The organism is Amantichitinum ursilacus (assembly GCF_001294205.1).
Taxonomy (GTDB): domain Bacteria; phylum Pseudomonadota; class Gammaproteobacteria; order Burkholderiales; family Chitinibacteraceae; genus Amantichitinum; species Amantichitinum ursilacus.
This window is the reverse complement of sequence record NZ_LAQT01000003.1, coordinates 169,852-400,537: the sequence shown is the minus strand read 5'-3', so window position 1 is coordinate 400,537 and position 230,686 is coordinate 169,852. Positions and strand designations below refer to the sequence as shown.

At 60.9% G+C, this 230,686-nt stretch carries 196 protein-coding genes and 1 pseudogene (2 of these 197 running past the window's edge); 87 read left to right on the top strand and 110 right to left on the bottom strand.

What is annotated here, in order from left to right; translation table 11 throughout:
• From WG78_RS06590 to WG78_RS06560, 7 genes are all read right to left on the bottom strand, one after another.
• Positions 1-1,572: the 5' portion of a methyl-accepting chemotaxis protein gene (locus WG78_RS06590; protein ID WP_053936982.1), read on the bottom strand. Its footprint begins 324 nt before the window's first position; the window shows 1,572 of its 1,896 coding nt (coding positions 1-1,572); it begins with the start codon at positions 1,570-1,572; its stop codon lies beyond the left edge, outside the window.
• A gap of 155 nt (positions 1,573-1,727) precedes the next feature.
• Complete coding sequence (locus tag WG78_RS06585; protein WP_053936981.1) at positions 1,728-2,312, bottom strand: NUDIX domain-containing protein; 585 nt, start codon at positions 2,310-2,312, stop codon at positions 1,728-1,730.
• 101 nt (positions 2,313-2,413) lie between these two features.
• Entirely contained in the window at positions 2,414-3,415 is a 1,002-nt protein-coding gene (locus tag WG78_RS06580; RefSeq protein WP_053936980.1) for a rhodanese-like domain-containing protein, read from the bottom strand.
• A 200-nt stretch (positions 3,416-3,615) separates the two neighbouring features.
• Complete coding sequence (locus WG78_RS06575; RefSeq protein WP_152969095.1) at positions 3,616-5,196, bottom strand: cyclic-di-GMP receptor FimW-related protein; 1,581 nt, start codon at positions 5,194-5,196, stop codon at positions 3,616-3,618.
• A complete protein-coding gene (gene bioA / locus WG78_RS06570; protein WP_053936978.1) occupies positions 5,180-6,571 on the bottom strand; it encodes an adenosylmethionine--8-amino-7-oxononanoate transaminase in 1,392 nt (463 codons plus the stop codon). Before bioA ends, WG78_RS06575 begins: the two co-directional genes overlap by 17 nt.
• A gap of 441 nt (positions 6,572-7,012) precedes the next feature.
• Complete coding sequence (locus WG78_RS06565; RefSeq protein WP_053936977.1) at positions 7,013-7,696, bottom strand: anti-sigma factor; 684 nt, start codon at positions 7,694-7,696, stop codon at positions 7,013-7,015.
• A complete protein-coding gene (locus tag WG78_RS06560; protein WP_053936976.1) occupies positions 7,693-8,238 on the bottom strand; it encodes an RNA polymerase sigma factor in 546 nt (181 codons plus the stop codon). The genes WG78_RS06565 and WG78_RS06560 overlap by 4 nt, the downstream gene beginning before the upstream one ends.
• 265 nt (positions 8,239-8,503) lie before the next feature.
• Between WG78_RS06560 and WG78_RS06555 the strand changes: the two genes are divergently transcribed.
• The 3 genes from WG78_RS06555 to WG78_RS06545 are packed head-to-tail and all read left to right on the top strand — an operon-like array spanning position 8,504 to position 11,558.
• Complete coding sequence (locus WG78_RS06555) at positions 8,504-8,710, top strand: hypothetical protein (RefSeq protein ID WP_053936975.1); 207 nt, start codon at positions 8,504-8,506, stop codon at positions 8,708-8,710.
• A gap of 15 nt (positions 8,711-8,725) precedes the next feature.
• Entirely contained in the window at positions 8,726-11,095 is a 2,370-nt protein-coding gene (locus tag WG78_RS06550; protein ID WP_083458816.1) for an FdhF/YdeP family oxidoreductase, read from the top strand.
• A gap of 19 nt (positions 11,096-11,114) precedes the next feature.
• Positions 11,115-11,558 carry a PPC domain-containing DNA-binding protein gene (locus WG78_RS06545; protein ID WP_053936974.1) on the top strand — a complete coding sequence of 148 codons (444 nt, stop codon included), beginning with the start codon at positions 11,115-11,117 and terminating at the stop codon, positions 11,556-11,558.
• Between the two features lie 698 nt (positions 11,559-12,256).
• Here the strand turns inward: WG78_RS06545 and WG78_RS06540 are convergent.
• On the bottom strand, positions 12,257-12,676 hold the full coding sequence (locus WG78_RS06540; RefSeq protein WP_053936973.1) for a VOC family protein: 420 nt from the start codon (positions 12,674-12,676) through the stop codon (positions 12,257-12,259).
• A 585-nt stretch (positions 12,677-13,261) separates the two neighbouring features.
• Between WG78_RS06540 and WG78_RS22905 the strand changes: the two genes are divergently transcribed.
• The 5 genes from WG78_RS22905 (at position 13,262) to WG78_RS06515 (ending at position 17,516) form a co-directional block, all read left to right on the top strand.
• Positions 13,262-14,548, top strand: coding sequence for an endo alpha-1,4 polygalactosaminidase (locus WG78_RS22905; RefSeq protein WP_201782376.1), 1,287 nt, complete (start codon positions 13,262-13,264; stop codon positions 14,546-14,548).
• A gap of 127 nt (positions 14,549-14,675) precedes the next feature.
• Positions 14,676-15,218 (top strand): GbsR/MarR family transcriptional regulator, encoded by a 543-nt coding sequence (locus WG78_RS06530; RefSeq protein WP_053936972.1) that lies wholly within the window; start codon positions 14,676-14,678, stop codon positions 15,216-15,218.
• Positions 15,219-15,220: 2 nt separating this feature from the next.
• On the top strand, positions 15,221-15,625 hold the full coding sequence (locus WG78_RS06525; protein WP_053936971.1) for a thiol-disulfide oxidoreductase DCC family protein: 405 nt from the start codon (positions 15,221-15,223) through the stop codon (positions 15,623-15,625).
• A gap of 51 nt (positions 15,626-15,676) precedes the next feature.
• Positions 15,677-16,627 carry a TIGR01777 family oxidoreductase gene (locus tag WG78_RS06520; protein ID WP_053936970.1) on the top strand — a complete coding sequence of 317 codons (951 nt, stop codon included), beginning with the start codon at positions 15,677-15,679 and terminating at the stop codon, positions 16,625-16,627.
• Positions 16,628-17,204: 577 nt separating this feature from the next.
• The gene (locus tag WG78_RS06515; protein WP_053936969.1) at positions 17,205-17,516 is read left to right on the top strand and encodes a hypothetical protein; all 312 of its coding nucleotides are present in this window, start codon (positions 17,205-17,207) and stop codon (positions 17,514-17,516) included.
• Positions 17,517-17,770: 254 nt separating this feature from the next.
• On the opposite strand, the gene WG78_RS06510 is transcribed toward WG78_RS06515, so the two are convergent.
• On the bottom strand, positions 17,771-18,106 hold the full coding sequence (locus WG78_RS06510) for a hypothetical protein (RefSeq protein WP_053936968.1): 336 nt from the start codon (positions 18,104-18,106) through the stop codon (positions 17,771-17,773).
• Between the two features lie 234 nt (positions 18,107-18,340).
• Between WG78_RS06510 and WG78_RS06505 the strand changes: the two genes are divergently transcribed.
• Together WG78_RS06505 and WG78_RS06500 are read left to right on the top strand one after the other, a co-directional pair.
• Positions 18,341-18,937 carry an NAD(P)H-dependent oxidoreductase gene (locus WG78_RS06505; RefSeq protein ID WP_053937046.1) on the top strand — a complete coding sequence of 199 codons (597 nt, stop codon included), beginning with the start codon at positions 18,341-18,343 and terminating at the stop codon, positions 18,935-18,937.
• Positions 18,934-19,242, top strand: coding sequence for a putative quinol monooxygenase (locus WG78_RS06500; RefSeq protein ID WP_053936967.1), 309 nt, complete (start codon positions 18,934-18,936; stop codon positions 19,240-19,242). Before WG78_RS06505 ends, WG78_RS06500 begins: the two co-directional genes overlap by 4 nt.
• A gap of 22 nt (positions 19,243-19,264) precedes the next feature.
• Here the strand turns inward: WG78_RS06500 and WG78_RS06495 are convergent, their stop codons facing one another.
• Complete coding sequence (locus WG78_RS06495; protein WP_053936966.1) at positions 19,265-20,182, bottom strand: sensor histidine kinase; 918 nt, start codon at positions 20,180-20,182, stop codon at positions 19,265-19,267.
• 176 nt (positions 20,183-20,358) lie between these two features.
• On the opposite strand from WG78_RS06495, the gene WG78_RS06490 reads away from it, so the two are divergent.
• Entirely contained in the window at positions 20,359-22,095 is a 1,737-nt protein-coding gene (locus tag WG78_RS06490; RefSeq protein ID WP_053936965.1) for a phospholipid carrier-dependent glycosyltransferase, read from the top strand.
• A 77-nt stretch (positions 22,096-22,172) separates the two neighbouring features.
• On the opposite strand, the gene WG78_RS06485 is transcribed toward WG78_RS06490, so the two are convergent.
• From WG78_RS06485 to WG78_RS06470, 4 genes and pseudogenes are all read right to left on the bottom strand, one after another.
• Complete coding sequence (locus WG78_RS06485; RefSeq protein ID WP_053936964.1) at positions 22,173-22,739, bottom strand: hypothetical protein; 567 nt, start codon at positions 22,737-22,739, stop codon at positions 22,173-22,175.
• Between the two features lie 6 nt (positions 22,740-22,745).
• Positions 22,746-23,018 (bottom strand): annotated as a pseudogene (locus WG78_RS22355) (methyl-accepting chemotaxis protein); the annotation flags it as partial.
• A 539-nt stretch (positions 23,019-23,557) separates the two neighbouring features.
• A complete protein-coding gene (locus WG78_RS06475; RefSeq protein ID WP_053936962.1) occupies positions 23,558-23,923 on the bottom strand; it encodes a response regulator in 366 nt (121 codons plus the stop codon).
• Positions 23,924-23,976: 53 nt separating this feature from the next.
• Positions 23,977-26,346 carry a HAMP domain-containing protein gene (locus WG78_RS06470; protein WP_053937045.1) on the bottom strand — a complete coding sequence of 790 codons (2,370 nt, stop codon included), beginning with the start codon at positions 26,344-26,346 and terminating at the stop codon, positions 23,977-23,979.
• A 412-nt stretch (positions 26,347-26,758) separates the two neighbouring features.
• Between WG78_RS06470 and WG78_RS06465 the strand changes: the two genes are divergently transcribed.
• Both WG78_RS06465 and modA read left to right on the top strand, forming a co-directional pair.
• Positions 26,759-27,400: a hypothetical protein gene (locus WG78_RS06465; RefSeq protein WP_201782375.1), complete on the top strand. Its 642-nt coding sequence runs from the start codon at positions 26,759-26,761 to the stop codon at positions 27,398-27,400.
• Between the two features lie 207 nt (positions 27,401-27,607).
• Positions 27,608-28,354 carry a molybdate ABC transporter substrate-binding protein gene (modA, locus tag WG78_RS06460; RefSeq protein ID WP_053936961.1) on the top strand — a complete coding sequence of 249 codons (747 nt, stop codon included), beginning with the start codon at positions 27,608-27,610 and terminating at the stop codon, positions 28,352-28,354.
• Between the two features lie 98 nt (positions 28,355-28,452).
• Here modA and WG78_RS06455 read toward each other — a convergent pair whose 3' ends face one another.
• The 3 genes from WG78_RS06455 to WG78_RS06445 all read right to left on the bottom strand — a co-directional run bounded on the left by WG78_RS06455 (position 28,453) and on the right by WG78_RS06445 (position 30,032).
• Entirely contained in the window at positions 28,453-28,917 is a 465-nt protein-coding gene (locus tag WG78_RS06455; protein ID WP_152969093.1) for a hypothetical protein, read from the bottom strand.
• Positions 28,918-29,100: 183 nt separating this feature from the next.
• The gene (locus tag WG78_RS06450) at positions 29,101-29,565 is read right to left on the bottom strand and encodes a copper chaperone PCu(A)C (protein ID WP_053936959.1); all 465 of its coding nucleotides are present in this window, start codon (positions 29,563-29,565) and stop codon (positions 29,101-29,103) included.
• 83 nt (positions 29,566-29,648) lie between these two features.
• Entirely contained in the window at positions 29,649-30,032 is a 384-nt protein-coding gene (locus tag WG78_RS06445; protein WP_152969092.1) for a DUF2946 family protein, read from the bottom strand.
• A 786-nt stretch (positions 30,033-30,818) separates the two neighbouring features.
• On the opposite strand from WG78_RS06445, the gene WG78_RS06440 reads away from it, so the two are divergent.
• Positions 30,819-32,570 (top strand): pyruvate kinase, encoded by a 1,752-nt coding sequence (locus WG78_RS06440; RefSeq protein ID WP_053936957.1) that lies wholly within the window; start codon positions 30,819-30,821, stop codon positions 32,568-32,570.
• Positions 32,571-32,595: 25 nt separating this feature from the next.
• Here WG78_RS06440 and WG78_RS06435 read toward each other — a convergent pair whose 3' ends face one another.
• From WG78_RS06435 to WG78_RS06415, 5 genes are all read right to left on the bottom strand, one after another.
• Positions 32,596-32,898, bottom strand: coding sequence for an STAS domain-containing protein (locus WG78_RS06435; protein WP_053936956.1), 303 nt, complete (start codon positions 32,896-32,898; stop codon positions 32,596-32,598).
• A gap of 108 nt (positions 32,899-33,006) precedes the next feature.
• Positions 33,007-33,357, bottom strand: coding sequence for an FKBP-type peptidyl-prolyl cis-trans isomerase (locus WG78_RS06430; RefSeq protein ID WP_053936955.1), 351 nt, complete (start codon positions 33,355-33,357; stop codon positions 33,007-33,009).
• Positions 33,358-33,429: 72 nt separating this feature from the next.
• Positions 33,430-34,449: a GlxA family transcriptional regulator gene (locus tag WG78_RS06425; RefSeq protein WP_053936954.1), complete on the bottom strand. Its 1,020-nt coding sequence runs from the start codon at positions 34,447-34,449 to the stop codon at positions 33,430-33,432.
• A gap of 14 nt (positions 34,450-34,463) precedes the next feature.
• Positions 34,464-35,645 carry an MFS transporter gene (locus WG78_RS06420; protein ID WP_201782374.1) on the bottom strand — a complete coding sequence of 394 codons (1,182 nt, stop codon included), beginning with the start codon at positions 35,643-35,645 and terminating at the stop codon, positions 34,464-34,466.
• Between the two features lie 168 nt (positions 35,646-35,813).
• Positions 35,814-37,751: a methyl-accepting chemotaxis protein gene (locus tag WG78_RS06415; protein ID WP_053936953.1), complete on the bottom strand. Its 1,938-nt coding sequence runs from the start codon at positions 37,749-37,751 to the stop codon at positions 35,814-35,816.
• A gap of 146 nt (positions 37,752-37,897) precedes the next feature.
• Here WG78_RS06415 and WG78_RS06410 point away from each other — a divergent pair, with 146 nt between their 5' ends.
• The 4 genes from WG78_RS06410 to WG78_RS06395 all read left to right on the top strand — a co-directional run bounded on the left by WG78_RS06410 (position 37,898) and on the right by WG78_RS06395 (position 41,735).
• Entirely contained in the window at positions 37,898-38,323 is a 426-nt protein-coding gene (locus WG78_RS06410; protein ID WP_053936952.1) for a hypothetical protein, read from the top strand.
• A 26-nt stretch (positions 38,324-38,349) separates the two neighbouring features.
• Positions 38,350-40,242, top strand: coding sequence for an AI-2E family transporter (locus tag WG78_RS06405; RefSeq protein ID WP_152969091.1), 1,893 nt, complete (start codon positions 38,350-38,352; stop codon positions 40,240-40,242).
• 94 nt (positions 40,243-40,336) lie between these two features.
• Positions 40,337-41,101, top strand: a complete 765-nt coding sequence (locus WG78_RS06400) for a hypothetical protein (RefSeq protein WP_053936950.1) — start codon at positions 40,337-40,339, stop codon at positions 41,099-41,101.
• A 247-nt stretch (positions 41,102-41,348) separates the two neighbouring features.
• Positions 41,349-41,735: a lysozyme inhibitor LprI family protein gene (locus WG78_RS06395; RefSeq protein ID WP_053936949.1), complete on the top strand. Its 387-nt coding sequence runs from the start codon at positions 41,349-41,351 to the stop codon at positions 41,733-41,735.
• Between the two features lie 80 nt (positions 41,736-41,815).
• On the opposite strand, the gene WG78_RS06390 is transcribed toward WG78_RS06395, so the two are convergent.
• The 5 genes from WG78_RS06390 to WG78_RS06365 all read right to left on the bottom strand — a co-directional run bounded on the left by WG78_RS06390 (position 41,816) and on the right by WG78_RS06365 (position 45,245).
• Positions 41,816-42,022, bottom strand: a complete 207-nt coding sequence (locus WG78_RS06390; RefSeq protein ID WP_053936948.1) for a hypothetical protein — start codon at positions 42,020-42,022, stop codon at positions 41,816-41,818.
• A gap of 130 nt (positions 42,023-42,152) precedes the next feature.
• Positions 42,153-42,383: a helix-turn-helix domain-containing protein gene (locus WG78_RS06385; protein WP_152969090.1), complete on the bottom strand. Its 231-nt coding sequence runs from the start codon at positions 42,381-42,383 to the stop codon at positions 42,153-42,155.
• Between the two features lie 127 nt (positions 42,384-42,510).
• Positions 42,511-42,948 (bottom strand): YybH family protein, encoded by a 438-nt coding sequence (locus WG78_RS06380; protein ID WP_053936946.1) that lies wholly within the window; start codon positions 42,946-42,948, stop codon positions 42,511-42,513.
• Between the two features lie 198 nt (positions 42,949-43,146).
• A complete protein-coding gene (locus WG78_RS06370; RefSeq protein WP_236691992.1) occupies positions 43,147-44,136 on the bottom strand; it encodes an alpha/beta fold hydrolase in 990 nt (329 codons plus the stop codon).
• Positions 44,137-44,282: 146 nt separating this feature from the next.
• The gene (locus tag WG78_RS06365; RefSeq protein ID WP_236691991.1) at positions 44,283-45,245 is read right to left on the bottom strand and encodes an MBL fold metallo-hydrolase; all 963 of its coding nucleotides are present in this window, start codon (positions 45,243-45,245) and stop codon (positions 44,283-44,285) included.
• Positions 45,246-45,607: 362 nt separating this feature from the next.
• Between WG78_RS06365 and WG78_RS06360 the strand changes: the two genes are divergently transcribed.
• From WG78_RS06360 to WG78_RS06350, 3 genes are all read left to right on the top strand, one after another.
• On the top strand, positions 45,608-46,126 hold the full coding sequence (locus WG78_RS06360) for a Dps family protein (RefSeq protein ID WP_053936943.1): 519 nt from the start codon (positions 45,608-45,610) through the stop codon (positions 46,124-46,126).
• A 177-nt stretch (positions 46,127-46,303) separates the two neighbouring features.
• Positions 46,304-49,327 carry a sensor histidine kinase gene (locus tag WG78_RS06355; RefSeq protein WP_053936942.1) on the top strand — a complete coding sequence of 1,008 codons (3,024 nt, stop codon included), beginning with the start codon at positions 46,304-46,306 and terminating at the stop codon, positions 49,325-49,327.
• Between the two features lie 274 nt (positions 49,328-49,601).
• Positions 49,602-50,690, top strand: a complete 1,089-nt coding sequence (locus WG78_RS06350; RefSeq protein WP_053936941.1) for an alpha/beta fold hydrolase — start codon at positions 49,602-49,604, stop codon at positions 50,688-50,690.
• Between the two features lie 49 nt (positions 50,691-50,739).
• On the opposite strand, the gene WG78_RS06345 is transcribed toward WG78_RS06350, so the two are convergent.
• The 7 genes from WG78_RS06345 to WG78_RS06315 all read right to left on the bottom strand — a co-directional run bounded on the left by WG78_RS06345 (position 50,740) and on the right by WG78_RS06315 (position 58,256).
• Positions 50,740-52,932 (bottom strand): TonB-dependent siderophore receptor, encoded by a 2,193-nt coding sequence (locus tag WG78_RS06345; protein ID WP_053936940.1) that lies wholly within the window; start codon positions 52,930-52,932, stop codon positions 50,740-50,742.
• A 381-nt stretch (positions 52,933-53,313) separates the two neighbouring features.
• Complete coding sequence (locus tag WG78_RS06340; protein ID WP_053936939.1) at positions 53,314-53,766, bottom strand: SRPBCC family protein; 453 nt, start codon at positions 53,764-53,766, stop codon at positions 53,314-53,316.
• The gene (locus tag WG78_RS06335) at positions 53,759-54,082 is read right to left on the bottom strand and encodes an ArsR/SmtB family transcription factor (RefSeq protein WP_053936938.1); all 324 of its coding nucleotides are present in this window, start codon (positions 54,080-54,082) and stop codon (positions 53,759-53,761) included. Before WG78_RS06335 ends, WG78_RS06340 begins: the two co-directional genes overlap by 8 nt.
• An 85-nt stretch (positions 54,083-54,167) precedes the next feature.
• Positions 54,168-55,010, bottom strand: a complete 843-nt coding sequence (locus tag WG78_RS06330) for an SDR family oxidoreductase (protein ID WP_083458813.1) — start codon at positions 55,008-55,010, stop codon at positions 54,168-54,170.
• A gap of 20 nt (positions 55,011-55,030) precedes the next feature.
• Complete coding sequence (locus WG78_RS06325; protein ID WP_053936936.1) at positions 55,031-56,107, bottom strand: mannonate dehydratase; 1,077 nt, start codon at positions 56,105-56,107, stop codon at positions 55,031-55,033.
• 238 nt (positions 56,108-56,345) lie between these two features.
• Positions 56,346-56,630 (bottom strand): hypothetical protein, encoded by a 285-nt coding sequence (locus WG78_RS06320; protein ID WP_053936935.1) that lies wholly within the window; start codon positions 56,628-56,630, stop codon positions 56,346-56,348.
• Between the two features lie 60 nt (positions 56,631-56,690).
• The gene (locus WG78_RS06315; protein ID WP_053936934.1) at positions 56,691-58,256 is read right to left on the bottom strand and encodes a PTS transporter subunit EIIC; all 1,566 of its coding nucleotides are present in this window, start codon (positions 58,254-58,256) and stop codon (positions 56,691-56,693) included.
• Between the two features lie 357 nt (positions 58,257-58,613).
• Between WG78_RS06315 and WG78_RS06310 the strand changes: the two genes are divergently transcribed.
• Both WG78_RS06310 and WG78_RS06305 read left to right on the top strand, forming a co-directional pair.
• Entirely contained in the window at positions 58,614-59,441 is an 828-nt protein-coding gene (locus tag WG78_RS06310) for a universal stress protein (RefSeq protein ID WP_053936933.1), read from the top strand.
• Between the two features lie 15 nt (positions 59,442-59,456).
• Positions 59,457-60,284 (top strand): universal stress protein, encoded by an 828-nt coding sequence (locus tag WG78_RS06305; protein ID WP_053936932.1) that lies wholly within the window; start codon positions 59,457-59,459, stop codon positions 60,282-60,284.
• A 19-nt stretch (positions 60,285-60,303) separates the two neighbouring features.
• On the opposite strand, the gene WG78_RS06300 is transcribed toward WG78_RS06305, so the two are convergent.
• The 3 genes from WG78_RS06300 to WG78_RS06290 form a co-directional block, all read right to left on the bottom strand.
• Positions 60,304-63,279 (bottom strand): hybrid sensor histidine kinase/response regulator, encoded by a 2,976-nt coding sequence (locus tag WG78_RS06300; protein WP_083458811.1) that lies wholly within the window; start codon positions 63,277-63,279, stop codon positions 60,304-60,306.
• Complete coding sequence (locus WG78_RS06295) at positions 63,269-65,506, bottom strand: EAL domain-containing protein (RefSeq protein WP_161805073.1); 2,238 nt, start codon at positions 65,504-65,506, stop codon at positions 63,269-63,271. The genes WG78_RS06300 and WG78_RS06295 overlap by 11 nt, the downstream gene beginning before the upstream one ends.
• Positions 65,507-65,707: 201 nt before the next feature.
• Positions 65,708-66,601 carry a LysR family transcriptional regulator gene (locus WG78_RS06290; protein WP_053936929.1) on the bottom strand — a complete coding sequence of 298 codons (894 nt, stop codon included), beginning with the start codon at positions 66,599-66,601 and terminating at the stop codon, positions 65,708-65,710.
• 86 nt (positions 66,602-66,687) lie between these two features.
• Here WG78_RS06290 and WG78_RS06285 point away from each other — a divergent pair, with 86 nt between their 5' ends.
• Both WG78_RS06285 and WG78_RS06280 read left to right on the top strand, forming a co-directional pair.
• Positions 66,688-67,467, top strand: coding sequence for an NAD(P)H-dependent oxidoreductase (locus tag WG78_RS06285; RefSeq protein WP_053936928.1), 780 nt, complete (start codon positions 66,688-66,690; stop codon positions 67,465-67,467).
• 91 nt (positions 67,468-67,558) lie between these two features.
• A complete protein-coding gene (locus tag WG78_RS06280) occupies positions 67,559-68,038 on the top strand; it encodes a GNAT family N-acetyltransferase (RefSeq protein WP_053936927.1) in 480 nt (159 codons plus the stop codon).
• A 112-nt stretch (positions 68,039-68,150) separates the two neighbouring features.
• Here the strand turns inward: WG78_RS06280 and WG78_RS06275 are convergent, their stop codons facing one another.
• The 4 genes from WG78_RS06275 to WG78_RS06260 form a co-directional block, all read right to left on the bottom strand.
• Positions 68,151-69,968, bottom strand: coding sequence for a DUF4153 domain-containing protein (locus WG78_RS06275; protein ID WP_152969088.1), 1,818 nt, complete (start codon positions 69,966-69,968; stop codon positions 68,151-68,153).
• 101 nt (positions 69,969-70,069) lie between these two features.
• Entirely contained in the window at positions 70,070-72,346 is a 2,277-nt protein-coding gene (locus tag WG78_RS06270) for a xanthine dehydrogenase family protein molybdopterin-binding subunit (RefSeq protein ID WP_053936925.1), read from the bottom strand.
• Positions 72,343-73,332, bottom strand: a complete 990-nt coding sequence (locus WG78_RS06265) for an FAD binding domain-containing protein (RefSeq protein ID WP_053936924.1) — start codon at positions 73,330-73,332, stop codon at positions 72,343-72,345. Before WG78_RS06265 ends, WG78_RS06270 begins: the two co-directional genes overlap by 4 nt.
• Positions 73,329-73,835 (bottom strand): 2Fe-2S iron-sulfur cluster-binding protein, encoded by a 507-nt coding sequence (locus tag WG78_RS06260; protein WP_083458808.1) that lies wholly within the window; start codon positions 73,833-73,835, stop codon positions 73,329-73,331. The genes WG78_RS06265 and WG78_RS06260 overlap by 4 nt, the downstream gene beginning before the upstream one ends.
• A gap of 485 nt (positions 73,836-74,320) precedes the next feature.
• Here WG78_RS06260 and WG78_RS06255 point away from each other — a divergent pair, with 485 nt between their 5' ends.
• Positions 74,321-75,013 (top strand): DUF3800 domain-containing protein, encoded by a 693-nt coding sequence (locus tag WG78_RS06255; protein ID WP_053936923.1) that lies wholly within the window; start codon positions 74,321-74,323, stop codon positions 75,011-75,013.
• On the opposite strand, the gene WG78_RS06250 is transcribed toward WG78_RS06255, so the two are convergent.
• Complete coding sequence (locus WG78_RS06250) at positions 74,996-75,973, bottom strand: LysR family transcriptional regulator (protein ID WP_053936922.1); 978 nt, start codon at positions 75,971-75,973, stop codon at positions 74,996-74,998. The two genes, WG78_RS06255 and WG78_RS06250, sit on opposite strands and share 18 nt — an antisense overlap.
• A 212-nt stretch (positions 75,974-76,185) precedes the next feature.
• Here WG78_RS06250 and WG78_RS06245 point away from each other — a divergent pair, with 212 nt between their 5' ends.
• Positions 76,186-77,247, top strand: a complete 1,062-nt coding sequence (locus tag WG78_RS06245) for an NAD(P)-dependent alcohol dehydrogenase (protein ID WP_053936921.1) — start codon at positions 76,186-76,188, stop codon at positions 77,245-77,247.
• A 69-nt stretch (positions 77,248-77,316) separates the two neighbouring features.
• On the opposite strand, the gene WG78_RS06240 is transcribed toward WG78_RS06245, so the two are convergent.
• From WG78_RS06240 to WG78_RS06230, 3 genes are read right to left on the bottom strand one after another with little or no spacing between them, the layout of a single operon-like run.
• A complete protein-coding gene (locus WG78_RS06240) occupies positions 77,317-77,769 on the bottom strand; it encodes a hypothetical protein (protein WP_201782373.1) in 453 nt (150 codons plus the stop codon).
• Complete coding sequence (locus WG78_RS06235; protein WP_152969087.1) at positions 77,766-78,023, bottom strand: hypothetical protein; 258 nt, start codon at positions 78,021-78,023, stop codon at positions 77,766-77,768. Before WG78_RS06235 ends, WG78_RS06240 begins: the two co-directional genes overlap by 4 nt.
• A 14-nt stretch (positions 78,024-78,037) precedes the next feature.
• A complete protein-coding gene (locus WG78_RS06230) occupies positions 78,038-78,364 on the bottom strand; it encodes an ArsR/SmtB family transcription factor (protein WP_053936919.1) in 327 nt (108 codons plus the stop codon).
• 217 nt (positions 78,365-78,581) lie between these two features.
• Here WG78_RS06230 and WG78_RS06225 point away from each other — a divergent pair, with 217 nt between their 5' ends.
• The gene (locus tag WG78_RS06225) at positions 78,582-80,555 is read left to right on the top strand and encodes a tannase/feruloyl esterase family alpha/beta hydrolase (RefSeq protein ID WP_053936918.1); all 1,974 of its coding nucleotides are present in this window, start codon (positions 78,582-78,584) and stop codon (positions 80,553-80,555) included.
• 80 nt (positions 80,556-80,635) lie between these two features.
• Here the strand turns inward: WG78_RS06225 and WG78_RS06220 are convergent, their stop codons facing one another.
• Positions 80,636-81,556 carry an SDR family oxidoreductase gene (locus WG78_RS06220; protein ID WP_053936917.1) on the bottom strand — a complete coding sequence of 307 codons (921 nt, stop codon included), beginning with the start codon at positions 81,554-81,556 and terminating at the stop codon, positions 80,636-80,638.
• A gap of 108 nt (positions 81,557-81,664) precedes the next feature.
• Between WG78_RS06220 and WG78_RS06215 the strand changes: the two genes are divergently transcribed.
• From WG78_RS06215 to WG78_RS06205, 3 genes are read left to right on the top strand one after another with little or no spacing between them, the layout of a single operon-like run.
• Positions 81,665-82,510 (top strand): helix-turn-helix transcriptional regulator, encoded by an 846-nt coding sequence (locus WG78_RS06215; RefSeq protein WP_083458807.1) that lies wholly within the window; start codon positions 81,665-81,667, stop codon positions 82,508-82,510.
• A gap of 49 nt (positions 82,511-82,559) precedes the next feature.
• The gene (locus WG78_RS06210; protein WP_053936915.1) at positions 82,560-83,780 is read left to right on the top strand and encodes an ATP-grasp domain-containing protein; all 1,221 of its coding nucleotides are present in this window, start codon (positions 82,560-82,562) and stop codon (positions 83,778-83,780) included.
• Positions 83,780-84,892, top strand: coding sequence for a phosphoserine transaminase (locus tag WG78_RS06205; RefSeq protein WP_053936914.1), 1,113 nt, complete (start codon positions 83,780-83,782; stop codon positions 84,890-84,892). Before WG78_RS06210 ends, WG78_RS06205 begins: the two co-directional genes overlap by 1 nt.
• A 22-nt stretch (positions 84,893-84,914) precedes the next feature.
• Here WG78_RS06205 and WG78_RS06200 read toward each other — a convergent pair whose 3' ends face one another.
• On the bottom strand, positions 84,915-85,454 hold the full coding sequence (locus WG78_RS06200) for a DUF2087 domain-containing protein (protein WP_053936913.1): 540 nt from the start codon (positions 85,452-85,454) through the stop codon (positions 84,915-84,917).
• Positions 85,455-85,932: 478 nt separating this feature from the next.
• On the opposite strand from WG78_RS06200, the gene WG78_RS06195 reads away from it, so the two are divergent.
• The gene (locus WG78_RS06195) at positions 85,933-86,328 is read left to right on the top strand and encodes a hypothetical protein (protein WP_152969086.1); all 396 of its coding nucleotides are present in this window, start codon (positions 85,933-85,935) and stop codon (positions 86,326-86,328) included.
• 4 nt (positions 86,329-86,332) lie between these two features.
• On the opposite strand, the gene WG78_RS06190 is transcribed toward WG78_RS06195, so the two are convergent.
• On the bottom strand, positions 86,333-89,029 hold the full coding sequence (locus tag WG78_RS06190; protein WP_053936911.1) for an excinuclease ABC subunit UvrA: 2,697 nt from the start codon (positions 89,027-89,029) through the stop codon (positions 86,333-86,335).
• A gap of 192 nt (positions 89,030-89,221) precedes the next feature.
• Between WG78_RS06190 and WG78_RS06185 the strand changes: the two genes are divergently transcribed.
• Together WG78_RS06185 and WG78_RS06180 are read left to right on the top strand one after the other, a co-directional pair.
• Positions 89,222-90,280, top strand: coding sequence for an alpha/beta hydrolase (locus tag WG78_RS06185; RefSeq protein WP_083458826.1), 1,059 nt, complete (start codon positions 89,222-89,224; stop codon positions 90,278-90,280).
• A 202-nt stretch (positions 90,281-90,482) separates the two neighbouring features.
• Positions 90,483-92,633 (top strand): TonB-dependent receptor, encoded by a 2,151-nt coding sequence (locus tag WG78_RS06180; protein ID WP_053936910.1) that lies wholly within the window; start codon positions 90,483-90,485, stop codon positions 92,631-92,633.
• 18 nt (positions 92,634-92,651) lie between these two features.
• Here the strand turns inward: WG78_RS06180 and WG78_RS06175 are convergent, their stop codons facing one another.
• The 3 genes from WG78_RS06175 to WG78_RS23305 are packed head-to-tail and all read right to left on the bottom strand — an operon-like array spanning position 92,652 to position 95,743.
• Positions 92,652-93,731: a nickel/cobalt transporter gene (locus WG78_RS06175; protein WP_152969085.1), complete on the bottom strand. Its 1,080-nt coding sequence runs from the start codon at positions 93,729-93,731 to the stop codon at positions 92,652-92,654.
• Positions 93,732-93,742: 11 nt separating this feature from the next.
• A complete protein-coding gene (locus tag WG78_RS06170; RefSeq protein ID WP_053936908.1) occupies positions 93,743-94,363 on the bottom strand; it encodes a DUF1007 family protein in 621 nt (206 codons plus the stop codon).
• Between the two features lie 60 nt (positions 94,364-94,423).
• Positions 94,424-95,743: a methyl-accepting chemotaxis protein gene (locus WG78_RS23305; protein ID WP_053936907.1), complete on the bottom strand. Its 1,320-nt coding sequence runs from the start codon at positions 95,741-95,743 to the stop codon at positions 94,424-94,426.
• Positions 95,744-96,429: 686 nt separating this feature from the next.
• On the opposite strand from WG78_RS23305, the gene WG78_RS06160 reads away from it, so the two are divergent.
• Positions 96,430-97,893, top strand: coding sequence for a DUF1254 domain-containing protein (locus WG78_RS06160; RefSeq protein WP_083458806.1), 1,464 nt, complete (start codon positions 96,430-96,432; stop codon positions 97,891-97,893).
• Positions 97,894-97,899: 6 nt separating this feature from the next.
• Here the strand turns inward: WG78_RS06160 and WG78_RS06155 are convergent, their stop codons facing one another.
• Positions 97,900-99,165 carry an NRAMP family divalent metal transporter gene (locus tag WG78_RS06155; RefSeq protein WP_053936906.1) on the bottom strand — a complete coding sequence of 422 codons (1,266 nt, stop codon included), beginning with the start codon at positions 99,163-99,165 and terminating at the stop codon, positions 97,900-97,902.
• Between the two features lie 270 nt (positions 99,166-99,435).
• On the opposite strand from WG78_RS06155, the gene WG78_RS06150 reads away from it, so the two are divergent.
• Complete coding sequence (locus WG78_RS06150) at positions 99,436-99,681, top strand: hypothetical protein (protein WP_152969084.1); 246 nt, start codon at positions 99,436-99,438, stop codon at positions 99,679-99,681.
• Between the two features lie 177 nt (positions 99,682-99,858).
• Here WG78_RS06150 and WG78_RS06145 read toward each other — a convergent pair whose 3' ends face one another.
• Positions 99,859-101,175 carry an LLM class flavin-dependent oxidoreductase gene (locus WG78_RS06145; protein WP_053936904.1) on the bottom strand — a complete coding sequence of 439 codons (1,317 nt, stop codon included), beginning with the start codon at positions 101,173-101,175 and terminating at the stop codon, positions 99,859-99,861.
• An 18-nt stretch (positions 101,176-101,193) separates the two neighbouring features.
• On the bottom strand, positions 101,194-103,341 hold the full coding sequence (locus WG78_RS06140) for a TonB-dependent receptor (protein ID WP_373278974.1): 2,148 nt from the start codon (positions 103,339-103,341) through the stop codon (positions 101,194-101,196).
• Here WG78_RS06140 and WG78_RS23360 point away from each other — a divergent pair.
• Positions 103,247-103,522, top strand: coding sequence for a hypothetical protein (locus WG78_RS23360; RefSeq protein WP_373278973.1), 276 nt, complete (start codon positions 103,247-103,249; stop codon positions 103,520-103,522). The two genes, WG78_RS06140 and WG78_RS23360, sit on opposite strands and share 95 nt — an antisense overlap.
• A 70-nt stretch (positions 103,523-103,592) precedes the next feature.
• Here the strand turns inward: WG78_RS23360 and WG78_RS06135 are convergent, their stop codons facing one another.
• From WG78_RS06135 to WG78_RS06125, 3 genes are read right to left on the bottom strand one after another with little or no spacing between them, the layout of a single operon-like run.
• Entirely contained in the window at positions 103,593-104,429 is an 837-nt protein-coding gene (locus WG78_RS06135; RefSeq protein ID WP_053936902.1) for a carbohydrate ABC transporter permease, read from the bottom strand.
• Positions 104,426-105,334, bottom strand: a complete 909-nt coding sequence (locus WG78_RS06130; protein WP_053936901.1) for a carbohydrate ABC transporter permease — start codon at positions 105,332-105,334, stop codon at positions 104,426-104,428. Before WG78_RS06130 ends, WG78_RS06135 begins: the two co-directional genes overlap by 4 nt.
• A gap of 38 nt (positions 105,335-105,372) precedes the next feature.
• Positions 105,373-106,644 carry an ABC transporter substrate-binding protein gene (locus WG78_RS06125; protein ID WP_053936900.1) on the bottom strand — a complete coding sequence of 424 codons (1,272 nt, stop codon included), beginning with the start codon at positions 106,642-106,644 and terminating at the stop codon, positions 105,373-105,375.
• Between the two features lie 178 nt (positions 106,645-106,822).
• Between WG78_RS06125 and WG78_RS06120 the strand changes: the two genes are divergently transcribed.
• A complete protein-coding gene (locus tag WG78_RS06120) occupies positions 106,823-107,851 on the top strand; it encodes a LacI family DNA-binding transcriptional regulator (protein WP_053936899.1) in 1,029 nt (342 codons plus the stop codon).
• An 82-nt stretch (positions 107,852-107,933) separates the two neighbouring features.
• On the opposite strand, the gene WG78_RS06115 is transcribed toward WG78_RS06120, so the two are convergent.
• Positions 107,934-109,358 carry an aminotransferase-like domain-containing protein gene (locus tag WG78_RS06115; protein ID WP_053936898.1) on the bottom strand — a complete coding sequence of 475 codons (1,425 nt, stop codon included), beginning with the start codon at positions 109,356-109,358 and terminating at the stop codon, positions 107,934-107,936.
• A gap of 153 nt (positions 109,359-109,511) precedes the next feature.
• Here WG78_RS06115 and ccoG point away from each other — a divergent pair, with 153 nt between their 5' ends.
• A complete protein-coding gene (ccoG, locus tag WG78_RS06110; protein WP_083458803.1) occupies positions 109,512-110,969 on the top strand; it encodes a cytochrome c oxidase accessory protein CcoG in 1,458 nt (485 codons plus the stop codon).
• 133 nt (positions 110,970-111,102) lie between these two features.
• Here ccoG and WG78_RS06105 read toward each other — a convergent pair whose 3' ends face one another.
• Both WG78_RS06105 and WG78_RS06100 read right to left on the bottom strand, forming a co-directional pair.
• Positions 111,103-112,728 carry a methyl-accepting chemotaxis protein gene (locus tag WG78_RS06105; RefSeq protein WP_053936897.1) on the bottom strand — a complete coding sequence of 542 codons (1,626 nt, stop codon included), beginning with the start codon at positions 112,726-112,728 and terminating at the stop codon, positions 111,103-111,105.
• 443 nt (positions 112,729-113,171) lie between these two features.
• Positions 113,172-113,594, bottom strand: a complete 423-nt coding sequence (locus WG78_RS06100) for an SRPBCC domain-containing protein (RefSeq protein ID WP_053936896.1) — start codon at positions 113,592-113,594, stop codon at positions 113,172-113,174.
• Between the two features lie 241 nt (positions 113,595-113,835).
• Between WG78_RS06100 and WG78_RS06095 the strand changes: the two genes are divergently transcribed.
• The 9 genes from WG78_RS06095 to WG78_RS06050 all read left to right on the top strand — a co-directional run bounded on the left by WG78_RS06095 (position 113,836) and on the right by WG78_RS06050 (position 124,416).
• A complete protein-coding gene (locus tag WG78_RS06095) occupies positions 113,836-114,441 on the top strand; it encodes an OmpW/AlkL family protein (RefSeq protein WP_053936895.1) in 606 nt (201 codons plus the stop codon).
• 296 nt (positions 114,442-114,737) lie between these two features.
• On the top strand, positions 114,738-115,658 hold the full coding sequence (locus WG78_RS06090) for an alpha/beta fold hydrolase (RefSeq protein WP_083458802.1): 921 nt from the start codon (positions 114,738-114,740) through the stop codon (positions 115,656-115,658).
• Between the two features lie 664 nt (positions 115,659-116,322).
• A complete protein-coding gene (locus tag WG78_RS06080) occupies positions 116,323-118,635 on the top strand; it encodes a catecholate siderophore receptor Fiu (protein ID WP_053936893.1) in 2,313 nt (770 codons plus the stop codon).
• 113 nt (positions 118,636-118,748) lie between these two features.
• The gene (locus tag WG78_RS06075; RefSeq protein ID WP_053936892.1) at positions 118,749-119,438 is read left to right on the top strand and encodes a Fe2+-dependent dioxygenase; all 690 of its coding nucleotides are present in this window, start codon (positions 118,749-118,751) and stop codon (positions 119,436-119,438) included.
• A gap of 225 nt (positions 119,439-119,663) precedes the next feature.
• A complete protein-coding gene (locus WG78_RS06070; protein ID WP_053936891.1) occupies positions 119,664-120,311 on the top strand; it encodes a PepSY-associated TM helix domain-containing protein in 648 nt (215 codons plus the stop codon).
• 30 nt (positions 120,312-120,341) lie between these two features.
• Positions 120,342-120,866 carry a DUF2271 domain-containing protein gene (locus tag WG78_RS06065; RefSeq protein ID WP_053936890.1) on the top strand — a complete coding sequence of 175 codons (525 nt, stop codon included), beginning with the start codon at positions 120,342-120,344 and terminating at the stop codon, positions 120,864-120,866.
• A 49-nt stretch (positions 120,867-120,915) separates the two neighbouring features.
• Positions 120,916-121,740, top strand: coding sequence for a DUF4198 domain-containing protein (locus WG78_RS06060; protein WP_053936889.1), 825 nt, complete (start codon positions 120,916-120,918; stop codon positions 121,738-121,740).
• Positions 121,741-121,744: 4 nt separating this feature from the next.
• The gene (locus WG78_RS06055) at positions 121,745-122,809 is read left to right on the top strand and encodes an FAD:protein FMN transferase (protein ID WP_053936888.1); all 1,065 of its coding nucleotides are present in this window, start codon (positions 121,745-121,747) and stop codon (positions 122,807-122,809) included.
• Positions 122,806-124,416 (top strand): sulfite reductase subunit alpha, encoded by a 1,611-nt coding sequence (locus WG78_RS06050; protein WP_053936887.1) that lies wholly within the window; start codon positions 122,806-122,808, stop codon positions 124,414-124,416. The genes WG78_RS06055 and WG78_RS06050 overlap by 4 nt, the downstream gene beginning before the upstream one ends.
• 186 nt (positions 124,417-124,602) lie before the next feature.
• Here the strand turns inward: WG78_RS06050 and WG78_RS06045 are convergent, their stop codons facing one another.
• Both WG78_RS06045 and WG78_RS06040 read right to left on the bottom strand, forming a co-directional pair.
• Positions 124,603-125,589, bottom strand: a complete 987-nt coding sequence (locus WG78_RS06045; RefSeq protein ID WP_053936886.1) for a type II toxin-antitoxin system PemK/MazF family toxin — start codon at positions 125,587-125,589, stop codon at positions 124,603-124,605.
• A gap of 191 nt (positions 125,590-125,780) precedes the next feature.
• Complete coding sequence (locus WG78_RS06040) at positions 125,781-126,572, bottom strand: AraC family transcriptional regulator (protein WP_201782372.1); 792 nt, start codon at positions 126,570-126,572, stop codon at positions 125,781-125,783.
• 117 nt (positions 126,573-126,689) lie between these two features.
• On the opposite strand from WG78_RS06040, the gene WG78_RS06035 reads away from it, so the two are divergent.
• Together WG78_RS06035 and WG78_RS06030 are read left to right on the top strand one after the other, a co-directional pair.
• A complete protein-coding gene (locus tag WG78_RS06035; RefSeq protein ID WP_053936884.1) occupies positions 126,690-126,941 on the top strand; it encodes a hypothetical protein in 252 nt (83 codons plus the stop codon).
• A 59-nt stretch (positions 126,942-127,000) separates the two neighbouring features.
• Positions 127,001-127,957 carry a quinone oxidoreductase family protein gene (locus WG78_RS06030; protein ID WP_053936883.1) on the top strand — a complete coding sequence of 319 codons (957 nt, stop codon included), beginning with the start codon at positions 127,001-127,003 and terminating at the stop codon, positions 127,955-127,957.
• Between the two features lie 99 nt (positions 127,958-128,056).
• Here the strand turns inward: WG78_RS06030 and WG78_RS06025 are convergent, their stop codons facing one another.
• On the bottom strand, positions 128,057-129,151 hold the full coding sequence (locus WG78_RS06025; protein WP_201782371.1) for an alpha/beta hydrolase: 1,095 nt from the start codon (positions 129,149-129,151) through the stop codon (positions 128,057-128,059).
• A gap of 409 nt (positions 129,152-129,560) precedes the next feature.
• On the opposite strand from WG78_RS06025, the gene WG78_RS06020 reads away from it, so the two are divergent.
• From WG78_RS06020 to WG78_RS05990, 7 genes are all read left to right on the top strand, one after another.
• Entirely contained in the window at positions 129,561-130,760 is a 1,200-nt protein-coding gene (locus WG78_RS06020; RefSeq protein ID WP_053936882.1) for an MFS transporter, read from the top strand.
• A gap of 164 nt (positions 130,761-130,924) precedes the next feature.
• Entirely contained in the window at positions 130,925-131,440 is a 516-nt protein-coding gene (locus tag WG78_RS06015) for a sigma-70 family RNA polymerase sigma factor (RefSeq protein ID WP_152969083.1), read from the top strand.
• Positions 131,437-132,405: a FecR domain-containing protein gene (locus WG78_RS06010; protein ID WP_053936881.1), complete on the top strand. Its 969-nt coding sequence runs from the start codon at positions 131,437-131,439 to the stop codon at positions 132,403-132,405. The genes WG78_RS06015 and WG78_RS06010 overlap by 4 nt, the downstream gene beginning before the upstream one ends.
• A 98-nt stretch (positions 132,406-132,503) precedes the next feature.
• Positions 132,504-134,948: a TonB-dependent siderophore receptor gene (locus WG78_RS06005; RefSeq protein ID WP_053936880.1), complete on the top strand. Its 2,445-nt coding sequence runs from the start codon at positions 132,504-132,506 to the stop codon at positions 134,946-134,948.
• Positions 134,949-135,041: 93 nt separating this feature from the next.
• Positions 135,042-136,235 carry a PepSY-associated TM helix domain-containing protein gene (locus WG78_RS06000; RefSeq protein WP_053936879.1) on the top strand — a complete coding sequence of 398 codons (1,194 nt, stop codon included), beginning with the start codon at positions 135,042-135,044 and terminating at the stop codon, positions 136,233-136,235.
• Positions 136,235-136,417 carry a hypothetical protein gene (locus WG78_RS05995; protein ID WP_053936878.1) on the top strand — a complete coding sequence of 61 codons (183 nt, stop codon included), beginning with the start codon at positions 136,235-136,237 and terminating at the stop codon, positions 136,415-136,417. The genes WG78_RS06000 and WG78_RS05995 overlap by 1 nt, the downstream gene beginning before the upstream one ends.
• A 162-nt stretch (positions 136,418-136,579) precedes the next feature.
• On the top strand, positions 136,580-138,718 hold the full coding sequence (locus WG78_RS05990; protein ID WP_053936877.1) for a putative bifunctional diguanylate cyclase/phosphodiesterase: 2,139 nt from the start codon (positions 136,580-136,582) through the stop codon (positions 138,716-138,718).
• Between the two features lie 160 nt (positions 138,719-138,878).
• Here WG78_RS05990 and WG78_RS05985 read toward each other — a convergent pair whose 3' ends face one another.
• Entirely contained in the window at positions 138,879-139,820 is a 942-nt protein-coding gene (locus WG78_RS05985; RefSeq protein WP_053936876.1) for a LysR family transcriptional regulator, read from the bottom strand.
• A gap of 139 nt (positions 139,821-139,959) precedes the next feature.
• Here WG78_RS05985 and WG78_RS05980 point away from each other — a divergent pair, with 139 nt between their 5' ends.
• A complete protein-coding gene (locus tag WG78_RS05980; RefSeq protein WP_053936875.1) occupies positions 139,960-140,754 on the top strand; it encodes an alpha/beta fold hydrolase in 795 nt (264 codons plus the stop codon).
• A 17-nt stretch (positions 140,755-140,771) separates the two neighbouring features.
• Here WG78_RS05980 and WG78_RS05975 read toward each other — a convergent pair whose 3' ends face one another.
• Complete coding sequence (locus WG78_RS05975; RefSeq protein WP_053936874.1) at positions 140,772-141,725, bottom strand: AraC family transcriptional regulator; 954 nt, start codon at positions 141,723-141,725, stop codon at positions 140,772-140,774.
• 166 nt (positions 141,726-141,891) lie between these two features.
• Here WG78_RS05975 and WG78_RS05970 point away from each other — a divergent pair, with 166 nt between their 5' ends.
• The 3 genes from WG78_RS05970 to map all read left to right on the top strand — a co-directional run bounded on the left by WG78_RS05970 (position 141,892) and on the right by map (position 143,807).
• Positions 141,892-142,743, top strand: a complete 852-nt coding sequence (locus WG78_RS05970; RefSeq protein WP_053936873.1) for an oxidoreductase — start codon at positions 141,892-141,894, stop codon at positions 142,741-142,743.
• Between the two features lie 87 nt (positions 142,744-142,830).
• Entirely contained in the window at positions 142,831-143,043 is a 213-nt protein-coding gene (locus tag WG78_RS05965; RefSeq protein ID WP_053936872.1) for a ParD-like family protein, read from the top strand.
• Positions 143,040-143,807 carry a type I methionyl aminopeptidase gene (map, locus tag WG78_RS05960; protein ID WP_053936871.1) on the top strand — a complete coding sequence of 256 codons (768 nt, stop codon included), beginning with the start codon at positions 143,040-143,042 and terminating at the stop codon, positions 143,805-143,807. Before WG78_RS05965 ends, map begins: the two co-directional genes overlap by 4 nt.
• A 10-nt stretch (positions 143,808-143,817) precedes the next feature.
• On the opposite strand, the gene WG78_RS05955 is transcribed toward map, so the two are convergent.
• Together WG78_RS05955 and WG78_RS05950 are read right to left on the bottom strand one after the other, a co-directional pair.
• Entirely contained in the window at positions 143,818-144,192 is a 375-nt protein-coding gene (locus WG78_RS05955) for an NUDIX hydrolase (protein ID WP_053936870.1), read from the bottom strand.
• Positions 144,189-144,788, bottom strand: coding sequence for an NUDIX domain-containing protein (locus tag WG78_RS05950; protein WP_053936869.1), 600 nt, complete (start codon positions 144,786-144,788; stop codon positions 144,189-144,191). Before WG78_RS05950 ends, WG78_RS05955 begins: the two co-directional genes overlap by 4 nt.
• 78 nt (positions 144,789-144,866) lie before the next feature.
• Here WG78_RS05950 and WG78_RS05945 point away from each other — a divergent pair, with 78 nt between their 5' ends.
• Positions 144,867-145,622, top strand: a complete 756-nt coding sequence (locus tag WG78_RS05945; protein ID WP_053936868.1) for a DeoR/GlpR family DNA-binding transcription regulator — start codon at positions 144,867-144,869, stop codon at positions 145,620-145,622.
• A gap of 26 nt (positions 145,623-145,648) precedes the next feature.
• Here the strand turns inward: WG78_RS05945 and WG78_RS05940 are convergent, their stop codons facing one another.
• Positions 145,649-147,277 carry a methyl-accepting chemotaxis protein gene (locus WG78_RS05940; RefSeq protein WP_053936867.1) on the bottom strand — a complete coding sequence of 543 codons (1,629 nt, stop codon included), beginning with the start codon at positions 147,275-147,277 and terminating at the stop codon, positions 145,649-145,651.
• Positions 147,278-147,392: 115 nt separating this feature from the next.
• Positions 147,393-147,767 carry a nuclear transport factor 2 family protein gene (locus WG78_RS05935; RefSeq protein ID WP_053936866.1) on the bottom strand — a complete coding sequence of 125 codons (375 nt, stop codon included), beginning with the start codon at positions 147,765-147,767 and terminating at the stop codon, positions 147,393-147,395.
• A gap of 241 nt (positions 147,768-148,008) precedes the next feature.
• On the opposite strand from WG78_RS05935, the gene WG78_RS05930 reads away from it, so the two are divergent.
• Positions 148,009-148,713 carry a PEP-CTERM sorting domain-containing protein gene (locus WG78_RS05930; RefSeq protein WP_152969081.1) on the top strand — a complete coding sequence of 235 codons (705 nt, stop codon included), beginning with the start codon at positions 148,009-148,011 and terminating at the stop codon, positions 148,711-148,713.
• Between the two features lie 72 nt (positions 148,714-148,785).
• Here the strand turns inward: WG78_RS05930 and WG78_RS05925 are convergent, their stop codons facing one another.
• The gene (locus tag WG78_RS05925) at positions 148,786-149,433 is read right to left on the bottom strand and encodes a DUF429 domain-containing protein (protein ID WP_053936864.1); all 648 of its coding nucleotides are present in this window, start codon (positions 149,431-149,433) and stop codon (positions 148,786-148,788) included.
• 34 nt (positions 149,434-149,467) lie between these two features.
• Positions 149,468-150,001 (bottom strand): hypothetical protein, encoded by a 534-nt coding sequence (locus WG78_RS05920; protein WP_053936863.1) that lies wholly within the window; start codon positions 149,999-150,001, stop codon positions 149,468-149,470.
• A gap of 355 nt (positions 150,002-150,356) precedes the next feature.
• Between WG78_RS05920 and WG78_RS05915 the strand changes: the two genes are divergently transcribed.
• Positions 150,357-151,505 carry an MFS transporter gene (locus WG78_RS05915; protein ID WP_053936862.1) on the top strand — a complete coding sequence of 383 codons (1,149 nt, stop codon included), beginning with the start codon at positions 150,357-150,359 and terminating at the stop codon, positions 151,503-151,505.
• Between the two features lie 3 nt (positions 151,506-151,508).
• On the top strand, positions 151,509-151,892 hold the full coding sequence (locus tag WG78_RS05910) for a VOC family protein (protein ID WP_053936861.1): 384 nt from the start codon (positions 151,509-151,511) through the stop codon (positions 151,890-151,892).
• Between the two features lie 15 nt (positions 151,893-151,907).
• Here WG78_RS05910 and WG78_RS05905 read toward each other — a convergent pair whose 3' ends face one another.
• Positions 151,908-152,636 carry an SDR family NAD(P)-dependent oxidoreductase gene (locus WG78_RS05905; RefSeq protein WP_053936860.1) on the bottom strand — a complete coding sequence of 243 codons (729 nt, stop codon included), beginning with the start codon at positions 152,634-152,636 and terminating at the stop codon, positions 151,908-151,910.
• A gap of 106 nt (positions 152,637-152,742) precedes the next feature.
• Between WG78_RS05905 and WG78_RS05900 the strand changes: the two genes are divergently transcribed.
• Positions 152,743-153,222, top strand: a complete 480-nt coding sequence (locus WG78_RS05900) for a winged helix-turn-helix transcriptional regulator (RefSeq protein ID WP_083458800.1) — start codon at positions 152,743-152,745, stop codon at positions 153,220-153,222.
• Positions 153,223-153,225: 3 nt separating this feature from the next.
• Here WG78_RS05900 and WG78_RS05895 read toward each other — a convergent pair whose 3' ends face one another.
• Positions 153,226-154,260: a LacI family DNA-binding transcriptional regulator gene (locus WG78_RS05895; protein WP_053936859.1), complete on the bottom strand. Its 1,035-nt coding sequence runs from the start codon at positions 154,258-154,260 to the stop codon at positions 153,226-153,228.
• 302 nt (positions 154,261-154,562) lie between these two features.
• Between WG78_RS05895 and WG78_RS05890 the strand changes: the two genes are divergently transcribed.
• The 5 genes from WG78_RS05890 to WG78_RS05870 all read left to right on the top strand — a co-directional run bounded on the left by WG78_RS05890 (position 154,563) and on the right by WG78_RS05870 (position 160,939).
• Complete coding sequence (locus WG78_RS05890) at positions 154,563-155,705, top strand: ABC transporter ATP-binding protein (RefSeq protein ID WP_053937034.1); 1,143 nt, start codon at positions 154,563-154,565, stop codon at positions 155,703-155,705.
• Complete coding sequence (locus tag WG78_RS05885) at positions 155,702-157,705, top strand: beta-galactosidase (protein ID WP_201782370.1); 2,004 nt, start codon at positions 155,702-155,704, stop codon at positions 157,703-157,705. The genes WG78_RS05890 and WG78_RS05885 overlap by 4 nt, the downstream gene beginning before the upstream one ends.
• A 78-nt stretch (positions 157,706-157,783) precedes the next feature.
• Positions 157,784-159,028, top strand: coding sequence for an ABC transporter substrate-binding protein (locus tag WG78_RS05880; RefSeq protein WP_053936858.1), 1,245 nt, complete (start codon positions 157,784-157,786; stop codon positions 159,026-159,028).
• Between the two features lie 88 nt (positions 159,029-159,116).
• Positions 159,117-160,073, top strand: a complete 957-nt coding sequence (locus WG78_RS05875) for a carbohydrate ABC transporter permease (RefSeq protein ID WP_201782369.1) — start codon at positions 159,117-159,119, stop codon at positions 160,071-160,073.
• A gap of 14 nt (positions 160,074-160,087) precedes the next feature.
• Entirely contained in the window at positions 160,088-160,939 is an 852-nt protein-coding gene (locus WG78_RS05870) for a carbohydrate ABC transporter permease (RefSeq protein WP_053936857.1), read from the top strand.
• 82 nt (positions 160,940-161,021) lie between these two features.
• Here WG78_RS05870 and WG78_RS05865 read toward each other — a convergent pair whose 3' ends face one another.
• Positions 161,022-162,833 (bottom strand): beta-1,3-glucanase family protein, encoded by a 1,812-nt coding sequence (locus tag WG78_RS05865; RefSeq protein WP_083458799.1) that lies wholly within the window; start codon positions 162,831-162,833, stop codon positions 161,022-161,024.
• Between the two features lie 575 nt (positions 162,834-163,408).
• Here WG78_RS05865 and WG78_RS05860 point away from each other — a divergent pair.
• Positions 163,409-165,646, top strand: coding sequence for a TonB-dependent receptor (locus WG78_RS05860; RefSeq protein ID WP_201782368.1), 2,238 nt, complete (start codon positions 163,409-163,411; stop codon positions 165,644-165,646).
• A gap of 80 nt (positions 165,647-165,726) precedes the next feature.
• Here the strand turns inward: WG78_RS05860 and WG78_RS05855 are convergent, their stop codons facing one another.
• The 3 genes from WG78_RS05855 to WG78_RS05845 form a co-directional block, all read right to left on the bottom strand.
• Complete coding sequence (locus tag WG78_RS05855; RefSeq protein WP_053936856.1) at positions 165,727-166,152, bottom strand: hypothetical protein; 426 nt, start codon at positions 166,150-166,152, stop codon at positions 165,727-165,729.
• Positions 166,153-166,156: 4 nt separating this feature from the next.
• Complete coding sequence (locus tag WG78_RS05850; protein ID WP_053936855.1) at positions 166,157-167,509, bottom strand: hypothetical protein; 1,353 nt, start codon at positions 167,507-167,509, stop codon at positions 166,157-166,159.
• 113 nt (positions 167,510-167,622) lie between these two features.
• Positions 167,623-171,288, bottom strand: a complete 3,666-nt coding sequence (locus WG78_RS05845; RefSeq protein ID WP_152969078.1) for an autotransporter outer membrane beta-barrel domain-containing protein — start codon at positions 171,286-171,288, stop codon at positions 167,623-167,625.
• A 443-nt stretch (positions 171,289-171,731) separates the two neighbouring features.
• On the opposite strand from WG78_RS05845, the gene WG78_RS05840 reads away from it, so the two are divergent.
• The 3 genes from WG78_RS05840 (at position 171,732) to WG78_RS05830 (ending at position 175,249) form a co-directional block, all read left to right on the top strand.
• Complete coding sequence (locus WG78_RS05840; protein WP_053936853.1) at positions 171,732-173,255, top strand: FAD-dependent monooxygenase; 1,524 nt, start codon at positions 171,732-171,734, stop codon at positions 173,253-173,255.
• Positions 173,256-173,294: 39 nt separating this feature from the next.
• Positions 173,295-174,224 carry a DUF4886 domain-containing protein gene (locus WG78_RS05835; RefSeq protein WP_201782367.1) on the top strand — a complete coding sequence of 310 codons (930 nt, stop codon included), beginning with the start codon at positions 173,295-173,297 and terminating at the stop codon, positions 174,222-174,224.
• A gap of 146 nt (positions 174,225-174,370) precedes the next feature.
• Entirely contained in the window at positions 174,371-175,249 is an 879-nt protein-coding gene (locus tag WG78_RS05830; protein ID WP_053936852.1) for an AraC family transcriptional regulator, read from the top strand.
• A gap of 20 nt (positions 175,250-175,269) precedes the next feature.
• Here WG78_RS05830 and WG78_RS05825 read toward each other — a convergent pair whose 3' ends face one another.
• Positions 175,270-176,061, bottom strand: a complete 792-nt coding sequence (locus WG78_RS05825) for an EAL domain-containing protein (protein WP_053937029.1) — start codon at positions 176,059-176,061, stop codon at positions 175,270-175,272.
• A 129-nt stretch (positions 176,062-176,190) separates the two neighbouring features.
• On the opposite strand from WG78_RS05825, the gene WG78_RS22900 reads away from it, so the two are divergent.
• On the top strand, positions 176,191-176,568 hold the full coding sequence (locus WG78_RS22900; RefSeq protein WP_201782382.1) for a hypothetical protein: 378 nt from the start codon (positions 176,191-176,193) through the stop codon (positions 176,566-176,568).
• Between the two features lie 14 nt (positions 176,569-176,582).
• Here WG78_RS22900 and WG78_RS05815 read toward each other — a convergent pair whose 3' ends face one another.
• The 17 genes from WG78_RS05815 to WG78_RS05730 all read right to left on the bottom strand — a co-directional run bounded on the left by WG78_RS05815 (position 176,583) and on the right by WG78_RS05730 (position 204,088).
• Positions 176,583-176,999 carry a hypothetical protein gene (locus WG78_RS05815; protein WP_053936850.1) on the bottom strand — a complete coding sequence of 139 codons (417 nt, stop codon included), beginning with the start codon at positions 176,997-176,999 and terminating at the stop codon, positions 176,583-176,585.
• A 290-nt stretch (positions 177,000-177,289) separates the two neighbouring features.
• Positions 177,290-180,742 carry an ImcF-related family protein gene (locus WG78_RS05810; protein ID WP_053936849.1) on the bottom strand — a complete coding sequence of 1,151 codons (3,453 nt, stop codon included), beginning with the start codon at positions 180,740-180,742 and terminating at the stop codon, positions 177,290-177,292.
• Positions 180,743-180,769: 27 nt separating this feature from the next.
• Positions 180,770-182,038, bottom strand: coding sequence for a KPHS_23130 family T6SS system protein (locus WG78_RS05805; protein ID WP_053936848.1), 1,269 nt, complete (start codon positions 182,036-182,038; stop codon positions 180,770-180,772).
• 3 nt (positions 182,039-182,041) lie between these two features.
• A complete protein-coding gene (locus WG78_RS05800) occupies positions 182,042-182,299 on the bottom strand; it encodes a PAAR domain-containing protein (RefSeq protein WP_053936847.1) in 258 nt (85 codons plus the stop codon).
• A gap of 56 nt (positions 182,300-182,355) precedes the next feature.
• Complete coding sequence (locus tag WG78_RS22340; RefSeq protein ID WP_152969077.1) at positions 182,356-183,585, bottom strand: DUF6708 domain-containing protein; 1,230 nt, start codon at positions 183,583-183,585, stop codon at positions 182,356-182,358.
• A 215-nt stretch (positions 183,586-183,800) separates the two neighbouring features.
• Positions 183,801-184,958 carry a DUF6708 domain-containing protein gene (locus tag WG78_RS05785; RefSeq protein ID WP_152969076.1) on the bottom strand — a complete coding sequence of 386 codons (1,158 nt, stop codon included), beginning with the start codon at positions 184,956-184,958 and terminating at the stop codon, positions 183,801-183,803.
• Complete coding sequence (locus tag WG78_RS05780; protein WP_053936843.1) at positions 184,951-186,075, bottom strand: DUF6708 domain-containing protein; 1,125 nt, start codon at positions 186,073-186,075, stop codon at positions 184,951-184,953. The genes WG78_RS05785 and WG78_RS05780 overlap by 8 nt, the downstream gene beginning before the upstream one ends.
• Positions 186,068-189,187, bottom strand: a complete 3,120-nt coding sequence (locus WG78_RS05775) for a T6SS effector BTH_I2691 family protein (RefSeq protein ID WP_152969075.1) — start codon at positions 189,185-189,187, stop codon at positions 186,068-186,070. The genes WG78_RS05780 and WG78_RS05775 overlap by 8 nt, the downstream gene beginning before the upstream one ends.
• Before the next feature lie 18 nt (positions 189,188-189,205).
• Positions 189,206-190,126 carry a DUF4123 domain-containing protein gene (locus tag WG78_RS05770; protein WP_053936841.1) on the bottom strand — a complete coding sequence of 307 codons (921 nt, stop codon included), beginning with the start codon at positions 190,124-190,126 and terminating at the stop codon, positions 189,206-189,208.
• 3 nt (positions 190,127-190,129) lie between these two features.
• Positions 190,130-192,469, bottom strand: coding sequence for a type VI secretion system Vgr family protein (locus tag WG78_RS05765; protein ID WP_053936840.1), 2,340 nt, complete (start codon positions 192,467-192,469; stop codon positions 190,130-190,132).
• Positions 192,470-193,059: 590 nt separating this feature from the next.
• Positions 193,060-194,883: a glutamine--fructose-6-phosphate transaminase (isomerizing) gene (gene glmS, locus WG78_RS05760; RefSeq protein WP_053936839.1), complete on the bottom strand. Its 1,824-nt coding sequence runs from the start codon at positions 194,881-194,883 to the stop codon at positions 193,060-193,062.
• A 136-nt stretch (positions 194,884-195,019) separates the two neighbouring features.
• Positions 195,020-196,627: an HD domain-containing phosphohydrolase gene (locus tag WG78_RS05755; protein WP_201782366.1), complete on the bottom strand. Its 1,608-nt coding sequence runs from the start codon at positions 196,625-196,627 to the stop codon at positions 195,020-195,022.
• A gap of 20 nt (positions 196,628-196,647) precedes the next feature.
• Positions 196,648-197,415 (bottom strand): MBL fold metallo-hydrolase, encoded by a 768-nt coding sequence (locus tag WG78_RS05750; RefSeq protein WP_053936838.1) that lies wholly within the window; start codon positions 197,413-197,415, stop codon positions 196,648-196,650.
• Between the two features lie 247 nt (positions 197,416-197,662).
• On the bottom strand, positions 197,663-199,867 hold the full coding sequence (locus WG78_RS05745) for a CHASE2 domain-containing protein (RefSeq protein ID WP_053936837.1): 2,205 nt from the start codon (positions 199,865-199,867) through the stop codon (positions 197,663-197,665).
• Positions 199,868-199,871: 4 nt separating this feature from the next.
• Positions 199,872-200,630 (bottom strand): FHA domain-containing protein, encoded by a 759-nt coding sequence (locus WG78_RS05740; RefSeq protein WP_053936836.1) that lies wholly within the window; start codon positions 200,628-200,630, stop codon positions 199,872-199,874.
• A 100-nt stretch (positions 200,631-200,730) separates the two neighbouring features.
• Entirely contained in the window at positions 200,731-201,579 is an 849-nt protein-coding gene (locus tag WG78_RS05735) for a Stp1/IreP family PP2C-type Ser/Thr phosphatase (protein WP_053936835.1), read from the bottom strand.
• Positions 201,572-204,088, bottom strand: coding sequence for a CHASE2 domain-containing serine/threonine-protein kinase (locus WG78_RS05730; protein ID WP_053936834.1), 2,517 nt, complete (start codon positions 204,086-204,088; stop codon positions 201,572-201,574). Before WG78_RS05730 ends, WG78_RS05735 begins: the two co-directional genes overlap by 8 nt.
• A 357-nt stretch (positions 204,089-204,445) precedes the next feature.
• On the opposite strand from WG78_RS05730, the gene WG78_RS05725 reads away from it, so the two are divergent.
• Positions 204,446-204,817 (top strand): type II toxin-antitoxin system RelE/ParE family toxin, encoded by a 372-nt coding sequence (locus tag WG78_RS05725; RefSeq protein ID WP_053936833.1) that lies wholly within the window; start codon positions 204,446-204,448, stop codon positions 204,815-204,817.
• A complete protein-coding gene (locus WG78_RS05720) occupies positions 204,808-205,188 on the top strand; it encodes a helix-turn-helix domain-containing transcriptional regulator (RefSeq protein WP_201782365.1) in 381 nt (126 codons plus the stop codon). Before WG78_RS05725 ends, WG78_RS05720 begins: the two co-directional genes overlap by 10 nt.
• Here the strand turns inward: WG78_RS05720 and mtgA are convergent.
• The 3 genes from mtgA to WG78_RS05705 all read right to left on the bottom strand — a co-directional run bounded on the left by mtgA (position 205,135) and on the right by WG78_RS05705 (position 207,200).
• A complete protein-coding gene (gene mtgA, locus WG78_RS05715; protein WP_373278972.1) occupies positions 205,135-205,836 on the bottom strand; it encodes a monofunctional biosynthetic peptidoglycan transglycosylase in 702 nt (233 codons plus the stop codon). The genes WG78_RS05720 and mtgA overlap by 54 nt on opposite strands.
• 75 nt (positions 205,837-205,911) lie before the next feature.
• Complete coding sequence (gene aroE / locus WG78_RS05710) at positions 205,912-206,736, bottom strand: shikimate dehydrogenase (RefSeq protein WP_053936831.1); 825 nt, start codon at positions 206,734-206,736, stop codon at positions 205,912-205,914.
• Entirely contained in the window at positions 206,736-207,200 is a 465-nt protein-coding gene (locus WG78_RS05705; protein ID WP_053936830.1) for a rhodanese-like domain-containing protein, read from the bottom strand. The genes aroE and WG78_RS05705 overlap by 1 nt, the downstream gene beginning before the upstream one ends.
• A gap of 285 nt (positions 207,201-207,485) precedes the next feature.
• Between WG78_RS05705 and glnA the strand changes: the two genes are divergently transcribed.
• Positions 207,486-208,895, top strand: a complete 1,410-nt coding sequence (gene glnA, locus WG78_RS05700) for a glutamate--ammonia ligase (protein WP_053936829.1) — start codon at positions 207,486-207,488, stop codon at positions 208,893-208,895.
• Between the two features lie 102 nt (positions 208,896-208,997).
• Here glnA and WG78_RS05695 read toward each other — a convergent pair whose 3' ends face one another.
• The 3 genes from WG78_RS05695 to WG78_RS05685 form a co-directional block, all read right to left on the bottom strand.
• Positions 208,998-209,936 (bottom strand): fimbrial protein, encoded by a 939-nt coding sequence (locus WG78_RS05695; RefSeq protein WP_161805072.1) that lies wholly within the window; start codon positions 209,934-209,936, stop codon positions 208,998-209,000.
• Positions 209,937-210,369: 433 nt separating this feature from the next.
• Positions 210,370-211,476, bottom strand: a complete 1,107-nt coding sequence (locus tag WG78_RS05690; RefSeq protein WP_053936827.1) for a fimbrial protein — start codon at positions 211,474-211,476, stop codon at positions 210,370-210,372.
• Between the two features lie 677 nt (positions 211,477-212,153).
• A complete protein-coding gene (locus tag WG78_RS05685) occupies positions 212,154-213,281 on the bottom strand; it encodes a fimbrial protein (RefSeq protein ID WP_083458795.1) in 1,128 nt (375 codons plus the stop codon).
• On the opposite strand from WG78_RS05685, the gene WG78_RS22335 reads away from it, so the two are divergent.
• Complete coding sequence (locus WG78_RS22335) at positions 213,280-213,570, top strand: hypothetical protein (RefSeq protein WP_152969074.1); 291 nt, start codon at positions 213,280-213,282, stop codon at positions 213,568-213,570. The two genes, WG78_RS05685 and WG78_RS22335, sit on opposite strands and share 2 nt — an antisense overlap.
• Before the next feature lie 9 nt (positions 213,571-213,579).
• Here the strand turns inward: WG78_RS22335 and WG78_RS22330 are convergent, their stop codons facing one another.
• The 6 genes from WG78_RS22330 to WG78_RS05655 all read right to left on the bottom strand — a co-directional run bounded on the left by WG78_RS22330 (position 213,580) and on the right by WG78_RS05655 (position 220,951).
• Positions 213,580-214,803 carry a fimbrial protein gene (locus tag WG78_RS22330; RefSeq protein WP_161805071.1) on the bottom strand — a complete coding sequence of 408 codons (1,224 nt, stop codon included), beginning with the start codon at positions 214,801-214,803 and terminating at the stop codon, positions 213,580-213,582.
• A 172-nt stretch (positions 214,804-214,975) separates the two neighbouring features.
• Entirely contained in the window at positions 214,976-216,082 is a 1,107-nt protein-coding gene (locus tag WG78_RS22010; protein WP_083458794.1) for a fimbrial protein, read from the bottom strand.
• Between the two features lie 205 nt (positions 216,083-216,287).
• Positions 216,288-216,827 carry a fimbrial protein gene (locus tag WG78_RS05670; protein ID WP_053936823.1) on the bottom strand — a complete coding sequence of 180 codons (540 nt, stop codon included), beginning with the start codon at positions 216,825-216,827 and terminating at the stop codon, positions 216,288-216,290.
• Positions 216,828-216,883: 56 nt separating this feature from the next.
• A complete protein-coding gene (locus WG78_RS05665; protein ID WP_053936822.1) occupies positions 216,884-219,442 on the bottom strand; it encodes a fimbria/pilus outer membrane usher protein in 2,559 nt (852 codons plus the stop codon).
• A 120-nt stretch (positions 219,443-219,562) separates the two neighbouring features.
• A complete protein-coding gene (locus tag WG78_RS05660) occupies positions 219,563-220,318 on the bottom strand; it encodes a fimbria/pilus periplasmic chaperone (protein ID WP_053936821.1) in 756 nt (251 codons plus the stop codon).
• 96 nt (positions 220,319-220,414) lie between these two features.
• Positions 220,415-220,951 (bottom strand): fimbrial protein, encoded by a 537-nt coding sequence (locus WG78_RS05655; protein WP_053936820.1) that lies wholly within the window; start codon positions 220,949-220,951, stop codon positions 220,415-220,417.
• A gap of 430 nt (positions 220,952-221,381) precedes the next feature.
• On the opposite strand from WG78_RS05655, the gene WG78_RS05650 reads away from it, so the two are divergent.
• The 6 genes from WG78_RS05650 (at position 221,382) to ntrC (ending at position 227,413) form a co-directional block, all read left to right on the top strand.
• On the top strand, positions 221,382-222,881 hold the full coding sequence (locus tag WG78_RS05650) for a sensor domain-containing diguanylate cyclase (protein WP_053936819.1): 1,500 nt from the start codon (positions 221,382-221,384) through the stop codon (positions 222,879-222,881).
• 80 nt (positions 222,882-222,961) lie between these two features.
• Positions 222,962-223,585, top strand: coding sequence for an HAD-IA family hydrolase (locus WG78_RS05645; protein WP_053936818.1), 624 nt, complete (start codon positions 222,962-222,964; stop codon positions 223,583-223,585).
• A gap of 20 nt (positions 223,586-223,605) precedes the next feature.
• Entirely contained in the window at positions 223,606-223,887 is a 282-nt protein-coding gene (locus tag WG78_RS05640) for an Rdx family protein (RefSeq protein ID WP_053936817.1), read from the top strand.
• Between the two features lie 25 nt (positions 223,888-223,912).
• Positions 223,913-224,434, top strand: a complete 522-nt coding sequence (locus WG78_RS05635) for a DUF4124 domain-containing protein (protein ID WP_053936816.1) — start codon at positions 223,913-223,915, stop codon at positions 224,432-224,434.
• Positions 224,435-224,921: 487 nt separating this feature from the next.
• The gene (gene glnL, locus WG78_RS05630) at positions 224,922-226,010 is read left to right on the top strand and encodes a nitrogen regulation protein NR(II) (protein ID WP_053937027.1); all 1,089 of its coding nucleotides are present in this window, start codon (positions 224,922-224,924) and stop codon (positions 226,008-226,010) included.
• Positions 226,007-227,413 carry a nitrogen regulation protein NR(I) gene (gene ntrC / locus WG78_RS05625; RefSeq protein ID WP_053936815.1) on the top strand — a complete coding sequence of 469 codons (1,407 nt, stop codon included), beginning with the start codon at positions 226,007-226,009 and terminating at the stop codon, positions 227,411-227,413. Before glnL ends, ntrC begins: the two co-directional genes overlap by 4 nt.
• Positions 227,414-227,597: 184 nt before the next feature.
• Here ntrC and WG78_RS05620 read toward each other — a convergent pair whose 3' ends face one another.
• The 3 genes from WG78_RS05620 to argB all read right to left on the bottom strand — a co-directional run bounded on the left by WG78_RS05620 (position 227,598) and on the right by argB (position 229,830).
• Positions 227,598-228,326 (bottom strand): pyrimidine 5'-nucleotidase, encoded by a 729-nt coding sequence (locus WG78_RS05620; RefSeq protein ID WP_236691990.1) that lies wholly within the window; start codon positions 228,324-228,326, stop codon positions 227,598-227,600.
• Positions 228,304-228,738, bottom strand: coding sequence for a CBS domain-containing protein (locus WG78_RS05615; protein WP_053936814.1), 435 nt, complete (start codon positions 228,736-228,738; stop codon positions 228,304-228,306). Before WG78_RS05615 ends, WG78_RS05620 begins: the two co-directional genes overlap by 23 nt.
• Before the next feature lie 213 nt (positions 228,739-228,951).
• Positions 228,952-229,830, bottom strand: coding sequence for an acetylglutamate kinase (gene argB / locus WG78_RS05610; protein ID WP_053937025.1), 879 nt, complete (start codon positions 229,828-229,830; stop codon positions 228,952-228,954).
• A 223-nt stretch (positions 229,831-230,053) separates the two neighbouring features.
• Between argB and WG78_RS05605 the strand changes: the two genes are divergently transcribed.
• Positions 230,054-230,686, top strand: partial view of a TolC family outer membrane protein gene (locus WG78_RS05605; protein WP_053936813.1) — the 5' end (the start) only. It continues 711 nt past the right edge of the window; 633 of the gene's 1,344 nt are visible here — the first part of the coding sequence; it begins with the start codon at positions 230,054-230,056; its stop codon lies off the right edge, out of view.

Here is a 230,686-nt window from a genome sequence, read left to right as displayed (position 1 = left end):
AATGGCTTCCAGCATGCCGGTAATTTCCACCGTTGCACCGCCGGTACGTTCGGCCAGCTTGCGCACTTCATCCGCCACCACCGCAAAACCACGGCCCTGCTCGCCTGCGCGTGCGGCTTCGATCGCCGCGTTTAATGCCAGCAGATTGGTCTGACTGGCGATTTCGCTGATCACCCCGGTAATCGAGCGGATTTGTTGCGAGCGTTGCGCCAGCGTATCCAGCATGGCCGCCACCGAGCGTACCGCTTCGCTGGTCGCCTCCATCTCGCCGGTAATGCGGTTCAGGTCTTTGGCGCTGTCGCGGCTTTGCTGGCCGGTGCGGCTGGCCACTTCGTCGGTTTCCTGCGCCGAGGAGGCGATCTCACTGACGCTGACCGACACTTCCTCAATCGCCGCGGCATTGGCGCTGGCCACATCGGCTATGCCGTTGGTATCGCGCGCCACTTGCTGCACGCTGTTGCGCACTTCTTCCACGCCGCCGGCCAGTTGCAGGCTCTTGTCGCGCACGCTGACAAAGGTGCGGTTCAGTTGCTCGACAAACTGGTTAAACGCTTCGGCGGTTTCGCCCACTTCGTCTTTGCTCTGGATCTGGATGCGGCGGGTTAGATCGGCCTCGCCGCGTGAGATATCGCGCATGGCATCGCGCACGCGCAGCAGGCCGCGCAATTGGGCTTTAAGCGACAACCAGCTCAGCGCAATCACAATAATCAAAATGACGATCAGGATGACGGCGGTCTTGATCAGTTGCTGGCGCAGCGGCGCGAGCAAGGTGGCCTCGTCGCTGACGGCCACCAGCGTAAATTCGGTGCCCACCACCGGAAACGCCGCCACCAGCTTGCTGCGGCCATTGATATCCACTGTGGCGAATTCATTGCTGGATTGCGCCTTGCTGATCACGGCGGCGGTCAGGCCATCGCCCAGCACGGTGGCGTCTTTGTTCAGTTGCTGCGGGTCGCCATGCGCAAAAATCTTGCCGTCTTTATTGACGATAAAGGCAAAGCCATCGCCCGGCAGCACGGTGCGTTTCAGCTCTTGCATGATGCTGGAGATTTCGACATCCGCGCCCAGCACGCCCACCACCTGGCCGTTATCAACCACGGCGTGCGCAAAGCTGGATACTGCCGCGCCGGTGGCGGCGGCCACCGAGGGCATCTCAACAAAGGTGGCGCTCTTCTCGTCTTGCGCGCGACTCCACCAGTGCCATTTACGCGGATCGTTATTGTCAGGCGGCAGCACCACGCCATTGGCGTTTTGCTGCGTGCCATCGGGGTAGGCCAGGAACACGTTGGCATAACCGCCCGCATCGCGCACAAAACCCATGGTGGCGACCAGGCTGGCATCGTGCGGCACCGGCTTGAAGGCGTTCAGCACCTGCGCCTTGGCGCTGATCCAGTTGCCGATATGTACACCCAGCACGCTGCCCACGGCGCTGATTTGCTGGCGGGATTCGGTTTGTTGTTGCGCCGCCGACAGTGAATATGCTGCGCCTGCAATCACCACCCCAGTGACGATTACAAACGCCGCCACTGCGGCGACGATTCTTTGCTGCAGACTGTGCAATCCAATGGCCATTTTTGTACTTTCCTGTAAGCCGCGCAGAGCGTTGTTTTTTGAAGGGGCGCGATTGTAACGCCTGCTATCAAAATACTCACAATTGACCTTGTCTGCTTGCTTCAGATCAATTCGGGCCGTCAGGGGATTGCCTGACTATGCAGATCACCGTTTGCTTATCTAAACAAATGCAGCGCCGCATATTGCAACAACATGATGGTCTTGCCGTCGACAATCTCGCCGTTGGCGATCATCGCCAGCGCATCATCAAAGCGCAGTTCCAGCACCTCGATGTCTTCGCCCTCGCCTTCCAGCCCGCCGCCCGCGGTGATCCGGTGGTTGGCTTCGTATTCGGCGACAAAGAAATACAGCTTCTCGGTGACCGAACCCGGGCTCATATAGGCTTCAAAGATTTTTTGCAGCGCATGCACGCGGTAGCCGGTTTCTTCTTCCACTTCGAGGCGGATGCGTTCTTCGGGTGAGGCTTGTTCCAGCAGCCCGGCGGGGGCTTCGATCAGCCAGCCGGGGTAGCCGTCGACAAAGGTGGGCAGACGAAACTGGCGGATCAGCACCACGGAGCGTTGCGCCAGGTTGTACAGCAGCAGCGTCGAGCCATGGCCGCGATCATAGGTTTCGCGGCTCTGACGCTGCCAGGTGCCATTGGCGCGCAAAAAATCGAACGTGGTTTTTTTAAGCACATACCAGTCGTCCGACAGCGTCTCGACGTGGATGATGCGGATGCGTTCGGTATTGGCATGCATGGCGGCGGCTCGTGGCAAGGGCGGGATTGATGCGGTGCATCAAGCCACGAGATTCGCACAAATTGTCAGACGAAGAAAGTCTCCGTTCAGCCAGATATCATCTATTGCGCGGCCGGAATGATGGTGGGCGGCGTATGGTTGGCCAGACGCTCGTCGGCATCTTCCAGCAAGGCCTCGACCGCCACTTCGGCCTCATACCAGGCTTCCAGCCCGCCCAGTAACGGCACCGCGCCTTGATGACCGTGGCCATGCAACATGGCGGCGGCGGCGACGGCCGAGGCGTCGTTGGGGCAAGCGCAATACAGCACCACGGTCTGATCGCTTTCCAGCCGCGCGGCGTATTCCTTGATCTGCTTAAGGCTGATATTGACGGCGCCCGGAATCGCACGCGGGTCCAGCATGCGGCCTTCGGGCGAGCGCACATCAATCAGCAGCGGCGGCTTGGTGCTGGCCAGCGCGGCTTTCAGTTCATCCACGGTAATGCGGCGCATGCGTGCGGCCACGGCGGCTTGATGGCGGCGATAGAACCGTTGCGCCACATAGGCCACCAGAAATGCGCCCACCAGCCATACGGCGTAATGGCCGAGGTCGATCATCACATCGATGACGTGCGTCACCTGCTTCTGGAACAACATACCCAGCACCAGATAGGCCGCCGACCAGATCAGCGATGCGGCCAGGTTCCAGCGCGCAAACGTGGCCCAGCGCCAGCCCAATGCACCGGCCAGCGGTGGCGCAACCGCGCCCAGGCCCGGCACAAACTTGGCGGCAAACAGCGAGAACGCGCCCCAGCGCACAAACAGCGTTTCGCTCTGGCGCACACACACGTCCGCCGACAAGGACACCTTGCACACCACGCTCAGCACACGGCGGCCCAGCCGTTGCCCGGCCCAGTACCAGATCATGTCGCCCATCGCGCCACCGATCGTGGACGCCAACACCAGCGCAATTGCCCGGCCGCTGGTGCCTGCCACCAGCCCCCCCATCAACACCAGCAACGGCGCGGCGGGCAACGGCGCACCGGCGCGCGACAGCAGCGACACGCCAAACAACAGCGGCACCGCGTAATCCTGCGTCGCAACCACTAACCGGACCAGATCCATGCCCAATGCTCCTTGCGCGCCGGGGCGTATGCCTGGGCGCGGCGTGTTCGACTACCGGGGTTTGTAACAGATGTAGCAGCAAGGCTACAGGCCAGACCATGCCGCAATGGGGCGGCCGGCGCATCGTTCTAAATATGGAGCGCAGGCGGCCGCGATACAATTGCCGCCGATCAGGGCAATGGAACTGATTACGAGCTGTCTTATTGTGCGGTGGCGGGCGTGGCGCTGTGGCGGCCGTCCAGTTTGAATTCAAACAATTCAAAGCCGGCCTGGCGTTCGACCAGACGGCTGATGGTGAGCGTGGTGCTGCCATCGGCCAGCGTGGTCTGCAGCGTGCGGCCCTGACTCCACGTGCCGCGCGGGGCCACAATCTGCGCCGGTTGGCGCAGCATGCTCAGCTCGGGCAGCAACAAGGCGGCCACCGGGGCCATACCCGGCAAATCATCGGCCGGATGCAGCAACACCAGCTCGGCGCGCGGCGCGAGAATCTGCACGCCCATTTCCAGGCCGCCATCTTCGCTTTGCTGTAACCAGCGCACTGCGCCATATAACCAGGCCTCACCGCCATGGGCGCGCACCGACACCAGTTCGCCCACGCGCAAGCGTTCGGGTGCGGCTTCCTTGCGCGACAAGGCATAGCCGCCCGGGCTTTCGTTGAGTACGCGCCATTGCTGGCCGCTGCTCTCGCTGAGATTGCCCACGCCCGATTGATCCAGCATGTCGCTGTTCAGGTCCGGGGCAACCGGGGTGGCGCATGCGGTGACGGCGCGCAGGCCGGTGCAGATATCCACCGTGCTTTCTTTATGGATGCGCTGGAATACCCGGCGCGGCGCAATGCTCCATTGCTTCAGCAAACGGCGCACCACATCCATCCAGAACTGGATTTTGGCGCGATCGGCCACCACGGGCGCTTTGGCTTCCAGGCTGTGCAGCATCTTGTGCAGCTTTTTGCCCAGCTCGATGGTATCGACCAGCATGGTCGCGCCTTCGGTTTCTTCGGGCGTGCGGTTGCCGTAAAAATGCGGCGGCAAGTCGGTTTCCAGTTGCACCAGAAAAAACCCGCCGCTGCTGGCCAGATGCGACAACGGCTGGAAATGTGCGGCGGGCGCGTAGTTGTCGATGATCTCGATGACTTTATCGAGCTCCATCGCTGAAAAGCGCAACGGGTCAGCCAGCGCCAGCAACAAGATGCGTTTGTAGATGACGGCCACGGGCGGGCCGGCGTCTTCGCCATGCGGCTCGTCCAGCTGGCGCGCTTCGGCCACGTGGCGGAACAGCGTATGCGTTTCGCGCCACATGCCCGGTGGCAAGGGCATCGCCATCTGGCAGCTGAGTTGATAGACGCGGTAGTTAAGCAGCAGCACCTGCTGCACCAGATACGGCACCTGTCTGGCGTTGTTGCCAAAGAATGAGCGGCGTTCCAGCCGGTCCACCAGCGCCAGCTTGTAGCCGATGGACAATTCCACCAGCAAGGCGCGCAACAACAATGAGGCCTGACGCGCCTTGTCGCGCATCGGCATGCCCTGACTGGCGCCGCGGGCGGCAAACTCGCCGGCCATCACATCCAGCGTGGAGCGGTATTCGTCCAGCAATTTAAGGCGCACGTCCGCCTCAAGCGGCACGCGGTTGAGCGAGGCCAGCGCGTCATGAATCTGGCGGCCGGATTCGGCCACATTGCTACCCGCGATACTGATCAACCATTGCCGTAAAACCTTTGCATCTTTTTCGACAATCGCAGCCAGCCTTGGATCAGGTGCGGGCAGCTCAAGCGACAGGGGCATCGTCCCATTCCTCCGGGCCGGCCAGCGCTTGCTCCAGCGCTTCGCCGGCACCGCGGGCCAACAAGGCCGCCTCGTCGTCGGTCATGACATAAGGCGGCATAAAATACACGGTATTGCCAATCGGCCGCAGCAGCAGGCCTTGCTGCAGGGCGGCGCTGAACATGCGCTGCGCAAAGCCGGGCAAGGCATCGACCACATCAAACGCCCAGATCATGCCGGTGTTACGGAAATGCTTGACCTGCGCATGCTCGGCCAGCACTTCAAACTGTTCACCCCAGCGCGCGGCGCGCTCGGCGTTAGCGGCAATCACATGGTCGTCGCGGAAAATATCCAGCACCGCCAGTGCGGCGGCGCAGGCCAGCGGGTTGCCGGTATAGCTGTGCGAGTGCAAAAAGCCGCGGCCGACTTCTTCATCGTAGAAGGCGTCGTAGATTTCGTCGGTGGACAGCACGGTGGCCAGGGGCAAAAAGCCGCCGGTAATGCCTTTGGACAAGCACAGCAAATCGGGTTTGATATTGGCTTGTTCGCAGGCAAACAGGCTGCCGGTGCGGCCAAAGCCGACGGCGATTTCATCGGCAATCAGATGGACCTGGTAGCGGTCGCACAAGGCGCGCGCGCGTTCCAGATAATGCGGGTGGTACATGGCCATGCCCGCCGCGCCTTGCACCAGCGGTTCCAGAATCACGGCGGCGATATCGCTGTGATGCGCGGCCAGCAAGGCCGCCAGCCCCACCGAGGCCTCTTCGGCCATATCGCGCGCATCGGCGTTGGCATGCGCCAGACGCCAGTCGGGCGACGGCGCAATAAAGTTGCCACGCACCAGGCCCGAGTACGCATCGCGAAACACCGGCACATCGGTCACCGACAGCGCGCCGATGGTTTCGCCATGGTACGAGCCCGCCAGATAGACAAAGCGGTTCTTGTTTTCGCGGCCCTGGTTTTTCCAGTAATGCGCGGACATTTTGAGGGCGATTTCGGTGGCGGATGCGCCATCGGAACCATAAAAAGCGTGGCCCAGGCCGGTCAGCTCGCCCAGGCGTTCTGATAACTCGACCACGGGGCGGTGGGTAAAACCCGCCAGCATCACGTGTTCCAGCTTGTCCAGTTGCTGCTTGATGGCGTTTTTAATGCGTGGCTCGCCATGGCCAAACAGGTTGACCCACCAGCTGGACACCGCATCCAGATAGCGTTCGCCATCCGGCCCGATCAACCACGCGCCTTCGCCGCGCTCAATGGGCACCAGCGGCAAGCGCTCCAGCCGTTTCATCTGCGTGCACGGGTGCCAGACCGCGGCGCGGCTGCGTGCCAACAGGTCATTCTGGCCAAAGGGCGCCAGCCCGTGTTCGATCTGACTATCCAGTTTGAACTCCAACATCAAAACGTTTCGGCCCTGATTGTTATACAGTTGCGCGCCCGCGTCACCCGCCCATTTTCGGCTTTGCGACCTGCCCCACAGCGTCACCCTGTTTTGATCATTATTAATTATTCGGCGCTTACACGTAAGCTACGCAGGCGCTAAAAAACCGCTTTGAGCATTATGTCGTTTGCAAGATGCCGATGCCATTGCCGCACGCGGCCTGTCCATCCGGTCGCCCGCCATGCCAGCATCGGCGCGCCTTTGCGCAAAGCGCGGTGTAGCGCGGAACCTACAGATCGATACCCGGCGCCGCAAGTCGACAGCATAGGTCAATCCTGGAGCTTACAAAATCGCGTCAGCAATCCACCCGATTGCGCGACTAAATTTCGTCACATCGTTCATAAAAAAACAGCCCGAACCGGGCTGTTTTTTGCACCTGCGTACGCTGCATTGCGCCGCTTAAACATTAACCAGTTTACCCACCCACAACACCGGGCCCGTGGGCGCGCCGGTGGGCGAACCGCCTGGCGGTTCCAGCGACACCGCCAACACTTCGGCGCCGGCCAGTACCTGCGGCCGTTTGACCAGCGTCGCGCCGTTGGCAGCGATCAGGCCCAGCGATTTGGGCGCACCACCGGGCGGAATCGCCCACAGTTCCAGCGCCTTGTTGGTGGCGGTGCCGCTCAGGTTTTCCAGCGGACTAACGCGCACGGAGCCGTCCGCAGCCACCCGCGCCACCAGCGCCACGTGCTGCGTTTTATCCTGCAGCAGCGCCATCTGGGCAGGCACCAGGGTGGCGGCGGGCTTGGGTTGCACCAGCACCACGCTCAGCGCCAGGGCAGCGACGGCAAAACCGCCCGCCAGCAAACGCCAAAGATAGAGGCCACCCCAGCTCCATGGCGATACCTCGCGCATGGCGCGCACACGGCGCGCAATCTGGCGCCACACTCGCGCCGGCGGGTCTACCGGCGGCACTGCGCGCACCAGCGGCAACAACTGGTCTTCGGTTTCGCGCACCGTGCGGCGCAAGGCCGCATCGGCCGCCATCAGCCCTTCAAAGCGTCGCCGCGCCGGGCCGCGCAAAGTGCCCACCACGTACTGCCCGGCCAGCTGTGTTTGTAATAATGGATTACGGTAATTCATGCCAGACACCCCTTCAGTCGTTCCAGACCACGGCGGCACCAGCTTTTAACGGTGCCCAATGGCGCGGCCAGCCGCGCCGCAATTTCGCTATGACTGAGGTCGTCAAAAAACGCCATCGCAATCACCTGCCGCTGGATGGCCTCCAGTCTTTTCAGGCATTCCGCAATGCGCTTGCTGTCCTGAAACTGCGCCAGCCGCGCCATCGGCCCCGGTGCTTCGTCGGCCCATTCATTGATGATGGTGTCGTCGGCGTCCGGGATTTCCAGCTGCGGTTTGCGCAACCAGTCGATACAGGCATTGCGCACGATGCGGCTCATCCACGTAAGCGGCTGGCTTTGCGCCGCCGAGTAGTTGCGGGCGTTTTGCCAGATGCGCACGTAACACTCCTGCATGACTTCCTCTGCCCAGTCCTTCCTACGCAACATACGTAGCGCAACGCCAAACAGTTGCGGTGAAGTCAGGCGATAGAGTGTTTCGAGTGCTTTTTCGTCGCTTTGGGCGCAACGCACCAGCAATTCTTGCAAGGTGGCGGATTCGGCCATCGGGGGTCCTTGGGGAGGGAAACATCGCCGCTGCGGCGGGCGTGCCGTAAAGCATCGGAAGTTTCTGGCCCGGGCGCAAGCGGCGCAGCCATGCTGTGGCGCAATGGTCGAATCCGCAAGCGCGTCGATTCCCACAGCAAGCCAGGGCCGTGGCTGACATTGTCACAACCGCGCCAGCGCTATCGTGTGCGGCATTGTCGGGCTTTTGTTTGCCCTTTACTGCCGCCCTTACCCAGGCCCGCCGCGCGCGGGCCGGAGCAACACGATGCGTATCTTTCTGGTTTCCACCTTGCTGGCCGTGCTCACTGTCACTCATCTGACCGTGATGGCCGCCAATAAACATCTCACCCGTAGCGGCGCGGTCGACACGCAAAGCGCCAGCGCGCCGCCCGCCAGAAAAGCGCCCGCTGGCAAAGCGTCTGCCTCGCAGCACCCGCACGCCAGCCAGCCCGGCCGCGCCACCTCGGTTTAAACAGGAAAAACTGGCATGAATGACTTTGCGCACGTCGACAAGCTTGAACAACTGCATCGCACGCTGGACGCGACCGAGCAGCCGCCCGAAGCGTCCGAGGACGAGCGCGAGCATCCTTCCGGCGGTTGGGGCTCGGCCAAAGCGGTGGGGTCCATCCTGTTTCAGGAACGCGCGATGCGCCATGTGGGCGTGTTGTTGCATCAGAACAAACCCAAGGGCTTTGCCTGTGTCAGCTGTTCGTGGGCCAAGCCGGGCAAGCCGCATCCGCTGGAAGTGTGCGAAAACGGCGTTAAAGCCACAGCGTGGGAGCTGACCACGCGCCGCGCCACACCGGCGTTCTTTGCCGAGCACACGGTCACCGAGCTTAAAACCTGGGGCGATCACGAACTGGAAGAAGTGGGCCGCCTGACCGAGCCCATGCGCTGGGACAAGCACACCGACACCTATCAGCCTGTCAGTTGGGAAGACGCGTTTGCCGAAATTGGCGCGGAGCTGAAGCTGATGCCGCCCAAATCCACCGTGTTCTACACCTCGGGCCGCGCCTCGCTCGAAACTTCGTATATGTATCAGCTGCTGGCGCGCATGTATGGCCACAACAATCTGCCCGATAGCAGCAATATGTGCCACGAAACCACCTCCACTGCGTTGCCCGAAAGCGTGGGCGTGGGCGTCGGCACCGTGTTGCTGGAAGATTTTGATAAAGCCGACTGCATCCTGTTCTTTGGGCAGAACCCGGGCGTCAACAGCCCGCGCATGCTGCATCCACTGCAAGAGGCGCGTAAACGCGGCGTGCCCATCATCACGTTTAACCCCTTGCGGGAACGCGGCCTGGTCAACTTTGTAAATCCGCAATCGCCCGCCGAAATGCTGGGCGATAACCCGACGTGGATCAGCACCCAATATCACCAGGTAATGCCCGGTGGCGATGTCGCCGCGCTGATGGGTTTGTGCAAATGCCTACTGGAAACCGACGATGCCGCCAAACAGGATGGCACGGAAGGCGTGCTGGACGACGCGTTTATCGCCGAGCATTGCCACGGCTATACCGAATTTGCCGCCACGGTGCGCCAGACCACGTGGGATAGCATCGAGCGCGAATCCGGCCTGACCCGCGCCGCCTTGCAAGATGCGGCCGAGGTGTACGCGCAAGCCAAAGCGGTCATCGGCGTATATGGCATGGGTCTGACCCAACATCGCCATGGCACGGACAACGTGCAGATGCTGTGCAACCTGTTGTTGTTGCGCGGCAATATGGGCAAGCCCGGCGCGGGCATTTGCCCGGTGCGCGGGCATTCCAATGTGCAAGGCCAGCGCACCGTGGGCATTACGGAAAAGCCCGAACTGGCGCCGCTGGACCAGTTGGCCAAACAGTTTGGCTTTGAACCGCCGCGCGACAAAGGCATGGCCACGGTCGATGTGTGCGAAGCGGTGCTTAAAGGCGACATCCGCGCGTTTGTATCGTTGGGCGGCAACTTTATCCGCGCCATTCCTGAAACCGATCGCATGGAAGCCGCATGGCCCTCGATCCGGCTGACGGTGCAGATTTCCACCCGGCTTAACCGCGCGCATTTAATCCACGGTGACGTCGCTTATATCCTGCCCTGCATAGGCCGCACCGAAAAAGACATCCAGGCCAGCGGCCCGCAATGCGTGGCGATGGAAGACAGCACCGGCTGCATGCATGGTTCGTGGGGGCAAGTGGCCCCGGCGGCACCCACCTTGCGCTCGGAACCCGCCATTATCGCGGGCATCGCCAAAGCGCTGCTGCCGCGTAATCCCAAGCTGGATTGGGATGCGTGGGTGGCGGATTACTCAAAGATCCGCGCTGCCATCAGCGAATCGCTGCCCGAGATTTTCCACGACCTGAGCGACCGCATGTGGCAACCGGGTGGCTTCCGCCGCCCGATGCCGGTGGCCGATCGCGTGTGGAAAACCAAAACCGGCAAAGCCAATTTTCTGGTGCCCAAATCGCTGACGGTCGACCCAGACACGCCCGCCTACGGCCCCGATATCCTGCGGCTGTTTACCGTGCGCAGCGACGGCCAGTTCAACACCACCATCTATACGATTGAAGATCGCTTTCGCAACGTGGTGGATACACGCCGCGTATTGCTGATGAACGCGGCCGACATCGTCCGGCTAGGCTTTAAAGACGGTGATCTGGTGGATGCCAGCACCGTGGTTACCGACGGCCAGTTGCGCCGCGTCAGCGGTTTGCGGGTGATGACTTATGACGTGCCGCCAGGTTCGGTGGCCGGTTATTTTCCTGAATGCAACCCGTTGATTCCGCTGTGGCATCACGCTGAGACCAGCAAGGTGCCCGCCGCCAAATCAATCCCGATCCGGCTGGCCGCCACCGCGCCAGCCCACGCCCCGATCCACTGACCTTTTCAAGGAAAAAAGCATGCGCTACAAACTGGTCGATACCACGCCGGGCTCCCGCGTATGGGTGCTGATATTTGATTCCGGCGACGAAGTGATGGAAGGCCTGCAGTATTTTGCCAACCATGAAAACGTGCTGGCGGCATCGTTTATCGCCTTGGGCGCATTCCAGCGCGCCACGCTGGCTTACTTTGACTGGGAACAGAAAAAGTATTTGCCGATTGCGGTGGAAGAACAGGTGGAAGTGGTGTCGTTGATGGGCGATATCGCCAAGGGCGACGACGAGCGCCCCAGCCTGCACGCACACGCCATGCTGGGCCGACGCGACGGCAGCGCCAAGGGCGGCCATCTGAAGAACGCCATCGTGCGCCCTACGCTGGAGGTGAAGATCACCGAGACGCCCGCGCATCTGCGCCGGCACGCACGCCCCAATCTGGGCATCGCGCTGATCGATATCGAAAACTGAGCTTTTTATATGCTTTTTGCCGCCCGGCCCGCAGTGCGCGCCGGGCTTTTTCTTGCGCTTTTGCCGCTATTTTTAAGCTGGGCGTCAGCATGACGGCTTGATGAAACTGCAACAGTTGCTTAACCACCCGATCTGCCGTTCGTCGATTGGTGGGATCGGGCTGGTACCCCCGTTAGCGCATTGGCTCTGGCGTAAAAAGGCGGCGCAGGTCTAACAATCGAGACTTTTGTTGGCTTACGCGCTGCAAGCTGCGGCTTATTCAGGCTAATTTAAGCTGCCACCCGTTAATATCTGCACCAATCCGCTGCACACCGCGTAGATGCTGCGATGCATCAAAAACGCGGGCAGTTCCGCTTTGGTGCAAGTCGGGTTGCGCGTTTCAGCAGCATGGTCTTCTATGTAAGTAGTCAGTTGAAACGCATTACAAAGACGCGTACATTGCGTCAGTTCGCTTTCTTCTCACTGGCAAGTCGGAAGGGTGAATAGGCGCCGTGCTTTCTCCACGGCGCCTTTTTTATTGTCTGTCGCCACGCGCCTACGCCCGCAACGCGCGGGCCGCAATCGACACAAGCCCGCCAGGCCAGGATCTGCACCGCCTTCACCGGCTGTCGCCCGCGCCGCTGTCAGGCAGCGCCGATAAAAAGGCCGCACCAAAACGAACGTGCGGCCTGTCTGACACTCCCTCATTGCAGCAAAAGTCACATCTCACCAGGTACGATCACCATCCAGCCCAGGCCAAACTGATCGGTCACCATGCCAAAGGCGGGCGAGAAGAACGTCTGCGCCAACGGCATGGTCACCTGCCCGCCTTGCGCCAGCGCATTGAACTTGCGCTCGGCCTCGGCGGCATCCTGCACATTCAGCGTTAACAACACGCCGCCAAAGGTGGTGGAGTTACTACAGTTGCCGTCGGACGCCAGCACCACGCTATCGCCGATCTGGATGGCCGAATGCATGATCTTGTTTTCCATGCCGGGCTTGAGTTGGCCTTCCGGCATCGGCTCGGGGCTATCGCTATAGCGCATCTGGTATTGCAATTGCGCGCCGATCGCCTGGGTGTAAAACGCGATCGCTTCTTCACAGCGTCCTTCGAACATCAAATAAGGCTGAACATGCATGATGGCTCCTCCGGGGGGATGGATTTGTCTGCTCTCGCCAGGCTGCGGGCGATTGCTTGCCATTGTCAAACAACACGATGACAAACGCACGACGCGCTGGCGGAAGGCGGCGTAACCGCCAGATGCGCTTACTGTATGTCAGGCTTGTGCGGCCGTTCATCGAACCTGATTCAGGCCCATCAGGACAGCATTTGCGGCCTTGGCGCGCAGTGAGTTTGCACCGATCTGACCGCGCTTACGGCATTCGCATCGACCGGATTGCGCCGCCCTCGCTTTGAATAATTTCACATAAAAACAATGTATTGCATCAAAGCATCGGCCGCATCCAATGCGCAGCCCAGCACGTCGCCGGCCAGCAGCAATCCCTGGTTTAAACTCACCCCGAATCGCGTCCCGCCGTAGCACCAAGCGCTCTGCCCACCCCATTGACCGGCATTTTGTCGAAAGCCTAAAGTCAGCCCGTTTCTGAAAGCAGCAAGGTGCAAATACGTCCCTTATCCGGGGCGCGGCCCGCCCAGATGGCGGCCCTGGCGGCACCTCCGTCCATGCAGACGGCACGACTTTAAAACCAATCAGGACATGAAGATGGCGCTTACCCCATGCGTTTCCCGCTTGACCCTCAAATCCAGCCTGCTGCTGTTGGCCGCAGTGCCGGCCTTCGCCCATGCAGCCGGCGCGCAGCCCGAAGGCGCGGTGTGTTTCTATAACCAGCCCAACTATGCGGGCAAGATGCTGTGCGTTAACGCTAGCGCCAGCACGCTGGCCGATTTCTGGGACAACAACATCTCGTCGGTGCGCGTGCGCGCCGGCGTGCAGGTAACGCTGTATAAAAACGCCGCCTACGCGGGCAAATCGGTGGTGCTGAGCGGCGATACGCCGGATCTGGAGCGGGTGAAGTTTGATGGCGTGACGTCGTCCTACCGCATTGCCGCGCCGACGCCGACCGCGACGCCGGTACCGACGCCCAAACCCACACCCGCGCCGACGCCTGCGCCCACGCCGAAGCCGACGCCCGTCCCCACCCCGGCACCGACCCCCAAGCCGACGCCCGTCCCAACCCCGGCCCCCACACCTGCACCAACGCCCAAGCCGACGCCCAAGCCGACGCCCGTGCCGACACCCGCGCCGAGCACCGGCGCCACCTGGCAACCCGCGCTGGCCGACACCTGGCAGTGGCAACTCAAAAACCCGGTCAACACCGCGTACAACGTGGCGGTCTACGACATTGATCTGTTTGATAACACCACCAACAACAGCACGCTGATCCAGTCGCTGCATCAAGCTGGTCGCAAAGTGGTGTGCTATTTCTCGGCGGGAAGCTCGGAAAACTGGCGCGCTGATTTCGGCAGTTTTAAAGCCACCGATCTGGGCAACAACCTCGATGGCTGGCCCGGCGAGCGCTGGCTGGATACGCGTTCCGACAACGTGCGCAACATCATGAAAGCGCGGCTGGATCTGGCCAGAAGCAAAGGCTGCGACGGCGTCGAACCCGACAATGTTGACGGCTACACCAACAATCCCGGCTTTGCGCTGACTGCCGCCACGCAGCTGGATTACAACCGCTTCCTCGCAGATCAGGCCCATGCACGCGGCCTGGCCATCGCGCTGAAAAATGACATCGATCAAATCGCCGATCTGGTCGAGCGCTTTGATTTCGCGGTCAACGAACAATGCCACCAATACAAGGAATGCGACGGTTACAGCGCGTTTACCAGCCGCAACAAGCCGGTGTTTAACGCGGAATACAAAGACAGCTACAAGCAGGATGGCAGCGCGCGCACCCAGCTTTGCGCTGACGCCAAAGCGCAGAAGATCCACACGCTGGTACTGGCGCTGGAACTGGACGATAGCTTCCGCTACAGCTGCGAATAAACGGCCGCAAGGCAGGGCACACGCATAGGGAGCGCTGCGGCGCTCCTTTTTTGCGTACTGCCGCAGTACTTGACGTTGGCATATGTGCAGCGGTAAATTTCTCTCCATACAGAAATGAGAGAAAAACATGACCGCTTTAAGCCCAACCGCGTGGAAATACATTCTGCATTGGGGCGAGATGGGCACGCGTTGGGGCGTCAATCGCACCCAGGCGCAAATCCACGCGCTGCTATTTCTGGCCAACCGCCCGCTGCACGCTGAAGAGATTTGCGAAACGCTGAATGTGGCGCGCTCCAACGTCAGCAACAGTCTTAAGGAATTGCAGAGCTGGCAGCTGATTCGCGTCACGCATGTGATGGACGACCGCCGCGATCATTTTGTGGCGGAACAAGATGTCTGGACCATCTTCCGGCTGATTACGGAAGGCCGCAAACGCCGCGAGATCGATCCGACGCTGACGGTGCTGCGTCAATGCGCCATCGAAGCGGCCGAGGATACCCAACTGGAAGCCGCTAGCCGCGTGCGCATGGACGAGGTGCTGGCGTTTATGGAATTGCTGATGTCGGGCTACGACAATTTTAAAAACCTGCCGCCTTCCACGCTCAAACGCTTTATGAAAATGGGCGGCATGATGGCCCGCCTGCTGGGCCCCGATGATAAGGAGGAGTAACCATGTCTACGCTCAAAGTGTTTTTTGATAGCCAATGCCCGCTGTGTGCCGAAGAAATGCGGCGGCTGGCGGTGTGGGACCGCCAACACCGGCTGCAGATGATCGATATCCAGCAAGCGGGCTTTGATGCCGGCGCTTACGGTGCCACGTGGGCGGCCATGAACAGCGAACTGCACGTGCAGGACGAGCAGCACACGCTGTTGATCGGGATTGATGCCATTTGCGCGATCTATATCGCGGTCGGCAAGGGCTGGATGGTATGGCCGCTGCGGCAACACTGGGCGCGGCCCGTCCTGCAGCGCGCGTATCGCTGGTTTGCGCAGCATCGCAATCGCATTAGTGGCTGGCTGGGTAAACCGCAATGCAGCGACGGCGTGTGCGCCGCCCGGCAATTCAAGCGCTTTTAACTCGCCCGTTTATTTCTCTCTAAACAGAAATAAAAGAAATGGAGCAGCGCCATGGCAAATGCAAATAAACAAGCGGCCGAGCAAATCAGTGACGCACGCCCACGGACCATTCTGGTCAGTGGCGGCACCGGCTTCGTCGGTCGGGCGCTCATCAAACAGCTGTTGGCAGCAGGCCATAAAGTTATCGTGCTGACGCGCGATCCCGACAAAGCCAATGTGCTGTTTAACGGCGCAGTGCGCAGCATCCGCAACATCACGCAACTGGCCTCGGAAGAAGCGGTGGACGCCATCGTCAGCCTGGCAGGCGCCTCCATCGCTGGCGGCTGGTGGACGGCGCGGCGCCAAACGCTGCTGGTGGACAGCCGCGTTAATACCATTACCGCGTTGCAAAGCTGGCTGGCGCGTGCCACGCACAAACCGGCGGTATGGATCCAGGCTTCGGCGATTGGCTATTACGGCGTGCGGCCCGCCAGCGAGGCACTGGATGAGCACAGCGCAGCGGGCCAGGGTTTTGCCAGCCGCTTGTGCCAACGCGTGGAAGAAGCAGTCGCGCCGATCGCCAGCGGCGTGCGGCTGGTGACATTGCGTATCGGGCTGGTGTTTGACGCCAACGGCGGCGCATTGCCGCAACTGGTGCTGCCATTCCGCCTGGGCGTGGGCGGGCGCATGGGTTCGGGCCAGCAAATCATCAGCTGGATTCATCTGGACGATCTGCTCCGCATTATTGAGCGGGCATTAGGCGACCACACCGTCGTCGGTACCTATAACGCCGTCGCGCCCGATGCGGTGGCACAAGCGGATTTCGCCCGCGCGGTCGGCCGCCAGTTGCGGCGGCCGGTGTGGTTGCCCGTCCCGGCGTTGCTGCTGCGTAGCGCCCTGGGCGAGTTGGCGCAATTGTTTGTCGATGGTCAACGCGTGCTGCCCACGCGTTTGCAGACGGCGGGGTTTGCGTTTCGTTACGGCACGCTGGACGCCGCGCTGGCAGCGGCTCTGGCTGGCTGAAGCTGAAGCGTGCTGGCGGCGCGCGACGGCGCAACTGCATGCAGGAAAGCGGGCTGCGATTTTTGACAGTGGTATGGTCCGGCCCTATGCCGATGGCTTGGATCATACCAATCCGGCTTACACACCTTGCACAGGCATCCTGTTGCGCGGAAGCTTGATTTGCTTGTCAAACCGGTGATTCTGGCATCGATTTCAACGCCGACCGCACCAACCTGCCGACTGCGTAACAGTCGCTCTGCATGCTGCTGTACTATTCGTTACAGATCAGCCGCTTAGGTCCCTCTCCGGTCACTCTGCCCATGCTGCACTGCGGCAAAATCCGGCCGACCCTCGCATTTGCGCCGACTCGCGCCGTGCGGCCGTCTGGCGCATACAGCGCATCCCTTAGTCCGGATGACCGATCACCTCGCCCACCGACTAGCGGTGTCAGATTGAAGTAGGCTGCGCGAAACTGGCATTCCCGATGTGCTGTTGCTACCGTGAATACGATGCCCGCGTGCGGCGAGTGCGCAGCGGGCAAAAACCAGCCGCGGGCAATCTTGCCTGCCGCCCATACCCAGCCCATGGAGTTCGCATAATGAAAAAAGTTACCTCTCTGCTTTGTCTGCTGTCCGCCACCCTGCTGATCGGCAGTGGCATGGCCTATGCCGATGATGCCGCCGACGCCACCACCCCGACGCCGAAGGCCTCCAAGCACAAATCCAGCGAAGCCAAAGCCGCCGCGCGCAAAGAAGCCAAGGCCAACAGCAAGGAAGTGATGGACAAGTTTGCCACGCTGCCGAAGAGCGAATATCCGGCCGCCTGCAAGGATTTGTCGGCGCAGATCAAAGCCGGCAAGAAAGGCTTGAACGAGGCGTATAACACCTACTGCATGAAGTCGCCCACGTAAGCGGCGGTTACGCGCTGGCGGGATACTGCCAGCGCTCGCTACGCCCTTACCGGCAGTGGGATGAACACCGTCTGTGTGCGCACGCCGGTGTTTTGCCGTGTGTGCCAGGCAAGCAGCAGAGGGTGGGTCATGACCCACCACCCAAAGTTGTATGCCAGGTTCGCTGCCCGCGCACATGGCTTTGAACGGTGGGTCATGACGGAGACGCCGAGTCCCAACCCATCAGTCGGGTGCGAGCGGAAGCGATAACGCGGTTACACCGGCTGTTGCAGCACCAGCAACACCAGCAGGCCCATCACGCCCACGGTGGCCAGCGCCAGCACGATGGACGCCACCACGCCGACGATGCCGATCATTTTCCAGCTGCGATAGCGCTCCACAATTTCGAGCACTTCCACCTTTTGCCCTTCTAGCATCACATTGGCGCGCAGGATGGGCAGGCTGCCGCTGATCACGCGGCGCAATTCGGACGGAATGGGTTTGTAGCTGACTTCGGTGTCGTTGCTGTCTGCGGTTTTTTCGTTAAACCGTACGGTGGAATGACCCTGATTGTTTTTGCCCTGCATATTGCCTGTGCCTTGCTTGTTCACTACGCGCCCCCGGATGTAACGGCGAGTATACCGGCATGCTTTTATGTTGCGGATTGCGCTTGAGTACACGGCTTCATCGATGCAACAGCAGGCAATGTATTGTTGCCCAGATCAAGCATCTGACATGCGCTTTGTTGACTGACACGCAAGGGTGTTGTGCAGCGCAACGGGTTTTTCGCGGTGTGGATGCGCTTTAAGCTGCAGGCCTTCCTATCACCCACCGGGACTGCCGCCATGAGCCAGATTCTGATCATCAATGCCAAAAAACATTTCGGTCATTCGGCCGGCCAACTTAACGACACCCTGGCGCACGAAGCCGAAGCCGCCCTGCGCGCCGCCGGCCACAGCGTGCAGATGACCACGGTGGACGAGGGCTATGACATCGACGCCGAAATCCAGAAATATCTGTGGGCCGATGTCGTGATTTATCAGATGCCGGGCTGGTGGATGGGCGCGCCGTGGATACTCAAAAAATACATCGACGAAGTCTTTACCTATGGCCACGGCAAGTTGTACGCCAGCGATGGCCGCAGCCGCAGCGACGCCAGCAAGAAGTATGGTTCGGGCGGGCTGATCCAGGGCAAGCAATACATGCTGTCGGTCACCTGGAATGCGCCGATCGAAGCCTTTGAAGACCCCAAGCAGTTTTTTGAAGGCGTGGGCGTGGACGGCGTGTATCTGCCGTTTCATAAAGCCAATCAGTTTCTGGGCATGACAGCGCTGCCCACCTTCATGTGTAATGACGTGATCAAAGACCCCGACGTCCCCAGCTATATCGCGGCCTTGCATGCGCATCTGGACGACGTCTTTGCCGAGGCTACCGCCGCATGATTACCGTAATCGCCGAAATCAATTGTCATCCGGGTCAACGCGCCGCCGTGTTGCAAGCGTTTGAGCGCCTGTTGCCCAGCGTGCTGGCCGAGCCGGGTTGTGGCGGCTATCAGCCGCTGGTGGATATCGAAGGCCAGGCGCCGTGGCAAGCGTTGGCGCCCGACACCATTTTTATGCTGGAGCAGTGGCAAGACATGGCCGCGCTCAACGCGCATATGCAGATGCCGCATATGGCCGCGCATAAAGAAGCCACGCAGGATCTGATTGTCGACGTCAAAGTCCGCATTCTGGACAAGGCACTCTAAGCCCCCAGGCGGGCGGGCGAGATCAATCGCTGCGCCCGCTCCAGCGTCGCCACGGTTGGCGATACGCGCGGCGGCACGGGATGGTTAACGACACTTCCGTGCCGCGCCCCGCGCCACTCCATACTTCCAGCATCGCCTCAAGGCGCTCAGCGCGAGCGCGCATGGTCTGCATGCCCCCTTGCGGGTCGGGCCCGATCGGCGGCGGCGGCAAAGCGGCGGCGCCCAGGCCTTCGCCGTCATCGCGCACAAACAGCCGGAACGCATCCGCGCCGTAGATCAATTCAATTTCCACGCCATTGGCGGCGGCATGGCGATAGGCATTCAGCAAGGCCTCGCGCGCGATGGCAAAGGCTTCGTCGCGCGCGGACGGCTGCAATTGCAGGCTGCGATGCCCCGCCACCGTCAGCGTAAACGGCACCGCATGGATGGCGCGCATGGCGGTCGCCACGTGTTCCAGCGCCGCGCCCAGATCATCGGCGCTGGCTTCCGGGTAGCGCGCTTCCAGCTCGGGCTCGCGGCCATCGGCCAGCACCACATCGGCCTGATCCAGCGTGCCCAGAAAACGTTGCGTCAGCACCGGATCATCCTTGATCTGGTCCACCAGCGCCTGCATGCGAAGGGTTAGACCCTGCATGCTCTGGCGCAGCGTGTCATGCAGCGCCCAGGCATGGCGTTCGCGCTCGGCCAGTTGCAGCTCGGTGCGCACGATCAGCTGGCGCACGCGCCACCGATGCAACAGATATAAAACAAACAGCAGCAGACACAGCCCCAGCCAGCCCGATGCCGCCGTCCCCGCCTGCGGTCCCTGGCCCGCGCCACTGGCCAGACCCGCCAGCGCCACCACGGGCAAGCTGATCAGCGCCAGCACGGCGGCCAGCGGCAACACCCGCGCGACCCCAGACCAGACCACCGCGGGCCAGCGTAACTGCAAAACGGGCATAACAACCGGGGCCTTCCAGGGGACTGATAGCGCAATGCTACGGTTGGCGCGACGGTGTGGCAGCCCTCTTTCGAGGTAGCCCGGCCCCCACCAGCGGCACGATCCGGTATCGCTATGTGTTGGCTAAGAAACAATCCGCACGCTACGGCCTGTATCAATCACCGTAGTCCGTCATCGTGAAACCGTCCGCTTTTACCACCGCTGTGCCCACTTCGCTGCCACGCCCCGGCGCAGCCGCATGGCCGTCCGTGCTGGCCGCCCTGCGCGTGCGCTGGCTGGCCTTGTATGCGTTTGCCGTGTGCTGGTTCAGCACGCCCGGGTTCAGAACGTTGATCTCGCCCGACGAAGGCCGCTATGCCGAAATCGCGCGCGAAATGCTCAACAGCGGCGACTGGATTACGCCGCGCCTGAATGGCATCAAGTATTTCGAGAAGCCGCCGCTGCAATACTGGATGACCGCAGGCAGCTTTCGCATCTTCGGCGAAAACGAATTCGCTGCGCGTTTCTGGCCTGCCTTGACCGGCTTTGCCGCGGTGCTGATGGTGTGGGTGACGCTGCGCCGTTTGCTGCGCAATGATCCGCATGGCGAAACCCAGGCCTGGGGTGGCGCAGCCGTCCTGGCCAGCTGTGCCTGGTGGGTGGGCAGCGGGCATTTTCTGACGCTGGATATGGGCGTTACCGCGTTTCTGACGCTGGCTTTGTGTAGTTTTGTATGGGCGCAGCAAGACGACGCCACGCCGCGCGAAAACAGCACCGGCATGCTGGTGGCATGGGTGGCGATGGCGCTGGCCATGCTGTCCAAAGGCTTGATCGGACTGCTCATCCCCGCGGCGGCGTTATTCATTTATTCGGTGCTAATGCGTGACTGGCATCTATGGAAACGACTGCATCTGGCCAAGGGCCTGGCGCTGTTTACCGTGATTGCCGCGCCGTGGTTTGTGTTGGTCTCGCAACGCAATCCCGAATTCGCGCAGTTCTTTTTTGTGCACGAACATCTGCAGCGCTACGCCACGCACGAGGCGTCACGCGTGCAGCCGTGGTTCTTTTTTATCCCGATTCTGGTGGGCGGCGTGCTGCCGTGGGCCGCGTTGTTGCCGGCCGCCTGGCGCGAAGGCATCAGCAACACGGTGCGCCAGCAGCAAGGGGCGCAGGGCTTTAATACCTCGCGCTTTCTGCTGATCTACAGCGCATTTGTGTTTGTGTTTTTCTCGATCTCGGGTTCCAAACTGCCCGCGTATATCCTGCCGATGTTTCCGTCGGTGGTAATGCTGATGGCGCCCGCCATCAGCCGCATCGGCCGTCGCACCGGCTGGGCGCTGGTGATTACCCAAGCGTTGGTGGGCTTGATTGCGCTGATTGGCGCGCCCATCCTGGCCTCGCATTCCAGCGATCCGCAAATTGCCACCAGCGACGCGCAATACTCGTACTGGCTGTACGCCACCGCCGCCGTGGCCTTGCTGGGTGCAGGCGTCGCGGGCTGGATGCACCGGCGCCATCTGCGCAGCGGCATGGTGGCTGCATTGGCGTTGTCGGGCCTGGTAAGCGGGCAATTGCCCTTGCTGGGTTACGACGCCTACGCCGGCCACACCTCCAGCCGCGCCATGGTGCAAGTGTTGCGCCCGCATCTGCGCGCCGACAGCACCATGTACAGCGTGCGCACCTGGGACCAGACCTTGCCGTTTTATCTGAAGCAGAACGTGCAACTGGTTGAATACGTCGATGAATTCAAACTGGGCCAGACCAGCGAACCGGACAAACAAATGTCGCTGGAGCAGTTTGAACAACGCTGGCGCACCGACCCCGCCCCGCTGGCGCTGGTGCAGCCCGACACCTGGCAATTGCTGGAAAAGCACAATGTGCCGATGCAGGTGGTGTACCGCGACCGCAAACGCCTGGTGATTGCGCGGCCCTAACGCAGTCGGTAGGCCCTACTGAAATAAAAACGCCCGGTTGATCCGGGCGTTTTGCGTATCGCGCGGGGCGATCATGCTCAGAAAAACTCCAGCTCGCCCGCCACCGCTTCTTGCACCGGCGCGGGCGCCAGGCGGAAATCGATGTCGCTGCCCGCCGCGGCGCACAGGCTTAGCGTTAATCCAAAGCGCACCGAATCATTCAGCGTAATCACAAACGTCTGCTGCGCGGTGGGCGCGACTTCATTGATATAGCGCGCGCAATGGCGTTCCAGCACAAACGGCGTTGACATCGCGGCGTGGCGGAATGCTGCGCACAGGCTGCGGTTAACCGAGCCGCAAATCATGTTGACCAGCTCGCCCAGAACATCCACCAAGGCCTGCCCTTCCAGCACCGGCGTGGCGCTACGGCCGCGCAGGGCCAGATGCGCGCCGGTGGTGGCGTCGGCCTCAAAATCAAACAACGCAATAATGCGGAACAGATACGACGAGATATTCAGCACCACCGCGTGGCCGGGGCGGCCGTTGGCGTCGGGCAAGGCAATGCGTTCAATCACGCATACATCGCTGGGCAGGGCTACAGCGTTGGCCTGTATGGATTGCTCGAACAGCGTGTAGATATTCTCAAGCGCGGCATGGCTAAACATCGTCGATCATTCCTGCTCGGCCTGGGCCATGGTGGCGTGTATCTTGTCGGCGGTGGTGCGCAGGCCAAACACGGCGGTGCGGATCAGGTTGCCGCTGGCCTGCATGTCCTGAAACGTGGTGGTGGTAATCAGGTCGTTCTTGTCCAGGTTCTGCTGGTACTGGCGCGCCACTTCGGCGGAATTGAGCGCCAGCGCGCGCACGCCATCGGCCACCACGGCAAAGCCGCGGCCATGTTCGCCGGCACGGGCGGCTTCAATGGCGGCATTCAGCGCCAGCATCACCACGTTTTTAACGATGCGGGCGAACTCTTCGTTTTGCGCTTTCAGATGCCGGTTATTGGCCAGAATGCCTTGCAGCTCGTCGTGCCAGCGCTCGACGATGCGCACGATGCCCAGCAGCGAATCAATGTCTTGCTTCAGCGTGGCGTGCTCGGTGGCAAAGTCGCTGCGCAGACGGGTCAGCTGAGCGCGATGATCTTCGCTTTGCTGATCAAACCAGCGTTGGCGCTCGGCGGTGGCGCGATCCTGCTGCGCATTCAGTTCGGCCTGATGCGCTTGTTGTTGCACCGTTAAATGCTGTTGCAAGGCGGCCACTTCGGCGTGCAGCGGCTGCAATTGCCGCGCTACATCTTCGGGGGCCAGATGCTGCGACAAGCCCGCCAGGCGCTGGTCGCGCTCACGCAGGCGTTGCTGCAACAGGCGGCGCTGGCCATGCGCTTGCCAGGCCAACCCCACCGCCACCAGCAAGCCCGCGCTCAAACCGGCCAGCACACTCCACAGGGTGTTCATCATTATTGGTTACCAGAACCCTGTGTTGATCAGTTGACCAGTTTCTTGAACGTGGCCACCACCGCATCGCCATTAAACGGCTTGACGATCCAGCCCTTGATGCCCGCGGCCTTGCCGCGCTCTTTCATGGCCGGGCTGTTTTCGGTGGTCAGCATCACGATATTGACGGCCGCATTGCGCAGTTCGCCGCGGATTTTTTCGGCCATGGTCAGGCCATCCATATTGGGCATGTTGACGTCACTGACGACCAGCTTGATGCCGCTGTCGGCGCGCAGCTTGTCGAGGCCATCTTTGCCATCGACGGCCACGGTCACACTCAGACCCGCGCCTTTTAAAAATTCGCTGACTTCGGTGCGTACCGTGCTGGAATCATCAACCACCAGAATCTGGGCCATGGGTGTGTGTCCTTTTACTTGAATAAAAAATCAGAAAACCAGAAATCGTTAGATCAAACCGTGGCGGCGGCGCTGGTCGAAACGCCGTGGATCACCGGCGTGTCGATATGCTCAAACAACGCTTCCGGCAACGTGACCACGGTACTGAAAGCGCGGAAGGCGGCGCCCACGCGCTGGTCTTCAAAGCGGATGGCAATGTCGCCGCGTTCGCGCCGCACAAACTCTTGCACCGCGTCCATGCCCACGCCGCGGCCCGAGATTTCGGTGACCACAGCGGCGGTGGAAAAGCCCGGCAAGAACACCAGCCTGGCGATCTGTTCATCGGTGGGATGGGCGTCGGCCGGCAGCAATTGGCGGGCGCGTGCGATATCGCGGATACGGTGCAAGGCCAGACCGCGGCCATCGTCGTTCAGCGTCAGATAAACCTGGGCGTCGTGCGCCGCCACATGCAGTTTGAGCGTGCCCGCCATGGTCTTGCCGTGGCCCATGCGGGTGTCGGCGTCTTCGATGCCATGGTCCAGCGCGTTGCGCATCAGATGCATGAACACATTCTTCAACAGCCCGGACGCCTGATGGCGCACCACATAACCGTGGTCGGCCAGCACCACGCGCGGCGCCAGTTTGCCCAGCTCGGCCGCCAGCCGGGGCAGCGATTCAATCACGCTATCCAGCGTTTGCGACAGCGGCTCGGTGCCCAGCAAACGCAGCGCTTTGCGCACCGCATCGCGCGCCGCCACCAGCTCGATCAGGTTATTGGTGTTCACGGTTTCAAGACGATGCAGCGCGTCGTGCACCTGGCCGCGATCCACCAGCAAGTATTGTTCGCCCTGGCCTTTGCCCGGCCCTTTGCGGCCGAGGCTGACTTCGTTGATGCGGGCGTAGCGTTCCACGGCGGCGCGCACTTGCGCCAGTTCGTCCAGCAACATGCGTGGGTCCCACGGTACGTCGGGGCGCGGTTGGCGCAGCGCTTCGTAGGTGTGTTCGGCCTGGTGCACGATGTGCGTCAGATGCTGCAGACCGTAGGTACGCGCATTGCCCTTGATGGTGTGCATATTGCGAAACAGCTGCGCAATCGCTTCGGCATCGCCTTTGGGGTGCAAGCGAATCAGCGCCTGGTTGTCTTCAATAAAACGCAGCGCGCCGATAATAAAGTCGTGGAATTTGTCCTGGCTTACCGCCAGCACTTCACCAATGATTTCCAGCTCTTGCCGTTGCTCGCTGGCTTCGGCCGCCAGTTGGCGCAGCTCGGTCACATCGCGCACGCACAGCATCACGCGGCAGGTGTTGCCGTCGTCATCCAGAATCGGCGACCAGTTCAGATCCAGGATTTTGACGCGGCCATCGCGCATGGTTTTTTCAATTTCGCCCACCATCAAATGCTGGTTGAAATCAAAGTTCATCGCGTCTTCGTCGATGCACGCACCCCATACGGCGTCGATTTGCGCCAGCGTATCCGCGCCCAGTTGGGTATTGCTGAACAGCAGGTCCATCACGTCACGGCCGGCGATCTCTTCGGTTTCCAGAATGGTGGCCAGATAGGCCGAATATTCCGGATGCACGACCTTTTGCGCCTGCACCGTCAGAATGCCCTGCGGCATGTTCTGCAACATCGACTGGATATCGGTGGTCTTTTGCTTTAACTGCGACGAGCTGGCCTGGATCTGTTCAATCATGGTGTTAAACGCGAGCATCGAGCGCCCGATTTCATCCTGGCGCGCCACCGGCAAACGCTGGGTAAAGTCCTGGCTGGCGGCCACATTGCTCATCATCGATTGCATCTGGCCGATCGGGCGCACGATCTGGCGGTACAGCATCACGCCGATTGCGCCCAGTATCAGCACCGCCACCGTCGTCACGCCCGACAGCGTGGTGGCCGTGCGGGCCAGACTGTGGTTAAGCGCGTTGATGGCGTCGTCTTTGCTGCGGTTCTTTTCCACGCGCAGCGTTTCGATCACCTGTTCCAGTTCGCCCTGATATTGCGCCACGCTGGCAAACAGATTGGCTTCGGCAATGTCTTGCTGGCCCGCCTGCTTGAATTTGACCGTATCGTCGATTGCGCCAAAGTAGCTGGCCACGCTTTGCTGCGCCTGCTGCACCAGGCCTTTTTGGGTGGCGTTGCTGGCCTGCTGCAATTGCAGCGTCAAGGCCTGACGCAGATGGTTTTGCTGCTGCGCCAACTTGTCAGCCGCCTGGGCCAGCGTGTTGGCATCGGGCGCAAACACCAGCGCCATGGTGGCCAGTTGCACGTCCTTGAGCCCGGCCACCAGGTCGGCGGAGGCCAGGGTGCTGGGCACCACGCCTTCTGTAACGCGCTTCACGTCGGCCGCATTGTGGTGGGCCTGCAGCATGGCGTAACCCCCAATGGCCGCAATCGCGGCAAAGGTGAGCAACGTCAGCAAGATAATGCGCTGGCGGATTGTCATGATCGAGTAATCCTTCTGCATAGTCTTACGGGAAATCCGGTTAACGCGCGGAGCAGTTCCGACGCGGTTCGGCCGTCTGGCACCGATAAGCGCTGCATATTAAGGAATACTTATTAAGGTTTTATTTAGGTGGTGTAATTCGAATACTGACTTTTTGCTGACGAACACGTAGTTGGGCTACGCGCCAAGGGCGAGGCGCCGTACGCCAGAAACGGCGCGGCTTGTGGACGATTGCAGGTTAAAGGTCTAGCAATCCGTGCGGGTTACGTTGCAAAACTTGCTTTCAATATCTGTCTCATCTATGCATCCGTAATAAAAAAGAAATATTTTTTCGCGCAAGACAGTCCGTCTGGATCGGTGTAAACCGTTCATACCGTTAAACCAAGGGTGCAAAAACCCGAAGGATTGCAACATGGCTCAGACCAAGAAACCCGCTACGACATCTGCTGCAAAACCGAAGGCAACCACGCCGGTTAAAACGGCCTCGGCCAGCGCGGCCACTGCCGCGCCCGCCAGCAAACCGGTCGCTGCCAAAGCGGTTGCGACCAAACCTGCGGCCGCTAAGCCCGCCACCAAGCCCGCCGCCACCAAACCAGTTTCCGCCAAGCCCGCCACCCCCAAGGCCGCTGCTGCGAAACCTGCCGCCAGCAAACCCGCTGCGGCCAAAGCACCGGTCAGCAAAGCAGTCGCCGCCAAGCCCGCGGCCACAACCGCAAAATCCGCAATCGCCAAACCCGTCGCCAAAGCGACCCCGGCTAAACCAGCTGCCGGCAAGACTGCTGCAGCCGACACCAAATCGGCCAGCAAGAAAAGCGGCGCGGTTAAAAGCACGGTCAAGAAAGTGAAACTGGTGCGCGACACCTTCACCTTTCCGCAAGCCGATCACGACAAGATCGCCAGCCTGAAGCTGCGCCTGCTTAGCCAGGGCACCGAAGCCAAGAAAAGCGAAATCCTGCGCGCGGGCCTGCAATTGCTGAGCGAATTGACCGACGCCAAACTGACCGCCGCGCTCGGTGGGGTGGAACGCGTTAAAACCGGCCGTCCCGCCAAATAATCGCCGGACGAGCGCTCAAATAAAAAGCCCGACGCAGCATGCTGTGTCGGGCTTTTTTATTGGCTTGAATAAAGCGGACCAACGCGCGTCAACACACGGCCAACGCCGCCGTGTCAGCGCCAATCGGCTTGACGCAGGCGATGACGCGCGGCTAAATCGCCGGCAGTCCCGATCTTCAAACCGCATTTCAACCTACCGGATAGTCCAATGAAACGTCGTTCGATTGCGCTGGCATTGTCGTTAAACCTGATGGTCGCTTTCGCATGGGCCGATGAAGTCCAAGTGGCCGTGGCCGCCAACTTCACCGCGCCGGTGCAGGCCATTGCCAAGGATTTTGAAGCGGCCACCGGCCATAAAGTGGTGGCGTCTTTTGGCGCAACCGGCCAGTTCTACACCCAGATCAAGAATGGCGCGCCGTTCCAGGTTTTTTTGGCGGCCGATGATGAAACGCCGATCAAGCTGGAAAAAGAAAACGAAATCGTCGCCGGTTCGCGTTTTACTTATGCCATTGGCAGCCTGGCGCTGTGGTCGGCCAAGCCGGGTTTGACGGTGGACCGCGATACGCTCAAAAAGGGCGATTTCCAGCATCTGTCTATCGCCAATCCCAAGGCTGCGCCGTATGGGCTGGCGGCCACGCAGACCATCGACAAACTGGGTTTGACCAGTGCGCTGCAACCCAGAATTGTGGAAGGCCAGAACATCACCCAGGCTTACCAGTTTGTGGCCACGGGCAATGCCGAAGTGGGCTTTGTGGCGCTGTCGCAAATCTACAAGGACGGCAAGATCGGCAGCGGTTCGGCATGGATTGTGCCGCCGGGCTTGTACCAGCCCATCCGCCAGGACGCGGTGATCCTGAACAAGGGTAAGGACAACGCGGCGGCGAAGGCGTTTGTGGAATATCTGAAAGGCCCGAAAGCCGCCGAAGTGATCAAGTCGTACGGTTATACGCTGTAAGCGCTGGCATGCTGTTTTGATCAGTGCGCGGCAAACAAAAAGCCCGAGTCGATGATTGACTCGGGCTTTTTGCGTTTTTAGCGTGGATGGTTGCGCGCTTAGTTCAGCGGAATCGACGCCGTAATATCCAGCCACAAACCGGGAGCCTGGCCCGGCACCAGCGTCAGCTCGGCTTGCGACAGCGGGCGGGCTGGTTGCCAGGCGCGGCCGTTGTACCACACGTACTGGCCGGGCTTGTAGTAATAGCCGCGATGCCAGTCATCCAGATAGCGGCCGTTAAGCGCATGCGCGTGGGCGCGACGCCATTCGTCACGGTTACGCCATTGGTAGTCAGCGGGATAACGTTGCGGCGCCGGGCGGCGTGCTTGCGGGGCGCGATGATCTTGCTGCGGCCCGTGGTCGGGACGGCCTTGCGGCTGTTGATGTTGCTGGCCTTGCGGGCCGCCGCGGTTGCCGCCGTGATCGCCACCGCGATCATGGTCACGGTCATCGGCGTGGGCAGCAAGGCTGGCCAGGGCCAAAGTGGCGCCGGCAAGTACAGCAGAGAGTTGGGTTAAACGCATGGCAGGTTCTCCTGTTTGTTATGGTTGCCCGGGTTAGGGCTGACCGCAGAAGACCGGTTCCGCGTAAATCCTTGAAATTTGTATCGTTGTTTATCAAAAGTGGCCGCAGCCACAACATCGCGGTGGCAGCCGACACCACGTTGCGGCATCGGCTGACACGGGTGGCGCGTTAGCGCTACGGCATCACATTTTCATGTCGCCCATATCGTCGCCCGCCATGTCTTGCACCACCACTTTGACTTGCACGTCGCCCGCCTGTTTAAAGTGCAGCGTCATCATGAAACTGTCTTTGGGCTTGAGCGGTTGCTTCAGCCCTTCCAGCATCAGGTGATACGCCGCCGGGGCCAGTTTGACTTCGCCATGCGCGGGGATGTCCAACTGCGGCAGCTTGCGCATCTTCATCATATTGCCTTGCATGCTCATGCTATGGACGCTGGCGGTCGCGGCCGCAGACGTATCCGCGCCGAGCAGCGCATCAGGCGTATCGCCATTGTTTTTAACACTGAAATACACCCCCGCCGTTTGCGCGCCGGGCGGCGTCGCACGCGTGTAGGGGTGGAAGATAAACAGGTTTTTGAAGGTGTATTCGTGCGCCAGTGCCCATGTTGAAGTCAGCAAAAGGGCGGCGGCGAGGGCCAGACGGGTCATGATGGTTATTCCTTGAATGCGATCGGGATGCAACGCCGGCGCGGCACGTTGCGGCGCGCCCAGCTGAATGCGTTGGATAAAAGTCAGGCCCGATCCGCCGGTGGCGCCCGGCCGCGTGGGTATTCAAACGCATACGCGCGCACCGGGATGGCGGCAAGCGCAGGCTCGGCAATCGGCACATAGCGCGCCAATCCGCTCACGTTGGCCGCGGGCAACGGCGGCAAGGCGAGCGCCAGATGCGCGCACAAGGCACACGGCTGCACCCCCACCCCACTCCCCGCCCCGCCATCCCCAGCCGGATTCGAGGCCCCCGCCGCAAAAACCAACCGCGACCCGGTCCCCGTACACAGCACCACCGCTTGCTGCTGCGCACCGACCGCAGCCATATGCAACAACGGCAAGGCGAACTGCAATAGCGCCACCCAAAGCGCACACCGAGCTGCCAAAGAAAATTGCCGTCGAGTCATAAGTCGCAAAATAGCACAGCTTTGATGCAACGGTTTCACCTCGCGAAGACAGTACAAACAACGCCGCCGCCACCGCCACCGCCACCGCCACCGCCACTCATAGTGTGGATCAAGACCCAACGCCCAAAGCCATCATCAAGAACGCTGGCGCTTGCGTCTTTCTCTCACCACATTGGGTGGTGGGTCCAGACCCACCCTATGCGACCGCAGTAGCCAAAAGCGTTAAGCAAGCGAGCCACCCATACACTGTCACGGCCCAGCATCCACGCCCACCCGATGTTGCGAAGCAACGAGGCCAGCGATGGTAGCTATGCCACGCCATCTCCTGAGCGCGCGAAGGGAGGCGACCCGGGGGGCTCCGACTGAGCGTCGCGTCCGCGGAGCGGCAGCTATGCAACCCAAAGGATTTGCTTGAGGCTTTTGACCTACCCCCGCATTGCGGCAGCTAAGGGCGGCCTCTTTGGTTACTTTCTCGGCTGTAGGAGAAAGTAACGTGCTCCCGGGCACCCCCGGGTATCAAAAATGCGCCGCAGGCTAAGCGTTTAAAGGTTTTCCCCGCCAACAAAAGAACACCAAACCCGCACCGCAGGCTAAAGCATTTAAACGATCCGTCTGGCACCAGCCAAACACCCAAAATGCGCCGCAGCCCATGCGGTTAAACACATCTGTCCACCCAACCCACAACATCAACCCATCCGGAATTCATCACCCCCGTCAGCAATATGACCCCACCCTGCAACATTCCCCGCCTAGACTAGCCCCCACCCATATCCCCGGAGGACGGCCATGTCGCGTCACCACGCAGTCCATCAAGCGCTAGAGCAACTTGCCTACCTGCAACGCGCACTACGCCAGGCCGAAGATCCGGCCCAACTGCAGCCGCTCGCCGAAGCCAACCGCGTTAGCGGCCGCAACCTGCTGCATTTTCTGGCGCTGCAACAGCACGCCCCCGCCGACCTGCAACCGATGCTGCACACGCTCGGCCTGCGCGGCATCGCCAGCGGCAACATCGCCGCCAGCGTGGCGCGCGCCATCGACTGGCTGAGCACGCCGCAATTCGACCCCGACCCGCTGGACGACCACGCCGGCCTGCGTTTGCGTCGCGCCGAGCATCTGTTTGGCGCGCGCCGCGGCTGCGCCCGCACCATGGTCACGCTGCCCGACAACGCCGCGCGCAGCCCTGATCTGCTCGACGCCTTGTTGCTGCAGGACATGGCCGTCGCCCGCATCAACTGCGCCAAAGGCAACGCCGCGCAATGGCACGACAACGCCGTGGCCGTGCAAAACGCCGCCGAGCGCACCGGCAAACCGTGCAAGCGCTCGTTTGAACTGGCTGGCCCCAAATTGCGCATCGGCGACATCACCCCGCGCGCCGCCGTCGTCAAATGGAAGCCCGAACGCAACGATGCCGGCTTGATCCTCAACCCGGTGCAGGTGCAGTTCTATATCACGGGCGAAACCGCGCCTGCCAAGGCCGATTTCGCCGTACCGATCGACGAAGCCATCCTGCGCGAAGCCCAGGCTGGCGACACCTTGCGGGTAAAAGACGTGCGCGGCAAACGGCGTGATCTGCATATCGGCGCGCTCAAAGACCGCGTATTGATTTGCGAAGCCGAAGACACCGCCTATGTATCGCCCGGCACGCCGGTGCAATTGCGCCGTGGCGCGCATGTCATCTGCCGTGGCCATGTGGGCGATCTGCCGCAACGGCCCGGCTATGTGGCGCTGGCCCCGGGCGATACGCTGGTGCTGATGCATGGCTCCACGCGCGGCCAACCCGCAGTGCGGCGGCCCGATGGCAGCATGGCGGCGGCCATCCTCAGTTGCGCGCTCGAAGACGTATTTGTGCATGTACAACGCGGCCAGCGCATCCGCTTTGATGACGGCAAGGTGGAAGGCGTCATCGAGCAAGCCGATGCGCACCGGCTGGATATCCGCATCACCCAGGCCGAAGGCGGCCGCGTCAAACTGAAAGGCGGGCGTGGCATTAACCTGCCCGACACGCAATTGCCGTTGGCGGCGCTGACCGAAGCCGACACCGTGGCGCTGGCCGAAGTGCTGCCCGATGCGGATTTGCTGGCGGTGTCGTTTGTGCAAACCCCGGCCGATGTCGAACAGATTGTCGAGTTGCTGACGCAGCACGATGCCAGCCACGTCGGGCTGATTCTTAAACTGGAAACCGCCAGCGTGGTGCGCCAGTTGCCGCAGGTATTGCTGGCGGCGCTGCGTCATCCGCATGTGGCGGTGATGATTGCGCGCGGTGATCTGGCCGCCGAGATGGGCTTTGCCGCGCTGGCGGCGACGCAGCAACACATACTGCAATTATGCGAAGTGGCGCATCTGCCGGTGATCTGGGCGACGCAAGTACTGGAGACGATGGCCAAAAAAGGCGTGCCGTCGCGGGCGGAAGTCAGTGATGTGGTGCTGGCGGGTCAGGCCGATTGCGTGATGCTCAACAAAGGCCCGTATATCGTCGAAACACTGCGGTTTTTAGATGACTTGCTGGCGCGTAATGTGCAAACAACCCCATCGGCCTGATCGGGTTGTTTGCCGGCGGGGCCGCCTAGTCGCGCATATCAAAAATCTTGCTGAAGTTGGCGATATCCAGCACCGAGCGCACGCCCGGACCGCAATTCAGCAGCACGATGCGGTAGCCCTCCACGCGCTGGCGCAGCAGCAACAACATGCCCAGCGCGGCCGAATCCAGATAGGTGACGCCGGTAAAATCCAGATGCAGTTCGTCCACCAGCGGGCTCTGGATGGCAGCCGACGCAATCTCTTTAAACTCGCGGTGCATATCAAAACTAAGCTGGCCGCCGATCGTGATGATCGCCACGCCGCCTTCTTGCCGCCACGACATTGCCATGGTGTTCCTCCGGCTCTAGTGATCTGAGTTGTAAAACCAGTCTAGTTCATCGCTGGCGCGCTCGACGGCGCGCGGCGCTACTGGTTTTCGCCAGGTGCGCGGGCCGATTTATTCGTCGCGCGTCAGCACTTCGATCAGTTCAATTTCAAAGATCAGGTTGGAGTTCGGCTTGATATGCGCGCCAATTTGCCGCTCGCCATAAGCCAGATGCGCGGGCACCCACAGTTTGCGTTTGCCGCCTACGCGCATGCCAATCAAACCCTGATCCCAGCCTTTGATCACGCGGCCGGTACCGATGACGCACTGGAACGGCTTGCCGCGCGTGTACGACGAATCAAACACCGTGCCGTCTTCCAGAAAGCCGTTGTAGTGCGCGGTAATCAGCGCGCCTTTGGCGATTTCTTTGCCGCTACCGGTTTCGATATCGACGATCTGCAGTTCTTGGGTGGAATCGGCCATGCTGAGGTGCTCACCAGGAAAGGCAGCGTTGTCGCATCAAACGCGGCGCTTGGCAAGCGTTGCTTGCGTCGTTCAGGCAGGCATGGCGGCGGCTGTGGGCGTTGCCGGCCCCGCGGTGGCGGCACAAAAGCGTTCGCGATAATCCTGCGGCAGCACGCCCAGGCGGCGTAAAAAGGCGCGACGCAGATTTTGTTCGTCGCCAAAACCGGCGTCGGCGGCCACGCGTTTGATCGAGGCGCGCGGTTGTTGCAACGCGCGGCAGGCGGCTTCCAGGCGCAAGGTTTCGACCATGCGCGCGGGCGTGGTGCCTTGCTGTTCTTGATAGGCGCGGCAGAAGCTGCGCACGCTCATGCCCGCGCGCGCCGCCAGTTGCTCGACGCGCAAATCGGCGGTCAGATGCGCGCTGATCCAGCCATGCAGTTCGGCAAAGCCGGCGCGGCTGCGTTGTTGCGCCAGCAGCGGCGCGCTGAACTGCGCCTGGTTGCCCGGCCGCTTTAAAAACACCACCAACCGCTGCGCCACTTCCATGGCAATGGCGTGGCCGCGATCTTGTTCGATCAGCGCCAGCGCCAGATCGATGCCCGCGCTTATGCCAGCCGAGGTCCAGATGCGGCCTTGCTGCAAAAAGATCGGTTCATCGCGCACATCCAGTTGGGGATATAGCCCGCGCAATTGCGCCAGATGATCCCAGTGCGTGGTGACGGCGGCATCGCCCAGTACATCGGCCGCCGCCAGCAAGAACGCGCCTGTGCACACCGAACACAGGCGTCGCCAGTGGTGCTGATGCTGGCGCACCCATGCGATCAGCGCGACGTCATCGGGCACGTGGTTACCGATGGCGCCGCCTGGCACCAGTACGGTGTCAATGCCGAGCGGGTCGATGTCGGCCAGCGCCACGGTGTGCAAGGGCAGGCCCGCCGAGGTCATCACCGCGCCGCCTTGCGGCGACGCCACCGTCAGCTGATAAAACGGCGGCAGCTCGGGCCGCATGCGCACGCTTTGCGAAAACGCCTCCAGCGGCCCGGCGACATCCAGCACATTCACATTGTGATAAACCACGATCACGATCCGGCGCGCGGGCACAGCTTGCATTGCGTTTACCTCGTTCAGGCGGGCTGCGCGGCTCGCACCGTCAACAGTCGCAAATTAAATAACAGCGCCACACCCAGCAGCGGCCACGTCAATAAATTGATGGTGATCCAGCTGGTGTGCGCCAATAACTGGCCGGACAACAACGAGGCCAGCGCGGTGGCGGCAAAGGTGCTGAACTCGCTCAGCGCCTGTGCGCGGCCCCGCTCGGACGGCCGATAACTTTGCGTCAGCCAGGTACTGCCGCCGACAAACATGAAATTCCAACCCACGCCCAGACACAGCAAGGCCAGATACCAACTGACCAGGCTGCTGCCATAAATCGCCAGCACGCCCGTGCACGCCGACAAGGCAATCCCCGTCATCACCACCGGCGTAACACCCAGTTTGCGAATCAGCCAGCCCGACACCAGCGCAGGCGCATACATGCCCACCAGATGCCACTGGATCACGCCCGCGCCCTCGTCCACCGTGCGATGCGCGCACATCATGGCCAGCGGCGTGGCGGTCATCAAAAACATCATCACGGCGTAGCCGATGATGTTGGTGGCCAACGCAGCCTGATATCGCGGCTGGCGCACGATGGCGCGCAGCGGTCGCGCGGGTTCGGCGGCGACATTGGCCACGCTGTGCGGTGCTTCGTTGCGATAACCCACGCCCAGCACGGCAGTGGCGATCAAACCCAGTATGGTGACGACGGCATAGGCACCGGCAAAGGCGGAGCCGGGCAGCAAACCTTTGCTCCAGTTGGCCAGCGCCGGGCCACACACCGCCGCGATCACGCCGCCGGTTAACACGGTGGCGATGGCGCGACCTTTGTCTTGCGGGCCGACACCATCGGCTGCGGCCAGTCGGTAGTACTGCGCGAAGGCTTGATAGATACCCACCGAGGCGGTGCCGACGCAAAACAACCAGAAATCAGCATGCAAAATCGCGTACACCGAGACGCCGCCCCCGGCCGCCCCCACCAGCGCGCCCAGCATAAAGCCGTGTTTGCGGCCGACGCGTTGCATCCATAACGACGCAAAAATCGTGGTTAACGCCGCGGCCAGTGTGATGATCGAAAACGGCACCGTGGCCATGGCTTTGTTGGGCGCCAGTTGATAGCCGACCAGTCCGGTCAGCGTTAAATCAGCCGCCAGCGCGCTGGTATAAAGCGCCTGGCACACGGCCAGGATACGCACATTGCGTGAGGACATCGCAGTCTCCCGTCTGCAGGAAAACTGCACTGTCGCACGCGGCATTCTGGCAGAAATGCCATACAACATTCAATTTCTGCCACCCGGGTTGGAGCGGCGCAGAATGCTCGCGTACGGTTTCGGCAATTTTGATCAAGGCCGGGGATGGCGCCGGTCGCTGCCGCGATGTCAAAGCTTGAAGCGCGCGACCAGCGCAGCAAGTTCGGCGGCAAGTTTGCCCATGGCCGCCGCCACGTCCGAGGTCTTGCGGATCTCTTCGTCTTCTTCCTGCGCGCGGCTGGACAAGCGTTCGGCGCTTTGCGCCATCTGCTCGGTGGCGCGCGATTGTTCAACGGCGGCATCGCGGATATCGGTGGTAGTGCGCACCACCGATTGCATCATGCCCTCAATCGCCTCGATATCGCGGATGGCGGCCTGCACCAGCTCCACGCCATTGCGTACCGCGCTTTGCGTTTGCTGGGCGTGGGCAATCGCCCCGCCCGATTCGAACTGCATGCTCTGCACCATGCCCGCGATTTCTATGGTGGCCTGGCCGGTGCGCTCGGCCAGTTTGCGCACCTCGTCCGCCACCACGGCAAAGCCGCGGCCTTGTTCGCCCGCGCGGGCGGCTTCAATGGCGGCGTTGAGCGCCAGCAGATTGGTCTGGCCCGCGATGTCCTTGATCACCGTGGCCATCGAGGCAATTTTTTCGCTGTTGTCGGCCAGACTGTCCATTACGTCGCGCAGCCGCTGCATGGCGTCGGCCACCGCGTTGATTTCAACCGCCACGCGGCTGATCGACTGCGCACTGTTGGCCGACATACGCCCGGCTTGTTCCACGTTGGCGGTGGCGGCTTGCGAGTTGTCGGCAATCACGCTGATCGAGACGGTGATTTGCTCGATGGTGGCGGCGGTTGCGCCCGCCATCTCGGCATTGTGTTGCGAATCCTGCGCCAGCCGTTGCGTCATGCCGTTGATGCTGGCCACGCTCTGCGTGAGCTGGCCGGTGCCGTCGCGCACGCGCAGCATCATGTCGCGCAACTGCCCCATAAACGCGTTGAAGCTGCTGGCAATCTGGCCGATTTCGTCGCCGCTGCGCGCATCCAGTTGCACGGTCAGATCGCCGCGCCCGCTGGCCAGCGCTTTCATCGCCTCGCTAAGCCGCGCCAACGGCCGCGTGATGCTGCCCACCAGCGCAATCACCAGAATGATGGACACCGCCAGCGCCAGCCCGTCCACCAGCACCAGCCACAGCATGGTGCGATTAACCACGGCGCTGATTTCAGCTTCGGGCATTTCGACAATCACAAACCATTTGGCCACCGGCACATAGCTGGACACCGCCACCATCGCGCCTTGCGGGCCTTGATAACGCGCCAGATTGAATTCGCCCTGGTGCAACAGGCTGTCGGCCACGTCGTTCAGACCCGGCAGCGTACGGAAATCGACCTTGTTATCCACCTTCACCAGCGCCGGGTCGCGGTGGATCTGAATTTTGCCGCTGGCATCCACCACATACACCTGCCCCGAACCGGCGATAGCGGAATTGCGAATGCGGTTGGCCATGGCCGTCACATCCAGGCCCACGCTGGTATTGGCGCGATGGCCGTGGCCGTCATCGGCCAGGTAGTTGATAAACATCATCACCGGCTTGCCCGGCTCCACGCCCAGATTAAAACCATAGGGCTGCCCGCTTTTCATAAAGGCATCAAACCAGCCGTCATGCGCCGGGTCGAGCATGCGCAGCAGGCCGTGTTCGTCGTCGTAATACTTGCGCGTGGATTCGGACACCAGCGAGATGATCGGGTAGCCCGTGCTGGCCTTAACCTTGCTGGCGTAGCGTTGCCAGGTGGCGATACCGGCTTCGGGTTCGCCCGCGCTCAGCCAGTCCAGCAGATAGGCATTGCTGCTGATATCGGCGGCCACCTGCACCGGCAGTGACAACGAGCGATCCAGATCATTGCGAATCGCCAGCACGCCTTGCTTGAGCTCGCCGTTTTCCACGCGATCGATCATCGCATTGCGAAACAGCGTGCCCAGCACCAGCGCGGCCACCAGTTGCGACGCCAGCAAGATCAGGGTGACGCTAACCAACAGCTTTTTGCGGATTGACCAGTGGTGCAACATGGCGGCAGTCCTTGGCGGCGGGCGATAAACCTTATCTTAGAGGCCGCCCGCCGCACCTGCTGCGCCGGCAATAAAAAGGCACGACTGTTGAAGCCCGCATGGCGCTGTCTATGATGAGTGCGTTGTCTTTAACCGGAATAAAAACAATGACCTCGCGTTTAACCCGGGCTTGCGCTGGCTTGCTGTTATTGCTGTTGCACACGGCGTACGCCGCGACGGCCTTGCCCGAAGAACTGACCGGCATCTGGACCACGCGCGATTCTGTGTTGCGCGGCGAAGCATTGGCCAGCGGCCGGGCGCTGGTGCTGGATAGCGATGGCGTGGGCGCGGCGCTGGGCGCGGATGGCAAGCGCGTGGACGGCGTGCGGCTGGAAGTGACCGCGTATGACCCGCAATCGCACACTTTGCAGCTGAATATTCTGGAAGGCGGCAATGTCATCGCCAATGGCATTGCGGTCTACAACCCAGGCATGAATACTCTCAGCTTTCGTAAAGACACCTTCTGGCGACGTACCCGCGCGGTATCGGCCACAGCGCGTAGCGGGCTGGGGCTGGAGGCGCGCGCACCGTAACGTAGCCCGATGCACCCGGAACCCCCGTGCTCAAATCCAGACTTGTTCCCCCCGATACGGCGTTGCAGCTCTCCAATATCACCGGCGCGGCCGCCATGCTGGCGCTGCTGTATTTTGGCCGCGAAGTGCTCATCCCCATCACGCTGGCCATCATGCTCAGTTTGCTGATTGCGCCGCTGGTGCGCGCCAACCGTCGCGTGGGCTTTGGGCATACCTCGTCCGTGGTGGTGGCGGTACTGGTGCTGATGTTGGGCCTGGGCATGGTGGGGCTGGTGATCGGCGCGCAAGTGGTGCGTATGGGCAGCAGCCTGCCGCAGTACGAAGCCACGGTGCGCGACAAGCTGGTGATGCTGGACCAGATGACGGTGGGCAAGCTTGACGACGTGGCAGGCCCGGCCAACCGGGTGTTTCGCTGGCTGAGCGATGAACCCAGCACCGCGCCCTCGCCCGCCAACAGCATCGTGACGCCGGGCAATGGCCGCCTGCAGGTGGAAGTGCATCAACCGCCCGCCCGGCCCATCCAGATTATCAGCCGCTTTGCCAGCGGCATTGGCGGCCCGCTGGGCACCATGGGCATCGTGTTTGTGGTGCTGATCTTTGTGTTGCTGGAACACGAGGCGCTGCGCGACCGGCTGATTTCGGTGATCGGCAAAAACGATCTGCGCGCCACCACGCTGGCGGTTAACGATGCGGGCGAACGGCTGTCGCGTTTCTTTTTGTCGCAATTTGCCGTCAATGGCGGTGTGGGCATTCTGGTGGGTTTGGGCCTGGCGCTGATCGGCTTGCCGCATGCGTTTTTATGGGGCTCGATGGCCGCCATCCTGCGCTTTGTGCCATATGTGGGGCTGTGGATTGCCGCCATTGCCGCCACGGCGCTGGCGGCTGCCATCAGCCCGACGTGGACCATGGCGATCATGACGCTGATTCTGTTTGGCGCGATCGAAGTGGTGGTGTCGCAACTGGTAGAGCCCAAGCTGTATGGCCACACCACCGGGCTGTCGCCGCTGGCGGTGGTCATCGCCGCCATTTTCTGGGGCTGGATCTGGGGGCCGGTGGGGCTGGTGCTGTCCACGCCGCTGACTTTGTGTCTTGTGGTGGCCGGGCGCTATATCCAGCCGCTGCATATCCTGGAGGTCTTGCTGGGCGAAGTGCCCGCGCTGACGCTGCCGGAAAACTTTTATCAGCGCTCGCTCTCGGGCGATTCGCAAGAAATCATCCAGGGCGCACGCAGCTATGTAAAACGCAAATCGCCAGCCGCCTATTGCGACGCCGTGCTGCTGCCCGCCCTGCATCTGGCGCGCATGGATTTTGCGGACCGGGCCATCACCCGCACCGAGCAAATCAAGGTGGGTTCGGCCATGAGCGCCGTGGTGCAAGCGCTGACCGAAACGCCCCGTTTCTGGCGCAGAACCAAAGGCTATTCGGTGATCGAAGGCGTTAACGTCGGCCGCCAGTTGCGCGAGCAGCGCGAACGCGAAAGCCGCAAGCTGGCGCAACCGGGCCAGGTGGTGCCGGGCGACAAGCTGATTCTGGCGGCCGGTCTGGGCAGCGTGGTCGATGAAATCGCCACCGAAATCCTGGTGCGCATCATGCGCATGCAAAAAATGGACGGCCGCCATCTGGCGCTGGACGAACTGGATATGGCGCACGAACTGGCGCCGGGCCAGGTAGGCGTGATCTGTTTTGTCACCATGCAGCCGGAACAGCATCGCGACAAACTCGACGCCGTGCTGGCGCACGTTAAACGGCAATGGCCCCAGGCCGAAGTGTGGGCGGTGTTTATCCCCAATCCGTTTGAGACCATCCCGCAACCACAAACCACCCCGGCCGGCGCGGATCAGTTGCTGACTTCATATGAAGCCGTGATGGCCAAAGCGTTGGTGCTGACGCGTGAAGGCGACGTCAGCGCACTGCTGTAACACACCGCGCTTATTGCAATTTTAGAAACCTCGTCTATGCTAGCAACCACGCCATTCAAACCGCTTTGGAACAATCGGCGACGGAGACGACGAGATGGGCAAAACCGCACAACAATTACTGGAACGGCTGGACCAGATCGGCCAATCACTGGCCGCCAGCGGCAAAGCGCGCGCGCTGTTCGGGCTGGGCTCGGTGGGCGTGGAAACCAGCCGCATCGACGCTTATTCGGATCTCGATTTTTTTGTGATTGCGCAGCCGGGGCGGAAAGCCGAATTGATTGGCGACCTGGATTGGCTCAGCGCGATCCGGCCGTTGGCGTTTCAGTTTCAGAACACCGTGGATGGCCACAAGGCGATGTTCGACGACGGCATCTTTTGCGAATTTGCGGTGTTTGAACTGGACGAGTTGCCGCAGATTTTTTACTCGCCCGGCCGCATGGTCTGGGCCACGCCGGACATCGACCCTGCCATCGTCAACCCTACCCGCCTGCCCGAGCCTGAACCGCAGCGCGACAACGCCTGGCTGGTGGCCGAGGCGCTGGGCAATCTGTATGTGGGCTTGTGCCGGTATCGGCGCGGCGAAAAGCTGTCGGGCTTTCGCTTTGTGCAGGTGGATGCGGTTAACCGGGTGATGCAACTGGCCGCGCGGCTTGAAGCGGCGACCACCGCCTTGCGCGATATCTATGCGCATGAGCGTCGCTTTGAAGCGCGCTACCCCAGCGCCGCCGCCGACTTGCCGCCACTGATGCAAGGCTACGACGCCACCCCCGCCAGCGCACTGGCCACGCTGGCCTGGCTGGAACAACGCTTTGACGTCAACGCACTGATGTCCCGAACCATTAAAGCGCTGGCGGCATAGGGTGGGACTCGGCGTCCCCGTCATGACCCACCACTCAAAGCCACCCGCTACGAGCGATGTACTTGGCATATCACTTTGAATGGTGGGTCGTGACCCACCCTAGGCCCGCGTTAGCTTTCGACTGTATGCAATTGGCATCAAATCCCGTGCTCTGATCGGCACCGAGCGGCGGCATGCTGGCGCGCAAGGTAAGCTGTGGCCCAACTGTGCGCGTGCCGACAGTGTTCAACCCTTTTCAGGTGCATTCATGATCAAAAAAACTCTGCTGACGCTGGCCGTCGCTTCCTTCGCGCTGGCTGCTGGCGCCCAAGCCGCCGGCTGCGCCAAACCGCGCAACGCCTTCGACCAGGTTTACTGTGCGGGCAATCTGTTTTCGCAATCCGATAAAACGCTGAACCAGACGTTTACCGAACTGCGCAAACAACTGACCACCGAACAACAAGCCGCGCTGAAAACCTCGCAGCTGGCCTGGATCAAAGACCGCGACGCCAAGTGCAGCCGCGAAGACAGCACCGGTTACTTTGTAAACCTGGATTGCGCAGTCACCATGACCGACGCGCGCGTAGCCTTTCTGAAAGAACGCCAGCGCGAATGCAGCAGCACCGGTTGCGAAACCGCCAAACTGGCGCAATAAGCCAGGCCGCAATGCAAAAACGCCGTGATCGATTCACGGCGTTTTTTATCGGCGTTGTTGCGGGCGCTGCGGCCAGAGCATCAAGCCCAGGTGTTGATGGAATTACCCAGACTGCTGATGCCGTTACCGATGGCGGTCACGCCATTGCCCAGCGCCGAGATCGCGCCGCCGGCCACATTGGCGGCCGTGCCCACCGTGGCGGCCACCACCGTCACCGGCAGACGCGCCACCCCCAACGCCGCTGCGGGCGCATAGGCAGTCAGTAATCCTCGTGCGATCGGGCTCATCGTCGGGCTCCGTTTTTATAGGGTCTCGGTTGGGGCAAACGTATCGAAACGTCACCGCGTATGACAGTGCAATATTCTTGCACAATTCATTCGTTTCAACCGCGCTGATACAAATCTCTTCGATCGCGCCTTACTCAATCTGGCGGGGCAATTGATGCCATGCGCGAGCGCGTTCAATGGTCTTCAATGCGTTATCCAATAAAACAACATCACCCGCTTTATGGGTTTCCGCAAGATAGGCCGCAATTACCGCTTCATCATCCAGAAACTCCGCGGCGTCAAATATCGGTAATGCGCTGATATCAACATCGGCCAACATTTCGCTAGCCCAGCTTTGTAATTCTTTATTTCTCTCAGTCATTGGTCATTCCCCGCGCGTGCCATTCGCTGCAGAGTGCCGCGTCTGTGCGCGCGCGGTGATGGTTGATCAAGCATTGAGCAGAAACGCAGCCGCGCATACTGCCACGCGACCGCAGCGGCGTCAGCACTCACCCCACCTGGCGATTCAGAATCAGTTTGCCCGTCTCAAAATCCGCCGGAGCCGAGGTGTGTTCATGGATGATTTTCCAGACAGCGTCCTTGCGTTGCAATGCCAACGTCATCCGGTTGTTCATTTGCCGCAGTTCCGTGCCGTCCGGCCCCACGCCTTTGAACGTCAGAATGGCGTGCGCCAGCGCGAAATCGCCGTGCACGCTGACCTCGATCTGCGCAAATTCCGCCACCACGCGCACCTCGCCCACGCCGCCAAACCAGTTGCTGACCATGCCGCGCCAGGCCTCCAGGCCGCGATATTCCCACTGGCCCCACATATCAAACACATGCACGTCCGCGTCATACAAAGCCAGAAACGCCGCCTCGTCTTTGGCGTAGACGCTGCTGCTGTAAGTGTCAAAAACGTGCTGGATGGCGGGATCAAGCGTGGTCATGGTGGTCTCCGGTGTAGGGCGGCAGGGCATCGTACAGATTAGCGAGTGCGTAGGCGATCTGCTGGCGCAACTGCGGACTGGCAAGCCTGTGGGTCTGGGCAACAAGGCTCACACCATAATCCAGCGACCCGCCCTGGCGGCAGAGCAAACAAAAACGGCCACGCAATGTGCGTGGCCGCTTATGTAACTCAAACCGAATCAAGCCTGCAGAAACGCCAGCAATTCGGCGTTGATCTTGTCGGCCGAGGTCACGCACATGCCGTGGGCGCCGCCTTCGATGATCTTCAGCGTGCCGTGCTTGAGCAGCTTCACCGATTTTTTGCCGGCGGCGTCGATCGGCACGATCTGGTCATCGTCGCCATGCAGCACCAGCGTCGGTACTTCGATCTTCTTCAGATCTTCGGTGTAATCGACTTCGGAGAATTGCTTGACGCACAGATAGTGGCCCAGCGCCGAACCGGCCATGCCTTCGCGCCAGAATTCGTCGATGGTGCCTTGCGACACTTTGGCGTTGGGGCGGTTAAAGCCAAAGAACGGCACGGCCAGGTCTTTAAACAGTTGCGAACGGTTGCCGATGACGTCAGCACGAATGCCGTCGAACACCGAGATATCCGTGCCTTCCGGGTTGTTGGGGGTCTTCAGCATCAGCGGCGGCACCGCGCCGATCAGCACGGCCTTGGCCACGCGCTGGTTGCCATGGCGGCCGATGTAATGCGCCACTTCGCCGCCCCCGGTGGAATGGCCCACCAGCGTCACGCCTTTCAGATCCAGCGCTTCGATCACTGCAGCCAGATCGTCGGCGTAGGTATCCATATCGTTGCCATTGGCCGACTGGCTGGAACGGCCATGCCCGCGGCGGTCATGCGCAATCACGCGATAGCCTTTCTGCACCAGGAACAGCATCTGCGGTTCCCAGGCATCGCTGCTCAGCGGCCAGCCATGCGAGAACACCACCGGTTGGCCGGTGCCCCAGTCTTTAAAATAAATGTTGGTGCCGTCTTTTACGGTTACGAAGTCCATGCTGTGTTTTCCGTGGTGTGATACGTGGGAAGAAGACGTGGTGCCTGCGGCCAGCGCAGCGGCCGGGGCCATGGCGGCGGCCGCCAGCGCAGCACCCGCCGCGCCAGCGCCGGTTTTAAGCAACGTGCGGCGGTCCATGCCTTGCTCGGGGGCCAAGTCTTGAGTCATGAGGAAATCTCCGTGGGATGTAGTGGGTGGTTGCCTGAAAGAGGCCGATGAAATGTCACGTCGCTACGATACGCAGCCACCGTCGCGGGCAAATCGCCGATGCGACCATGCTGCGGCTAACCCGGCAGAGGTAGCCGGACGTGGCCTCAGTGGGCGATCGGGTCTCCTTCGTAGTTGATGGGCAACCAGCGCCACGTGCCATCCGCTGCGGCTTGCACATGGCCCAGACCGGGAAACGCGATATGCGCGGCCGCCACCAGCACATGCTGGCTGGCGCTTTGCTGCAGCAATCTGACGCGCGCGGCGCGGGCGGCCACGGCGTCGTTGTCGTACTCCACCGAGACCTGCGGGTTTTGCAACTGGATGGCGGCCACGTGGATGATGTCGCCCCACACCAGCAGCACCTTGCCGCGGCTTTCGATGCGATAGGTGGCATGGCCCGGCGTGTGGCCCGGTTCCAGCTGCACGCTGATGCCGGGTTCGAGCGGGCCATTGGCGTTGATGGGTTGGTAGTGCCCGGCCGCTCTATACGGCGCGACCGCGGCGATGGCGCTATCAAAAAAGCTGCCGAGAAAATCCGGTGCGCTGGCCTTGTGGCTGACGTCCAGCCAGTAGGCGGCTTCAGGCGCGGCCACGCGCAAGATGGCATTGGGGAAGGCGGCCACGCCTTGCGCCAGCACGCCGCCAACATGGTCTTTGTGCAGATGCGTCAGCAAAATCTCATCGACTTGCGCGGGTTGATAGCCGGCCGCACGCAAATGGGCCAGCAAGCGCCCGCAGCACGGGCCATACAACGCGCCCGCGCCGGTATCAATCAGGATCAGCTTGCTGCCGGTGTTGATCAGAAATGCATTGATGGAACCTTGTACCGGCTGGGTCAGCTCGGCCTGCGCCAGGTCGCGCGCGACTTCGCTGGCGCTGGTGTTTTGCAGCGCACTATCGATGGGGAAGGCATGCGTGCCATCAGATAAGGCGGTGATCTCAAAATCGCCCAGCATCATGCGGTAGAAGCCCGGCGCTTGCGTACGCACTTGCGGGGCGGCGGCTTGCGCGGGCGGGGCGGCAAGGATGGGCAAGGCGGCGATCAGGCAATAACAGACAGCAGCCAAAACCTTCCTGGCGCGCGACAAAGACGAAAGCATCGCGGAATTCTCCCGGACTGGATGCGAACGATGATGCCGGGCTGCGCGCGGGCTGACGTCGGCCATAAGCCCTGGGCGCATCAATCAATCCGAGCCGTAGGCGCATCAAGCGGAGCCGCCAGCGCACCAATCAGAACCCGGGACGCATCGATCAATCAGCGCCGCAGTCGCGGCAACGGGCGGGCGCGTAGGCATATCCATCCGGTCAGTCTCGCCCGCCCCCATCGCGCCTGCCATTCGACCGAGATTGAGACAGCGCTGATGGCCGAGCCCGCCTGCGCTGTGGCCCGCTACAGTGGCTCGTTAACCCGTAATCCAAGGAGTACGCCATGACCGATGCCACCAAACTGGGCGCTCACCGCGCCGCACCGCTCAAAACCCCGACCGCACTCAGCAAGGAAGCCGTCACCAATATCAGCGCCGAACTTAATGTGCTGCTGGCCGACACCTTTGCGCTGTACCTCAAAACCAAAAACTATCACTGGCATATGTCGGGCCCGTATTTCCGCGATTACCACTTGCTGCTGGACGAGCAAGCCGATCAGATTTTTGCGATTACTGATCCGGTGGCCGAGCGCGTACGCAAGCTGGGTGGCACCACGCTGCGTTCCACCGGCCATATCGTGCGTCTGCAACGTTTGCTGGATAACGATGCCGAGTTCGTCACGCCCGACGACATGCTGGCCGAGCTGCGCGAAGACAATCTGACCTTCGCCAACCACATGCGCGCCACCCACGCCTTGTGCGACGAATACAACGACGTAGCCACCGCCAGCCTGCTGGAACAATGGATCGACGAGGCCGAGCGCCGCACGTGGTTCCTGTTTGAATCAGGCCGCCGCAGCTAAGCCCGCGCCCGGTCTGGTCTGACCTCGCCGCAGCAAGCCAACTGGTTTGCTGCGGCTTTTTGCGTTTGTACCCGCGCTTGATCCCCCAAAAGAGGGAATGAGTGCGCGCGCCAGTCCCGCTAAGATCATTGCGAACAATATAATCCCCTCCTTTTCGCACGCTCTGCCCGGACTCTCATGCCGCTTTCGCCGTCAGCCTTTCTGTTGCGTGTGCTCTGCGCGAGCGCGACCAGCGCATTGCTGGCGTGCGCGCCGTGGGCGTTCGCCAACGAGGCGGATTTTCCCAAAGTGGGCACGTTTGACGTGGTCACGCAGCAAAGCACGGTATGGCATACGCGCGATGGCGCGCCCGATGGCAGCCCACCGATGGCGCAAACGCCCGATGGCTGGCTGTGGTTTGTGGGCAGCGGCCTGTACCGCTTTGATGGCGTGCACTTTGAGCGCATGACCTCGATCTATGGCCACGCCCTGCCCTCAGACGCCATACACGGCATCGAGGCCATCGGTGACACGCTGTGGATAGGCTATATGTACGGCGGCATTTCGCGCTTCAGCCCGCATGGCTCGCGCGATTACACCAAGGCCGATGGCCTGCCGGTGGGCACGGTGTCGCACGTTATCCATACCGTGCAGGGCCAGACCTACGCGTCCACCACGCTGGGCTTGTATGAACTGGTTAATGACCGCTGGTTGCGCCGCTGGCCCGAGGCAGGCGCCGAAGACGCCCGCGCGTTGGTGGCCGCGGCCGATCGCGAAGGCGGCATCTGGATCCAGAGCGATGCGGGCATCACCGTGCGCCATCCGGGCGAGGCGCATTTTGCGCCGCTGGACCGATCGCTCAGCGCGCTGACCACCAACCCGGCGGGCGATATCTGGCTGCTGCGCGACCACCGTTACGCCGCGCGCTATGACTTTGCCCAGCGCCAGGTCATCACCTTTAACCGCCCCGGCGACCCCGATCATGTGGATGGCGTATGGCTGATGAACGACGGCCAGCCGCGCGTGTTGTTTGACGGCGTAATGCATCTGTACGACCGCAATCTGCAAGGCGGCGCGCCGCTGCATCTGGCGATCTATCCGCGCGGGCCGGTGGAAGACGACATGAGCCTGTTTGAGGACCGCGAAAAAAACGTCTGGATCGGCGCGCGCAGCGGCGTGGAGCGCATCCGCAGCAACACGCTGACGCAACTGAGCATGCCCAGCCAGATGCTGCACAACGGCGTGGTGCTGGGTGACGACGGTCGGCGCTGGGTGCCCAGCATGAATATGAATACCGTGGTGGTGCACGCCGACGGGCAGTATCAGCAAGACGCCACCCTCGACGCCACGGCAGGCACGCGCGCGCCCGATGGCTCGGTGTGGTTGGGCAGCCGCAAAAAAATCTGGCATATCCAGGGCGAGCAGCGCCAGGCGTGGGATGTGCCGCAGGAATGCATCGGCCGCAACATTCTGGTGATGACGCCCGCAGCGGGCGGCGGCGTGTGGATGTCGTTTATCCAGCGCGGTCTGTATCTGTTCAAGGATGGCCAATGGCTTAAAAAAGGTGGCCATAGTGAGATCGTCAGCCCCACGCCGCTGTCGCTGCAGGAAGACGCGCAACACCGGTTGTGGATTGGTTATCCGGGCAACCATATCGGCATGATCGATGGCACGCAGTATCACGAATTCGGCAAGGCCGACGGCGTGGACTTTGGCGCAACGCTGAGCTTTTATCCCAGCGGCCCGCGCTTGTGGATCGGGGGCGAAACCGGCCTGGTTTATTTTGAGAATGGCCGCTTTCATCATCTGCTGGGCAGCGACGGCCGCACGTTTCAGCAAGTCACCGGCATCGTGCAACGCGCCAATGGCGAGCTGTGGATGATGGAACGCGACGGCCTGACACGCATTGCCGCGGCCGATCTGGCGCGCGCGATGGCGGGCAACGGGCGCGTCGACAACGAGCGCTTCGATTTCGAACAAGGCATGGAAGGCACGCCGTCGATGCTGGAAGCGCGGCCATCGCTGCTGCAGGCCAGCGATGGTCTGCTGTGGTACGCCACCGATTCGGCGGTGGGCTGGATCGACCCGGCACATATTCCGCGCAACGGGCTGGTGCCGCCGGTGGAAGTGACCGCCCTGCGCGCCGACCAACTGCATTGGCAAGGCGCGCCCGGCACGCAACTGCCAGCGCTGCCGCATAACCCGGCCAATGTGCAGATCAGCTATACCGCGCTGGGCCAGCGCATTCCTGCGCGCATGCATTTCAAATACCGGCTGGATGGCGTGGACCAGGGCTGGGTGGATGCCGGCGGACGGCGCGAGGCGTTTTATACCAATGTCGGGCCGGGCCATTACCGCTTTCAGGTCATCGCCGCCAACGAGGACGGGCTGTGGAATAAAAAGGGCGCGACGCTGGACTTTGAAGTGCCACCCACGTTAACGCAGACGCGCGCGTTTCGCGTCGCATGCGGCTTGCTGGCGCTGGCGGCGCTGTACGGGCTGTATTTGCTGCGCATCCGCCAGATTTCGGAACGCGTGCGTGAACGTACCGAAGTACGCATCGCCGAGCGCCAGCGCATCGCGCGCAATCTGCACGACACGCTGCTGCAAAGCATGCAGGGCACGATTCTGCGCTTCCAGGCGATCGGCAAACGCGTTGATCCGCAACTGAGCGCCGAATTTGAAGCCGCGCTGGACCAGGCCGATGCGGCGGTCAGCGAAGGCCGCGATCAGGTGATGGATTTGCGCGAAGCCAGCGCCATCCCGGACGACCTGGTGCAGGCGCTTAACCGCATGGGCAGCGCGCTGGGGCATACGCACGACATTGATTTTGCCTTGCACGTGGCGGGCCACAGCCGTCGCAGCCTGCAAGCGCCGTTGCGCGCCGAGGCCTACGCCATCGCGCGCGAAGCCGTGCTGAATGCGCTGAAGCATGCCCAGGCGCAGCATCTGGAAGTGGAACTGGTGTTTGGCGATCGTCAGTTTGTACTGCACGTGCGCGATGACGGCATCGGCATGCCAGATGAACTGATCGAAAACGGCCGCCCCGGCCACTTTGGCCTGGCGGGCATGCGCGAACGCGCGCGCCAGCTGGACGCGCATCTGACGGTATGGTCACGCGCGGGCGAAGGCACCGAAATCGAATTAAGCGTCCCCGCCCGCATGGCCTACGCCGAAGGCCGCGGACCATGGTGGCGGCTATGGCAACGCGGGCTGCCTTGATCCGTTCAATGAAGCCAGCCCTGGACGCGTAGGGTGCGTTACCCCCCGTTTTTTTGGGGGCAACGCACAATTCGGGGCCACAGGCCCCGGCCGCATTCGCGGCCATCCCGCCTCCAAGGCATATCCCAAAATGTACGTGGTTCCGCGCTAGCGACGACACCCCTCGTTCGGCTAACGCACCCAAGCAACGTCAAGCCGCAATCCGTTTCGCCCACAACCCCATCATCTAGACTGCAAGGCACTGCCCCTTCGATTTCGCCATCAAGGACCCTCAATGCGCCTTCTACACCGCTGCCTAAGTCTGGGTGAGCTCATCCTCGCCAGCCTGGCCCAGGCCGCCCCTGCCCCCGCCAACCCCGACGCCCACGCGCGCAAGATCATCGCCGAGTGGCAACGCATCGTCACCCCGCAAGGCGTTAACGAGCAGCTGACGCCCTTGATCGGCGGCATCCCGCAGGCGCTGTCGGTGCGCGGGCGCGATAAAGCCAACCCGCTCTTGCTGGTCATCCACGGCGGCCCGGCCTCGCCCGAGATGCCGATGAGCTGGGCCTATCAAAGCGGCTGGGAAGATTACTTTACCGTGGTGCAATGGGACCAACGCGGCGCGGGCAAAAGCTACGATCTGAATGATCCGGCCAGGGTGGGCCCCACGCTGTCGCTACAACGCATCGTGCAGGATGCCGCCGAGGTGGTGCGCTTTATTCAGTTACGCTACGGCAAGCCCAAAGTGTTTGTGGTGGGGCATTCATGGGGCAGCCTGGTGGGGCTGAGCCTGGCGGGGCAACATCCCGAATTGTTGTACGCGTATATCGGCATGGGCCAGGTCATCAATGGCAGCGACAACGAACGCGCCAGCTATGCCCAGACGCTGAAGCTGGCTAAAACCAACGCCAGCGCCAGCGCTGAGCTGACCGCGCTCGCGCCCTACCCCGACGCCAAAGGCCACGTCACGCTGGCGCAGATCAATACCGAACGCAAATGGGTGATGGCGCTGGGCGGGTTGGTCTACGGCCGCGACAGTCTGGATTACTACTCGCGGCTGGCGCTGCTGTCGCCCGAATACACGCGCGACAACGTTGCCGCCATCGATCACGGCGCCGAACTGTCTTTGCCGCGCTTGTTGCCCGAACTGCTGGCATTTGATTTCAGCGACGTCACGCAGTTTGATTGTCCGATCCTGATGTTTGCCGGGCGGCACGACACCACCACGCCGCCCTCGGTGACCGCCGCCTGGATGGCGCGCGTGAAAGCGCCGAAGAAAGCGCTGGTGTGGTTCGAGAATTCCAGCCACATGATGGAGATTGAAGAGCCGGGCCGCGTGCTGGTGCATCTGGTTAACGACGTACTGCCGCTGGCGCAATAAACGGACGGCGATCCACTGCCAGCAGACCGCCGCCCGTTTCCAGCCCGGCTTACCAGTTGTAGCTGACCGTGCCGATGACTTTACGGCGCGTGCCATACCAGCAATCGCCGCGCGTACCGCAGCTGGCAATCCAGGTGCGATCAAACAGGTTGCTGGCGTTAAGCGCGTAGGTAAAGTTGCCGGCGTTATACGACGCCATCGCATCAAACAGCGTGTACGACGGAATCTTCAGCTGGTCGGTGCCATCGTAGGTGACGCCGGTAAAGCGCATGCCGCCGCCGACGCGCAATCTGGGCAGGCCAAAGCCGGTAAAGCGGTAGGCGGCCCACAGTTTGACCATGTTTTCCGGCACGTTGGCGACGTGTTTGTCCAGTGTGGCGTCGCTGGGGTCGCTGCTGGCGGTGGTGCGGGCGCGGGTAAAGGTGTAGCTGCCCACGGCATCCCAATTGCCAAGATTGCCGGTGGCTTCGAGTTCGACGCCTTCGGTGGTGATCTCACCGGCCTGCACCGAGTAATTGATATTGTCCGGGTCGGTGGTCAGGCGGTTCTTTTCCTTCATTTTGTAGACTGCGGCCGATGCGCCGAACTGGGCGTTGGCCACCCATTTCACCCCCGCTTCCACCTGCTTGCCGCGCTTGGGCACAAACGCCGCGCCGTGCGCATCGGTGCCGGTAACGGGCTCAAACGATTCGGAATAACTGAGGTACGGCGATAAGCCGGCCGGGGCCAGGTACACCACGCCGACGTTCTTGCTCCACGCGCCGCTATCCGAATTGCCGCCGCTGCTGGTGTCGACCGTGGTGGTGGCCTTGTCGTGGCGCACGCCCACCGTGGCAACCCATTGCTGGAACTTGATCTGGTCTTGCGCAAACACGCCGTAATCGTTGACGTGCGTGGTGGCGGTATAACCGGGCGTGCTGCGCAGATCGGGCAGATCAAATGTGCCGTACACCGGCGCATACACGTCGAGCGCGGTGGCGTCGCCGCTCCACGAGGTGGAGGTATTGTTGGAGCGCATCGCGTCCACGCCCGCCATCACCGTGTGTTGCGTCGCGCCCCATGCAAACTTGCCCACCGCCACCGCATTGGCGGTGGTCACGCCGCTGTTGTCATCGGCGGCATACCACGTGCGATTCAGCGTGCGATTGGCGCCGAGCGCATCGCTGCCATAGCCATTGCCTTGGCGATCCACTTCCCAGAAGTTGGCGTACATGCTGCGCATCTTGCCGTTAACCGCGTCGTGTCGCGTGTTCTGGCTGATGCGCCAGGTGTCGTTGAAGGTGTAGTTGAACTCATAGCCGACGCGAGTGCGCACACCGCCGTATTCATCAAACGACGGCTCGCCGACAAAGGTGTCTTCCGGAATGCGGCCGTTGGGTGCTTCATTCAGCGTGCCCGCAATCGGAAAAAAACCATCGGTGTTGCCGCTGCGGTCGTTCTGGTATTCGGCGTAGGCGGTAAAGCTAACGCGTTCGTTGGGCTTGAAAGTAATCGAGGGCGCGATCAGCTGGCGTTCTTCATCGGCATGCTCCACTTGCGTGCCGGCGTCGCGCAGCAAACCCACCACGCGATACAGCACGGTGCCGTCTTGCGTCAGCGGGCCGGTGCTGTCGATGGCCAGTTGTTTGTGATCGTGATTGCCGTATTGCAGCGCGATCTCATGTTGTGCTTCGGCCAGCGGCCGCTTGGACACGATATTGACCACGCCGCCGGGGCCATTCTGTCCACTCATCACCGAGGCCGGGCCGCGCAAAACCTCGACGCGTTCAAACGAATACGGCTCGTTGCGCACATCGCCGTAGTTGCCCGCCAGCATCAACCGCATGCCATCCAGCAGGGTGGAGCCTTCGCTGCCGCCCCGCAGATCAAACCAGTCGCCGCGGTTATCCAGGCCGTACGCATCGGCATTGACGCCAGCGGTGTAGCGCAGCGTTTCCTGCATGGTCTGGGCGTTCTGGTCACGAATCTGATCGGCGCCGATCACGGTGATCGATTGGGCCACTTCGTTGAGCGGGGTATCGGTGCGAGTGGCGGTGCTGCTGCGCGTGGCGTGATAACCGTTGATGGGGCCGGTGGCGCTTTCGCTGACGGCGGTGGCTTTAACCACGGTTTCTTGCAGCACCGGCGCATCGGCGGCGCTGTCGGCGGCAAAGCTTAGTGGGGTGGCGCAAGCCAGCGCCAGCGCGCCAGTCAGAGGGGTGAGCGCGAGGCGTCGCGCTGATTTCGCAGAAAGCAATGACATGGTTGACGTATTTAGTAATGAGAATGGTTCGCATTTTTAACATAAAATCGCCCTCCTCTGTATCCGCCGACGTCATCGCGCTACAGATACATACTTAGCCTTGACTTAGGCGGGATGATCCAGTTACTTGCCACCGACAAAAAAACAGGGCGTTTCCCGAACGGAAACGCCCAATGACACGATAAAGAAAACAACCATCAAATCGCGGCCAGCCATAGGGTGGGTCACGACCCACCACCCAAAGCCGATTGCCAAGTACCCATACCTTGGCATGCCACTCTGGATGGTGGGTCATGACCCACCCTATGGGCCCGGCGATAGCGGCAGGTGGCGAGCGCGGGTTGCCGCTTTCCGACTGACTGGATGCTCAGGATTAGCGCATCAACTGCACGTCTGGATACGCTCGGCAAACAACACCGTGCCGGTTTCCAGCAGCGATTTAAGGTTGGAAATAATCCTGGGCCAACCCTTGCTGATGTGCTGGATGACTTTGGAATGTTCCAGCTCAGAGGTATGCGTGATGGTCAGTTTGACGCTGTCACCGTCGGGTTCCAGATCAAACACGCAGCGGGTGTAGCCTTCTTCGGCCACCAGTTCGTGCCGCCAGGTCAGCGCCAGGCGGCGCGGCGGGTCGCTCTCGGTGACGATGCCGCTGTCAGGCACTCGGCCGTCATCAAATTTCAGCGCCCAGGGCGCGCCGGTTTCCCAACTGGAAACCGTGCTGACGCCAAACCAGTACTGCCGCGAAAATTCCGGCGTGGTCAGCGCCTGCCATAGTTTTTGCGGGGTGGTGCGGATAAACGTGACATACACAAACGTGCTTGCACTAGCCATGAGGATCTCCTTCCAGCGCCTGCTTGAGCGCAGACAGCGCGCGCAGCCGGTGTTGGTCAAACTTGCCAATCCAGCGCTCAGCGATCTGATTGATGGGCACCGGGTTCAGGTAGTGCAGCTTTTCGCGGCCTTGCCATTGGCAAGACAGCAGATTGGCTGCTTCCAGCAGGGCGAGATGCTTGGCCACGGCCTGGCGCGAGATCTCCAGGCCGTGGCACAGCTCACCGAGCGTCTGGCCATTGCGGTCAAACAGTCGGTCCAGTAATTGCCGGCGATGTGGGTCGGCCAGCGCTTTGAATACGGCATCGTCGTCCATGCACTGGATTATGCAACCATTTGGTTGCATGTCAGCCGCCGTCCAGCACGTCACGTTGTTTTCGGGGTGCCACTACCCCGCTGCGTTACACCCCGGCGTAGGCCTGGAAGCCCCCATCCACCGGAATCACCGCGCCATTTACATAACCCGACGCCGCCGCGCTGGCCAACCACAACAACGGCCCCACCAGCTCTTTAGGCTCGCCAAAGCGTTGCATCGGCGTTTGCGTCAGGATGCGTGCGGCACGCTCGGTGGTATGGCCCGAAGTCTGGTCGATCATCAGATTGAAGTTTTGCGAGGTCAGCAAAAAGCCGGGTGCCAGCGCGTTAACGCGAATGCCGGTGCGCGAAAAATGCACCGCCAGCCATTGCGTCAGATTGCTGACCGCCGCTTTGGCCGCGCTATACGCCGGAATGCGCGTATATGGCCGGGTGGCGTTCATCGACGAGATATTGATCACCGAGCAGCCTTCGCGGCCCATCATCTGGCGCGCAAAAATCTGCGTGGGCATCAACACGCCCAGAAAATTGAGCTTGAACACGTAATCAATGCCGCCGGTATCCAGATCAAAAAACGTGGTGATTTCCGGATCGCCCAGATCGGCTTTTTCCAGAAAATCATGCGTGGTGGTGCCGCGCGGATGGTTGCCGCCCACGCCATTGATCAACAGATCGCACGGGCCGAATTCGTTTTTGACGCGTTCGGCCGCGGCCAGCAGGGTTTTCTCGTCCAGCACATCGGCAAACAACCCGATGACATCGCAGTTTTCGCCGCAGATATTGGCGGCGGCGGTTTCGGCCGCTTTTAGATCAAGATCGAGCAGCGCCACTTTGGCGCCACACCGGGCCAGCGCGCCGCCCAGTTCGGCGCAGAGGGTGCCTCCGCCGCCGGTGATGACAACCACTTTGCCATCAAGGTCGGTAGGCATGAAAGGGAGTTCTGGATAGATCATGGATGCAATTTCCCGTCGGTTGCGGCTTGCTGATAGAGGCCATCCCACAAGCCTTCGAAATAAGCAGCGCCGAGCGCGCGCTCACTCATGCCCAGGCGGATTTCGTCCACCGCCTGCTGACTGACCAACCCGTAGCCGGGCCGGACAAACCCCTGATAACCCACGCTGCGACACGCCTGCAGCACCTGGCCCTGCATGGCCCAGCGCGCGTGCCGCCGCTGGGCGGCATCGACCCCCTGGGCGTACCCGTCGTAGGGGCCACCCGGCGCGTCCGGTTCGCCCAGATGCAGGTAATGCATACGCTGGCGCGAGCCGAATTCGCGCACCAGTTCCAGCAAATCGCGTGGCCGTGCTGCAGCCGGGCCGCCGCAACGCAGCGCCAGCCCATTGGCCGGACTGTTGACGGCGGTGATGGCGCGCAGCAAATCTTCCGGCGTCGCCAAGGCCAGCGGCACGGCCGGGCGGATGTATTCGGCGGCATCGGCATGCAGCGCCAGCTTGATGCCCAGCGCTTCGGCGGCCGGCACCACCCGTTGCAGAAAAAACAGCAGATTGCGCCATAGCCCAGCCGGGCTGATCGCATACCACGCGTTTTGCAGCGCTTCGATCTGCGCGGGCAACTGGCTGGCCACGCAACCGGGCGGCACGCCCTGCTCGGTCAGCGGGCAGCCAGCCAGCACCGCCGATGCGCACGCGGCCTCAGTCGGTTGCGGCTGCAAGCGCCGTTGCACGGCGGTGCTCCATTCGGACAACGGGGTGAAGTTGTAACTGACCACCTCAATGCCGCATTGCGCCAGGTGAGTCAGCGTGGTGATGAACTGGTCAATCAGGCTCTGGCGCGTATAGCGACCCAGCTTGATGTCTTCATGCACCGGCAGGTTTTCGATCACGTGCAGCGGCAAGCCATGGCTACCGGCGCGCGCCTGCAAATCCAGAATGTCGACGGTGGGCCACACCTCGCCCACGGCAATATGCGGCAGGCTGGCGGCGATGCCGTGCACGCCGGGTATCTGGCTGATCAGGCTCAGCGAGACCGGATCGGCCGGGCCTTGCCACGGAAACGTCATTTTCATCGCGCGACTCCCGGTTGCTTTGCTTGCATATTCAGATTGCTCTGATTGCATTCACTATTACCCGGCAAGCCCTGGCATTAATTGCGCTGGATCAAACGCCCCGGACTTAGTCACGGCGCGGCGACAGCCGTCGCGCTGTGGGCAAAACATCGCGCCAGCGCCGCATAAAAAAAAAGGCCGCATCCTGATCAAGGATGCGGCCGAGTAACGCTCTCTCTCTCACTTCGGCGCTTGCGGGTTAACGCAAACGCTGCACTGCCCCTCCATCGATGCGGCTGTCAGTCCAGTAACGCAGCACGCTAACCACGCGAGCCCAGAACCGCGCCAGCGCACCCTGATCCGGCGCGGTATAACGGCCGCTACGGATATCGCGGGCGTTCACCAGCAGCCACTGGCTTTCATCGACGGCCAGACCTTTGGCACGGATTTCTTCCATCGTGCGCCATGTGGGCGACGGTCCGTCCTGATCCACCCAACATTCATAACTGTGTACGCGGTACACCTTGATTTTCATGTCGCCCATGGCAACGCTCCTTGCAGACTGTACTCACCCGATTTGACGTGACGGCAGATGGATCGGGGCTTATGTCCCACCCAGCTTCAGATACTCATCCATATCGGTTTTGTAGTTATCCGAGCGGGTGCCAAACACGGCCTGTATGCCATTGCCCAACACCAGCACACCCGAAGCGCCCAAGGCTTTCAGACGGCCCTGATCCACGCGTGCCGGGTCTGCTACGGCAATGCGCAGCCGGGTAATACACGCGTCCAGACCTTTGATGTTGTCCGGGCCACCGAAGGCGCTAACCAGACTGGAGGCGCGTTGGAAGCGCGGGTCAGCCAGCAGCGGGTTGGTAGGTTCGGCCACAGCAGCCGGTTGTGCCACAGCGTCAGCACCGGCTGCAGCCATCACTGGCGCCAGCGGCGGTGTTACCGGGTTCAGCACTTGCGGGTTATGCGCCACGGCGGGGGCCACTTCGTCATCCTCACGACCCGGGGTCTTTAGGTTGAACTTGACGATCACAAAGCGGAACACGCTGTAATAAACCACCGCATAGATCGGGCCCAGAATCAGCGTGTAGGCCCAGTGCTGCGCGTTCTTGCCAAAGGCGTTAAACAGCAGAAAGTCGATGCCGCCTTGCGAGAAGGTAAAGCCCATATGCATGTCGAGCGTGTTGGCAATGAACTGAGTGCTCGCGGCCAAGACAGCGTGGATGGCATACAGCACCGGCGCCACAAAGATGAACGAGAATTCAATTGGTTCGGTAATGCCGGTCAGGAAGGAAGTCAGCGCGGCCGAGATCATGATCCCACCCACCATCACGCGTTTTTCCGGCTTGGCGGTATGCCACATGGCAATGGCGGCGGCCGGCAGACCAAACATCTTGAACAGGAATGCGCCCGACAGAATGCCCGCAGTAGGGTCACCCGCAAAGAAGCGGTTGATATCGCCGTGGATGATCTGGCCATCGTGCGGGAAGGAGCCGATTTCAAAGAAGAACGGCACGTTCCAGATGTGATGCAGGCCAAACGGAATCAGCAAGCGTTCGATAAAGCCGTACACCGTGGCGGCCGTACGCGGATCGCTGGCAGCGGCCCAGTGCGAGAACACGTCAATGCCGTGCTGCACCGGCGGCCAGATCACCGACAGGATCACGCCCACAAAAATGGCGGCGATACCGGTCACAATCGGTACAAAGCGCTTGCCGGAGAAAAACCCCAGATACGGCGGCAATTCGATGCGGTAATAGCGGTTGAACAACGATGCGGCCACCGCGCCGATGATGATGCCGCCAAACACGCCGGTCTCCATCGACTTCATGCCCAACACCATGGCGGGCGTAATACCAAACACGCCAGCCATCACGCCCATCGTGGCAATCATCACCACAAAACCCACCACCGCGGCCACTGCGGCCACACCGTCGTTATTGGCCAGACCCAGCGCCACCCCAACGGCAAAGATGATGGGCAGGTTTCCGAAAATGGCGCCCCCACCGGCGGCCATGATCTGGTTAACAACAGCCGGGATAAACCCGAAATTGGAACTGCCGATCCCGAGAAGCAAACCTGCTACGGGCAATACCGCTACCGGTAGCATCAATGCCTTGCCGATCTTTTGCAGAACGGCGAATGCCTGGCTGAACATGATCGATATCCTTCGTTTATAACGCCTGCAAATGCACAGACAGCACGTGGCCCGGCGGGCTCACGGGGAACACCTGACGACGGTCTGGTCGCTCCACTTTTCCCCCTTACTGCAGATGACGGACGAAGCATAATCCCGGACAAATCTGTAATGACATCCGCATCTGCTACACATTTGCTCCAGATCAAATATCCATAAAATTCTCGCAATTGCAGATAAATAGCCTGCGTATGCTGACATCAGCCCCGGCCTCATCCGCCCTGCACCGCCCATGACCCGGGCGGGCACAGCGTGCGGATGAGCGAGGCCAGAGCCGCGCCAGGTCTGGCGCCGCACCCCATCTGGAGGGCCTCCGTCATGTCATACAACGCCATCACCGTGCTGCTGCGCACGGGCCAATCCAACCGTCCTTTGCTCGAAATTGTGGGCAAGCTGGCCGAGACACTCAGCGCCAGCGTGACCGGCGTGCTGAGCAGCCAACTCACGCAAACCGTGTATGCCGACGGCTTCGGCTACATCGACCCGGCAGCGCTGAACAAAGACCCGCTGGAGCGCGAAGCCAGCGAGGCCGAACAGGAATTCCACCATGTGCTGGAACCGCTGGTGCCGCGCCGACGCTGGCATTGCGCGCTGGAAGTACGCTCGATGGCCGATTTTCTGATTCACCACGCCAGCACGACCGATTTGCTGGTAGTGCAGGCCAATGCGCCCGCCTGGATGGACGACGGCAGCCAGGTCGACCTGGGCGCCGTGGTGATGCAAGCCGGGCGACCGGTGCTGGTGCTGCCGCTGGCGCTAGAGGCGGTGTCGCTGGAGCATGTGCTGGTGGGCTGGAAAGACACGCGTGAAACGCGTCGTGCGCTGGTGGATGCGCTGCCGCTGTTGCGCCTGGCCGAACACGTCACGTTGTGCGAAGTGACCAGCGAGCAAGGCGTGCCCGCCGCACGCAGCCGGTTGATTGATGTGGCCGCCTGGTTGCGGCCGCATGGCGTGCAGGCCAAATACCGCCTGGTGGCCGCCGACGACCATGCGCTGCAGGCGTTTGAGCAACTGGCCGACGAGATCGGCGCAACGCTGATTGTGGGCGGCGCGTATGCGCACCACCGCGTGCGCGAATGGATACTCGGCGGTTTTACCCAGGACCTGTTGCTGCGCGGCCAGTATTGCGCGCTGGTCTCGCACTAAGCCCGGGAGACGATCATGACTTTCACTTCGATCATGGTGCATCTGACCGCAGGCCAGTCCAACACCGCCTTGTTGCGCGCCGCCATGAGCCTGACGCAACGCTACCCGGCACGGCTGACCGGGCTGGCCACCGGCAGCACGCCGATGGTCATCTGCGGCGAATGGTGCGTGGACGCGGGCCGCTATGGTCCCGACAGCCTGGCGCTGCGCGAAGCCTATGCGCGGCTGGAAGCCGAGATGTACGACATCACCGGCCTGAGCGCCGACCGCCAGGGCTGGCGCTGCAATACCCAGGGCGCGCCCACGCTGGACTGGCTGTGCCAGAACGTGCGTGGCGCAGATTTGCTGGTGTGCGCGGGCAAAGCGCAAACGGCGATGTCGGGCGCTTCCGATGTGCATCTGGGCGAATTGGTGATGCACACCGGCCGCCCCGTGCTGGTGGTGCCGGCGGGCATTGAACATCTGTGGCTGGACCACGTGGCCGTGCTCTGGCGCGAAACCGCCGAAGCACGGCGCGCGGTGGCGGACGCCATGCCGCTGCTGCTGCAGGCCGACAAGGTCACCGTGGTCGAAGTGGTCAACGAAGGCGCCGAAGAAGAATGCCGCTGGCGTCTGCGCGGCGTGGTGCAATGGTTGCGCGACCACGGCGTACGCGCCGATTACCGCATCGACGTCAGCCACGCGCCACGCCCCCACGCCATCCGTGCCGTCGTGCAGTCGCTGGACGTCGATCTGGTCGTGGCCGGTCTATACGGCCATAGCCGCGCGCAGCAATGGATAGCCGGTGGGGTGAGCCGCGATTTTCTGTTGAATGGCGAGTATTGCGTGTTGCTGTCGCACTGAGCGCGCCCATGCCGCGCAATCAGGCCCGCTCGCGCTCATCCCGCGCGGGCGGCGCCGCAAAATATCGCAGCGCTTCGCGCAGCTCGCGCAGCCGGGGTGGTTTGGACAACACCAGATCAACCTGTGCCGGGATATCGCCGCTGGCGCGCAAATGCTGGCCCCAGCCCGTCAGCAGAATGATCGGTGCATCGCGCCGGATCGCCTTGATGGCGCTGGCGACCATGCCGCCGTCCACGTCGGGCATGCCCCAATCCGTCATGACGATGTCGAACGGCGCGCCCTCAAGCAAAGCCTGTCGATAGGTCTGGATGCCGGCCTGGCCGCCGTGCGCCGCGGTCACGGTATGGCCGTCGGCGCGCAGCGTTTCCAGCAGCGCCCCCAGTAATTGCGGATCATCGTCCACCACCAGGATGCGGCGCGGCGCCGGGGTGGGCGCGGCGTTGGGAGTCTCCAGGTTTTCGGTGGTCGCCGTCAGCGGCGAGGCGGCAAAGGTCAATTGCACGGTGGTGCCGGCACCCGGTGCGCTGCGGATCTGTACGTCGGCGCCATGCCGCTGGCAGATGCCATAAACCATCGCCAGCCCGAGGCCGGTGCCCCGCTCGCCCTTGGTGGTAAAAAACGGTTCCAGGCAACGTTTGCGTGTGTCTTCGTCCATGCCCATGCCGGTGTCGGTTACTTCCAGCACCACGAACGCGGCTGCGTCGACCCGCGTCGGCCGCGTCTGCACGGTAAGTGTGCCGCCCTGTGGCATGGCGTCCGCGGCATTGAGCACCAGATTGGTCAAGGCTTCGCGGATTTCGCTGGCCACGCCGTTGATCGCGGGCAAGCCAGACGCCATCACCAAGCGCTCGGCGATGGCGCCGCCCTGCCCTTGCGCCATCCCGGACCAGCGCGCCCGGCTCAGTTCCAGTACTTGCGACACCAGTTGGTTAAGGTCCAGCACTTGCATACCGGTGGGCAATGCTTGCGGCCGGTAAAACTCCTTCATACGCGCGACGGTTTGCGCCACATCGTTGACGGCGCGCTGGATGATCTCCAGTTGCCCGCGTCCGCGTGCGCTGAGCGTTGCTTCTTGTAGTAACAAGGTTTCGGTGTACAGCGCGACGGGCGAAATGGCGTTATTGATGTCGTGCGCAATGCCGCTGGCCATTTGTCCTAACGCACTCAAGCGTTCTTTCTGCAGCGCCGCTTCCTGAGTCTGGCGTAGCTCGTCATAGGCCTGCTGCAATTCGGCATGCAGTTGCGCCTGGTGCGCGGCCATTGCCACATGCTCGCCCAACTGGCGCAGGAATTCGGTATCCCCCACGCTGAAGGTATTGCCGCGCCGCGCCGCCAGGATAATACCGAACAGGCTTTGCTCCACCCGCATCGGCACCAGCATGGCGGCATCCAGACCGGCTTGCGCCAGCCGGTCCGTCAAGGGCAGACCATGGCGCGCCAGGGCGGGCAACTGCACCAGATGCCCCATGCGACTGCGGTCCAGCGAGGCGGCGTCCAGCAACAGGCGCTCGTGTCCGCTGAGCCAGTGCCCCAGCGCTTCGGCCTGGATGCCCACATGATCAAAGCGCAAATGACCGCTGACCGGGTCGTACAGGCCGATGGCGCAGAAATCGAGCGGCAGATCTTTTTCCACGGTGCGCACCACCACCTGAAAGATGCTCTGCATATCCTGGCGCTCGTCGGTGGCGCGCGTTACCTGGTTCAACAGGTTGATGCGGCCCAGTTGTTCCTGCAGCGCCGCACGCACCCGCACGCGCTCGGTAATGTCCCGCGCAATTTTGGACGCACCCACGATTGCGCCATGGGCATCGCGGATCGGCGAGATGGTGGCGGACACATGAATCAGCCGGCCATTCTTGCATTGGCGCACGGTTTCGAAATGCTCAACGCTTTCGCCCGCGGCAATGCGCGCCAGAATATCGGCCTCCTCGAACTGGCGATCCGGCGGAATCAACATCAGCAGCGGCCGCCCGATGGCCTCGTCGGCCTGATAGCCGAAGATTTTGCGCGCGCCCTGGTTCCACGACGTGATCACCCCCTCCAGCGTTTTGCCGATGATGGCGTCTTCGGACGAATCAATGATATCGGCCATGTGCTGCAGCGTTTGCTGCACGCGCACGCGCTCGTCGATATGGTCCTGCAAGGCGCGCGTGCGCTCCAGCACGCGATGTTCCAGCTGTTGATTCAGCGCAGCCAGTTGGGCTTCGGCGTGCCGGCGGATCAGCACATCGTAGGACGACAACTGGATCAAGCCGGTCAGCAAGGCCAGCTCCGCCGTAATGCGCGCCAGATGCGCCAGCACCGCGCAGGTATCGTGCGGCGCGGCCGAATACAACATGGCGATGCTGCCCAGCCACTGGATCAGCGCCACCAGTATCAACAAGGGCAGGATGCGGTCACGCCGCCGCCAGCGCAGAAACAAGCCCAGCGCCAGCGCCCACAGCACACTGACGCCCGCCAGCGCCGGCCGGGTTATGCCCAGCCACACCGGCTCGGTATACCGCGGCAACAGGCTGAACCCCAGCGATAGCAGCACGCCCGCCAGCACGCAGCCCAGCGCAAAAAACAATGTGCGGGCGCGGCCCGGTGTCTCGTAGCTGTGCACGGCGACCATCAACGCCGCGGGCAGTAGATAAGCCGGGGCGGGCCAGCTGATCGGGCGCCAGGTGCCGGTCAGCATGCCCGCCCACTGCGTGGGCAGCGGCAAAGGCAGCGCCGTCAGTAAATGCGCGGCTTCAAACAAGGCGGTAATGCCAAACGCCAACCCTGTCCGGCGCAAGAAAGGCCGGCCCAGATAGCGTCCGCGGTCGCCAAACAGCAGCGCCAGCACCAGCGACAGCAAAAACATGCCGCTATCGAGCATCGTGTGCAGGCCCGCATCGCGCCAGGGCCGCGTTTGCCACAGCGCCGCAGCGCAAATGCCACTGATCAGCAGCATCAGCAACATGCCCACTGACCAGAAACGCGCACGCGGTAGATCGGAATTAGCGTTCATAACGCTGGAACGCGGTGCGCAAGGTATCCATCACCTCATGGCGCAGCAATGGTTTGGCGATATAGCGAAAAATCTCGCCGCGCTGCACGGCGGCTGCAATCAGCTCCGTACTGCCATAGCCGGTGAGCAGCACCCGCAAGGTCTGTGGATACATCTGCTTGACCTTGGCCAGAAACGTAATGCCGTCTTCCTGGGGCATTTGATAATCGGTGATGACCACCCCCACCTCGTGGCCCGCCAGCAGGTCGTACGCGGCTTGCGGATCGGCCGCCTGCAACAGTTCAAACGCTTCGCCTTCCAGCATGGCCGCCACCGCGTCACGCAGCGCGGTGTTGTCGTCTACCAGCAAGATCGTGCGCCGGTAGGGCGCGCGGCTGAGCGCGTTCAGATCGAGCATGCGTTCTGCGGCCAGCAAACTGACTGCCTGCGCCTCTTCCACCGCGGGGCTGAAATAAAACCCCTGCATCACATCGCAGCCCATCGCCGCCAGCACCTGCAGCTGGCTGCGCTGTTCCACCCCCTCGGCGATTACCTGCATGCCAAGCGCGTGCGCCAGTTGCACGACGGCCGCGGCAATTTCTTTTTCTTCCGCGCCCGTGGTCAGCCCGCGCACAAACGACTGGTCGATCTTGAGCTTGTCCACCGGAAACCGGCTGAGATACGCCATATTGGAATAACCCGTCCCGAAATCATCAATCGACAAGCTCAGGCCCATCGCCTTGAGCTTGTGCATCAACTCGATGGAGGCCACCGGGTCTTGCATCGACACGCTTTCGGTCAGTTCCAGCTCCAGCCATTCGGGCGACACGCCGGTCTGCGCCAGCACGCGCTCGACCAGCACGTCGATGCGTTGGCGGGCAAATTGCGACGCCGCCAGGTTCACCGCGATCGGCACGCGGCGCAGGCCACAGGCCTGCCAGCGTTGCAGCGCCTGGCAGGCCTCCTGCAACACCCATTCGCCGATGGCGTGGATCAGATTGCTTTCTTCGGCCACCGGGATAAACCGGCCCGGCCCCAGCAAGGTGCCGTCGGGCGTTTGCCAGCGGATCAGCGCCTCAAAGGCGGCAATCTGTCCGGTGCGCAAATCCACTTGCGGCTGGTAGTGCAACACAAATTCGCCCCGGTCCAGCGCGTAATGCAATTGCCGATCCAGTTCAGCGCGCTGGCGCACCCGCGCCTGCATTTCGGGTTTGTAAAACTCATAGCACCCTTTGCCCGCTTCTTTGGCGCGCCGCATGGCCAGCTCGGCATTGCGCAACAGTTGCGCCGGCTCGATGCCGTCTTCCGGATACAGACTGATGCCCAGTGACGCGGTGACGCGATGCGCATCGGCCTCCACCTCAACCGGCGTCCCCAGCGCCGCCAGAATGCGCTCGGCCAGGCGCAGCAGATCGTTTTCGTTCACCACGTCTTCGATCAGCAGCGCAAATTCATCCGCGCCCGCGCGCGCCGTGGTGTCGCATAGCCGAACGCAATCAACGATGCGGCGGCCACTTTCCTGTAAAACCACATCGCCCACGGCCCGGCCCAGACCGTCGTTAAGCAATTTGAAATGATCGAGATCGATATAGATCACCGCCATACGCCGCGCCTCGCGCTGGGAGCGGCCCAAAGACCACGCCATGCGCTCTTGCAGCAGCGAGCGGTTGGGCAAGCCGGTCAGCAGATCGTGTGCATTCTGGTATTCGAGCAGGGCGCGCGCTTCACGCAGCGCGCTCACATCGCTGCACACCGCCACAAAGCGTGTCGGCCCCGAGGGGGGAAGCCGCAGGGCGCGGATATCAATCAGACAGGGCGCGGCGCCACCTTGCTGATGGCGCACCAGCAGCTCGCCTTGCCATGCCCCGTCGCGCAACAGTTCGCGCTGCCAGTCATCCGCCGCAGGCGCGGTCACCGGCGGCATGGTTTGCCACAGCAAAGGCGCACCCAGTGTTTCGGCTCGACCCAAACCGGTAAGCCGCAGCCACGCCGGATTGACGTCGATCACCTTGCACTGTTCATCCGCGATCACCATCGCGTCGCGGCTGCGGTTGAAAAGATCGCGGTACAGCGACAACTGCTGCGCATGCGGGGCGGCAGGCGGCACAACCGGCGGGCGGACTTCTGCCTGCGTTCCGGCGGCCCACGCCAATGCGGGCTCGGCCTGGACGGGCGCGGCGGGGCGCGCAGCAGGACGCAACAGCATGCTTCGCAACGGACCGGAGAGCTTGCGAATAAACGCCGACATTGACTGCTCCTGCCGGATTACGGCGTCCATATTGAGGCTGGCCAAGTCAGTTTATTAGCCAGTGCTGTTGCTCAACATAGTTGCGCGAGGGGCGTTGCGCCAGCAGCATTCGGCGAGCGGCGCGCTCCACACCGCATTCAGCGCCCCAGCGCTGCAACCGCCGCTAGACGGGCCGGGACAACGGCCCAAAAACAGCGCTGGTTATACGGCCGCCGCGATCTGTTCGCGCAACCATTGATGCGCTGGATCGCGGTGTACACGCTCGTGCCACAGCATGGTCATCGCATAACCGGGCACCTCGATCGGTGGTGCCACTACCGTCAGTTCGGGCGCGTTGCGCACCAGGCGCTCCGGCAACATCGCCACCAGATCGGTCTGCGCCACCACGGCTTTGACAAACAGAAAATGCGGCACCGACAACACCACTTTGCGGCTCAGGCCCACCTGAGCGAGCGCCTCGTCGGTGATGCCAAAAAAGCCCGCGCCGTCGGGCGAGACGATCACGTGTTCCAGCGCGCAAAACTGTTTGCGGGTGGGCGCGCGTTGCAGCTGCGGATGGTCGGCGCGCCCGACCAGCACATAGCGCTCATCAAACAGCACGCGCGCATGCAAACCTGGCGGCGCGCCATCGCGCGTATGAAACGCCAGATCGATATCGCCTTGCTCGGCCTGGCGGGCGATGCGTGACGGCACCATTTCCAGCACAGCCAGACGTGTGCCCGGCGCATGCTGGCGCAGGGCGGCCAACGCGGGCAAGACGATGGTGCTGCCGCCGTAATCGGTGGCCGCCACGCGCCAGGTGTGTTGCGCCGGGGCCGGATCAAATTCATCGACGGCGGCAACCGCATGCCCCAGCGCATCGAGTGCAGCGCGCAACGGTTCACGCAGCGCGTTGGCGCGCGCGGTCGGCCGCATGCCGCGCGGGCCGGGCAGCAGCAACGGATCGCCAAAGTACTCGCGCAAGCGCGCCAGATGCACGCTGACTGACGGTTGCGACAAATGCAGCCGCTCGGCGGCGCGCGTGACATTGTGCTCGGCCAGCAGCACATCCAGCGTCAGTAACAAGTTGAGATCGAGCTGGCGCAAATTAATCATGGCTATACCTGCAATGCGGGAAATTCATTTCAACTATACCTGCGCTGCGCCTACGCTGGCTTCATCACAACGCAGGAGTCATCGCAATGAATGTCTTGTTGGTCTACGCCCATCCCGAACCGCGCTCGCTGAACGGTTCGATCAAAAACTTTGTGGTGCAACGGCTGCAGGCCCAAGGCCACAGCGTGCAGGTGTCCGATTTGTATGCCATGCACTGGAAAGCGCAAATCGACGCCGACGATGCGCCACAGCGCGACGCCAACCAGCCGTTTAACCCATCGGCCGATTCAAAAACCGCCTATGCCAACGGTCAGCAAAGCGCCGATATCGCCGCGGAACAAGACAAATTGCGCTGGGCCGATGCGCTGATTCTGCAATTCCCGCTGTGGTGGTTTTCCATGCCCGCCATCCTCAAAGGCTGGGTGGAACGCGTGTATGCCTATGGCTTTGCCTATGGTGTGGGCGAGCATTCCGACCGGCATTGGGGCGACCGTTATGGCGAAGGCAATATGGCGGGCAAACGCGCCATGCTGATCGTCACCACCGGCGGCTGGGAAAGCCACTACGGCGCGCGCGGCATCAATGGTCCGATCGATGATCTGCTGTTCCCGATTCATCATGGCGTGCTGCATTACCCCGGCTTTGAGGTGCTGCCGCCGTTTCTGGTGTACCGCAGCAGCCGCATGGACGCCGATCGTTTTACCAGCATCGAAGCGCAACTAGGCCAGCGCATGGACCAGTTGTTCAGCACCACGCCGATCGCGTTTCGCCAACAGAACGCGGGCGATTATGTGATTCCGGCGTTGACGTTGCGACCCGAAATCGCCCCTGACACCACCGGCTTTGCCGCGCACGTCGCGGCCTGATCACCACGCAGCAACCCGGCGCGCGCAGGCTTGCGCACGCCGGCCCCGCTCTGCGACGATGGCTGCCCCATCACCACCGCCCGCGTCGCCCATGCCCAACGCCATCGATCCGCTGGTACGCCCCGCTACGCGAGCTGATGCTGCCGACGTTTGTACCGTGCAAATCGAAGCGATCCGCGAGAGTTGCGTGCTGGATCATCACAATGATCCCGCCATTCTTGCGCACTGGCTGGGCAACAAAACCGAGGCCACCGTGGCGCGTCTGCTGGCGGACCCGCAAACGCGGCTGATTGTGGCCGAGTGCGACGGCGCGGTGGCGGGCGTCGGCAAAGCCACTTGCAATGGCGAAATCCAGCTTTGCTATGTGCGGCCGTCGTTGCAGGGTCGGCAGATGGGCCGCGCGCTGCTGGCGCACCTGGAGAGCTGGATCACCGCCCAAGGTTGCAGCCATGCCCGGCTGAACAGCACGCAGCGCGCTGTCGGGTTCTATCAACGCATGGGTTATGCAGTCAGCGGCGAGCCGGTGCATCTGTTCGGGCTCAGCGCCACGCCCATGCAAAAGCCGCTGTAACGATGGGTGCAGTGCGCCCGTCAGCGCCCTTGCAACACCCGCGCGCAAGTCGGTTTTGCCAGGTGGCGCACGCATGCCAGGCTGCCGCGTCCAATAACGAGGCCACCGGTCTTCACTTCTTATTGGCTGGGCATTCCGGCGTGGGCGCGTCGTCGGGCAGCGGCATTTGCGCCGCGCCGATGCGCAATACGCGCTGCGGCACGGTGGCCACCTGATACTGACCATCGCGAAGTGCCTGCCGCCACGCGGCGCAGCCGACTGTCTGGTATGGCAAGCGCCCCACCACGGTCCATAGGCCGGCGCTGTTTTCGCGCAGCAAAGACAAAGACTCAAACTGGCCGCCGACCAGCATATCGGGATGGCCCTGGCCATCCGTGTCCAGCCTGAACACATCGCAGGGTTGGTCTTTCAGGCGCAGACACATAGGCAGCGCGCCGCTGCCTTTGCGCCAGTCCATCGTGCTGAAGCTGGCGGGCAGGTGCTGCCCACGCGGCCATACCGTCACATTGGCTTGCCAGTTCACCGCGTCGTTGGCAGGGGCAGACGTATCGCCATAGCGGCTATGTGATTGCAGCGCCAGGCTGGCACGACGACGCAAATCAGCATTCGGGGTGCTGCGGACCAGCTGACGCAAAGCGGCGTCGCCAAAGCGGCCGCCTTCAAAGCGCAGACTGTTTACATCGAACGCTTCGGCCGACACCTGGCCTGCGGCCAGCCGCGCCATCTGGCTATCCACCTCGATGCGCACCGGGTCGACCAGCGGCGACAGCAACGCCAGCCAGGTGGTGACGGTGATCAGCGCACACACGATGTTTACGCGCGCCAGCCGCGATTGCCATGGGCCGCGTTGCGCCGTCGCCCACAGATAGCCCGCAGCATAGCTACTGAGCACCAGCAATGCAGCGGCCACACCCACGCGTTCGACGGTCCAGCCATATTGGTTAATACGCAAATGCAGTGCGTAAAGCGCCAGTGCGATCACCGGCGCCAGCAAGCCCGCCGCCAGCCGCGCACTGCCGCGTACGATGCGGGCCAGCTCGGGGTAGACCACACCATTCTGGAATGCGGCATTGAGCAAGACGATCAACAAAAGGGCAGCCACCAGTAACAACTGCGTGGCATGCCGTGTGTGCCATAAAGCATCGACGCCAAACGCGGGCAGGCAGAGCAAAAACGCCGCAATCAGCACCGTGGCCACCGGCAGCAACCACGACAGCAAGCTCAGCCCCAGCGTGCGGATGCCGCGAATAATGCCGGGGCGCACATCGGTCAATTCCATGCCGCAGGCAAACGCCAGCGCCGTCAGCGGAAAAATCACCCAGCCTTTGCTCAGCACTTGCTGCAGCAAAGCGCTGCCTACCAGCGCAAACAACTCTGCCCCAAGCCACAACGTGCCCCACAACACCAACGTAAACCCGGCGGAAAACAGGATCTGGATGGCCAGTTTCCAGGCCATCTCGAAATAGCTGGGATACGCCGCCACCCAGCGCTGATCGCGCGCCCCCGCCAGTACCATGCTGTGGCCCACGTAAAACACGCCGATCAGCAAGCCCACCAACCACGGCGTGGGGTAATGCGTGTGTTGGCTGCAGACCGTGGTCACTTCCAGCGCACACGGACTGCGCCACACGGCGTAACACCCCGCGCCGATCAGAATCAACGCAGTGATGCCTACCCACGGCGCCAGCACCCGACGCGGCAAATGGCCCAGGCTGGAGATCAGTTGCAGTGGAATGGCAAACGCCAGCAACACTAGCGGCGAAAACAGGTATTCCGCAGTAGCGGGCCAGACCTGCGCGGTGGACGCCTGGTACAAGCCATAAAGCAAAATGCCCTGGACGCCGCCCAGCAGCAGGCGGATCACGGCATTGCGCCGGCTGGTGCTGGCTTCGGCCAACGGGCCATCGAAAGTCACATCCGTATTGAGCATCGCGGCGCTGCGTTTGTTTGAGTGCAGCAAGTATACGGATGCGCGCAGCGTTGGCTAGCGGGGCCAGCGGGAGCGTGTATCCCGCCAGCCCCGGCAGCAGGTCAGAGCAGCTTGTCCAGCGTAATCGGCAGATCGCGGATGCGTTTGCCGGTGGCGTTGTACACCGCATTGGCAATCGCCGCGCCCACGCCGGTAATGCCAATTTCGCCTATCCCACGCGCGCCGATCGGGCTGTGCGGGTCGGCGATATCGGTCCACATCACGTCGATTTCCGGTACGTCCAGATGCACCGGCACGTGGTATTCGGCCAGCGACGGATTCATGATGCGGCCACTGCGCGGATCAAACTCGGTGGCCTCGGTCAGCGCCAGCCCGATGCCCATCACGATGCCACCGCGAAACTGGCTGGCCGCCGTTTTGGGGTTAAGAATACGGCCGGTATCAAACGAGCCCAGAAAGCGCGTCACGCGCACTTCACCGGTAATGGCGCTGACCTTCACCTCGCAAAACTGCGCGCCAAACGAATGCATCGAGTAATGCTGCAGTTCGGCCGGTTCGGGCGCGGGCGCTTCGCATTGCAAGGCCGTGCGTCCGGCGCGCTGCAGGATGGCGGCATAGGTTTCTGCGCGCGTGGTGTCGCCGCGCACGGCCAAGCCACCGTTAATGGCTTCCACCTGATCGCGCTTGAAGCCCGCCAGTGGCGAATCGCCGGTGGCCAGCATCAATAACTGGTCGATCAGTTGCTCGCCCGCCGCAATCACCGCTGCGGCAATCGACGCCGTTTGCGAAGAGCCCCCCGCCAGCGAACCCGCCGCCAGGGTGGTATCGCCCAGTTCAAACGTCACCTGTTCCAGCGGCAAGCCAAAGCGTTCGGCGACGTGCTGGCTTTGCGCGGTGGCCGTGCCCATGCCCATTTCGTGCGCGGCAATCGACACTGTTAAATGACCATCATTCGTCAGCTTGATGCGCGCGGCCGCGCCGGGCATGCGGTAGTAGGGATAAGTGGCGGTGGCCACGCCCATGCCGATCAACCATTCACCGTCACGACGACTGCGTGGCACCGGATTGCGTTGGTCCCAACCAAAACGCTCGGCCCCGCGTTGATAGGCTTCCAGCAAATGGCGCGAAGAAAACGGCAGGCCTGACACCGGGTCTTTGCTCGGTTCAATGCGGCGGCGCAGTTCAATCGGGCACAGCTGCATCTGGCCGGCCAGCTCGTCGATGGCGGACTCCAGCGCAAAGGTGCCAATCGATTCGCCGGGCGCGCGCATAAACGTGTTGACCATCATGTCCATGTCGGCCACTTGCTGCGCCACCTTCAGCGCCTGCGTGGCATACAGATGGCGCGCGGGAAAGCTGAACTGCTCCGGGCAAGCGTTGTACGGCGTCATCGCGGCCACGCCGGTGTGGATCAGCGCGGTTAACTGGCCGTCTTGCGTTGCACCCAGCGCCACGCGCTGCTCGGTGGTGGTGCGACCACCCACAATGCGAAACACGCTGGCGCGGCTCAGCACAATGCGCACCGGCCGTTGCGCCAGTCTGGCCGCGGCGATCGCCAGAATCTGATGATCCCACAGCGCCTTGCCGCCAAAGCCGCCCCCCACATACGGCGACAACACACGCACGTTTTTTTCATCAATGCCGAACAGTTGCGCGATGGTCCACGCCGTGCCGTTGAGCATTTGCGTGGCGTCATGCACGGTCAGTTCATCGCCTTGCCACGCTACGGTGGCGGCGTGCAGTTCGATCGCGTTGTGGTTGTAGCGCGGCGTGCGATAGGTGGCGTCGACTTTGAACGCAGCCGCTTGCAGATTGGCCTCGGCATCGCCGATTTCGATGGCAGGCGGTTCGCCCAGGATGGTGTCGGGCGCGCGCGCCTGGCGCTTGGCCGCGTCAAAATCGGTTTTGGCCGGCAGCACGTCGTAGCGCACTTCGATCAGGCTGGCGGCGTATTCGGCTTGCTCATGCGTTTCGGCCAGCACCAGCGCCACCGGCTGGCCGTTCCAGGTAATGTGTTCGTTCTGCATCACCGGCAAAGTGCTGGCGCCTACCGCTTTGGGCGCGCTGCCAAACAGCGGCGGGTTCTGCAAGCGCGGCATGTTCTGGTAGGTCAGCACCAGAATCACGCCGGGCGCAGCGCGTGCGGCTTCGGTTTTGAGCTCGCTGATGCGGCCACGCGCAATCGAGCTGTGCACCAGCGCGGCATGGGCCAGATGCTCATACGGCACTTCGGCGGCAAAGCGCGCCTTGCCCGCCACCTTGAGCGGGCCATCCAGCCGTGACACCGGTTTGCCGATCATGCCGTGCCGATGCATGACTTCATCCGGCGTAACGCCCGGTTGCCATTGCGATGGTGCGGGTTTCTGTTCGGCGTTCATGCGCGTGCCTCCGTCAGTTGCTGCAGCACCGCAACGATGGTGCGACGCGCCAGTTCGATCTTGAAGCCGTTGTCACGCAGGCCACGCGCTGCCGCCAGTTCGGCATCGGCTGCCGCCAGAAATGTCGCTTCGGTGGCCGCCTGCCCGCGCAACACGGCCTCGGCCTTGCTGGCGCGCCACGGCTTGTGCGCCACCCCGCCCAGCGCCAGCCGCACATCGCGCACCCGGCCTTGGGCGTCCACATCCAGCGCCGCCGCCACCGACACCAGCGCAAACGCATAGCTGGAACGATCGCGCACTTTGCGATAGGCCGAATGGCCGGCAAACGCCAGGGCCGGAATCTCGATGGCCGTGATCAACTCATGCGGCTGCAATTCGGTTTCGTGCTCGGGATGCGCGCCGGGCAAGCGATGCAGTTCGGTCAACGGCAAGCTGCGGCTGCCCGCGGCACCTTGCAGATGCACCACCGCGTCCAGGGCCACCAAGGCCACACACAAGTCCGACGGATGCGTGGCCACACAATCATCCGACGCGCCCAGGATGGCGTGATAGCGATTAAACCCCTGCAGCGCATCGCAGCCACAGCCCGGCTTGCGCTTGTTGCAGCGCGCGGCCTCGTCATAAAAATAAGTGCAGCGTGTGCGTTGCAGAATATTGCCGGCCACGGTGGCCATATTGCGGATCTGCGCGCTGGCCCCGGCCAGTATCGCGCGCGACAGCAGTGGAAACGCCTGGCGCACATGCGCATCAGACGCCAGCGCGGTGTTCTTGACCGCCGCGCCAATCAGCATGCTGCCGTCGGCGCGCACTTCGATGGTTTGCGCGAGCGGCGTCACATCAACCAGTACCTCGGGCTGCTCGATGTGCTCGCGCATCAGATCAACCAGATTGGTGCCGCCGCCCAGATAGCGCGTGGCGGCCGTGGCGTTGGCCAGGCGGATGGCGCTGGCCGCATCGGTGGCGCGCTCATAGCTGAACGGATTCATGCGCTGGCCCTCCCGAAGGTGGCGTTGATCGCGTCGACAATGCCGTTATATGCGCCGCAGCGGCATAGATTGCCGCTCATGCGCTCGCGTACCTCGTCATGATCAAACGCAATGCGTTGCGCGGTCAGATCGGCCGTCACCACGCTGGGCACATTGCGCTCCAGCTCGTGCGCCATGCCGATGGCCGAACAAATCTGGCCCGGCGTGCAGTAGCCACACTGAAAGCCATCGTGCTCGACAAACGCGGCCTGCAGCGGATGCAAGGTTTGCTCATCGGCCAGCCCTTCGATGGTGGTAATAGCGCGGCCCTGATATTGCACCGCCAAAGCCAGACAGGCGTTGATGCGCTCGCCGTCCACCAGCACGGTACAGGCGCCACATGCGCCTTGGTCGCACCCTTTTTTGGTGCCGCTTAAGCCCAGCTGCTCGCGCAACAAATCGAGCAAAGACGTGCGCACATCGGCTTCAACCTCAACCGCGTGCCCATTGATAGTGAATTGCATGTTGGATACTCCATGGCGATGCCAGCAACAACGGCGGCTTTGGCCCAACGAATGGCGGAATTCTTACTATAGGTCTTGGGATTTATTCTGGTGGAAGACAGGTGGCGGGGCAGGAATGTTCCTTGCCGGCGGATATTCGCGAGGCCTGCCAGGTTAAAAAAATTTGCGGCCGCATCTTCGTCCACGCCGCGCCGCGTGGGCATTGCCGAGAACGCATTTTTTGATAATTATCAGAGACCTGCAACGGCAACGCCTCTGCAAAAAACAGCTGGCAGCCGCCGCGGCAACTGTGTATCTTCGCGTCTGTAGTGACGGGCGAGGCCTGAGCGAACCCCACCACCTGGAACACGTTGCGACAATGCCGTCACGATCGTAAGCGTACTGGAAGTACGTCAACGCCAGCGTAGCCCACCGATGTAACGACGAAGACCCCTCCTTGCGAGGGGTCTTCTCATTTCCAGCGCGCGCTTTTATCAACGGTACCGATGACCACTCATGATGTCTTTCTTGATGAATCCGGCGATGTAGGCTGGAGCCTGGACAAGCCCTACCGCAAGGGCGGGTCGAGCCGATTTATCGTGCTGGGCGCCATCGCCTTGCCACATGGCAAGAACAAGTCCTTGCAGCGCATCGTGCGTGATCTGTACCGCCACCGAAACGGGCGGGAACTGCGCAGCGAGCTGAAATCAACCGCCCTGAATGGACACGAACGACAGCAAGTGGCAGACCGCCTTCTGCAACTGGTGAAAAAAGACCCGGATATTTCGCTGCATGCGATTGTGGCCGAAAAGGCGGTGGTCAACTTCGCCTTGCGCGAGCGTTGCGAATCGTTTTACGTCCATATGGCCGAACAGCTATTGCATCCGCTGTTGGCCCGGCACGATATCGTCGATTTCTATCCAGATGCGCGCTCCATCAAAGAGAAAGACCGGTACGCCTTGCATAACTATCTGGAAACCCGCCTGGCCATTGCCGGACACGTGCCCGAGATCTGCACAGTCCCCAGCGATAGCAGGAGCATGGCCGAAATCCAGTGCGCGGATATTCTCTGCTCGATGATTTGGGCACATTTTGAATATGGAGCGGCGGAACCGTTTAACACTTTGGCGCCTGCCATCAAATTGACGCTGCTCTACATGCGTCCGACACCTACCGCACAATCAGATACGGCGATTTAACGCCGCCTTGCGCCCCGCCGCTTCGGCCGCGGCCAGTTCCTTGGGGCTCAGCATAAAGTCGCTGTCCGGCCCCAGCCGTTCGATCACCAGATCGATAAACGCGCGCACCCGGGCAGGTTGCGCGGCGCGGCTGCCGTAGTAGACGTACACGCCCATATGGTCGGTCATGTGTTGGCCCAGCACGGTAACCAGGCGGCCGGCGCGGATGTGTTCAGCCACTGCATAGCCGCACAACTGGCCCAGCACCTGGCCGGACAACACCGCGTGCAGTTCCACTTCGCCGTCGTTGGTCGACATGGTTGGGGTAAACGGGCGTTGCACGATCTCGGTGCCGACCCGCAGAAACCACGGCATCAGTTGGCCGGTGCCGGGATGGCGGAAGGCGTTGCAGCGGTGCATCGGCAATTCTTCCAGCGTCTGCGGCGCGCCGTGGCGGGCGATATATTCCGGCGCGGCGCAGATCATGAACTGCAGCGCAAACAACCGACGCGCAATCAAGCCTTCCGCAGGTGGGCCGCCGATACGAAAACCCACGTCCACGCGGTCTTCTACCCAGTTGCCGATGGTGTCATCCAGTTGCACATCGGGCTGCACATCGGGGTGGCGACGACAGAATTCGTCAATCACTGGCCACAACACCGGGGCGAAGTTGGCGCGCGGTCCCACAATACGCAGCGGCCCGGCGATATCGCCCTTGGCGGCGCGCACGCGTTCCAGCGCGCGGTCCAGCGCGGCCAGCGCCGGCTCGGCGGCTTCTAAAAACTGTTGCCCTTCGTCGGTGAGCGCAATCTGGCGCGTCGTGCGGTGTAACAGTCGCACGCCAAGATGTTGTTCCAGTTGCGCCAATGCCTGGCTGGCCGCTTGCGGCGTCATGCCTTGCGCCGCCGCGGCTTTGCGCAGGCTGCCCAGTTCCACCGCTTTGGCAAAGGTGGCGATTGCGCGCATTTCGTTGATAGCCATGCTGTATCCCGCAGAAAAGCAAGCCGCCATTATCAACAAATACTTGCTACTGATACAAGGTTAAAGCCGCTAGCCGCGTGATAGCGATACCCCTAAAGTGCGGGTCAGCACCGGATGCCGCGGCGGCGTAGTCAAGCAAAAGCCACAAGCGTTGATCGCAGTATCCCGCCGTTTTGCAAGTGTGTTTTCCACCCTCTACAAGGAACCCTGCCATGACCACCAATACTCGCGCTTACGCCGCCACGTCGGCCACCACGCCATTGGGCCCGTTCCGCTTTAACCGTCGCACGCCGCGCAATGACGATGTCTCGATCGAGATTCTGTATTGCGGCGTGTGCCATTCCGATCTGCACACCGCGCGTAATGACTGGGGCTGGAGCAGCTACCCGGTGGTGCCGGGCCACGAAATCGTCGGCCGCGTCACCGCCGTCGGTGCAGACGTCAAAAACTTCAAGGTAGGCGACCACGTTGGCGTGGGTTGCATGGTGGATTCGTGCGGCCATTGCCCGTCGTGTAATCAGGGCGAAGAACAACATTGCGCCGAGATGTTCACCATGACTTACGGTGCGCCTGATCGCATCGACGGCAGCATGACCCAGGGCGGCTACTCCGATAACGTCGTGGTGAAAGAGCACTTTGTGTTGCGCATGCCCGATGGTCTGGATCTGAAAGGCGCAGCACCGCTGCTGTGCGCGGGCATCACCACCTGGTCGCCGCTGAAAAACTGGGGCGTCAAAGCCGGCAGCAAAGTGGCCGTGGTGGGTCTGGGCGGTCTGGGCCATATGGCCATCAAACTGGCCAAGGCCATGGGCGCGGAAGTAACGCTGTTTACCCGTTCGCCGGGTAAGGAAGCCGATGCGCATCGTCTGGGCGCGGCGCATGTGGTGGTGTCCACCGATGAAGCGCAAATGGCCGCAGTCGCCAGCACCTTCGAATTGATTGTCGACACCGTGCCGTATGCGCATGACCTCAACCCGTATGTGCCGACGCTGGCTGCAGGCGGCACCATTGCGCTGGTCGGCTTCCTTGGCGATCTGGAACCGCCGCTCAACACCATGCCGATGGTGATGGGGCGCAAGGCGCTGGCCGGTTCGTTGATTGGCGGCATCAAGGCCACGCAAGAAATGCTGGATTTCTGCGGCGAACATGGCATCACTTCGGATATCGAAATGATCCGTATGCAAGACATCAACGACGCCTACGAGCGCATGCTGAAAAGCGACGTTAAATATCGCTTTGTGATCGATATGGCGTCTTTGAAAGAAGAAGCCTGATCGTCGCAACGTAGTGTAAAAACCAGAGCGGCGAGCCTGTGCTCGCCGCTTTTTTATGCCCCGGCCCCGTTAGCGCCAGCGCGCACCGGGCGTACGCACAAAGGTGTTGAACACATAGCCCCACGGCACCGCCAGATACACCAGCAGCACCATCGAACACGCGAACACCGACGCCATCAGCGTGGGGTCCACCCGCCCGGCCAGCCATTGCGGCAAGGGCACGCGCGCCAGCCACAGGGTTTTCCAGAGTACTTCCCAGAGCAGCACCGGCAGCATTTGCAGCGGATAGCGCAGCCCCAGCAAACACAGCAGCGAAAACGCCGCCAGCATGCAACTGACCGTGCCCTCCATCAGTTCCCAATGCTGGCCCGCTTGCAACACGCTGGGCCAGACCACCGCACCCAGGCCCGCGGTAATAAACAAATACATCGCGCGCAAAACATACAGGCGCAGCAGTGAGACTTCGGCGGTGCTGGATTGCGCAGGCGCAACGGCGGGGGTCGGGTTCAGCGTCAGCATCATTCCACCTCTTTCAGGATTTTTTCGACCGAGCCCAGGCGGGCTTCAATGCGGCTAAGCGTGGCTTGCAGGCTGGCGATCTGGCCGCTGCTTTCGGCTTGCTGCGCCACCGCGTTTTGCGCCAGTTCGCGATACGCCTCGTCATGCCGGGTGCGCAGACGTGTCTGGATGATGGCGCTGACATAGCGCATCAAAAAAATAATCACGCACGCCGCGGCAGGAAAGAAAAACGCAGCAAAAATCATGTTCTCGGACATCGGTGGGCCTCAGGTCATTCAGGGGTTGAGAGCGTCTGCGCCGCCGTGGCAATCAGCGCCGGGCTTAGCTCAAGCTTGAAATCGGTTACTGCAAAGTAATTGAGTGCTTTGCCATCCTGCGACAGCTCAAGCTGGCTGCTGACCAGCCCCGCCGCTTCCAGCTTCTGCAAATGCAGATGCAATAAAGGCCGGCTAATGCCCAGATCGCGCGCCAACTGGCTGACGTAATTGCGCCCGCCGCTGGCCAACGCGGCCACGATGCGGAGTCGGTGCGGATTATCGAGCGCCGCCAGTTGCGCCAGCAGGTCATCACCAGAAAGGACATGTGTTTCGCTTGTCATGTGTCAACATTAGTTGACATGTGACAGTGCGTCAAGCTGATATCCGAAAAAAAAATGGGGCAACGCCGCGCCAAACCGCCGCAAATGTCACGGCATGTATCTGCCCGCGCCCTGCGTGCGGCTGCGGCTACGTGGCGTTGCACTTGCGGCAAGACCGGCCCGGTGGGCGTCCGCTATGCTGGATTGATCCGCATCCCGATCAGAAAGAAGAACCGCAATGAACCTTCATCGGCCCGATTTGCGACGCTGGCTTGCCGTGGGCAGCCAGGCGCTGGCGCTTATGCTGTGTGGCGCAATCAGCGCTCACGCCGAACCTGCTGGCCCACCGCCACTGCCACCCGCAGCCGAAGGCGCGGCGCCCGGCCAAGCCGCCACCGCACTGGCCGCCCCCGTCTTGCGCGTGGTGAAAGCGCAGCGCGATTGCGCCGATCTGGCCAGTTTTGATCTGACCGCCATTGGTGGCGCGGGCAGCCGGATTACTTCAGCCAGCACGCAGACCACGCGGCAGAAGGTGCAGGTGTGCAAGGTGGAAGGCGTGCTGGCCCCGTCGATCAAATTTGAGGTCAACCTGCCCACGCAAAGCTGGACGCAACGTTATCTGCAACTGGGTTGTGGTGGCTTGTGCGGCAATATCAGCGGCCAGGCCAGCGTGGCGCAGGGTTGTGTGCCGTTTCAGACCGGTGGCTTTGTGACCGCCGCCACCGATATGGGCCATACCGGCAATGACACCGCGTTTGGCGAAGATCCGCAAAAGCGCGCCGACTTTGCCTATCGTGCCCAGCATTTGACGGCGCTCACCGGCAAGGCGCTGCTCAGCCGGTTTTATGGCCAGAAAGAAGCCTATGCCTATTTTGATGGTTGCTCCGACGGCGGCCGCGAAGCGCTGATGGAAGCGCAACGTTATCCCGAGGATTTCAACGGCATTCTGGCGGGCGCCCCGGCGCTTAATTTTCTGACGCAAAACGCGATCTACCATGCGTGGCAAGCGCGCGCCAATCTGGACGCCAACGGCAAAGCCATCTTGCTCGCGCCGCGTTTGCCCTTGCTGCACAAAGCCGTGTTGGCGGCCTGCGACAAGCTCGATGGCCAGGCCGACGGGCTGATCAGCAATCCGCTGGCCTGCCATTTTGATCCGGCCACGCTGCAGTGCCCGGCCGCCACCCAAGACCAAAGCGCCTGCCTGAGCGCCGCCGAAGTGGGCGTGGTGCGCAAGTTTTACGATGGCCCGCGCGACGCTAAAACCGGCGTGCGTTTGACGGCGGGCCAGCCCATGTATGGCTCCGAGTTGTCATGGGCGGGCGTGTATGTGCCGCAGACGCAAGACGACGGCACCATGAGCGCGACGGTGTCGCTGGAAGTGCTGCAGCATCTGGCCTTTGCCGAGCAGCCGATCCAGCAGTTGGCCGACATGACGTTTAGCGTAGCCAGCTTTAATCGCCTGCGTGCGCGCCATCCTTTGTATGACGCCACCAATCCCGATCTGTCGGCATTTGCCCAGGCGGGTGGCCGCCTGATCATCTGGCATGGCTGGTCGGACCCGCATATCTCGCCGCTGAACAGCATCGCGTATTACAGCGCGCTGCAGCAGCAACTGGGCAAGACAGCGACCGATGAGTTTGCGCGCCTCTATCTGTTCCCCGGCATGTATCACTGCGGGGGCGGCGAAGGCGCCAACCAGGTGGATTTGCTGACACCGATGCTGAACTGGGTAGAAGCCGGCATCGCGCCCGACGCCGTGGTGGCCAACCGGACCGAGCAGAACGGCTTTGGCATGGGCGGCGATGGCCCTGGTGGCGAGGGCAAAGGCGGCAAGGGCGGTCATCGCGGCGGTCCTCCGGGTGGCATGGGCGGTGGCGGTGGTATGGGTGGCGGTGGTATGGGTGGCGGTGGTATGGGTGGTGGTGGCATGGGCGGTGGTGGCATGGGTGGCGGGCAGCCGCCATCCGGCAAGCCGCCGATGGGCGGCAAACCGCCGCAAGAGGGCGCGGGCGGCCCACCCGAGGGGGGTGGCCAGATTGAACACGTGCTGAGTTCGCGCCCGATTTACCCGTGGCCGTACACCACCGTGTACAAGGGCAATGGCTATGTCGACCAGGCGTCCAGCTACATCCGCGGCCCGGCCATCAACTTTGTAACGCCACCGTGGGCGGGCAGCGATTTCTTCAAGCCATATACGCCGACCGCGCAATAAGGCGGAGGATGCGTCCAGAAAAAAAACGCCAGGCCGGGATATCGGTCTGGCGTTTTTTATTGCCGGGCAAAATGGGCGGATCAGCCGAAGTAGGCCGGGCTTTCGATATCCGCCAGCAGCGCGGGCTGTTGCGGCGTCCAACCCACCAGCCGACGCGTCAGCTCGCTGGAGGTCGGATTATCGATGCCGATCATCGCGGCCAGCCAACCGAAGTGCGCAGCCGCGTGTTCTGGCGCAATCGAGGCCACTGGCAAGCCCAGCTGGCGGCCGATGGCTGCGGCGATATCCCGCGTACGCACGCCCTCTTCCGCCGCGCCATGCAAAGCCGTCCCCGCCGGGGCCTGCTCCAGCGCCAGCCGGAACAAGCGCGCGGCGTCCAGCCGGTGGATGGCGGGCCAGCGGTTGTCGCCCGCGCCCACATAGGCCGATACGCCATGCTGCCGCGCCACGGCGATCAGGCCCGGCACAAAGCCGGAATCACCCTCGCCATGCACGGTGGGCGACAGCCGCACGATGCTGCTGCGCACGCCTTGCTGCGCCAGCGCACGCGCGGTTTGCTCGGACGGCAACCGGATTGTCGCCACCGCGTTGGTCGCGGGCGCATCGGTTTCCAGCGCCAGCTGGCCGGGCGTCATCAGCAAGGTACCTGAGGTCATCACCAACGGCTTGCCGCTGCCCGCCAACGCTTGTCCCAGCGCCGCAATCGCCGCCTGGTCCGCTGCGGCCGCCGCTTGCCAGCCGCTGGCAAAGTCCTCCGGCGGGCCGCGGAAAAAGTCGTGTTTAAACGCGGTGTGGATCACGCCATCGGCCGCGCTGGCGCCGCGCTGCAGGCTATCCAGATCATCCAGCGCGCCGCGGTGCGCCTCGACCCCTGCCGCCTGCAACCGGGCCGCGGCTTCGTCAGACCGCGCCAGGCCCAGTACCTGATGCCCGGCTTGCTGCAATTCCTGCACAATCACCGCGCCGATAAAGCCGGTGGCGCCCGTTACAAATACTCGCATCGCTGTTCTCCCTGAATGGCTGAATCCGTGCGGTGCAGATTAGGCGCGTGTCGGCGGCGGTAACAGCCGCGACGTTATACTGGAACTGGCAGTAACAGGATGAAGACGATGCCCGAACAGAATGCGCTTGGTGTTTTTTTAAAAGATCGCCGTAGCCGGCTGGATGCCGCGCATGTGGGCGTATCGATGACGCGCCGACGCACGCCCGGTTTGCGCCGCGAAGAAGTGGCGCAGCGCGCGCATGTCAGCACCACGTGGTACACGGCGCTGGAACAAGGCCGTGGCGGGCCGCCGTCGGCCGAAGTGCTGGAACGACTGGCGCGCGCCCTGGCGCTGTCCGAGGTTGAACGCGAGCATCTGTTTTTGCTGGCGCAAAACCGGCCACCGCAAGTGCGCTACCAGCCCGATCACACCATCACGCCGCAACTGCAACGCGTGCTGGATGCGATGGTGTTCAGCCCCGCCTTTATCAAAACGCCGGAGTGGAATCTGGTGGCGTGGAACCGCGCCGCCGCCGTGGTGCTGACCGATTACGGCCAGATTCCGCCCGACCGGCGCAATCTACTGCGGCTGATGTTCAGCGAGCCCGAAGTACGTCAGCGTTTGCCCAACTGGGCCGCCGTTGCGCGGTCGTCGGTGGCCACTTTCCGCGCCGAGGTCACCCGCAACGGCGCCAATGCGCATGTGCACGCCCTGGTTGAAGAACTGAGCGCCAGCTATCCTGAATTTGGCCTGTGGTGGCAAGACCAGCAGCTGGAACAGCATGGCCAGGGCACCAAACACATTCAGCACCCGGCGGCAGGCGCGCTGCATCTGGATTACGCCGCATTTGCGGTGGAAGGCCAACCGCAGTTGCAGATGGTGGTGTATACGCCCAGCACCGCGCAGGATCAGGCCGTGGTGCAAGGCATGCTGGCGCAAGCCGACGTACCCGCGCCGCCGGCCACCCGCTAAACTGCCGCCCAGCGCGCCAACACAAGACCAACAACAGGGGAAAAAGGCTATGTCACAACTTGAGCCCATCACGCCGTTTACCGGTGAAGAAGGCTTTGTGGCGCTTGCGCCGTTTTTGCGCGCCAGCATTGCCGGCGAAGATATGAACGCGCTGGCCGACGTGGCCTTGCAAGCGGTACACCGCGCGCCCGAACAGGCCGAACGCTGGATCAATCTGTCCACCGCCATGATGGCGGCTGGCCGTGAAGAACTGGGCTTGTCGATTCAGGCAGAAGGCCTGGCCGCACAAACGCTGTTCCGCCGCCCGGCCGCCCTGCAGCCCGCCCGCGTTACCGTGCTGATCTTTGCCGCGCCCGGCCCGCTGAGCGTAAATACCCCGCTGGATTGCTTGCTGGAATTTACCGATGTCGAGCTGTTGTTTTGCTATCTGCGCCCCGACGCGCCGATGCCCGCCAGCGTGCCCGATCACGATGTGGTGTTTGTGGCAATCGGCGAATCCGCCGAAACGCGCGACACCCTGGCGCGGCTGTCGATCGAGTTGGCGGGCTGGCCGCGCCCCGTCATCAATCCACCGCAAAACATCCCCAATATCGCGCGCGACACCGCCAGCGCGCTGCTGCAGGATTTGCCAGGGCTGGTGATGCCGCCGTGTTGGCAACTGGCGCGCACCGACGTGCAGTTGTACGCATCCGGCGTGCATTCGGTCTGCCCCGATCTGCATTACCCGCTGATTGTGCGACCGCTGGATTCGCACGGGGGCCACGGTCTGGCGCGCATTGCCGACGATGCCGGCCTGGCCGCATATCTGGCGCAAGCGCCGCAAGCCGAGTTCTATATCGCGCCGTTTATGGATTACCGCAGCGCCGACGGCCAGTTCCGCAAATATCGCGTGCTGTTGCTGCGCGGCGAGCCGTTTGCCTGCCATATGGCGATTTCCAGCGACTGGATGATCCATTACGTCAATGCCGGCATGTATGAAGAAGCCGCCAAACGCGCCGAGGAAGCGCAATGGATGCGCAATTTCGCCGCCTTTGCGCAACGCCATGCGGGCGTCTGGCACGAGCTGTTCCAGCGCTCCGGCCTCGATTATCTGGCCATTGATTGCGCCGAAATGCCCAGCGGCGAATTGCTGATCTTCGAGATCGACCACGCCATGGTCATCCACGCAATGGACAGCGACACGCTGTTTCCGCACAAGCAGGATTGCATTGCCCTGGCGCGCGATGCGGTGCGCCACTATCTGTTGCAACTGAGCGGCAAGGGCGATTGATGAACCCGCGTAACGCACTCAATTTTTCTGGCGGGCCGGGCGCATTGCCCGAGACCGTGCTGCAGCAATTATCCGAAGCGCTGATCCGCGAACCCGTCACCGGCTTGTCGGTGCTGGGCATCAGCCATCGCTCGAAGTGGTTTGCCGAGGTGGTGGATGAGCTGGAGGCCAATATCCTCGGCTTGCTCGGGATACAACGCGGCTACCAGGTGCTGTTTTTGCAAGGCGGGGCCACGCAGCAGTTTTCGATGATTCCGATGACCTTGTTGCGCGGCGTAAGCGCGCCCGCTGAATATCTGCAAACCGGTTACTGGAGCCAAAAGGCCATCCCCGAAGCACGCCGTGAAGGCCCGGTGCGCGTGTTGTGGAACGGCCAGCCCGAGCAATATCAACGGCTGCCGCAGGCCTACGAACTGGCCAGCGCGCCCGACGCGCCCTATCTGCATTACGCCTCCAACGAAACGGTGGAAGGCATGCAGTTTCAGTACGTGCCGGGCCTCGATAGCGTGCCGCGTATTTGCGATATGTCGTCCGATTTTCTGTCGCGGCCGTGCCCGGCGGAACGCTATGCGCTGATCTACGCGCATGCGCAGAAAAACATCGGCCCGGCCGGCGTGACGGTGGTGTTGCTGCGCGACGAGATCATCGAACGCGTGCCCGACAATCTGCCGGGCTTTCTGGATTACCGCGCGCAAGCCAACGCACGTTCCAACTTTAATACGCCGCCGGTGTTTGCCATCTACACCATGCTGTTGGTAACGCGCTGGCTAAAGCAAGACATCGGCAGCCTGAGCGCGATGGACCAGATCAACCAGCAAAAAGCGCAGCGCGTGTACGCGCAACTGGACGCCAGCAACGGCTTTTATCGCGGCCGCGCACGCCGCGAAGATCGCTCTTTGATGAACGTGTCGTTTAACCTGGCCACGCCCGAGCTGGAACAGCAGTTTTTGCGCAGCGCCGAAGCCGCAGGTCTGAGCGGCCTGGGCGGACATCGGTCGGTGGGTGGTTTGCGGGCGTCGCTGTACAACGCGGTGACGTTGGCGGCGGTGGATACGCTGGTCAGCTTTATGGCTGATTTTGCGCATCAGCACCGCCATGCCGCGCCGGGTTAAAGGGCGGGATCAGCCAGCGGGATCAGGCCGCCCGCGCCCGCCGCCCGCGTAGCACCGCCAGCAAACTGGCGGTATCGGCATCGGGCGTGCCATCCAGCCGCCAGTATTTGCGGCCATCAATGGTGCGATCCAGCAGCTTCATCGATACCAGTTCGCGCCGCAGCATCACGTGGTCGTTAAAGGTCTGGCATTGCTTTAACGGCTCGTTGATTTGCGCTTCGCTGTATTCGCCCGTGGGCGGCAATACATCCCACGCGGCCCACAGGCACACTTGCTGTTCGGAAAACTTGTTGGGCCAGCGCAGCAGACGGCCTTGCTCGTCAAAGTGGCGCAGCAAGCGTTTAACCGCAGGCGCGACGGCGGCTTCTTGCGCTTCTTGTTGTTTGACGGTTTCGCAACTGGCGCGCAGATGCTGAAAGTTGGCGAAGCCCGCGGCTTTGGCCAGCATGTTGAGGATTTGCAGATGGCCCGGCGCTTCGGCTTGTTCAGCCCATTGCTGCTTAAGCGAACGCGCGAGTTCGGAGATATTGCTGCTGTAAAACGGATAGATGGGTCGAGACATGGTCAGAATCCTGTCAACGTGCCCTGTCTGCAAAGACTGCCGTGGTCGCCATTACGGCTCGGCACCAGATTCGGCCAAGCGAGAAGTTCGGCTGTAACGCCTGGCAGGTTTAGCGTGGTTCCAATACGGACCGGCGACGCCTGGGTGAACTGCAGACCCGGCCGGAATGCTGCCACAAGTGCGCGCCACGCGGCAAGCGAGCCCTCCCGACGGCGGATCTGCGGCGTACATAGGGTGGGACTCGGCGTCCCCGTCGAAACCCACCAACCAAAGCGGCCGGCCAGTATCGCGCTGCTTGCATATGGCTTTGGAAGGTGGGTCTTGACCCACCCTATGCATTTTTCGAAATCAGCACATAGGGTGGGTCGAGACCCACCATTCAAAGTGAAATGCCAGTATCGCGCTGCTTGCACATGGTTTTGTAAGGTGGGTCTTGCCCCACCCTATAATGGCGGCTTCTTGAAGAGGGATGGGCAGCATGAGCACTACGGCGTTTTTGCAGAAATTTGAGGGCGGCAACGAGGCCGTGGTTGCGCTGGACGACGTGTTGCCTTTCCTCAGCGAGCACAGCGGCGTCGAGCAGCCCGACGTCAGCGCCGCGATTGCCTTGCCCGCCGGCATCGCAAACAGCGTGCGCGTGATTGGCGACGGCCAGGGTGGTGTTTTGTGCCTCAGCCTCACCGACCCCAGCGCCAGCCGTGACTTCCAGGATTTCGCTTTCGAGGCCATGGTGCGCTTTGGCTTCAGTCTGTTTTTTGATGATCTGGCAACGATCTACAGCGCCTCGCCCGATAGCGACGACATTCCCAAAGCCTTGCTGCGCGACAGCGTCAACGGCGTCAAACGGGTCTACCGCGCCAACCAGATCGGCTAACGCATTACGGCGCGGTCGGCCGTTGCAACGCCTCTGCCAGCCATGGCGCGGTGCGGCTGGCGCGGCTTTTTGCCACCTCTGCGGGCGTGCCGCTGGCCACAATCTGCCCGCCTTCGTCGCCCGCGCCCGGCCCCATGTCGATCACCCAGTCGCTGGCCGCCACTACGCGCATATCGTGCTCGACCAGCACCACCGTATTGCCCGCCTGCACCAGTGCGTCCAGCTGCGCCAACAGCCGATCTACATCGGACGGATGCAGCCCGGTGGTCGGTTCGTCCAGCACATACAAAGTGGAACCGCGCTGGCTGCCCGCGCGTTGCAGTTCGGTGGCCAGTTTGATGCGTTGCGCTTCGCCGCCCGATAGCTCGGTGGCCGGTTGCCCCAGCCGCAAGTAACCCAGGCCAATATCGCGCAGCACCTGCAACGGCCGCAGCACGGCGGGCTCGTCGGCAAAGGCGGCGCAGGCCGCATCCACCGTCAGCCCCAGCACATCGGCGATGCTCAGATCGTGCCATTTGATCGCCAGCGTATCGGCGTTATAGCGCGTGCCGTGGCAGGTGGGGCATGGCGAATATACGCTGGGCAAAAACAGCAGTTCCACCATCACAAAACCTTCGCCTTCGCAGGTTTCGCAACGGCCTTTTGCCACGTTGAAGGAAAAGCGCCCGGCATCGTAGCGATGTTTGCGCGCGGCCGGCGTCGCGGCAAACAGCTTGCGAACGGCGTCGAACAAGCCGGTATAAGTGGCTAAATTGGAGCGTGGCGTGCGCCCGATCGGTTTCTGGTCCACCTGCACCAGGCGCTTGATCTGCTCCATGCCCGCCACGATACGGCCACTGGCGCGCGCCTCCGGCAGCGTCGGCACGCCGGCGACATCGCGGCTGTCTTCATCGCTAACAGGCGGTGATGGCGCATGCTCGTCGGCGTCGTCCGTCTCATCGATTGAGCTACCCAGATGCGCCGCCACCAGTTGCAGCAAGGCCTGCGTGACCAGGCTGGATTTGCCCGAGCCCGACACGCCCGTCACCGTGGTCAAACAGCCCAACGGAAACGCCGCCGCCACGTTTTGCAGATTGTTGCGTTCGATCTGTTCCAGCCGCAGCCATGCTTCGGGCTCGCGCACCGCGCGGCTGATGCCACGGCCGCCGTCAAACAAATAGCGCCGTGTTTGCGAATTTTCGATCTGCGCCAGGCCCGCGGGCGGGCCGCTGTATAACACTTGGCCGCCTAGCTCGCCCGCAGCAGGCCCCACATCCACCAGCCAGTCGGCCTGGCGCATGGTGGCGATATCGTGTTCCACCACAAACACCGAATTGCCTTCGGCTTTAAGCCGTTGCAAGGCGCTCAGCAAGGCCTCGCCATCGGCCGGATGCAAGCCCGCGGACGGTTCATCCAGCACATACACCACGCCAAACAATTGCGAGCCCAGTTGGGTGGCCAGGCGCAAACGCTGCATCTCGCCCGGCGATAAGGTCGGCGTAGCGCGGTCCAGCGCCAGGTAGCCCAAGCCCAGGCCAATCAGCGTTTCCAGCTTGCCCAGCAAGGCTTGCGCCAGGCGTTGCGCGGCGATCACCTTTTCTTGCGAATCATGCGCGGTGCGGCGCACATCGGGCGCGGCAGTGTGCGCCGAACCGCCCGCCGCCACGCGTTCCGCGATATGGCGTTGATGCTGTTGTTTGCTGCGCGTGGGCGCGGCGTCCTGCGCCTGGCCGCCTTCACCCCGGCCCTGTGCGGCCGGGCGCAATACCTCGGCCAGTTGTTTGAGCGGCATCTGCTGCAAGGCGCCGATGTCGTAACCGGCAAACGTCACCGCCAGCGCCTCGCGCTTGAGCCGTTTGCCTTCGCACAAGGGGCAGACGCTGCCCACCATGAATTGCGCCACGCGCTTTTTCATCATCGCGCTCTGGCTAGTGGCAAAGGTGTGCAACACATAGCGCCGCGCGCCGGTAAACGTGCCCATATAACTGGGCTGCTGTTGCTGTTTGATGGCGCGTTTGACCTCGGCGATGTTAAAGCCGGCATATACCGGCACCGTCGGCGTTTCGTCGGTAAACAGTATCCAGTCGCGCGTGGCTTGCGGCAGATCGCGCCACGGCACGTCGATGTCGTGGCCCAGCGTGGTCAGGATGTCGCGCAGGTTTTGCCCTTGCCACGCGCTGGGCCAGGCGGCGACGGCTTTTTCGCGGATGGTCAGTGACGGGTCGGGCACCATCGATTGCTCGGTCACTTCATAAATCCGGCCCAGACCATGGCATTGCGGGCATGCGCCCTGCGGCGTGTTGGGCGAAAAATCTTCGGCATACAACATGGGCTGGTCGGCGGGGTAACGCCCGGTGCGCGAATACAGCATGCGCAAAGAACTGGAAATCTGCGTCACCGTGCCCACCGACGAGCGCGCCGTCGGCGTGCCGCGTTGCTGTTGCAGCGCCACCGCAGGCGGCAGGCCATCGATCTGGTCAACATCGGGTACGCCTGCCTGGTCAATCAAACGTCGCGCATACGGCGCTACCGATTCCAGATAGCGCCGTTGCGCCTCGGCATACAGCGTGCCAAACGCCAGCGACGATTTGCCCGAGCCCGATACGCCGGTAAACACCACCAGCGCATCGCGCGGGATATCGACATTCACGTCGCGTAGATTGTGTTCGCGCGCGCCGCGTACTTGCACAAAGCCGGCTTGCTGCCTGGTTGCATGATTCATAAGTCGCCCTGCCCTGTCGCCTGGAACTGGCCCCGCGGGCCGACCTTGCCATCATCGCCCCGAAGGCCACGCCGGTTTGTCAGCCGCTGCAGGCAGTCAGCGTAGGTCGGTATTGCAAAAGCGCGTCTGGCTGCCTGAATGCAGCATGGCATTGTGCTAACTTGACCGCCATCTTGATTGCCGGAACCCGCCATGCGCTTGCCTGTGCCGCTTGTTCGACTTGCCCTCCGCCTGGGTCCGCTGTTGCTGGCGGTCCCAACCTTTGCCGCGCCTGCGGCCGATGTCGCCCACTGCCCGACTACTGGCGCACCGATCCATGAAGCGCGCTTTGTGCCCATCAATGGCATCGAGCAATGGGTGACCATCGATGGCGACGATTGTCGTAATCCGGTTGTGCAGATGGTGCACGGCGGGCCGGGCAATCCGCTGACGCCGTTTGCCGAGCGCATCTATGGCCCGTGGCGCGGCAAATTTACGCTGGTGCAATGGGATCAGCGCGGCGCAGGCAAAACCTTTGGCCGCAATCCGCTCAGCGACGACACGCCGCTGACCTTGCAGCAACTGGCCGATGACGGTGTGGCGCTGAGCGCCTGGTTGCAAACGCATCTGCAGCAAAAGAAAGTGATCCTGTTTGGCAGTTCCTGGGGTTCGGCCGTGGCGGTGCAGATGGCGCAAACGCGGCCCGAGCTGTACAGCGCCTATGTGGGCAGCGCGCAGTTGGTCAGCGGCACGGCTGACATGGCGGCGGGCTATCAAAAGCTGCTGAACATCGCCGACGACGCCGACAGCCGCGCCAGGCTCAAGCAGATTGGCGCGCCGCCATGGACTGATCCGCATAGCTTTGGCATTTTCCGGCGTGTAACGCGCATTTATGAAAACAAAGTCACCGCCGCCGCGCCGCTGGACTGGTGGAAGCGCGCTGCCGAATACGACAGCAAGCAGGCGCGCGCCGATGAAGCAACGGGCGAGGATTATTCCTATCTGCAATTTGTGGGCCGCCACGGCGATGGCATGCAGGCCGGACTGGATTTGCGCCAGAGCGCGCATACATTTGCGATGCCGGTGTTTCTGATCCAGGGCGAGGATGATCTGGTCACGCCGCCCGAGGTCAGCAAAGCCTGGTTCGACAGCATTACCGCGCCGCAAAAGCTGTGGGTATTGCTGGTGCGCACCGGGCATGATCCCAATCGCACCATGGTGGACGCGCAATACAAGGTGCTGACCGACAACGTCTTGCCGCTCACCCGCTAACCGCCATTTGCGTTACCGAAGCCCGCATTGCAGCGCTGCATTGCGGGCTTTTTTGCGTCTGCCGGGCGCAGTCCAGCCAAATGCAACAATGTTGCATTTCGTCGATATCCCGTTACCATGCGCCAAATGCAACATTGTTGCATTAGTAGACGCCCTCCCCCGGCGTCGCCCGCCATCAACAAGAATATTCAGGACTGCCCCCATGCCCTTTCCCACCCTTCGCCCGCTGGCCGCGCTGCTGGCTGGTTTGTCGTTTAACGCCATGGCCCACGCCGCCGACAGCGCCGCCGACGAGGCCGCCGCGCAGAATGTCGAACGCGTCGATGTCACCGCCACCCGGCTCAAAAATGCGCGCATCGGCTTATCGCCCAAGGTCGGCACGACGGTCTATACGCTGGATCAAGGTTTGATCGACGGCCTGGGCCAAGGCGATGCCACGCCGCTGGACGAACTGTTATTGCGCCTGCCCGGCGTGGATAAAGATTCCAAAGCGTCGGGCGGCCTGCATGCGCGCGACGATCATGGCGATGTGCAATACCGGATTGATGGCGTGCAATTGCCCGAATCGATTGCCGGCTTTGGCGCCAGCATCGATACCCGGTATGTCGACCGTATTGATTTTTTAACCGGCGCATTGCCCGCGCAATATGGTTTGCGCACAGCGGGCGTGGTGGATATCCAGACTAAAAGCGGTAGCGTTAAACCCGGTGGCAGCATCGGCATGCTGGTGGGCAGCCATGACACGCTGGAACCCAGTCTGGCCTTATATGGCTCGGCCGGTCGGCTTAATTATTATTTATCGGGCAGCTATAACCGCAATTCGGCCGGCATCGAAAACCCGACTGACAGCCGCAATGCCGACCACGATGACACGCGGCAAAGCCGCAGCTTTGGCGATCTGCAATATTTTGTGGATGACAGCACACGGCTGGGCTTTTTATTTGGCACCTATAACGGCCGTTATCAAATCCCCACCAATCCCGATCAGGATGCGGCTTTTGCCTTGGCGGGTTATGCCGACCCCGCCACCGGTTTCAATCTTTATCCATCGAGCCAGGTCAATGAACAACAACACGAATCCACTCGCTTCTTTGTTGCTACATGGCAAAAGCAATTCGAACGCATGGATGGGCAGATTTCCGCATTCCATCAATATTCCGATCTGCATTTTTCGCCAGATGCAATCGGCGACCTGATTTATAACGGCGTGGCCTCGGATACGCGGCGCAGCAATAGCGCCAACGGGCTGCAAGCCGATGCCAGTTATGCCCTGAATGCCGCGCATACCGTGCGTCTGGGCGCTTTGCTGCAACGACAACAAACCGCCAGCAATAACAGCGTGAGCGTGTTCAGTACTGACGAAGACGGCGCGCAAAGCAGCGATATCCCGTTTACGGTAAGCGATAACTCGGGCAAAACCGGCACGCTGGCCAGCGTGTATGTGCAGGATGAATGGCGGATCGATCCGGCATTAACGGTTAACTACGGCGTGCGCTATGACCACGTGGCAGCGTTTACCCAGGAACAGCAATTCAGCCCGCGCGTTAATGTGGCTTATAAGCTGAGCGACGCCACTGCCGTGCATGCTGGCTTCTCGCGCTATTTCACGCCGCCACCGCAAGAACTGGCGGCGCAAGACAGCATTGCGCTATATAACGGCACCACCAATCAGGCCGCAATCAGTACTTCGGACCCGGTGAAGGCCGAACGCACCAGCTATTACGATATCGGAATCAGCCATGTAGTGAGCCCGGCAATCACCGTGGCGGCGGATGCGTATTACAAACATATCCGCAATCTGCTGGATGAAGGCCAGTTTGGCCAGGCGCTGATTTTATCGCCATTCAATTACGCTGAAGGTTATGCCCAGGGGGTAGAGCTATCCAGCACATTTAATAAAGACAACTGGACTGGCTATTTAAATGCCGCGTATCAGCAAGCTAAAGGCAAGCATATCGTCTCGGGCCAGGCGCTGTTTGATCCGGATGAATTGGCTTATATCGCCAATCACCAGATCTATCTGGACCATGACCAGACCTATACCTTGTCGGGCGGCCTCAGTTATCGCTATGGCGCGAGCAGTATCGGTGGGGATTTTTTGTTTGGCAGCGGCTTGCGCAATACGCCCGATGGCGGCGCGCCTAATAGCAGCGCCCTGCCACATTACACCGTGGTCAACGGCACGCTCACCCACACGTGGAAATACGCGGCGGGCGAAATCGAAGGGCGTCTGGCGGTGCTGAATCTGTTTGATAAAAGCTATCTGCTGCGCGATGGCTCGGGCGTAGGCGTGGGCGCGCCGCAATATGGCGCGCGCCGTAGCTATTACGCGGGCGTCACCACCACGTTTTAAGTCGTCACACCATCCGCATCAGGCGGCGCTCGGCAGTACCAGGCCGAGCGCCAACAGCAGCGCCTGTAGCAGTCCAAACAAGGTGATCACGATGGCGCCCGCCCACGACAAACGTCGTCGCCACCGTAGCGACGCCGCGCGGCCCGCCAGCATGCGCTGCGCCCCCAACGCGCCCAGGCTGATGGCCGATACGGTGATGGCCACGCCCGCCGCCATCGCCAGCGCTGCGATTACGCCCACCATAAAAATGCCGTTGGCCAGACAAAACAGCAGCACCAGAATCGCGCCCGAACACGGCCGCAAGCCCACTGCGCCGCCGGTCAGCAACAGCGTGGCCAGCGTATGCGGCTGGTTAACTACGCGATAGGCCGGTTGGCCCAGCGCTCGGCGTGCGCCCGTTGCGGCGGCATTGCGACGCGGTCGCAATGCCGCGCTGCCGCCGCTGTCTTTGCTGTGATCATGCCCGCAGGCATCCTGGCCTTGGCGTAGCCGGTTCAGCATCACCAGGCCCAGCGCGGCAATCGCGGCATAGCTAACCATTTCCAGCGACGCGGCATGGCCAATGATGGTTTGCGCCGTTGCGCCCGACAGCGCCGCCAGCACGCCCACCAGGGCAATCGCTACCAGCGCCTGCATCAGCGCGGCCGTCGCGCTCATCAACAAGCCGTGCGACACGCGTGCGCGCTGCGACACAAAATAGCCGCTAATCACAATCTTGCCGTGGCCAGGCCCGATGGCGTGCAGCACGCCGTACAGAAACGACAGCAAGATCATGCCCTGCACCGCCGCCCAGGTATGGCCGTCGCGCGCGGCTTTGGCTTGCTGGGTCAGCTGCGCGTTCAGGCGGCTTTGCCAGCGGATGGCAGTCGCCAGCGCGTGCTGGATGGGCGCGGGGATGCTCCAGTGCGTTTGCGTTTCGGGCTGCGGCTGCGTTGCCGCCGGTGCTGGCGCAGAAGCCGAGGCCGCCACCGAAGCGGCCGGCGCCGATGCCGCCAGCGGCCGGCCAAAATAATCCAGCGCCGGCGCAGCCCACGCCGCGCCTGCACCCCCCAGCAGCAAAGCGCACAGCGTCCACCGCGTGATCCATAACAGAGACATACGCCAGGCGATTAGCAACTGAGTTTCCATACCAGTGGGTTGATCGTGCCGTAGAAAATGGGATGCGCGCGGTCTTCGCTGCTGCTGAGCACGCAGCCGTTGGCGCCGTCGCCGCTGGTGGTCACGGCCTTGGGGTTATCCGGCTCGTAATCGACAAAGAAGCTGCTGTCCCATAAGCCCAGCGTCACCTGCACCAGGCGCGGATTAACCGGTGGGTTAAGCGGCAGAGAGAATTCGTACACCAGTTGGTCGCCCTTCAGCTTGACGTTAAAGTCGGTGGGCGCGCCCAGATTGATGGGCCGACCGTTGACATTAACGTGCTGAAAATACTGGTAATTGGCCAGGTTATCGAAGGCATTGGCGCGGATTTTGGCGGCAGTGGCCCTATCCACCGTTTTGATCTTGCTCTTGCCGATATCGCCAAGCACCGCGCTGGTGAACTGGTCATCAAACGTCCAGCGCTGGCGCAACGCGGTCAGCTGCGCATTTTTAAAAACGGCGCTGACCTCGTAGGTAACCCACACATGCGGATGCGCGCTGGCCGGGGCGCTGCCGAGCAGCAGGGCCAGCGCCGTGATGCAGACCGCGACAGACCGGCAGCCCTTAAACCCAAAGTTCGATAAACCCGACAACGGAACCGCCCCTTATCAAATCGCGCGGCCGCCCGTGATCAGAATAAATATCGCCGGCGGCTATTCGTGATGGTCTTCTTGCAGCATGTGCGTCAGCTGCCCAATGGCTTCAACGACTGAGCGTGCACTTGCGTTGATCTGCGACATCGCGGTGCCCACTTCTTCGGTCATCGCCACGCTGCTGGATGCCAGATCGTTAATGCTCGACATATCGGCCACCGCCACGCTGGTCTTGCCCTGAATCTGGCGCACCATTTTGCCGATTTCTTCCGTCGATTGCGCGGTGCGTTCAGCCAGCTTGCGCACCTCGTCGGCCACCACGGCAAAGCCACGGCCGGTTTCGCCCGCACGCGCGGCTTCGATGGCGGCGTTGAGCGCCAGCAGGTTGGTCTGATCGGCAATCTCTTTGATGGTTTGCACGATGGAGGTAATACGTTTGGACTCTTCGCCCAGCTCGGCCATGTTATCGGCCGCCTCGCTGATCGAGCCCGACATGCGCTGGATAATCTGCACGCCTTTGCCGATGTTTTCCATGCCCTGGCTGGCCCATTCGGACGTCTGCTGGCTGGCGGTCATTGCCAGCAAGGTGCCATCGCGCTCGGCCAGATTGCGCGCAACCCGGGCGGTGACATCGGTGGCGAACTTGATCACGCTGATCACCTTGCCGCTCTGGTCAAACACCGGGTTGTAGCTGGCCTCCAGCCATCGCACCGAACCATCGGCGGCAATGCGTTTGATCTCGGCGGCAAACACGCGGCCCGCGCGCATATCGGCCCACAGACGCTGGTAGGCCTCCGTCTGCGCATATTCGGCTTCGCAAAACACCCGGTGATGCCGACCGCGCAAATCTTCGAGGCGGTAGCCCATGGTTTTCAGAAAATTATCGTTGGCGGTGATGATCTCACCATCGGGCGTAAATTCGATGACGGCCATGACGCGATTGACTGCGTCAATCAACGCCTGGTTGCGCGCCGCCTCGTTGATGCGCTCAGTGATATCGCTGGCCACCTTGATCACGCCCACCACCTGGCCATTGGCGTCCTGCACCGGGCTATAGGTGGCTTCCAGCCACACTGGGCGACCATCCATGCGGCGGCGTTTTACCACGCCACTAAACGCGGTGCCGCGGCGCAATTTGTCCCAGAACGCCGTGTAATCGCGGCTTTGCACATAGTCGGCGTCGCACAGCTCGGCGTGGCGACGCTCGCCCGGTTGCAGCGCCATCACATCGGCAAAAATGTCATTGCACGCCAGCAACTTGCCCTGCAAATCGAACTCGACCCGCGCCAACGACGCATCCAGCGCCTTCAGCTTTGAAGAAGCAACGCTGAGCGCCTGGCCCAGCCGCGTGTTTTCTTGCCGGATTGCACCACCAAACATACGAGTCCCCTTGCAGTTCAAAGCCCGTGGCTATGGGTTCAGCCCACCCGCAACCTTGAATTAATACGCGCCGCGCCTGGCCGTTTGCCTACGCGTTACGCTGATCTCTACATACGGCACACAGTCCGCACCGGATGCATGACAGGACGATATTTCTTTTTGCCTGGCGTAAGCAATCAGGATCTTGCCTGGCTAGTAGCGGTCCTGGTGCAAAAGTGTTTTAAACACTTTTTGCGTGCGCGAATGAGCGGGAAGCAGCGTACACCTGAAACCCGCGCCAATGCTAGATACAACACTGTTTTTTATCAATATTCATGTAGTTTTACAACATGTTTAGGGCGCAAAGGCAGCACGTAATCAATGCGCTTTGAGCCGGCGGAGCAGCGGCTCATGCATGTAAGTAAATTCTGATAAACCAGCTTAAAAAGGCAGAATCCGCCTACAAAGCTTTCTGAATGGTGCCGTCTATCCCCACGGTTTCGGCCACTGATCGGCGCAGGTCGTCACCGTGCTCGTAACATTTAAGGGATGGCGGGAGATACAGCGACTGACTATAGAGAAGCCACAGCGCGCGGCGTGGCACGTCAGCGCGTGCAGGCAGCGGCAGGCCCGGTTGTGTCCAGTCCGGGCCAAGGCAACCCGCTGCCCCGCAGCTCCCCTTCTCAAGTTTGCTGGAGTAAAACCGCATGCGCGTTATCCGCCCCGTCCTGCTGCCGCTCGTGGCCGCGCTGGTGTTAAGCACCGCACCTGCGCACGCAGCCAGCGTCGACACCCCCGCCGGCAAAATCCCGCTGCAGCAAGGTTTGCCCGCCGACCAGGCCACCGTGGACCAACTGTATGACCAACTGGACTACCAGCGCGCCACCCAAGCCTATTTGTGGGGCTTGCCCATCGTCGGGTTTAACGAATGGCAAAAGGCGCACCGCAATGTGTTCGGCGCCAAAGACACCGACATGCTGGTGTACACCAGCGTGCAAGACAAACTGGGCATTCTGACCCCCAACGCCACCACACCTTATATCGTCGGATTTCCTGATCTGGCGCGCACCGGCCCACTGGTCATCGATTATCCGCAAGGCGCATCGGCGGGCGGCGTGGGCGATTTCTGGCAACGTCCGGTCACCGACATGGGCGAAACCGGCCCCGATCATGGCAAGGGCAGCAAGTACCTGATTCTGGGGCCGGGGCAGACCGCGCCCGAGGGTCTGGACGCCGCCACCTACCGCGTGGTGCAGGTGCCCACATTTAACATGATCGTCGCGTTTCGGGCGCTGGACGCCGACCCGGCCAAGGCCAAGGCGGTGATCAGCCGCTTTAACATGTACCCGTATGCCCAGCGCGCACAGCCCGGGCATACACGCTTTTTACGGCCGGAAGGGCGCGCATGGAGCCAGGTACCGCCGCGCGGCGCGGCGTATTGGGCCAGCCTGAACGAAATTCTGCAGCGCGAGCCGGTGCAGGAGCGCGACCGCTTTTATATGGCGATGCTCAAGCCGCTGGGCATCGAAAAAGGCAAGCCCTTCCAGCCCGACGCGCGCCAACAAAAGATCTTGCTGCAAGGCGCGACCACCGGCGAACTGATGGGCCAGTCCATCGCCTTCGCCAACCGCGACCCGGCCGCCCGCTACCGCGCTGATACCCGCTGGGAATATTTGATCAATTTTGATGTGGGCCAGGACACCGGAAGCTATGCGCCGCTGGATGAGCGCACCAACTATTTCTATCAGGCCGTCACCACCAGCCGCGGCATGAGCACCCATACGCCAGGCGTGGGCCAGGCCTACCTGGGCACCGCGCATGACAAAGACGGCGCATGGCTGAGTGGCGACAAGAATTACCGCCTGCACGTGCCACCCAACGCGCCGGCCAAATTGTTCTGGTCGTTGAGCGTCTACGACACCGACACCCGTTCGTTTTTTGCCAACGCACCGGGCGATGTGGTGGACAAATCATCGCGCGCGAATCTGGCTAAAAACAGCGATGGCTCGGTCGATTTGTACGTGGGCCCCAAACCGCCAGCCAGCGGCGCGAGTAACTGGATTCCCACGCTACCGGGCAAAAGCTTTTTTGTTCTGTTCCGCCTGTACGCGCCACTGGAATCCTATTTTGACAAGAGCTGGAAATTGCCGGATCTGGAACGGGTGGATTGATTCCGCCTACATAAACACAAACATCGCCACCACCGCCGCCGCCATCGCCAGGGTTGCCAGCCAGCCCAGCCAGCGCAAGCTGCCGTGCACGGTAAAGTCGCCCATGGCGTTGCGGTTGGCCGACAGCAGCATCAGGATCCACATCACCGGCACGGCCACCACGCCGTTGATGACGGCGCTCCAGAACAGCGCCTTGATCGGGTCGATATGGACGATGTTCATGGCCATCCCCAGCAGGATGGCCAGCGCGAGCGCGGTGTAGAACTGCGGCGCTTGCAGCGGTTTGTGTTCCAGGCTGTTTTTCCAGCGAAAAGTGCCGGCGATGCCATAGGCGGCAGAGGCGGCCAGGATGGGCACGCCCAGCAAGCCGGTGCCGATCAGGCCGCCGGCAAACAGCCAGAAGGCAAAGCGGCCGGCCACGGGGCGCAACGCTTCGGCGGCCTGGGCGGTGGTCTGGATGTCGGTCACGCCGTGCATGTTTAGCGTGGCGGCGGTCGAGACCATGATGCAATACGCAATCACCGTCGAAAAACCCATGCCCACCAGCGTGTCGATACGGATGCGGCTCAGTTCGGCCGGCGCTTGTTCGGGTGCATGGATCAGCGGATCGCGTAACGGTTCTTTGCGGATCTCTTCCACTTCTTGGGAGGCCTGCCAGAAAAACAGATACGGGCTGATGGTGGTGCCGAGGATGGCGACCACCACGGTGATGTATTTGCTGTCCAGATGCATGGCCGGCAGCAGCGTGGCTTGCGCGACGGTGCCCCACGGAATCTGCACGGTAAACAGCACGGCGATATAGGCGAACAGCGACAGCGTCAGCCACTTCAGCACATTGGCGTAGCGCGAGTACGGCACCAATAAAATCAGCGCCAGACAGAGCAAGCCAAAGCCGAGGGTAAATGCCTCTTTACCGTGTTTGCCCGCCAGCAACGCAGCCGCATCGCCCATCGCGGCCAGATCCGCGCCGATATTGATGACATTGGCCACGGCCATCGGCGCCACGATGCAATAAAACAGCCAGCCCGGATAATGTCGGCGCAGATTGGTGGCAAGGCCATGACCGGTGGTGCGACCGATGCGCGCCGAAATGGCCTGGATGGCGTACATCAGCGGAAACGAAAACAGCAGCGTCCACAACGTATCAAAGCGATAGGCCGCGCCGGCTTGCGAATAGGTAGCGATGCCGCTGGGGTCATCGTCGGACGCACCGGTAATCACGCCGGGGCCCAGCTGGCCCAGAAACTTGCGGATACCGGAGGGAGCGCCCATGCATGTGGCCAGAGTGTGGTGATGCTGGCGATTGTGGTGGCAGGGTGCACACCGCGCTATCGGCCGTACGCCGCTGCGCGCTGGCAGCGTCATCCCACAGCAGGCTGCGTTGTGCGCTTGATCTCAGCGCGACCATAGCTGACAGCCATGAGCTGCGCGCATCGGTTAAAGTGTGCCCGGCTATCTATTGCGGCTATAAATGTGCAAGCAATGGGTCAGCAACACCAGCCACAAGCTGGCCCGGACAAAACCGCGCAAGGGATGTGCAGCATGAACGAAGGTGAAGCAGAAGCATTAAAGCAGGCCGAACAAGCGCTGATCGGGGCATCGATTGCGTTTCGCCAGGCCAAAGACCGCGTGCGCGCCGGCACGGGCTCGGACGAAGACGTGTGGCCGCTGCTGGATGCCCGCAAGGCCGCCTACGAACACTGGCGCGCACTGGCCGACCCGCAAGTGCAAGCCGGCGTGCCGCTGTCGCCCGAGGTGCTGCAGATCCTTAACGAACATCGGCGCTAACTGCCTCGCCATAACCACTACCCATAGGGTGGGACTCGGCGTCCCCGTCTAGACCCACCTTTCAAAGCCAATTGCGAGGAACCGCAATAGCTGGAAATCTACCTGCTAGACCCGCTGGTGAGACCCGCCCATTTTGCTTTCTTCTTGATGGCTCTGGATGGTGGGTCGAGACCCACCCTATGGGCGTGCTAATCCGAGGTTTGCGCGGAGCGTGGCGCCGGTATATTCGGTGCGGAACAGTCCGCGTTTTTGCAGTTCCGGCACGACAAATTCCGCAAAGTCTGCCAGTCCGCCCGGCAGCGTTGGGGCCATCACATTAAAGCCATCGGCGCCCTCGCCTTCAAACCATGCCTGCAAGGCATCGGCCACGTCCGCGCCGGTGCCGATGACGCTGAAATGCCCACGCCCACCCGCAATACGTTCGTACAACTGGCGCACCGTCAGATTCTCGTTGCCAGCCAGTCGGGTCAGCAATTCCTGGCGACTGCGCTGGCCGCTGTCGGTCAGTGGCAGTTCGGGCAGCGGGCCATCCAGATCCACACCGCGCAGATCAAAATTGCCGATCATGCGCGACAGCAAACTCAAGCCCACTTCCGGGTCCACCAGCGCTTGCAAGGCCGCGTGCTTCTGCTGCGCTTCTTCTCGCGTGGCGGCCACCACCACATAGACGCCAGGCATGATGCGGATCGAATCCCGGCTGCGGCCCGCCGTTTCGGTGCGCGCTTTAACGTCGCGATAAAACGCCTGCGCCGAAGCCAGCGAGGTATGCGCGGTAAACACCACATCCGCCGTTTGCGCCGCCAGATCGCGCCCGGTTTCGCTGGAACCGGCCTGGATGACCACCGGCCGACCTTGCGGCGGGCGCGCCACATTCAGCGGCCCGGTCACCGAGAAATGCTTGCCCTTGTGGTTAAGCACATGCAGTTTGGCCGGGTCGTAATACACGCCGCTGGCCTTGTCGCGCACAAACGCGTCGTCATCCCAGCTATCCCACAAACCCGTGACCACCTCGTAAAACTCGCGGGCGCGTTCGTAGCGCTCAGCATGACCGACGTGCTGAGCGCGACCAAAGTTACCGGCCTCGCTGGCGGCGTCGGACGTCACCAGATTCCAGCCGGCGCGACCGCCGGATAGATGATCGAGCGAGGCAAACTTGCGCGCCACGTGGTACGGCTCGTTATAGGTGGTGGTGGCGGTGGCGCACAGCCCGATGTGCTCGGTGACGGCGGCCAGCGCCGACAGCAGCGTAATCGGCTCAAACTTGTCCGAGCGCGCCATGCGTTCGGCCGCCGCGCCGGTATAGGCGGTGACGCTATCGGCAAAAAACACCATATCAAAGCGCGCCTGCTCGGCGATCTGCACCACCTGCTTGTACACCTTGAAATCCAGCCCGCCGTTAGCCGGCGTGGACGGGTCGCGCCACGCCGCCACATGGTGGCCGGTTTCCATCAAGAAGGCGCCCAGGCTCATCTGGCCTTGTCGTTGTGTGCTCATCGGTGTGGCTCCTGCCGCTTAAAAGTCTTTACGCACGTTGATACCCCAGTAGCGCTCGGCATCGCGCGGCGCAATCTGGCGCACATAAGTACCGGTGGGCACCCGGCTGATGGTGTAGTACTTGTCGCCGATGTTTTTAACCAGCAAGGAATAACGCATGCCCTGGGCGTAATTAGCCAGCGTGATATTGGCATCCCACAAGCCATATGCACCCTGAATGCCGTCGGGCGATTGCGCCAGATCGTATTGGGTGGCGCTTTGCCAGGTATAAGACGTACCCAGTACGACGTCGTAATCGGTGTTGTGCAGCGGGATGGTGTAATCGGCGCGCACCACCGACTTCCACTTGGGCGCATACGGTAGCGGCTGGCCATTCACCGACGCCGCGCAATTGGCGGCGGCCGGTGGCGGGCAATTAAATTCATCGATTTTGGCGCGCGTGTAGGCAATGCCGCCGCCCAGGTTTAACGCGGCAATCGGCCTGGCGGTGAAATCCAGGCTAACGCCACGGCTGGAGACATCACCGGCATTGGTTAAATGCGACACGGTCAGGCCATCCACCGTGTCGTAAAAGTTGGCTTGATAGTTGCGATATTGCGTGTACCAGGCGGCCAGCGCGGTTACCAGCTTGTTATCAAACGCCGACGATTTAAGGCCCACTTCATACGAATTGGACGTCTCGGGCGCCAGCGCTTTGGTGTCGGTGGGCTGCATGTTAAAGAACACGTTATAAGCCGGACCTTTGTAGCCGTGCGTATAGGTGGCGTAGCTGTGGATATTGCTGCTGAAATCGTACTGCCCACCCAGCCGACCGGACACGCCGTTATGCCCATCCGAACCGCTGGCGCTGAACGCCGGATTAACGCCGGGGAAGGACGTGGCCGAGGTCGAGGTGCGGGCAAAGTTGTAGCTGAGCTCATCGCGCGTTACGCGCAGACCGGCAATGCCGCGGATGTCTTTGGTGAAGTTGAGCGTGGCATCGCCATAAGCCGCGTAGTTCTTCAGCTTGCTTTCAAACTGCGCGTCGCCCACGTTATGCGTATAGGTGGACGAGCCCGCGGCGCACGGCGTAATGCCATTGCTGGCGGCCAGCGCGGACGCCGTGCAAGACGCCACCGCGCGGTTAAACCAATCGCTTTCATCGGTCTGGAAATAGAACAGACCGCCCACGTATTCGAGAAACTGATCGCGCGGCGAGGTAATGCGCAGTTCTTGCGAAATCTGATGGAAATCCAGCGTGCCATGATCGGCCGTCGAGACATTGCCCGCCGCCGTGCCGCTGTTCACGTAGGCCGGATAAGACGAAGTGAAATCACCATCGCGCTGCTGGTAGTTGTCCCAGAAGCGATACGCCGTGATGGACGTCAGCGTGTAATCGTTAACGTGCCAGTTAAATTGCGCGCTCAGGCCCCAGTTGGTGTCTTCAGTCAGCGGGTTCAGATCATTGTTGATCTGCAGATTGGTGGGCGTGGGGCTCACCGGCGCCAGCGCGGGCAGCAGCACGGCGTTGTTGTACGCGGTGCTGTGCACGCTGCTGATGATGTCGGCGGTGCCGTTGTCTTTGTTGTGCGACCAGTCGGCGATGACGGTGCCATCAAGGTCATCACGCAAGGCCAGATCAAAGCGCGCACGTACGCCCTTGTGGTTGTAGCCGTTTACCGTATCGCCGTTATAAACGTTGGTGACATTGCCCTCGTACGAACCCAGATAGGCCGCCAGCGATGCGCGCACCGCATCGTTGACCGAACCGGAAACGCCCGCGCCCAGCCGCGCTTCGTGGCCTTCAAACCACGAGGCATCCACATAACCGGTGGTGGCTTTGTCGATCGGTTTGGTGACGATATTTACCACCCCGGCCGAGGCGTTTTTACCAAACAGCGTGCCTTGCGGGCCTTGCAACACCTCAACGTGATCGATGTTGAGAAAGTCCAGCGTGGCCTGGCCGGGGCGCGCATACACCACGCCATCGATCACGGTCGATACGCTCGGCTCCACGCCCGAGGCAAACGAAATGGTGCCGACGCCACGGATATTCATGGCCGAATCTTTATTGGTATTGCCCTTGCGGAAAGTGAGCGTGGGCACGGCTTCGGTCAGCGTTTCGGCCGAATTGATATTGTCTTGCGCCAGCGTGTCGCCGCCGACCACGGTGACGGCAATTGGCACATCGGCCAGCTTTTGCGGGCGATGCGTGGCGGTGACCACCACCGATTCGACCTGCGCGGTGGGGGCATCATCGGCCCATACCGCGGATGAAACAGCGATCAGCGTCAGCGCCGCGCCAAGCTGGCTGAGCGTATGCGGCGGGCGGGGTTGTGCGAGCTTCATTGCGTGTGTCTTCCCATGAGTGTGTTTACGTTTTTTGTCATTGCGCGACGGTGGCCGCGCCAAGTACCAGGCCACTGAAATCTTCCACATCAACCCTTCAAACCGCCCGCCATCAGGCCGCCGGTAACCCGTTCCTGGAACAGCACAATCAGCAGCGCCAGCGGCACGATCGCCACCACCAGCGCGGCCGAAATCACCGGCCACGGAAAGGTGAACTCGCCCTGATAGAACAGGATGCCGACCGGCAAAGTGCGATGGTCCGGCGCGGCGTTCAGCGCTTGCGCCAGCAAAAATTCGTCCCAGGCGTTCACAAAGGCGAGGATGCCGGCGGTAAACACGGCGGGCGCGGCCAGCGGCAACATCACGCGCCACAACGCGCCCAGGCGGCTGCAGCCATCCAGCAGCGCGGCGTCTTCCAGCTCTTGCGGCATGTCCTTGAAGAAACTGACCAGCAGCAGCGTGGCCACCGGCAGGCTCATCACCGCATACGGCAACATCAGCGCCAGCACGGTATTAAGCAGATGCAGCGCGCGCATGGTTTCAAACAGCGGCACCAGCAACGTAACCGGCGGAAACATCGCCACCGCAATCAGCCCGGTCAGAATCAGCCCGCGGCCTTTAAGCTTGAGCCGCGCAATGGCATAGGCCGCGCCGGTGGCCGCCACCAGCGTCAGCAGCGCCGAGCCAATGGCGATTTCCAGGCTGTTGCCGATGAAGTGCAGCAACGGTTGCTGGGTAAATGCTTGCGTGTAATTGGCCAGCGTGGGCGCGTGCGGCCACCAGGTAATCGGCGTCTGCGTCAGTTCGGTCTCGGTTTTAAGCGAGGTAAACAGAATCCACACGGCCGGAAAGAAACCGTTAACCAGCAACACCAACGCCACCCAGGCGCGCAAGTTGCGCGACGATTTATTCTGCGACGCGCTCATTGCGCCTCCTGATACACATGGCGCAGATACAGCGCGCTAATGCCCAGCGATACCGCAAACAGCAGCACCGCCAACGCCGAGCCGTAACCGACATTCAGATAATCGACGGCCGTGGTGTTGATCAGCATGGCCAGTGTTTGCGTGGCATGGCCGGGACCGCCTTGCGTCATCGCGTAGGGAATATCAAACGTCTGCAGCGCGCTCACCGTGCGGAAGATCAGCGCCACCACGATCGACGGTTTGAGTAGCGGCAAGGTGATATGCCAGAAGCGGTTCCAGCGACTGGCGCCATCGATTTCGGCGGCTTCGTGCAGCTCGCGCGGGATGGTTTGCAGGCCCGCCAGCAAGATCAGCGCCACAAACGAAGACGTCTTCCAGATCGTGGCCAGGCACACGCACAGCGGGGCCCAGAACGGCGACAGCAAAAAGCGTACGGTGGGCAGCTGCAAGCGCTGCAACAGGTCGTTGACCACGCCGTGGTCGCTATTAAAAAACCACGCAAAAATCATCCCGGAAAACGCCATCGGCAACGCCCACGGCAACAACAAGGCCAGCCGGATCGGCCAGCGCCGCCGCCAGTTCAGGTTGGCCCCCAGCGCCATCAGGAGCCCGGCCAGCAACGACAACGGCACGGTGATCAGCGTAATCAGCAAGGTGTTGCCTGCCGCGCGACGCGCGTCGATATCGGCCAGCAGATCCTGATAGTTTTGCAGGCCGATAAAGCGCACCGGCGCAGCGCCAGAAAGCTGGATATCAAACAGGCTGTCATGCAGCAACCGCGCCACCGGATAAACCACGGCCAGCGCCAGCAGCAACACGGCGGGCAGCAGCAAGAGCCAGCCCAACAACTGGTCATTGAGGGCGCGCAGTTTGCGCGGCCGGGCCACAGTGCGTGGGGTGCTCAACGTAGCGGATGGCGGCCTGGCCCGGGTCGTCGTGGTCATTAGCGCAATACTCGCTGCAGATGGTTCTGGATTTCGGCGACACCGTCGGCGGGGGTTTGCGAACCGCCCAGCACCGCCGAGGTGGTCATGCGCAGTACGTCGGAGACTTCGCCATAACGCGGCGTCACCGGCCGGGCGCGCGCGCTTTGCAATACTTGTGCGGCATCGCGCAACCATGGCAATTGCGCCAGGATTTGCGGGTCCTGGTACAGGCTGGAATACACCGGCAACAAGCTGCCGTTGAGCGCCAGATAGCGCGAGGTTTCTGGCGCGGCCAGATAACGCAGCACGGCCGCGGTTTCGGCTTTATGGCGCGAGAACGCTGACAACGCCCATTGCCAGCCGCCCATGCAACTGACGCGTTCGCCACCGGGCACCGCAGGCAGCGCCATCACGCCAACCTTGCCTTTGACCTGGCTATCGGGGGCGTTTTGCAGGGCGTTCCAGGCAAAGCCCCAGTTCACCGCAAAGATGGCCTTGCCCGCTTTGAAATCATTAAGCGTATCGCCGGTTTTGACTTCCGCCACACCCGGCTTGATGACGCCCTGCCCCACCAGATCCAGCCATTGCTGCAAGCCGCGTTGTGCGCTGGGCACATCCAGCGTTAAACGGCCTTGCGCATCGGTGAGCGCGTGGCCGGCGCTCCAGTACGGCAACAGAAATGTGCAGACCGCGCCTTCAATCGGCGCGCCCTGAATCGACAAGCCTTGCAGTTGCGGCTGGCCTTCGGCGCGCTGGATTTTTTGTGCTGCGGCGGCCAGTTGCGGCCACGTTTGCGGTGTGGCGATGCCGTAGCGCGCCAGCAAATCCTTGCGGTAATACATGAACATGGCGTCGCTAAATGCAGGCAAGGCCACCAGTTGGCCGCGCCAGACATCGGCCTGGCGATACGCAGGCAGATGATTCTTTAAAGCGCTGGCGGCATCGCTGCCCACATAACGCTCCAGCGGCGCGATCCAGCCTGCCGCGGCGTATTGGGCCGGATTGACGATGTCGATCATGAAACCGTCGTAAGTGCTGTCTTCGGCGTTGAGCAAGGTGGACAGATAGCGTCGTTGCAATTCGGAGGTCGCGCCGCCCGCACCCAGCTCCACCTTGATACCGGGATGGCTGCGTTCGTAATCATCCAGCACATGGCGCAGCAAATCGGGCCGTTGCGCGCTGCCGCCCACAAACAACTTGAGCGTGATGGGCGCAGGCGCGGCGTGGGCGCTATGGGCGGCGCTGATCAGCAAGCAGGCCAACGCGACGCGAGCCGCAGCCGTGCGCATACCAGGCTGTTGTCCTTGCTTATCCACCGAGAAAAAATGCGCCACGCCAAACACTGCTATGCTCCGGTTTATACCGCCTTGTTAGCGGTAACATCGGCAGTGTCCGAGATTTGGCTTTAGATCGTCAAAGAATTAAAAGTCAGGTTAATATGCTCAACCTTCAGTCGGGAGCCGTTATTTGGATCGTGATCATGCCCCTCGCAAGCGCCGCAGCTCGGGCCGCGCCACTGTGCACGACGTGGCCGAACTGGCGGGCGTGTCGGCCATTACCGTGTCGCGCTTCTTCAAAAACCCGGACAAGGTCTCCAGCGATTTGCGCGGCAAGATTGAAGGCGCGGTGGCCACGCTGGGCTATGTGCCCAATCTGATTGCAGGTGGGTTGGCGTCGGTGCGCGGGCGCATTGTCGGTATGGTCATCCCCAATATTTCGGGGCCGATTTTCGCCAACACCATCCAGAGCTTTAGCGACGCCCTCACCCGCCACGGCTATCAGCTGCTGTTGGCGTCCAGCTACTTTGATGTGACGCAGGAAGAAAGCGCGGTGCGCGCGTTTTTAGGCTGGAACCCGGCCGCGCTGGTGCTGACCGGCCAATACCACAGCCCGGCCACCGAAAAGATGATCGAGCAAGCGGGGGTGCCCGTGGTCGAAACCTGGGATCTGCAACCGCAGCGCTTACCCATTCAGGTGGGTTTTTCCAACGAAGAAGTCGGGCGGCTCGCGGCGCGCTATTTGTTGGATAAAGGCTATCGCCGCATCGCCTATGTGCAGAACAGCCAGCCCGGTGACATCAGCGCCATGGACCGCGGCAACGGCTACGCCGAAATCGTCCGCGCTGCCGGGCTGGAGCCGTGGTTTTTTATTCCCACCCAGGCCGCCCCGTTTGAAGCGGGCAAACAGGGCTTTGAAGCGATGGTCAAACGCGGCGCCGATGCGGTGATCTTTGCCAACGACAACCTGGCCGCGGGCGCCATCCTGGCCGGACAACGCGCCGGTATCCGCATCCCCGCACAATGCGCGGTGTTTGGCTTCGGCGACTATTCGTTCTCGGACAAACTGCTGCCCAGCCTGACAACCATCCAGCCGCCCGCGCACGAAATGGGCTTGCTGGCGGCCGAACGCATCCTGCAGCAACTGGGCGAAATCAGCGGCGATTGCGTGCGCATCAACGAACTGCAATGCCGCGTGATTGCGCGCGAGAGCGCTTGATAAACACATCGCTGAAAATGCTGGCGGCTGTCACAACGGGTTGGCGCTGCAATCCTGCGCCGGGCCGATGGCGGCGCGTGGATTACGCCAGCGCCTGCGCAATCAAGCCACCCAGCGTGGCCATGCCCTGCTCATACGCTGCGCTCCACGGCGCGCCGTAATTCAGCCGGATGCAATTGCGGTATTGCCGTCCCGGCGAAAAAATCGGCCCTGGCGCAATGCTGATGCCGTGTGCGGCGGCGGCGCGTTGCAGTTGTAGCGAATCAAACTGCGGCGGCAGTTCCACCCATAAAAAATAGCCGCCTTGCGGACGCGAGATCGACACCGCTTGCGGCAGATGCCGCGCCAGCGCCTGGTTCATCTGGCCCAGTTGCGTTTCCAGGTTGTGCCGCAGTTTGCGCAGATGTTTGTCGTAGCCACCGGTATGCAGATAGTCCGCGATGGCCACTTGCGCGGGCACGCTGGCTGACAGCGTGGTCATCAGTTTCAGCCGTTCTATTTTCTGGCCGTAGCGGCCGGGCGATACCCAGCCTATGCGATACCCGGGCGCCAGGGTTTTGGAAAACGAGCCGCAATGCATCACCAGACCCTTGCGATCAAAGGCCTTGGCGGGCAGCGGATAACTGCGGCCAAAATACAGCTCGCCGTACACATCATCCTCAATCAACGGCACATCGTAGCGTTCCAGCAATTGCACCAGCGCGCGTTTTTTCTCGGACGGCATGCTGGCGCCCATGGGGTTCTGAAAGCTGGTCATAAACCAGCAGGCTTTGACTGGATGTTGTTGCAGCGCGCGTGCCAGCGCATCCAGATCCAGACCATCCTGCGCGCTGACCGGGATCTCGATGGCGCGCATGCCCAGCCGTTCCAGCGCTTGGGATGCAGCATAAAAACCCGGTGATTCAATCGCGATCAGATCGCCCGCTTGCGCCACCGCCGCCAGGCATAAGTTGAGCGCTTCGAGCGCGCCGTGAGTCACGATGATCTGGTCCTGCGCTTGCGGCAGGCCCATGCCGAGATAGCGCAAGGCAATTTGCTGGCGCAGCGCTTTGTTGCCGGGCGACATGCTGGCGACGGTATCCCACGGATCGATAAAGCGTGCGGCGCTGGCCAGCGAGCGCGCCAGCCGCGGCAACGGAAACAGCAAAGGAGACGGAAACGCCGAACCCAGCGGTAGCATCTGCCGGTCTTGCGCCGATTCGAGCACAGTAAACACCAGCTCGCTGATATCCACCTCGGCCGAAACCAGCGCATTGCGCGTGGCGCGTGGCGCTTCGGCCGGCGCTTTGGGGCCGCCCGCGGTGCCGGTCACAAAGTAGCCAGAACGTTCGCGCGCACGCACCAGGCCGCGTTCTTCCAGCCGGTAATACGCGGCAAAGGCGGTGGCCGGGCTGATGCCGTATTGCGCGGTCAGCGTGCGGATGGAAGGCAACCGTGCGCCCGGTGCGAGCTGGCCATTGCGGATATCGGCGGCCAGTAGTTCTGCAATTTCTTCATAGCGTTTCATGCCGCACGCGCTCTCATCTGATACGCAAAAATTTTGATTTCCTGATTCTGTTACTGATCGCGCCAAATGACCACACTGGCAAGCATTCCAGCCCCGTCTGCGTGATCCGCATGGACGGCGGCCAACCGGCTTTATCACGACCTTGTATTCATCATGCCCAGTCATCGCACTTCCAACAGCTTTAAAGGGATTCCGATCAATGTGTCCGCCGGCGCGGGCGCCTTGGCCGCTGACGAGATGATCATCTCGGGCCGGCACAACAAGATTCATCCGCGCAAAACCAGCGGCGTGTTTACGCGCTGGCGCTGGTTTTTTGTGTGGGCCACGCAGCTGTTTTTCTTTGGCGTGCCCTGGCTAAACGTGGACGGACATCAGGCGCTGTTGTTTGATTTGGGGCCGCAGCGCTTTTACGTGGGCAGCCTGATCTTTTTGCCGCAGGACTTTATTTATCTGACCGCCTTGCTGGTGCTGTGCGCGTTGGGTTTGTTTGCATGGACGGCGGTGGGCGGGCGTTTGTGGTGTGGCTTTTCCTGTCCGCAAACGGTGTACACCGAGATTTTTGTCTGGATAGAACAACGGTTTGAAGGCGACCGCGCGGCGCGCATCAAGCTGGATAACGCGCCGCTCAGCCCGCGCAAAGTGGCGATCAAAGCCGCCAAACATGCGGCGTGGGTGACGTTTTCGCTATGGACCGGCCTGACCTTTGTTGGTTATTTCACGCCGATGCGCGCATTGGCCAACGATATGTGGACGTTAACCGCCAGCGGCTACGCGCTGTTCTGGACGCTGTTCTACGCCTTTGCCACCTATGGCAATGCGGGCTGGTTGCGCGAACAGGTATGCAAATACATGTGCCCGTATGCGCGCTTTCAGAGTGCGATGTTTGATGCCGATACGCTGGTGGTTTCGTACGACGCCGCACGCGGCGAACCGCGTGGTGGTCGCAGCAAACATGCCGATGCCAAGGCGGCAGGTCTGGGCGCTTGCGTGGATTGCACGCTGTGCGTGCAGGTGTGCCCGGCGGGGATCGATATCCGCAACGGCCTGCAATATGAATGCATCGGCTGCGCCTTGTGCGTGGATGCCTGCAATAGCGTGATGGACAAGGTGGGCTACCCGCGCGGGCTGATCCGCTTCAGCACTGAAAACCTGCTGGCGGGCAAGGTGAAACCGGCCGAGGCCTGGTCGCGTTTGCTGCGCCCGCGCGTGCTGATTTACGCCGCACTGATCGCCGCCACCGTGATGATCAGCGCCGTGGCCCTGTGGCAGCGCACGCCGGTCAAACTGAATATCGCGCGTGAACGCGTGGCGCTGGTGCGCGAGGCCGAAGACGGCATGCTGGAAAACAGTTATGTGCTGCAGATCGAGAACGCCGATGTGCGCGCGCATGACTTCAAGATCAGCGCCAGCGGGCTGGACGGCATCAAGGTGCTGGTGGATCAGCGCGGGCCACTGCATATCGCTTCGGGCGGCAGCGCCGAAGTCAATGTGCGGCTGCATGTGGATGCAGAACACGCCGGGCCGGGTAGCCATGAAGTGGAATTCCGCGTTGCGGCCCAAGACCAACCGCAGGTGGCGGTGACAGAACCTTCGCGCTTCTACGGTCGCTGAGCGTGGGGTGCGTTACCCCCGGCTGTTTGGGGGCAAGGCCCATTCGCTTATGCCATGGATGCCGGATGGCCCCGCATGGGGCCGCGCCGCAGCCTTCCACTTGAGCGTTCGGGGGAACGCACCCCAGGCGCCATCACACTTCGTACTGTTTTACTGCTTTGGTCATACGTTGCAGCATGTTTTCCAGCACATCCACGCGGGCGATGGTTTGCTCGACCACTACCACGTTCTGCTCATTCATCGCCGCTACGCGCTGCACGTTTTGCGCCAGCTCAGTCATCGCGGTGCCCTGTTCATTCGACGAATGCGTGATGTCGTTAACGCGATGCGTGGTGTGTTGCATATGCTCGTTGATGTTCTGCAAGGAATGGCGCGCGTCGTGTACTAGCTCGGCGCTCTCAGCCATTTGCGTCACGCCCACCTGCATGCCCGCTACGGCCAGCGTTGCGTCTTGCTGGATGACGTTGATCAGGCCATTGATCTCGTCCGTGGCTTCCCGCGTGCGCGAGGCCAGTTTGCGCACTTCGTCGGCCACCACGGCAAAACCACGGCCCTGCTCACCGGCGCGGGCGGCTTCGATGGCGGCGTTCAGCGCCAGCAAATTGGTCTGATCGGCAATCTCTTTGATGGTGGCGGCGATGCGGCCGATTTCGCCGCTGCTGCGGCCCAGTTGCTCGACCTGCGTGGCGGCGGTCTGCACCGTTTGCGCCAGCACCGTAATCTCATCGCTGGCGCGGGTGGAACGCTGCGCGCCTTCGATGGCGGCGCTGCGCGTGGTATCGGCGGCTTCTTGCGTTAAACGCGCGTTGGCCGCGACTTCCTGAATGGCGGTGGTAATCTGCTCCACCGCCGCCGCCGACGACGAAATCGCCGCGTTTTGCGTTTGCGAGGATTTGTCGATTTCGGTCACGCCGGTGACGACGTCGGTGGTGGCGTCGGCCACGTGCGTCATGGCATCCGCCACCGATTGCACCGTGGCGCGCACCGACGCCACAAACGAGTACGTCATGCGGCCGATATCGCCGATCAGATCATGCCGCTCCACCGCGCCATGCGCGGTCAGCCGGCCGCTGGACAATACGTCGTTGAGATAGCTGGCGATATCACGCAGATCGCGATGCAGGCGCGGGCTGAACCACGCCAGCACGTACACGCCCATTGCCCCCGATAGCGCAAACGCCAGCCAGGCCAACCAGGCCACATCTACGCCCATGGCCTGGCACACGGCGCCACCGCCGCCCAGCGCCAGCAAAAATGCGCCCAACACCCCCATCTGGCCTTGCAGACTGCGCAGCGGCCGCAGCCAGGCAAAGCGTTGTTTAACCAGATGGCCGTGGTCCAGCGCCAGGCTGCCATCGCCATTGCGCATCCGTGCGTAGATGGCCTCTGCGGTCTGGATTTGCGTGCGTGTGGGTTTAAGCCGGATTGATTGATAGCCCACCACCTGGCCGCCCTCGCGCACTGGCGAGACATTGGCAATGACCCAGTAAAAGCCGCCATCGCGCCGTCGGTTTTTAACCAGACCGCGCCACGGTTTGCCTGCTTTCAGCGTGCGCCACAAGTCGCCAAACGCGGCGGCGGGCATATCAGGATGGCGCACCAGGTTGTGCGGCTGCCCCACCATCTGGTCTTGCGTATAGCCGCTGATGGTGGCGAAAGCCGCGTTGGCTTCCACGATGGTGCCGTGCAGATCGGTGCGCGAATAAATGAAAACGCCATCGGGAACAATCGTCTCGACGGCGGTGCTGGCTGATTCCATAGACGTCCCTTGCCTTTTCGTGTGGGGTGGCGGCGTTACACGAAAGCTTGGGGGCGCATTCGTTTGTAAGTCAATTATTTGCTTACAGCGATAGATTGCGCAAAACAGAATTTATTTCTGACAAAAAATTGTGGTGTAGAAAGCACTTAGCCCACTACAAAACGGCATGAATGCTCGCGCGTTACGCAAGTTCATCGGCAGAAGCAACGGTAATTATTTTCAATTATTGAAAGCTAATATACCAGATTGTCTTTTTGAGATACGGGCCGTGGGGGGCGCCGCAAACGCATGATCGCCGCCCGCTGGCACGCCGTGCGATTGCCTGCTCGCCAACCCGTCAACGGCCGCGCCAGCGCAACAAGCCGACGCAGCCGACGCAGCCGATGCCGATGCCGATGCCGTTAGCCGTTAGCCGTTAGCCGTTAGCCGTTAGCCGTTAGCCGTTAGCCGTTAGCCAGTTCGGCGTCGAGGCGGTCCAGGTTTTGTTCATTGGCGGGCGCGGCAATGGCGCGAAAAGCCTCGGCCACGGCGGGGTCGGTGAAAGCTTGTTGCCACTTCAGCAGCGTGCCGCCGTCCACCATCTCCAGCGTAATGGTCAGCACAAAATGCGGATGCGCCACATGTTCGATCACCACGCGGCGGTCTTTGTCGATCTGTTTAAACAGCGATTCATTGGGGTAGCGCGTGCCATCGGGGCTGATCATGGTAAACACCCAGCGGCCGCCCGCTTCAAATTCAAACACCTCAAACTGATTGCTGAAGCCGGCCGGACCCCACCAGCGCGCCAGACGCGCGGGGTCTTTGATGGCCGCAAAAACGGCGGCAGGGCTGGCGGGATACTGGCGTTGCGTCTCTAACGTGGTCATGGCGGGGTCTTGGGTGGGTTGCGGACGATGCCGCCAGATTAGTCATGAATCCGGCCGACCGAAAGCAGGATTTGCCAATCCGCTAATGCATTTTCGCTGCGCATCAATCAGACGAATCTGACCATTTGCATCAATTCCAGACGAAATTGATTTAGATCAACTGCGGCCAGGCTTCGAATCCTTACATTGAGCGCCGTTGCCGAGACGCAGCACTACCCGCCTCAATCAGGAGTTACCCATAATGAACAAGAAAATATTGGCCGCCATCGCAGCCGCCTGTGTAATGCCTGCGTTTGCCATGGCCGATGCCGGCGACATCATTACCCGTCTGCGCCTGATCAGCATCCAGCCCGATGTAAGCACCGACAACACCTTGTCCGCCGTGAACACCACCGTCGGCAACGCCACCGTGCCCGAGCTGGATTTCACTTACATGTTTACCAACAACATTGGCGCCGAGCTGATCCTGGGCACCAGCAAACACACCATCAGCAGCGACATCGGCAAGCTGGGCAGCACCTACGCGCTGCCGCCCACCGTTACGCTGCAATATCACTTCAATCCGCAGGGCCAGATCCGTCCGTACGCCGGTGTGGGTGTTAATTACACGCGTTTTTACAAGACCGATCTGCACCTGCCCGATGGCACCAACGTCGATATCGACCAGAACAGCTTCGGGCTGGCGGCGCAGGTGGGCGTGGACATCATGATGAACAAAACGTACTTCTTTAACGTGGACGTGAAGAAAGTACAGATGGATACCGACGTTTCCGCCGCAGGCTCCAGCCTGGGCAAGCTGAAGATCAATCCGTGGATTGTCGGTGTGGGCTTCGGCCGCGCCTTCTAAGCCATGTAAACCGAGTAAGGGTAAGGCGATGTGGAAAAGCGGGCCCGGCGACAAGGGGACGGCGTCGGGCCCCGCTTCTAGTCGTTAATAACAGCGCTTGTAGTGATTGGGGGATGCCTGCAAGGGGCATCTCTTGGTTTTTGTGGTAACAGCCGCAGGTTGTGGTTAGCCAGCTAGCGTCCAGGCCAATCGATAGACCCGCCCCTCATCCCTTGCGCTCATTCATTGTCGTTGGCAAATATCCGTGCAATGTTAAAGCGAGCGGCCCGCCCGGGCCGATGCGCGAAGGATGAGCCATGACCGGAATAAAGAAGCTGTTTACGTTGCTGACGGTGTGTGCGGCGGTTGTTTCTGCCTCGGCAGCAGCGGGCGTGACGCCGTTTCCGCCTTCATTCAAAACGCAAATCATCAGCACCAACGGCGCCAAAATCTTTGTACGCGTGGGCGGCCACGGGCCGGCCGTAGTGCTGCTGCATGGTTTTGGCGAAACCGGCGATATGTGGCAGCCGCTGGCGGCGCAGCTGGTGGCCAATCACACGGTGATCGTGCCGGATCTGCGCGGCATGGGGCTGTCTGATCACCCCGCGGGCGGCTACGACAAAAAGAACGAGGCGCGCGATATTGCGGGCGTGCTGGATGCCTTGCAGGTGGGCCAGGTCGATGTGGTCGGGCACGATATCGGCAATATGGTGGCCTATGCCTTTGTGGCTGAGCAGCCCGGGCGCGTCACCCATCTGGTGCTGATGGACGCGCCTTTGCCGGGCGTTGGCCCGTGGGATGAAATCCTCAAAAGCCCGTTGCTATGGCACTTCCGCTTTGGCGGCCCGGATATGGAACGGCTGGTTAAAGGCCGCGAGCGCATTTATCTGGACCGCTTCTGGAACGAGTTTTCTGCCGACCCCAAACACTTTGACGAGGCCTCGCGCCAGCATTACGCCAGGCTCTACGCCCGACCTGGCGCAATGCATTCAGGCTTCGAGCAGTTCCATGCCTTTGACCAGGATGTGATCGATAACCACGCGTACCTGGAGAAGGGCCCGCTGACCATGCCAGTGCTGGCCATCGGCGGCGCGGCGTCTTTTGGCGCCACCATGGCGACGGTGGCGCAGGCAGCGGCCAGCGATGTCACCGGGCTGGTGATTCCCGGATCCGGGCATTGGTTGATGGAAGAACAACCGGAGCCCACGGTGAAGGCGATTGTGGCGTTTCTGCACTGACCTGAGCGTTTACGGCCGCGCGATGGCGGCACGATCTACATCGCGCGGCCGGAGGCAAAAACCGACTGTGATGGAGTGTAGCCAAGCGCCGCCGGGCGTGTTTGCCACACCCTTTACATTTGGTTAACAAACATTTGTACACATTCAGACCATGCGCGTTGCAAGCCAGGGGCGGCGTTATCGCAACAGCGCTGCCACCGCTTGCGCCGGAGCGCACGGCTTTGTCGGCATGCTGCGTGGGGCGGGCGGCGCTGAACGCGGCAACTTGTTCTGAGAAAGAAGCAGCCACCGTCAATGCACGTCATTGCGGGCAATCACGTTGACCGCTGTTCGTAGCACGATCGCCGCAGCAATATCGTTTCCGCCTTATCGGCACTAAACATCCGCTCCTCTTCCCCGCGCTTGCGTTCTGCATTTCTGGCGTCGTCCGCCGCATTAAATTGCCGCAAACAAACAGTCATCATTCCCCCATTAGCGTAATTGCAAATAGGAATGATTGTTATTATTATCGCTGCCGACGAACGCAACATCCGTACAAAATCGTACAAATCCTCAACGCCCTCTCTCTCGTTGCGGACCAGCGCGTTGCTGCTTGGGCCATGCGGAATTCCTGCCAGATTCCGGCTCGCTGCGGCTTTCTTCACCCCGACCTGTTGACAAGAAAATGACCTATATAAAAGCCCGAAAACTGGAACCACGTCGCAGCGCCGCTGCAATCAGCTCGATCGCGGGCGGCACTGCCACGCTGGTCACCGGCCTGATGCTGAGCATGCCCGCGCATGCGGCCGACGCGGCCAGCAGCAGCGCCACGCTGCCTGCCGTTAACGTGGTGGATACCGCCGATAACGGCTACAAGGCCACGCAATCCGGCTCGCCCAAATTTACCCAACCGCTGGTGGACACCACGCAGACCGTTACCGTGGTGACCAAACAGGTGATGCAGGAGCAAAACGCCACCACGCTGACCGATGCGATGCGCAACGTGGCGGGTGCGGGCACCTTCTATGCAGGCGAAAACGGCAGCACCGCCAGCGGCGACGCCATTTACATGCGCGGCCTGGATACGTCCAACAGCATTTATATCGACGGCATTCGCGACACCAACACCACGCACCGCGACATGTTCAACACCGAGCAAGTCGAAGTCATCCAGGGCCCTTCCGGCAGCGACTACGGCCGAGGCGCGCCCACCGGCTCGATCAACCTGATCAGCAAGCAACCCACGCTGGTGGATGATCTGGAAGCCAGCGCCGTGGTGGGCACCAACAATTACACCCGCGCCACCGTGGACTGGAACCACGCCATCAACGAAACCACCGCCGCGCGTCTTAACGTGATGGGCCACAAAGAAGACGTGGCGGGCCGCGACAACGTGGATAACCAGCGCTGGGGCATTGCGCCGTCGGTGGCGTTTGGTCTGAATACGCCGACCACCGTCTACATCGACTATCTGCACGTCAAACAGAACAACACGCCCGATGGTTTGATCCCGACCATCGGCCTGCCTGGCTACACCGCGCCGAGCGCCGCGTTTGCCGCGCTGGGCAGCGCGCCCAAGGTGGACACGCACAATTTCTACGGCTTGACGACTGATCACGACAATTCGCAAACCGATATGGCGACGGTGAAGGTTGAACACCAGATCAACCCGACCACCACCCTGCGCAACATCACGCGGTATGGCGAGACCAAGCAGGATTACATGGCCACGTCGTTCATGCTGGCGGCGGCCAACCTGGCCAAAGTGACGGCCGATCCGACCAGTTGGACCATGACGCGCTCGCCCAACGTCAACGACACGTTCAACAAGATCCTCAGCAACCAGACCAACGTCACCAGCAAGTTCAACACCGGCTCGCTCAAGCATGATCTGAGCGCGGGTTTTGAATTGACGCGTGAAGAGCAGACTGTTTATGGCCACGCCACTGCGGTGGAACCCGTGGTTAGCATTTATGCGCCCAACAGCAATGTCGCGGCCACCAACTACGGTCGCAATGGCGCAGATGCGCATGGCACCACCGACACCATCGCCGCCTATGCGTTTGACACCATCGCGCTGACCCCGCAATGGGAAGTCAATGGCGGCATCCGCGTGGACCACTACAAGACCGACTACGACAGCGCCACCGCTTGCGGCGGCACCGGCCGTACCGTGGTGGCATGCCCGAGAGGCGCGGCGGCAGGCACCCCGGTGCAGACCATCAACACCGACACCAGCGGCAACCTGGTCAACTGGAAAGCGGGCGCGCTGTACCACATCAACGAGCAGGGCAATGTGTACGTCAACTTTGCGCTGTCGCAGCAGCCTCCGGGCGGTTCCAACTTTGCGCTGGCGGCCGCAACGCCGACCGGCAACAGCGCCAACCGCGTCGACTTTGCCCCGCAGAAAGCCAAGACCGGCGAGATTGGTACCAAGTGGGAATTGTTTGAAAAACGCCTGCTGGCCACGGCCGCGTTGTTCCGCACCGACATCAACAACGAAGTCAGCGCCGTGGGTGACGGTACCTATCAGCAAATCGGCAAAAAGCGTGTGCAGGGTATTGAGCTGACCGCGCAAGGCCAGATCACGCCCAACTGGTCGATTACGGGTGGCTACATCTATCAGGACGCCACGGTTGAAGCGGGTACTGCGGTGGCGGCCGATGGTTCGCAAGTGCTGACGTACACGCCGAAGAACGCGTTCACCTCGTGGACCACCTACACCTTGCCGAAGGGCTTTACCGTGGGCGGCGGCGCACGCTATGTCGGCGGTCTGGCCAAGGGCACGGATGGCGCGATTGGCACGCCGACGCATACCGACGCGTACTGGGTGGTGGACGCCATGGCCAGCTACAAGGTCAGCCGCAATCTGACCATGCAGCTCAACGTCTACAACCTGTTCAACGAAGATTATGTGTTGTCGATCAACAAGAGCGGCTATCGCTATACGCCGGGCGCACCGCGCACTGCATTGCTGACTGCTAACGTGTCGTACTAAGCCTGAATCACCGCCCGGTGAGGGCCACATGCAGCATCGATGTGGCCCTCACCGGCGGTGTGACTGCCTTACCAGCCAACGAGAATTCACTCGGTTTACGGGGTCTCCTAGCCATGATGTTGCATATTCCCGAAGTTCTGACCAAAGCCGAAGTGCGCGATTTGCGCGCCCGTCTCGATGCCGCGCCGTGGGTAGACGGCCGTATGTCCGCAGGCCCGCAAGGCGCCACGGTCAAGCGCAACAAACAGTTGCCCATCGATCATCCGGTGACGCTGGAACTGGGCAATATCGTGCTGCAGGCGCTGGCGCGTAATCCCTTGTATTTTTCTGCGGCATTGCCGCTGCGCGTGGCTCCGCCGATGTTTAACAGCTACGACCAGGCGGGTGAAGAGCATTACGGTTTTCATGTGGATGGCGCAGTGCGTGCAGTCAAGAACGCGCCGCACGGCTGGGTGCGCACGGATCTCTCCGCCACGCTGTTTTTATGCGAACCCGAAGACTACGAAGGCGGCGAGCTAACCGTGCGCGACACCTATGGCGAGCACGCCGCCAAACTGCCCGCGGGCGATATGGTGCTGTACCCGTCCAGCAGCGTGCATTGCGTGACGCCCGTTACGCGCGGCACCCGCGTGTGCTCGTTTATGTGGTTGCAAAGCATGGTGCGCCATGACCACCAGCGCACGATGCTGTACGACCTGGATCAGACCATCAACAGCCTGCGCGCACGGCTGGGCGAAACCGAAGAAACCGTGTCGCTGGCGGCCACCTATCACAACCTGCTGCGCGAATGGTCCGAGATCTGAAGCCATTGCCCGCGCCCTCGGCCACAGCCCGGCCACCTGCGGCGAGGCCAGCAATCACGCCACTTATGCCCTGTTTTTGATACCCATTGCGGCTTGACAGCGCCCGCGCGAATATGGGACTTTAATAATGATAACGATTGTCATTATTAAAAAATAAACCGATTCGCGCGCTGGGCTTTCGTCTGCTCAAGCCCTCCGTACGAACCGCTGGATACTCACTCGCCCATGTCGGCCTCTCTGGATACGCAGCCCGCAGCCCACCGGCAGCAGCGGGCATTCTGGCTTAAGCATCTGCACCGCTGGCACTGGATCAGCGCCGCCTTGTGCATGATCGGCATGCTGCTGTTTGCCATCACCGGCATCACGCTCAACCATGCCGCGCAGATCGAAGCCCATCCCAACGTGCAAAAACGCAGCGCGCATGCGCCGGCCGCGCTGTTGCAATCGCTCAGGCAGTTTAAACACGCCGACGACAAAGGCCCGGTGCCGCCGCAACTGGTGGACTGGCTGCACGGTGCGCTCGATATCGACGCGGCCGAGCATGAAGCCGAATGGTCGCCCGACGAAATCTATATCGCGCTGCCGCGCCCCGGTGGCGATGCCTGGGTCAGCCTGTCGCTATCTAACGGCGATGCGCATTACGAGCTGACCACGCGCGGCTGGATCTCGTATCTCAACGACCTGCACAAAGGCCGCAACGCGGGCAAGGCGTGGAGCTGGTTTATCGACGTGTTTGCCGTGTCCTGTCTGATCTTCAGCATCACCGGTTTGTTTTTGCTGCAACTGCATGCTGGCTCGCGCGTCGCCACATGGCCGCTGGTGGGCCTGGGTGTGGTCATCCCCATCGTGCTGGCGCTGCTGTTTATCCATTAACCCCATCCCCTTACCCGCAAGGATTTTGTTATGCACCGTCTTCTCAAGGTTACGCTGACCGGCATCGCCACCGCCCCGTTGGCTGGCACCGCGCTGGCCGCCGATTTGTCCGTCAAGGTGGAGCTGCCGCAACTCAACGTGGCCGAATATCACAAGCCGTATGTGGCCGTCTGGGTTGAACACGCCGACCAGACCCCGGTGCAGACGCTGGCCGTGTGGTACGACGGCAAAAAGCGCAATAACGAAGGCACCAAGTGGCTGAAAGACATCCGCCAATGGTGGCGCAAAGCCGGTCGTGATCTGACCGTGCCCGCCGACGGCATCAGCGGCGCCACGCGTGCGCCGGGCGAACAAGCGCTGACCTTTAGCGATGGCAAAGCGCCGCTGGGCAAACTGGCGGCGGGCGAATACGCGCTGGTGGTCGAAACCGCGCGCGAAGCCGGTGGCCATGAGCTGGTGCGCGTGCCGTTTACCTGGCCGCCCAAAGACGCCGCCACGGCCAGCGGCAAAGGCGAGCATGAACTGGGCAGCGTCACGCTCAACCTCAAGCCCTAAGCGACTACGTGTTTGCCCTGCCTTGCCCGCACTCAGGAAAAAAAACCAGATGAAAAACCTCTCGCTTAAAAAATGGCTGCCGCTGTCGATGCTGGCCGTCACCGCCTTGTTGCCGCTGGAAGCCCAGGCGCATCGCCAATGGCTGCTGCCCTCCGCCACCGTGCTGGCTGGCAACGACCCATGGATGACGGTGGATGCCGCCGTTTCCAACGATCTGTTCGACTTCGAGAACTTCCCGCTCAAGCTCGATGGCCTGCAAATTACCGCGCCCGATGGCAGCGCCGTTCAGGCCGAAGGCGCCAGCACCGGCCATCTACGCAGCGTGTTTGATCTGCAGCTCAAGCAACAAGGCACGTACAAGATTGCCGTGACCACCACGGCGGTCATGGCCAGCTACAAACTCAATGGCGAAAACAAACGCTGGCGCGGCGATGTGCAAGCGCTGGCCAAAGAAATCCCGGCTGACGCCACCGACCTGAAAGTCACCCAAATGGATGCGCGCATTGAAACGTTTGTAACGCGCGGCAAGCCGACCACCAGCGTGTTCAAGCCCAGCGGCAAAGGCCTGGAACTGGCGCCGATCACCCACCCGGACGATCTGGTCGCGGGCACCCCCGCCAGTTTCCGTTTGCTGTTTGACGGCAAAGCGGCGGCCAATCTTAAAGTGACCATCATCCCGGGCGGCAAACGCTTCCGCGATCAGGTGGGCGACTTTGTGGTGAATACCGATGCCGACGGCAAGTTCAGCGTTAAATGGCCCAACGCTGGTTTGTATTACATCGGCGCGGAAACCACAGACAACGCCTCCGCCACCAAGCCTGCCACCGAACGCCGCGCCAATTATGGCGCGACGGTTGAAGTAGCGCCGCAGTAAGCCGATGCAGGTCGTGTCCTCCGCCCCGTTAAACCGCCCCGAAGCGCTGCGCATTCTGCTGCCGCACACGCTGACCGAAGCCAGCGTGCAAGCGCCGCCGGCCGCGGCGCAGTTGCTGACGCTGGCGGGCGAAACCATGGGCACGACCTGGTCGGTGCAATGCCTGGTGACCGACGCGCGCAATGATTGGCGCGCAGCCATTGAGGCCGAGCTGGACGACGTGGTGCTGCAGATGAGCAACTGGCGCGCCGACAGCGACATCAGCCGCTTTAACCAGGCCGCTGCGGGTGAGTGGGTCACCTTGCCGGTGGCGTGTTTCCAGGTGGTGGCAACCGCCTTGCACATCGCCCGCTTAAGCGGCGGCGCTTATGATCCGACCGCCGCCGCGCTGGTCAATCTGTGGGGCTTTGGCCCCGCGCCGCGCCGCGAGCACGCGCCCAGCGCCGACCAGGTGGTGCGCGCGCGCCAGCATTGCGGTTATCAAAAAATCGAAGTGGATGCGCCCATGCGCCGCATCCGCCAACCCGGCGACATGGCGCTGGATTTATGCGCGATCGCCAAGGGCTATGCGGTTGATGCCGTCAGCGCCATGCTGGCGGCCAATGGCTGCATGCATCATCTGGTCGAGATCGGCGGCGAGCTGCGCGGCATGGGCCTGCGGCCTGATCAGCTGCCGTGGTGGGTGGACCTGGAAGCGCCGCCGCTGGACGACGCCGCGCGCGGCCAGACTGCGTTGCCGGTGCAGGATCGCGTCGGCTTGCATGGCCTGGCCATCGCCACCTCGGGCGACTATCGGCGATTTTTTATCGACTCCGCCCAACGCCAGCGCTACGCCCACACGCTGGACCCGCGCACCGGCTATCCCGCCAGCCACGCGTTGGCTTCGGTCACCGTGTTGCATGAGCAATGCATGCTGGCCGATGCCTGGTCGACTGCACTCACCGTACTTGGCCCGCAAGCCGGAATGGAGATGGCGCGCCGACATCAATTGGCCGCGCGCTTTGTGGTGCGCAGCGCCGACGGCTTTCGCGAAACGTTAAGCCCCGCCTACCTTGAAATGCTCGAATGAACACTGCCCGCATCAAGCCTTTCGGCCTCGATTATTTCTGGCTGGTGCTCGCCCTGGCTGGCCTCGCTTGCTGCGCCAATCACGCCAGTCGCATCTGCGCGTTGGGCGTCGTGCTGCTTTATCTGGGATTCAGCGGCTGGATTTTGACCCGCCACGCACGCCAGCAGCGCACCACGCACCTCGCCCCCGCTGCCGACGCCATCGCCGACACCACCTTGATTGCCTGGGCCAGCCAGACTGGCTTTGCCGAACAACTGGCGCAACAAAGCGCAGCGGCGTTGAGCGCGGCGGGTGTCGCTTGCTATAGCGCGTCGCTGGGCACGCTGGACCTGAGCACCCTCAGCCGTTATCGCCAAGTGCTGTTTATCGTCAGCACCACTGGCGAAGGCGATCCGCCCGATGCGGCCGCCGGTTTCATCGGTAAAGCCGCGCGCCAGGGCAAGGCCGATCTCAGCCACCTGGGTTATGGGCTGCTGGCGTTGGGCGATCACACCTATCGGCACTTCTGCGCTTTTGGCCACGAACTGGCCGCCTGGCTGGATCGCCACAACGCGCAACCGCTGTTTGATCTGATCGAAGTGGATAACGGCGACGCGGGCGCGCTGCGCCATTGGCAACAACAACTGTCCACGCTGGCGGGCGGGGCGCAGATGGCCGATTGGGTGCCGCCGCAATACGCAACATGGACGCTGCAACAGCGCCAATTACTTAACGCGGGCTCGGCGGGCGACCCGGTCTATCTGCTGGGCCTGACGCCCGCGCAAGGCGCGCTGCCCGAATGGCAAGCGGGCGATATCGTCGAAGTGGGGCCGCGCCACGCGCCTGACGCGGTCACGCAGTGGCTGCATGAATTGAATCTCGATGGCGGTACCCCAGTCGTGGTTGAAGGCGCAACGCTGCCGCTGGCCGAGGCGCTGGCCAATCGCAACAAGATCGCCGTGCCCGATGCGCGCTCGGCCCAGGCGTTGATCGACGCGCTGCCGCAACTGGCGCATCGCGAATATTCGATTGCCTCGCTGCCATCGGATCGCCAGCTCGAACTTCTGGTGCGCCAGACGCGTTACGCCGACCCTGCGGCAGCAAACGGTATGCGCCTGGGCCTGGGCTCGGGTTGGCTGACTGAATACGCTGCGCCCGGCGCGTCCATCGCCCTGCGCATCCGCCCCAACAGTGCCTTCCACACACCCACCGATGAGCGCCCGCTGATCCTGATCGGCAACGGCACCGGCCTGGCGGGCCTGCGCGCTCATCTCAAAACCCGCGCCGCCCGCGGCCATGGCCGCAACTGGCTGATCTTCGGCGAGCGCAACGCCGCCCACGATGCCTTGCTGATCAACGAACTGATCGCCTGGCAAGGTAACGACGTGCTGGAACGGCTGGACTGGGTGTGGTCGCGCGACGGCAGCGACATCCGCTACGTGCAGGATCAGGTCGCAGCGGCGGCAACCGAGATGGTGCGGTGGATTAACGCCGGCGCCGCCATCTATGTCTGCGGCAGCCTGCAAGGCATGGCCAGCGGCGTACACCATGCGCTAACCAATATCGTCGGCACGGATGCGCTGGCGCAAATGAGCGAAGACGGGCGTTATCGGCGCGACGTGTATTGAGGGATTTGTGGGGGATGCGGGCGACAGAAAACGAAAAAGCCGCTTGAAAGCGGCTTTTTCATTTCAAAGTACTTCGTCAGTGAACCCGGAGGTTGTCGATGTGGCCGTCACTGCCCGCTGTTCCACATCCAATGTGGATTGGACTATACGGCCAACGCGCCCACCGCGTCAATGCAAGGTCCCGTTTTAATCCGGGGCTAGCGTGAGCCTGAACCGCGTCCATTCATCATCAAGGCTTCCAATCCTCGTCTCCAGATAATCGGTGAATCTACGAAAGACCATCGCCTCCGCGTTCGCGATAGTCTGGCAGTCGAGTTGCTTGCGAAGATGGGCAATATCTTCCTCCAGTTTCACCACTGTGCTTTCCAGCGCCTTGAGCTTGGTATTTTTTGCAGTAACGAGTGCCTGCAGCGTCACGCCATACACAAGCGCGTCTTCAATCAGTCCCATCCAGGTCTTATTCAGGCGTGTTTTAAAACCCGTGTCTCTCATTGCTGGCACACGCCCGGGAAACTTCACTCGCGGTGCCAGAATGCGTGTCGCCGACACCGTTTCGATCATTTGGCACTTCGCCCAGCTCTGCTTTTGATAGTCAACAATCAGCAAAGACTGCAACGCGGCTGTGATGTCGACCGAGGCATGATCCCCGTGGGCCGGTACCGCGGACGAAATGGGAATGACCTGAACGATACCGCGTCCTGGCCCGTGAGCCAGTGCTCGCAAAACAATGGCGAGCCGACGCTTGGGCATGCTGCCCGCTTGAATGGTCTCCGGATAACGTTTATTGCTTCTTAGCTGTCCATTTGATTTTGCCACCGTCATGGGATGGTCATATTCCACTTCAACCAGGCAGCCGCGCACCAGGATCGCACTAACCGCTCGCCTGCCGCTGCTAGCCATCACGCAAGTCAACCAGGCCCTCTTTTCGGGCTGTGGCCTGCTTTTCAGGGTGATATAAAAGATAGCTGGGACAACACCAGCGGCGCTCGCGGCAACCTCGGCGACCTGCCAGCGATACTCAGCGCGACCTGAAAATTTTTTCGACATGAAAACAGGCGCCGCGTCGCTCGGGCTCATTGGAATCAACGCCTCGTCTATCTGCTCCAATCGCTCTTCGCCCAGTAAAACGCACCCGCTCGAAGTGCGTTCCAGATACTGGATTTGAATCGTCATTTCGCTTGATACCTGACCATTTGGATGGACGATATTACTACCGTCCGTCGCCGCCTTGCTGCATGGCACCCGGCCAACTCGATGAATTGGTAATAAGTTTTCTCAAAACAGGAGAACGCCATCGTGGAGCCTTGGCTACCCGATAACCCGCCGCCTACTCCACTCAGGGGCCAGCGTTAAGCGCGTCAGATTTAACCGCCCAAATATCGCCCCGGTGTGGTGCCCATCGCACGGCGAAACATATCGATAAACGCGCTGACATTTTCATAGCCCAGTTCAAACGCGATATGGGTAACGGGCACCTTGTCGGCGATCAGTTCCAGCGCGCGCAGCAGGCGCGCTTGTTGGCGCCAGTGCGCGAAGGTCATGCCGGTGTCGCGGGCAAAATGCCGGCTCAGGCTGCGCGGCGATAGCCCCGCCCAACGGGCCCATTCTTCCAGGCTGCGGTTGTCGGCCAGGTTGGCGGCCAGCGCATTGGCGATGCGTTGCAGGCGCGCGTCCACTGGCTGGATCAGGCCCAGCGCTTCGGGTTTTGCGTGCGCGACTTCATCAAGGATGATTCGGGCGATGCGCGTTTGCGCGGCGTTCAGTTCGGTGCCGGGCCAGGTGGCGGCGCGGCGGGCGGCTTCGCGCAGCAAGGGCGTCGCGCGGATCGAGCGTGGTTCGCTCGGCAAATCGACGCATGCGTGTTCGGCGATAAATACACTCCAACCCGCAAACGGCCCGAACGAGCGCAGCGAGTGCGTCCAGTGCGGCGGAATCCAGATGGCATGCACGGCGGGCACCACCCATTGTTGCCGGTCCAGCCCGATCGAGACCAGGCCGTGCAACGCGCCCATCAACTGGCCACGGCTATGGCTGTGCGCAGGCGTAATGCGCACCGAGCTACGGCTGAGTTCGGCCGCGGCCAGAAACGGCCCGTCGGACGACAGCACCAGCTCGGGCCGGATGATCAGATCTTCCATCACAGGCCTGTTTGCCACCGTATTTTCCCTTTACCCGATTGGCCGGAATTCCGTATCGAATGGCCGCGATACCGCAGGCCGCGCACGCGAGTATGCCTAAACTGGCCGCATCGTCTCAACCCCTGGAGCCCGATCATGCGTGCCGAACAACTTTTGCCCGACCACATCAACCAGACCGTCATCGACGGCGTCACCGTGCGCAAAGGCACCGTGGGCGCGTTTCTGGCCAATGCCCGCGTCTGGTGCGACGTCGCCACCAGCGCCAGCCAGCGCGCCGCGATCGAAGCCGATTTGCTGCAGGCGCTGCCCGCTTTGCGCGCGCTGGGATTGTTTGAAGTGCTCGACATCCGCAACGCCGATCTGCGCGCCTGGGTGGCCGCGCACTAAGCCGCTCGCCCGGCCCCATCACCCGTCGCCCTCTCGCTATCTCGCCAAGGAAAACCATCATGAAAGCCGCCGTCGTCACTACGCTGGGCCAGCCACCCGTGTACCAGGATTTCGATCTACCCAGCGCCGCGCCGGGCCAGCAGCGCGTGCGCGTCACGGCCAGCGCGCTCAGCCAGTTGGCGCGCGCCAAAGCGCTGGGCAAACATTATTCGTCCAGCAACAGCCTGCCGCTTGTGGCGGGCGTCGATGGCGTGGGGGTACTGGAGAATGGTCAGCGCGTGTATTTTTTCGGGCCAATCGCGCCGGGCGGGGCCTTGGCTGAATACACCCTCGTGCCTGCCGAAAACTGCGTGCCGCTGCCCGATGATCTGGATGACGTAACAGCCGCTGCAATTGCGATTCCCGGCATGTCGTGCTGGGCGGCGCTGGTAGAACGCGCGCAGTTTGTGCAAGGCGAGACGGTGCTGGTTAACGGCGCAACCGGTGCCTCCGGCCGCCTGGCAGTGCAAGTGGCCAGACATCTGGGTGCCCGCAAGATTATCGCCACGGGCCGCAATCCGGCGGCGCTGGCATGGCTGCGCAGCGCGGGCGCCGACGTCACCGTTACGCTCGACCAATCCGAAGACGCCCTCAGCCAGGCGCTCGCGCCGCATTTCGCTGCGGGCGTGGATGTGGTGCTGGACTATTTGTGGGGCGCCAGCGCCCGCGCTGCCTTGATCAGCGCCGCGCAAAGCCTGCCGGACGGCAAGCCGCTGCGCTTTGTGCAGATAGGCTCGATCAGCGCGGCCGAGATCAGCCTGCCCGCCGCGGTGTTGCGCTCCACCGCCATCAGCTTGCTGGGCAGCGGCATCGGCAGCGTGCCGTTGCCGCGCTTGTTGCATGTGGTGGCGCAAGTGCTGCAGGCCACCGTGCCCGCGCAATTGCAGGTCAACGCCGAAGCGGTGCCGCTGGCGCAACTGGCCGAGTATTGGGACCGCGCTGACAGCCAGTTACGCACGGTATTCGTGCCGGGTTAACGGACATAAGCCTGATCGCCCAATGCGATGTTGCAGGTGATAAAAAAACCGGTGGCCTGATCCAGGCACACCGGTTTTTATACGTCGATATATCGGGCGTTATTGCGGCTTGAACGCCTTTTGCAAATCCTTGGCCACCAACTTGACTGCGGCTTTAGATTTTTTAACCACCGCGCCCATACCGAAGAATTCGTGGGTTACGCCTTCATAATTGCGGTAATCCACCTTCACCCCGGCCTGTTGCAGACTTTGCGCCAGCGCATGGCCTTCCGAGCGCAATGGATCGATATCGGCCGTAATCACGGTGGTGGGCTCCAGGCCAGTCAGGTCGGCGCGCAGCACGGACAATTGCGGATCATCCTTGTCCGCCGGTTGCGCCGTGTAGTTTTGATAGAACCAGCCCAGCATCGGCGTATTCAGCGGCTTGGCGGCCGCGTTTTGTTGCTGCGATTGCGTGGTATTGTCGTTTTTGACATCGGCCACCGGGTAAATCAGCGCCTCATACACCGGCAATTTGTATTGTTCTTTTTTGGCACGCAGCGACACCGACAGCGCCAGATTGCCGCCGGCGCTTTCGCCCACTACAGCCACATTCGAGGCATCGCCGCCGATCGAATTGGCAATGTGATACGCCCATTTATAAGCGGCGTAGGCATCGTCATGTGCGGCCGGGTATTTGTTTTCCGGGCCCTGGCGATAATGCGCCGAAATCACGATGGCCTTGCTGGCATTGGCCAGGGCGCGGGCCGAGGCATCATAAGTATCCAGATCGGCAATCACCCAGCCGCCACCGTGGTAATACACGATGACCGGCAATTGCGCCGTGCCTTTCGGCACCTTGGGCCAATAAATACGCGCCGGCAATTTGCCCGCCGCGCCGTCGTATTGCACGTCTTCCACCTTGCCCACCTTCTCCGGCGCGGTGCTCTTGCCTTCATCCTGCAGCACGCCTTTCACCGCATCGGCAGGCGTGGGCTGCTTGCGCGCTTCTTCCGCGCCAAGCGTCTCGATCGGCTTGCCGCCCAGGGTGCCCAACTTGTCGAGCACCTTCTGCATTTGCGCATCGGGCTGGCTTTGCGTGTACGGCGTGGGCTCGGGCTTGATGGTGGCATCAGCGGCATACGCCGCGCCCATCAGGCTAAGCGAGGCGGCCAGTGCGGACAGTTTGATGGTGGTTTTGATGACGTGATTCATGGGCGGACTCCAATGGTTTTGTGCCACCAGTATCCATTGCGCGCGATGCAATTGAACGCAGTGCGCGGCCACGTTGCAGTGTCAGCAAGGCGCTGAAACGGGCTGTGGGAAAAGCGGGGATGAGGGACCAGCGCCCGGCCTGGCAGACCTCTGCGCGAAGAACACGTGCGGTGGTGGCGCGCGGCAAAAACCAGCTGTCCACGGTCCATGGACTGTGGACACTGCAAAAGTCGAAGCCAATAAAAGGTCAACGCCAACCCGGTTGCCCATCCCCCCATTCCTCTCTAAAATCGCCGCCAGACAAGTTTCCACCACCCGGATTCTTGCGTAAGCGTTAACGTGAACCAACGCACAACAGATTGCCGTCATCCGCAATGCGGAAGGCCGCATCCGTGCAAGGTTCATACGCGTGCAAGCTTCTGCTTCCAACGCGGCGCCGCAGCGTCGCCCCCTTCCGATTATTGTTGGCATTGTGCTGATTGGCGCCAGTCTGCGCGCGCCCATCACCGCGCTTGGCCCCATCCTCGGCGATATCCAGCAAGACCTTTCCTTAAGCGACACCGCCGCGGGCGTGCTCAATGCCCTGCCGTTGATGATTTTTGCGCTGCTATCGCTGATCACGCCCGCACTGGGCCGACGCTGGGGGCTGGAGCGCGGCCTCGGCTTTGCGCTCGTCGCCATCAGCGCGGGCATTGTCGTGCGCTCGCTGCCGCTGCCCGGCGTGCTGTGGCTGGGCACTTTGCTGGCCAGCGGCGGCATCGCCATCGGTAACGTATTGCTGCCCGGTTACGTCAAGCGTGAATTCCCGGATAAAGCGGCGTGGTTAATCGGCCTGTATGCGGCCTCGATGGCGACGTTTGCCGGGCTGGCGGCGGGCGTGGCGGTGCCAATTGCGCATGCGGCCGGTTCGAGCTGGCGCATGGCCATTGCCTGCGCATTGCCGCTGTCCATCATTGCGCTGGGCGTGTGGCTGCCGCCGCTGGCATCGCGCCCGCCACACCATCGCGCGACGGCCCAGGCGCATTCTGTCCAGACGCCACTGACGCCATGGAAGCAAGCGTTAGGCTGGCAAGTGGCGCTGTTCTTTGCTTGCCATTCGTTTATCTTCTATTCGCTGGTGACCTGGTACGCCGCCATCGCCGCAGCCCAGGGCGTAACGCCCACGGCCGCCGGATTCGACTTGCTGCTGTATCAAGTGGTGGCCGTCGCCGCCAACCTGGCCACCGCCCCGCTCATCAAACGCAGCAAAGATCAGCGCGCGATTGGCTTTTTGTGCGGCGCGTTGTTGCTGATCGGCACGCTGGGCCTGGCGGCCGCCGCGCCGCTGCCCCTGCTATGGCTGCTGCTCGCCGGGCTGGGCGCAGGGTTTTCGATGAGCACCAGCTTGTCGCTGTTCGCGCTACGCGCCAGCAACCCGGACCAGGCCGCGCGGCTGTCGGGCATGGCGCAATTTGTGGGCTACAGCGGCTCGGCCTGCGGCCCGATCCTGTTTGGTGGGCTGCACGAATACGCCGGCAACTGGAACGGCTCGCTGGCGATGCTGGTGCTGGCATCCGTACTGGTGACGCTATTTGCGGTGCTGTCGGGGCGCGGCAAGACGCTGCGTTGAGGCTGGCCATTGCTTCCACACGGGCGGCCACCGTGCCGCACAGGCCGCATCCCGGCCGCGCGTTCGCACAGTTTGATTACAACAAGTTTCTTGCCTGACACATTCCAGATATCATTTGATAACAATTCTCATTATTGCTAATCACGATTTCTGGAGCCGTCATCTTGGCTGTCGAGCAAGACCCCACTGCGCAGTTCTCCGCGCTCTATGGCGAGCATCATGCCTGGCTGGCGGGCTGGTTGCGGCGCAAGTTGGGCAATGCGGCGGATGCGGCTGATCTGGCGCACGACACCTTTGTGCGCGTGATGGCGGGCCGCGATCTGACCAGCGTGATCGAACCGCGCGCGTTTCTGACCACGGTGGCCAAGGGCGTGCTGGTTAACTGGTACAAGCGCCAGGCGTTGGAACGCGCATGGCTGGAGGCATTGGCGCAATTGCCCGAAGCGCAAATGCCCTCGCCCGAACAGCGTTATGTGATGCTGGAAACCTTGCATGCGCTGGACGCCATGCTTGATGCGCTGCCGCCTTTGGTCAAGCGCGCGTTTTTGCTGGCACAGCTGGAAGGGAGGAAGTACGAGGCGATCGCCGCAGAATTGCGTGTATCGCTGATTACGGTAAAGCGCTACATCAAGCAGGCGTATCTGCAATGTTTGCTGCTGGCGGATGACTTGCCCGCATGAACGCGCCCATCGATCCACAAGTATTGGCGCAAGCGGCGGACTGGCTGGTGCGGCTGCAAGACAGCAAGGTTAGCGCGCAAGACCGCCACGCCTTCGAACAATGGCGCAATGCCGCACCCGAACATGCGCGCGCCTGGTTGCGCGCCGAGCATCTGTTGCAGCGTCTGGACGAATTGCCCGCCGCGCTGGCCATCAGCACGCTGGAACGCGCGCCAACACTCAGTCGCCGCGCTGCCTTGGGCCGCATTGCATTGGCGCTGGGCGTCATGCCCGCCGGGTGGCTGGGCTGGCGCGCGGCACAACGTCAGGGCTGGCTGGCCGACCAGCATACGGCGGTGGGCGAACATCGCGCGCTGCAACTGGCGGATGGCTCGCGGCTGACGTTGAATACCTCAACCCGGCTGGATATTGATTTCTCGGCCAGCGCGCGCCGCCTGACCTTGCCACATGGCGAAATCCTGCTCGAAACCGCGCCAGACCGCATCCAGCCAGCGCGCCCGTTTCTGGTCCACACGCCTGACGCCGTGCTGCGCGCCATGGGCACGCGCTTTATGGTGCGGCGGCGCCATGGCCGCACGCATCTGGCCGTATTTGACGGCGCGGTCGCCATTGCACTGCCGCGCCAGCCCGCACAAATGATCCTGGTCGCCGGCCAGCAAACGTTGATCCACGCCGGCCAGATCGCCGCACCCAGCCCGGCCGACGATACCCTGGCCGCCTGGACGCGCGGCTTGCTGCTGGCCGACGCCATGCGGCTGGATCAACTGGTGGACGAATTGGGCCGCTATACCTCGGTGTATCTGCAATGCGATCCGGCGGTGGCGGCGCTGCGGATTTCCGGCGTGTTTCCGCTCAATGATGTCCCGCGCGCATTGGCCATGCTGATGGCGGCCAGCCCGGTCGATGTTGCCCAGCGTTTTGGCGGTTATTGGCAAACCGTAATCCCGCGCGCGGAGCATGGCTGATGCCTGCGCAAAAATTCTATCGCGCAGCGCTGATACTTTTTGCAGTCCTGGCTGGCAAGGAGATAAACCCCGTCTCCTCATCAGAAAGGAAGTGCTGAATGTCCCCGCTTTACTCGCGCCGCCTCCAAAGCCCCGGCCGCGCCAAAACGCTGCCGCAACTGCTGCGTGCCACCTCATTTGCGTTGCTGTTGTCCGCGTCGATCAGCGCTCCGGCGCAGGCGCTTGAGGCCCACCCCATCGACACGGTCGCGCCGCGTACCTATCACATCGCCCCCGGTCCGCTGGGCCGCGTGCTATCTGGCTTTGCGCTGGATGCGGGGCTGGCGCTGTCGTTTAACCCGGCGCTGACCGAAGGTCAGACCAGCAAAGGTCTCGACGGCAACTATTCGGCGCGCGATGCGATCAACCGCTTGCTGGATGGCAGCACGCTGATGCTGATGGAACTGGATAACGGCGGCTACACGCTAAAAAAGCAACCCGCCGCCGCACCGACCCCAGCCGCTGACGCCGCCGCCACCTTGCCGTTGGTGAAGGTGGAAGCCGCGGCCCAACGCGACCCCACCAGCGAGGGCTCCGGCAGCTATATCACGCCCGCCATCACCCTCGGCCTGGGCGAGCATTCGGTGCGCGAAACGCCCAACTCAGTCAGTGTGGTCACGCGTCAGCGCATCGAAGACCAGAGCTTTGTGCGGCTGGAAGACGCCATGCAATACACCACGGCGATGAAGGTCACCACGTACGGCACCAACAGCTCGGCCATTGAATCGCGCGGTTACACCATCGACCATTATCAGATTGATGGCGTGTCCTCGTCCGCGCGCGTTTACGAAAACAACTTTGGCCTGGCCATGTACGACCGCATCGAAGTCTGGCGTGGCCCCACCGGCCTGCTGCAAGGCTCAGGCGACCCCGGTGGCACGTTGAACTTTGTGCGCAAACGCGCCGAGCCGGTGCTGGCCGCCAACGCGCATGCCGCAGTGGGCAGCTGGGACAACTATTACTCGGATGTCGATCTGACCGGCCCGTTAACCGAAGACGCGCGCCTGCGCGGCCGCCTGGTCGCGTCTTATCAAGATCGTGGCTACTTTACCGATTACGCCGCGTCGCGCGAGCCGATGATTTACGCGACGCTGGAATTCGACATCACCGACAACATCACCGTCTCGATCGGCAATACCTGGCAGCAAAACAAGACCTTGCCGTTCTTTGGTCTGCCCATCGACAGCACGGGGCATTTGCCCGATGTTTCGCGCTCCACCTATGTGGGGGCCAGTTGGGCGCACACCACGCAGCAAGCCAATCGCAGCTTTGTGGAACTGGAAGACAGGCTGGCCAATGGCGGCACGGTCAAGCTGGATGCGGTGTACCTGGCGCGTAAAAACGATGGCGAAATCGCATGGGGCAGTAGCCTGGTCGATCCGGCTAGCGGCAATTTTGAGCTGATTCCGTATTTCTCGATGGGGCGTGAGCGCGAACTGAATCTGAATGCGCAAATCACGCAGCCATTTACGCTGTGGAATCTCAAACAGGAATGGGTAGCGGGCGCCAATTATCAAAGGCTGGCCAGCACCAACGCCTATAACAGCAGCACCTGGGGCCAGAACGGCTTTGTGCAGGATATCTTTGCGCCCGACGTTAATGTGGCCAAGCCGGATGTGGCCATCGATGCCCCCAGCCACGCCGCGCAAAAACAAAGTGCGTTATTCGGGCAGCTGCGCATCAAGCCGATTGAGCCTTTGACGCTATTGTTGGGGGGCCGCCTGGCCTGGTTTAAAAGCGAGGACCTTGATCACCCCGGCAATGATCTAACCGAGAACGGCAAATTCATTCCGTATACGGGCGTGGTTTACGACGTCAGCCCGCAATGGTCGGTGTACGGCAGTTTTAGCGATATCTTTGCGCCGCAATCCGATATCGATTCCGCTGGCCATTACCTGCCCGCACGCAAAGGCAAGCAATATGAAGTCGGTGTTAAAGGCGAACATCTGAACGGCAAACTCGATAGCAGCCTGGCGTTTTATCGAATTGAAGACACCAATCGCGCCATGAGCGATCCAGCCAATCCTGATTTCTCGATTGCATCCGGCAAGGTGCGCAGCCAGGGTATCGAGGCGGAATTAACCGGCCATATCACAGCGCAATGGAATGTCACCACCGGCTATGGCTTTAACACTGCCAAGCAGATTACCGCTGCGCCGGGCCAGGAAGGCCAGCCCTTTAATACCACTTTTCCCAAACACACGTTTTCGCTCTGGAGCGATTACCGCACCGTCGCGCCCAATGATCACACGGTGACTTTGGGGGGCGGCATGCGTTATCGCAGCAGCATCTACAACGAAGACTCCGGCATTCGTGTAACACAGGGTGGCTTTACTTTATTTGCCGTGCAAGCCGGTTATTACATTACTCCCAAAGTGCTCGCCAGCCTGACCATCAACAATCTGTTTGATAAAAAATATCTGGATCGCCCCGAAGCATGGACGCGGCAGAATTATTTTGGCGAACCACGCAGCTTTATGTTGAACGTTGGCTGGAAACTGTAGTCATCAAATAACAAAAAAATAGCCGCCCGGATGCGTTTAAACACCGGGCGGCGTTGTCATTAAACCGCACGTATTTTTATTAGAAAGTGGCCTATGTCTTCTCATGCTCGCCGATTGCGCCGTTGGTATGTCGTCCATTTATGGAGCAGCCTGATCTGCACGCTGTTTTTGCTGCTGATCTGTATAACCGGCTTACCGCTGGTATACACCGAAGAAATCGACCATCTGCTGAGCAATGACCCGCCGTACGCTGCCTTGCCCGCCAATACCCCGCCCGCCAGCGTCGACCGTATTGTCGCTGCGGGCTTGCAACGCTATCCCGGTCAGGTGGTGACTTCGCTCTATATCGATGATGACGCGCCGCAGGTTTATCTGTTTATGGCGCCGTCGATGCAGGCGCTGCGCGAGCATCCCGATAGCGGCCATTATTTGCAGTTTGATAGCCGCACCGCGCAATTCGTCAAGGAATCCGATCCGCCGGGCGAGCATTTGCCGTCGTTTACTTCGCTGATGTTTTCACTGCACACCGATCTGTTTGCCGGCCTGCCCGGCGAATTGTTTATGGGCGCTATGGGCTTGCTGTTTGTGGTGGCCACCGTGTCGGGCGTGGTGCTGTATGCGCCATTTATGAAGAAACTGGATTTTGGCACCGTGCGGCGCAAACATGGTTCGCGTATACGCTGGCTGGATCTGCACAATCTGCTGGGCATTGCCACCTTGATGTGGGTATTGATCGTCGGCCTGACCGGCGTGTTGAATGAATTGGCCACGCCACTATTTGGCGTGTGGCAAAACACTGATATTAACCAGGCATTGCAGGCGTGGAAGGACAAACCGCCCATTCGCGCCGACCAGTTAAGCTCGCCGCAAGCGGCGATTGAAACCGCCCGCAAGGCGTTGCCTGAAATGACCGTCACCGGCATCAATTATCCAGGCAGCGAAATCGGCAGCCCGCACCATTACATGATCTGGACTAAAGGCAATGAAGCACTGACGTCCAAGCTGTATACACCCGTATTGGTTGACGCCATTACCGGCCAACTGAGCGCCGTCATGCCCATGCCTTGGTACTTAAAAGCACTGGAATTATCGCGCCCGCTGCACTTTGGCGATTACGCCGGCAATCCGCTCAAGATTTTATGGCTGCTGTTTGATATCGCCGCCATCGTTATCCTGGGCTCAGGGCTATATCTGTGGTTTGCCCGGCATAAACAACGCCGCGCGCGCTTTCGCAAATTGCTGCAACCGGCCCGCGCCGCCACTGCTACCGCCAGGGGGATCAATTGATGGATTGGTATAAACGCGCTCGCAAAAACCTGTGGGCGCTGCCCATTGCGCTATCGCTACTTACGCTAGCGGGATTATTTCTGGCGCTATTAACCACCGGCCTCTGGCATGGCGTGGCCTGGGCCATGTTGACGCTGCCCATCGGGATAACCGGCTGGTACGCATTTGCCGGGCGGTCCTGAAATCAATTGATTATGCGAGGGGAAAAGCGACCGCCCCCTACAAATGGATAGCACGGTGCACGCTGGATCAGCGCCGTGCGCCTCCGCGCAACACCGCCCACACCCGGCATGCCCACCGCGGCGCTTTCCAGGCATACTCAGCCCACCACCCGGGAGAGGTTGATGGCCGTCGAAAACATGCCTGATCTGCAATCGCACCCAGAAGCACCGCGCAATCCGCGTTTTGATCTGGTGCGCTATTTTTTCTGGCTGTCGCTGGTATTGATGGGCGTGGCCACCGTGGCCATGGCGGGCTATCTACGCTATTTCTCCAGCGAGCAAATGCTGCAATTAGAAAAAGTGCGCGCCGCGTCGCTGGTGCAGGTTTTTGAAAACTCGCTGTGGCCGCATTTCAAGCCACTCACGCAAATGAGCGACGACGTGACGCGTATGCGCGCCATGGCCACGCAAGAGCAATTGCAAAACAACGTGGTGCATTTGATGCAGGGCACCGATGTGGTCCGGCTCAAGGTTTATGCGCTGGATGGCATGACGGTGTTTTCCACCGATCCCAGGCAAGTGGGCGAAAGCGAAAAAGGCAATGACGGTTTTGAATCGGCCGTCGCCAATACGCCGGTTAGCGAACTGGCGCATCGCAACAGCATTGATGCATTTGACCGGCAATTAACCGACCGCGATCTGATTTCCACCTATGTGCCAGTGCATGGCGCCAATGGCAAGGTGGAGGGCGTGCTCGAAATCTATGTCGACGCCACGGCATTTGTCTCCAGCACGCGCGCGCAATTAACCTGGTTAACCATCGCAATCATTCTGTCGATGATTGCCCTGTATATCGCGCAAATGCTGGTGGTTAAACGCGCGGGCAATATCATTAAAAACCAGGCCGCCAAACTGGTTGAAATCAATCGCGAACTCGATCAGCGCGTTGAATTGCGCACGCAAGAACTGGGTGATGCCAATCGTTTGCTGGAAGGCGAAATTGAAGAACGGCGCAATGCCGAAGAGCGGCTGCACCAACTGGCGCATCACGATCCGCTCACCAGTCTGCCCAATCGTCTGCTGTTTAAAAACCGGCTGGAACAAGCATTAGCCACGCCGCCCACGCAACATCACCTGGCGGTGCTGTTTCTGGATCTGGATCGCTTTAAAGATGTTAACGATACGCTGGGCCATTTTATTGGCGATCAATTGCTGATTGCGGTGGCGGAACGTCTGATTGAGCATGTGCGGCCCGGCGATACCCTGGCGCGCATTGGTGGCGATGAATTTGTCTGCATCCTGGCCCATATCGAAAACGCCAATGCGGTTAATCCAGTGGCGGAGCGGCTACTGTCTTTATTTAATTTGCCGTTCCGGATTAGCGATAACGATATCCATCTTTCCGCCAGTATCGGGGTCAGCTTTTCGCCGCAAGACGGCACTGACTTTGATGCCTTGGTGCGCAAAGCCGATATCGCCATGTATCAGGCCAAAGCGCTGGGGCGTAATCGCTATCAAATGTATACGCACCAGATGTCGGTGGCCGCCGAAGAACGCGTATTGGTGGAACGCCATTTGCGCCGCGCGATTGCGGCGCAAGAAATTGCCGTTTATTTTCAGCCCAAAGTGGATTCCATCAGCGGCAAGCTGGTGGGCGCGGAAGCATTGGCGCGCTGGACCGATCCGGTATTGGGCGTGGTGCCGCCATCGCGTTTTATTCCGGTAGCTGAAGATTCCGGCTTGATCATCAAACTGGGCCAGCAAGTATTGGAAAAAACTTGCCAGCAGATTGCGCAATGGCGCGCGGACGGATTTGCCATTACGTCGGTCTCGGTCAATTTATCGGTTAAACAACTGGAGCTGGACGACTTTGCCGTGCGCCTGGCGCACCTGTTGGAAACCTACGATCTGCCCGCCTCGGTACTGGAACTGGAAATTACCGAAAGCGTGATCATGGCAGTGGCCGATGCCTTTAGCGTGCTCGAAGCCATCCGCGCGCTGGGCGTTAAATTGTCGATTGATGACTTTGGCACTGGTTATTCCTCGCTGGCTTATCTAAAGCAATTGCCCGTCGATATCCTCAAAATTGATCGCGCCTTTGTCACTGGCATCGGCACCGGTATCGATAGCGAAGCGATTATTCGTACCATCATCGGCCTGGCCCGCAGCCTGGGCTTGCGCACCGTGGCCGAAGGCGTGGAAGAACGCGCGCAGGTCGACTTTTTGCAACGCGAAGGCTGCACCACCATACAGGGCTATTTCTACGGCCGACCGCAAGCCGCGGCGTTGTTTGTGCAGGACTGGCAAGCGCGGAATACCTGAAGTCTGGAGCAGCGGCCCGCTGCGTTCGGCAGCGGGCGAATTACGCTCCGATATCCGGTTTGATTTCCGCTCTGTTTTCCGATCTTTTTTTGGCTAAAAAACTTTGCATATCAAGGTATTGAATCTGTTTTAACTGGCTCCGTTTCCGCTAAAATTTCCGCTATGTTTTCCTTATTTTGGCTTCGGCTTGTTCCGTCTTCCCCAGCCAGGGCGATGCCCCCGCAAACGCCCCCTTCAAGCGCTCAATAAACAGCCGCGTCTTGGTATTCACATAGCGCGCCGTCGGCGTAACAGCATGCAGCGGCAGCACCGGGCTGCGGTAGTCAGGTAGCACGCGTTGCAGTTGGCCGGTTTGCAAATGGCGCGCAAATACAAAATCCGGCCCATACACAATGCCGCCGCCCGCCAGCGCCACGGCCAGCATCACGGCGGTGTTATTGGCGCTAAAGCGGCATGGATAATCGAGATTGAAGGTCTGGCCTTGCGGGCTGGTAAAGCTCCACGGCGCGGTGGTGACTTCGCCCAGGTAGCCGATCAATTGATGCCGGGCCAGATCTTCGGGATGCGTCGGCACACCGGCGGCGGCCAGCCAGGACGGCGCGGCGCAGGCCAGCAACTGGCAATCGGCCAGCTTGCGCGCCACCAGGTTGGAGTCGGGCAACTGGCCGATGCGCAGCGCCAGATCCATGCCCTCTTCGATCAGATCGACAAAGCGGTCCTGCAAATGCAGCGACACCTCAACCTGCGCAAATTCGGCCATATACGCGGCCACCACCGGCCCCAGATACAGCGAACCAAAGGTGATCGGCGCAGCAATCCGCAGGCTGCCGCGCGGGGTGGCTTGCAAGTCGGCGGCCTCGTGATCGGCTTCCTGCAAGTCGTCGAGGATGCGTTTGGCCTTGGCGAAATAAGCGCGGCCCGCGTCGGTCAGGTTGAGTTGTCGCGTGGTGCGCTCGACCAGGCGCACGCCAACGTGGTCCTCCAACGCGGACAAATAGCGGCCCGCCATCACCGGCGACAGCCCAAAACGACGGCCTGCGGCGGCAATGCTGCCCTCGTCCACCGCCGCGACAAACACCGCCAAGCTGGTCAATCGATCCATCAGCGCCCCTCCGGATTAGATACTTTGAGTATGCATTCTATACACGCCAAGGTGCATTCACTACGCAGATGAGCTTGCGCACAATGGCCTCCGAACCGCGCGCCACCTTTGGCCCGCCGCCGCTTTGGAGCAAATCAGCATGAAAATCCACAATCAAAACGTCGAACTCAACGTGATCGATACCGCCGTGGGCGATGTCGCCTTGGTGTTTCAACATCACTGGGGCGGTTCGGCCGCCAGCTGGAATACAGTGATCGAGCAGTTGCGCGGCCAGTTTCGCTGTGTGGCCATCGATGCGCGCGGCGCCGGGGATTCCAGCGCGCCCGCCATTGGCTACAGCACCGCCGACCACGCCAGCGATGCCCGCGCGGTGATCGAGGCGCTGGGGCTCAAACGCTATCTGCTGGTCGGCCACTCCATGGGCGGCAAAGCGGCGCAGCTGCTGGCTTCGCAACAGCCTGCGGGCCTGGAAGGCGTGGTGCTGGTGGCGTCGTCGCCGTTGTCGCCGATGGCCATCGATGAAGCGCAGCGCCAGCAAATGCATGGCGCGTACGCCTTCCTCGGCGCGGTGGAATTTACGCTGGACAATGTGCTGCTGGGCAGCACCGTCGCGCCGCCAGTGCGCCAGCAATTACGCGACGATGCGCTGCGCTTGAGCCTGCCTGGCAAAAACGGCTGGCTGGAAGTCGGCTCGCGCGAGGATTTCAGCGCGCGCGCCGCACAGGTCAACGTGCCGGTGACCATCATCGCGGGCGAGCTGGACCGGGTTGATCCAGTAGAGGTAATCACCCACAAGATCGCGCCGCTCTACCCGGCCGCAGAGCTGCATCTGCTGCCCGGCAAAGGCCACTTGTTGCCCGCCGAAGCACCGCAAGACCTCGCAAACATCATCCGCAAATTTGCGACCCGCGCTGTACCGGCGCAGATCGCCTGAATGCGCGGGGCGTTTACTTAATGCGATGACACAAAACCGCGTGACGGCGCGGGGTCGGGCAAGGCAAAGCTTTGCTTCATGCGCGCCACTTCCTGCAGCGGGCTGCGGCCAAACAGGCGCTTGAATTCGCGGCCGAATTGCGAGGCGCTTTCGTACCCCACCTGCGCGCTGGCGGCCCCGGCTGTCATGCCGTTGCGCGCCATCAGCAAGCGTGCCTGGTGCAGGCGCGTGGACTTGAGATATTGCATCGGCGAGCTATCGGTCACCGCCTTGAAATGCACATGAAACGTGGCCACGCTCATGCCCGCCGAGGCCGCCAGCGACGGCACATCCAGCGGCTGCGCAAACGACTGGTGGATCAGTTGGATGGCGCGGCCGATCTTGCCAAACTGGCCGTGCGCGGCCAGTGCGGCGCGCATCGATCCGCCTTGTTCGCCCAGCATCACGTGCAGATATATCTCCCGCACCAGCGCTGGCCCCAGCAGTCGGGTTTCCAGCGGCGAGGCCAGCGCGCGCAGCAAGCGCAACACGCTGTCGGCCATGCGCGCGTCCAGCGGCGTCGAGGCCATGCCGCGCGGCGCGGCGTTGGGCAATTGCGCCAGCGCGTCCAGCTGCAACATCAGATCGGTGGCCAGATTAAAGTCGAGCCGCAGATACAGCGCCAGTAACGGCTCGGCCGCGCTGGCTTCGGTCTCCATCGAAAAAGGCAAAGCCACCGACACCACCAGATAATGCTGCGGGTCGTAGATATACACCTGGTCACCCAGATAACCGCGCTTGCGTCCCTGGCAGACGATGACGATGCCGGGCTCGTACAACACTGGCGTGCGCGTCAACGGCCGATCCGAGCGCAGCAGGCGAATATCATCAAGCCCGGTCAGGTTGTAGCCTTCAATCGGGGCCAGTCTGGCCAGTAATTCGATGGCTTCGGGCGCGAGTACGGTGGTGGTTTTGCGGGCGGTGGCGGGCATGGTTGATACAGCGCAAAGCGATGGCGCTACTTTGCCACTGTCCGCGCGCCAGCGGGGCGTCCTCAGACAATCAGGCTAAACATGCAGAGCATCGGGTCTTAGCGCCAACGCGGGTGGCGCCTAGCATGGCGGCATTGTTTAACCGATGTGACTGGAGTTGCCCACGATGAGCTTGTCCCCTACCCCAACCCACAAAACCGTGCTGATTACTGGCGTGTCGTCCGGCTTTGGCCGCGCCTTTGCCGTCGCCTTGTTGGCGGCGGGCCATCGCGTGATCGGCACCGTGCGCAAACCCGAGGCTTGTGCCGAATTCACCGCATTGCATCCGCACAATGCGCATGCCGTGGTGCTGGATGTAACTGATTTCGCCGCCATTGAACCCGCAGTCGCGCAAATGCAAAGCCAGTTTGGCCCGATCGACGTGCTGATCAATAACGCCGGTTATGGCCACGAAGGCACGCTGGAAGAATCGCCGCTGCACGAGCTGATCGCGCAATTCAATACCAATGTGTTTGGCGCGGTGGCGCTGATTAAAGCCGTGTTGCCGGACATGCGGCAGCGCCGGCGCGGCCACATTATCAATGTCACTTCGATGGGCGGATTTATCACCATGCCCGGTATCGCTTACTACTGCGGCAGCAAGTTTGCGCTGCAAGGCATCAGCGACACGCTGGTGCAAGAACTGCGCGGGCTGGGCATCCACGTCACCGCGCTGGCGCCCGGGTCATTCCGTACCGATTGGGCCGGCCGTTCGATGGTGCGATCAGAACGCAGCATTGCGGATTACGACGCGCTGTTTGACCCGATTCGCGCCGCGCGCGAGGCCAAATCGGGCAAGCAACTGGGCGATCCGGCCAAAGCGGGCCAGGTGTTGGTGGATTTGATCGCCCACGAAGCGCCGCCCGCGCAGCTGTTATTGGGTAGCGATGCTTTGGGCCTGGTGCGGGCGCGGCTGGAATCCTTGCGCGCCGAGATCGACCAGTGGGAAGCGGTAACGCGCTCGACTGATTTCGCGTAATCGGCCCACTAACTGCAAAGCGCCGCTTGCACCCTGCTCGCCACCGAATATATGGTTCGTATATGAAACGTATATACGGAAGCGCACATGGGCATTGTTAACATCGACGACGAACTGCACGACCAGATCCGCAAGGCCAGCGCGGTGTCGTGCCGTTCCATCAATGCGCAAGCGGCGTTCTGGATCAAGATGGGCATGCTGGCCGAGATGAACCCGACGCTGACTTTTAATGAGATTGTGGCGCGCGAATTACGCGCCGCTGGCGTGGAGACCGCCGCCTTCCGGGTGGCCGCGTTATGACCAAGCGTCCCGAAGAAATCGCCATCATGGCCGAGGCTGGGCGGCTGTTGGCCAGCGTGTTTGCAAGGCTGGATACGCTGGATTTGCTCGGCATGTCCACCATGCAGGTTAACGATCTGGTCGACGCGTTCATCGTCAACGACCTGAACGCGCGCCCGGCCAGCAAAGGCCAGTACGGCTATGCCTATGCATTGAATTCATCGCGCAACCAGGTGGTGTGCCACGGCGTGCCGTCACCGACCGAGATTTTGCAGGATGGCGATATCGTCAATTTTGATATCACGCTGGAGAAAGGCGGCTATATCGCCGATTCCAGCAAAACCTATCTGGTGGGCCATGTCGGCCCCGAAGCGCGGCGACTGGTGCAGGTAACGTACGACGCGCTGTGGAAAGGCATCAACACCGTGCGCCCCGGCGCGACGCTGGGCGACGTCGGCCACGCGATTGAACGCTATGCGCGGCAGAATGGTTTTTCGGTGGTGCGCGAATTTTGCGGCCACGGCATCGGCCAACACATGCACGAAGAGCCGCAAGTGCTGCATTACGGTTCGCCGAAAACCGGCCTGGTGTTGCGCGAAGGCATGGTGTTTACCATCGAGCCGATGCTGAACCAGGGCCGCCGCGCCATCTACACCGAGGCCGATGGCTGGACGGTGGTGACGCGCGACGGCAAGTTGTCGGCGCAGTTTGAACACACGGTGGCGGTCACGCGTCAGGGCGTGCAAGTGTTAACGCTGCGCGCTGACGAGAAACACGCCGCCTGAGCGCCCGCGATCAGAGGGATGGAGTGGCCACCGGCACTTCGTCCAGCGTTCGATACACCGCTTTGCCCCATTCCAGCGCCAGCCGCACATCCTGGTCCGCGCCTTTGGACGCGCCGTCGATGCGATAAACCGCATCGCAACGCTGCAGCAATCGGTGCGCCACCGGGTACATATAGTGTTCGCTGATCGCATCGCCCACCGTTTGCGAACCGGCCATGGCGGCCAGCGGCAGCGCGGCCCATTCGCCGATCAGCGGCATATGACCACGTTCATATACATCCAGCGCCGCGCGTTCCAGATGCTTGAGATTCAGCGCAATCTTTACCGGATCGCCATCGGTGCCGCTGCGATAAGGCCCGGCAATCAAAATCAGTTGGCCGCTCATAGCGCGCCCTCCCCATGCAGGCCGCGCAGGGCCAGATGTTGTAACAGCATGATGGTTTTGCCATCGACGATTTCGCCACGCGTAATGGCCGCTAGCGCATCGGCCAGCGTCATTTCGATCACCTCCAGATCTTCACCTTCGGCCTCGACGCCGCCACCGTGGTGGATGCGTGTGTCGGCCGTGTATTCGGCGATAAAGAAATGCAGTTTTTCGGTGACGGAACCGGGGCTCATATAGGCCTCGAACACCTTGTGCACCTCGCCCACGCGGTAGCCGGTTTCTTCTTCCACTTCGGCGCGGATGCGTGCCTCGGGCGAGGCGTTATCGAGCAAGCCGGCCGCCGCCTCGATCAACATGCCGTCGTGGCCGTTAACAAACACCGGCAGGCGAAACTGGCGCGTCAGCACCACGGTTTTTTGCTGCGGATTAAACAGCAAAATGGTCGCGCCATTGCCGCGATCATAGGTTTCGCGGCTTTGCCGTTGCCACACGCCATCGCGGCGCAAAAAGTCGAAGGTGGTCTTTTTAAGGACGTACCAATCGTCCGATAACACGCGGGTTTCGATGATGCGCACGCGCTCTGCCGTGGTGGTCATGCTGGCTCCATTTCACAAATCGGGAGCATTCATGCTATCGTGCAGTTTCGTGCAATACAAGCATCTTCGTGCAAAACCATGCTGACCACAGAACGCAAGAAAACCATCCTCGAATTACTGGCGCGCGACGGCCGCGTGCTGGCCGCCGACCTGGCCGCCGCCTTTGGCACTTCGGAAGACACCATCCGCCGCGACCTGCGCGAACTGGCGGCGGAAGGCTTGCTGCAACGCGTGCATGGCGGCGCATTGCCTGCGTCTTCGGCGGTGGCGCCGTTCGCGCAACGGCGCTCGATTGAGTCTTCGGCCAAACGCAATATCGGCCGCGCCGCCGCAGCGATGATTGCGCCGGGCCAGATCGTGATCATTGATGGCGGCACCACCTCGGCCGAGCTGGTTAAACATCTGCCGCTCAGCCTGGCCGCCACCGTGGTCACGCATAGCCCCACCGTGGCAGTGGCGCTGGTGGACCATCCTTCCATCGACGTGATCATGATCGGCGGGCGCTTGTACAAGCATTCGGTGGTCAATGTCGGCGCGGCGGCCATCGAGGCGATGTCGCATATCCATGCCGATATCTACTTTATGGGCGTGACCGGCTTGCACCTGACTGAAGGGCTCAGCACCGGCGATATGGAAGAGGCGTATATCAAACGCGCGCTGTCGGCCCGCGCGGCCGAGACCGTGGTGTTGGCGTCGATGGACAAGCTGAATGCGGCGTCGCGTTATGCGATTGGTGATGTGACGCTGGCCAATACCGTCATCGTCGAGGCGCAGGCCGATGCCGCCATTACGCAAGCGCTGCAAGCCAAAGGCATCAGCGTGGTACGCGCCTAAGCGACGCCAGCCGCTTCTGTCCAGGCCTACAAGCGAAAACGCGTCACCACCGTTTGCAAGTGCTGCGACAAGCCATCGAGCTGTAACGACGCCGTGGCCAGGCTGCGCACGGTGGCGCTGTTTTCTTCGGCCATGCGCGCCACCATTTCCATGCTGCCTGCCAGGCCCAGGCTGGCGCTGCGTTGCTCGGCCAGCGCGCCGTCGATGACGGTAATGGCGCTGGCAATGGCGCGCGTGCCGCTCTCGATATCCTGCATGGTGGCTGAGGTTTTTTCGGCGGTATCCGACACCACGCCCGCGCGGCTCAGGCTGCGGCCCATGCTGTCGGTCACCTGGTTTACGCCGGACTGGATGGTGTTGATCATTGCGGTAATTTCGCCGGCCGAGCGCGTGGTGTGTTCGGCCAGCTTGCGCACTTCGTCGGCCACCACCGCAAAACCGCGCCCCTGTTCGCCCGCGCGCGCCGCTTCAATGGCCGCATTCAGCGCCAGCAGATTGGTCTGATCCGCCAGCCCGCGAATCACATTCACCACATGGTCGATATGGCGGATATCGGTTTGCAATTGCGTCATCTGCGCGGCGGTTTCGGCCATTGCGCCGGTCACCAGGCCGATCTCGCCGGACGACGTGCGCGCGGCATCGCTGCCCTCGGTAGCCAGCCGCCCGGCCGCGTCGGCACGCGCGGCGGCTTCATCGGCGCTGTCGGCCACGTGGTTCACGCTGACAGTCAATTGTTCGATGGTGGCGGCCGCGCTAGACGTGGCTTCGGCCTGCTGATGCGAGCCTGCGGCAATCTGCTCGGCCGAAGCCGACAGCGCTTTGGCGGCGGCAGCCACGCGCCCGGCATCGTCATGGATGCCCGATACCACTTCGCGCAGGCCCTGGCGCATGTCTTGCATGGTGCGGGCAATTTCGATGGCTTCGTCGCGGCTGGGCGCGATGTGTTCGCGCTGACCCGATAGATCGCCCGCCTTGATCGCATGCGCCAGCCGCACCGATTTTTTAAGCGGCGTGGTGATAATCCAGCCCAGCGTGAGCGCCATCAGCACGCCCACAATCAGCGCACACACCGCCACGCTGATCATGGTCCAGAGCGCGGTGTGATAACTGGCCTGCGCCGTCGCGCCCGATTGCAGCATTTGCTGCTCCTGGTATTGCGTCATGCGCTTGAGCGCCGCCGCCAGCGCCGTGTTATCGGGGCTGATGGTGCTGGCCAGGTACGCCACCGCCGCGGCGTTCTGGTTGGTTTTGATCAGCGTTTCCATCTGCGGCAGATCGCGCGTCAGCTTGTCGTCGGCGCTGTGTATCTGCGCCAGAATGCCGCGGCCGGTGGGGGTGCGGATCAGCCGCGTCATATCGCTGATATCGGCTTGCGCCTGGGTATGCAATTGCTCGATCAGCGCCACATTGGCGGCATTCTGCGTATCGCTGGTGCCGATAATGCCGTCGCGAATCACCCGGCGTATCTCCAGATAAGCCGTGCTGACCTTGTACGCCAGCGCCAGCTTGGGGTAGCGGCTGTCGGTAATGTCGATCAGGTTGGCATTGATGCTGGCCATCTTCCACAGGGCCGTGCCCACCACAATCGCCAGCAAAACCAACACCACGGCAAAGCCCGACAGCAGCTTTTGTTGCACCGACATCAGACGCAGCATGGCAACCCCCGGTCCAGGGCAAGTGGACGTTTACGGATGAGATCATCCGTTATAGCGGCTGGCATTCTCCGGCGCGGCTCCGTCGGGCGGCGCAATGGCGCGCTGCCGGGGCCGCTTAACCGTGCGGCACGCTGGATAGCTGAGACGGGCCTTTGATATCAAAGCGCACCACTTTGCCGTCCTGCACGCGAAACACATGGCGGATGACCTCATCCAGCACGGTCACGCCTTGCAGATCGCGCACGGTCTGATGCACTTCGACTTCCTGTGCGCCGTCATCGGTGGCGGCAATGTTGAGCGGAATAACGGTGGGGTCGATCACCGACCATTGATAAGTCCAGTACTCGCGCACCGCCTGCGTGCCCTGCACATGCGTGCCCTCCATGCCATTGGCCCAGAGCACATCGGGGGCCAGCGCGGCCAGCACGGCCTCGATATCGCGCGCGTTAAAGCGGTTGTACAGATGTTCAATCAGTTGGGCATCGGTCATGACGGGATTTCCTGTGGGCGGGTCAGCGTTATTAAACGGCTGCTGCCACTGTAGCCCAGCGCGAAGACGCGCTGGCGCCGGACTCGTGCTGCGTGTACTACCGTCTGCCGTCCACCGGCCCCGCAGCCGACGAAGTGTCATCCACCCGCTTGCCAGTCTGCCCCAGCGACTCTATGGTAAGTACCAAGTCAGCAAATTCACAAATCTGAGTCAACTTTAATTTGCGTAAGGAAGGCCCGAAGTGTCCCTCTCCCCCCTCAAATCAATGGTGCTGGCTGCGGTCATTGCGTGGGCTTCGGCCGGCGCTGCGCAGGCCGGCTCCGCCCAACTGGCCTTGCATGAAGCCGTACAAGGCGATGTCACCCAGATCTTTAACGGGTTTAGCGGCTGGATTACCAACAGCAACGGCGGACGCACTGACTTCACCAATAGCTATGCCGCCAGTCTCTACGATTCGTCGGGGCAGACCGAATTCAGCGTCAGCGCCAATAGCACATCGCTGGATCTGTACGCCGATCTATTCACCACCGCAGGCGATACCACGCTCGAAGGCTGGAACGGGCCGATTGAATTTGTGGTGGGCCCGGCGGGCGGATCGGTTTCGATTGACTATCAACTGGGCGCCACGCTGTGGATTTCTTCGCAACGCAAACCCACCGATATCAGCAGCGCAGACTTCTTGCTGAGTTCCGATTACGACCAGTTTCGCGGCATCGGAACCCGGTTAAAAGCCGTTGAGCCGGGTGCGCCTGCCTTCGACGCCGCAACGCAGACGCTCCAATTTGCTGGCACCGGCGCGGAAGTCCATTACTTTGCGCATCTCGATTTCGGTGCCTTTAGCAACGGGTATGCGGTGGATCCGGTGCCTGAACCCGAAACCTGGGCGCTGATGGGCATGGGTCTGGTGGCCGCAGTGGCAGCGGCGCGCAAGCGGCGTCGGGCGTAATGCATCGGACGCGGCGGCGCGATCGAGCAGACTGATCTCTGCCCCATACCGATCGCGCAGTCGCTCCGCCGTTTAGCTGGCCATCACGATATGTTGATCCAATTTGGGCACATGAATATGCCCGCCCAAGGCGTCGCCGTACGCCCGCGCCTGGCCTTGCAACAGATAGCGCGCGGTGACTGCGCACAGGGCGGCATCGCGCGCATCCACTGATTTGAGCGTGGCGGTCGCGATGCCCAGCGTTTGCAGCAATTGCTTGCGCTGCGTGCTTTTACGCCGGGCGCATGCCACTTCGCGCCCTAAAAAGGCACAGACGATGGCATGCGGGAAGGTTTCGAAGCAGATGCGCTGACCGTTCCAGGCGGGCGTTTCCAGTAGTGCGAAATCATCGGCCAGCGCTTGGTACACCGCCTCGCCATTGAACATCCAGCCGTAAAAGCCCGACAGACTCGCCAGCGCTTGCGCGCGCGTGGGTGTTGAAAACGATGAGATGCGTTGTTTGGCCAACATGGCCTCGGCGACGCGACCCGCATCGCCCAGGCGCCATTGGCAGGGCGCATCTACGCCCACCGCCATCACCTCATACTCCAGACAGTGGCGCCGCAAATCCGCAGGCGTTTGTTTGCCGACGCTCAGCAACACCTGATCGCCCTGCAGAATCACCAGATTGCATTTTTTCTTGTCTCCACCGACATCGATACCGGCTACACGGTGTTGCATCTCGTCCCTCCTTTTTCTGGACTGTCAGTGTGTTCTAGCTGCGCGGCTTGAATTCGCAACCCTTGGCATTCGAAAACGTATAAATCAGGATCAGCATGTTTTCGTCCGAGCCCAGCGTGACGGCCGCTAGCTGCGCTGGCAGGGGATGTTGCCGCGTGGCCACCCACGTCATCGCCACGCCGGGTCGCGCGGCAGCATTGTCTTCTGCAGCATCCTGCACATCCAGCCCTTTGCCGTATTGCTTGATCAGCGCGGCTTGTAGCGCCAGGCCTTCAGCGGCGTACTGCCACGGCTGGCTGGCCTCTGCCCTGCCGCTGACCGAACACAAGCCCGTTTGCGGCGAGATCACCACTTCAAACTTGTTCAGCGGCGCTACCGGGGTGGGCGCGGTCGGCATGCGCCAGGTATCGGCGTAGCCGGTGGGGATGGCGCTGGGCTGATAAGCCGCCAGCTCGGACAGGGTCTGACCCTGGTGCAAGCCGAAGGCAACCGGGATTTCATCCAGCGGCGCGGCGTGGACGGCCGCACTCGCCAAGGCCAAGCCCAGCGCAAACCAGCGATATCGCATTGATCTCTCCCCCTCACGTTGGACCGCCCCGGTGCCAGGGCGGGCGCGCAATCATCATCGATCAGTTCTATCAATAACGGAACCCTGCGCACGAGGCCAACCAGCGCAAGGCTTACCCGATCTTGCGCATTACTGCGGCAAAAACCGCATACCGTGCATAAACATACATGAACCGCTTAACATTTGCACGTTTATGCGTAATCATAGGTCCACATTCATGCACGATTAAGCGCGTTGCCATACGGTGGGTCATGACCCACCACCCAATGTGGCTGGCCAGGTTCGCGCTTCGTCGCACATGGCTTTGCACGGTGGGTCATGACCCACCACCACCGCACACCCTGGAGTACGCCCTATGTTTTCGGCCGACAGCCCCGCCACGCGGCTGGCAACCCGTATCGCCTTTCTTGTCGCCGGTTTCGGCGTGTCGTGCTGGGCGCCGCTGGTGCCCTTTGCCAAACAGCGGCTGGCGATCAACGACGGCCAGTTAGGGTTGTTGTTGCTTTGCATCGGCATCGGTTCGTTGTGTTCGATGACGTTTACCGGCGTGATCAGCGCGCGTTATGGCAGCCGTCGCCCCATCATGCTGGCCGGCCTGGCAATGGCAATCATTCTGCCGTTTCTGGCGCTGGCGCCCAGTTCGCTCACCCTGGGCGCGGCCTTGTTCTGCTTTGGCGGCGCGCTGGGCTCGCTGGATGTGGCGATGAATGTGCATGCGGTCGAAGTGGAACGCGCGGCGCAACAGCCGTTGATGTCGGGCTTTCATGCCTTGTTTAGCGTGGGTGGCTTTTCGGGTTCGACGGCGATGACGTTTTTGCTCTCCACGCAAATCACCCCGCAAACCGGCACCTTGCTGTGCGCGGCGGTGATGGTGTTGGCGATGCTGTATGCGTGGCCGCGCCTGCTCAAACAGAGCGCGCCTGATAGCGAAGGCCCGTTGTTTGCCTTGCCGCACGGCATTGTGTTGCTACTGGCCGTGCTGTGCGCGGTCACCTTTTTGGCCGAAGGCGCATTGCTGGACTGGGGCGCGCTGCTGGTCACCGGCAAAGGCCTGGTGGCGGCGGCGCAAGGCGGGCTGGCGTATATGTTGTTTTCAATTGCGATGACGGCGGGCCGTTTAAGCGGCGATTGGGTAACCGCACGCATCGGCGACCGCCCTACCCTGTTCTGGGGCGGCGTGGTGGCAGTGGCGGGCTTTGTGGCGGTGCTGACCGTGCCGGTGGGCCTGCTGGCGTTGGCTGGCTTTGTGCTGATCGGGCTAGGGGCATCCAACGTGGTGCCGGTGTTGTTCCGCCAGGCGGGCCGGCAAAAAGTGATGCCACCGGGGCTGGCCGTGACTGCGCTCACCACCACCGGTTATGCGGGCGTTTTGCTCGGGCCCGCCGCAATTGGCTTTGTCTCAAAGCAAGTCGGCTTGTCGAACGCGTTCTGGATGTTGGTGGTGTTGATGGCGTTGGTGCCGCTGACGGCAGGCATCGTCACCCGCCATTCCGGGCAGGAATAAGCGATGCAACTGGCTCATATCGCGTTGTGGACACGCAATCTGGATCAAGCTGCCGCGTTCTGGCAAACGTATTTTGGCGCTCACGTGGGCGAGGCCTATCACAGCCAGCGTCGGCCCGGCTTTGTGTCGCGCTTTGTGCAATTGCCCGATCACGCCGGCCAGATCGAACTGATGACGGGGCCGTGGCTGGCGGATGCGCCACAAGCCGAACACATCGGCTGGGATCATATGGCGATTGCCTTGGGTAGCCGTGCTGAGGTGGATGCGCTGGCGGCGCGCTGCAAGGCGGCGGGCTGCTTGCACGCGCCGCCTCGTCTCACCGGTGATGGCTTTTACGAAGCCGTGATCAAGACGCCCGATGGCACGCGCATCGAGATCACGGCTTGAGCCTGGTCCGCGCCATCAGGCGATCATGCCGCCATCGGCCACCAGTTCCGCGCCGGTGATATACGCGCTGTCGGCCGAGGCCAGAAACAAGGCCACGCCCGCAATTTCCTCCGGTTTGCCCATGCGTTTAAGCGGCACCATCTGGGTAAACTGCTCGCGGATTTCGTCGGTAACGCTATCAAACATCGGCGTTTCGATCGGGCCAGGGCTAAGGGTATTGATGCGAATGCCGCGCGCCGCCAGTTCTTTGGACCACGTGCGCGTGTACGAGCGCACCGCCGCCTTGGTGGCCGAATAAGTGCCATAACCGGCATTGCCGATTGAGCCGGCAATCGAACCGATCAGCACGATGGCGCTGCCGGCGGGCATCAGCGGCAAAGCGCCTTGCACGGTAAACACCAGCCCGCGCACGTTGATATCAAAGTGATAATCGAAATGCGCCTCGGTGGTGTCATCCAGCAAGCCGTGTTCGCTAACGCCCGACGCTGCGACCAACACATCAATCACGCCCGCGCGTTCTTTGACCGTGGCGTACAGCGCGGCCAGATCTTCGCCGCGGGTAACGTCGGCCTGGATAGCCTGCGCGCCGTGGCCAATCTGGCGAACGGCGGCTTGCAGTTCGGCTTCGCGTCGACCTGCGATAAACACGCGGGCGCCCTCTGCGGCAAAGCGTTGCGCGGTGGCCAGACCGATGCCACTGTTGCCGCCAGTAATGACGACGGTTTTACCTTCGAATCGCTGCATATCTCACCTTTTAGCTTGCGGGGTTGGGGTGGGGCCAAGATACACTGCGTATATCTAGTGTCAATTACGCACCTGATCTAGCCTAGATATCCACAAGGAAACCGCAATGCCCGCAGCAGACGACGTCCAGGCCCACGCCGAGGCCCCTATCGACGCCCCTATCGACGCCCATCTCGAAGCCCCTATCGACGCCCATCTCGAAGCCCCTATCGACGCCCATACCGAAGCCCATATCGAGGCGGATTGCACCGCTAACGCCGCGCGCCTGGCGCTGGAGCAAGTCACCAACAAGTGGTCGGTGCTGATCCTGACGGTGGTGTGCACACAGCCGTCCCGCTTTAACGAAATCAAGCGACGGCTGGACCCGATTACGCACAAGGCGTTAACCGAAGCGCTGCGGCGGCTGGAACGCAATGGCTTGATCACGCGCACCGTGCTGCCGACCTCGCCGGTGGGGGTGGAATACGCGATCACACCGCTGGCCAGAACCTTGCAAGAACCGTTTATGGCCTTGGTTAGCTGGTCGCAGCAGCATGGTGAAAAGATCGGCAACGCCCAGGCGGCTTATGACGCGCGCACCGGCTGATGCTTAATCGGAGCGCGTGCTCGCGGCACGCGGCGCGGCAGTACTGGCGCGCGGCACCAGCACCGGTTCTGACGTCACTAGCATCTGATGCGGGCCATGCGCCGCGCGTGGTTCCTGCCCCACCAGCGTGCGCAGCAAAGACACCGCCAGTTCGGCGGCTTCCTGCGTCGGCACGGCCACGGTCGATAACGCGGGGCGGCTTTCTTGCGCCATCTGGATATCGGTAATCCCCATCACCGACAGATCGGCCGGAATGCGCAAACCCAGATCGGTGGCCGCGTGCATCACGCCGATGGCGGGCAAGTCGTTGGTGGCGAAAATGGCGGTTAACTGCGGATGGCGTTGCAACAGGGTCTGGCCGCCGTCGTAGCCGCCCTGCACCGTATCGGGCACGGTTTCGATCAGTTCGGGCGCAAATTCAACGCCCGCCGCCGCCATCGCGTCGGTAAAACCACGCAAGCGCGAGGTATGGATGCCGCCTTTGCCATTGCCCACCACAATGCCTATCGCCTGATGCCCCAGCGCCAGCAAATGCTGCGCCGCCAGTTGCCCGGCCAGATAGAAATCCACAGCAATACAGGGAATGCCGGGCGATTCATGCGGCTTTTCCCACATGCACAACACCACGGGGCAGCGGCTTTGCCGCAGCACGTCAAAGTCCAGATTGCCGTTCATTACCAGCACGCCTTGCGACAGCGATCCGGCCAGCTGGTTGAGATAAGCGTGCGCGGTGGCGGTGTCGTCGTTGGTGTTACACAGCAGCATAAAACTGCCATGCGCGCGCGCGGCGCGTTCGGCGGCCAGCGCAAATTCGGGATAAAACGGGTTGGCGATACTGGACACCATCAGCGCCAGGGTCGGCCCGCGGCCTTCGGCCAGGGCGCGCGCATTCAGGTTGGGCCGATAGCCCAGGGCGTCGATTGCATCCAGCACGCGTTGGCGGGTTTCGTTGCTGACGCGGCCGCGATTGCGCAACACGTTCGACACCGTGGCGGGTGTGACGCCCGCGTGGTTGGCCACCTCTGAAAGTGTAGTCATCTGTTTTTAATTTCCATTTTTTGCGAGCTACCGTCTGATGCGATGCTGTGCCGCGCCAGCATGCGCGCGCCGTGCCGGAGCGCCATTCTACGATGCAGGGCAGCATGCAAAGCGGGTACAAAAATCCTTGACCACCATATTGCATAATCAGAAATCTCGCTGCTATAGTCCGTAGCAACTTAGCGCCCACTACATCAAGCCAGCCGGTCTAGACCCTTGCCTGATGCCTTAGTGGCCTTTTTTTGCGGATGTTGATTAAGCGCTTAATCAAGGCAAACAAATCTGACCATGGAGCCGGATTGATGGCAAGTATTTCGTTGCAAGGGGCCCAGAAAAGCTATGGCGATCACCAGCCCGTTATCCGCAATGTCGATCTGGAGATCGGCGAAAACGAATTCTGCGTGTTTCTGGGGCCATCGGGCTGCGGCAAGTCCACGCTGCTGCGCATGATTGCCGGGCTGGAAGACCTGAGCGATGGCCAGCTCAAGATTGGTGGCCGCTTGATGAACGACGTGCCCGCCGCCGAACGCGGCGTGGCGATGGTGTTTCAGAGCTACGCGCTCTTCCCGCATATGACGGTGTTCGAAAACATGGCGTTCGGGCTCAAGCTGGCTAAAACGCCCACCGCCACCATCGCGGCCAAGGTCAACCAGGCGGCGCGCATTCTGCAGCTGGAAAACCTGCTCGACCGCTATCCCAAAGCCTTGTCCGGCGGCCAGCGCCAGCGCGTGGCCATCGGCCGGGCCATTGTGCGCGAACCGGGCGTGTTTCTGTTTGATGAGCCGCTGTCCAATCTGGACGCCACCTTGCGCGGCCAGACCCGCATCGAGATCGCGCGCCTGCACAAACAATTTGCCGCCGCCAGCGTGGTGTATGTCACGCATGACCAGATCGAAGCCATGACGTTGGCCGACAAGATTGTGCTGCTGCACGCCGGCAAAGATATGGAACAGCACGGCAGCATTGCGCAGATTGGCGCGCCGCTCACGCTGTACCACCGCCCGGTTAGCCGCTTTGTGGCGGGGTTTATTGGCTCGCCGCGCATGAACTTTTTACCGGCGCAAGTCAGCGCTATCGATAGCGCCGGGGTGGAAGTGGCGCTGGATCAGACCGGTGAAAAGCTGCGCGTTAACGTCAGCGGCGATCAGCTCAAGCCCGGGCAAGCGGTCACGCTGGGCATCCGGCCCGAGCATCTGGAAAGCGCGCCGCCCAGCGCCGTTCCACCCACCCAGATCATTCGCCGCCCGATATCGCTGATCGAGGCGCTGGGCGAGCACAGCTATCTGCATCTCAACGCGCCCGAGCAGCCGGTGCTGATTGCCAAAGCGCCCGGCGACGCCACCGTCAAAGTGGGCGAAACGGTCAGCTTTGTTGCGCCCGCCCACGCCTGCCACCTGTTTACCGAAAACGGCTTTGCCGTTCCGCATCTGGAGTCTCACCCATGAACCAGGCACAAACCGGCGCGCCGATGCGTCTAGGCGTTTGCTATTACCCCGAACACTGGCCCGAAAGCATGTGGGCCGACGACGCCGCGCGCATGAAAGCGCTGGGCATTACGCAAGTGCGCATCGCCGAATTTGCATGGAGCCGCATCGAACCGCAGCCGGGCCAATACGATTGGGGCTGGCTGGACCGCGCGGTGAAGGTACTGGGTGACGCCGGTTTGCAGGTGGTGATGTGTACGCCGACGGCCACGCCGCCCAAATGGCTGATCGACCAACACCCCGATATCCTCGCCGTGGGCGCGGATGGCCGCCCGCGCCGTTTTGGCTCGCGCCGGCATTATGATTTTTCGTCTCCCAGCTGGTTTGAAGCCTCGCAAGGCATCTGCACTGCCGTGGCGCAACGTTACGGCCAGCATCCGGCCGTGGCGTTCTGGCAAGTGGATAACGAATACGGCTGCCATCACACGGTGGTGAGCTATTCACCCGCCGCCGCGCAACGCTTTCGGCTCTGGCTGCAGGCGCGCTATGGCGATATCGCCACGCTGAATGAGGCGTGGGGCACGGTGTTCTGGAGCATGGAATACCGCAGCTTTGCTGAAATCGACCCGCCCATCGAAACCGTCACCGAAGCGCATCCGTCGCATCGGCTGGATTACCGCCGTTTTGCGTCGGATGAACTGGTGCGCTACAACCGCATGCAGGTCGATATCGTGCGCGCGCATTCGCCGGGACGGCCGGTGGCGCATAACTTTATGCAGATGTTTAACGAGTTCGACCATTACAAAGTGGCGGCCGATCTGGATGTGGCCAGCTGGGATAGCTATCCGCTGGGCGCGCTGGAAGAAATGTGGTTTGCGCCCCAGATCAAGGCGCGCTGGCTGCGCACCGGCCACCCCGATTTCGCCGCGTTTAACCATGATCTGTATCGCGGCATGTCGCGCTTGCCATTCTGGGTGATGGAACAACAACCTGGCCCGGTGAACTGGGCGCCGTGGAACCCCGCGCCGCTGCCTGGCATGGTGCGCTTGTGGAGCTGGGAAGCGCTGGCGCATGGAGCCGGTTGCGTGTCGTATTTCCGCTGGCGGCAAGCGCCGTTTGCGCAAGAACAGATGCACGCCGGTTTGCATACCCCGGACAACCAACCCGATCTGGCCGCGCACGAGGCCGAGCAAACCGCCGCGGAAATCGCCGTCGTACAAGCCACCGGTCTGGATGGCGCGGTACGGCCGCGCGTGGCGCTGCTGTTTGATTACGAAGCTAAATGGCTGTTCGAAATCCACCCGCAAGGCGCGGATTTTCATTACCCGCGCTTTGCCTTTGGCTATTACAGCGCGCTGCGTAGCCTGGGATTTGACGTCGACATTATCCCGACCGATGCCCCGCTCGATGGCTATAGCCTGATTGTGGTGCCGCCGCTGCCGGTGCTACCGCAAGGCCTGGCGCAGCGCCTGGCCCACAGCGGCGCGCACGTGGTGATCGGGCCGCGTACCGGCTCCAAGACGGTGAATGTGCAGATTCCGCAGCATTTGCCGCCGGGCCCGTTGGCCGAAGTAATGCCGCTGCGCGTATGGCGCGTGGAATCGCTGCGTCCCAACGTTACCGAAGTGGTGGACGCCAGTGCGCTGAATCTGCCGCAACTCAACGCCCTGCACTGGCGCGATCTGATCGAAGCCGATGCTGCGGTCGAAATCCTGGGCCGCTATGCCGACGGCCATCCGGCCTTGTTACGCCACGGCAAGCTGCATTACTGCGCCAGCATTTTTGATGAGGCCGGCACCCGCGATGTGCTGGCACATATCGCGCAAAGCGCGGGTCTGGCCCCGCAACGGCTGACGGACACCATACGCATCAGCCAGCGCGGCGGGCTGGTTTACGTTTTCAATTACGACACAGCGGCATACGACATTCAGGGCGTCGATGCGGCCGCGTTCGTGGTCGGCGCGGCCACGGTCGCGCCACAAGGCGTGGCGATTTATCGGCAGGCCGCGCCCTCGCAGTAAACACCATCAATACCGGTTAGATGTCATTGGTAGCAACGCAGAAACATCCTCGATTCCAGCGCAAGCAAGGAGATAAAAATGAGCATGAAGGTACGCACTCGCATCCTGGGTTTGACACTGGCCGGTCTCGGCTTGTGTAGCGGCATGACCCAGGCGGGCACGCTGGCGGTTAATGTGGCGTTTAAAGGCGCCAGCCAACGCGCGGTCTGGCAATCCGTTTTTGATGACTTTAAAAAAGCGCATCCCGATATCGACGTCAAAGCCACCTTTGTGGATGAAGAAGCCTACAAAGTGCAATTGCCCGGCTGGCTGACCACCATCGCGCCCGATATCGTCAACTGGCATAACGGCGAACGCATGGCGTATTACGCGCGCCGTGGTTTGCTGGAAGATTTGTCCGGCGATTGGGCTAAAAACGGCTGGAATGAAACCTATGCCTCCACCAAAGAAGCCTCATCGTGGAATGGCAAACAATATGCCGCGCCCACCGTGTATTACTCCTGGGGCGTGTTCTATCGCAAAGATGTATTCCAGAAAGCCGGGATCAGCGCTGAACCCAAAACCTGGGATCAATTTATGGATGCCTGCAAAAAGCTGAAGGCGGCCGGGATCAGCCCGATTGCCTTGGGCGGGCGCGATTCATGGACGTTGGCGGGCTGGTTTGATTATCTGGATTTGCGCCTGAACGGCAACGCGTTCCATCAAAAACTGATGGCGGGCGAAGTGGCCTATACCGATCCGCGCGTTAAAAAGGTTTATACAACGTGGAAAGAGCTGATCGATAACAAGTATTTTATCGAGAGCCCGCTGTCGTATGACCTTGATGCCGCCCAGCCTTTCCTGTTCCAGGGCAAGGCCGCCATGATGTTGATGGGCACGTTTATCTCGGCCGGCTTCCCCGCCACGGTTAAACCGAATATGGGTTATTTCCAGTTTCCGATCATCGACAGCAAAGTGCCGACGGCGGAAGACGGCCCGGTCGAATCGCTGCATATTCCGGCCAAAGCCAAAAACAAGGCGGATGCGCATACCTTCCTCGCCTTTGCCGAAACGCCGGAAATCAGCGCACGGTTGGCTAAAGGCCTGGGCTCCTTGCCGGCCAATGCCAAAGCGCCGGAACCGGAAGACCCGATTTCTAAAATCGGCTTTCAGATTCTGTCGCAAACGCGTGGTGGCATTGCGCAGTTTTACGATCGCGATATGACCAAAGAAATGGCCGATGAAGGCATGAAAGGCATGCAGCAATTCTTGTCGGACCCCAGCCAGATCGACGCCGTATTGGCGCAGCTGGAGCAAACCCGCAAGCGCATCTACAAGAAATAAAGCGATGCGGGCCTGATGCATTTTATATAACGCCTGGCGCATCAGGCCCGCCGCTGGCTTCTGCCTGTTTTGATCTGGAGAACCGCCCGTGATTGATTCCGCCTCTGGTATCGCCCCGGCCGCCGTCGTGCCGCCGCAAAGCAGCACGGCGCAGCCCGCCAGGCCCGCCACGCCCGCCCGCAAGGGCTTGTCGCCCAGCGCGCGCCGCCAACGCCGCGCCGCGTGGTTGTTTCTGGCGCCGGCCTGCCTCATGGTGGCGGTGTATGTGCTGTACCCGATTCTGACCAGCATTTCGCTCAGTTTTTATAACTGGGACGGCATGAGCGATAAAACCTTTGTCGGCCTGGCCAATTACGTCGAATTAATGCATGCGCCCACGTTTTATACCGCGCTTAAAAACAACCTGATCTGGCTATTGCTGTTTTTATTGTCCCCGCCCGCCGGGCTGGCGATTGCGCTGTATCTCAACCAGGAAGTGGGCGGCATCCGCCTGGTTAAATCGCTGTTCTTTGCACCCTTTGTCCTGTCGGGCGTGGTGGTGGGGCTGATCTTTAGCTGGTTTTACGATCCCACCTTTGGCCTGCTGGCCATGATGTTGGGCCATGGCATTCCGGTATTAGGCGATCCGCATTACGTCACCTTTGGCATCGTATTCGCCGCGCTGTGGCCACAAACCGCGTATTGCATGATTCTGTATTTAACCGGCCTGACCAGCATCAACGCCGAACAGATCGAAGCCGCGCGCATGGAAGGCGCCAAAGGCTGGAATTTATTGTGGTACTTGGTGCTGCCGCAATTACGCCCCACCACCTTTATGGCCATCGTCGTCACCATCATTGGCGCATTGCGCAGCTTTGATCTGATCTCGGTCATGAGCGGCGGCGGGCCGTTTGAAAGCTCCACCGTGCTGGCGTATTACATGTACGACCAGGCCATCAAGTATTACCGCCTTGGCTATTCCGCGGCGATTGCGGTGGTGCTGTTTGCCATCATGCTGGTGTATATCGCTTGGCATTTGCGCCGCATGTTGCGCAACGAACATTAATCTGGAGGCCCGCCATGTTCCCCATGCCTGTTGAACACTGGAAGCCGCTTAATCGCCGCATCTATAAATTGTCGTTGCCCATTGCATTGCTGATCTGGCTATTGCCGATGATTGCGGTGATGGTCACGTCCATCCGCTCCACGGAAGAATTAACCGAAGGCAATTATTGGGGCTGGCCCAAACACTTTGCCTTATGGGCCAATTATCACGAGGCGCTGACTACCTCACCCATGCTGCATTACTTTTTTAATAGCGTGATGATTACCGTGCCTGCAGTGGCGGGCGCAATTGCCCTGGCGGCAATGGCCGGATTCTCGCTGGCGGTGTATAACTTTCGCGGCAATACCGCCTTGTTTGCCACTTTTGTGGCGGGCAATTTTGTGCCGATCCAGATTCTGATGATTCCGGTACGCGATCTGTCGTTGCATATGGGTTTGTTTAATACCCTGCCCGCGCTGATCTTGTTTCATATCGCATTTCAGACCGGCTTTTGCACGCTGTTTTTGCGCAACTTTATCAAGCAATTGCCGTATGAACTGGTTGAAGCCGCGCGCATTGAAGGCGCTGGCGAATGGACCGTGTTTTTCCGCATCGTATTGCCGCTGATCCGCCCGGCGCTGGCCGCGCTGTCGATCCTGGTGTTCACCTTTGTCTGGAACGATTATTTCTGGGCGCTGTGCCTGACCCAGGGCGACGAAGCCGCCCCACTTACCGTCGGCGTCGCCGCGCTGAAAGGCCAATGGACCACGGCATGGAACCTGGTCAGCGCCGGCTCTATCCTGGCGGCACTGCCTTCGGTACTGATGTTCTTTGCGATGCAACGCCACTTTGTGGCGGGGCTGACGTTTGGGGCGACCAAGGGCTGATGCGGCATTGCCGCTGCCCGATAAAAACGGCCGCTGTGTTAATGCAGCGGCCGTTTTGTTTTCTACCAATGATTCAACCCACTTACCAGCCGATCGTCACCGTGGCCGTCTTCGGCACCGTGCTGTGTACCGACGAGCTGAAGTTGCCGACATCGTCATATGAGAAGCCATAAGCCAGGTTGTTGATGCTGTGCTCGTGCCAGAACTTGGCATAGAAGTTGGACGGCTGGCCCGCCGGGTAGAACGCGCTGGCGGTGTACCAGTTGGCCGGCGTTTTCACCACGTGGCGGTTGAGCGCTGCGGCAAACTGGGCCTGGATTTGCAGCTGTTTATCGCGCTGTACCGAGGGCGCCACGGTGCCCGAATCGTCGTTCAGCGTGCCGTTGCCCAGCAGCGCCATGGTCGAGGTCGGCTTGTTGACGTGGTAGGTGCCCTGGCCGTCGGTAAACAAGAACTGGTTGCCGCTGACATGGCCGGTGAACGTGCCTTGCTGGTCGGTAAACGTCAGTGTTTGCGTGGTGTAGGTGTTCCAGATGTCGTCGATATAGCTGCTCAGATAGTTGGCATTAGCGCCGCTATCCGAGAAGTTGGCGTGCGCCGGCGCGATGATGCGATACGGCATATAGGGCGCAGCGGCCAGCGGCTGGAATTCGGCCGGGGCTTCGGCGCGGAATTCGTTGACCAGCGCATCGTGGCCTTCGGTTTCGCCCACGGTCTGGTCATAGCCGTCCAGGCCTTGCAGCCGCAGCGTAACCGGAAAGCCAAACTGATCCACGCGCGTGGTGTTACCGAAGAAGCCCGAATCGCCGAGGATGGCCATTTCGATAAAGTCGAAGATCACGTCGATATTGGCGTCGGTCGGGTTGTTCAGATCCGCCCCGGCATAGCCCAGGTTGCCATTGCCATCCACGTTGACCTTGATATACATCGGGCTGCCGACGCTGAGGAACAGCCGCGCCGAATCCAGCAGCGGAATCGTTACGGATTTGCTTTGCGCCAACGAGAAGAAATAGTTGGTGTAGGTATTGCCGTTTTTGCTGAGCGAGCCGTTATCCGCGGCGGACATCGGCACCAGCGAACCGTTTTGCGCCACGTGCACGTACTGACCGGTGCTGACGTCTTTACCGATGATGGCCCAGTACACTTGGCTATCGGCGTATTTGCCGTGCGTGTTGTTGACCAGGTTGAAGGTGGTGAGCTTGTTCCACGTCGGGGTGGGCGTGGGGGCCGGCGTGGGGGTCGGCGCGGGCGTGGGGGCTGGTGTCGGTGCGGGAGTCGGGGTGGCCGTGCCGTAGGTGAATTGCGCCCAGGCGGTGTCGTTGGCGCCGCCGCTGCTGTTGGCGATGGTAAAGAAGTAGCGCACCACCGCGCCGCTGGCCAGGCCGGTGACTTTGTAGGTGTTCTGGTTATTGCTGACGGCCATACGCACATTCAGCTGCGCGCCGCCGTTAACGGTGTAATGCAGATCGGCCCAGGCGGCGTTGTTGGCATAAAACTGCACGCTGCCGCCGGTTTGCTGGGTGACGCCGTAACCGCTGGCGGGCGTCGGCGCTGGGGTGGCGGCCGGTGCCGGTGTCGGGGCAGGCGTCGCGACCGGCGTGGGGGCCGGGGCCGGGGCCGGGGCTGGCGCGGGCGTTGGTGCGGGCGTCGGTGTCGCGCCTTTATCCACGCCCAGATCCGCCCACAGGCTCGGCGTGGCGGCCGGGTTCCAGCCTGCGCCAGCCCAGTCGGTCTGGCTGACCAGCGCTTTATAGTCGTGGCCCTGGTAATACACGATGGTGCCTGCGGCGTAGGTGCCGCCGTCTTGCCAGGTGGGATAAGCCAGCGCAAACGCCGGGATAAGCGAGATCGCCGCGGCCAGCGCGAGCTGTCGCGGTAAGGTGTTGCTTGCCATGATTACGTCTCCTGTCCTCTTTTTTGGGGGGCAACCATGGCAACGTGCCGCCCATTGTTGGCCGCTGGCGCTGTCAAAAAGCCCTGTAAGACAGGGCTTTTCTCCGCTATTACTAATTATTACCGGAGGGTTACGCAATTATTGGTTTAAGGATGGGAAAACGGCAAAGCCGCTGGTCGCGGCAGCGGGGATGTTTGTCTGGATAGTCAGAACCCGGCGTCGCCCGTCTCCGGATGGACCTCCTCTGGTTCCGCCGCGAGAATCGCGGAACCAGCGCTCGCATAGGGTGGGTCATGACCCACCTTTCAAAGCCAAGGAAAGAGCCACCGAGCCTCAATCCACGGCTTTGCATGGTGGGTCACGACCCACCATGCAAAGCCGAGCAGATGAGCACCGCGCCTAAATCCCACGACTTTGAGTGGTGGGTCATGACCCACCCTATGGAGCGCAGCGCGTGGGATTCTGCTGTCTTTTTTTGAGCGACTTACGCGTTCTCGTAATGAGAATGCTTCACTTTTACGATCGGAAACGTTTACAATTTCTGACTAATTAAAATGAAAGGTCAGGAACAAGTCATGGGGCAAGTCAGGGCGTCCAACCGTCAACGCAAATCCGTTTTCCCGAAAAAAATCGTCGCATCGGCCGTGCAGGGCCTGGTGCTGATGGCGCCGGTGCTGGCCGCAGCGGCCGCCTATGCCGATGGCGATAGCGCCGCAAGCAATGCCGCCGTCGCCAGCGACGTCGCCGCCGCGCCCGCCGCTGAAAAAACCACCGGCGGCAGCAATGTGAACGCCGTTCTGCCCAGCGTGACCGTTACCGCCAAAGCCAGCCCCACCGCGCCGTATGCCGGTGGCCTGGTAGCGCGCGGGGGTAGCCTGGGCGTATTGGGTACGGCCAGCGTGATGGATACCCCGTTCAGCACCACCAACTACACCGCGCAAGGTATCGATGCCGTGCAAGCGCGGGCGATTGGCGACGTCATCGCCAACGACGCCTCGGTGCGTAACACCAATGGCGATGGCGGCTTTGGCGATAGCTATCAGATTCGCGGCTTTACCATGTCCACCAACGACGTGTCGTTTAACGGCCTGTATGGGATGGTGCCGCTGACGCGCATGCCCATCTCGATGGTCGAGCGTATCGAAGTGCTGAAAGGTCCCGGCACGCTTATGTACGGCATGGGCCCGTCCGGCGGCGTGGGTGGCGCGGTTAATCTGGTGCCCAAGCGCGCCTACGAAGAACCGGTAACCAGCCTGACCACCACCTATTTGTCCAACAACCAGTTTGGTCTGAAGGGTGACGTGGGCCGGCGCTTTGGTGAAAACCAGGAATGGGGCGTGCGCGTTAACGCCTTGTACGCCAATGGCGACACTAACCTTAACGGCAACTCGCAAGAACAGAACATGGGCTCGGTGGCGCTGGATTACAGCGGCGAGCGTCTGCGCTGGAGCCTGGACGCCTATACCCAGCACGAAGACACCAAAAACTTCCGTCCGCAGTTCAGCATCGGCAGCACCTCGATGCCGGATGCACCGTCCGGCGAGACCAACCTGTACCCCGGTACCACGCTGCAAGCCGACGATAAAGCCGCCATTACGCGTCTGGAATACGACATCAACAATACGTTGACCGCTTACGGCGCTATTGGCCATCACGTGGCCGAATCCAAACAAACCTTCCCCGGCACCACCATTCTGGATGTGCAAGGCGACACCAGCGATCTGTACAACGGCTGGTACGACCAGAACGTCACCTCTACCTCGGCCGACGTGGGTATCCGCGCGCGCTTTGACACCTGGGGCGTCAAGCACACGCTGATGCTGGAAGCCAATCGCCTTAATCAGGAAACCGATTACTTCTATTACGCCGAAGACACCGGCGTGACCTCCAACCTGTACAACCCGGTGGCCCTGCCTTCGATCAGCGCGCATCGCGGCGATATGACGCCGCAAAACCAGACGCGCCTGACCAGCTACGCGCTGACCGATTCGGCCTCGTTCTACGATGATCGCCTGCGTTTGATTGGCGGCCTGCGTCGTCAGCAGGTGTATAGCCGCACCTTTGGCGACTACGGCCAGACTTCGGACGAAACCGCGATCACGCCGGTAGCGGCCATTGTGGTCAAGCCGGTCAAAAACATGTCGGTGTATGCCAACTACACGGCCGCGTTAAGCGCGGGCGGCTTTACTTCGGCCGATGACGCCAACCCGAACCATCCGTTTCCGCCGTACAAGTCCAAGCAATACGAAACCGGCGTGAAGTACGACTTTGGCCGCATCACCACCACGGCTGCGGTGTTCCAGATTGAACAAGCCAACTCGTCCACCAACCTGGTCGACGGCATCATGCATACCACGCAAGACGGTCGTAACCGGGTGCGTGGTCTGGAATTGACGGCCTATGGCGAAGTCACCCGCGGCCTGCGTTTTAACGCCAGCGGCAGCTTTTTCAAAACCCGGCAATACAACACCGATGGCGGCGCCACCGATGGCAAGGAAGTGGGCGCGGTGCCGGACAACAACTTTAACCTGGGCCTGGATTGGGATACGCCGTGGGTGCAAGGCTTTGCGCTGAACACGCGCGTTACCCGCACCGGCTCGATGTGGTACAGCAACGCCAACACCGTGCGCGTGCCGGGCTGGACACGCATGGATGTGGGCGCGCGTTATATCAGCAAGCTGGGTAGCACCGCCGTGACTTACCGCGCCAACGTCGAGAACCTGTTCGACAAAGCGTACTGGGTAATGCAGAACGGCTACGTGGGTACGGCATCGGGCCGCACCTTTGTGCTGTCGGCGCAGTTTGATCTGTAATCAACCACGCCCTGATGAAAAACGCCCGCAGCTGCGGGCGTTTTTTTATGCACGGATAACATGGACCACCGCGTTACCCGCTAGCCGCCGCCAAAGCAGGTGCGATAAAAACCAACGCCTGCGCCCACGGCGCTGGTCGAGCAAAAATCACATTTGGTATGCGCCGGAAAACAGCCGCAGCTTTGCGCCGTGCTGCTGGCATGGGCGCACGCTGCCGGCAGAGGGCGGCAGGCGTAGTCATTGGGCAGATGCGGCTCATCGGTGCTGACGGTTTCGCAATAACTGCGCCGCGTATCGCAATAGCCGCTGCCGCATTTCAGCGCGTACGCGGGCGGCGGCGCCAGTTTCAGCAAATCGATCAGGATGGGGTGGCCCTGCGTCGATTGCGGCTTAAGCACGGGCGCTACAGCCGCAGCCGCAGGCGCACTGGCATCGGCCAGCGCACCGACGCTGGCCAGCAACAGCAAACTGGCCAGCCATCCATTGCGGATAGCGCGCATCAACATGCAGTTAATTCCATTTCGCCACCCATTGACCGGTGCCGCTGCTGCAACTGCATTCGGCCGGGGCATTGGCGGCGGGCGTGGTGCTGCAAGCGCGGGAATGGATAGACGCATTGGCGTAATCACCGCTGCGCAAATGGCCCAGCGCCGCCAGCAATTGCGCCGATGTAATCGCCGGATCGGAGCGCGCCCCGGCAATCGAACAATGCGCATCGCCAATCGCCTTAACGTGGCTGGCTTGCGGCGTATACGCGGTGGTGGCCGGGTCTTTGCTGCCCACACCCGCAGCGATAAAGTCACTGGCCGTCATATCGCTGGTGGTGCGCGTGCCCAGTTGCACATAGGCGATCACGTATTCGCTGAGCAATTGCGACGGGTTAGCGGCCGCCTGGTCCCACCGCAAGCCATCCGCCTGCATCAGCTGAAACATGCGCTGGAACGGCGTGTAGCCGCCAAAGCGCGTGGCAAACGATTCAAACATCACCACTTCGGTATCGTAGCCGCTGGCGGCCGGATCGATAAACCGTTGCTTCTGCGTACGCGCGGCCATGCGCAGCGTGTCGTTGTTTTGCGCGTCGCCGATGGTCTGCAGAATATGAAAATCCATGGTGTTGGGAAACGGACTGCGGTGGTCGGCCCACCAGTCAGTGGGCCAGCCTGCGCTGACCAGACCGGTCCACACATTGATCGCTTCGTGCAGCGTAAGCAGATAGCCCCAGAAGCCAACGATGCTGGTGCCGGTTTGCGAATCCGGATAGCCGCCATAAAACGCATCGCCGGTCACCGAAACGCCCAGGCCAAAATCGCTGCCGGTATGCGCGCCGCCGTTGGGCGTATCCACCTGGTACACAAAGGTCTGGTTGGCGCTGACGCTGAAAATCGACTGCAACGAGCTGACCACCTGCTCGCCATAGGGGAAGAATTTTTTGATATCGGCGCTGTTGGATGCCCACACGCTGGGCGCGACGCACCAGCGCGAGGTGGCGGTTTTATAGACCTCGGTATAGGTCTTGCCGTTGCCGGTGCAGGTCGCGCCCGGCGCGGGCGTGGGCACGGGCGTCGGTACCGGTGTTGCGGTGGGGATGGGGGTCGCCGTCACGCCCGGCGTCGGCACCGCCGTAACGACCGGGGCCGGCGTGGGCGTGATGCCGGGTGTGGGCGTTGCGGTGATTGCAGGGGCGGGCGTGGGCGTGGTGCCAGGCACCGGGGTGGCCACGGGGCCGGTGATCGGGCTGGCTGTGGCCGTGGTGGCATCGCTGCCGCCATCGCCGCCACAGCTGGCCAACAGTACGGCCAGCGGCAGCAGCGCGCGCCAGTATTTTTTAGAAGGCAGAGGGGTTCCGGGCAGGCGGTTGTTCATGGGTTTGCGCTCTCAGATCAATCAGGCGTTCGAGGAAGGTGGGCGCGCCGGGGGCTGGCGCATGCAAGCTGCAGTGCCCGGCGCATCACAAAAAAAGGCAACAGCAGCGACGTTTACCAAGCCACGTTGAGCGTGCCTTGCAGCGTTTGCTCGTTTAAACCGTGCGCAAACTGGCCCGAGTACGACACCTGCGCGGTGACGTCCTGCGCCAAGGTGGCGTTCAGCCCCAGTTCCAGCAGCGCGGTATTGCGCGGGGTAACGGCGCTGCTGATCGCAAACGGTGTGCCCTCAGCAAAGCTGAACGTGCTGCTGGCGGCGGCCGGGCCATAGCGATGTCGCCAGGTGGCGGCGCCTTGCCAGTTCACGCTTTGCGCCAGGGTGGAGCCGATATGTACACCGGCATCGCTGAACATCTGGCCGTCGTGTTCCGAGGCCGCATGCAGCGCGGCATCGCCGCCTTGTTCGGTAAACGCAGGCGTGGCCAGGCCTGCCGCGTTAACGCCCAGATACGGTTCGAATTGCAGCGCGGCGTACTGCAGCGGTAGTGCGGCTTCAGCAAACAGGCGCGCGGATTTTGCGGTGTAGGCGGCGCTCAGACTTTGCGTATCGGCACCGACTGCGGCGGTGCGCTGGCTGTCCACGCGCATCCAGCCCGCCATCGCGCCAACACGCAGGTCGACCGCGCCCAGCTGATGCGCTGCGCTCAGGCCTGCTTCGCCGTTATTGCTGTGCGCCAGCGACAGCAGCGCATCCACGCTAAAGCGCTCACGGCCATAACCGGCATACGCCCCCAGACGCCAATCGTTGACGTCCACCTGCAGGCCCAGCACCGCGCCATTCAGCTCGCCATTCAGATGCGCGGCGTTGCCATCAGCGGGCACATCAAAGTGTTGGTTGTAAATGCGACCCCACCAGCGCGGCGCGGTACATTCCAGCGCCGGCTGCTGCTGCGCGCAGACGCGCGCTTCGGCCAACGCGGCGCGTTGCACCTGATCGTCTTGCTGCAGCAAACGCGCCTTGATGCTGGCGTGCAGTTCGCCCGAGCCCAGATCAAATGCGCGACGCGCGGCGGCATCATCCGTCAAGGCGCCGACACCATCGCGATACGTGTTGCTGCCGCTGATGCCATCCAGCCCGCTGGCGGTGCCCAACTGGTTGGGCGTGCCCGCCGCATCGGTAAAGCTGCGCGTCTGGATGGCCTGCAGATAGACGTTCTGCTGATCAAAACTGCTGCGCAGGCTGTAGAAACTGCTCAGTTGCGTGTCACCCTGCACGTCATAACCGGCAGCGCCCAGCCAGTTGATACCGCCATCTGCATGCAGCACGGTGTAATGCGCGTTCAGCGTGTAGGGCGTGCTGCTGGTGCGCGTTACGATCAGCGCATTGCCGCCCGCCAATGTGGCTGTGCCATCGACTTGCAGCAAATCAGCGGCATTGCTGCCCGGTACGGTGCGGATGGCCAGGCTGGAACCGCTGGCCTGGGCAAAATCACCCGCCACCCCCAACTGCCCCACCGCCGCCGTGGCGACGGCCTTGCTGCTGGCCAGCGATCCGGCCACGCCCGTGCCCACGCTCTGACCCGGCGCCACCACACTGCCCGCCCCTGCCTGCACGCTGCCCACGCTGCCCACACCGGACAAACGCGTGCCGCCTTGCAGAGTGATCGCCGATTGCGCCAGCGCGCCATTCACCTGCAGTTCGCCTGCCGCCACGGTGGTCGCGCCGCTCAAGCTGTTCTGCCCGTTGATGACCAGCCGACCATTGCCCAGCTTGGTCACGCTGCCGTTGCCTTGCAGCAGGTTGCCCAGTTCGGCGTTGCTGTCTTGTTGCAGTACCAGCGCGGCGCGATTGTCGATAGCGCCGCTGCCAAAACTGCCGGCCTGGCCTTGCAAAGTGCCCGCTGCAATCAGCGTACCGCCGCTATAACTGTTGTTGCCCGCCAGCGTCAGCGTGTTTTTGCCGGCCTGCACCACCTGGCCCACGCCGCTGATCGAACCTGCATAGGTCTGGTCGTCATTGCGGTTAAAGGCCAGCGTGGCGTCGTTGCGGATATTGCCGCTGACCACGCCCGCATTGCCGCCATCGCCAATCTGCAAGGTGCCCGCCGCTACGATGGCGCCCGCGGCATTGCTGCTGACGCCGGTCAACACCGTAGTGCCAACGCCGCTTTGCGCGATCACGCCGCTGCCGCTGATGGCGCCAGCAAACACGATGGCGTCGCTGCGGTTGAACGCCAGTGTGGCGTTGTCGAGCACGTTGCCGACGAAGGAGCCCGACGTGCCGCCATCGCCAATCTGCAAGCTGCCTGCGGCAATGGTGGTGCCACCGCTGTAGCGCTGATTGCCGGTCAGGATGGTGCTGCCGCTGCCAATCTGCTGTAGCGCGCCGCTGCCCGAAACCGAACCCGCATAGCTGGCGTTATCACTGCGATTAAACGCCAGCACGCCGTTATCAAGCACATCGGCCGTTAGCGCGCCGCTGCTGCCGCCATTGCCCAGCTGCAAGGTTGCGCCGCTATCGATGCGCGTGCTGCCGCTCCAGCTGTTATTGGCGGTCAGCGTGGTGTGCCCCGCCAGCGCGTTGACCGCGATATTGCCGCTGATGCGCGACCCCATCGCATAGTCGGCATCGGTGTGGTTGAACACGATCTCGCCCTGCCCCGCCCCACCCGTAATCGTTGACGAATTGAAGGTGCCTGCAGCCACCGCCGCCTGGCCCGCTGCCGCGCCGATCACCAGCGTGCCGCGTGCGCCCGCGTTGCTGCCCAGCTGGGTGCCGCCGCTACCCACATTTACCGTCGCGCCTTGCTGCAGCACCAGCGTGCCCACCGCCGATTGGCCGATTGCCAGCGTATTGCCCGCATCCAGCCGCGAGCCGCTGCCGGTTACCAGCGCGGCCGAATTGGCGCTGGCCGCACTCGCCGCGATGACGGTTTGCGCGCTGGTTACGGCCGCGCCGTTGCTGATCGATAACAAGCCGCTGGATTGTTGGCCGACATTCAGCGTATTGCCCACGTGCCACGTGGAGCCCGCATCGCTTAAGCCCACCGTGCCGCCGTAGCCCACGCCAGCAAACGCGCCGCTGCCGATCTGGCCGAAGTTGCTGTTCAGCGTGCCGCCGCGGCTGACGCTGACCGTGCCTGCGCCGGCCAGGCCCACGCCCAGCCAGTTAACGCTAAAGCTGGAACCGGCATCGGCGATATTCAGTTGGCCATTGCCCCCGGCGTTAAAGCCCAGATAGCTGGCTTCGGCATTCACCGTGCCGCCCGCGCTGACATTGGTGACGCCACTGCTGGCCCAGCCGATATGCAGATGGCCCGTGCTGGCATAGCTGCCTCCCGCCACATTCAGCGTGCCGCTGCCGCCATTGCGGCCGATAAACGCGGCCTGGCCGTTGTTCATGATCAGTTGGCCGCCGGTTTGCACGTTTACCGTGCCAGTACCCACATCGCCAATGGTCAGCTGGTTGTTGCCCGCAAACTGCGAACCCGCGCCGCTGATCGTTATCACGCCGTTGCTGCCCGCTTGCGAACCGACGATGGCCAGCCCGGCGCTATACACCCCGGCCGCATCGATATGCAGCGTGCCCACCCCGCTGCTGCCCACGACGGTGGTGCCATACGTGGCTGAGCCGCCGCTGATTACGGTGGGCGTGGGTGAATTGATGGTGATGTCCGCCGCGTGGGCGCGCGGGGCCGCGTAAAGCAGCAGGCCGCTGACGGCGATATGGATTAAGGTGCGCGCGTACGGCGGCGGGGTGTGGGGTAGCTTGGCAGGCATGATCTGATCTTTTTTTGTCGAATGCTGGGTGTAAAAGCCCGGAAAGACTTTCAATTTCGCCCGCAATTTATCTTGAAATAATCAGATACAGACTTACAAAACGGCACAAAGGGGATGGGCGATCTTTTTAGCAAGATCGGCGGCGGCAAAAAGTGAACGCGTGATGTTTTTTGCGGACGCATGCCCCAATATAAGCAAATACTTAGATAAAACAGTCGTTTAGCCGGGTTTTCCGATAAAAGTGGCTGTTTGGCCGATGTGAGCAAGATCACATGCGCCTCAGCAGGTTTGACTATCAATTCGCACCGTAACTGTCGAATCATGTAATAAATCGATACAAACAACGCTGGGCCGCGCCTGCCGCAGGGCTCACCCGAAGCGAGGCAGCGCGCTTTAACTTGCTAAGGTAAAGGTTCTTTTGTGCAGCACGCCAAGGTCAATCTATGGACAAACAGGTACTCATCGTCGGCGCGGGCCCGATTGGTTTGACGTTGGCGATGGCGTTAACGCGCCAGGCGGTGCCGGTGCGCATCATCGAAAAAAACGCCGTGCGCAGCCCGTATTCCAAAGCGCTGATCGTCTGGTCGCGCACGCTGGAAATGCTGGAGATTGAAGGCATCGCGCAAGATTTTGTCGCAGCCGGCATCCCGGCGCGGGGTGCGGCCGTTTGGGCCGAGGGCAAACAGCGCGTGCAACTGCGCTTTGCTGAGGCGGGCATCGCTACCGATTACCCGGCTGGCGTTCTGCTGGCGCAAAGCGAAACCGAACGCTTGCTGGAAAACCATCTGGCCACGCTGGGCGTGCACGTTGAACGCGAGGTGGAACTGATCCAGCACCACAGCACGCCCGATGGCATCAGCGCCACCTTGCGCCACGCCGATGGCCGCATCGAGACCGCCCAGGCCGCATGGCTGGCCGCGTGCGACGGCGCGCACAGCACGGTGCGCCACCAACTGGATACCGCCGAATTTGCCGGCGACACACTGCCCACCCACTGGCTGCTGGCCGACGTCAAACTGGCGAGCGATTTGCCGCGCGATGAAGTCTCGATGTTTCTGGCGCACGACGGTTTGCTGATCGCCATTCCGTTTGGCGACGGGCGTTTTCGGGTGATGGGTGACATCGGCCAGGTGGACCGCGCCAGCCTGCCCGAACCCACGCTGGCCGATATCCAGCACTTGCTGGATACGCGCAGCGACACGCCCGCCGTGGCGCAAGACCCGGCGTGGATCAGCCACTTTGTGATCAACGAACGCATGGTGCGGGAGTACCGTTATGGCCGCGTGTTTTTGCTGGGCGATGCCGCGCATATCCACAGCCCGGCCGGTGGCCAGGGCATGAATACCGGCATGCAGGATGCGATCAATCTGGCGTGGAAACTGGCGCTACACAGCCACGGCCTGGTGGGTGAGGCTTTGCTGGATAGCTATTCCAGCGAGCGCAGCGCCATTGCCGATCAGGTATTGCGCAAGTCGGGCAATCTGACGCGGCTGGCGCTGATCCATAACCCGTTGCTGCAACATCTGCGCAGCGCCACCGTTAGCGCGCTGGGCCATCTGGACAGCGTGCGGCGTACGCTGGCGCAGCAATTTACCGAACTGGATCTGCATTACCCCGACAGCCCGCTGAACCGGGCGCTGCCGGGTGCATCGACGCAGATGTTGCCGGGCGATCGCGCGCCCAATGCGGGTTTGAATGCCGCCGACGGCAGCCGGACGCTGTACGCGCTGCTGGCGCAAGGCCGGTTTGTGGTCGCCACTACCGGCGCCACGCCAGTCACGCTGAGCGAGGACGCCAGCGACATTGCGCTGGGCACAACCGTACTGCCGCAGCAGGGTTATGAAGATGGACGAGTGTATGTCATCCGGCCCGATGCTTATCTGGCTTGCAGCGCCAATCTGGAACATCTCGAAGATGTAAACCGTTATCTGGAAACCTTGCGCGCCAGCGGACATCCCAGTGGGTAAGTCGCTACACCCGCCCAATCACTCTCGCAGAGCCGCACGATGCCCAACCCGCCTTACCCGCACACTAAACCCACGCTGATGCGGGCCGCGCTGGCCCGTATTGTTGTGCCGCTCGCCAGCGCCGCCTTGCTGCTGCAAGCCGCGCCGGTTTACGCCAACGCCAGCAGCCCCAACGCGCAATCCATCCTGTTTGTCGGCAACAGTTTTACCTTTGGCGACAAATCGTCCACCTATCACTATCGCGCCAGCAGCGTGACTGACCTTAACCACGCCGGAAACGGCGGCGTGCCGGGCATCTTCAAGCATTTCACCGAAGAAGCCGGCCTCAACTACAGCGTCAGTCTGGAAACCGCGGCGGGCGAAGGGCTGGATTATCACTTCCACCACAAGCGCGATCTGATCACCCGGCCGTGGGACATTGTGGTGCTGCAAAGCCATTCGCTGCTGGACGCCAAACGGCCCGCCAACCCGGCCAGCCTGATCAAATACAGCGGCAAACTGGCCCGCGCGCTAACCGCGCAAAACCCGAAAGTGACGATTTATCTGGAATCCACATGGTCCCGCGCCGACCAGGCGTACCAGCCCAGCGGCCATTGGTACGGCCAGCCGATTACGCAGATGGCGCTGGATTTGCGCGCAGGTTATGACCAGGCCAAAGCGGCCAATCCCGCCATCGCCGCAGTTATCCCGGTGGGCCAGGCGTGGAACCGCGCCTTTGCCACACTGGCCGACAGCAACCCGTACGACGGCATCAGCGCCAACCAGATCAGCCTGTGGGGTTGGGACAACTACCACGGCAGCAGCTATGGCTATTACCTGGCGGCGCTGGTGCTGTTCGGCCAGATTACCGGGCACGATCCGCGCACCCTGGGCCCGGCCGAGGGCTGCGCGGCGGAACTGGGGATTTCGCCGGAACAAGCCAGCGCGCTGCAGCGCATTGCGGCGGAGACGCTGGCGGCGGGCGGCTGAGGGCGTCAGCGCATGCGCCAAGGGGCGGCGTGCCGGTTGCGCGGGGCGCGCGCGGCCGACACAGGCCTCCGCGCCCAGAACAGCAAGATCGGTCGAGCGCGGTGCCTGCGGTTGCGCCACACTGGCCCTGCCATAAGGACCCGACGATGAAGCCTGCCCTACACCACCAAGCCCGTATGCGACGCGTGCTGGAACATATCGAGCACCATTTGCACCAGCCGCTCAATCTGGATGAATTAAGCCGGGTGGCCGCGTGCTCGAAATTTCATTTTCATCGGCAGTTCTCCGCTACGTTCGGGCTCTCGGTGCAGCGGTATATCCAGCTGGCGCGCATGAAGCGCGCGTCGTATCAGCTGGCGTACCGCGCGGCGCACAGCGTAACGGGGGTCGCGCTGGACGCCGGTTACGCTGCACCCGACGCATTTGCCCGCGCGTTTCGGCAACGCTTTGGCCAATCGCCCTCATCGTTTCGTCTAACGCCCCATTGGCAGCCGTGGCTCGCGGCCCTTGAGCCGCTAAACCACGCCAGGAGTACGCTGATGCACCCCGTTTATAACGCCAACGATGTAACCATCCGCACCGTGCCCGCCACGCCTGTGGGCATCATGTCGCACCGCGGAGACCCGGCCCTGCTGGGCGCCACCGTGCAGCGCTTTATTGCGTGGCGCCAAGCCGCCGGCTTGCATCCCAAGAACAGCCCCACGTTTAACGTCTGGTATTCCGAACGCCAACCGGCTTCGCCCGATGATTATCACGTCGATCTGTGCGCCGGCACGCGCGGCCCCATTGAAGCCCATGGCGCCGAAGTGGTCGCCGGCGAAATCCCCGGCGGCCGCTGCGCAGTACTGCGCGTAACCGGACACACCGACAACCTGGAACCCGCAGCCCTGTTTCTGTATCGCGATTGGCTGCCCGCCAGCGGCGAAACCACGCGCGATTTTCCGGTGTACTGCCAACGCATTAAATTTTTCCCGGAAGTGCCGGAACATGAGACGGTGGCGGAGGTGTTTTTGCCGTTACGGTAGCAGCACCCCGGGCCGCGGCATCAGGCCAGGCAAAACGCCGGATCAAACTTGCCGCTGTCTTCAAACAGCGGTTTACTAAACAGATAGCCCTGCATTAGCGCAATGCCGGTGTCGGCCAGAAAGGCGGCCTCTTCCACGGTTTCGACGCCCTCGGCAATAATGCGGATATCCAGTTCTTCGCAGATGCGCGTGATACCGCGCACGATGGCCTGGCGCGCTTTGCTTTGATTAACGTTGCGGATCAGATCCATATCCAGCTTGAGAATATCGGGATGGAAATCCGCCAATAAATTAAGCCCGGCAAAGCCTGCGCCAAAATCATCGATGGCGGTTAAAAAGCCAATCTTTTTGTATTCGCGCAGGATTTCGCACAGCCATTTGCCGTCGTTAACGCGCTCGCCTTCGGTGGTTTCAAAGATGATGCGATCGATGGGAAAACCGCATTCCTTGGCGGCGGCCAGCGTGCTCTGAATACACACTTCGGGCCGGTAAATGGCATTGGGCATGAAGTTGATCGACAGCATGGTGTCGAGCGCCAGCTGCGTGGCCATATGGATGGCTTTAACGCGGCAGGCCTGATCAAACTGATAGCGATTGGCTTCGGTGATGCGCGACAGCACGGTTGGCGCGGGTTCGCCCGCCACACCGCGCACCAACGCTTCGTGCGCATAAATGCTGCAACGGTGCACATCAACGATGGGCTGATAGGCATAGCTGAATTCAAAATCCAGCGGCTGCGCGCTCTTGCATCCGGCACATGCGGGGCCGTCGGGATAGATCGCGAGCATGCCGCCCGAGTAGTGTTGGGCCATCTGGGCCTCCGATGAAATGCTGCGGATAAAGCGGGCTAATTGCATATAGCTTAGCGCGTTGTGGCCGCAGCCTAACAATCAGATCGCAGCGAGGGGGCGATCTGCGTGGACGGGAAGGCCCGCCCGCTATTGGCCCGCCGCGCCGCTGGCCAGGACCGGTGCATTTGGTTGCCTGGTGTGGCAAAAGCGGCGACGGCAATCGGACCGCGTCAGCCCCATCACCTTGCGGAACATGCGGCGGAAACCGCCGACGGCGACAACCGGCCCGGCGTGGCCGCAGTAAAAGGCATACGCGATAACTGGTGGCGGCAAGGCATGATGGGCGCAGCCCAAGCGCATTACGACTGCATCAAAGTGTTTTCGGAAACCGGGTTTTTTGATGACCTGCCGCTGATTGATATTGCTGTGCGGGTGATGCACGGCGAAGACGACCAGATCGCGCCTTTTCTCTCCCACCGAAGGGCTCGGCGGAGCGCTTTTTACGCAACCGGAATTGAGTCGGCTTAATTTAATTTAAAGAATCAAACACCGAATTTATTGCAGCTACCCGGCGAGTTCTTTACGGTTTTGTAATGGGTCACAATATTCTGGCTGTTATACGTCACCAGCACCGTACATTGTTTGTCGTAATAACGCGTATTGGATGTGGGCGTTATGGTCACCCCGCCGCCAGGCCCCGCGCCCACTACATTGGCGGTATCGGTCAAGGTGTATTGGCTGCGATAAAACCAGGTGGCTACAAACTGGCCATCCGCGGTTTTATCCACTTGTTGCGGTTTACCAAATTTGGCATAGACCGCTTTCATATCACCGCCTTCAAACTTGTTGCTATTGATCAGGTCGGGAATGGTGGGGACTGCATTGGCCATTGTGGTGCAGCCGGAAATGGCGCTCAGCAGCATCAGCAATGCGATTGTTAATTTATGGGTATTTTCCATTCGATATCCGGAATGCGGGGCTAAATGATCCTGATAAAAAAAAAGGATTTTATTAATCAGGAAATACTTCGGCGCGATAAAGGCAGCATCCGCCCCAATAAATCGGGATATAAGTGGAACAGGGCGATCCGCTTATACCCAACAATCCGTCGCGCGGCGAATGGCGATGATTATCACACGGGCTTGCGGCAATCCGGCTCCAGACGCCTGAGCATCCAGCGGCTGAAACCGGCCTTTCATCAAGCCATACTCAACAGGGCGCGCCCGCGTCCGGATCGGCCCGCCCGCGATCACCTGCCCGCAGTATTGATGGGCTTTGCCGGTTTTACGGCTGACGCCGTCACCGCCCCCGCTGCGGGCTCGCGACCGGTGATGAACACCCGTTGCGGCAACCTGAAGCCTTTTAGCTGCAGCAGCTCCAGCGGGCCTTCGCCAGCTTGAGTGCGCAGCGCATAGCGCAGGTGGATGCCGTCATCCAGCAGCCAGTCGATGCGCCAACTGGCGCGGTCGACCTGCTCCACCTTCGCTTTGGCCAGCAAGCGCACAAAACCCCAGCCACTGCTGAAATCCTCTTTTTGCTGCAGGCCAGTCTGCAAAGCAGTCCAGGTCAGGCTGGCGCCGGCTTTTTCGGGGACGCCAGGCCAGGCGAAGTGCTGCCATTGCTGCTTCTGGTTAAAGTAATCCAGCGTCTGGCCGTCGATGGTCAGTTTGCTGTCGGTCAGTTTGGGGTGGCCCAACGCCATCAAATCAAAGCGGTAGCGGGCATCGCCTTCGCTGTACATGCGGCTGGACAGTCGCGACAGTTTGTTGAGCGCGTTTAAAAAATCCGGATCAAAACGCAGCGATTGTGCGTAGAGCGGGTTGGGTACCCACTGATCGCCCTGCAGTTCCAGGATGCCACCCAGCTGGGTTTTGGCGAATTGCGCGATGCTGCCCTGCGGGGCCAGAAAGCGCGAGAGTTCACCCATGCCCACTTCGTTGTCGGTGTCATTAAACGGAAAGCGCCCGCCCGTGGCGCCGTTGAAGGGAGCCCAGACGCTGTCATACCACAGGCTGTTGAGGCTGGCCGAAGCGGGCCGCATCAAGGTGCGCCAGGACTGATCCAGCGGGCGCAGGAACAGGTTTTCGCCCATGCTGGCGTAGTTGCTGCCCAGGCTGGCCGCGACCAGACCGGCGTAATTGCGGGCATCGATCAACTCGCTGGCTTTGCCCTGAAACAGGTTCTGCGCCAGTTGCCGGGCGAAGGCGTCCGGATCGGTGGCAGACTTGACCTGATCCAGCGCCAGCCGGGTGGCGCTGACGCGATCCAGATAACGTTGCAGGCTAAGCGTACTGTCCGCGCTCGCGGGGGCCGGTGCGCTGGGACTGGCATTGCCCTCTGCCACCACGCCCAGGCGTAGCAGCGGGCCAAAGGTGGCTGCCAGCGGGTTGGCCTGCACGGCGTTGGCGGCGGCTTGGGCCGCATCTGCACCTGGATCGGTGTCTTTGCGCGTGAAGACGCCGCGGGCTTTGGCCACCAGCGAGTCAGCCAGGCTGTGCTGTTGCGCACCGGCCTGCGCTTGCCAGGCAATGGTCTTGAGCAGCGCCGCCAGCGGGGATTGCTGGACGTCGGCATAAACCCGCAATTGCTCGGAGGTGCCGGATAGATTGGCTTCCGGCACCCAGATCAGTCGATTAAGGAAGTTTTGCCAGGCATAGCCGAAATCGGTGAAGTAGCGTTGCGTCAGGCTGGCCTGCAGGTCTTCGGGCTTGACCGCATTCTGGGTCGCTTGTTGCCCGAGTACCCAGTCGCCACTGGTCACCGCCTGCTTGGACATCTGCACGATGCTGTCGCGCACGTAACCGTCATACGCCTGGCGGGTAAAGGCGCCGGGCAAGCGCCCCTGCACCGACCACAAGCCGCGCGAATCCCGGCCCCCCAACAAGGTGCCCATGGTGGGATCGGGATAGCGGGCTTTGGTGTTGGCGAGCAACTGGTGATACAGCGTGTCGTCGGCTTGCTTGAGGTCAATCAGGCCCGACAGGGTCTGGCGGGCGCTGAATAGCACGTCGTCGTTTCCGGCCAGTTGCCATTGCGGATGCGCCGCCAGATGCGCGGCGTAGAACTTCGCGACCTGGTCAACGCCGTCCGCGCTCAACGCGGGCCAGACCACCATGCCGGTTTTGGCCAGGCGCGGCGCCAGGAAGGCGGCATCGGCGTGTTTGGGTTGCGACAGCATCAGCCAGGTTTTAAGGGTGTCATAACCAGTCTGGCCGATACTGTCCTGCGGGGCGGTACCGGCTTGGGCGTTCGTTTTGGCGCCATCGGCCGGGGTGGCCGAATCCGCGCCGTCCATGGGCACGGCATTGAGCACCTTAAGCTGTGCGGCCAGTTGCGCCTGCACCGGTTGCACCAGCCAATGATTAGCCGCTTTGCCATAGGGTTGCCAGGTCGCGGCCAGCAACGCCTTGTTATGGTTAAGCCCGAAGCGGGTAAACCAGGGCGCGCCGTCCTTTACACGCGTTTCGAGCAAGGCCATATCGTTCTGCACGGCCAGCAAGGCCGGGAAGGCTTGCTTCAGATCGGGCGCCGCTTGCAAGGTGGCCAGATCTTCGCGCGCCTGGTCGCCCAGATTACGATTCTGCACGTACGCGTTGACCATGCCCGCACCCCACAGGCCGATGCAGAGCGCCAGGATGCTCCAGCACCAGTCAAATCCGCTGAACCGCAGTTTGGCTTTGCGCTGGCGACGGAAATTCTGCAGCCACAGGCCGGGCAAGACGATGTGGTCGCCCGATGCCACAGCCAGCGCCATCCGCGTGGCCTCATCGGCTGCGGCCATGCCTTGCACATCGTCTGGCACTGCCGGGGCCGGGGCAAACCAGATGCCCGCCAGGGTCTGGCGGCGCTGCAGGTTGCGGGTTAACTGACTGACCCAGGTGGCCAGCGCCTGATGCTGTTGTTCGAGCCACAGCGATAGCCCGGCATCGAAATACGCGACCCGACGCTTTAACAAAGCTGGCCACGCGTTTTGCGTCAGCGGCGCAACCAGTTGCCGCAGCGCCGCGCTGATCTGATCCGGCTTGCCTGCCGCCTTGCCGTTTATTTGCACCAACACGGGCGCCGCATCCTCAGCGCGCTCACCCGCTACGGCGGGCGACAGCAGCAGTTGCACCGGCAGCGCATAACCGCAGGCATGGGCCAGCGCGGCCAGCAGGTTGCCGTGCGGCATCGCGCCGTCACTGACCAGCACAATGCCGTCAGCCGGTTTGCGCAGTCTGCCGCGCAAATGGCGCCAGTCTTTGCCAGCAGCAAGCGACTTATCCCCTGCCCAGACCAGCACAGCCTGCCTGGTATCCAGCCACTGCTGCTCAACTAGACACGGAAAGTGGGCCTTCACCAGTTCCGGTGTGCCGGTCACCAGCAACCAAGGCTTTAGGCGGCGTTGCAGCCAGCTGTAGCGATTGGCCAGGTGGGCGCGCAGTGGCAGCAACGAATCTTCGGCCTTGGGCGCAGGCCCATCGGGTTTGGCCACCCGGGCGCTGCCTGTGGCGGTGACGGCTTTGTGGCGACGCTGATAAAAACGCCAGCCCTGCCAGCACATCGTTGCCACGGCCACCACGGCGATCAGGACGGCGGCGGCAGCCCATCGTTGTTCCAATGTCTCCAGCCCCAGCTGCGCGCCAAGCGCGAAGATCAGCCCGACCACAACGGCCAACAGCAGTAGGATGCCCAGGTAGATAAAGTTGAGTTTCGAAAGCATGTGCAGATTCGTTTTGGTGGGAGTACGTCAAAAAAGGGTGATGACCGCCAGCGTGATCTGGCCATCGGTTTCGGGCGCAACCAGCTGCGGCACGCCGGTGCCTTTCAGGTGTTCGGCCACCAAAGCGACGGCCAGCCATTCACCCGCCACGCCGGTATTGCCGATCGCCCGGTCCAGATCGTGTTGACCGCGCAACTCCGGGGTTTGCCGCACGCCGACGGGGTGCTTTTCGAAAACGCTCAACAGCGCTTGCTGCGCCGCTGATTCCGCACCCCCGGTTAGCCATTGATGCGCGATGGTTGCACCGGTCAGCCCACTCCAACGCAGCGCGTGGCGCAAGCCGTGTTCAATCCGGTCTGGAGCGCGACGTTCGGGCCGGTGTAGCGCGGCACTGGGCTGCAGACCAAAGCGGCGAACCGCGTCGGTGCCAGCCAGCAACAGCATGACTGCGGCTTCGGCGCTCCCTGCGGGCGGCAACGCTTGCAACAGCGGGCGCAACTGCAGGGCAAACAGCAAAGTCGGCGGAACCTGCCCGGGTTGGTCGCCGCGCTCCAGCCAGGCTTCGGCCGTGGACAACGCAGCCAGTCCACGGGCAATAACCGGTGCGGATGCGGGCAGATGGCTGGCGTATTTCGCCCAGGCATCCTGCCAAAGCGCGCGCACCGCTTCGTCCGCCACTTGCGTGTCGACATGTAGAAAGACCCGCAGCGCCACGCCTTCCGGCAACGCGGCCAGGGCTGGCTTTATTTGTTTGAACAACGCCTCCAGCGCCCAGGCCAGCACGGCTTGCTGCCGCGGCTCATCCAGCATATCGGGCAACCAGGCTCGACCCGGCGCCTCCAGCCAGCGGGCATCCACGGTTTGCGGATCGGCACTGTGGCGCAACTGCGGCTGGCGGCGCGTGATGCGTTCGGCCACGCTGGCGCTGCTGATTTTTACGGCAAGCGCATCCAGCTGGTACGCCGCAGCCAGCACCGCTAACGGGATGCTGGCCACCTTGAGCGCATGCCCGGTTTCCACCGCGCGCTGCAGATTGATGTCTTGCGCGGCGGTCTGCCGAGCCTGCTGCCTGCCGATCGCAAAACACAGCAAGATCAGCCAGCCCAACGCCGGCAGGCCAGGCACAGTCAGCCAGAATGCCACCGGCGTGGTCGGCAAAAAACGCCGCGCGCCAAACAGCAAGGCGGCGGCCCCGGCTGCGACGATCAGGACCAGCAACAGCAGCCACGCCGCCCACGCGACCTTGACCGGTGGCACGGGCTGAGCGGGAGCAATCTGGTCCAGATCAAAGGGCATGGTTCACATCGACCCCGTATTGCTGAATGACGCAATCAGCGTGGCGCCGCACGCAGTTTTGTCACCGTGAAACGCCAGCGGCAGATCACCATCACGAATCAGGTCATCGCCATCCACGATCATGTTGTCGCCACATTTGGGGCACGACACCCGATCAGTTTTACGCGCCGCACCCCGCCCCGCCTGGGTGACGCGGGCCGAACCGCTGAGCACCACGCCGCCGTGGCTGGTTTTGTCGCCGACATAGATGAGAGAAGGCATCTGAATCTGCTCCTGCAAATTGGGGAGGAATCGGAATTGAATCGGGATGGATTTGCTCAGGCATCCGTCGGATACCGTTTCTGCGCTGCGTCTTCCACCGGCTGATACAGCGGCAGCCATTGCGCTAGCTTGTCCGGGGCGTATTGCCGGGCGCTGGATACCCAGCCCCAGTCGCGTTTGTGGCGTTCCACGCCATGGGCAAGGCCGACGGGTTGGTCCGGCAAGGGCCGGGCATAAGGGTCATCCGCCGCCACCTGGCAAGCCTGCTCCACCTCTTGGGGCCAGCGCGGTTCGCGGCTGGTCCACAGGCTCAGCGCCAGAAACGGCAGCCCCAGCAGCGCCATCGGGATATCGATGATCTCCAGCAAGACCCGCCAGCCGGGGGAGCCATGATGGCCGGAGCGACATGCCGCAAACATCTCGCTCAGGGAGTAGCGCTCTTTCGGATTCCAGTAGAAATGCGGCAGGCGCAGCGTACGCGGGCCGTCTTCCATAAAGCGTAGGTAATACGCCCAGTTTTCCTGCGCCTGGGCTATGGAATGAAAGCCCTCGCCAATGCAAAAGCCGCGTTCGACCTTGCCCTGGTCGTCCAGCACATAGCAGCGGATGTCAAAGCTGCGGACCATGAGGTTATCCGGCGCAGCACCGGCCCGTCTGGACCACAGCCTGCGCGGGTAGCTGATGCAGAACATGACGTTGTCGGCATCCCAAGGCACTGCCCAGACGCCGCCGGGTTTGTTGCTGCGGAATTTGTATAGCGTGCGGGTCTGGCGATTGAGGCGAATGGGGTAGCGGGTGTAGCGAAAATAGGCGATGGGTACGGCAAAGCGCATTGCAAGTACGCTGAAGACAGTCAGACCAAGCAGGAGAGGCGTCGCAATATACGGAGCCACTTCTTGCCACCAGAAAAAAGTCTCACCTTGTCTTCCCGAAAGAACTTCTAGAAAAGCGGGGACTGTATATGTGCAACTCCACACAGCGAAACACACCATGACAACCGTTATAACGGCCCCCATAGCCAGCATGCTGCGTTGCGGGTGGCTCTGGTCGATGATCTCCAGATAATTGCTGTTGACCCCATACAGGCTGTCGTTGAGCAGTGTTGCTTCAATTCGGGTTTTCGCTGTCGTCCGATCTTGTTTGTTGATCTTCAATTGCTCACCTTTGACGACAGCGTCAAGCCCTTCAGCTTTCGCCCGGTCCTTATTCTTGGGCAAACCATGGTTCTTTTCGAACGGGCTGATTTCGGTGCCCATACGAATTGGAGATACGGATTCACTGTGCATGTCACTGTCCCTTTTGCTTGTTGATGGACAGTGCGGCGTATTCAGCCAAATCCAGATACGTGCTGTTCATGCAATTCAGGCCATCATTCAACGGCGCACGTGACGACCGGAGCAGGCAGATTTGGGCTGCTGCCCCGGATTTAGATAACGGGTGTTCAACCTCAAAAGATTTCGGGACTTTACGCTGAGGTTGGGCAAAGGGCTGAGGGCGCGCGTTATGCATCAGTCGGATACCGTTTCTGCGCCGCGTCTTCCACCGGCTGATACAGCGGCAGCCATTGCTCTAGCTTGTCCGGGGCGTATTGCCGGGCGCTGGATATCCAGCCCCAATCGCGTTTGTGCCGGGCGACTGCGTACGCTTGGCCTACCGGTTCATTGGGCAAGGGACGCTGGAAGGGATCTTCTGCATTCGGTGGGCAGGCGTCTTCAATCTCTTGGGGCCAGATGGGCTCTTTGCATGTCCACAGGCTGATCGTGAGAAATGGGAAGTACATGATCAGGGTGAAGGGCAGTTCAATCAGACCAAGCAAAGAGTGAGAAATCAGCGTGCCCATTTTGAAATTGCGGCAGGTTGCAAATATTTCTGCGAGGGAATAGCGCTCATGTTTGCTCCAGTACGCATGAGGCAAACGTAAAGTACGCGGGCCGTCATCCATAAAACGCAGGTAATACGCCCAGTTTTCCCTGGCTTCCTGCACGGTCATAAAGCCTTTACCGATGGTAAAGCCTTGGGCAATTCGCCCTTGCTCATCGAGAACGAATCCGCGCAGGTCGTAGCTTTGAAAGATTTCTGCAGCATTCCTGTTGGCCGCCGCGTGGATGCAGAAATGCACGTTCTCCGCATCCCAGGGTACTGTCCAGGTTCCTTTGGGACCGTTATTGCGAAATACGTATATCGATCGGGTATGCCGATTCAGCCGTACGGGTAATCGGGTGAAATAAAAAATAGAAAGACCAATGCATTTCTTTAGGACCCAAGCGAAGAACAAGGTGGCGGCCAGGCACATTGGTAGCCCAATAAACGCGCCATAGATGTCATTGCTCCATTCCGGGTAGGGGTTCCCATCTGTATTCAAGCCCCTAAAGGCATAGATGAAGGCGGGGAACATAAGGAAGCTTGCATACAAAAACATCACCAATCCGAGCACGCATACAGCCGTTCTGAATGCCATGTCTTTACGTTCGGTATGACTCTGATCGATTACTTCCATCCACGTACTATTCAGGCAATATAGGCTGCCATTCAGCAAAGTAGGTACGGCCTTGAGGCCTTTGGTTTTTGCTTGTTCTGTTGTTTTGGGCAACTGATGTTCAATCTCAAAAACGGATAGTTCTTTACCCGGTCGGATTGATTGCGTACGTGAGTTATGCATCAGTCGGATACCGTTTCTGTGCCACGTCTTCCGTCGGCTGATATAGCGCTAGCCATTGCTCTAGCTTGTCCGGGGCGTATTGCCGGGCGCTGGATATCCAGCCCCAATCCCGTTTATGGCGAAATACACCGTTGGCAATCCCAACAGGTTGCTCCGGCAATGGACGTGCGAAGGGATCCTCCGGATCAAGCGGACATTCCTTTCTTATATTCTCCGGCCAGATCGGCTCTTTGCAGGTCCAAAGACTGATTGCCAGAAATGGCACCTCAATCAGAGCCAGAGGTACAGTAAATAAATTCAACAATGTCGTGCTATAACGATTCGCCCTACATGTGGCCAACATTTCCTCAAAAGAATAGCGCTCATGCGTACTCCAGTAGAAATGTGGCAAACGCAGCGTGCCGGGACCCTCCTCCATAAATCGAAGGTAATATGCCCAGTTCTCCCGGGCTTGTTGTACAGATATAAAACCCTCTCCGATCGTAAAACCTTGGGCAATTCGTCCATGGTCATCGAGAACGAATCCACGCAGGTCGTAGCTTTGGAAGATTTCTGCAGCCTTCCTGTTGGCAGCAGCGTGGATGCAGAAATGCACGTTCTCCGCATCCCAAGGTACCGTCCAGGCTCCTTCGGGACCGTTATCGCGAAATACGTATATCGATCGGGTATTCCTATTCAGCCGTACGGGTAATCGGGTGAAGTAGAAAATAGATAGGCCCACACATTTCTTCAAAACCCAAGCGAAGAAAGCTGTTAATGCCAGGCACATGACAGGAGCGATATAAGCGGCAATTAGCTCGCCCGATGAACCCATATCCTTTCCACTCATGGCCTCAAATATCCACGGAATGGTAAAAACACTGCAGTACAAAAACAGCATTAATCCGACTACGCAAGCCGCAGTCCTGAATGCCATGTCGCTGCGTTCGGTATGGCTTTGATCGATCACCTCCAGCCAAGTACTATTCAAACGATACAGGCTACCATTCAGTAATGTGGGTTCGGTTGCGAATCCCTTAACTTTTGCCTCATCTCTCGTTTTTGGCAGCTGATGTTCAATTTCAAAAATAGATAATTCTTTGCCCGGGCGGATGGATTGCGTTCTGGAATTATGCATGAGGTAGTACCTTTTGCTCTTTTGCCAAGGATAATGCGCTGTATTCATCGATGTCATCACGCAAATGTCGCCTTCGATGTTCTTTGCCAAAAACTGAATCACGCGCCCACTGCTCCAGTTCAGTGGGTGAGTAAATCCAAATCAAGGCCGAGGAGGCAAGCCCCGCAATAACTAGTGCAGTCGATAATGGCAATGTCGCAATCGTGATCGCTGCTATAGCCTCTGCAGTCAGGATCATTGGAATAATTGCAGCTGCCAGACCTACAGCGGCTGAAGCTAGAAAAGCAATGAAGCGCATTTTTTCGCCAGCTTTAAGAAACTGCATTGCTTTATATCCATCAGTTAGTGCCGTAATGATCAGGGCACCACGACTTACAGCAGTACCTATTTTTATTAGTGCAGATCCTTTTTCAGCCAGCGCGTCCCAAATAAAGACTCCGGTACGGCCTGTTGTTAAACCTGCCTTTGCGGCGCTCCAGCTAATAAGAACGGCGCCTAATTTTTCACTTATCGCCCCGCCTATCGAAATGGTTGCACTAATGAGCGAAACTAGGGAAGCGTCCTTTTTGTAATCCGGAATCGAGCTGATTTGAGAGATACCTGCACTCAGAATCAAAATATCGAGGACCAACCCACCCGTACTCGCAAGTGGTCCTTTCGAGTCGAGCAATGCAGTGGGCCGCATGCTGCCCGCCTTATTCAGCTCCAGCTTTTCAAGTCCGGCCAACGCATCGTCGGCGTTGATTTTCTGAATATCGGCGACGCTGAACACGAACAGGTGCGGACGATCTGCAGATCGGGTGCCCACCGCGCCAATTTTCTGCCAAAGCATTTTATTGAACTGACTCTGAACGGCTGCGTCGCGCTCCAGCGTTTCGTAAAGAGCGATGTTGCTTGTCTTTATTTTTCCGAGAAAAAGGCGGAAGGCCGCACTATTACTGGTGCCACACGGAACTCGCACTTCCCCGTGAACAAACGAAAGCACGGTGGTAAGCAATGCTGCGGCCCCAGGATGCTTATTACTAAACTGGCGAGTGAGCAATGGAGTCAGGACGTTAAAGCTGCGTGGAAACAATCCCGCTTTTTGTAGCATTTCGGGGATATTTTTAGGCAGGTCGGGAATATTCTTTTCCAGGGAGGTTGCGATTTCGTTCCAGGCACCATCCAGCTTTCCATATTGAGTAAGTCCCGCCGCGCTGAGCATCGCAATGATTTGTTTGTCTTGCTGTTCTTTGGGTTGCTTAACGTCAACGTGGGAAAGGATGTCCGGAATGTGGGGCGCCTGCTGTATAAGCGCATTTGCTTCCTTGAAGGCAGTATCAAAGTAGATTGCGACGTCCCCACTCATATTCCAGGACAAGGCATGGACCAGCAGATTTCGTGTATCGGTAATCCTCGGCTTTGCCAGCCAAGCCAACACAAGTTGAAGGCATTCATCTGAATCCGCAGCGCCCACGAGGCATTTCGCCACTTCAATGTCGTAGATCGCTCCTTGCCCGATATCTCCTCTGATAAACCATCCGCCCATGTAGTCGCCGAGTGCGGAGCTGCCTAGCCAGGCGGCATGCAATACGCGCACTGGCTTCAGGGTCTGTTCGCTAAAGCTCTGGTAGGGCTGGTCGTATGGTTTGCTACGGTCTGCGCGTGCCTGAGCACGGGCGAGCTGCCACTGTGCACGCCGTCGTTGGTAGTAGGCATGGACTCGTTCAAGTTCGGCCGCATCACTCACCTTGCTTAAATCAAACGGGTAAGGGGCGGCGGCCTTAGCATTTGCAGGTTGAGCCTTCAGCACCCGGTCGGCCGCCCACGGACCTCCGGAAAGCCCGGTAATTACTCCTTGCCATTCTTCCGTGTAATAGCGCGGGGCTTCATGAAACATCTCGTCAAATTGCCGCGCGAGCAGGGTTCGCATGCGGCTGTCTGCTGGCACTGATCCCCCACCGTTCTGCGCTGGATAAGTACTGGCGGATGACTGTGTCCGGTTTTTGGCGTCCTGCAGAATTTGATACGCAATCTTTTGTCCGACGGCCGCTTTGGGCTGCGGTAGACCCAGCGCCTGCATTTCTGCGGGCGCCCTTTGGGTCCAGTAACTATCCATACCCTTTTCTGCTTTCTGATAACCCTGCGAGATCAGCGCTTCTTCGATCTGGTTGAGGTAATGATCAGTCCAGTACTGGCGCACCACCTGCTTGTCGCCATAGAAAGTCGGCTGGCATAGCGCCGCCAGATCTTGCGTGATGCCCAAGGGATCATCGACCGCTGCAACGATGCCCGGTTTGCCGCCACCTGCTTCTTTCATCAATGCGGCAACCATGCCCCCAGCGTAAGCACCGGCGTATTGAACGCCTTCCATCTCCGTGGGTTTCAGCGCCGCAACGTGATCATCGTTGGTGATCTCGTTCAGTCTGGCGAAATTGACCGCTTCATTCTTCAGCGGTGGGCTGGGAAAGTCGCGGTAGTGCTCGTAGAAATCGTTGCGCAGCGTGGCAAAGTCGGCAACGAGATTGAGCAGGTTTTCTGCAGGCGCCGCATGCACGCCTCCACCCACCTTAATGGTCTGGAACAGGCCAGCATGGTTGCTTTTGACGTCATCCAGCTGTTTTTGCGTTAGCCGTGTCGGGCTCCAGCCCATCAGAATGGACGTTTCGGTTTCCGGCACCGTAAAAAAGCGGCCGCGTTGCAGGTGATGCGGACTGCCGTTGGCGCACGAGAATTTGCCGTCGTCTTTGTTGGGGTCGTAGTTCTGCAAATCGACATCACTGGCCAGATTCTTGATGGGGACCAGCACGGTGCTGCCCAGCACGCGCCAGGCTTGCCATTTTTTGGCGGTATTCAGCCAGACGTAGAGATATCCCGCCCGCAGCAAGCGCAATGTGTGAACCACCTCTTTACCCGTGGCCGCCAAGCCCGCCGGCACTTTGAATGGCCCACCGATCGCAGGCAGCGCCGGTAACTTGTCGCGGTTATACGCCACGGCATAGCGCACCGGCAGAACCGGAATCCCTTTGCTGCGGTTGCATTTGTCACATTGGGGCTGGGGCTTCGGGATGTCTTTGGCGACACCAAGACCGCGCTGGTATTCGCTTTTGGGAGTAGCCGGAGAAGTTGCCATGATGTTTTCCGTTTCTTGTTATTGAGGGCGGCTGGATGGGGCTGGCGCGACGGGCTCGTGGGCAAGCCACTGCAGCAACGCTGCAAAATCGGCAGGCAGGGGTGGACCAGCAGGGTGCTCCAGCAGTCGGCTCAGACCAGGATGATCAGCCAGCGCCAAACCCTGCTGCAGCACGTGCCGGGCAAGCGCAATGTGGTCTTCCGGAACAGCGGCCCAGTGCAATTGCGTCTGAACGAAGTCCATGGCTGCGCTGGCGTGTCGGGCATGGGCAACCCAGGCCAGATCACGGGTGACGAGACCCGGCGTTTCAGCGATGGCTTGATTGATCAAGGCGATACGCTGCGCGTGTTGCCACTGCGCTGCATCCGGCCAGTGCCCGGTCTGGTTACGCAGCACCTCCTGCGGGCTGGAGAGCGTGTACCACTGGCCGAAATGGGCGAATGTCCACGCCTGGACCGGCCCCGCCAGTGCGGCGCACTGCTCTGGGCGTAAGACCCACGCCGCCAGATGCGCAAACACCCGTGGGTCATACAGCCGCCAGAAGGCGCGGGTGTTATCTGGGGATAGCGGATCAATAATCACTAGCCGGCTACCGATATGCGCAGCGAGCTCTGCCACCGGTACATCCGCAGATAGAAATGCGCAGAGCGCGACAGTGATGAGCGGATCAGCCAGTTGTAGCTGGCATTGCGCCATAACCACGTCGGATAACCACTCCAGCACCGCCGGGTCGCAGGCGTCCACCTCAAGCAAGACGGGAAGCAAGTCCTGGCGTGCGTCGGGCCAGCCCGCTGGCGCGCACGGCACCCCACCCAGATGATCCTTGAGCGGATGAAAAGGAAGCCCGGCCTTATCAATCAAGAGGAAGCGATGGCTTCCTGTAAGCGCCGGAGGCGCATCCAGGGAAACCAGATGCGTGCCGATGGTCTGGTCGCTCATGGCCTACTCCGGCAACGCCACACTATTCTGGCCATCCGCCGCTGACCCGGCGAGTGAACCATGGCAACTGCTGAAATCCGGCAGCGTCGCGTTGTTGCTGTCTGGCCCGGCCCACTGGAAGTTGGCCATCTTGATGGTCACATTCGACGGTGCGGCGATGGTGATGTTGCCGTTTTCCAGCTTGATATAAGCGCCGCCGCCATCGGTAAGGGTGATCGACTTTCTGGCCTGCAGAGTGATGTGTCCCTGGCTGCTGGTGAGCGACAGGTCTTTCTGCGCCGCCAGTTCCATCGCATCGTTTTGCGCCTGGATCTGCAGCTTGCCTTCGTTGGCAAACAGCTTCAGTCCCATCTTGTGGGCCAGCAGGCTGATGGTTTCGCCCGCGATCACGGTAAATTTCTTGAGTACGCCGATGTCGGCGTTGTCACCTGCGGTAAAGGTCAGGTTCTTGCCGGCGCTGTGCTGGATGCTGCTCGGGGTTACTGCGGCGATGGCCGCCGGTGCGGACAGCAGGATGACCGCCTGCTTGAGTGCATCGATTTGTGATTGCAGCAGTTGCGTCATGGCGGCGGTATCCGCGGAATCCGCCTTCGCCATGTCGGCCACTTTGGCCAAGCCCTGCATCAGCTTTTGTGCATCCTGCAGGCCGGTCACCGCAGGCTGCATATCGAGGACTTTGCCGTGTGCCTTGTCCTGCACATGCGCGGAAACCATCAAGCCATTGGCGCGCAGCGCGCCGAACGAATCGGAACGAAGCTCAAAGCCCTCGCCGCGCTTGTTGCGGCTGGCGTCAACCAGATGCCCAAGGCTGATCTGGCTTTTGCCGTATTCACTCGAAATCTTGATGTGCTGGGCCGAGTCCTTGTCTTCCAGCCTGATCTTGTTGTTGGACGGCGTGCGGATGATGTTGCGGGTGTGATTGAGCTGGGTGACGTGGTCTGGCTTGCTTTGATCATGCATCGCGTACGCGATGTAGGGCCGATCAATATCCCCGTTCTGAAATGCGACCTGGACCTCGGTGCCATCAATAAGCGGCATATGAAAGCCGTACGTGTCCCCGGCGTAGGGCTTGGCCAGGCGCATCAAGCGGCTTGATCCTGCCGGTGGCCAGTTTCCATTCCTGTAATCGACGTCGAACAGATAGGCGACCCGATACAACCCGGTCTCGCTGATATAGGCGGTGGTGTATTTGCTCGGGCTGGTGACGCGTGCGGGGATAGTGCCGCTGATGGTCGGCTTGGCGGTTTTGCGTGGCAGCCGGATGATGCGGTCGGCCGGAATCGCCGTGAAGGTGTTGGTCCACGAGGTGTTGCGCCCGGCTTGATGGGTGACGGCAGTCAGCACCCAACCCCATTCAGCTTGCGGGTCTTTCAGGTCCGTGCGGAAAACCTGCCCGGGTGCAAAGCCCAGCACCGTCGACTCGCCGTTGGCCACAATTTGCTGAGCCAACGCAATTTCATAATCCAGTTGTGCAGCCGCTTTGCCCTGCTCCGGGTCTTTGTGATGGGCTTCGCCGAATAAATAGGAATGCCCAATCAAGCCATTTGCTTTGTTCTGGACTTCTTTGGCGCCCAATAAATCAGCACCCATTGATTTGCGATAATTGTAATCCTGGTATCGATGACTTCCGATCACTGGTTTTGCACTCACGGCCAATGCCAGCACCGCTTCATTCCAGCCGCTTTCCAGGCCCGCATCGGCTCTGTAAAGCTGTACGCCTACGGGTTTTAGATAGCTGGACTGGTCATCGATAAAAACGATGATTTCTTTGTCTTGGGCTTGCTGAAAAAAATAAGTCAGCCCGCAGGTTTCACATAATCTCGAAATAAATGAGAGGCCGTCTTCTTTCCAGCGGGTGATGTGTTCTAAAACCGGATAGGGTTTCGTGGTTTTGATGACAAAGTCATCGCCTTTGAAATCGCAGTTGCTGCGCAAGACGGCTTCGATCACGCTGGGTAAATCAAGATTCTGATACAGCCTGGTATCGATGCATTCCTGCAGGCGCGCAATGCGCGGCGCCATGATAATCAGATAGGTATGTTCATCGCGCGAAGTGCTCTGGCGCGTGATCTCACGGATTACCCCTGCCCATTTCCGGTCTGGCTCCACTGCCGCATTGGGCTGGCCGAATGCAGCGCTCGCGCGTCGCTCGGGCACTGGAGTCACCGTAAACACCGCCAGTTGGTCCAGCGCCGCCAGCAGGTTGATGTCGCTGGGGGTGGTAACGGTCAGCTTCAGCTCGTAAGGCTGGCCGATCAATTCCTTGATCACAAGCTCTCGCACCGACAGCGGCGTGGGCATTTGCAGGAACGGAATATGGAGGTGATACGCTTGAATTGCCATTTTCGACCTTATCAATGCGCGATTGATTTACTTGAAAGCCAATTCAATTTATTTTGATAATTGGATAATTTATTCAATATGGATATCGGCAAACGCAGCCAAATTGCCCGACAATATGCCCTGATTTTTTGGGCATGACAATTCGGCGATCAACAAATCAATCCCGCATTGATAAATTAAATGGACATTCAAAAGTAAATAAAGAGAGATGCAATCGCACATCTGATTTGTCAGATTTTAATTATCGAAATGGATACATTAAATTTAGCAATGCATTACGAGAATTCATCTCGCCATTCCAGCAATTAAAGATAAGCAGCCGCTTGGCGCAAAATATTGGGGTCGTGGGGAGATCTGGGCCGCAACGGGGGCGAGGATGTTCAGCGCCAGAATGACAAAAGGTTGCAGCCCGTGGCCCGTAACGCCCGCACTGGCATTCAGCGCGGGATTCCGGGGACGGGCGTTGGTATTGCGACTTCAGAAATTCATAGACCGGAATTCAGGCGTGGCCGCCATCGCTGCGCCAGCGGCTTACGCCGGTATCCACCCCTGATTCGCCGGATTGGTGCGGGGGCTAGCGCCCTGCCCGCTTATTCCACCGTCACGCTCTTGGCCAGATTGCGCGGCTTGTCCACGTCCGTGCCTTTGCGGCAAGCCGTGTGGTACGCCAGCATTTGCAGTGGCAGCGTCAGCACCACCGGGGCCAGCGGGCCGGAGGCCACCGGCATGGTCAGCACGCGATGTGCGCCGTCGTGGGCGGCTTCGCAGCCGGGTTCGGCCAGCAGAAACACCTTGCCACTGCGCGCTTCCACTTCGCGCAGGTTGGACACCAGTTTTTCCAGCAGCTCATCGGCGGCGGCGCAGACGATGATGGGCATGTTCTCGTCCACCAGCGCCAGTGGACCGTGTTTGAGTTCGCCCGCGGCGTAGCCTTCGGCGTGGATATAGGCGATTTCTTTCAGTTTTAGCGCGCCTTCCAGCGCAATCGGGAACAGCGTGTGGCGGCCCAGGAACAGCGCGTGGTTGTAGTGCGATAACTCGTGCGCCCATTTATCCAGTTCGCCATCCAGCGCCAGCATTTCCTCCACCAGCACCGGCAGCCTGTGCAACGCGCCGACGATTTCGTCCAGCGCGCTGGCGGACAGGGTCTGGCGGCTTTGCGCCAGCGCAGCGGCCAGCACGTACAGCGCCACCAGCTGCGTGGTAAAGGCTTTGGTCGAAGCCACGCCAATTTCCTGGCCAGCTTGCGTCAAGAACAGCAGATCAGATTCGCGCGTCAGTGTGGAATGCGGCACGTTGCACAGCGCCAGCACTTTAACGTCGCCGCGTTCGCGTGCGGAGCGCATGGCGGCCAGCAAATCGGCGGTTTCGCCCGATTGCGAGATGGCGACGATCAGCGTGCCATCCTGTTCGCGGCCTTTGCGATAGCGGTATTCGCTGGCGATATCCACGCTCACCGGCAAGCCAGTCCATTCTTCAATCCAGTAGCGCGCGACCAGACCGGCGTGATAGCTGCTGCCGCATGCGACGATGCGCACGGCGGGCGCGTTGGCAAACAGCGTGTCGGCTTCCGGGCCGAACAGCGCGGGCTTGCAGCCCAGTTCCAGCACGCGTTGCAGCGTGTTGGCGATGGCGGTGGGCTGCTCGAAAATCTCTTTTTGCATGTAGTGGCGGAAATGGCCGAGGTCGGCGGCGTCGGCCGAGACGTCCACCGTACGCGAAGGCCGGCTGACCGGTTGGCCATTGGCGTCAAACACGCGCACTTCCTTGCGTTGCAGTTCGGCGATATCGCCGTCTTCCAGGTAAACCATGCGTTGCGTAACCGGCAGCAGCGCGGAGATATCCGAGGCAAAAAACTGCTCGCCAAAGCCCAGGCCTAATACCAGCGGGCTGCCTTTGCGGGCGCAGATCACGCGGCTATGGTCGTCGCGGCTTAATACGCCGATAGCATAGGCGCCGGTCAGGCGGCCGACGGTGGCTTGCACGGCCGCCAGCAGATTCTGCGATTGCTCAAAATAGTGGTGAACCAGATGCGCGATGACTTCGCTATCGGTCTCAGAGGTAAAGCTGTAGCCGCGCGCGATCAGTTCGGTGCGCAAGTCCTGGTGGTTCTCGATAATGCCGTTGTGCACGATCAGAATGCTGTCGCCGCCCAGATGCGGGTGGGCGTTGGCTTCGGTGGGTTGGCCGTGCGTGGCCCAACGGGTGTGGGCCAGGCCGATCAGGCCGCTGGCGTCGCCCACTTTGGCGGTCAGGTCGGCCACGCGGCCCGCCACGCGGATGCGCTCGAACAGTTTGGGGCCGGTTAACGCCACACCGCTGGAGTCATAGCCGCGGTATTCCAGCCGCTCCAGCCCTGCCAACAACATGGGCACCACATTCCGTTCCGAGATTGCACCAACGATTCCGCACATAAACGCTTTTCCTGTCGACCACTTTTGCCAGTATGGCAAAAAAGATCGCCGACTGTACGCGGCCTACGCGCGCGCGTCTTTAGGCGGTTACCCTGAAACCATTCGGCGGCCAGCGGTAATACCACTTGCCGCGCACTCAGCTGGGCTGCGGCCTGGGGCTGCGCGCCAGGGCCAGCAACGACGCGGTATCGACGGCATCCACCTGGTCTGCATCCAGAAACTGTTGGGCATAGGCCAACCATACCTGTTGCCGCAAAAACACTTCATACAGATCGGCGTCGATATGCTGGTCGCGCGCCATCCGCGCCATGATGGCCAGCGCTTGCGACAGCGGCATGCCTTGTTTATAGGGTCGGTCCTTGGCGGTCAGGGCTTCGAATACATCGGCCAGACCCATGATGCGCGCCTGCACACTCATCTGTTCGCGCGTCAGCCCCAGCGGGTAGCCTTTGCCGTCCATGCGTTCGTGGTGGCCACCGGCAAATTCGGGCACGCGCTGCAGATGGCGCGGCCACGGCAGCGACGCCAGCATCTGGATGGTGACATCGATATGGTGGTTGATGATGTCGCGTTCGGCGCGCGTAAGCGTGCCACGGCGCACGCTCAGGTTCTCGGCCTCATCGGCGCTTAACAACGCCAGGCGCTGGCCATCCACGCTGAGCGTGCGCTGCGCGATGGCTTGCACGCGCGCGATATCGGCGTCGCTCATTGCTTCCACGCCACGATTGGTGTGGCGCAAAAAGGCGCGGTCGGCGTGGATTTGCTCACGCGTCTGCTGCCAGCTAGCCAGATCCATTTCGCCTTTTAGATGGGCGATTTCGGCATCGCGCAGCAGCACTTCAAAGCGCGTATCGATCAGATCAATGCGGTCAAAAATCGTCTGCAGCTTGGTGGCTTTGTCCACCACATGCACGGGCGTGGTGATCTTGCCGCAGTCGTGCAGCAGGCCAGCGATTTTCAGTTCGTAACGGTCGGCGGCGCTCATGGCAAAGCCGGCCAGCGGGCCGTAATCGGCCTGGCACACGGCATCGGCCAGCATCAGCGTCAGCTCGGGCACGCGTTGGCAATGCGCGCTGGTATAGGGCGATTTATCGTCGATCGCCATATTGATAATGCCGATAAACGCTTCAAACAGTTCTTCCAGCGCATTGATCAGCTGGCGATTGTTGATGGCGATGGCGGCCTGCGAGGCCAGCGATTCCACCAACTGCTGGTCATCCACGCTAAAGGCAATGCTGTTGCCGTCTTCATCCTGCGCATTGATCAGCTGCAATACGCCCAGCGCCGCGCCATCGTGGTTGCGCAGCGGCACGCTTAAAAACGAGCGCGAGCGATAGCCCAGGCGTTCATCAAACTGGCGCGTGCCGCTAAAGTCGTAGCCTTCCGCGGTATAGGCGTCGGCAATGTTGATGGTCTTATCCAGATTGACCGCGGCGGCCGCCACATTGGCCAGATTGGGCTGGCCATCCGCCAGCTTGAGCGGCAACGCTGGAATATGTGCGCGTATCGGGCTGGTGCCGCCCCAGTGCAGATTGCGCGAGCCGGTCATTACCAGCTCAAACTGCAATTGATCGTCGCGTTGCAGGTAAACCGTGCCCGCGTCAGCGTTTACCAGTTCGCGCGCGGTGTTCAGGATCATCTCGATCAGCTGGGCAATATCGGTTTGCGCCGACAACGCAATGCCGATGGCGTTGAGCTTTTGCAATCGATTTCGTAGATCGGCGTGATCCATGCGTTCGGTCATCACTTGGGTATTCAGTCTGGTTAAAAGTCGAGCCGCTGGCCCGGCTGCAGTCGTGCAAAACGGCGGCCTTGCGCGGGGTCATCGTGCAGTTGTTGCATGATCAGCGCGTGGTCGGCCGGTTTTAAGTGCGTAATCCAGACGTCGGTTTCGTGCTGCATCTGGCCCAGCGCGTTCAGCAATGCGCCCGGCGAAAAATGCAGCGCGGTGCGCGCCAGATCGGCATCCTGGTCGGCAAACGCGGTTTCGATAATCAGCGCGCTCAGGTCATCAATCTGATTTACGGCTTCCCAGAACGGCGCGTGATCAGCGGTATCGCCCGAGAACACAATGCAGCCGTCGTCGCTATGCAAAGCATAGGCTACGGCGGGCACGGTATGCAGCGCGGGCAAGGCGGTGATGTGGCCGCCAGGAATGTCGACGCGATCGCCTTGCTCCATCACCGCAAAACGCAAAAACGGATTGCGGCTGTCGGGGATGGCGGCAAAGTCGGGCCAGATATGCCAGTTGAAGATGTGCCGGCGCAGTACGTCGATGGAGGCTTGCGTGGCGTGCACGGTCACCGGCTCGGCGCGGCTGCCAAAGGCGGTGTCCAGCAGCATGGGCAGGCAGGCGATGTGGTCCATGTGTGCGTGTGTGAGAAACACATGGTCGATGTTGAGCAGCGCCTCAAACGACAAGTCGCCCACGCCGGTGCCGGCGTCGATGAGGATACGGTCGTCCAGCAGCAACGACGTAGTGCGCTGGCCAGCGCCAATCCCTCCGCTACATCCCAACACCTGCAATTGCATCTGGCCCTCTGCTAAAAAAGAAATCGCGATGCATGGGGTGGGTCTGGACCCACCTTTCAAAGCCGCGGATAAGAATGCGATGTTGGCGGACCAAACGCGCGGTCTGGCAGCACCCTGCACATCAAGGCCGCTTAAAATAGCCGCAATATTGGCATGCGGCTTTGCGTGGTGGGTCTTGACCCACCCTATGCCACCAGGGCGAAACAGGGCGCGATCAGCAAAGCACGCATGCCCGCGCGCAGCGCGTCTATTTTGTGTCGAATTCGTGGATTGCGGTCCACGCCTCGGCGGGCGGCAACTGTTGCCAGGCGGCGATGCGGTGTAGATACACGCGGTACAAACCGCAGTCGGGCTCGGCAGCAGCCAGCAATTCTAATTGCGCGGCGGCAATTTGCCAGCGCTGCGCCCGGTAGTCACGCAACACTTGTGCAAACTGGTCGGCTCGTGCTTGCAACGTGGCGTCGCTGGCCAGGCCTAGCGGTTCGTACAGCGTCACCGGGTCTTCACGGCCTTTGACCTTAACCCGGTCTATCTCGCGATACACCAGGTCGGGCGCGGCCTGGCGCGTGGTTTCAGTCACGATGACGGGCACGCCGTAATGCGCGGTGAGGCCCTCCACGCGAGACGCCAGATTGACGGCATCGCCCATCACCGTATAGGTCATCCGATAACTGGAACCCATATCGCCCACCGTCACCAGACCTGTGTTGACGCCCACACCCACGGTCAGTTTCGGCCAGCCGTGTTCTTGCCACTCAGGATTGGCGGCGGCTATGGCGCGCTGTATATCCAGCGCCGCCAGCACGGCGTTGTGCGCATGGTTGGCGTCGGGCAAAGGCGCGCCCCAGAACGCCATCACGCAATCGCCGATGTATTTGTCGATGGTGCCCAGATGGCGGCTGCGGATTACGGTGGAGATGGTGGTCAAAAACGCGTTCATAAAACGCGCCAGCTCGTCGGCCTGCATGCCTTCGCTGATGGCGGTGAAATGGCGCACGTCGGTAAACAACACACTCAGTTCGCGGCTCTGGCCGGCCATGGTATAGGCGCGCGGATCGTCGCTCATGCGCTCCACCAGTTCGGGCACCACGTACTGGCCGAACAGCTCGCGCAGCTGACTTTGCCGCCGCGTCACAAAGAAATAGCCATAGGCCATGTTGATTACATACAACACCAGCACCAGCATCAGCGTGCTGGCAAATGGCATATCCACATAGGCAAAACGCCACAAAGCCAGGTCGCTGAGCACCAGCGCCAACAGCAAAATGGACGTGGTCAGCGTGGCCATCAGCGGCGTGCGCGTGGCCAGAAGCCAGGTCAGCAACGGCGTCAGCACGATCAGCAACAGCAATTCGCCGCCCAGCAAGTAGCCGGGCCGTTGCGGCAGATCGCCATCCAGCAGCGCGGAAATCATGTTGGCGTGCACTTCCACGCCGGGATAGGTTTCGCCCACGGGCGTGACCCGCAGATCGTTCAGGCCAGGGGCGGTCGCGCCCACCACCACGATGCGGTTGCTCAGAAGCTCGCGCGGCGCACGACCCCGCACCACGTCCACCGCCGAGATATAGGTATAAGAATGCGCAGGGCCGCGATAGGGCACGGTGGCCTGGCCATGCGCATCGACCGCCAGACGCGTGCCGCCCAGGCGCAGCGCCTCCAGTTGCGGCACGCCGCCGCCTGCTTCAATCACCGGCTCCAGCAGCGGATTGCCTTGCGCCAGCCGCACCAGTTGCAGCGCCAGCGACGGGTAATACTGGCCGTCAATCTGCACCAGCAAAGGCACGCGGCGGATGACGCCATCGGCATCCACCTGCGGCACAAAATGGCCACCGCCTGCGGCGGCCAGTTGCAGTTCGGGCAGATTGCCGCCGTAATGCGCGCCTTGTAGCAGCATGCCTTGCACCGGGGCCAGGGCATCGGCCGCTAATGCCGGCGGCGGCAAGGCGCCCGCGTTAACCGCGTCATCGCCATTGCTGTAATAAAAGCCGAGCGCCACCGGGCGGTTTTTAAGTGCGCGCGCCAGACGGCCATCGCCATCCAGCTGTGGCGCAATCCGGGTCAACGTGTCTTTAAATTCGGGAATATCTTTGAGTTCGCGCGTGGCCAGCCGTTGCAGCGCGGGCAAGCCGCCGCTGTTGTCTTCTTCGGCGAACACCACGTCAAAACCCAGCGCGCGGACTTTATAGCGATTGAACGATTGATCCAGCAGGCGCGCCACCACATCGCGTCGCCACGGCCAGTGCCCGAGCGCGGCCAGACTTTTCTCATCGATATCGATAATGGCGACGCGCGAATCGGGCTCGCTGGTGGCGCCCAAGCGGATGCGCGTGTCGTAGATATAGGCATCCAGCCGGTCCAGCGCGGGCAGCGGCAGGCTGCCCACCAGGTGCGCCAGCAATACCAACAGCGTGAGCAGGCCCGCTAAAAGCTGCAGCCCGTATTTTTTGATCACAAGATCAAGCCTGGTCCCGGAAGAAGAACGCCATTTTTACACCAACCAGCTCGATCAGGTCTTCTTCCTTCAGCTGGATCATGTCGATGTCGTGACCGTTCACACACGGCTTGCGCGGGCCTTCGACATGGCTGATTACATAACCCTGCGGTTGCCGCGTGATGACGGCCACCTGGCTGCCGGTGCGGCCCAGTGTGGTGGAAGGCTTGTTCAGCACCAGTTCGCGGCCGGCATTGGCCCCGGTCAGCACTTTAACCACGCCCACCTTGCGCGCAGGCACTGCTGCGGGCGGCGCCACGGCAACGCTTGCGGCAGCGGGCGCGACGGCGGGTTTGCTGATGACCGGTGCTGCCGGTTTGCTGGCCACCGGCGCGGGAGCGGGCGCGGACGGCTTCATCAGCGGCTTGCTGCCCGGCGGCATCAGCAATACGGTTTTTTCAAACGGCTTGGCGGACGCTGGAGCAAACGTGGCTTTGTTATCCACGCAAAAGCGGAAGATATGTTTGCCGATGCGGATCTGGTCGCCGTCTTGCAGCACATGGCGCGACACACGCTGACCGTTAACGGTAACGCCGTTGGTGCTATCCAGATCATTCAGCACATAGTGCTGGCCTTTCTGCCGCACCACGGCATGCTCGCCCGATACGGCGAGGTGATCGACCTGAATATCGTTGTGGGGGCGGCGGCCTATGCGCGTGCTTTCCTGCACCAGCTTGTACTCTTCCACGTACTCGCCCGCCAGGCTGAGGATCAGTTTTGCCATCTCGGTTTGTCTTTGTTTTATTGGCGCGCACTCGCTCTGTGGCCAGCCCGGGGCCGGCGAGTGGTCGCTCACTACGGTTCGCGTTACAAGCCCCGCCGCGCTAGGGCGTTTTCGGGGGTTTCGGTGCGACCCAATCGGCAATCTTCGCCCATATGCCGTTATTGGCGCCGAAACTGGCTTGCACGGCAATCAGGATCACCGAGATATTGTCCTTGCCGCCGAGATTGTTTGCCTGCTGGATCAGATGCGCGGCGGCAACGGGCAGATTGGTGCGCAGCACAGTGAGTGTTTCCAGCATCTCCGGCTCGGACACCAGATCGGACAGTCCGTCGGAGCACAGCAAAAACAGGTCGCCGACCTGCGCATCGTATTCGTTCACTTCCACTTGCAGGTCGGGCGAGATGCCCACCGCGCGCGTCACCAGGTTTTTGTTGCCGGAATAACGCGCCTCTTCTGCCGTGATCAGGCCGTGGTCGATCTGTTCTTGCAAAAACGAATGATCGTGCGTCAGCTGCTGCAGCACTTCATCGCGCAAACGGTACAAACGCGAATCGCCCACATGCGCTACCGCCACGTGGTTATCGTAAAACAGCGCACTGACCAGCGTGGTGCCCATGCCCGCGTACTGGCGGTCCGAGCGTGACATTTCAAACACGGCCAGATTGGCGCGTTGTACCGCATCCGCCAGCAGGCTGAGCGCGCCTGCGTGTTCGCCATGACGCAACAGTTGGCGATTTTCAGCCAGCGGAATCGATTCGCGCAGCACCTGGGCGATGACTTCGGCCGCCACTTTGCTGGCCACTTCGCCTGCGTTATAGCCGCCCATGCCATCGGCCAGCACCGCGTAACCTTCGGCGGCGTCGATCAGCACGGCATCTTCGTTGTGGTCGCGCTGCAGGCCGGTGTCGGTGTGCTGCACCATTTGCAGCGCGCTGGCCAGATTACGCATTGCCCGCGGCCCGCTTCAGCAAACCGGCTTCCAGCCGGGCACACGCGTGCGCCAGCTGTTCGCCTGTCTGGAATCGTTCGTCCGGCGCTTTGGCCAGCGCCTTGATGATGATGGCGGCCAGCATGCCCGGCACTTTCGGGTTGAACTCGCGCGGGTCGCGCGGCGTGTCGTGCGTAATCGAAAACATCAACTGCCCCATGGAATCCCCTTCAAACGGCAGACGCCCAGTACACATCTGATACATCGTTACGCCCAGCGAAAACAGGTCGGAGCGCCCATCCAGCGGCTGGCCCAGCAACTGCTCGGGGCTCATATAGGAGGGCGTGCCCAACACCATGCCGGTGCGCGTGCGGTTAACGTCGGTAATGCGTGCAATGCCAAAGTCCATCACTTTAACCGTGCGATTGGCGCGGTCAAACATGATATTGGCGGGCTTGATATCCCGATGCACCACATTCTGCCCATGGGCATAGGCCAGCGCGGTGGCCACCTTGCGCACCACCGAAGCCACCTCGGCCAGCGGCAACAGTTTGCCGCCTTGCGTGTAGGGCAACAGATCGCCGCCTTGCAACAGCTCCATGGCAATCCACGCCAGATCGTTGTCCTCGCCCGCATCATAGATGGTGATGATATTGGGATGCGTCAGGCTGCCCGCAGTTTCCGCTTCCCGGAAAAAACGTTGCCGCGCTTCTTCCAGCATGTCGGCTTCAAATTCCTGCGTCAGCGCCAGCGTTTTGATGGCCACCACGCGGCCGATGCGCGGATCGCGGCCCTGGTACACCACGCCCATCGCACCTTTGCCCAGTTCCTTTTCGATTTGATAGCGGCCCAGCATCGGCTTGGTGACGTCGCCATCGGCGCTGATCAACGTGCCATGCACGCCGGTGCCGCCCAGCAAAACGGTTTCGGCCAGTTGCTGCGCGCGGTTAATGCGCGCGGGCAGGTCTTGCCAGTGCTCGTCGTATTGCGACATCGCGCGATACACCGCTTCGGCCTTGTTGAACTGGCGTTTGCGCTCAAAATCGAGCGCCAGATTGTTGAGCACCGACATCATGTCGTCCGACATCGGCACGCGGCGCAGTTTGTCGAAGGCCATATCCAGCTGGCCCTGCCCTTGCAGCGCCAGACCCAGCATGCGATTGGATTCGGCGCTTTCGGCCGCGGATTGCTGTTCGCGTGCTTCGGACAACAAATAGCGCTTGCTGGTAATCACCAGATAGCCCGCCGCCAGCAGGGCCACCGGCCCCATTAACGGCACCCACAGCATCGCTTGCGTCATCAGCACAAACTGCGCGCCCAGCAAGGCGGCGACGGCGACGGCGCTCAGGCCGGCGGCCACTGCGGCATTCAGACGCGGCAACGCCAGGGTCAGATACGCCGCCACCAGCGCCAGCACAGCCAGCTGCAGATAATGCGTCCACGCGGGCGAGACAAAATAGTGCTGCTGCAACAGCGCCGAGATGATCTGCGCACCCAGTAACACCGGCGGCATGGCCGAGGACACCGGCGTCACAAAGTTGTTACCGATGCCGGGCGCCACCGCGCCAATCAGCACAATCTTGTCGCGATATTTTTCCAGCGAAATCTTGCCGTTATAAACGTCGTAAAACGAATCGACGCTAAACGGCGGCGTGCCGTTGGCACTGTCGTAAAAGTACGGACGGAAAGCCGCGTCCTGGTCCAGCGGCACCTGCACGCTGCCCAGTTGCGCCATCTTGCCCGGCGCAAACCTGATCTGACGCGCCGGCACGCCCAAGGCATGCGCCGCAATCAACAAGTCGAAGGAGGGATAGATCTGGTTTTGATAGCGCAACAGCAGCGGCACGCGCCGCACCATGCCGTCGCTGTCGGGTTGTTGCATATCGGCGGCCACGCCAGCGGCAGCCTCGCCCACGGGGGCCAGCGGCAAGGTCGGTTGCGTCACCGACAGCGGCCAACCTTCGGCGGGATCACCTTGCGGCTCAAGTTCGGTGCGGCGCACGAATTCGGGCAAGGACCGATCCGGATTGCCGTCGGCATCGCCCAGCCGGTACAGCATCGGCACCAGCACATTGCCTGCGTGATCGATGCTGGTGGCCAGCGTGTGGTCTTCGTCCAGCGCGGCCATCGCTTCGTCCAGCAAAGGCACGATCATCGGCGGCCACGCGCCGGGGTCGGCGTCGTGTAGTGACTTGATGCGTTGCAGATACGACAGGCCGCGATCCTGGCCGGGCTCGGTGTAATACACGGTGGAGACCAGCGTATGCACGTGGGCGGCGGCCAGCTTGTCGATCATGCGGGCTTGAATGTCGCGCGGCCACGGCCAGCGGCCCATATTGTCGAGGCTCTGCTGGTCAATGGCGATGACGGCCACCCGGCTGGAGGGCGCGCGGGAAGTCAGGCGCACGCCCGCATCATAAGCAGCGTTTTCCATGCTGTTGACCATGGGCGTAACGGCCCAGACCAGCAGATACAGCAAAACCACCGCCAGCGCCGCAATCCAGTCGCGTCGCCACAGCGTCCACTTCATGTAGTTCCCCTGCGGGCGCGCGCCAGCCCTGGCGTACGCCACGTTGCCCCGATAGGTTGGAAAGTGGCTTCTAATCGCGCCGCGTCATTAGCGCGCGGCTGCGTGTGATCAGATCTTTGAGTGTGCGCTGCAGTTTATGAGGTTTTTGCGAGCACCCCAAGCCGCGGCATGCACCATTGCGTATCACCGATACGAAATGTTGCGCAAAAGGCGCAAGCCGGGGGATGGGCGGGGGTGAATTGTGCGCGCTGAAATGGCGCGATTATCAAAAAACGAAGTGCGGTGGGAGGTATCCGAAGAGGGCTGGCGCGCAGGACATACATTTGCGCGCATCTCATTAGTAACATTTGGGTTACCATGGCCATCATTGAAGTTCGGGAATATGTTTGCGCGGATGATTCGAGCCCGTTTAAAGATTGGGTTCGCACTTTGGCCCCTGACGTGCAGCTCAAGATATGGACCGCAAAAAACCGGCTGGAACAAGGCAACACATCTGCAATCAAGTGGTTTCGCGGCATTGGGGAGTACGTTATCCACGCTGGCCCGGGCTACAGACTGTATCTGGCCCAGGATGGCGCCACGCTGATCATCTTGTTTGGCGGCGGTAGCAAACGAACCCAGCAGCGCGATATCGAACGCGCACTGGCAATGCATCAGCAATACAAGACCCGCAAGAAGACACAGCAACTTCTGCCATCGCATCAAGACGGAGGCCCCACATGGCATTAACGCGCAGCACCAGTGAAACGCTGGTCGAACTGATTGAGCAAACCCCTGGCCTGGCGCAAGGCCTGCTTGATGAGGCCGTTACGTTGCTCCGTGAGGGCGAAGTGGGCACCTGCCTGTTGCATCTGCGCGATCTGGTCAACGCCACGGGCGGCTTTGAACCACTGGCAAGCCAGACCGGGATCCCGAGCAAAAGCCTGCACCGCATGCTGTCGGCACGCGGCAATCCCGCTACGCGCAACCTGGCGCTGATTTTGCTGCAACTGCAAGCGCGGATCGACGCAATGGCAGGCAAAACCGCCCAGGCACAACCAGCCCCATCAAGGCACGTCGGCATACCCCATGCGGCGACCGATGATGCTGGCCTTGCGTAGCAAGCGGCGGTCGTTGCGGTGGGTGTCGTAATAGCGCGGGTTGGTGACCATCGCGGCCAGTTTGGCCGACTGGCCCGCGCTGAGGCCGGCGGCATTGGTTTTAAAGTAATAGCGCGCGGCGGCATCGGCGCCGTAGATGCCGTTGCCCCATTCGATGACGTTTAGATAGATTTCAAAGATGCGGCGCTTGTCCATCAGGTTCTCAAGCATCAACGTAATCACCGCCTCTTCGGCTTTACGAAAGGGCGAGCGGCTGGAGGACAAGAACAGGTTTTTGGCCAGTTGCTGGCTAATAGTGGAGCCGCCAGCCACGATGCGGCCTTTCTTCAGGTTCTTTTCCCACGCGGTCTGGATGCCTTCCCAGTCAAAACCATCGTGTTCCAGGAAACGCGCGTCTTCTGACGCCACCAGTGCGCGCTTCAGGTTGGGCGAGATCTGGCTATAAGGCACCCATTTGTGTCGCAGCTCGGCATTGGGGTCGGTTTGCTGCAGGCGCGCCAGGCCCTCTTCCATAAAGGCCGTGTCATCCGGGTTGTGAGTGCGCCACCAGACCACGTGGACCAGTATCCACAGGTTCCATAACAACAGCAGCACCACCAGCGCTAGCAGGATGCGCCAGATCCACCCACCCACAGAATGCTTCTTCACAATGAGCCTTCAGACAGCCAGTCAATCAAACGATGCGCGATTTTAGGCTGGCTGCTTACAAACGGATAGCGCTGTTTACAGCTGTGCACGCAACTGCGCCAGCACGGGCTCGACGCTGGGCTTGCGGCCCGTCCACAAGCTGAACGCTTCGGCCGCCTGCCCCACCAGCATGCCCAGACCATCCACGCGTAACCGCACGCCAGCCTCACGCGCATGGGCCAGGAACGGCGTTTCGTCGCGGCCATACATCATGTCGTAGGCCAGCGTTTCGCCGTGGAAGACCGCATCGGGGATCGGCACACGCTCGCCGCCCAGACTGGCCGAGGTGGCGTTGATGACCACATCAAACGCCGCATCGACATCATCAAAGCCGCAGCCGCCCAGCGCCACGCCGAATGCGCTAGCGGCATCGGCCAGTTCGGTGGCCAGCTGCCGCGCTTTGTCGGCGGTGCGGTTGGCGATCACGATCAGGCTGGGGCGAGCTTGCGCCAGCGGCAACACCACGCCGCGCGCCGCACCACCTGCGCCCAGCAGCAGGATGCGCTTGCCGGTGAGATCAAGATGGCGCTGCAGATCGCTCACCAGGCCTGCGCCGTCAGTGTTGTCACCCAGCAAGCTGCCATCGGCCTGCACCATCAAGGTGTTGACTGCGCCCGCAGCGGCGGCGCGCGGGGTGCGCTGATCCGCCAGACGCCAGGCCTCTTCTTTAAAAGGCACCGTGATGTTGCAGCCAGCCCCACCCGCTGCAACAAACTGACGCACCGAATCGGTGAAGCCATCCAGCGGCGCCAACAGACGCTCGTACGAAAAATCCTGCAGCCCGCATTCCGCCGCAAACGCAGCGTGAATCGCGGGCGATTTGCTATGTGCCACCGGGTGGCCAATCACGACATAACGCATCAGCTTTGTACCCACGGCAAACGGTGCCCCTGCCAGCCATTCACGCTGCCGCGATGCTGGCTGCCATCCTTATCGCCTTCAAAGCCTTCCAGCACGTTGTACGACTCGGCGTACCCCTCGGCCGCGGCCGCAGTGGCCGCATCGTGCGAGCGCGCGCCAGAACGGCACATAAACAATAAGGTGGCGTCGGGGTCGGCCACGCTTTGCAGTTGGCCAATAAACTCGGGATTGGGCGTCATGCCCGGAAAACGCTTCCATTCCAGCTGCACCGCATTGGGCACCGTGCCGACAAACTGCCATTCGGCCTGGGTGCGCACATCCACCAGTTTTGCCTCGGGCATGCCCAGCAAAACCTGTTGCGCCTCGGGCGGCGTCAGCGCGCCTGCGTAGGGCAGATTGTTATCGGCCGCGCGTTGGCGGGCCCGGTCCAGAATGGCCTGGATTTGTGGGTGGATCTGGCTCATGAGCTTGCTCCTGATGGTTTTGCGGATGATTCTACCGCCCCAAACTGAGTCTGGCGCAACTGCAAATTGCCCGGCTTTGGTGCTCTACCGTGGTGCATGCACTATATTTGTGCGCACATTAAAAGCGGGAAAACCGCAATTCCTTTGTGGCACAATGGCTGGCAGCACAGAATTTTACTGGCACGCTACTTGCTTACTAACGTCCGACCCGCACCGGAGAGGATGGTAGTCAAGACCGGTAGTGTGACATTCATTTCAACAATCTCTGCATTAGGAGAGCCCCAGATGTCGGCAGCTGACGTAATCAAGCTCATCAAGGAAAACGATGTCAAGTTCGTTGACCTGCGTTTCACGGATACCAAAGGTAAAGAGCAACACGTAACCGTTCCTTCGCACGTCGTTGACGAAGACTGGTTTGTGCACGGCCACGCATTCGATGGTTCTTCCATCGCGGGCTGGAAAGGCATTCAGGCCTCCGACATGCTGCTGGCTCCGGACACCACCACCGCCAAGCTCGATCCGTTTTACGACGAGCCGACCGTGTTCATCACGTGTGACGTGATTGAGCCGTCCGATGGCAAGGGTTACGACCGTGATCCGCGCTCCATCGCCAAGCGCGCTGAAGCCTACCTCAAGTCTTCCGGCCTGGGCGACACCGCCTACTTTGGCCCGGAACCTGAATTCTTTATTTTCGACGGCGTGACCTGGGGCGCGGACATGTCCGGCTGCTTCGTCAAGATCAAGTCCGAAGAAGGCGCATGGTCTTCCGCTGAAGACTACGAAGGCGGCAACACCGGCCACCGTCCGACCGTGAAGGGTGGTTACTTCCCGGTTCCGCCGGTTGACAGCCATCAAGACATCCGCGCGAGCATGGTGCTGGTGCTGGAAGAACTGGGCGTGCCGGTTGAAGTGTTCCACCACGAAGTGGCTACCGCGGGCCAGAACGAAATCGGCACCAAGTTCAGCAGCCTGGTACAGCGCGCTGACTGGACCCAGATCCTGAAGTACGTGGTGCACAACGTGGCGCATCAGTACGGCAAGACCGCGACCTTCATGCCGAAGCCGATCGTTGGCGACAACGGTTCGGGCATGCACGTGCACCAATCCGTGTGGAAAGATGGCAAGAACCTGTTTGCTGGCAACGGCTACGCTGGCCTGAGCGAATTCGCCCTGTACTACATCGGCGGTATCATCAAGCACGCCAAGGCGCTGAACGCCATCACCAACCCGGGCACCAACTCGTACAAGCGTCTGGTTCCGCACTACGAAGCACCGGTGAAACTGGCGTACTCCGCCCGTAACCGTTCGGCTTCCATCCGCATTCCGCACGTGCAATCGGACAAGGCTCGCCGTATTGAAGCGCGCTTCCCGGATCCGTTGGCCAACCCGTACCTGTGCTTCTCGGCGCTGCTGATGGCCGGTCTGGATGGCGTGCAGAACAAGATCCACCCGGGCGATCCGGCCGACAAGAACCTGTACGATCTGCCGCCGGAAGAAGACAAGCTGATCCCGACCGTGTGCGCCTCGCTGGACGAAGCACTGGACGCACTGGACAAGGATCGCGAGTTCCTGACCCGTGGCGGCGTGTTCAGCAACGACTTCATCGATGCCTACATCGAACTGAAGATGGTTGAAGTGAACCGCACTCGTATGACCACCCACCCGGTGGAATTCGATATGTACTATTCGCTGTAATTGTTGATTGGGCCGGCGTAATGCTGGCCCGGTTACAGCGCACAAAAAACCCGCGATATTGCTATCGCGGGTTTTTTTATGGCGCGCCGTCGAGCGAGAGCGCTACTGATAAGTCATGGTAAACGTCGCCATCGCATCCACTAAACCTGGCTGCACAATGGGCTCGGTCTGGATATACGAAGCTGTAAACGACAACGTGTAATTGCCATTGGCCCACTCGCCTTCCGTGTTATGCCCTGGCGCGTCCCATGCCGTGCTGTCGGGGCCCAGCGTATAGGGCATACCTGCGCTGCTCTGTATCTGCACCCCGACGCCTTTCGCCGTCGATTTGGCGCTGAGACTAAGCACGCTACTGGTATTGCCCGGACTATTGGCATCGGTAAACCCGATCTGCGCAATGCTCGTGCCCCCGTTCTTCGCACCCGTGCAGGTAAACATCAGCTTGAACGGGGTTGGATTGGCGCTGGAGCCCGGCCCGCTAAACGCAGCGATCTTTGCCTGCGCCAATGTGACATCAACCGTCTTTGAAGCGGCGTCTACTGCGCAGGTGGGCGATGTGCCTACTTTAAGAACGATGGGGCTGCTGAGATTAAAACTGGCCAGGTCAACCTTACCCCCTGCATTACTGGTAAGGATAAAAACCATGCCGTTGATTTGCCCGCTGCGGGTGGGGCCGGCGTCGGTCTTGATAAAAGTAAACGTGGCGACCTCTTCAAAGTAGGCCATGGTCGCAAAAATGGTGCCCACCGTGGGGATGTAGCCATCAGGCGCAAACACGTTCGCGCTTGTCCCCGGTACGTCAGGCATCTTCAGCGATACCTTCATGGCAACGCCAGGTAATCCGGTTTCATACAGCTGCGGCGACCCGCCCAGTGAGGCGAAAGCGTTGCTCATCTGGCTGATAAACCCCCCGCCATACGGGCATTTAACAGTCACGTAGATTGGAGTTGTAAAGGAGATCCTGATGCTGCCCATCTCGGCGCCGGTAGCAGCCGCCAGGTTAAGCATCACGGTTCCGCCCGTTCCGGAATAAGGCACCATCTGGCCCACCGGATAAGCGTTGCCATCGGGCCCGTAGTTAACGCAGGTGGTTGCCGCGCTGGCCCCAGGTGCGATGCAGAGCCACACCGCCAAAACAAAAAGTGCAATAGCCTGCCTGCACCGCAAAAGCCGGGCAATCCGATGCCAGTGGCGCACATGGGGTTGCATATTTTTTTTAAGTTACCGCACGGGAGATGCTTGATTCATAGACCAAAACCTCCCTCGCGTGGGCAGGCATTGCGGCATGCTCCCCCAGAAGCATCAGAATCAGGCCAGCGGGCCCACCTAGGCCCCCTACCTTGGGCAGCCGCTGCCTTCGCGCCAAACGAAGGGATTTTGCTGGAACGGAAGGCCGACTGGTGCCGTGGTGACAGCAGCCAGCCAGCCAGCAGGGATCAGAAGCCCCCGGGAAGCTCTTCTGAAGCAGCACAACTTACTGATAGGTCATCACAAACGTCGCCATCGCATTAACCGAGCCCGCCTTGATTGCCGCGCCCGTTTGCACATAGTGGGCCATCAGCGACAGCGTTCTTTTGCCATCGCCCCAATCGCCGAGCGTTTTATGGCCAGCGGCGTCCCAAGTCAGGGTTTCCGGGCCAAACGAGTACGCCGTACCGTTTAAATCTTTAATTTGCACGCCCACCCCTTGGGCCGTGGATTTGGGGCTCAAGGTGAGGGCATTGCCGCCGTTACCTGGACTGTTTGCATCGGTAAAGCCGATCTGCGCCCGCAAGGCAGCGCCATTCTCCGCACCCGAGCAAGTAAACCTGAGCGTGAAAGGCGTGGCATTGGCGGTGGAACCCTGGCCGCGAAAGGCGGTTGCCTTGACGTCCTGCAAGGTCAATGCCGTCGTTTTCGATTCCGCATCGACCGCGCACGAGGGCGGTGCATCGGCCTTCAACACCAACGGGCTTTGCAGGTTATAACTGGCCAGATCAAATTTTCCGTTGCCCTCTTTGTCGGTGGCGTAAAGGTAAAACAATGTGCCACTGAGTTGCCCAGCTCGAACCGGGCCGGAATCCGTCTTGATAAAGGTGGCCGTGATCTCGACGTCGCTGTGTTTTACGTAGGCAAGGTCGCCTTTGCCGCGGCTCGCTATATAACCCTGTGGCGCAGCAAATCGCCCGGCGGTATCCAGCCAGTCCAGGCTCAAGCTCATTGCTACGCCTGGCAGCCCGGTCGCATAAAGCTGGGGCGAACCGCCCAAAAATGCATACGCAGGATTCATTTCAGAATTGAGGTACCCGTTGCCCCGGCATGTGATGCCCACGTTTGCCGATGGCGAGAACTCAAGTTTGGCCTGCCCCATTTCCGCCCCGATCGGCACGTTGGTATTGAGCTTGACCGTCGTACCCGCGCCGTAATGCGCCACCCTTTCGCTGATCACGGCATTGCGATCGTTGGCGGGCCTGTTCCAACATTCACCCGCTTCGACCACGCCGACGGGGAACAACCAGGCGCACCCGGCCAACGGCAAGGGCGCATATTTTTTGCAAACTTGCAGAGTGCACTGAGGCAATAAAACAACCAGATTACGCATTAATTTTCCTTTGGGATTTTTAATTCATCAGCCGGAAAGCGGATCTTTTTGTCTTTAATATTTCTGGATATGTTCAAGCTCCGCCAGTTTCAATCCCATCCTTTATCGAAATGCATAAATACAGGCATGGCGCAACGGCGCTGCGTTAAATCCTCCTTGAGCAGGTTCAACATAAAAAACTGACAATTAATTAATTTTACGAAGAAGGCTTTTTATCACGAACCATCATCCTGCAGAAACAGCAGGAAACGATACGACCAGCATAGCCGCTTGCTTTTCGTTCTGGAATCTATTTATTTTAAACACCAACATTGAATAGCGTACTATCCGCTGCAAGACTGCTAGCCATACACCTGGATAATTTTATTCGGCAAACACGGATAAAATTAAAAGCGACAAATCGGGTATTTTTGCTATTGCGATTGCGGTGGAGGGATGACAATTAGCGCTTAAAGCAAATATAGCCAGCTTTTGAATTTCAGATCAGTACAGCCTGCGCACATCGGAACATATCCTCGAACAGCGTCATTAGTCTAAAATTCCAATTAATCTTTAACGCAAAAAAAAGCCCGCACTTCCAGTGTGCGGGCTGTTCATTTTAATGGCGGCGATCTGCTATGCGGCTATGCGCAGTGCAAGAAGCTCATTACTTTTACTGAAGTTCTCATTGGTCACGCCTAACGATAACTCATCGTAAATGTCGCCTGTGCATTTGCGGTGCCAGGACTCGCGGTATCAGCGGTCCGGATCAAAGCGGCAGACATCGGGATGTTTATTTTTCCCAGCGCAGTGGGCTGCACATACCAGGTATTGACCGTGTCATCGGCCGTGGTATCAGCACCATAGCCAATCGTGCCCACGCTATTACTGATTTGAACGCCCACCCCCTTCGCGGTCGAATCGGGGCTTAAGGAAAGTATTTTTGATGTATTGGCCGGCTTGTTAACGTCAGAAAACGTGACATAAATGTTCTTCTGCTCCTGGCCGTCGCAAGTCAGGCTGAGATTAAACCCTTTACTGGCACCCACACTTCCCGCCGCAGCTTTCGCACTGATCTCCGACAGGTCCACGGTCTGCGCCACGCTGCTCGAATCCACCATGCAGGTAGGCGGCATAACGTCCACGCGGAAAGACGACACCACGATATTTGGACCAAAACGAATGGGGTCACCCGAGGTACCACCAAGGCGATAGGCATTGGAAAAGGCTCTGGCTTGGGTAAAGCCCCCCTTGGTCATGCGGCTGGTGACCACCACCTGATAGGTCAGCGAATAGGACCTGCTCCCCATCGGAAAATCCCCTGCGTACGGCGTGCCAAACCCGCCCCCGTAAATAACGGAAGGCCCACCGGTATTCTCGCCGCCAATAATCCGAATGCCGATACCCTCCAGACCCGATGGCAACAGGTATTGTCCGTGATACTCAAAAAACTGCGGATAGTAAGTGCCTGGCCAGGAAATGAGCTGATTGGGTGTGCCATATTGGACTGACGTATCGACACTGCAGTCTATGGTAAATCGAGCCGTCGCCTGCCCAATCACGGTGCCGGTCGTTTCGTTAGTGTGAGCGACATAGGACGACGCAAATGGCACCGAAATTGCGGGCCCCACCCAGCTACACCCTGCCCAGGCTGCGTTGCAGCAAACGAGCCCGAATAACACTGGCAAGATACGTCGCGGCAATATGGCCAATTTATTGCGGATTCGGGCCAATGCGCGGCGCACAGGGTGTTTGTGCGTGTTAGATTGGCCACCGCGCCGGAAGTGACCGATAGATGTCGAGCCATCTAATTTAGATATTGACATGGTGGACCTCTTTGAAAAATTTCAAAAAAACCTTAATCACAACAATTATTTAGTAGTGCCGCTTATTTACTGGCATTCCAGCTTTGCAAATCGATTTTTAATTTCGAGGGCTCGGCTAACAATTGATCGCACCAAGGTCAAAACCAGTTCTGAACAAAGAAAAAATCTTGCCGAACCATTGCCATTCCAAATTGCGATTATTGCGTGTCCATTCAAGCCACCTGAATTCGCTCAAGTCGCTTCAATAAAAAAAGCTGGCGCTGTATTTATAGCGACCAGCCAGTCATGATCAATCAAATTATTGATAGGTCATCACAAACGTCATCATTGCCTCAAGAGAGCCAGCCTTGACCGTTGCCCCCGTCTTCACATAAGTGGCCAGCAACATCAGAGTCTTATTGCTGTCACCCCAGTCGCCCAATGTTGTATGGCCCGGCGCATCCCAGGTCGCAGTTTCGGGACCGAATGAGTAAAGGGTGCCGGTCCAACTGGATATCTGCAAACCCACCCCTTGGGCAGTCGATTTCGGGCTTAAACTCAGCGTGGTACCGGTATTCGCTGGATTGTTCACATCGGTAAAGCCGATCTGGGCTTTGGTTGTACCGCCGTACTTGGAGCCAGAGCAATTAATTTTAATGCTGAAGGACGTCGAATTAGCAGTAGAACCCACGCCCGAAAAATCCTTGGCCTTTACACCCTGCAATGTTATTTCTTGAGATTTCGATGCGGCATCCACTGCGCAGGTTGGCGGAATAACGCCTACCGTTGCCGAATTAATAATACTCGCACTTGGAAAAAATACGGGACTGCCATTAGCCGCGACAGGTATCGCCCAATATTTTGTGGTAATGGGGCTCATGATGACAGTGCTAGATAATGTAATTGGCGCATACACAACCAATTGGGCATTCGCATGAAATGTCATCGGCGTTTTGGGAAAAGGGATATAACCTTGTGAGTAAGGCGGATATGAACGTGCAAATTCCACCGTTGCCGCGGCATCCCAATAGGCGCTCTGTGGAGTAAGCTTATCTTGCGAATAGCTATTTGGCTCGACAATAAAATAAAGACCCAATCCGGGCACGTTTGTTTTGGCATATTTTTTGTTATTAACCGCAACAGTGGGCATCTCAAAGTAATACCGTATGCTGTAGTAAAAATCGACTACCGAGCATGTGATTGTCCAGGAAACAGGCTTGGAGGCCAATACAGTGCCAACTGCGTCTGTGGAGCGTACAGCAACAGTGCCAAAATCCAGGTTAAACGGCGTGTTTTCTACACAAGGATCGGCCGCATAGGACTGGGCCGCTATTGATAGGCCGATCCATAGCAATACTAATCTCAACGCCCTGGCTGCCAGGCGTTTTAAAGTCCCCGCCGACAGCAATGTTACAGGCAGAGCAAAGGTATGCGGCCTCGCACCAGGAGAGTTACGGGCTAATGCCTCTGGCACCGTTTGAGCAAATGCATCTCCATCCACCCGATGTGATGTTCCGGGCAGCCTAAAAATCGAATTAAACATTATTTGTCCTCTGCAATTTTTTAACATGAGCCGACCAGCGTTTATTATTTCCAATCGGATAATCTGAGATTGCAATCGATGAGTTTCTTGATAGAATTTTCATGGCTGCAGTTCGATGTTTGCACCCATTTAAAACGCTACCGTATTACAGCATCTCGCACTGACACCGCATTCAACGGTAATTAATCGTAAATGTCGTCGCTGCCGAAAATTCGCCAGGCGTTGGTACTGCGGCTGTTTGCACCATATTGGCGCTAAGCGGAATGGTAATGCGCCCGTTAGTTGAAGTGCCGCCCAGCCATTGCGCCGGGTTGACGCTTTCGGTTTCCGGACCGAAGAGCAATGGCCCGCTGCTATTGCTTACTTCAACGCCTACGCCCGCGGCGGTTGAATCAGGCGACAACGACAATACGCGCGTTCCATTAGCGGGATTATTGGCGTCGCTAAAAGTGATATATGCGTCAACCTTGGTAACGCCATTACCACCCGCGCAATCCAGCACTACCGAGAAATTGCTTGTCGGGCCTTTAGAACCAATCGGGCCTTTAACCGGCAACGACCCCAGATTGATTGCCTGATTTTTAGTATCTACGCTAACTTCACAAGTCGGGGCGTCGACCCGCATTAATGCGGGGGGCACAGTGACATCGCCAAAATACAACACTTTTGCCCCACCCGAAGCTGCACCGTAAAGGGCTGCAGGGCGGTATTTGATTGGAATCGTATAGCCGCCCGTTGAAACAGGCCCATATACCACCCATTGGAAAGTTCCGTGGATAGTAAGTGGGCCGGGGGCAATATACTGATAATACTCCTGATATATGAGTGAGAATGAGCCATTGGGTGAAAAATCGGGAGTGCGATTGATATATGGCGAAGGGTCCGTCTTGATATAGAATCCAATTCCGGGTATCCCGCTTTTAATCAGGTTTTTACCATTGCTCCATACCATAGACAAAGTGTCGTTGCCGTACCATTGGATCCCATAATACTCAGTGGTCGAGCAATTGATTTGCCACGTGCCCTCGGCCTCAGCGACAACATCTCCGATCGCTGCGTTGGAACTCACTGCATAGCTCGCTCGCAAGGGCAAAATAAGGCCAGTGAGCTGTACGCACCCGGCATAGCTATAGCTAGCGCCTGCCATCAGCAAAGCGCCAATAAACCAGCGTCCCCATTGGCGGTTTGGTTTACCCGCGCGGCGCGAACAAGCGGTGGCGCCTTCAAATAACCCTTGCGGATTGCATTCGATTGCATACAAATGCGCTTTGCGTGACATGATGATACTCCTTCAACTACGCCTACCAATTAAATGGCGGCGACAAACCAAACCGGAACCCTTAAAAAATAAAGCCTCATACCAATGACGAGGCTTTTTTCTTAAGGATTCAAGCCAGCATCGAACTACATAATGAATTCGTTGCATTAATCCTGACCCAATTAATGCGGCGATAAACGGGCAATGGTCTCTCGCCGCATTTTGATCAAGGCATCGTAACGCTATACATCACGCTGGAATTAGCCGAGCCCGCTTTGGCTTTACCGGTCGCAATATATTCAACGATGTAATCCATCTTGGCCGAGCCATTGGTCAGCGCCACTTGTTTCGAACCCTGGCCGGTACCGGTGTTGCCCAGCTTGACCACCGAGCGGTCGGCATTCTTGATGGCCAGCTGCACGTTTTCGGCAGCGTCGCCGGTGGCGTCCAGTTTGAGCTGACCCGTGACCACATCCACGGTCGGGCCTTGTTCAAACGCGGTGTAGACATTGCCGGTGGTGGTGGTGCAGGCGTTCAGCGAGATGCTGAATGCCTTACCACCTGCGGTAGCGGCAGCGGCGCTCAGGCTGCTGGCCATCACCGGGTCCAGCGTGACGGTGAAGTTGGTATCTGCGGTGCCGTTGCCGGTTACTTCGCACGATTGCGATGAAATGGTGCCTTTAATGGAGATAGTGCCATCGGCAGCAAAGCTGCCTGCGGATGCCAGTACGGACAGGATTGCCAGGGATGCGAGTTTGGATTTCATTGCGGTTGTCCAAAAAAAGTGAGTTGGTGGGGTAGTACGTTGTTAACTGGTTTTGCTTAATGACAGTTGCCTTCGCCGAACACATAGCCCGCGTTGGATGCTTCGGTGGCGGGCGGCAAGCTGTACGTCAATGCGCACTGCTGTCCCGCGCCTTCGCCCCATTTCACCGACAATTCGCCCTTATCCGTGGCCAGGCCGCGCGCGATAATCCGCCCGCCCTGCGCCACGCTGCCCACCGATGCGCCGGTGCTATCCAGCACTTCGGCCGCAAACGGCAGCGGTTTGCCGTCGCGCGTGGTTACACGCAGGATGGCGGGGCGGCCTTTGGTGGTTTCGGTTTCAAATTTGATGCGCGTCACCGCGCCAGCGGTGGGGGCCGTGTGTTGCTGCGTGGTTTTCAGCTCGACGTTTTGCGGCAAGCCCTTCGGATCGAGGCTGACACTGTTGTCGCCGAACGCGGTCAGGTTGGTGGCCACGCCTTTGCCCGAGCCATTCAGCCGCGCGCCGTTACCGCTGCCGCTGATCTGCGCGCCGCTGGCGCCTTCGGCTTCGATAATCGCAACCGATTCGCCCAGCGTTTGCGCCAGCACCAGGCCGCCGCCATAAGCCACCATCCCGCCCGACAGGCCAGCGCCCACTTGGGTATAGCCGCTGCCCTTGCTGGCGTTGGCGGTCAGCGTGCCCCATGGGGCTGCGTAACTGGTGTTGGCGCTGATGGTGTTGGAGCCCATCGAATCGCGGCCACCGTTGACGCCATAGTTGACTGCGCCATTGGCCAGCGAGCCGGTCAACGATTCCTGGATGCCTGTGCCCGAGCTGTCGTGCTGTACGTTGGTGGACGAGTAAAGCGCATGCGGACCAGCACCCAACGGCAGGCCCAGGTTAAACATCACGCGGTTTTCCCACTCGCCGGTGTTGACGGCCAACTGGCGGTTAAGCGCAACGCCATAGGTGGCGCGCTTGTAGGTGTTGTTGTAACCGGCCGAGAACTGCGTATCGGCGCCGTCGCGGTTCCAGTAATCCTGGGCGGAACCGGAGAAATACACGTTGCCCCAGTTGCCAGGTAGCTTCTGGTTGACGGTGGCCTGGATACGGCCGCGTTGAATGCCGTTCATTACGTTGCCATAACCGCGTTCGTCCAGCGCTTGCAGCGTGGCGGCATCGCTCAGGCTCAAGAAGCCCGAGGTGGAATAGCGATAGGCGGCCAGCGCGATATTGGTATCGGTCGGCGAAATATTCAGCGAATAGCTTAAGCGGAAGCTGGCGCCGTTACGGTTGGGCTGGTTTTGCAGCACGGTGCGCGCTGCAGTGATATCCGCAGCCAGTGCGCCAAAGCGCGTGTTCAGCGCCGCACCGCCCGCCACCGAGGTGTAGTTCTGTGCAGCCATCACGCCGCCGTAGCCGGTGATTTCGTTGCTGAAACCATGCCGCAGCACGGCCTGGCCTACCCACGGGTGAACGTCCGAATTGCCATCGCGATACTGACCGGCGGCCACGGCAAAGCGCGTGTCGTTGGGGCGCAGCGCATTAATCGCGGCGGCATACGGCACCGTAGACACGTGCAGGCTGCCATCAGCTTCGGTAACGCGCACTTCCAGATCACCGCCGTAGCCCGTCGGGTACAAGTCATTGATTTCAAACGCACCAGGCGCGACAGTGGTTTCGTACAGCGTGTTGCCGTTCTGGCGGATTTCCACCTTGGCATTGGTTTGCGCGATGCCACGGATGGTGGGCGCGTAACCCCGTTGCGAGTCCGGCAGCATGCGTTCATCGCTGGCCAGTTGCACACCGCGTACGCCAAAGCTGTCGAATACGACGCCATCGGTGAAGGTGTCACCCAGGGTCAGCTGGCTCTTCAGCGGGGTAATACCACGCTGCACATAGGTGCGAACCGCCTGGTATTTGGTGCCGGCGTCTTCGCTGTAGGTCACGTTACCGCTATGGCGCAAACGCCACGGGCCCATGTTGAAGCCCAGATCGGTGCCTGCGTAAAACTGCGTATTGGTCTCGCCGTTGTTACGGCTTTGATACACGTTGGTGTTGTATTGCAAGGTGGCGGCGGTAATGCCGTCATCCCAGTATTTGGAGTCTACATAACCGCGTGCTGCATTAAACAGATAAGCCTGGGGCACACTCACGCGCAGGCCTTGATCATTGTTGTCGAACACAGCGGTGGCGCCCGGCACCACATCCGCCAGCTGCAAACAGCCACCTGCATTGGCGCGCGCTTCGGCTTCGGGGCCGACTTTGGCGAAATTGACGCCGACGGTATCGATCAGCTCGCGCGTAAAGCAGGGTTGCACGTCGCCGTTGCCGAGGTCTTTCAGCTCCACGGTCACGCGGCCCTGCTGAAACTCGTTAACAAACAGCGGTACGGTATACGTGCCCGGCAGTGCGCGATTGCCTTTGGCAAACCGGCTAACGTCGACTACGGCATCGCCGGAAGACTGCAAAAAGCGGTTATTAAACTTGACCGCATCGCCGTTGACGGGCTGGGTAGCGGTCTCTGGTGTTGTTGCCGCCAGCGCCAATTGCGCAGGGCCACCAAAAACAGCAAGCAATAGCAGGGCCAGGGGCCGCAGGGTGAGTGCGCCCGAATTACGACGGATATTCATTGTTTTTGTCCTGTTCTAGCGCGCAGCCCACCGCGGCATGAATCAGAGCCATGCCGTGTCGGTGCGATTAACGGGGATACGCGTAAAGCGGATCAGAAGCTGGCGCCGGGCCAGCGGGAGTTATTTGCCGGAAGCGCCCAGCGGCATGGTGTGTTCTTCGTCCGTGCCGTAGTCGTTTAGCGTGTAGAAGTGCACGTTGGCGCCAGCAGTGGCGTTGCCCTCGATAGCCAGCTCGCGCTTCTCACCGGACTTGAGCAACTGGCCGTCTTCAACCTTCATTTTTTTGCCGCCAGATTGAACGTCGATAGCGCCAAATGAAATGTTGTAGGCCGATGGGTTGTTGACCTGCAGATAGGATTTGCCTGCCTTGTTAACCAGTTGCCATTGCAGCAAATCGGGGGCGGCTTCTACCTTGCCGACCAGGCCCTTGGGGCGGAAGAAAAACTTGATGCGATAGCGAAACGCCAATTGCAGCGAATTCTTGGCCTCGGGGGTACTGGTATCCGCTTCAGGCGGGATTTCCAGCACATTCAGCCAGAACACCGATTCATGATCTTGCGGCAGCGGCTCGCCGGTATAACGTACACGCAGGGTTTGCGATTTCTGCGGGTCGATGCGGAAAACGGTGGGGGTAATGGTAAACGGGACGTCAATGGCATCCGGCGAAGCTTTTGCATCGCCTTTATCCAGCCAGACCTGGCTTAACGCGGGCACCTTGCCCACATTGTCGAGCTTGACCGTTACTTCAGAATCAGCGGCATCATAAATAACGCGCGTTCCGGCAATGACAATGGATGCCTGAACAGCGGCCGAAAGTGCAAGGCCAACCACCATAAACCCTGCAATTGCTGTTTTAAGTAATTTGCTCGAAAACATGAGAACACCTCGCGATAGCACAATTAAAACAGCAGGCAATTGATGAGCGACCAAACCGCCCACCAATTAGCCTGCCCGTAATTACAAGTACAGCAATTACGGCATGGTGACGGTGTACATCACGCTGGAATTAGCGGTACCGGCAGTTGCCTTGCCAGTTGCCACGTATTCAGCGATGTAGCTCATCGTTGCAGCGCCATCTTTCAGTGCATAGGTAGCCGAATTTTGCGCAGCACCGTCCGCGCCAACTTTAATGACAGAATTGTCAGCGTTCTTCAGACCAATCTGCACGTTCTTGGCAGTGCTGGCGGAATCGATGTTCAGGCGGCCAGTAGCAGCATCAACGGTCGGGCCCGGTTCGAAAGAAGTGCGAACGTTACCGGTGGTGTCGGTACACGCGCTCAGCGACAGGGTGAAAGCCTTGCCGCCAGCCGTTTTACCAGCTGCATCCAGACCGCTGGCCAGAACCGAATCCAGAGTCACGGTGAAGTCTTTAGCAGCAGCGCCGTTAGCAGCCAGCGTGCAAGTTTGCGAAGTAACGTTGCCTTTGAAGGTGATGGTACCGTCAGCGGCGAAAGCGCCAGCGGACAACAGGGCAGCAGCGGTAGCCAGCGAGAGAAGATTCAGTTTCATTTTTCAGGTCCATTTAAAAAAAAGGGAAGGAAATTACCCGGAGCGCATTGAATTTCGAATCAATTCTCGATGCGCATCGCAGGACCCGAACTTTATGCATTGGGCTCAACACCCTACATCGGATCGATCCTAATTTTCGGGTAACGCCCGCGCCTATGTCCGCAGGGCCACCGTATTGCTGGTGTCTATTGATTCAAGCTGAAACAGATTCGGATTATTCCTAAGACAAGAATTGCCAATGAAAGAGCAAATCCGTAGCAGCGCGCCATTAATCCATTAACAATGCACGCTCGCCATCGCGCTGGCCGCAGGCGTGTGCAGCAAACACTGACAGACGGATGCAATATGCCTGGCTATGCTTTGCACACGGCCCGCTGCGCCCTGCATGCGGGCCGCGCCATGCATCCCTCCATTGACGGTTTGATTGCCTATGAGCTTTGCGCCCACGCGCCTGCGACATTTTCAGGTTCTGCTGCTTGCCTATGTGCTGAGCGGCTGGCTGGGGTTCGCCCTGGGCGCGCTGCATCACGATGCCGATCTGATCGCGTTATGGCTGCCTGGCGGCATCGCGCTGATCATGTTGCTGATGCTGGGCTGGTGGGGCGTGCCGGCTATCCTGATCGGCAGTCTGGCGGTGCATGTGCCTTTGATCGTGGGTCATCTGCATGCGCGCCAGGGCGCGTTGTACCTGGGCACGCTGGCGCTGATTGATCTGTTACAAGCCTGGCTGGCGATGCGCGCGTGGCGTGGGCGTGAAGCACGCCTGCACGCCCCGCTGATCCGCCGCACGCATGATCTGATCTGGTTCTGGGTGCAGGTGTGCCTGTTGCCGGTGGCGGTCACCACGCCGCTGATTGCCGCACTGCAAAGCACGATGCATCTGTTGCCCGATCAAGACCCCGACACGCTGGTGCGCCAGGTGTTAACGCTGGCGTTGGCCGGCTTTGGCGGTTTGCTGTTGGTGGCGCCATGCTATGTGGTCTGGCGCGATCGCAGCCGCTGGCCGTGGCGTAGCCTGCCGTGGCGCACGTGGTGGCCGTCTACGCTGATTTGCGTGGTGGTGCTGGCGGCGTTCTGGTTCTATCCGCCGGGCCTGACGCTGGTGTTGCCGCTATTGCTGGCCAAAACCATCCACTATCGCTGGCCCGGTATGGCAGTGTCGGTATTGCTGGTGGGCTTGGCCTGCTGGGTGGGCACGGTATTGGGCTTTGGCCCGTTTGTGGACACCAGCGCGCATCTGGCCTTCGTTAATCTGCAGTTATTTTTGTTTTCGACCGCAGTGATGCTGCAATACCTGGCGCTGGCGCATGAGATGTTGCTGCGTCAGCACTGGCAAATGGAAGCCGAAGTCAAACAGCGCACCGAGGCGCTGGCTAGCGCCAACGCGCGGCTGGAAGAACTGGCCACCACCGACGAGTTGACCGGCGTGCCCAACCGGCGCGAATGGCAACGCCGTTGCGCGCATGCCGTGATGCTGGCGCGGCGACATCAGCAACCGATGGCGGTGTTGCTGCTGGATCTGGATCACTTCAAGCAAGTCAACGACACCTACGGCCATCTGATCGGCGACCTGACCTTGCGCACGGTCTCGCGCGCCTGCCAGGAAAGCCTGCGCGGCAGCGATAGCTTCGGCCGTTGGGGTGGCGAAGAATTTGTGGCGCTGCTGCCCGACACGCCGCTGGAAGACGCGCAGCAAGTGGCCGAAAAACTGCGCCACGCCGTCAGCGCCGCGCAGATCAAACTGGATAACGCACCGGTGCCCAGTATGGCGGTGACGGTCAGCATTGGCGTGGCGCGGCTGCATGCGTCGGATGCCGACCTCGATACGCTGCTAACGCGCGCCGATCACGCCTTGTACTTTGCCAAGCAAACCGGGCGAAATCGCGTGGTGCTCGAAACTGAATTGCCCGCCGACGGACCAAGGCTGTAGCCATTCGCCCCGCGGCGCGATGTTCCGATCGCGCGTCGCGCCGCTACAATGGCATTCCTCCCCCACCCAAGGTGCCAAGCATGAGTCTGCGCGCAGTGGTTTTTGATTTTGGCGGTGTGTTGTTCGACTGGAACCCCGAATATCTTTATCGCGATCTGATCCCCGATGCCACCGAGCGCGCCTGGTTTCTGGAGCACGTGTGCAACGGCGCGTGGAATCTGCAACAAGATGCGGGCCGCACGCTGGCCGACGCCACCGCCGCCAAAATCGCCGAGTTTCCTGATCACGCCGAGCTGATCCGCGCGTTTTATGATCAGTGGGCTGTGATGCTCAATGGCACGCTCAAAGACGGCGTCAAACTGATGGAACACCTCGAAGCCGCACAAATTCCGCTGTACGGGTTAACCAATTGGTCTGCTGAGACGTTTCCGTATGCGTGGGACAATTACCCGCTGCTGCATCGCTTTAAAGATATCGTGGTCTCGGGCCGCATCCGGCAGATCAAACCGGACGCAGGCATCTATCACGAAATGTTCCGCCGCATTGCGCGCGACATCCCCGATCTGCAGCCGCAGCAACTGGCGTTTATCGACGACGTAAAACACAACGCCGAGGCCGCGACGGCCCTGGGCTGGCATGGCATCCACCACACCAGCGCCGCCCGCACCGAACAACAACTGCGCGCTCTCGGGCTGCAGTTTTAAGCCACAAGGACCAGCACGTCATGACCGATCACCGGGTCAGCATCCGTTATTGCACGCAATGCAACTGGCTGTTGCGCAGCGCCTGGCTGGCGCAAGAGTTGTTAAGCACGTTTAGCGACGAGCTGGGCGAAGTGGCCTTGCAACCGGGCACGGGCGGCGTCTTTGTCGTGCACTGTAACGACACGCTGATCTGGGATCGCAAGATCGAGGGGCGTTTTCCGGAAGCCAAGGAGCTGAAGCAGCGCGTGCGTGATCTTGTCGCGCCAGATCGGCCACTCGGTCATAGCGACCGGCCCGCGTAAGCCAGGCTGTGATAAGGTGCCGCCCATGCTGAAGTCATCGCCCTTTTCTTTCTGTTTTGATCGCCGCGCGCTACTTGGCGCCCTTGGCGCGTGCGCCGCGTTGCTGACTGCCAGCGCGTGGGCCGACATCTACAAGTACACCGACGACGAAGGCCGCGTCACCTTTTCGAATATCCCCATGCGCGGGGCCACCAAGGTGTATTCAGAAGCGGTGCCGATGGGTGGCCGCCCGCATACCGGCGGCGGTAAAGGGGCCAACGTGCAGCGCGTTAACGCGCCCAGCCCGGCGGATTTCCCCAAGGTGGACAGCAGCACGCAGCGCTCGCGCGACAGCAATCGCCGCAAGATTCTGGAAGACGAACTGGCCACCGAAAAACAGTCGCTGGCCGATGCGCGCAAAGCGCTGTCGGACGCGCAAGCCGCCCCCGGCGACGCCCAGCTGAACCCCGGTAAATACAACGACCGCATCATGCGCCTGCGCGACAACGCCACCGTGCACGAAAAAAACGTCGACGCCCTCACCTCCGAACTCGCTAAAAGCAAATAACCACCGCCGCGTGCAGAATCCGCCGTAGGGTGCGTTACCCCCCGGGGGGCAACGCACATTTCGGTTATGCCAAGGACGGTAATGGCCCCGTATGGGGCCGGGGGCCATCGGCCCCTTTTACACGCCTGCACGCTTTGCACGCCGGGTGGCCCCCAAAGGGGCCCGGGGCCGTCGGCCCCAAAATGTGCGTTGCCCCCGCAAGCGAGGACAAGCCCCGTTGGGTAACGCACCCTACCCCATTCTTCTCATCGATCTTTGCGGTTTTTCCGATTGCGTGTTTGACCCAAGTCAGGGCGTCGCACCGTTTCATTGCCCACAATGCACGCTATTGGTGCACTATCAGACTGGCGTCGCACCAGCCCATGCGCCTGGCATTGCTGGCCCGGTAATTGCTTGGTAACGCCACGTACGGCCACCACGGCTGTGCCTTACCGGGCGCAGACCGCGCTGAGCTTTGATCCATCTTCTGTTCAAGCAGACCGCACACATGACTCCGACACCAAGCGCTTTCGCCGGCCTGGACTTTCTCGATGCAGCCGTACTGGCCACCCACGATGATGGCTCGCTGGTCTACTTCAACCCGATCGCCGCCGATTTGCTCGGGCTGCGCGATGACTTTATCGGTGCGCCGCTCACGCAATGCCTGGGCCCGGACAACGCCGTCGTCACCGCGCTGGAAAACGCGGGCCGCGGCAATATCACGCTGACCGAACACGAAATCCTGCTGCACAGCACGCACGGCGAAGTCTATGTGTCGCTGACTGCCAGCCCCATCGATGGCCCGGCTGGCTCGGCGATTGCCGAAATCCGCCAGATCGACCAGCAACGCAAAATCGCCAACGAAGAGCGCCTGCAAGCACAGCAACAAGCCAACCGCGAGCTGATCCGCAACCTGGCGCACGAAATCAAGAATCCATTGGGTGGCATCCGCGGTGCGGCGCAATTGCTGTCGCGTGAACTGCATGACGCCCATCTCAAGGAATACACGCAGGTCATCATCGAAGAATCGCAACGGCTGCAAAGCCTGCTCGACCGCCTGCTGACGCCGCACCGCCTGCCGCAACTGGGCGAACTGAGCATTCACGAAGTGCTGGAACGCGTGCGCAGCCTGATGTTGGCCGAAACGCCCAATGGCCTGGCCGTCAAACGCGATTACGACACCAGCCTGCCCAACCTGATTGGTGACCGCGAACAGCTGATCCAGGCCGTGCTTAACATCATGCGCAATGCCATCCAGGCGATGGCGGGCGTGGGCGAGATCATGTTGCGCACGCGAGTGGCGCGGCAAGTAACGCTTAACCGCCAACGCTATCCGATTGCGGTGCAGATCCAGATTATCGATAACGGGCCAGGCATCCCCGAGCATCTTAAAGACACGCTGTTCTACCCGCTGGTATCGGGCCGCCCCGGTGGCACCGGCATCGGGCTGCATCTGGCACACACCTTTATCAGTCAGCACCACGGCACCATCGATTTTGACAGCCGCCCTGGCTACACCTGCTTCAACCTGTTGTTGCCGCTGAATGGCTGGCAAAACGAAACCGCACTCACAACTAAAGCAACGGAGCATCCATGAGCACCGTCTGGGTCATCGACGACGACCGTTCCATCCGCTGGGTTTTTGAAAAAGCACTGGCGCGTGAAGGCATTGCGTTTGCCACATTTTCTTCCGCCACCGAAGCACTGGCCCGTTTGGGCCGCGAAGTGCCCGAAGCCATCGTGTGCGATATCCGCATGCCGGGCGAATCGGGGCTGACCTTTCTTGAACTGGTCAAAAAAGATTATCCGGGCCTGCCCGTCATCATCATGACCGCGCATTCCGACCTGGAAAGCGCCGTATCGGCCTTCCAGGGCGGCGCGTTTGAATACCTGCCCAAGCCGTTTGATATCGACCAGGCCACCGGCCTGATCCAGCGCGCGCTGCAAGAAGGCGAGCGCCAGGCCATCGGCGAAGAAGCGCCCGTCACCAACCCGGACATCCTGGGCCAGGCCCCGGCGATGCAGGACGTGTTCCGCGCGATTGGCCGTCTGAGCCAATCCGCCGCCACGGTGTTGATTACTGGCGAATCGGGCTCGGGCAAAGAACTGGTGGCGCGCGCCCTGCATCGCCACAGCCCGCGCGCGGCCAAGCCGTTTATTGCCATCAACACCGCCGCTATCCCCAAAGATCTGCTCGAATCCGAATTGTTCGGCCATGAGCGCGGTTCGTTTACCGGCGCGGAAGCGCGTCGCCAGGGCCGCTTTGAACAAGCCGAAAACGGCACGCTGTTTCTCGATGAAATCGGCGATATGCCGTCCGAACTGCAAACGCGGTTGTTGCGCGTGTTGTCAGATGGTTTCTTTTACCGCGTGGGCGGCCAGGCACCGATCAAAGCCAATGTGCGCGTGATTGCCGCCACCCACCAGCATCTTGAAGAGCGCGTAAAACAAGGCGCATTTCGCGAAGACTTGTTTCACCGCCTTAACGTAATTCGCCTGCGCCTGCCAGCGCTGCGCGAACGCCGCCAGGACGTTCCCCTCCTGGCGAGGCACTTCCTGGCCCGCTCAGCCGCAGAACTGGGTGTGGAACCGAAGCGCCTGTCTGAAGACGCCATGACGGCGCTCAGTAACTTCAGTTTTCCCGGCAACGTGCGTCAGCTGGAAAACCTGTGTCACTGGATCACCGTCATGGCGCCAGGCGCTACCGTCGGCGCCGCCGACCTGCCGCCTGAAATCAGCGAAATTACTACCGATGGCGAAACCGGCACCGTCGTTAGTGGTGACTGGCGCGCTGCATTGGCCGCCGACATCGGCAGCCGCCTGGCCAAGGGCGAAAACCGCGTGCTGGACCAGATCATGCCGGCGTTTGAACGTACGGTGATCGAACGCGCGCTGGCGCATACCGGCGGCAAGCGCATTGAAGCGGCGGAGTTGTTGGGTTGGGGGCGCAATACCCTGACCCGCAAGATCCAGGAGTTGGGGATGGATAACGAGGTTTGACCTCCCTCCATCAACCGGGCATGTAGGGTGCGTTACCCCCCGTTTTTTGGGGGGCAACGCACATTTCGGTTATGCCATGGATGGTGGATGGCCCCGGATGGGGCCGGGGCCTTTGGCCCCAAACTGTGCGTTGCCCCCAAAAAACGGGGGTAACGCACCCTACGCCGCCCGGTCCCAATCCGGGTCAGCGGTTACGCCAAACGGTGGCGACGCCCTTCAACTCGCGCACGCCCACATCCACCGCGCCGTGCCCGTGCCAGCCCGGTCGCAGCCATACCGTCCGCATCCCTAGCTTGCGCGCGGTTTCCAGATTAGCCAGCGAATCCTCCACCATCACGCAGCGGCGCGGGTTCAGCCGGAAGCGCTTTAGCAAGCGCAAAAATGCCTGGGTCTGCGGCTTCGGGATATAGCCGCCATCATCAATGCCGTGGATCGCCTCGAAATACCGCGCGATGCCCAGCGCCTCGGCCAGCGCCGCGCCGTAGTGATGCGGCCCGTTTGTAAACAGGATTTTGCGGCCCGGCAGGCGCGCCAGCGTGCGCTGCAATCCGCGCATGGGGTAAACGTGTGCGGTCAGTTCGGCCAGTGGATGCGTGGCGTGCAGAAAATCCTGCGGCCGGATGTGCGGATGGTGGCGGATCAGCCCGCTGAGCGTCGCGCCGTAGCGGTCCCAATAATCCATGCACAAGGCCTTGGCCGCAGCGGCGTCCAGCCCCAGCGCCTGCGCCACATGCGCCGCCATCGCGGCATCAATCACCGGAAAGGCATGGCGGCTGGCGTTATGCAGCGTGTTGTCCAGATCAAATAACCAGACCGGCTGCCGCAACGCGTGTTGCGCGCCGGTCTGCGCATGCCGCGTGCGCCAGTAACGCGTACGGCGGCGGCGGGGTTTATCCGTGGATGTAATGTTCAAGTTGCTCAATGGTGCTGGCCTGGTCGGCGATTTTTTCGCGCACCAGATCGCCAATGGAAAGAACGCCCAGTACCTGGCCGCCCTCTTCGATGACCGGCAAATGGCGGATGCGCTTGTCCGTCATCACGCCCATGCATTGGTCGAGCGAGGTTTCGGGCGTCACGTAGATAATCTTGCGCGTCATGATATCTGCCACCGGCGTGCCCGCGGACGTCTTGCCCATCAGCACCACCTTGCGCGCGTAATCACGCTCGGAAAAGATGCCAGCGATGCCGTCATCGTCGATGACCAGCACCGCACCGATATTTTTGTCGGCCAGCAATTGCAGCGCCTGATACACCGTGGCACCGGGGCTGACCGAAATCACCCCGTCGATCGATTTGTCACCCAGCAGTTGGCGAGCGGTTTTCATGGTTGTGCCTCCTCTTGATGCAAGCGCCCGCAAGCGCGGGCAGCTTTCAATCTAGCTGGTCTCAAAGAGGTTGCAACCACGGCCCGTACAACAGAAACAATCGCCGCCGCATAGGATGGGTCAAGACCCACCGCTCAAAGCCAAGTACTGCATCACCGCAGCCCGCTACGCGACACCGCAGCATGGCGATATCACCGCCGCACAACGCCGCGCTCAATGCGCGCGGATCATCGTCCCCACGCCCTGGCTCGTAAGAACCTCCAGCAGCAGCGCATGCTTCACCCGCCCATCAATAATATGCACCGAGTTCGCACCGTTCTTCGCCGCATCCAGCGCCGACGAAATCTTCGGCAGCATGCCGCCCGAAATCGTGCCATCGGCAAACAGCTCATCAATACGCGCGGCCGTCAGCCCGGTCAGCAGATTGCCTTCCTTATCCAGCACGCCCGGGGTATTGGTCATCAGGATCAGCTTTTCGGCATGCAGCACTTCAGCCAGCTTGCCCGCCACCAGATCGGCATTGATGTTGTAGCTTTCGCCTTCGCGATCCACGCCAATCGGCGCAATTACCGGAATAAAGTCGTGCGCATCCAGATGCGCGACGATGGACGGATCGATGCTTTCAATCTCACCCACCTGGCCGATATCGATCAATTCGTCGTCGTTGGCGCCCTTCAGATACATCTTGCGCGCCTTGATAAAGTGACCATCCTGGCCCGTCAGGCCAACCGCCTTGCCGCCGTGCTTGTTGATCAGCGACACGATCTCTTTATTGACGTGGCCGCCCAGCACCATCTCCACCACGTCCATGGTTTCAGCGTCCGTCACGCGCATGCCCTGGATGAACTCGCCTTTCTTGCCGATACGGTCCAGCAATTCATTGATTTGCGGGCCGCCGCCATGCACGATCACCGGGTTCATGCCCACCAGCTTCAGCAACACCACATCACTGGCAAAGCCTTCTTTCAGCTCTTCGTCGATCATGGCGTTGCCGCCGTATTTGATCACGATGGTTTTATCAAAAAAGCGCTGGATGTACGGCAGCGCCTCGGACAACACCTCGGCTTTTTGCTGCGCGGAAATTTCGGTCATGGCGGTTTTCACACGGTAAGGAGCGGAATGCGCGAATTGTACCAGCGTTAATGCCTAACTCCATTACAGCGCATAGCCAACGCCGATGCTGGCGTGCGTGGCAGCCGCTGGCTTTGCTTGCGCCGCATCGCACAAAACAATCATTATTCGCGTCAACGACTTGAGGGCGTGGTCAGTTACATCTGTCACGCTCGCCCACCCCGGTCAGGAAGAACAATTAAATATGCGCCGTTTACTACTTGCCTCTGCGCTGCTGTGCAGCGCGCCTTGGGCCTTTGCCACCGACTTGATGGACGCGTTTCGCGCCGCCGCCGCGCATGACGCCACCTATTCCGCCGCGCGCTATGCCTTGTCGGCCGGCGAAGAAAAAAACGAGCAAGCGCGCGCGCTGTGGCTGCCGCGCCTGGACCTCGCCGCCAACAGCAATTACGAAATGAGCAATTACAAGGCAGGCAATCCCACAGACAGCGACCCCAGCAGCAACCGGCATGGCGCCACCTATGGCTATTCGGTGACCGCCACCCAACCGGTATATGACGTCAGTGTCAGCGCCGGCAGCACGCAATTGCAGAAAGAAGCCGCGCAAGCGCAGGTGCAATGGCGCCAGGCACAGCAAGATCTGGTGTTGCGCGTGGCCCAGGCTTATTTTGATGTGCTGGCCGCGCAGCAAAAGATCACGCTGGCCGAAGCGCAAAAACAAGCGGTGTCCGAGCAATTGGCGCAGGCCAAAAAGATGTTCGAGGTGGGCACCGCCACCATTACCGACACCAATGACGCGCAAGCGCGCTATGACGCCATCGTTGCCAGCGAAATCGCCGCGCAAAACGATCTCGACAGCAAACGCAATGTATTTGCA

Excerpts from the sequence above, each read along its gene's own strand:
- WG78_RS06030 (WP_053936883.1), top strand. The coding sequence starts at position 127,001 with ATGAAAGCCGCCGTCGTCACTACGCTGGGCCAGCCACCCGTGTACCAG.
- glmS (WP_053936839.1), bottom strand. The coding sequence starts at position 194,883 with ATGTGCGGAATCGTTGGTGCAATCTCGGAACGGAATGTGGTGCCCATG.
- WG78_RS05860 (WP_201782368.1), top strand. The coding sequence starts at position 163,409 with ATGGGGCAAGTCAGGGCGTCCAACCGTCAACGCAAATCCGTTTTCCCG.
- WG78_RS05940 (WP_053936867.1), bottom strand. The coding sequence starts at position 147,277 with ATGCTGCGTCTGATGTCGGTGCAACAAAAGCTGCTGTCGGGCTTTGCC.
- ntrC (WP_053936815.1), top strand. The coding sequence starts at position 226,007 with ATGAGCACCGTCTGGGTCATCGACGACGACCGTTCCATCCGCTGGGTT.
- WG78_RS06255 (WP_053936923.1), top strand. The coding sequence starts at position 74,321 with ATGACCACTCATGATGTCTTTCTTGATGAATCCGGCGATGTAGGCTGG.
- WG78_RS06300 (WP_083458811.1), bottom strand. The coding sequence starts at position 63,279 with ATGAACGCTAATTCCGATCTACCGCGTGCGCGTTTCTGGTCAGTGGGC.
- WG78_RS06210 (WP_053936915.1), top strand. The coding sequence starts at position 82,560 with ATGTCACAACTTGAGCCCATCACGCCGTTTACCGGTGAAGAAGGCTTT.
- WG78_RS05915 (WP_053936862.1), top strand. The coding sequence starts at position 150,357 with ATGTTTTCGGCCGACAGCCCCGCCACGCGGCTGGCAACCCGTATCGCC.
- WG78_RS06390 (WP_053936948.1), bottom strand. The coding sequence starts at position 42,022 with ATGAGCCCGATCGCACGAGGATTACTGACTGCCTATGCGCCCGCAGCG.
- bioA (WP_053936978.1), bottom strand. The coding sequence starts at position 6,571 with ATGTTGGAGTTCAAACTGGATAGTCAGATCGAACACGGGCTGGCGCCC.
- WG78_RS05950 (WP_053936869.1), bottom strand. The coding sequence starts at position 144,788 with ATGACCACCACGGCAGAGCGCGTGCGCATCATCGAAACCCGCGTGTTA.
- WG78_RS06050 (WP_053936887.1), top strand. The coding sequence starts at position 122,806 with ATGAACACTGCCCGCATCAAGCCTTTCGGCCTCGATTATTTCTGGCTG.
- WG78_RS22010 (WP_083458794.1), bottom strand. The coding sequence starts at position 216,082 with ATGTCACGCAAAGCGCATTTGTATGCAATCGAATGCAATCCGCAAGGG.
- WG78_RS06215 (WP_083458807.1), top strand. The coding sequence starts at position 81,665 with ATGCCCGAACAGAATGCGCTTGGTGTTTTTTTAAAAGATCGCCGTAGC.
- WG78_RS05825 (WP_053937029.1), bottom strand. The coding sequence starts at position 176,061 with ATGGCCCAACACTACTCGGGCGGCATGCTCGCGATCTATCCCGACGGC.
- WG78_RS06455 (WP_152969093.1), bottom strand. The coding sequence starts at position 28,917 with ATGCGTTTAACCCAACTCTCTGCTGTACTTGCCGGCGCCACTTTGGCC.
- WG78_RS06495 (WP_053936966.1), bottom strand. The coding sequence starts at position 20,182 with ATGCCCGTTTTGCAGTTACGCTGGCCCGCGGTGGTCTGGTCTGGGGTC.
- WG78_RS06125 (WP_053936900.1), bottom strand. The coding sequence starts at position 106,644 with ATGCGCACGGCTGCGGCTCGCGTCGCGTTGGCCTGCTTGCTGATCAGC.
- WG78_RS06185 (WP_083458826.1), top strand. The coding sequence starts at position 89,222 with ATGCGCTTGCCTGTGCCGCTTGTTCGACTTGCCCTCCGCCTGGGTCCG.
- WG78_RS06400 (WP_053936950.1), top strand. The coding sequence starts at position 40,337 with ATGGGCAAAACCGCACAACAATTACTGGAACGGCTGGACCAGATCGGC.
- WG78_RS22905 (WP_201782376.1), top strand. The coding sequence starts at position 13,262 with ATGGCGCTTACCCCATGCGTTTCCCGCTTGACCCTCAAATCCAGCCTG.
- WG78_RS06280 (WP_053936927.1), top strand. The coding sequence starts at position 67,559 with ATGCCCAACGCCATCGATCCGCTGGTACGCCCCGCTACGCGAGCTGAT.
- WG78_RS05660 (WP_053936821.1), bottom strand. The coding sequence starts at position 220,318 with ATGTTTTCGAGCAAATTACTTAAAACAGCAATTGCAGGGTTTATGGTG.
- WG78_RS05815 (WP_053936850.1), bottom strand. The coding sequence starts at position 176,999 with ATGGAAAATACCCATAAATTAACAATCGCATTGCTGATGCTGCTGAGC.
- WG78_RS22330 (WP_161805071.1), bottom strand. The coding sequence starts at position 214,803 with ATGTTTAATTCGATTTTTAGGCTGCCCGGAACATCACATCGGGTGGAT.
- WG78_RS05905 (WP_053936860.1), bottom strand. The coding sequence starts at position 152,636 with ATGCAGCGATTCGAAGGTAAAACCGTCGTCATTACTGGCGGCAACAGT.
- WG78_RS06580 (WP_053936980.1), bottom strand. The coding sequence starts at position 3,415 with ATGGATCTGGTCCGGTTAGTGGTTGCGACGCAGGATTACGCGGTGCCG.
- WG78_RS06515 (WP_053936969.1), top strand. The coding sequence starts at position 17,205 with ATGAAAAAAGTTACCTCTCTGCTTTGTCTGCTGTCCGCCACCCTGCTG.
- WG78_RS06275 (WP_152969088.1), bottom strand. The coding sequence starts at position 69,968 with ATGCTCAATACGGATGTGACTTTCGATGGCCCGTTGGCCGAAGCCAGC.
- WG78_RS06310 (WP_053936933.1), top strand. The coding sequence starts at position 58,614 with ATGTCATACAACGCCATCACCGTGCTGCTGCGCACGGGCCAATCCAAC.
- WG78_RS05920 (WP_053936863.1), bottom strand. The coding sequence starts at position 150,001 with ATGCGATATCGCTGGTTTGCGCTGGGCTTGGCCTTGGCGAGTGCGGCC.
- WG78_RS06135 (WP_053936902.1), bottom strand. The coding sequence starts at position 104,429 with ATGAGCGCGTCGCAGAATAAATCGTCGCGCAACTTGCGCGCCTGGGTG.
- WG78_RS06500 (WP_053936967.1), top strand. The coding sequence starts at position 18,934 with ATGATTACCGTAATCGCCGAAATCAATTGTCATCCGGGTCAACGCGCC.
- WG78_RS05955 (WP_053936870.1), bottom strand. The coding sequence starts at position 144,192 with ATGAGCGGCCAACTGATTTTGATTGCCGGGCCTTATCGCAGCGGCACC.
- WG78_RS06320 (WP_053936935.1), bottom strand. The coding sequence starts at position 56,630 with ATGGGCGACATGAAAATCAAGGTGTACCGCGTACACAGTTATGAATGT.
- WG78_RS06175 (WP_152969085.1), bottom strand. The coding sequence starts at position 93,731 with ATGTCTCTGTTATGGATCACGCGGTGGACGCTGTGCGCTTTGCTGCTG.
- WG78_RS06420 (WP_201782374.1), bottom strand. The coding sequence starts at position 35,645 with ATGTCCTCACGCAATGTGCGTATCCTGGCCGTGTGCCAGGCGCTTTAT.
- WG78_RS06180 (WP_053936910.1), top strand. The coding sequence starts at position 90,483 with ATGCCCTTTCCCACCCTTCGCCCGCTGGCCGCGCTGCTGGCTGGTTTG.
- WG78_RS06410 (WP_053936952.1), top strand. The coding sequence starts at position 37,898 with ATGACCTCGCGTTTAACCCGGGCTTGCGCTGGCTTGCTGTTATTGCTG.
- WG78_RS05885 (WP_201782370.1), top strand. The coding sequence starts at position 155,702 with ATGAACCAGGCACAAACCGGCGCGCCGATGCGTCTAGGCGTTTGCTAT.
- WG78_RS06505 (WP_053937046.1), top strand. The coding sequence starts at position 18,341 with ATGAGCCAGATTCTGATCATCAATGCCAAAAAACATTTCGGTCATTCG.
- WG78_RS05685 (WP_083458795.1), bottom strand. The coding sequence starts at position 213,281 with ATGTCAATATCTAAATTAGATGGCTCGACATCTATCGGTCACTTCCGG.
- WG78_RS06035 (WP_053936884.1), top strand. The coding sequence starts at position 126,690 with ATGCGTGCCGAACAACTTTTGCCCGACCACATCAACCAGACCGTCATC.
- WG78_RS05900 (WP_083458800.1), top strand. The coding sequence starts at position 152,743 with ATGCCCGCAGCAGACGACGTCCAGGCCCACGCCGAGGCCCCTATCGAC.
- WG78_RS06435 (WP_053936956.1), bottom strand. The coding sequence starts at position 32,898 with ATGGCAATGTCGTGGCGGCAAGAAGGCGGCGTGGCGATCATCACGATC.
- WG78_RS05615 (WP_053936814.1), bottom strand. The coding sequence starts at position 228,738 with ATGAAAACCGCTCGCCAACTGCTGGGTGACAAATCGATCGACGGGGTG.
- WG78_RS06350 (WP_053936941.1), top strand. The coding sequence starts at position 49,602 with ATGCGCCTTCTACACCGCTGCCTAAGTCTGGGTGAGCTCATCCTCGCC.
- WG78_RS05925 (WP_053936864.1), bottom strand. The coding sequence starts at position 149,433 with ATGCAACACCGTGTAGCCGGTATCGATGTCGGTGGAGACAAGAAAAAA.
- WG78_RS06075 (WP_053936892.1), top strand. The coding sequence starts at position 118,749 with ATGATGTTGCATATTCCCGAAGTTCTGACCAAAGCCGAAGTGCGCGAT.
- WG78_RS05665 (WP_053936822.1), bottom strand. The coding sequence starts at position 219,442 with ATGAATATCCGTCGTAATTCGGGCGCACTCACCCTGCGGCCCCTGGCC.
- WG78_RS06100 (WP_053936896.1), bottom strand. The coding sequence starts at position 113,594 with ATGACCACGTTAGAGACGCAACGCCAGTATCCCGCCAGCCCTGCCGCC.
- WG78_RS06115 (WP_053936898.1), bottom strand. The coding sequence starts at position 109,358 with ATGAAACGCTATGAAGAAATTGCAGAACTACTGGCCGCCGATATCCGC.
- WG78_RS05800 (WP_053936847.1), bottom strand. The coding sequence starts at position 182,299 with ATGCCTTCTCTCATCTATGTCGGCGACAAAACCAGCCACGGCGGCGTG.
- WG78_RS06540 (WP_053936973.1), bottom strand. The coding sequence starts at position 12,676 with ATGCATGTTCAGCCTTATTTGATGTTCGAAGGACGCTGTGAAGAAGCG.
- WG78_RS06095 (WP_053936895.1), top strand. The coding sequence starts at position 113,836 with ATGAACAAGAAAATATTGGCCGCCATCGCAGCCGCCTGTGTAATGCCT.
- WG78_RS05840 (WP_053936853.1), top strand. The coding sequence starts at position 171,732 with ATGGACAAACAGGTACTCATCGTCGGCGCGGGCCCGATTGGTTTGACG.
- WG78_RS06430 (WP_053936955.1), bottom strand. The coding sequence starts at position 33,357 with ATGGCCGATTCCACCCAAGAACTGCAGATCGTCGATATCGAAACCGGT.
- WG78_RS06395 (WP_053936949.1), top strand. The coding sequence starts at position 41,349 with ATGATCAAAAAAACTCTGCTGACGCTGGCCGTCGCTTCCTTCGCGCTG.
- WG78_RS05735 (WP_053936835.1), bottom strand. The coding sequence starts at position 201,579 with ATGCGTAATCTGGCCAGCGCGCTGCAAATGGTGCAGCACACCGACACC.
- WG78_RS06465 (WP_201782375.1), top strand. The coding sequence starts at position 26,759 with ATGGCTCAGACCAAGAAACCCGCTACGACATCTGCTGCAAAACCGAAG.
- WG78_RS05720 (WP_201782365.1), top strand. The coding sequence starts at position 204,808 with ATGGCATTAACGCGCAGCACCAGTGAAACGCTGGTCGAACTGATTGAG.
- WG78_RS06240 (WP_201782373.1), bottom strand. The coding sequence starts at position 77,769 with ATGATGCTGACGCTGAACCCGACCCCCGCCGTTGCGCCTGCGCAATCC.
- WG78_RS06000 (WP_053936879.1), top strand. The coding sequence starts at position 135,042 with ATGTCTTCTCATGCTCGCCGATTGCGCCGTTGGTATGTCGTCCATTTA.
- map (WP_053936871.1), top strand. The coding sequence starts at position 143,040 with ATGACCAAGCGTCCCGAAGAAATCGCCATCATGGCCGAGGCTGGGCGG.
- WG78_RS06230 (WP_053936919.1), bottom strand. The coding sequence starts at position 78,364 with ATGACAAGCGAAACACATGTCCTTTCTGGTGATGACCTGCTGGCGCAA.
- WG78_RS06150 (WP_152969084.1), top strand. The coding sequence starts at position 99,436 with ATGAACGAAGGTGAAGCAGAAGCATTAAAGCAGGCCGAACAAGCGCTG.
- WG78_RS05880 (WP_053936858.1), top strand. The coding sequence starts at position 157,784 with ATGAGCATGAAGGTACGCACTCGCATCCTGGGTTTGACACTGGCCGGT.
- aroE (WP_053936831.1), bottom strand. The coding sequence starts at position 206,736 with ATGCGTTATGTCGTGATTGGCCACCCGGTGGCACATAGCAAATCGCCC.
- WG78_RS06485 (WP_053936964.1), bottom strand. The coding sequence starts at position 22,739 with ATGTTTAGCCATGCCGCGCTTGAGAATATCTACACGCTGTTCGAGCAA.
- WG78_RS05865 (WP_083458799.1), bottom strand. The coding sequence starts at position 162,833 with ATGGCAAGCAACACCTTACCGCGACAGCTCGCGCTGGCCGCGGCGATC.
- WG78_RS05645 (WP_053936818.1), top strand. The coding sequence starts at position 222,962 with ATGAGTCTGCGCGCAGTGGTTTTTGATTTTGGCGGTGTGTTGTTCGAC.
- WG78_RS22340 (WP_152969077.1), bottom strand. The coding sequence starts at position 183,585 with ATGCACAGTGAATCCGTATCTCCAATTCGTATGGGCACCGAAATCAGC.
- WG78_RS05775 (WP_152969075.1), bottom strand. The coding sequence starts at position 189,187 with ATGGCAACTTCTCCGGCTACTCCCAAAAGCGAATACCAGCGCGGTCTT.
- WG78_RS05730 (WP_053936834.1), bottom strand. The coding sequence starts at position 204,088 with ATGAAGTGGACGCTGTGGCGACGCGACTGGATTGCGGCGCTGGCGGTG.
- WG78_RS05850 (WP_053936855.1), bottom strand. The coding sequence starts at position 167,509 with ATGAACAACCGCCTGCCCGGAACCCCTCTGCCTTCTAAAAAATACTGG.
- ccoG (WP_083458803.1), top strand. The coding sequence starts at position 109,512 with ATGCCCAGTCATCGCACTTCCAACAGCTTTAAAGGGATTCCGATCAAT.
- WG78_RS06555 (WP_053936975.1), top strand. The coding sequence starts at position 8,504 with ATGCGTATCTTTCTGGTTTCCACCTTGCTGGCCGTGCTCACTGTCACT.
- WG78_RS05690 (WP_053936827.1), bottom strand. The coding sequence starts at position 211,476 with ATGCGTAATCTGGTTGTTTTATTGCCTCAGTGCACTCTGCAAGTTTGC.
- WG78_RS06145 (WP_053936904.1), bottom strand. The coding sequence starts at position 101,175 with ATGAGCACACAACGACAAGGCCAGATGAGCCTGGGCGCCTTCTTGATG.
- WG78_RS05755 (WP_201782366.1), bottom strand. The coding sequence starts at position 196,627 with ATGACCGAACGCATGGATCACGCCGATCTACGAAATCGATTGCAAAAG.
- WG78_RS06305 (WP_053936932.1), top strand. The coding sequence starts at position 59,457 with ATGACTTTCACTTCGATCATGGTGCATCTGACCGCAGGCCAGTCCAAC.
- WG78_RS06155 (WP_053936906.1), bottom strand. The coding sequence starts at position 99,165 with ATGGGCGCTCCCTCCGGTATCCGCAAGTTTCTGGGCCAGCTGGGCCCC.
- WG78_RS06070 (WP_053936891.1), top strand. The coding sequence starts at position 119,664 with ATGTCGGCCTCTCTGGATACGCAGCCCGCAGCCCACCGGCAGCAGCGG.
- WG78_RS05635 (WP_053936816.1), top strand. The coding sequence starts at position 223,913 with ATGCTGAAGTCATCGCCCTTTTCTTTCTGTTTTGATCGCCGCGCGCTA.
- WG78_RS06025 (WP_201782371.1), bottom strand. The coding sequence starts at position 129,151 with ATGAATCACGTCATCAAAACCACCATCAAACTGTCCGCACTGGCCGCC.
- WG78_RS06325 (WP_053936936.1), bottom strand. The coding sequence starts at position 56,107 with ATGAAAATGACGTTTCCGTGGCAAGGCCCGGCCGATCCGGTCTCGCTG.
- WG78_RS05985 (WP_053936876.1), bottom strand. The coding sequence starts at position 139,820 with ATGGATCGATTGACCAGCTTGGCGGTGTTTGTCGCGGCGGTGGACGAG.
- WG78_RS06295 (WP_161805073.1), bottom strand. The coding sequence starts at position 65,506 with ATGTCGGCGTTTATTCGCAAGCTCTCCGGTCCGTTGCGAAGCATGCTG.
- WG78_RS06200 (WP_053936913.1), bottom strand. The coding sequence starts at position 85,454 with ATGTCTCGACCCATCTATCCGTTTTACAGCAGCAATATCTCCGAACTC.
- WG78_RS05970 (WP_053936873.1), top strand. The coding sequence starts at position 141,892 with ATGAGCTTGTCCCCTACCCCAACCCACAAAACCGTGCTGATTACTGGC.
- WG78_RS23305 (WP_053936907.1), bottom strand. The coding sequence starts at position 95,743 with ATGTTTGGTGGTGCAATCCGGCAAGAAAACACGCGGCTGGGCCAGGCG.
- WG78_RS06065 (WP_053936890.1), top strand. The coding sequence starts at position 120,342 with ATGCACCGTCTTCTCAAGGTTACGCTGACCGGCATCGCCACCGCCCCG.
- WG78_RS06265 (WP_053936924.1), bottom strand. The coding sequence starts at position 73,332 with ATGAATCCGTTCAGCTATGAGCGCGCCACCGATGCGGCCAGCGCCATC.
- WG78_RS06315 (WP_053936934.1), bottom strand. The coding sequence starts at position 58,256 with ATGTTCAGCCAGGCATTCGCCGTTCTGCAAAAGATCGGCAAGGCATTG.
- WG78_RS06250 (WP_053936922.1), bottom strand. The coding sequence starts at position 75,973 with ATGGCTATCAACGAAATGCGCGCAATCGCCACCTTTGCCAAAGCGGTG.
- WG78_RS06105 (WP_053936897.1), bottom strand. The coding sequence starts at position 112,728 with ATGGAATCAGCCAGCACCGCCGTCGAGACGATTGTTCCCGATGGCGTT.
- WG78_RS06045 (WP_053936886.1), bottom strand. The coding sequence starts at position 125,589 with ATGACGATTCAAATCCAGTATCTGGAACGCACTTCGAGCGGGTGCGTT.
- WG78_RS06585 (WP_053936981.1), bottom strand. The coding sequence starts at position 2,312 with ATGCATGCCAATACCGAACGCATCCGCATCATCCACGTCGAGACGCTG.
- WG78_RS05935 (WP_053936866.1), bottom strand. The coding sequence starts at position 147,767 with ATGACCGATGCCCAACTGATTGAACATCTGTACAACCGCTTTAACGCG.
- WG78_RS06355 (WP_053936942.1), top strand. The coding sequence starts at position 46,304 with ATGCCGCTTTCGCCGTCAGCCTTTCTGTTGCGTGTGCTCTGCGCGAGC.
- WG78_RS05655 (WP_053936820.1), bottom strand. The coding sequence starts at position 220,951 with ATGAAACTGAATCTTCTCTCGCTGGCTACCGCTGCTGCCCTGTTGTCC.
- glnA (WP_053936829.1), top strand. The coding sequence starts at position 207,486 with ATGTCGGCAGCTGACGTAATCAAGCTCATCAAGGAAAACGATGTCAAG.
- WG78_RS06470 (WP_053937045.1), bottom strand. The coding sequence starts at position 26,346 with ATGACAATCCGCCAGCGCATTATCTTGCTGACGTTGCTCACCTTTGCC.
- WG78_RS06445 (WP_152969092.1), bottom strand. The coding sequence starts at position 30,032 with ATGACTCGACGGCAATTTTCTTTGGCAGCTCGGTGTGCGCTTTGGGTG.
- WG78_RS06565 (WP_053936977.1), bottom strand. The coding sequence starts at position 7,696 with ATGAATTACCGTAATCCATTATTACAAACACAGCTGGCCGGGCAGTAC.
- WG78_RS06225 (WP_053936918.1), top strand. The coding sequence starts at position 78,582 with ATGAACCTTCATCGGCCCGATTTGCGACGCTGGCTTGCCGTGGGCAGC.
- WG78_RS06195 (WP_152969086.1), top strand. The coding sequence starts at position 85,933 with ATGAGCACTACGGCGTTTTTGCAGAAATTTGAGGGCGGCAACGAGGCC.
- WG78_RS05980 (WP_053936875.1), top strand. The coding sequence starts at position 139,960 with ATGAAAATCCACAATCAAAACGTCGAACTCAACGTGATCGATACCGCC.
- WG78_RS05780 (WP_053936843.1), bottom strand. The coding sequence starts at position 186,075 with ATGCATAATTCCAGAACGCAATCCATCCGCCCGGGCAAAGAATTATCT.
- modA (WP_053936961.1), top strand. The coding sequence starts at position 27,608 with ATGAAACGTCGTTCGATTGCGCTGGCATTGTCGTTAAACCTGATGGTC.
- WG78_RS05990 (WP_053936877.1), top strand. The coding sequence starts at position 136,580 with ATGGCCGTCGAAAACATGCCTGATCTGCAATCGCACCCAGAAGCACCG.
- WG78_RS05845 (WP_152969078.1), bottom strand. The coding sequence starts at position 171,288 with ATGCCTGCCAAGCTACCCCACACCCCGCCGCCGTACGCGCGCACCTTA.
- WG78_RS06235 (WP_152969087.1), bottom strand. The coding sequence starts at position 78,023 with ATGTCCGAGAACATGATTTTTGCTGCGTTTTTCTTTCCTGCCGCGGCG.
- WG78_RS06245 (WP_053936921.1), top strand. The coding sequence starts at position 76,186 with ATGACCACCAATACTCGCGCTTACGCCGCCACGTCGGCCACCACGCCA.
- WG78_RS05805 (WP_053936848.1), bottom strand. The coding sequence starts at position 182,038 with ATGCCCTTTGATCTGGACCAGATTGCTCCCGCTCAGCCCGTGCCACCG.
- WG78_RS06205 (WP_053936914.1), top strand. The coding sequence starts at position 83,780 with ATGAACCCGCGTAACGCACTCAATTTTTCTGGCGGGCCGGGCGCATTG.
- WG78_RS05995 (WP_053936878.1), top strand. The coding sequence starts at position 136,235 with ATGGATTGGTATAAACGCGCTCGCAAAAACCTGTGGGCGCTGCCCATT.
- WG78_RS05890 (WP_053937034.1), top strand. The coding sequence starts at position 154,563 with ATGGCAAGTATTTCGTTGCAAGGGGCCCAGAAAAGCTATGGCGATCAC.
- WG78_RS05740 (WP_053936836.1), bottom strand. The coding sequence starts at position 200,630 with ATGGCAAAACTGATCCTCAGCCTGGCGGGCGAGTACGTGGAAGAGTAC.
- WG78_RS06385 (WP_152969090.1), bottom strand. The coding sequence starts at position 42,383 with ATGACTGAGAGAAATAAAGAATTACAAAGCTGGGCTAGCGAAATGTTG.
- WG78_RS06475 (WP_053936962.1), bottom strand. The coding sequence starts at position 23,923 with ATGGCCCAGATTCTGGTGGTTGATGATTCCAGCACGGTACGCACCGAA.
- WG78_RS06345 (WP_053936940.1), bottom strand. The coding sequence starts at position 52,932 with ATGTCATTGCTTTCTGCGAAATCAGCGCGACGCCTCGCGCTCACCCCT.
- WG78_RS06340 (WP_053936939.1), bottom strand. The coding sequence starts at position 53,766 with ATGGCTAGTGCAAGCACGTTTGTGTATGTCACGTTTATCCGCACCACC.
- WG78_RS06330 (WP_083458813.1), bottom strand. The coding sequence starts at position 55,010 with ATGCCTACCGACCTTGATGGCAAAGTGGTTGTCATCACCGGCGGCGGA.
- WG78_RS06060 (WP_053936889.1), top strand. The coding sequence starts at position 120,916 with ATGAAAAACCTCTCGCTTAAAAAATGGCTGCCGCTGTCGATGCTGGCC.
- WG78_RS05830 (WP_053936852.1), top strand. The coding sequence starts at position 174,371 with ATGAAGCCTGCCCTACACCACCAAGCCCGTATGCGACGCGTGCTGGAA.
- WG78_RS06360 (WP_053936943.1), top strand. The coding sequence starts at position 45,608 with ATGACCGATGCCACCAAACTGGGCGCTCACCGCGCCGCACCGCTCAAA.
- WG78_RS06370 (WP_236691992.1), bottom strand. The coding sequence starts at position 44,136 with ATGACTCAAGACTTGGCCCCCGAGCAAGGCATGGACCGCCGCACGTTG.
- WG78_RS06545 (WP_053936974.1), top strand. The coding sequence starts at position 11,115 with ATGCGCTACAAACTGGTCGATACCACGCCGGGCTCCCGCGTATGGGTG.
- WG78_RS06440 (WP_053936957.1), top strand. The coding sequence starts at position 30,819 with ATGTCGCGTCACCACGCAGTCCATCAAGCGCTAGAGCAACTTGCCTAC.
- WG78_RS05650 (WP_053936819.1), top strand. The coding sequence starts at position 221,382 with ATGAGCTTTGCGCCCACGCGCCTGCGACATTTTCAGGTTCTGCTGCTT.
- WG78_RS06285 (WP_053936928.1), top strand. The coding sequence starts at position 66,688 with ATGAATGTCTTGTTGGTCTACGCCCATCCCGAACCGCGCTCGCTGAAC.
- WG78_RS06260 (WP_083458808.1), bottom strand. The coding sequence starts at position 73,835 with ATGCAATTCACTATCAATGGGCACGCGGTTGAGGTTGAAGCCGATGTG.
- WG78_RS05750 (WP_053936838.1), bottom strand. The coding sequence starts at position 197,415 with ATGCAATTGCAGGTGTTGGGATGTAGCGGAGGGATTGGCGCTGGCCAG.
- WG78_RS06005 (WP_053936880.1), top strand. The coding sequence starts at position 132,504 with ATGTCCCCGCTTTACTCGCGCCGCCTCCAAAGCCCCGGCCGCGCCAAA.
- WG78_RS05725 (WP_053936833.1), top strand. The coding sequence starts at position 204,446 with ATGGCCATCATTGAAGTTCGGGAATATGTTTGCGCGGATGATTCGAGC.
- WG78_RS05870 (WP_053936857.1), top strand. The coding sequence starts at position 160,088 with ATGTTCCCCATGCCTGTTGAACACTGGAAGCCGCTTAATCGCCGCATC.
- WG78_RS05705 (WP_053936830.1), bottom strand. The coding sequence starts at position 207,200 with ATGAGCCAGATCCACCCACAAATCCAGGCCATTCTGGACCGGGCCCGC.
- WG78_RS05895 (WP_053936859.1), bottom strand. The coding sequence starts at position 154,260 with ATGACTACACTTTCAGAGGTGGCCAACCACGCGGGCGTCACACCCGCC.
- WG78_RS06575 (WP_152969095.1), bottom strand. The coding sequence starts at position 5,196 with ATGCCCCTGTCGCTTGAGCTGCCCGCACCTGATCCAAGGCTGGCTGCG.
- WG78_RS06160 (WP_083458806.1), top strand. The coding sequence starts at position 96,430 with ATGCGCGTTATCCGCCCCGTCCTGCTGCCGCTCGTGGCCGCGCTGGTG.
- WG78_RS06090 (WP_083458802.1), top strand. The coding sequence starts at position 114,738 with ATGACCGGAATAAAGAAGCTGTTTACGTTGCTGACGGTGTGTGCGGCG.
- WG78_RS06055 (WP_053936888.1), top strand. The coding sequence starts at position 121,745 with ATGCAGGTCGTGTCCTCCGCCCCGTTAAACCGCCCCGAAGCGCTGCGC.
- WG78_RS05945 (WP_053936868.1), top strand. The coding sequence starts at position 144,867 with ATGCTGACCACAGAACGCAAGAAAACCATCCTCGAATTACTGGCGCGC.
- argB (WP_053937025.1), bottom strand. The coding sequence starts at position 229,830 with ATGACCGAAATTTCCGCGCAGCAAAAAGCCGAGGTGTTGTCCGAGGCG.
- WG78_RS22335 (WP_152969074.1), top strand. The coding sequence starts at position 213,280 with ATGGTGGACCTCTTTGAAAAATTTCAAAAAAACCTTAATCACAACAAT.
- WG78_RS06415 (WP_053936953.1), bottom strand. The coding sequence starts at position 37,751 with ATGTTGCACCACTGGTCAATCCGCAAAAAGCTGTTGGTTAGCGTCACC.
- WG78_RS05765 (WP_053936840.1), bottom strand. The coding sequence starts at position 192,469 with ATGGCAATTCAAGCGTATCACCTCCATATTCCGTTCCTGCAAATGCCC.
- WG78_RS06380 (WP_053936946.1), bottom strand. The coding sequence starts at position 42,948 with ATGACCACGCTTGATCCCGCCATCCAGCACGTTTTTGACACTTACAGC.
- WG78_RS06550 (WP_083458816.1), top strand. The coding sequence starts at position 8,726 with ATGAATGACTTTGCGCACGTCGACAAGCTTGAACAACTGCATCGCACG.
- WG78_RS06560 (WP_053936976.1), bottom strand. The coding sequence starts at position 8,238 with ATGGCCGAATCCGCCACCTTGCAAGAATTGCTGGTGCGTTGCGCCCAA.
- WG78_RS06530 (WP_053936972.1), top strand. The coding sequence starts at position 14,676 with ATGACCGCTTTAAGCCCAACCGCGTGGAAATACATTCTGCATTGGGGC.
- WG78_RS05810 (WP_053936849.1), bottom strand. The coding sequence starts at position 180,742 with ATGCTTTCGAAACTCAACTTTATCTACCTGGGCATCCTACTGCTGTTG.
- WG78_RS05640 (WP_053936817.1), top strand. The coding sequence starts at position 223,606 with ATGACCGATCACCGGGTCAGCATCCGTTATTGCACGCAATGCAACTGG.
- WG78_RS06425 (WP_053936954.1), bottom strand. The coding sequence starts at position 34,449 with ATGCAAGCTGTGCCCGCGCGCCGGATCGTGATCGTGGTTTATCACAAT.
- WG78_RS06220 (WP_053936917.1), bottom strand. The coding sequence starts at position 81,556 with ATGCGAGTATTTGTAACGGGCGCCACCGGCTTTATCGGCGCGGTGATT.
- WG78_RS05835 (WP_201782367.1), top strand. The coding sequence starts at position 173,295 with ATGCCCAACCCGCCTTACCCGCACACTAAACCCACGCTGATGCGGGCC.
- WG78_RS06335 (WP_053936938.1), bottom strand. The coding sequence starts at position 54,082 with ATGGACGACGATGCCGTATTCAAAGCGCTGGCCGACCCACATCGCCGG.
- WG78_RS06080 (WP_053936893.1), top strand. The coding sequence starts at position 116,323 with ATGACCTATATAAAAGCCCGAAAACTGGAACCACGTCGCAGCGCCGCT.
- WG78_RS06190 (WP_053936911.1), bottom strand. The coding sequence starts at position 89,029 with ATGAATCATGCAACCAGGCAGCAAGCCGGCTTTGTGCAAGTACGCGGC.
- WG78_RS06450 (WP_053936959.1), bottom strand. The coding sequence starts at position 29,565 with ATGACCCGTCTGGCCCTCGCCGCCGCCCTTTTGCTGACTTCAACATGG.
- WG78_RS06525 (WP_053936971.1), top strand. The coding sequence starts at position 15,221 with ATGTCTACGCTCAAAGTGTTTTTTGATAGCCAATGCCCGCTGTGTGCC.
- WG78_RS05855 (WP_053936856.1), bottom strand. The coding sequence starts at position 166,152 with ATGTTGATGCGCGCTATCCGCAATGGATGGCTGGCCAGTTTGCTGTTG.
- WG78_RS06290 (WP_053936929.1), bottom strand. The coding sequence starts at position 66,601 with ATGATTAATTTGCGCCAGCTCGATCTCAACTTGTTACTGACGCTGGAT.
- WG78_RS05910 (WP_053936861.1), top strand. The coding sequence starts at position 151,509 with ATGCAACTGGCTCATATCGCGTTGTGGACACGCAATCTGGATCAAGCT.
- WG78_RS05695 (WP_161805072.1), bottom strand. The coding sequence starts at position 209,936 with ATGGTGCCTTATTCCGGAACGGGCGGAACCGTGATGCTTAACCTGGCG.
- WG78_RS05670 (WP_053936823.1), bottom strand. The coding sequence starts at position 216,827 with ATGAAATCCAAACTCGCATCCCTGGCAATCCTGTCCGTACTGGCATCC.
- WG78_RS05975 (WP_053936874.1), bottom strand. The coding sequence starts at position 141,725 with ATGCCCGCCACCGCCCGCAAAACCACCACCGTACTCGCGCCCGAAGCC.
- WG78_RS06010 (WP_053936881.1), top strand. The coding sequence starts at position 131,437 with ATGAACGCGCCCATCGATCCACAAGTATTGGCGCAAGCGGCGGACTGG.
- WG78_RS06520 (WP_053936970.1), top strand. The coding sequence starts at position 15,677 with ATGGCAAATGCAAATAAACAAGCGGCCGAGCAAATCAGTGACGCACGC.
- glnL (WP_053937027.1), top strand. The coding sequence starts at position 224,922 with ATGACTCCGACACCAAGCGCTTTCGCCGGCCTGGACTTTCTCGATGCA.
- WG78_RS05770 (WP_053936841.1), bottom strand. The coding sequence starts at position 190,126 with ATGAGCGACCAGACCATCGGCACGCATCTGGTTTCCCTGGATGCGCCT.
- WG78_RS06270 (WP_053936925.1), bottom strand. The coding sequence starts at position 72,346 with ATGAACGCCGAACAGAAACCCGCACCATCGCAATGGCAACCGGGCGTT.
- WG78_RS05785 (WP_152969076.1), bottom strand. The coding sequence starts at position 184,958 with ATGCATAACTCACGTACGCAATCAATCCGACCGGGTAAAGAACTATCC.
- WG78_RS05965 (WP_053936872.1), top strand. The coding sequence starts at position 142,831 with ATGGGCATTGTTAACATCGACGACGAACTGCACGACCAGATCCGCAAG.